Below are 230,686 nucleotides of genomic sequence, written 5' to 3'. Positions count from 1 at the left end.
AGGACCAACTGGCTCTGCTCGTCTCCCTCCCTGAGGATGCTCCTGAGCCAGCCCAGATGCGGATTGAAGAAGTAGTCGAAGCGATCAAAGTCATGATCAACAACAACATCCAAATTATGCCTTATATCGGTGTCGGAATGCCGTATCCAGACCTCGCCTCGATCAACCAATCGTTTATCGAAGCGGCCACGGCGATAGATAACCGGATTCTGGGGTCTAACGGGCGGGTGACATACTTCGAGCAATTACAGGATATGATCGCATCAACTTCCTCCGAAGCCTACTGGCTACCGAAGAAGTCAATGCTCAAGCTGGAGCAAAGCTTGAAGCAGGGGAACGAAACGGTAGCCAATCAAGTGATCATGGATCTGATTGCCGAGATCAAGGAAGCCGCCGTCCCTGCTGCATTACTGCGCTGTATCTGTTTCGATCTATTGAACTCTCTGCTGAAAACAGCGCATGAGCTGGGGGTCAGCGAAGTGTTCGCCGGCATTCATAGTTTCTCCGTATTTGATACGCTAGAGGAGCTTGAGGACCGATTAACCTCCCTGGCAGTCAGCATCTGCCAACAGGTCGAACGTAATACGGAAACGGAACAACCTTCTTTAATTGAAGATATCGTCGCCTATGTCGATCAGAAGTTCGCTGACTACACACTCAGTCTCGAGCACGTGGCTTTGAAATATTCCATATCGATCTCCTATCTAAGCCGCAGCTTTAAGGAGAAAATAGGCCATAACTTTACACAATATATTTGGCAACGAAGAATGGAAGAAGTCATTCGACTGTTGGTTAATACAACTGCCCCGCTAAAGGATATTATCGAACAGGTCGGCTATCTGGACGCTCCGAATTTTATCCGCAAATTCAAGAAAGAAACAGGTTATACGCCGGGACAATACCGCAAACTATACGCCTCTTCCAAAAAAGAGCAAGAATAACCTGCTCTCAGCATAAGAAAAAGCTTGAATTCTCATGAAGAGGACTCAAGCTTTTTTGGGTTTTCAATTTATTGAGGCTCGTTAAGAATGTAGTCCACCAACTCATCCAGAGGCACCGTAGCCAAGGCGATAGCCGTATCCGTCACCCCATAGTAAATGTAGAGCAGTCCATCCTTCACAACATTACCTGTAGGAAAAATAACGTTCGGAATTTGGTAGCCGAATTTCTCATAGTACGTTTCCGGCTCCATGATGAAGTTATTCGTACGGGCAATAACCTTCTCCGGGTTCTCCAGATCCAGCAGCAGTGCTCCCATCCGATATACAATCTCGTCATCCACACCGTGGTAGAGTACCAGCCAGCCCTTATCCGTTCTTACCGGCGGTGTGGAGCCTCCGATTTTCCGCGATTCCCAAGCTGAATTCTCGCCTTTGGCTAGCAGCTTCGGCTCTTCCCAGTGAATCAAGTCTTCCGAATACGTAATCCACATGGCAGCCTTTTCTGTGCCGTACTCTTGCCCTACGTATTCCTCAGGACGGCGAAGCATAACGAACTTGCCGTTAATTTTCTCCGGGAACAAAATGTTGTCGCGATCATTGATCTCCAGCGGAGTCGTGTCCGCCACAAACTCCCAGTCGATCAGATTGGTCGACTTGGCGATGGAAGAGCGTGTCCGCCAATGGACTTCCTGCTCACCCCAACCATCCGGATACGTCGGGAATGATCTCTCCGGAACACCACGATTGGTCGGATAGTAGTTCATCGCACACGGACGCAGTGCGTAGTTCATGTAGAACGTACCGTCGATCTTTACAACACGTGGGTCCTGTACGCTTCCGTAAGGGAACCCGAGCTCGTCAGGTGTCAGAACAGGTTCATCCTTCACATGAGTGAAATTCACGCCGTCCTCGCTTTCCAGAAGTCCAAGGAAGTTTTTGCATGGCGTCAGGGAACCAGCCGTCCGCTCAATCATGTAGAACTTGTCGTTGTCAATGATAACAGCCGGATTGAACACCGTCACTTTGCGCCATTCGTAGCCTCCCGGAACGACAATCGGGTTATTCGGATGTCTTGTAATTTTCATACTTATTGCCTCCTAAATGAAATGGATATACGGTAGTTAACTGCAACTAGCCTTTGACGGAACCGATCATGACGCCTTGTACGAAATAGCGCTGCAAGAACGGGTACACCACGACAATTGGCAAGGTGGACACGATGATGACCACATATTTCACAAGTGCGGCAATCTCTGCCTTGTTATTCATAGCAATGGCCATATCGCCGCTGATCGCAGCCCCTGTGGTCTCAGCTGTCATTTCTTGCAGAACGAGAATTTGGCGCAGCACCATTTGCAGCGGATATTTCGTCTCGTCATTCAGGTAAATCAATGCTGGGAAATAGCTGTTCCAATGGCTCACACCATAAAATAAGGCCATTACCGCAATAATTGGCGCTGATAATGGAATAATGATAAGGCCGAACAGTTTAAAGTTCGTACAGCCATCCATATAGGCAGCTTCATGAAGCTCCTTGGGAATGCTGGACTCGAAAAACGTGCGGGCGACGATGATATTCCACACCGAGGCCGCTACCGGCAAAATGAGTGCTCCGATGGAGTTCATCAATCCCAGGTTTTTCACCAGCAAATAGGTAGGAATGAGACCGCCATTGAAGAACATTGTGACCAGGAACATACCCATGAAAAACTTGCGGCCAACGAAGTCAGTTCGACTAAGCGCATAGGCCGCCGGCAGCGTAACGACAAGGTTGAGCAAAGTACCGAGAAAGGTGTATAGAAGTGTATTGCCATAGCCATTCCAAATCTTCATATTATCGAATACAAGCCCATAACCTTTGAAATTAAGCCCCTTGGGGAACAGCCACATCTCACCGGTGCTCACATACTTGGGATCGCTCATTGAGGCGCTAATAATATACAATATGGGGTATAACACCACGATCAAAGCCAAACTTAGAAACACGTAGTTCATTATAAGAAAAATCCGGTCACCCTTCGTCTCCTTCACTGCAGTGGCAGCAGCCATAGATTACTCCTCCCTTCTTCTTGTCTACCACAAGCTCGTTTGACTTGTGCGCTTGGCAATTTTGTTGACGCTAATCAGCAAGATGGCGTTGACCAGCGAGTTGAACAGGCCTACGGCTGTCGAGAAGCTGTACTGCGCGCTGACAAGCCCCGTGCGATAGACAAATGTAGAAATCACGTCGGACGAATTGATGTTCAGCGGGTTTTGCAGCAGTAAGACTTTCTCATAACCCACGCCCAGAATATTGCCCACATTCAGAATCAATAAAATGGTAATCGTCGGTATAATTGTCGGAAGATTAATATGGATAACTCGTTTGAAACGGCTCGCTCCATCCACGATGGCTGCCTCATGCAGCTGAGGGTCTACGCCGGACAGCGCCGCCAGATAGATGATAGTCCCCCAACCTGTGTTCTGCCAAACACCCGAAAAGACGTATACGGTCTTGAACCAGCTCGGGTCCGTCAAGAAAGCCGGTGCATGGATACCGAACAACTCCATCAACTTCACGATAATTCCGCTTGATGGAGACAAGAAGGTAATGACCATTCCCGCCATGACGACCACAGAAATAAAATGCGGTGCATAGGTAATCGTTTGCACGCTTTTCTTGAAAAAACCATTCCGCACTTCATTAAAAGCTAGCGCCAATATAATGGGAAGCGGAAAACCGATTGCAAGCTCATAAAGACTAAGGCTAAATGTATTCCACAATAAATCCCAGAAGTAGTAGGAATGAAAAAATCGCTCAAAGTGCGCGAATCCTACCCAGTCACTCCCAAAGATCCCCTTGGATGGCGTGAAATTTTTAAAGGCAATCTGAATCCCGTACATCGGTCCGTATTGGAAGATCAGGAAATACAAAAAGGCTGGGGCGATAAATAAGTACAGTTCCCAGTTTTTCTTCATTCTCGAACGTAGTGAACTGCTGCTTGACACCTTCGTGTTTCTTGCTGTTTGATGACTCATTGTACTCATTTGCTTCATCCTCTCCTTTCTCTGCATGTTGGTTGCTGCTAACGCTTTCATTCGTCTTCTAAAGTGTAGAAAAAAACGAGGGCTTTCGTAAATATGTGAAATCTGCATTGTCATTCTTTAGCGCTTCAACGCCTTGATAATCAAGGAATTATCAAGTGCAAATCATACATATTGTCAATTACAACGATCTGTGTGAATCTGTCTAACGAAGTTAATTAGGAATAGTTGATCTTAGGTCATCATTTCTACTTCATAAAAGGAGGTTTTTATTCTATGACTAGAAAAGCAGCTCATCTGATCTCACACAGTCACTGGGATCGAGAGTGGTATATGCCGTATGAGCGTCATCACTATCTACTGACCGAACTGATGAACGATCTACTAGACACGCTGGAGCACGACCCTGAGTACCTTTATTTCCATTTGGACGGACAAACCATTATTATCGAGGACTATCTACAGGTTCATCCTGAAAAAAGAGAGCAGTTGGAAGCCTACATCCAGGCTGGGCGCATCATCATAGGTCCTTGGTATGTCCTGCAGGATGAATTCCTGACCAGCTCGGAAGCGAACGTTCGTAATCTGCTGATCGGACATCAGGATGCGGCCAAGTACGGCGTCATTTCCAAGTTAGGGTACTTTCCTGATTCTTTTGGCAACATGGGTCAAGCGCCACAATTGTTAAAGCAAGCTGACATTGATACGGCCTTGTTCGGACGCGGTGTGAAACCAACCGGTTTCGACAATGTCGTCATCGATATGGATAGCTCCGGCTATGAATCGCCGTATTCGGAGATGTATTGGTCGGCCCCGGACGGCTCCAAGGTCATCGGAATCCTGTTCGCCAACTGGTACAGCAACGGGAACGAGGTTCCGGTCGATCCCGAAGCTGCCAAGGCATTCTGGGACAAGCGTCTTGGCGATGCACAGAAGTATGCGTCTACGTCGGAGCTGCTGTTCATGAACGGCTGTGACCATCAGCCGATCCAGCAAGATCTGAGCCAAGCTCTCGAAACTGCCAAAGCGCTCTATCCTGATGTGGATTTCATCCACTCCAGCTTCGAGCAGTACATCGATGCGCTGAGAAAGCAGCTGCCTGATGATCTGGTGACCATCCAGGGCGAGCTGCGCAGCCAGCATACAGATGGCTGGGGTACGTTGGTTAATACGGCGTCCGCCCGTGTCTATCTCAAACAGCTGAACCAGCTCGGGCAGACACTGTTAGAGAAGGGCGCTGAGCCTCTAGCAACGCTAGTCCATCTGGCGGGCGGCAAAGCCTACCCGCATCAGCTGCTCACCCATGCGTGGAAGACACTGATGCAGAACCACCCGCATGACAGTATTTGTGGATGCAGTGTGGACGAGGTTCATCGTGAGATGGTCACGCGCTTCGACAAGAGCCGGCACTTGACTGAGACGATTATCGACGAAAGCTTGCAGGCTCTAGCTGGACGAATCGACACAGCAAGCGTTGCTTCCTGGACGAATGACAGCCTGCCGGTCACGGTCTACAACATGACCGGCTGGGAGCGTACAGGTACTGTCCGCATCGAGCTCATCGTCGCCAAATCCCACTTCAAGGAAGGCCCGAATCCGCCCGCGATTGCGGAGAGGCTGTCCCAGATGCCACTCCATTTGGATAATGGCGTGCTGCTAGACGACCTAGGCAGGGCCATCTCAGCTAAGGCGGAGGATCTGGGTGTACACTTCGGCTACGAATTGCCGAAGGACAAATTCCGGCAGCCTTATATGGCGCGCAGAATCGCACTAACCTTCGAAGCGCAGCAGGTTCCGGCGCTGGGCTACAAGACGTGGGCCTGGGTTAGCGAGCCTTCAGTACCAGTCGAAGCGCCACACAGTCCGTTAATCGTGATGGATTCCGGCATGGCTAATGCGCATATAGCCGTCAGCATTCACTCAGATGGTTCTTACGATATTACCGACAAGGATACAGGCCACACCTATCGAGGAATGGGTGTGTATGAAAACTGCGGCGATCTAGGCAACGAGTACGTCTTCCGTCAGCCTGATGGAGACGTTGCCTTGACGACCAAAGGACTACCGGCGCAAGTGAAGTTGGTAGAAGCGGAGCCTTACCGAGTTACCTATGAAATCAAGCATACTTGGTTCATTCCGGCTTCCGCATCGGAACTCTTCGAAGAAGAGAAGCGGAAAATGGTTCCTTTCCGCAAGCGAACGGCTTCGCGCTCAAACGAGTTGGTACCGTTCGAGTTGACCACCCGTATCAGCCTTGAACAGTCCAGCAAAGGCGTGATGGTATCGGCGTCCTACAATAACCAAGCCAAAGACCACCGCCTGCGGGCCCTGTTCCCTACTGGGCTGACAGCAGCGACGCATCTGGCTGATTCGATTTTTGAAGCTGCCGAGCGCGATACAAGGCCAGCCAAAGAGTGGATTAATCCGAGCAACGCACAGCACCAGCAAGCTTTCGTCAGCGTATCGGATGGCACACAAGGCTTGATGATCGCGAATAAAGGCCTGAACGAATATGAGGTCTTGCGAGATGGCAAGAACACAATCGCAGTTACGTTGCTCCGCAGCGTGTCCGAGTTGGGAGATTGGGGCGTATTCCCGACACCAGAGGCACAATGTCTTGGGAATCATACGGTCGAGTTCGCGATTTATCCGCATGCTGGCACAGCGATCCAATCCGGCGCATTCGCCTCGGCGTATCAATTCCAATCACCGTGGTTCCATACGACTACGATTGGGCCGCAGACGGGTTCGCTACCGACAACCTATCAAGCGCTGGAATGGCGTGGTCCATCCCTCGCTCTATCGGCATTCAAGATGTCCTTCGATCATGACGATGTCATCGTGCGACTGTACAATCTTGCTCACGAGGCTGATCAAGTGACACTCAAGCCTTCATTCCCGGTCGCTAGGGCCTACCAGAGCGATATTCTGGAACGCCGACACGATGAGGCTCAGCTCGTAGACGGGCTAATCCAGTCCACGGTGGGCAAGTGTGAGATTATCACTTACGCATTTCAGCACAAGCAGCCCTAAATACTCTTAAACCCTAAACCTTATACCACAGGAGGAATACATCCATCATGAATTTACCTGCTTCCATTACCGAATTTCTGAACGAAGCCGAGCAAAAGCTGGCACACAACCCAAAGCTGCAAAAGCTCTTCAGAAACTGCTTCCCGAACACGTTGGAAACAACGACAAAGCTGCTTAACGACGGCACCACCTTCGTATTTACCGGAGATATTCCAGCCATGTGGCTGCGCGATTCCACAGAGCAGGTTCGTCATTACATTCCTTTCGCCAAGCAAGATAAGGACTTGCAGCGCATCATCAGCGGTCTCATCGCGCGTCAGATGTTCTACATCAACATTGATCCTTACACCAATGCTTTCAATGAAACGGCAAGCGATAAGCACTACCGTGATACCGATGATTGCGACCTGAATCCGTGGATGTGGGAGCGGAAGTATGAAATCGACTCGCTCTGCTTCCCTGTACAGCTTCTTTACGCTTATTGGAAGGAAACCGGGATTACCGACATCTTCACCCATTCGGTTTATCAGGCGCTGACTTCCATTGTGAACGTCCTGATTACCGAGCAGCATCATGACCAAAAGTCACTGTACCATTTTACGCGCCAAACAAAGCAGCATACGGAAACGCTCCAAAATAACGGGCGCGGTCTTCTGTCCAACTACACCGGTATGACCTGGTCAGGCTTCCGTCCGAGCGACGATGCCAACTTGTACGGCTACAACATCCCGGGCAACATGTTTGCCGTCGTGATCCTTGGCCATATCATCGAAATGGCTGCGGATATTTACAACGATACGCGCCTAGCTGCTCGCGCAGAGAAGCTGCGCAAGGAGATCGACTTCGGCATCCAAACCTTCGGCATCGTGGACCATCCGAAATACGGCAAAATTTATGCCTACGAAACGGATGGTTACGGCAACTACTGCCTGATGGACGATGCAGGCACACCGGGCCTGATCACGATCCCTTACATCGGCTACACCGGCATCGATGATCCAATCTACCAGAATACACGTAAGTTTGCGCTTAGCTTCGATAATCCGTATTATTTCGAAGGCAAATACGCCAAAGGCATCGGCAGTCCGCATACGCCGGGCGGCTACGTCTGGCATATGGCCTTGTCTGTGCAAGCGTTGACTTCTAACAATGCAGACGAAATTAAAGAGCTAATCCAGACGCTGATCGATACAGATGCGGATACCGGCTACATGCACGAAGGCTTTCATCCAGATGATCCTTCCAACTTCTCGAGACCCTGGTTCGCCTGGTCCAACAGTCTGTTTGCTTCATTGATTTGCAAGGCTATGGACAAAGGACTCGTCTAAGCACAGTCTTATCAATGACAAACTCCCCGTTAGCCTTTACCGGCATCGGGGAGTTTTTCTTTTGCGCTTGATAGGTCTGCAAGCATCCCGCAGGAGCTACCGAATGATCTAATGATTCATTGTACCCTAGAGCATGTATCAGCCTTCTCCGGGCATCCTACCGCCTCCTATGCTCATTCACGTGTTCAGACGGAAAGTTTGCCTTTTCAGAGAAATAACGGACTATAGGTCCACTAAAGCCATGAACATAAAAAAGGCGTAAAGGTCAAATTCACCTCTACGCCCGCTTCTATACCGTTTAATGTCTAGCTAGTTTCGTCATACTTAGCTGTTTTTCCAACGATCGTAAGCTTTTTGATAAATTTCTTGGAAACGGTCCGAACCCATTTTCTTCAGGGTTTGAACATATTTATCCCAACCGTCCAGCGATTCTTGTCCAGTGGTGAACTTCGCTTCCATCTGCGCAACATACGTAGTAAGGTCGGAACGCAATGCCGCCACTTCGCCGGATTCCGCTTCCGTCAAGTACAAGGCTGGGAAAGGTACGCGTGCGCCACGATCCAACAGCTTCGTTTTGGACTCATTTTCCACCCATTTGGAGAACTCGTCCTTCACAGGCTCATCCGGTACAACCATCGGTGAAGCGATACCGAAGTTAGGTGTAATCTTGGAGCGATACGTTTCTCTATCTTCTCCATTTGGTACAGGCAAATACTCAATTTTCGTTTTGGCGCTATCCGAGTATTTCCACAGAACACCCTCTGGCCCTTTGTTAAACAGCATTTGGCCTTCTGGCGAGTACATATAATCTACCCAGCGAATCGATGCTTCCGGAGAACGATTCGATTTGGAGATCGCAAATGTGCCTGTAGAGAAGCCTTTATTACTAGCAATAGCCGGAGCGCTCACCTTGTCACTACGAACTGGGCTGAACATGACGTCCTCTGTGTTAGGCTTCCCGCCATGGGACATGTAGGCATGCCAGTCGGAGAACAGAAGCACCTGATCGTTTTTAATCTTAGCCTTTTTCTGGTCATCCGTCTGTGAGAAGGATTCGTGATCCAGAAGGTTGTCGGCCCAGAGCTTGTTGAGGTACGTTACGTAGCCTTTATATGCGTCTTCAGCAGGTGTATAGTGAACTTTTCCTTTATCATCTACATACAATTCTTCCTCGTATGCTCCAAATGCGCCAAGAATCCACGTACGGATATCTCTCAGCTTGATGCCTGAAGATGAGGACAACGGAATCTCATCCTTCTTGCCGTTCTTGTTCGGATCTTCATCTCTGACACGTTTGAGCAAATCGTACAGTTCATCCGTCGTCTCCGGCAGCTTAGTCACATTAAGTTCCTTCAGCATTTTGCCATTGTACCACATCGGATTACGGTACCACGGCTGAAACGGCTCGATGCGTGGAAGCGAATAAATATGGCCATCTGGTGCTGTGATCGACTTGCGAATTTCCGGTTTATCAGCCAGCACTTTCTTAATGTTCGGAGCGTATTCATCGATCAGCTTCTCCAAAGGAATCAAAATGCCTTGGCTTCCGTAGTTCAGCTCTTCAGCCTGCGTTAGTTTCGAAGCAAAGAAAATGTCCGGATAATCACCGCTTGCGAAAACAAGGTTTTTCTTCGTATCGAAGCTGTCTCGAGGCGCATTGCGGTAATCGATCTTGATGCCCGTAAGCTTCTCCATCTCTTGCATAACCGGCATGTCCTTCCAGTTCTGAATCCCCATATCCGGTGCCATGATCGATAAGGTCAGCGGGCTCTTCACGATCGGGAACCCTTCTTTGTTCAATGAGCTTGCCTTCGAACTTCCACTTCCGCTTGCAGCGCTTTCGTTCTCTTTTTTAGTTGCGCAGCCGCTCAATACGGACAGTGATACTGCTAACACGAGTGCGGACGCCACGATTTGCTTCTTTCTCTTCAACATTGCATGTCCTCCCTTATGGTCATCTTTGAATCCGTCATAATTAACGATGGCCCTAACGATCCAGGCTCTTTTCATTCATTATGATCACGCTTGCAACATATCCTTGCGAGACATCACTGTCTTGACGAGAATCAAGCTGCTAGCGCTTACAAATTGAAGATTAAACTTTGCAGCAGTTTTAGTAAATATGTCGATTTTGTGCTGTCAAAGATCATATGTCTGCATGAACCCAAGGCATGATGGTTTTGATAGATCTGGCTACGCTATTAGGCTGGCCACCGAATATGTGATTTTTGTAAAGGTTTTAGCTAGAGCAAAACATACACATTGTAACTTTTTAACTACAATTAATAAAGAACAATCTCAGTCTACACAAGGAATTTCGTCCACAAAGTATTGTCATAAGTGCATGGATGCTCAACATAAATAATAATAGATCAGAGAGAATTGACTGTTTGAAATAGGAGGTACAATGATGAAAGAAAATAACGAATTTCCCCGAAGACCTTCCGTCCAGCCATCGCAGCCTCTGATAAATGATCAGCGGCCTAACGGTCATTCCCCTACACAATGGTCATCTGTTAAACCGGACGCTTCTCATTCGCAGACTGTCGGTGAGCGAGGTCCTGTACTGGAACAAGACAGCATTCTGCATGAAACTCTGGAAACTTTTATCCATGAAAAGATGCTTGAAAGGCCTGTGCATGTCAAAGGGTATGGCGCTTTCGGGTACTTTCAGACCGTTCATTCCATGACGGCATACACACAGCTTTGCTTTCTTCAAAGTCCTGGTCAGCAGGTCCCTGTCACCGTGAGGTTTTCCTTTGCTATAAGCAACAAAGGCACTCCGGACACATCCCGCAATGTGCGTGGATTCTCCACCAAGTTTTATACGGAAAAAGGTGTTTTTGATCTCCTGTGCAATCACATCCCCGTTTTTGCGGTACGTGACGCCATACGCTTTCCGGAGTTTATTAAAGCCTCCCTGCCATCGCCAGTAAATAACCTCACAGATCCTGAACGATTGTGGAGTTTCGTAGCTAGAGCACCCGAATCCATTCATTTTCTTGTCCGGCTTTACTCCGACGCAGGGACGTTAAAGAGCTTCCGCCACACACCTGGCCACAGTGTTAACACCTATGTTTGGAAGAATGCAGCAGGCGTCCGCACTTATATTAAATATCATTGGGTTCCTTTCGCTGGCGTACAGTACATAGACAGTCACGAAGCGGCTCAATTGGCATCTGAGAACCCGGATTTCTCAGGCAAGGACTTGAATGATCATTTAGCAGCGGGAAAAACCGTAGAATACGGGCTTTATGTTCAGCTAATGAATCCCTCAGATGAAGCCACTCTTCCATTTGATCCATTGGATGATACCAAAGTTTGGGATGAACGGCAATATCCGCTGCTGCCGGTTGGTCGACTTGTGCTGAACCGCAATCCTGATAACTATAAGGAGCAAGTAGAAAAAATAGCCTTCTCACCAGCCAATTTATTGGAAGGTGCCGAATTATCGGACGACAAGATGCTGCAGGGGCGTACCAATATTTACTGGGATTCTCAGCGCCGCCGAATGGGTCCGGATTTCCGTAAGGTTCCTATCAACCATCAGGCTAATTGGTCCCCTGATTCTCTTGTAACTAGCGGCAATGGGAGATACGTGGACGGTCATCTTATGCGATCGGACATCCCGAAGCAGGATGATTTTACACAAGCGGGCCAGTATTACTACTCACTCTCTCCTGTGCAGCAAGATCACTTGATTGCTAATCTCTCTGGCGACCTGTCCGGTATATCCCAAGAAACACAAAACATTGTTCTGAGCTATCTATACAATGCCTCAGCTGAACTAGGTGAACGGGTTGCTCGAGCCGTTCAAAAGCATGAACAAGGATAATTTATAACCAAGATGATTCCTATATGCTATAGGGGTCATCTTTTTTATTTACAAACCTCACTTCTGTCCTTCTGCTGAGCAGCTCGACTATCCCTCTTGCGATTATCTGAACGCCTCTCTCAATCAAATCCTCATCCACTTGAGAGATACTGAGACGGATCACGTTGTCTTTGGTGAAATCAGGAAGATACATGCGCTCTGCATGATCCACCAACACATGTTGATGCTTAAGGTGTTCCTGCAGCTGCTTCGCCTTAATCGGTATAGGCAATCTGATCGTGGAATAGAATCCGGATAAAGACCCCGAGTAGGTGGCGACAGCAGTCAGCCACTTCTGGAAAGCTTGCTGGAGGAGCGTTGCCTTCCTGCTGTATAACTTCCTCATGCGCTCGATATGCGCGTTGAACATTCCGCTCTGAAGGTAGATCTCAAGCGCGCCTTGCGTTAGCATCGGCGTATGTACGTCTGCTGCAAACTTGGCTCGCAAGAAATCTTCCCGCAATGCGTCAGGGAGTACGGCTAAACCGAGTCGGAGACCAGGCAGCATAATTTTCGAGAAGCTTTTGACATAAATAACTCTGCCAGAAGGATCGTAGGCAAACATCGGGTCTGCCTTCAGATTCGAGTCTAAGTCCCCCATATAGTCATCTTCAATGATATACACATCATATTGCTGCGCTAATTCGACGATCTTTCGCTTCGTTTCATTCGTATGGCTGTAGCCAGTCGGATTGTGAAATCTAGAGACCATGTAGAACAACTTAATATCGTTATGCTTAAAAAGCTCTTCCAACTGCGTAAGATCAATGCCCTCGTTCCCTACTTCTATCCCATAAGCCTCGCTGCCATGCTGACGAATAGATTCAATAAACCCAGCATGCGTGGGCTGCTCTAGACATATATTACGCTTGCCGCTTGGAAAAGGCAGGGATACCAGCAAATGCAGAGCTTGCTGCGAACCGGATACGACATAAACTCTCTCGGGTATCGTGAACACCTGAAGGTCTTGCAGATGCCGAGCCAGTTGTACGCGAAGCGACCCAAGCCCTTGAATGTCCGAGTACGTGAACATCTCTTCTTTATATCGTTCAATGGCCTGATTCATACAGTGTTGGAAATCCCGATAGGGCATGGCCTGTCGATCAGGTCCAGCTGAGAGGAAGTTAATTGTGTCATGCCCTCCCTCAATCTTTTCCCGTCTACGGTAGCCCTCCACGACATAGAAACCGCTCTGGGGCACAGAATAGATGATATGCCTTTTCTCTAATTCACCATAAGCTTTCATCACCGTATTCTTACTGCAAGCAAACTCCTGGGTTAAAACACGAATAGACGGCAGCTTGTTCCCCGGCTTCAATGATCCCTCCTCGATGCGCTTCATGATCTGATCCACAATCTCTTCATACAGCATGTTGTTTATCCCCTCTCCTTCAAACTGTAAGGGTACAATTCAAGAATAATCCCATATAAAATTCCTGTCATTACTCGTATACTCAACGTGAAGAAAGTAAATAGTTGCCATTTTAAATCAAAGAGGAGTGATGCAAGATGAAAAAAATGAAGATTATCGTTCTACTGCTCGTTGCTATGCTGATTACAAGTACAGGCTCCTTTGCCAGTATTGCGAGCTCAGCTAGCGCTAAGCCTGGTATCAAAGAACTCCATGTGGAAGAATTATTCCATGGGATTTCAGGTACAATCGTTATCAAGAATCTGAAGACGGATAAAATGTACACGTATAACCTCCAGCGGAGCAATCAGCGTTTCACGCCGGAATCCTCATTCAAAGTTCCTAACGCACTAATCGGCTTGGAAGAACACGCCGTGGAGGATGAGTACGAAGTCAAACGTTGGGACGGGATCATTCGGGAATTTGACGTCTGGAATCGGGATCATACGTTAGCTTCCGCCATGAGGAATTCCGCTATCTGGTATTACCAAGCGATGGCTCGGGACATTGGCGCTGAACGGATGCAGAACAATCTCAATCGAATTGCGTATGGCAATCAAGACATTAGCGGTGGAATCGATAAGTTCTGGTTGAACAGCAGCCTAACCATTTCGGCACAAGAGCAAGCTCAATTCATGGAGAATCTCGTAGAAGAAACGCTGCCTTTCCATGAGCAAACGATGAAAACGGTCAAACGTATCATGATCGATAACGAACAGGACGCATACACCGTTCATGGCAAAACAGGGACAAGACTATCTGATCTAGGTCTCGGATGGTATATCGGCTATGTAGAGACGGGTAAAACTTCATGGGTATTCGCCACCAACGTGGATAGCAGTGGTACGACCGCTAAGACAATTACGCTCGAATGTCTCAAGCAATTACACATTTTATGAGACTCTTTCTATTATAATCATGCCATCAATTGACTTCTACGCTCGCTAGTTGGGGAACGAAACGATAGCCTTTCGAAATTGTCGCTGTCGTTTCGTTTCAACATTCTCCATTCTGCTGCGATTTTAGTCCAATTGTTCGATTAATTGGGCTATTTCTTTATCATAACCTTCTGCCCCTGGAGGGAACCATCGTATTGCGCATTGCGCTAACCAAGATATTTTCAAAATGTACAGCAAATTCATAACCCCCGAAGCAACATAATGCTTCGCGTCTATGCCTAGTGATTCAAGCAGGTTAGCCCTATTAAGCACTAAAGGTGCATAAATGGGTCGCTGCCAATCAATTACCTTCAATCTTCCGTTCGGATGCACAAAAATGTTTCCACAGTTCAAATCCCCGTGTACTAAGCCGCTCCTTGATTGAATCACAGCTTTAACCGAGGCGTCTATGCAAAGAGTTGCTATTCTATTGATTCCTTCTCGATCTGTCTGTTGGAATGTTCCACGCTGAACTAATAGTTCAAGGTCACTTAAAAGCGAGGCGCTAAAAATTTCCCAATCTACTAGGTTACCAATCTTATATAAAAATGGGAGATTTCCTCCAATTTGAGAGAGTTGATGCGTAGTGTTATCAATGAATCTCAATGCTTCATCAACATCCATAATCATTTCGGACACACAAGGAGCATCGATCATTTCTAAAAGCAAGGCATCTGGAACATCCTTTTGTTTAATAGCTCTAGTTCTTACTAAAAGTGGAGAACTTGCTTCGCGATAAAATTTATCTTCAATAGAAGGTTCTGCCTGTACTTTATAAATGATAGTCGATGTATCGCTCATGCGAATGCGTTGAACACAAGAGAGAGGCCATTCGTGAAGTGTTGCTCGTTCTGCTACGGAAGATCCCAATATGGATGCAAGTTCTTCGTCATCATGTAATAATAATTGGAAGTAAGGATGTTTGTACACGAGAAACACCTCTCAGTTAAGTTAGGATTACATACGCTGTTCTTCTGAATAATTTCACCCCACTGGGGAAACGACCATACAATATCGGAGTATCCAAATTCTGAGGAGTGAACGTAATGTACAGACTAACGTTAGAAACCGCAAAATATTTAATTGAAGTCGCCGAGCAGAAAGCAAGACAAATGGGACTGAACAGCAATATCGCAATTGTTGATGAAGGTACGAACCTGATCGCTTTCCATCGAATGGACGGCGCACGAATTGCTGGTATCGAAATCTCTCAAAGCAAGGCTTGGACTAGCGCAGCCATGCAAATACCGACAGCCAACCTTGCGCAATCGGCACTTCCAGGCTCTCCTTCATTCGGTATCAATACGACTAACCACGGTAAACTTACTATCCTAGGCGGAGGCATACCACTCATCAGCAACGACAGAGTCATCGGTGCCATCGGTGTAAGTGGGGGCACCAGCGCTCAAGATATCGAAGTGGCCAACGCCGCAGTTTATGCATTTACCAGCATGCATAGTGCTAGAGACCCTTGGACGGCTAGTGCCCGTATTGGTTCTAACCAAACGATCAGGTAACCGCCTCTTCTGAGGTTTCATGCCGAATTACTTCGTCGCTAACGGACACTGCCGTGTTTATTTGAAGAAAACGAAGCCTATCTGAATTCTAACGGACTCCAATGCAGTTATTCATGCGAAACTCGTCTAATTAGGTTGTCTATGGATCAATTAGCGACTCTGGAGTCCGTTATACATAAAATAGGGGGCAATTATCGAAAATAACGACAATGATGTCCGTTATACATAAAGGTACAATGTTGACCCGTTGCTTTGTTTATCGGAGACAAGTATCCACACACCATTTTCTGTTTAAACATCTAATATTAAGAAATCATGACACAACCCTCACCGCATAGACAAACAGCGGCAGACTAAGACTTGAAATAAAGCCTTAGAATGCCGCCCCTATTTCATTTGGCATCGAGAACAAGCTGATCTCATCCTTTTCCAACCGACTCACCCTGAATCAGACTCACATAAACGCGCTCATGCTCCACTTTTTCTCCCCCAATCAGCTTAATAAGCTGCTCAGAAGCCAAAGCACCCCACTTGCGTTTGGAGTAATCAATCGTTGCGAGTCGCGGCTGGGTATATTGCGTCAGCTCGATGTTATCGAAACCGATGATGTGAATGTGTTCACCAATCCGGAAATCCGTTTTCAACAGTGTATTGTACAGGCCAATGGCCATTTCATCGTTCAGGCAAAAAACGGCAACCGGTTCATTATATTCCCGCATAATTTGCTCGGCGGCTCGTTCACCGGAATCCTTATTGAAATTACCCTCAATCTCGACATAAATCAAATCGGAATGCCGCTCAATGGTTTGTTTGGTTGCCTGTAACCGCTGTTTGGAGTCGTAGGAATCTTTTGGCCCTGTTACAACATACAGCTTCCGATGGCCTCTTTCGATCAAATATTCGACGGCCAAAGTGGCACCTGCTTTGTTATCCAGAAGAACATGGTTCACGTTCGGATGGTTCAATTCCCTGTCCAGCACAACCAATTTATGTCCACGGTCTGCCAATTGCAGCAGTTCTTCGCTAGCGAACGAGTGGTCCAAGACAACAGCCCCGTCAATCATCCGCTGTGGCAGCAAACGGTGAGAGTAGGAGCCGCTGCAGACGATCAGATCATAACCTCTTTTGTTCAGTACTTCTTTCATCCCCTGCAGAATTTCCCCGTAAAACGCCCCGCTGAAATCAGTCAAATAAACACCGATGATTTTGGAGACCCGCTTTTTTAACGTTCTTGCCGCGGCATTCGGAACATAGTTCAGCTCGCTGGCTATCTTCAAAATCCTTGCACTCGTTTCCTCCGTTACCTTGGGGTTTCCGTTGAGCGCATAGGATACGGTCGAGATTGAAACGCCCGCTTTTTTGGCAACATCTTTAATGCTGATCACAAAAACCGCTCCTAACATCTACACTTTCGTTTTCTTCTTACTATATCATAAAGAACTTTTTAAAAGGAAAAAGGCGATCCTTAAGATCGCCGATTTTTCTTACAGATACACCTCAATGACATTTATTTCTTCACTAGTAAGCGTGTTAAGATCCAGCGCGCTGATGCGGAGGCCACCCTGGCGATAACGGTTGGCGGTTGCTTCGGCAGTCACTTCTTTCTTATTTACCGTCACATAACTAACGGAACGCTCTTCTAAATGATAGATGAATGTCATATGGCGTCCCAGCACTTGGAAGTCGAACTGCAGACCATCTAGTTCTTGCGGAAGCACGGGATCGATAACCAGATCGCCGCCCTCCAAGCGAATACCCAGGACATTCGAGATCAGCTGGTTCATATAAATTCCCGGACCGCTGGAGTAAATTCTCCATCCGCCTTTGACAGGCACGGCGCCTTCTTTCAGCTCCGCAAAACGTTCCTGTGCTTCGTAACGCGTGCCAAACTTCCCATCCGAGCTGCTGAAGTAGCTGTTGCTCTGACGCAGTTCCGCGTTCGGAACAACACTTTGGATGCCGACTGGATTAATCATCTCGAGTCCCTTCCAGGCTTCATCGGCTTTGCCCAATTTGGCCATGGCCTCGACGAAACGGATGTGAGCGTGGACGTATTGCAGCCCGATCTCTCTGCCGAAGTTAGCCGCTTGCTCAGCCCGCTTGAAGTTCGTGCTGATACCGCCGACATAATTAGCTGGGCGATTCATTAAGCGGACGCCGTCTGGATAATACAGTTCTTTTTTAATGAGATTATAATGGGAATTGGCCTGTTCTTCTGTTAAAAGCTCGCCGATCATACTGCGCGTCATCGGAAGCAGACGGTATTGAATCCCTGTCTTGTTATCCGTAGGATGCAGCATCAGTTCCGCTTTGCCTGGCTCCTCCATGTATACGAAGCCCGGGATGACGTCCGTTCCCAGCATGTAGCTATTGAAATCAGCCTTAATTCCTGCGGCCAAATCCCTTAGCTCCGCTGCCATCTGTTCATCGGCTTCACCAAGCGCCGCGGACAATTGGTTGAACACCTGATAAGTTAAAGCAACAGTCCAACTACTAACCATATATTTCTTTAGCTGCGCATTAGCCGGCTGAAGCGTATCATCCCAATCACCATCGCCATAGGAGGAAAGATGAGTGCCATGAAGAAAATGATGTTTGATGTAATCAATTTCTTTTTTGGCGTGATCAAATAACGTCGCTGGCTCTTCCGTAAATTCGAACACATGTCGCTTCGTATACGGAACTTTCTCCTGAAGAATACCAAAGTCTCGGGTAGCAGCCAAATAATCGCTTAATACTTTCAGCGGCCACACGATGATATCGCCATGGCTTTCTTCCTGTTGAATCGCCGCATAGCGGTCAAACATAAACCATTGAGGCCAGTTGCCGTCATCTTCGTACTGATGCGAATAGACGGTTTTGAGAATGTCGCGCACTTCACCGTATTTTTGCGTCGCAAGGAAGTATTCAGCCGGGCCTTGGCACACATCGCGTGTTCCCCAGGCGGCGCCCCCATACTGCTCCAATCCGTGAGGGACGGAGTAGTGGACTAGCATATTGTGTGTATACCACCAGGCAAGCGTATTGACTTTCTCCAAGCTGTCAGCTGCACCACCGTTCTGTGACAGATGGAACCCGTTCATCACACTGGCAAGAAAGTCCCGGTAACGCGCGATCTCAGCCGTGGTGTCTACATCTGTGAAAGGCAGATCTTCATCCCGCAAGAGACCCTGAATGGTCAAGCTCCATTCGCTGCTCGTGCCAAGCTCCATGACAACTGTGGAAGCGGCAAGGGGTTGGATGTTTTGCGCTAGCAAAGTTTCATTGCCAACTCTCATATCCGCGCCTGCAACGCGCACTCGGTAGCACAACTGCGGCCAAACCTTCGCGCTGTCGGACTCAGGAGACGCATAGAAGGACAATGTTTGTCCTTCCTGCTTACAGCTGAATGAAGATTCGTATTCATTGTTGTTCATCGTGACCTGATTCGTTACGAGGAAACGATAAGCCTTGCCGCTTTGGGAACGAACTTGCAAATGGATTTCCGGTGTATCTACGGTAGTCAGGTTCGTGATAACAAGGGTATCGTCCACCATTTTGTAATACCAGCGCGCATAGTTGAAACCAAGTTCAAACATCGACGGCATGGTGAGCAGACGGTATTCGCCTTGAACCTCCACGTAAATGCGCTGCCCAGATGTTTTCATCACATTTAGAGCATTCCGCGCATTCGTCAACATTTTGTTGAACGACGTGTTTCCGACAACCACCTGTGAATTGAAGATACCGTACATATAGGAAGTCGTCGTCATGACATCTTCCTTCAGGCGAGCATTATCGCCAGACATGAGGATATGACCATGCGGGCGCTCTACGAGAAGCTCTTTTTCCTTCAGAATAACGTGTTCATGGGTATCCGTGAAAAAGGATAGCAGTCTTTCACCGTCAAACTCTTCTTGACGTCTGTTCGGGAAATAATGAGCAATCTCATCTTGCGTCATTGACATGGTGCTCAGTGGCTCACCGAGATGACCGAAAAAAGTCACCTGATCGAGCTGCTGGTTGAATTCATGGTTTTGAGCACTAGCTTCTTCCCATGCGCGTAAGATTTCAGTCTTGTCTACCAGGCCCTTAATGGTCTCAGGGTGATCCGGCTTGAACAAGCCGTAGAAAACAAAACGTGCCGTACCCTTCACCTTCACACGTTCGGATTGCAGCGCCGTGAATGCGAATTCGTACTGGTACACCTCGTTCGCAAGCGTGTTTTGAGTCAACGCTTCAGGTACGTTTGTTTCCTTGTACGATAAACCGTAGAACTGGAAACCATCCGTCGAATATCCTACTAATTTGGTTAAACCACCTTGCTGCAAGTAGGGAAATGCCCCTTGTTGCGGCATGTTTTGACGAGAGCAGACAGCAAATCCGTTTACGCCGTTTTCAAAGGCCGCGTGGTCGATGTACTGTGATAAATAAGCTTCGTTACTGCGGACAGCACCTTTATCAGCGAGTCCGACATCCTGACCGTACATGACGTCAACTTCCGCGTCTTCCCCCTTCACCTGGACTTCCCAGAACCACATGTCCTGCGGTGTCAGATGAAAAGTTAATTCGTATTGGAGTCCTTCAGCCAAACCTTGCCAAGATACTTTGGATTCCGAGTACTGCACTTTGCTTACTGAGCGCGCGCCCATCAGCGGTACAATTTTGATTCCATTAGAAGAGTGTACACGCAAATAAAGGTTATTTAGTGATCCATCAACGGGATTAGCAACCCATTGGTTAATCATTATGTTCTTATACATTATTTCGCGAATATCCCCGCTGCTAAGGAAGGAAAATTGCAAATTTCCCGACTTCAGTTGAAAATCCGCCTGTTCGGCAGCTGCCATGTTGTTCACTCGCTTTCCTCATGCTTACTTTTTACTTAATCAATTTAAATGAAAGTGCCTGCAAAACATCCCTGCTATTAGGGCCAACGAAAACAGCAAACTCCCCTGCATCGCTTGTCAAGGACAAGTCGGAATGATGGTAACGAAGCTGCTCCTCCGTCAATAAGAAAGTGACTTCCTGAACCTCACCCGGTTGAAGCTTGATTTTGCGGAAACCTTTCAACTCTTTTAACGGACGAACTACTTCGCCAGCCACATCACGCACATACAGCTGAACAACTTCTTCTCCAGCGACTTTACCCGTGTTTTGAACGGTCACCGTCACCTTAAGCGTTTGATCGAAAGCCATCACATCTGATGAAATCGAAGCGTCGCTGTAAGCGAACGTCGTATAACTCAAGCCGTAACCAAAAGGATAAAGCGGTGCGTTTGGAATGTCTAAGTACTGAGAAACATAACGCACCTGAGCATCAGGAGCTCCCTGTGGGCGTCCTGTATTGAAGTTATTGTAATAGACGGGAACTTGTCCAACGGCAAATGGGAACGACATGGTCAATCTTCCCGATGGATTGCTATCCCCGTACAGAAGGTCCGCGACCGCGGCACCGCCTTCGGTTCCCGGGTACCATGCTTCCAGCACAGCATCCGCTGCATCGTACACGCCGTGAAGATCTAGCGGGCGGCCATTGAATAGTACCGCTACCATTGGCTTGCCGAGGCTTTTCAGCTTAGCAGTCAGCTGGAGCTGAGCATCGGGCAGGCGAATATTAGCTCGACTGCCTGCTTCTCCGCTCATATCCGAGTGCTCGCCGAGGGCTAGCACGATGACATCAGCTTCGCGCGCCGCGCTTAATGCTTCCTCAAGCTGCTTTTCGGTCATGCTCTCAATATCACTGCCTTGAGCCGTAACGATGTGGGACGTTTTTGCTTTCAAGCCATCATACAGTTGCACGGCATCATCTTTTGAACCCAACCACGACCATGGACCAAGGATATCTCCATTTTGAGCAAACGGGCCGATTAACGCTATGTTTTGTTCCTTCTTAAGCGGGAGCACGGATTCGTTTTTCAAGAGGACGCAGGACTTCACAGCCAAATCACGCGCGGCTTGACGATGTTCTGCACTCATGACAATCTCACGTTCGCGGTTGACATCTGCACCACGATACGGATTATCGAACAATCCCAGCTTCTGTTTCAGCTCTAGAATTCGAAGAACAGCTTCGTCGATCAAAACTTCATCTACGTCCCCGCGTTCCACAAGCTGCTTCAAATGATTCTCGTAACAGGTGGTCATCATTTCAATATCGACACCCGCGAGCAGACTTTTGCAGGCTGCTTCAGCTTCGTCGGCAGCCACGCCATGCGGGATCATTTCCTTCACGGCGCCCCAATCAGAGATAACAACACCGTCAAAACCCCATTCTTTGCGGAGCAAATCGCGCATTAACCGCTTGTTGCCTGCTGCTGGAATACCATCTACCGTGTTGAACGCTGTCATCACTAGCTCAGCACCCTCATCCAGCGCTGCTTTATAAGCTGGCAGGTAATATTCCCGCAGTTGACGCTCCGACATGTCGACTGTATTGTAGTCGCGGCCGCCTTCGCCCGCCCCATAGGCTGCGAAATGCTTCACGCAAGCAGCAAGACGCGTAAGATCGTTCTTCAAATCTTTCCCCTGATACCCGCGGACAAAAGCCCTAGCAAACTCTCCGTTCAGGTAAGGATCTTCTCCTGTCGTTTCCATAACGCGTCCCCAGCGAGGATCACGAACCAAATCAACCATTGGTGAGAAAGTAACATGTACGCCGGCAGCAGATGCTTCCGCCGCAGCGATTTCCGCGCTTCGTTCGGCCGCTTCCAAATCCCAGGAGCAGCTGATTGCCAGCGGCACAGGGAATATCGTTTTATAGCCGTGGATAATATCCGCCATGACGAGCAGCGGAATTCCCAGACGGTTCTTTTTCATATGAGCTTCTTGGACGCCAATCGTTTCTATTGCACCCGACAACCCCAGCACGGAGCCCGTATTTTTTACAATGTCATCGTTGATACCCATGGACGCCATTGGGCCAGTAATCTGCCCCTCGGTCCCCGATCCATCGAAGAAAGGAGCGGCCAACTGCAATAGTTGGGATATTTTTTCTTCCAAAGTGAGCTCCTTAAGCAGAGCATTCAATTGTTGATCCGTCATCACGATGCCTCCTTTGGCCTCATTCATTTGATTTCAATCTGGATAAAGGATAGATCGAAACGTTTCGATTCATATTATAAACACTATGAAAAATGACGTCAACCTGTTGAAATAAGCTAATTTCAGTATTATAAACGTTTTTATTGTTTAAAAATAACTAGTTGAAAACGATATCAAGTTGTTTTATAATGACATCGAAACGTTTCTATTGACCAATAGAGAGAATTTATATTATTTTTTATAGTAAATCGAAACGTTTCACAGATTAATAGTATAGCGTATCGTATTTCTATTATTTAGTAGGGATTCCGATTTTATTCCTGAAAATATGCGGTTAAAAAATGTATGTATAGAACTAATATTTTCTTGAATAACCGTGCACCCTATTAAACAAATGAACAACAACTGGGAGGAAAAGGAAATGCGCAAACAAATCACAACAGTATTGGCCGGCACCTTGTTGGTAGCGGGAGTTCTTACAGGATGTGGTTCTAAGAGCAACACACCGCAAAGCTCTGGAAGTCCAGCAACAGGCGGTTCGCAAGTAACACTAAATGTATGGGGAATGGGCGAAGAGGCGAAATCGCTCCCGAAAATCGCAGAAAAATTCATGCAAGACAATCCAAATATCAAAATCAATGTACAAGCCCTGCCTTGGGATACGGCACATGACAAGCTGCTCACTGCTGTTGCATCCAAGAAAGGACCGGATGTTCTTCAAATGGGTACGACCTGGATTCCGGAATTCGCATCTGCCAAAGCCTTGATGGATTTGAAACCGGAACTGAGCAAATATCCTGAATTCGCAGAAGCCAACTTCTATCCAGGAGCGGTCAACACAACCAAACAAGGTGAAACCGTCGTTGGTGTTCCTTGGTATATCGATACTCGTGTTCTTTACTATCGTACTGATCTATTAAAATCCGTAGGCTTTAACGAAGCTCCGAAAACTTGGGACGAGCTGTCCGACGCTGCTAAGAAATTAGCTGCACGCGGTAACGGCAACTACGGAATTAGCATTGATGCAAAAGAGCAATCCCTAGCATTCATGTTCGCACGTCAAAATGGTTCCAAGCTGCTTGACGGTAACAAACCGCTTTTCAACCAACCTGAATTCGTAGGCGCGGTTGATTACTTGAACAGCTTCTTCACAAATGGCTCTGCGCCGAAAGACCTTGGCATGGACATCGTACCAGCCTTCCAAAAAGGGATTGCGCCAATGTTCATCAGCGGACCTTGGATGATCAAGCTGATTAACGACCAAGCTCCTGATATCAAAGACAAATGGGCTACTGCCGTTCTGCCTAAGAAACTAAACAACACCTCTTCCTTAGGGGGCTCGGATCTATCCGTCTTCCAATACACAGAGCATAAAGACGAAGCACTCAAGTTCTTGGCTTATATGAGCAAACCAGAAACACAGCTCGAGTGGCTGAAGCTGACTAATACATTGCCTGCAACGAAGAAAGCTTGGGAAGATCCTGCTCTAACGAACGATGCGAATTACAAAGTAATCGGGGAACAAATGAACGCTTCCGAGCCGATGCCACTGATCAAATCATGGGAAGAAATCGCTCAAAACGTGCTGAAAACTTTTGAAAATATTTATCGTGGTGGTGCCAACGTTCAAACTGAATTGGATGCTTTCAACAAAAAATCCGAATCCATCCTTTCCAAATAATAACCATATGTCTACTAAACAGCTAGCCGGCTTATGCTGGTTAGCTGTTCAATGCTACAAGCACTTCATCCCTCGGAAAGGAGAGGATTTGTCATGAAGGGATCTGCCGCCAAAAGAGCGCCCTATTTCTTTATTGCTCCAACATTGATTTTATTAACCCTGTTCTCTGTGATACCGATCCTGATCGCCTTGGTGATTAGCTTCACGAACATGGACTTAGCCGGGTTAGCCGATTATTCAAATATCAAATTCATTGGCCTGCAAAACTACAAGGACGTACTTTCCGACTCGATTTTTATCAAAGCGATCTTCAATACGTTGTTTTACGTTGTGATCGGGGTTCCACTGGTTATCCTCTGTTCACTTGGCGTCGCAGTACTTATCAATTTCGGAACATCCCGTATTTTCAAAGCGTTCCGAGTCGTCTATTACCTTCCTTCCGTGACCAACGTTGTTGCCGTCGCTGTCGTATGGTTCTACTTATACAATCCGGCATTCGGATTATTAAATTATTTACTCAAATTGGTTCACCTTGGACCTGTTCCTTGGTTGACACACCCTATCGTTGCGAAAATATCGCTGATATTACTAGCGTTGTGGAGAGCCATTGGCCTCAATATGATTATTTTCATTGCCGGTCTGCAAGGGATTCCGAAATCCAATTATGAAGCAGCGGAGCTAGACGGGGCGACCCGTTTGCAGCAAATGTGGTACATTACGATCCCGATGCTGCGTTTCGCCATCTTTTTCGTCTCGATCACAACGATGATTGGTTGGCTGCAGTTTTTCGAGGAGCCTTTCATTATGACCCAAGGCGGTCCCTTGGACAGCACGACATCCGTTGCCCTGTTCATATATCGCAATGGTTTCCAGCTAAGTCACTTCGGTTATGCAGCAGCTGGATCGTTCATTCTGTTCTTCTCCATCATCATCGTGACATTGATACAATTCCGCTTCCAGAACAAGGATACGGATCTTTAATGAGAAAGGGGGCATAATCATGTCTGCAAAATCTGCTTCAAACCAAACCGTAGGCTCGGGATCAAACGATCGGCTGCTACAGTGGTTGGCCGGTATTGTCCTGACTCTGTTCGGACTCATGATGCTGTTGCCATTTATTTGGATGGTTTTGTCTACCTTCAAATCGGAGAGCGAAGTGCTGAGCATCCCGCCAACACTGTGGCCGAACGCTTTTACACTTGCTAATGTGAAAAAGCTGTTCATTAGCATGAACTTCGGTGTTTATCTGGGGAATACACTCAGTATCGTCGTTTTCTCCTTTGTCGGTATGTTTCTAAACGCAATGGCGGGCTTTGGATTTGCCAAATATAATTTCAAAGGGAGCAAAGCGCTATTCTACATCGTGCTTGCGACCATGATGATCCCTGGACAGGTAACCATGATTCCGGTTTATCTCATCCTTAACGCCATGCATCTGACTAACACCATGATCGGCATTGTCTTGCCAGGTCTTGTTGGTGCATTCGGTATCTTCTTGTTCCGACAGTTCATGGTCACCATACCGGACGAATTGCTTGAAGCCGGCCGCATGGAAGGTGCAGGTGAATTCCGTACCTTCCTGCAAATTGTGCTGCCGATCTCGAAGCCGATTCTGTCCGTTCAGGGTATCCTGACATTCATCGCAGGCTGGAACAGCTTCCTCTGGCCCCTGATTATCGCTAACGATGAGAAGCTATACACCTTATCCGTTGGCCTCTCCCTGCTTAAGAGCCAGTCCAACCAAAACTTTGCTTTGCAGATGGCCGGTGCTACCCTGATGGTCGCTCCGATCATTATTATCTTCATCATTTTCCAAAGACACATTATTGAGAATTACACGACTTCAGGCATGAAGTAAGATTTATTTTCAATAAAAAAACTGGAGAGCCTCGTCTGCGGCTTTCCAGTTTTTTTATATCCAAGTAGCTAATCTCGCTTAGCCTGACTCCTCCTCACAACTCCCTATTTCCCTCTCAGCTCTCACCCACCTCTCCCCTATCCCCCACCTCTCCTCCCCCCTCACCCCTCTCGCCGAATTTTAAGTGACTATTTTTCTGCTTATCTGTTCATTTCAGATGACTTTAAAATTAACGCCGATTACTCCAGCTATTTCTCTCAATAAATCCACTTTTGCCCAAAGGCGGCTCAATGGATCGTTCCTTCCCAATAAAAAAAGGAACCGCCGAGCAATTCTCGGCAGTTCCTTTGTAGTTACGCGGACGGGACGGGTAAAATTACATCCGCCCGGACGCTTGAAGCAGAATTTGAAGCACTTTAGCCGCAGCTTCACGCGTCGTGGCATCGGATGGCCCGAAATAGAGCTTGCCTTCTGACTCGAAGCCCTCCATCAATCCGAGATCCGTCACCATTTGGATGCTCTCATTCGCATAGCTGCTAAACTGCGAAGCATCGACATAGGCATGATTGCCGGATTGTTTAGGACCCTGCAAGCCGATGAGCTTAATCGCTCTCGCGAGCATCACCGTCAAATCTTGGCGGGTAATGGTCTCATTCGGCTTGAACTGACTCTCATCAACGCCTGTGACAAGTCCTGCCTTGTACGCTGTCGTCACGTCGTTAGTGAACCAGTCACTGCTTGTCACATCGCTGAAGGGACTAGCTTCCGTTTGCCCTTGCAAACCGAGCGCCCTGACGAGCATCGATGCGAACTGCGCACGCGTCACGTTGACCTTTGGTGAATAAGTATGATCGGACGTGCCGTTCAACAGGAACTTGTCCGCAAGCGATTGAATTTTGTCGCGCGCCCAGGATGTATCGATATCGGTGAACGTCACCTTCCTTACTGCTGCTGCATACGTCGAGAAGCCCGGACGACGTATCGTTACAATGGATGCTCCGTCGCTTGCAGACGAGATTTTGGCAGGAACAGGATAAACATTGCCGTTCTCGAGGTATAACGCACCCGCCGTGCTTGCATCCATACCTTTCTCAATCAGAAAAGATCTTGTGACAACTTGATCGGCCTTCAACTTAAGAGGTTCGGCAACGCCGAGCTTCAAGCTGCTCGCCTCGAAGACATAAGGAGTTCCAAGAATAGAAGCATCTTTCGCTTGCTTCGTGAATTCGGATTTGCTGCCTTCGTCCTTCTTAATTGTGATCACGATGTCCGCGCCCTCAGGCAATTGTTCTAAAGCAGAGAGCGGTAAAGCAATAGAAGCCTCGTTCCAGTTGAAGACAATCGTCCCCTTGAGCCCAGCTTCCTTCAACATCTTCACTTGCATAGCTGTTAATTTCAACTGAGCGGCATTGGCATTATCGGATGCTGCTCCAATAGTTAATGCAATTGAGGTTTGGTTTGCTTGATCCAGTGCTTTTTGCAATTCCGCATCTGCAACAGATACAGACAATTGCGTGCCTACCAAACTCGTGAGCGACGCGATTGAAACACTGGTTTGCCCGTTTGATAGCACCGATGCAGCTACTTCCTTATTGTACGCCGCTCCGCTTGGCTTTACAGGACCTGGACCGGAAATCGGCGGATTATACGGGTCATTCGGTTCATTTGGCGTCGGCGGGTTAGGTACATTTACTTCGGAATCACTGTTCATGTTGAATGTTTTGAATGTTGCTGTTTGGTCTACAAGCTCATAGTTCTCGTTATAGACGGATCCGATGAGAACCATTTTGTAACGACCCTCCGGCAGATACGCAGTCACCTTGTTGCTGGTAAACTCATCAATACCAATGGCATAGGAACCGTCGAATTCCGGAATAATGATATGGGTCGGAAGCGGCTTCAAGACGTCCTTCTCTTTGTCTTGATCAAAAACCTCGGCGACTGTGCCTACCATTTCATTATTCATATCGTAAAGCGCGGCATATAGATGATTGACTTCTTTCGTTGGAAGCATTGCCGTAATGTCGATAGGTGCGCCTTTGGACACCGTTGCGCTGCTAAGCTTCATGTTCTGAATCATGAATTCGTTGCCATCAGACTGGTCGCCTACATGAATGACGAACGGCAGATGAAGGGAAGGTATTCCCTCACTCTCCAGCAGGACCTCACCCTCGTACACGCCTACAGGCGCATTCGGAATCGCCTTCCCGGTGAGCTTGAAATCCAATTGACCGCCCGCAGCCACTGTGATTTTGTTAGCTACGAGTCCTTCGAGCCCCATCATAATTGCGCTGGAGTCCGGCGTAGGAATCGGATGATTCGGTTCAGATGTGACCGACGGATGCATCACAACTTGCGCTTTATACGTAACTGGAGCATCCGACATGTTTTTCACACGAAGCGGCTTCTTCACCTCTTCGGCCCCAGGAAGCAACTTACCAAAGCTCACGCTGCTCGCTTCACTCGGTATAACCGTCGGATTCATCTCATTATCATAAATCGTAATCTCATCCATAGATTCGATGATGGCTGGTGTATCGATCGCGCTCATGACGTCAACACGTCCTGCGCCTTGCGAATATACATCATACAGCGTTCCGTCTTCATTGCTGATTTCGTCCGCCGTATTAGCCAGCGCTGCACGGATGTCGAACGGTGTCCACTCCGGATGCGCTTGCTTGAGCAGAAGGGCAAGTCCCGCCACATGAGGCGCCGCCATGCTCGTGCCGCTCAGTCTCGCATAGGCTCTGTCATAGTTGGCGTCAGGATTCACTTTGCCGTAAGCAGGCACCGACGAGAAGATTTGAACCCCGGGGGCGCTTAAATCCGGCTTAATGCCATAATTACCATCGGAATTAGGTCCTCTGGAGCTGAAATCCGCCATGCGGTCTCCAGCAACGAAGTAAGTATCAAAGTCGTTCTTTATCGTGAATTTCAATATTTGATCCGGATGGGCCATCAGCTCACGAGCTATTGCACGTCCCATCTTACCCGGCATATCGAATGTCGGAACAAAGTCATAGCCGTCGCCGAGGAAACCAACAGGTCCGACCGGGCCATCGCGAGAAGGTATTACCTCGGACAAGTCCGGCTCATAACCTGCCATTGTCTCCTTGCTGTTGCCATTGAAAATGACTGCAGCCTTCGCACCATGCTTGGCCGCTAGCTTCACTTTCTCGTCGAAAGTGAGAAGCCCACGGGAGATGAAGACGATTTTATCAGCCAAGAAGTCAGGGCTAAGGTCATCATAATTGGAATCTGCCCCAAGACCGACATACACGCCTTGAATCGGACCAGCTCCGAACATCTCATTGAACTTTTCTTGACCTGTTGTCCAGCTCATCAAGCTCATATTAGCATCATAGCCAGGTGATGTGGGGTCGCCATAGACAGCCGAGCTAACTGCGCTATAGACAGATCCCGTTACACGACTGCCGTCGCTGGTCGCTGCACCCACGGAGATCGCCAATTGAGAAGATGCCGGTGATCCCATGGAATAATAGTAATGGGCTCCAGTACCGGCATTGCCGTTGGCCACAACAGCCACGACACCTGCCAAGACGGCATTATTCACCGCGATTGCATCTGGCGAGTCTGGGTCCTTTTCCAAATCGCTCCCCAGGGAAAGGTTGATGACATCCATCTTGTCCTCGACAGCATGCTCGATTCCGTCAATGACTTGAGCGGAGGTACCGCCTTCAGGCCCGAGCACTTTGTAGGCATACAACTTTGCCTTGTAGGCTACACCCTTCTGCACACGATCCGATGTTGGATTTGAAGCCCTACCGACGATGGTTCCGGAGACATGCGTACCGTGGTGAGAACCCTCATAGTCATTTACCGGCAAATCCTCGTACGGATCGTCATCTAAATTGATGGCATCATACCCGCCTTCTTCATAAGCACTAGCGAGATCAGGATGCAAGTAATCTACACCGGTATCAATGACACCAACTTTCAGGCCTTCGCCTGTTAACCCGCGTTCCCATGCCTTCAGGACACCGATTTGTTCGAGCGGAACCGTATCGAAATTAGGTGTTCCATCCGCAGCTAAGTAGCTGTCGTGCTCTTCAATCGGATAATACATCACGTTTTTATGAATGGACTTCACGCCAGGAAGCTTGGCCAGCTGCGGGATCTGGTCCGCGCGAATAGTGATCTCCATCCCATTCAGGACGGTGTTGAACCGGCGGTCAATCGTGAATGTAATGCTGCTCCTCTGCGCGCTGCTTACGAACGCATCTTGCTCGGATTGCACAGTAATCTCGCTTGCTTGTGCGGCCAATGTCTTGTAGCCAAGCTTGGCAGCATACTGCCCGACGGCTGACGGCTGGCCACTCAGTTGGACGATAACTTTGATCTCTTCCGTGGAAGTCGTATTAATGTCTTCGGCAACATGTGCCTGTTCCGGAGCCCTATTTACTCCAACGTCTGACCCAGCTTCCTTCAACAGACGGGTGATTGATTGCAAACCTTCCTTGGTTATGAAGGTCGTCTTGTCTCGCGGAGCGGCATGTGCGGTAGGCAAGCTCGTCGTGACGAGACTCCCAGCCAGCACCGAGATCATCGCGAGCGACAGCGATTTATTGAGTAGTGATCGTTTCACGTTCAGGTACCCCATTTCGGATCAGATTATAAGCTTCCTCGCAGGCTAGCGTAAGTTCAGGACATCCAAACCGTCGATCGTAACAATGCTATTGCTCGACTTGGCATTGGCTTCTCCTGCATGCACGATCTTGATTTTGTGCACACTATTTGATAACTCGCCTGACATAAAAACAGGCACCCGATAACGTAAACTCTCGCTGTACAAATCAATTGGGACCGGCGTCACCGATGCACCGTCGATATAAATAGTTACTTTTCCGCGGTTGTTGCCTGTCGTGGACCACAGTGTGACCTTTGTGCCCGTGAACGTGAATTCGGCAGAGCTGTCTGGCGTCGTCGTGTAAGTCTGCACACCGTCAGGATAATTAGCACCGTACCGGCTCGCCCAAGGTCCTACGTAATTGGCCGCTGCATGAGTCGGTGAGATTAACCCTGATAAAATGAAGGTATCCACGTTACTACTCTTCTTTTGCTCTCCGCCTCCTGAGGATCGAATGAGAACATCGTGATGCCCATTAGGCAGTACAGTTTTATACAGCGACTGCTTCGACTGAGGCGTCTTGCTGTACAAATCGGTATAACCTACAATGATTCCGTCAATCCAAACTTCTCCAATACCTTGCATGTCGTTCTTCGTGCCGATCCATTCAAACATGTTGCCTCTAAAACCGAATTGGACATAACCGTCCCCCGTAAGCTGCTGAATAGTTCCTTTGGAGTAGGATGGGCTCGTAAGCGATGTCCAGTTTCCGTCGTAACTAAGCGAAGGGTCTTCGTCTTCGATCGATCCTGACGCATTACTGTTCTGCACGTTCAAGGTATAATTACCTGCACCTGCTACCGCGTAGACATTGATGTAATAGGTGCCTGCCGTAGTGGCTCGGTACGTTATGGATTCGGCAGACTTGCCTGCGGTTTCGGAAAATGCGACCGCGCCTTCCTTGCTTTGTACTGTTTTAGCAGAAGAATCGTATAAAATGAGATCGAAATCTGTTTCCGCTGCGCCAGTAAGAGAGAATGTTGCTTCTTCTCCGGCATTCAGCTCAACCGAATAAACATGATTCGGATCGTTCACCTGATCGAGCCTGCCGTTAACAGATGAATCTAGCAACGACATACCAGGGATGTCCTTATTCCATAGTGCGCGATAAGCGCTTATTAGTTTACCGCTCACCGTATTCCCTTTTAGATCACTGAGCGTTTTGCCGCTGTTCACGACGCGCTGCTTGATATCTAATGCACCCATAGCTGGGTTCTGACTTTGTACGAGCGCAGCTACACCAGCGGTATAGGCAGCGGCGTACAGCGTTCCTTGAGAGTAGGAGTAATTACCGTTGCTGTTCTTCAGATTGACTTTGGTCATCTCGGGTTTATTGCTGATGACAGTGTCGTAAAACAGCGAGAAATCCATTAATCGATAAGTTTGATTGTCATAAATGGTGTCAGGAACTCCCCAACCTTTGAATATGTACCCGCCTTCCTTGACGAGCTTAATTCCTAGGACGTCAAGTACGAACTTAGAATTTAGACTTTGGTCAATTAAATCTTGGCCTGTTAGCATCAAATGACCGCCATCTGTGAGATAACGAGTCAAGTTGGCTTGATCGACATCCGTTAACAGCTTACTGTCGTTCACAGCCATAGCCGTGCCCGAGAACCAAACGACGACATTGTACGTCTTCAGCTGCTCAATTGGCGGGCCATCAAAGGTCTCATCCGCTGTTTCAAAAGTTTCGTAAGTATAACCGGCCGTCTCAAGCAGCCCTTTATATACGGCAAAAGGATCACTTTCGTACATGGGACCCATTTCTCCACCGCTACGGCGGCTGTCGTTCACGAGTAGGATCTTCGGTTCGACTCCGGCAACCGGCTTGAGATAGTCCATGGCGCGATTAAACATATCTTGTCGCTGACCCGCAGTTTCCGGTGTATCGATCGGAATTTCTTCAAATCCGATGCCGTTGTAATACGCTTTATAGACGCCGTTATCGATCTGAGCTGCATAACCGGCATTCACGTCAGGCGACGTCGAAATAATGAGTTCGGATGGTGCAGCCACATCGACGGAGGCTTGTCCACGCGCAGCGCCCAGAGACAGATTCCCGAGAACATTAACGCCTGTGACCGACAGCATGTTTGAACTTGGGTATGCAGCTGGGTATACAGGTCTAACATCTGCATTCAAAACATCTCCTGCGGTTTCACCAGCCGGAGCCACAAATAACATGCCAGATGCGTTAATAGCGTCTTCAATTATCTTGCTTCTGTAGGTATACACGATCCCGAGTGTGGCTATCTTGGCGCCGTTCGCTTCGGCATAGTGGATGCCATTCACAACATCTGTGAAGTATCCGCCTCCTTCGGAAGCTACCTTGATCGGCATGACTTTAACATTAGGCGCAACGCCAGCAATGCCTTCGTCATTGTTCATTTTGGCTGCAATTTGACCGGCAACCGTCGTGCCATATACATCGTTGAGTCCGTCGATCGTATCGAACAAGGTGTTGTCACCGTGCGCGAAATCCCACCCGTTCACATCATCGACAAGTCCATTGCCATCATCGTCGATGTCGTTATCCGGGATTTCCTTCTCGTTCGTCCAAATTTGGCCGACCAAGTCGGGGACGTCCGTTTTCACTCCCGTGCCGATAACTGCGACGGTCACGTCTTTACTGCCCTTGGTTATCTGCCAGGCTTCCGGCAGATCCATGTCTATATCAGGCGTGCCCCCAGGCACCACACCACCATTCAGTTCTTGACCGGTGTTGTGCAGAGCCCACTGCTCATGAAAAAGCGGGTCATTCGGCAATGGTGGCGAATCGTCACCCGTGTCCGCAGCCGAAGCTGCAGCGCTGCTCGTCTGCTGGGCCGGACGGAACGTTTGTGGATTCAATGCGGTGGAAACCTTGTAGTCGGGTTCCGCATAGAGCACGTTCGGGTCCTTGAGAAGTTCTTGAATAACGCCAGGAACATCGACTCCAGCCGCAAGCTTCAGCAGTTTCGTATTGGGAACCGTTAGCGGGCTGGTGCCTATTACTTGATTGGACAGTGTTTCTGCAAACGCAGAAGCCGGTTCCGATCGGTACTTGACGATGACGCGATCGGCGGCATACTCCTGCTTGTCAGCTAGTGAGCTTGCGAATGCGGGCTGTAGGGCGGAAGCCTGCAGCGAGGTATTCATGTGCGAATCAACGGAAATCGTTGGGTCAAGGGGTACTTGTCCTTCCGTCCATTGACTTTTTCTAATCGGATCGTTTTGCTGGGGTTGCATGGCTAAAGATGGCGTCACAACTCCAAATAGCAGCATCGATGAAAGAAGAGCGGAAGCCATGTTCTTACTTTTCCTGGTCAAGTCTTGTCACTTCCTTCACGTATTTAGTTAAATGCCAAAATGAAAGCGCTTTAAAAATAATACCGATCTACTAGTAAGTAAGTAGCACATCCTTAATTTCACACTTCTCTCACGCAGCCTAAAAGAAACGATCTAGATATTTTACCTGATACGCCCCCTTTCTTCCTGTGTTCTTCCACCATACCTACGGTCATATGATCGGCCTTTGAGCCTTGTCTACACGCCATGGACGGTTGGATGAGCGAACTGGAAAATATGTTATTAAACCTAACACATCTCTTCCAAATTCTGAGATTATTATATAGTTGCTCAAACTGAAGAGTCAATAGGTTTAATTCCTTATAATTTTTCGAGCTTTTGTGCAAAAATACCAACGCAACATGGCCATGATTCTATAAAATAAGAATTATCTAAATAATTTTAAAAAGGATGCAACCTTTTCTTTCAGTCATCCGTTTATGATCTTGTAAGAGAAACAAACAAACTATATGAGGTGAACCTTATGAAAAAAGTACTCAAAATGATAACTCTATCAGCAGCAACTGCTGTATTTTCTTTAACTCTTGTAGGACAAAGCTTCGCAGCTGCGTCAAGCTTTACGGATTTGGATAAAGTGGCAGCAAAGGACAAAATTATTGCCCTGCAACAAAGTGGCATTGTATCTGGAATCACGACGGAGTTGTTTGCTCCTCAAGCAGCAATGTCAGAAGCGCAAGGCGTTCAACTGCTCGTAAATGCATTCAAGCTCAATTTAGATTTGGTGAAATTCGTGAAAGAGCCAAAAGCAACTGATTATTTTGTAAAAGCAAATAATGATTCTTGGTATGCCAATGCGCTTATCACTGCTGCCGTCAACAATGTTGAGCTTCCAAAAGATTTAGATCCGAATGCAACTTTGACTCGCGAACAGTTCACGCATCAGCTTATTCGCGCTATTGAAACATTTGGCAAGCTGCCTCTGATTAATCCAGTTGTTGTTGATATTAGCGACAACGACCAAATTAATGTTGAATATTCAGGCTCAATCCAACGTGCAATTAACTACGGCGTGATCAAACTAGGTGCAGATGGCAAATTGAATCCAAAAGCTGAAATCACTCGTGCTGATGCTGCAGAAGAAATTTTCAACGCCATTGAATACTTAAAAGCTCACCAAGCACCATCGGCTCCGACTGAAGTCCTTACTGCAACAGACAGTGTGAAACTGATCACTGAGACTCTTGGGCTCGTTGATACAGACATTAAAATCAAAATTGACCCGAACGCCAAAGTGACGCGTGAGTCATTCACAAATCTGCTCGTTCAAACGCTTCAAACAAGCGGTAAACTGCCTATGATTAAAGTAGTTCCTGTGGATATTAAAGATAATGACCAGATCGACATCTTAAATACAGGTGCTATTCAAACAGCGATTGCCATTGGTGCCGTTCAATTAAATGCAGATGGTAAGTTCGATCCGAAAGCTGAGATTACGCGCGCTGATGCAACTCAAATCGCAAATAACGTTGTTGATTATTTGAAATCTCACCAAGTACATTCAGATCCAGGTGCATCCATTTCGGCAACGGAAGGCGCAAAACTGATTACTGAAACCCTTGGACTCGTTGGCGCAGACATTAACATCAAGATTGACCCGAACGCCAAAGTGACGCGTGAATCTTTCACGAATCTGCTCGTTCAGACGCTTCAAACAAGCGGTAAACTGCCTATGATTAAAGTAGTTCCTGTGGATATTAAAGACAATGACCAGATCGATATTTTAAATTCAGGTGCTATTCAAACAGCGATCGCTCTTGATATTGTTGAATTAAATGCAGATGGTACATTCAATCCAAAAGCTGAAATTAGCCGTGTTGATGCAACTCAAATTACCAAAAATGCCGTTGATGCTGTCAATAAATTGACGACTAATAAATAAGATATATGCCCCAATGAAGAGAGAGGACGAGTTTATCGCCTCTCTTTTCTTGCAATAAAAAAAAGCAATCAAAGTGGACAGGCATCCCTTTGATTGCTTTGCTTATTTAGCCATATTATTAACAGAATCCTTTTCGTCAAAAACAGAAATATGGTCTACTTTTCCGGTTGATTTGGGAATAATAAATTTAAGCTGAAAAATGTCTGAGGCTTTATAAATATAGATCGTGTCATCACCATTCATCTTCGTATCTGTCGGTTTCCCTAACGCCTGCTCAATCTGGCTCAAAGTTATTGTCTTGAGTTTCGGATCGCTGGACCGAATATCGAAGATTTGGCTTCCCTTATTATAACCAAAATCGGCATTTTTCTTCGCATACGTGGCGTAAATACCACTGCCTGCCGCTTCTTTTTTATCTGCTTTCCCCCACGATTTCTCAACATCATCGATGAGGCTTGTTTTTGCAGCAAACGTTATTCCATTGATCTTACCTGACTTTGCTAGTTCAAGCATATCTTTAATTTGCTTGGATGCCGTGTTTGAGTTTGCAGCAGATGGTGATGGTTTTACATTTTCAACAGGATTAGCAGTTGGCTCGGGCGTTGAAGAAACAGGACTTTCTGGAGTAGGTGTAGCTGAAACTAACGGGCTTGATGTGGCGCTAGAGCTAGTTGACGGAGTTGCTGTGTTTGTGGCGGGCTTTTCTGTCGATGAACATGCCGTAAACATAAGCATTCCCACAAGGATCATCGGATAAACTTTTACTTTGTTATAGTAGTTATTCATGGTGTTTTCTCCTTTAATTTTAAGTACTTACCTATATTAAACGAATTTAACAATATCTAAACGATAAGAGGATAGGAAATGTTGCACAGCTAAAAACTAGCCATAATCTTGCGAGTAAACGATAGGCAAGTCATAATGCCGCTATATACTTACCTACTAAAAAGTAGACAAAAGAAGTAAAAACCCCTTTCGCTCTTATATTAACCGATTTATTTGATAAATGACCTGAGGGAGTATATCTTTCCCCAGCACACGCTTGTACTGCAAAGCTCCTTTTAAACAGGAAAGAATAGCAAATGCTAAAGATTCAGCTTGATCTTCCTCATATTCTCCTTTAAGGATTTCAATCAAAACAGATAGTTCTAACTGGCTTATTTCTTGAACTTTTTGTCGAACTACTTCCGGCAGAGATTCGTAATCTGTTTGCAGGGAAGATATCGGACAGATGCCGTTACCACCCTGTTCAACTCGTGTAGTAATGAATTTCATGATTTTCTCTTTCACTGAGATGGGAGCGCTATCAAGGGAAACGAATACATTTTGCAAATTTAGCTGAATCCGATCTGCAACGGCAATCGCTAAATCTTCCTTTTTTTCAAAGTGATAATGAATACTTGCCTTGGTTATTCCCAGTTGTTTAGAGATATCATCATAACTGATCGCAACGAACCCTTTTTCTCTAATCAAATCCAGAGTCAGGTTAACAATTTGTGTTTTTCGATTTTCCATATTCGTATTTTATCTCACTTATATGAGAAGTTCAAGAACGTTGTATGATGAAACTAAGCGGAAAGTTCGGCTTTTCGTCGAAGTTGTCCGTCGACAAAGCACATCCCGGTCAGCGCTCAGGGATATGCTCCGTCTCAGATTCCCTCAATAATTTACGCTTCAAAGTAATACTTTTTCTTCGCAAACCGACCGATCATATTCACTAATCCGTACAAAACAATGGATAGAACCGCTAACATCGCTATGCTCACCATGACCATGTTCATTTGGAAAACTTGACCACCGTAAATAATTAAATAGCCGAGTCCCGCTTTGGAGGACAGGAATTCTCCCATAATGACGCCGACTAGCGTCAAACCGACATTAACTTTTAACGTTGCAATCAAGTTAGGAATGCTTGCCGGCAGCAGCACCATCCGCAGCATCTGCGCCTTGGACGCACCGAAGGACTCCATTAATTTAAGCTTCGTTTTGCTAATTTCCTTAAACCCACTCTCAACCATAATAATGGTAACGATGACCGATATCGCCATTGCCATCCCGTAAATAGAATACTTATCTCCAAGCCAGATATAGAAAATAGGTCCAAGCGCAACCTTTGGCAATGCGTTCAATACGACGACGTACGGCTCCAATACTTTGGAAGCAAAGGTCGACCACCAAAACATGACGGCTACAACGGTACCAAACAGCATGGACACGACAATCCCGATGAAAGTTTCAATTGCCGTAGTCCATGTATGCTTGAACAGATCACCATGAAAGGCAAGCTCTTGAAATGATCGGACGATTTGCGATGGCTTACTGGTTAGCATGGCGTCTACCCACTTCATATTAGCGGCAAGTTCCCATAGCCCGAGGAACAGGATGAGTACAAGCAGTTGGGATATGCGAACCGCCCACAATCTACGCTTTTGAACCCGAAGATAATTGGCATATTGAACAGACGTTGCCTTCTCCGCAATCTCCGGAACCAAGGCCATCGATTGTTCCTTTCTCGCCTCCGAGCCGATACTTGGCTCACTAACCGGCAGTGACGACATGTCCTTCCAACTCCCTCCAAATTTGATTAAAGTACTCATTGTAACCGGTCGCTTCTCGTTTGTTCCATGGAGATAGCTGCTCTCCTTTACCAAGTTCAATGTTGTAAATCGTAGAGATCGTACTTGGCCGCTTAGACATGACCATTACCCGGTCTCCCATACTGATGGCTTCGGATATATCGTGCGTAACAAGCACAGCCGTCTTTCCTTGATCCTTAATAATCTTGAAAATTTCATCGGCAAGCGTGATTCGCGTTTGGTAATCGAGTGCGGAAAACGGTTCGTCCAGCAGCAGAATATCCGGTTCAGTCACAAGGGTGCGAATTAAAGCGACCCTTTGGCGCATCCCACCTGAAAGCTGTGCCGGGCTATGATTAGCAAAACCTCCTAACCCGTAGCGGTCCAGAAGCTCCATGGCTTTACGCTTAGCCTTCTGTAAATCCATCTTGCGCACTTCAGCACCTACCAGCAAATTGCTCAAAATATCGCGCCACTCAAACAAATGGTCATGCTGCAGCATGTATCCTACTTTGGGAGAGGTGCCGATCACTTCCTGCCCGTCAATTAATACCTTGCCTCTTGTTGGTCTATACATGCCCGAAATCAGGGAGAGCACCGTGCTCTTGCCGCAACCGCTTGGGCCAACAATACTAATAAACTCACCCGCCCCAATAGACATATTGATTTTGCGTATCGCTTCAGTCTCTTGCTTCATAGTAAAATAGCTTAAGCAAACATCCTTCAATTCAATTTGTGTCATACGTTTATTCCGCCTTCCCGTTTTTTTTCACAAAGCTCATATCCACAACAGCATTGATGTCAGATACTTTCTGTTCCGGTTTCAGAACACCGTTATTGATCAGCACCGTTTGCAGCGCGTCAAATTGCTGAGCATTTAATTCCGGAACTGCCGGCCAAGTGTCCTGTTTTATGTAACGATCAACAGATTGAATAAGGATATCTTTAGGTGTCCCTTCAAAAAAAGGCATTAATGCGTTAGCGAGATCATCTGGAGAGGCTGATTGCATCCATGCTCTTCCTTTGGTCACGGCATTGACGAATTTCTGAATAATGGCAGGATTTTTCTTTATGTAATCGGATGTTGCTACATAAGAGGTTTCCGGGAAGACGCCAAAATCATTTCCAACAGAAGCAACGTAGTGAGCTTTGCCTTCCTTCACCAAACTGGATGCAATCGGCTCGAAGACTTGAATGAAGTCTCCTTTGCCGCTTGTGAAAGCTCCGGCCATTGCCGTCGACGCAATATTCGTAACAACATCCGTCTGAGCAACCTTTTCCTGCACCAGCTTCGTGTTCAGCACCATTTGCGGCGCACTGCCAGGTCTCCACCCAATGATCGACTTACCTCCCAAATCGCTCCATTTGAAATTATCAACCTTATTGCGCGAAAGTAAAAAAGAGCCGTCTTTCATCGTGAGCTGGTGAAATATTTTGAGTGTTTTGTCGCCTTTTTGATTGTAAATATAGATAGCTGTCTCCGGCCCGACAAGCGAAATATCCGCTACGCCAGCGATCAATGCCGCCGCTCCTTTGTCGGAGCCTTGGGCAGTGTTCATATCCACGTTCAGCCCTTCCTCTTTAAAGAAACCTTTTTCCATAGCAATGTAATGCGGCGCATAAAAAACAGAACGGATAACCTCAGAGAATTTGACGGTTTGCAGGGCTTCATCCTTCTTCTTGTCCGCAGCAGAGGCAGGAACTGCCTTCGAAGATGTCGTCGAACCACACCCCGTGGCAAGCGTTAGCAGCATAGCGGCAAGCAGCATACTGGCGGTTTTCTTCATTTTCAGCATGATCGATCATCCTTTCAAAATGTTTATAGTAATTGAACAGCTTTGGGCTGTTTTATCACCAAATGTGTCTCGGCCATTTCTTTGCCATAGTCAACCATCACCTTGTGTCCTACATCCTTAAGCGGAACAGCGGTTATACGTTCCCTAAGCAAAAACACCTCGACATCGGGAAGCAGCATTTCAATGGCATACGCGAGCGGAAGCCCATTCTCCATGAGTTCAACGGAATGCGGATTACCAACGATAAAGTTAAGTCCACGCCTTTGGGCTAGATCAACAAATTCATGATCCTCTCTCACCCGGCTGATACTCGCAATAATCGTGTCGGTCTCAGGATACATTTGCAATGCCGTTTCCAGGTTGCTCATGGAAAATCCGGTATGCGGGAAGAAGTGCAGGACATGCTCCACAGGGCTGTTCACCGTACCACTGAGCAGCCGTGCCGGATTAGCAAGCGTCGCTTCTTGCAAGGTGTGTTCTCCTCGAATCGCCCGTTCTGCCTCAAGAATATCATCATCAATCTCTCTACCCATCAAACTATGAATTCGCTCTAAGATATCACCTGCCGTCTTAATCCCTTCCAAGGCTATTCCCTTATGTAAAATGTTGCCCGGCACGCCGCCAAAGGCAATGTCCGTTTTCAATTTCCGGTGACCATGCAATAACGTCATCCCGGGATGAAGCCCGTGGAACGCTTCGTGCATTTCGATCAGCGCCAGATTATATAAAGGCAAGTAATCCGAGAAAGGCACTCCCCCTGAACTGGCGGCGTCTGCTACGGGATGATGCACAACAATGAGGTCAAGCTTCATAGCTGAGGCCAGCTCGATCACCGATTCGGTCAGAGTCATGCCCACACCGATTTTATTGACTGATTTCTTTTTATCGCCAAAAATCAGACCAGGAATTTCTATAACACTTTTGCCCGGAATATTCGAGGTTTTCATAACCACATACGGGTTCGTTCCCGAAGTAATCTCATTCCAATCCATGACCATCCTTCCTCTAGAAATGTTGTTTAGTGCCTCAAGTACTTGTCCTACATCCGTTTGCTTTTGGATTTGCTTCATTTGTGCCCTTCCTTTCTCCTGCTGTTTTGGCTAACCTGGCAAATAACAAATAACCGCTACTTATGAGCATACGGAATCAAAGAATCCGATAGTGTCATTAGTAGCGGTCGTAAAGCTCTCCTATTGGAGTTCCTTAGCACCTGCATGAAAAATAGGTTTATGAAGATTCGCACTATGGAATCTGATCTCTTGTTCACACAAGGATTCGACCCTTAATGCCTTCCTCTTGTAAAACGCTTACACAGTCATAATATCATATATTTGCTAAAAATACTGCGGTAATTGCATATTGTATACTAAAATTTTTTTTAAAATCTCTTATGTCAGTTAATATAACAACAAATGAGAATGGTGTCAATAAAAATCTGAAAAACCTAATCCAGACCAACCTATCACGTCACATTATATAACACATCTATTCTAAAGGCTCTTTGAACAAAATAACGGTACCGGATAATTCCGTCTCTGGGTCGTAATCCTTCAATACCAGCTTGACCTCCAGACCGAGCTTACTCTCAATCTGCTGTTTGAGCATGCGCTTGTTGGCCTCCATAAGCAGAATGTCTACGCTAGCGGTTAAACTCCGATTCGATCCGTCAAGTATTTTCAAAGCCGGTATACGCTTGTGCGTGGCAAAAATAAACACTTTATCTCCGGAAATTTCAATCTTCTGCGATTTGATGCCAGTTCCGAATATTTCTTGATTGATCGAATTATAAATCTTAATGAATTCCTGTTTTAATTCACCGGGCGAGTATGAATGCTTCATCCGACCGCTCCCTACCATTTTTTTCTCCCATTATATCATAAGGAACTATGAATGGAGGATGCTTTACCTTCCAAACACTCTATTCAGCCCGCAGGTTCGCTTTATTTATTAAAACCCTTGTGAGCCTCGTATTTCTTCCTTTAGAGTCAATATAAGCAATTATTTGCCCACATTTTGCAAAGAAAACGGTTTCATCATGCCCCAAGATAAAGAGAAGATTCATAACGAGCAGCATCGAAGGAGCTCTTTTACCAATGACCAATCCTAAAAAACTCGGACTCTTTGCCATTACGTGGCCTTTATTTATTGAATCATCACTACAAGTGTTTATGCGAACCTCAGATACGTTCATTGTGAGTCATGTGTCGGATCAAGCCGTCGCAGCGGTAGGGGTCAGCAATCAGCTCATTATTTTTCTATTCTTGCTGCTGCAAGTAATCTCAACGGGATCGGCCATCGTCATTTCTCAATATTTGGGCGCGAATAAAAGCGGAGATGTCAAGAAGTTCGCCGCTGGAGCAATTGCGCTTAATTGCCTATTCGGCTTCGTGATAAGCCTGTGCATCATTTGCTTCAGCAAACAGCTGCTTCAGCCTTTCGGCTTGGAACCAGGAACACTGGAGCAGGCTCGCATATACCTATCCATCGTGGGCGGCGCCTTATTTATTCAGGCCGTCAATCTAACTATTGCAGCCATAACGCAGGTGCATGGTTATACAAGATATACAATGACAGTCAGCTTGGGCATTAATCTCGTAAATTTGACGGGCAGTATTTTATGTATCTTCGGTCCCTTCGGCTTTCCAAAGCTTGGCGTTCCGGGCGTCGCCATCTCGGCCATCTTCAGCCAATTCATCGGACTGATTGTGTATAGCATCATTTTAAAGAAAATCATTCGTTTAAACTTATCCTTCACTGACTTTTACAAAGCAAGATTCGTAGATCTGAAAAAAATATTAACAATCGGTGTTCCGACTGCTGGGAGTCAGCTCGTATATTCGATTAGTCAACTGATGACGACATATTTCATCACTCAACTGGGCGCTGAGATGCTTTCCACTAGGATTTACACCCAAAATATCATGACGTTCATTATTGTACTGGCCGTTTCCTTGGGACGGGGAACCCAGATCATCATTGGTCGACTGGTAGGCGCCGGTGAAAAGGAGGAGGCTTACAAGCAGTTGTTTCGCAGTTTGCTACTCAGCTTATTGCTTTCACTTGCCGCGGTCACATTAACCGTTTTGTTCAGAAAACAGTTGATCGGTATGTTTACGGATAACGTCGAAATCATCACATTGGGGGCATTTCTGCTGACATTTGGCTTCCTTCTAGAACCCATACGCTGCTTGAACATTGTCATAGGAGAAGCCCTTAGGGCTGCAGGTGATGCACGTTTTATTCTCCTAATTGGCGTGTGTGTCATTATGGGACTGTGCGTCCCGTTAACGTATTGGGTAGGGATTCATCTAGGGTACGGGTTGGTAGGTATGTGGGGCGTGTTCATCATGGACGAAGGACTCAGAGGGCTTCTATTATTATTCCGCTGGAGAAGTAGGGCATGGGAGAAAAAAGTGCTGGTGACCAGGGAAGAAGCGGGCTAGTTTGAACAAATTTGAACAAACGGCCCTTATAAATCTTGTGATAGTCGTATCATATCTATAACTTGTATACCATTTTCAAATATTTCTTCCTCATAATGTCTAATAAAAAAGTCTCTGTCTATCCCGGTTATTCGAAATCCGCATTTCTGATAAAGGGCAAGCTGCCCAACGCCGGAATTTCCAGTACCAACTTCAATGGTTCTAAATCCGAGTTCCTTGGAAATTTGTATGGCATGCTTCACTAGCTGTTTGCCGAACCCTTTGCCTTGATGTCTTTCATCCACTGCTACATTAACTAATTCAACTGTTTCTGGTCTTGTTGGCAGTAAAACATAGACACCTGCTATTTGATCATTCAGTGAGCCGATAAAGCATTGTCCTCTTTGAAGATAGTCTTCAACGAGCTTCTGTGAGGGGTCTGCTAATAATAGCAGATCGAATGGTGGTTGTTCATTGGTGTTTAATTTTCTTATTTGCATGTTTATTGCTCCTCGGGTATATAGTCTCAAAGCCATAAGAACGGCTTTGGAGAACTACTCGTATGTTGCGTATACTCAGCTCGCTCCAATTCTTCCGCAATGATGCGGATGCCCTCTTCAATATCCTGCTCATCAGTGCGTATGATGCTAAGTCGCAGCAAGTTCATTTTAGGAAAAGAAGAAAGGAACTGCTGATCAGTTCGCATCACATCAATTCCCCGCATCTCCAACTGCTTAACCATTTCCTCTGTATGAGTGCCCGGAAGGCGCAATGCTGTGAAGAGCCCCCCGCTAGATTCTATAGAATATAAGGTCTCTGGTGGCAGTAATCGCTTTGAAATTTCCCTTAATTTTTTTATACGATGATTGTACAATGATTTCATTTGCTTTGCATGATGAGCATACATCCCGGACTTCATATAAATCTCCAGCACACCTTGAGAAAGAACAGAGGTGCTCAGATCCGCCGTATGTTTATGTAATTGCATTAAAGGAAGTAACGAATTCGGTATTGCTGCCGCAGCAATCCTTAAACCCGGCAGCATCACTTTGGAAAAGCTTCGAAGATAAATGACATGACTGGCGCCATTATAAGCGCGAATAGGATCTGCTTTAGAGTTTGTTTCCAGATCAGCTAGATAGTCATCCTCAACGATGTAAACGTCGTAGGTCTTGGCCAGCTCCGCTAGTCTCATCTTGTCTTCTGTTGCGTAAGAAGTGCCTAACGGATTATGAAATCGCGGAATGGTATAAAAAAACTTAATCATATTACTTTGAAAATGGCGCTCCAACGTTGCCCAGTCCATCCCGTTAGGCGTTCTTTCGATGCCGATCACCGTTTGTTTTTGTGCTTCTAAGGCAGTCAGCATTCCCCAGTAAGTTGGTTGCTCAACCAGAATATTCGTTTTTCCGTTTGGAAAAGGCATTCCGGATAGAAGATGAAGAGCTTGCTGAGCGCCTGAAAATACAAAGATCTGCTGTTCGGAAGTAAATACTTGTTGCTGATGAAACAACTTCACAATCTCTTGACGAAGGGAGAGTAAGCCCTGTGGATCGGGATATGTGAAAATGGAAGCTTCAAACAGATCCATTGCTTTATTGATGCATTGACGAAAATCATTTTGTGGTATTGATGTTGGATCTGGGGCAGCTGAAGCAAAATCGATTCGTTTTATTTTTATCAAAGGAAGCAGCTCTTCTTGGGCAACAACAAAATAACCACTCTTCGGACGTGAATAGATTAGATTTTTATTTTCTAGCTCCTGATATACACTAATAATTGTGTTAAGGCTGCAATCAAATTTCTCGCTCTGTTTTCGGATGGATGGCAATCTTTGACCGGATTTAATGAGACCACCCATTATGTCTGAGCGGATACTCTGGATGATGGATTCCTTTTTACTGAACATACCTGTGCCTCCAATCAGAAAACTGTACCCATACAAAACAATATAAACTCCGTGTACACGATTTATTGTACCTATTATAATACGAATCACCATACAAAGATGTATTTGAGGTGATTATATGAACAAAACAACAAATGGCTGGTTTAACGGGTTCTTAGGCGTGCTTATCTTTAGTGGATCTCTGCCAGCAACACGTTTGGCTGTCATGGATTTCCATCCTTTGTTTCTCACCGTTTGCCGTGCCGCTATCGCTGGCGTGCTGGCAGGTGTGTTACTCCTCATTTTCAGGCAACAACGGCCTATCAAAAGCGACATCGTTCCTCTATTGTTAGTAGCACTCTGTGTGGTAGTTGGGTTCCCCCTGCTCACGGCTCTAGCGCTTCAATATGTCACTTCCTCGCATGCGATCATCTACATTGGACTTCTGCCACTTTCGACAGCAATCTTCGGTGTACTGCGAGGTGGTGAACATCCGCGACCAGCTTTTTGGATACTATCAGCTATTGGCAGTTCTCTTGTTGCAGGATTCGCTTTAACCAATGGAGCTGCATCTTCGCCTGTAGGTGATGGGCTCATGCTGGCATCTATTATCGCTTGCGGTTACGGTTATGCGGAAGGGGCTCGGCTCTCACGGAGATTAGGGGGCTGGCAGGTGATCTCTTGGGCGCTCCTTATGTCGCTTCCCGTTATGTTACTGCTTTCGTTTTATTTCATGCCGGTTTCTTGGTCTAGCATCCGTGTTTCGGCACTTTTGAGTCTAGCTTACGTCTCATTGTTTAGCATGCTCATTGGTTTCGTGTTTTGGTATCGTGGCCTTGCTCAAGGGGGAATAGCAGCTGTTGGACAGTTGCAACTCCTCCAGCCTTTCTTTGGCCTGCTACTTTCCGCTCTTTTATTGCACGAATCAATTGGCTGGCCTATTTTTATTGTAAATATGGGTGTCGTATTGTGCGTGGCATTCGCACGACGATTTGCGTCGAAGTAGAATGTAATGATTTCAATTCTATTTGTATGACTTCAAAACACTAGCGGAGAGAAGGGCTGCCACACGGCCCCTTCTCTTATTTTAATTCCTTTTTTATAAATCACTCCATATGCAGGATCATCGACCTTGAATGATGCTCCTGCGACCTATCAGGTATTAATCGTGATGATTCACGAAAATTTGTTATTGATCCAAATTGGCTTGTTAAATGACATCATTTAAACAAACAAAGTGCGGCAAGTTATCTGCCGCACTTTGTTTAATTTCCCTGTTCAATCTAACCTTTATTCGCATGTGCATGTTTTTTACTCGTTGGAGCAAACCAACCGAAAAGAGCTATCGCAATCAAGACACCATAGAAAATAAGGGTCCAAATTGTGCCATGTGGGAAATCATGATCGATCACGCCAATATCTTCATGGGCCAGAGTAATGATAGCAAGCTTTACACCGACCCATGCCACAATCGCATAAGCTGTGGTCTCGAGTGCTGGTCGCTCAGCAAGCAGCTTCACAAACCACGTAGCCGCGAACTTAATCAGGATGAGCCCTGCGATTCCGCCAAGCAGAACAACAAGGAATTTCCCTCCATCCATTCCACCGAATTCACCAAGCGATGAATCTGGGAGTCCGAGTGCAAGTGCTACTGCGGCCAGAATGGAATCAATCGCAAAAGCGAGATCTGCAACAGCAATTTTCCCGACGGTTGGCCAAAATCTTTTTCCTGCGGCATCCTTCTTGATATCCTCACGATTGTTCTTACTTTCTTTGAAGAAACGTGCTTTGATAATGTGCTTCAACCCAAGATATAGCAGGTAAGCAGCTCCGATCGCCTGTATCTGCCAGACATTCGCAATAAATGATATCGCAAACAGCGCAGCGAAGCGGAAAACAAACGCCATAATGATCCCATAGTTGATCGCTTTATTCTTCTCGTCCTCCGGTAAATGCTTCGCAATTACAGCAAGAACAAGGGCATTATCAGCTGAAAGCAGACCTTCCAATCCGATAAGTATAAGTAGTGCCCAAGCATACTCTAGCCAAAGTGAATCCAACAGTCTTGCTCCTCCCTAAGTCAAAATGATCATCAATTTGCTGCTATAAAACAGTCTCAAAATTGAAATTAAGTTAAACCCTCCTGTTTCTGTTATTTGTATTCCCTAATAATGACGCTAACTTACCTGAATAGCATGGAATTGTAGTTTTCTTTTCATGAATTAGTCCATGATACACTATCCTGACCAGCTCATCAGGGCGTGTTCAGTATATCCAACTACTCCCGTTGCCATAATGCGAAAAATACCACTTCTAGGGCAGATATTTAAATGTATATATAGAAGTTTTCTTGCGATTGAAAAAAACAGCCGCTGAGAGTTATATAACCCACTCTTGTCACGACTGCCTTCACTATGTTTATTATGGACCTACACCTATTGGAAACTCATACGTTTCTAAAAACCTCTCCAATAAAGCCCTTGTTTTAATAATGGGTAGAAGCGGTGTAAAATAAAAATTTCCATTTGCAGGCACCTTCATAATCTCCCACTGGGTTGGTCCTACCGATCAAATTCCTTCAGCAGCCTTCTCCCTTGTCTTTCATTGAACTACTCATTGAATTCATGTTCACGATACAAATTTATTAAATCCTTCAATGCAGCCGCAGCCGCCCCTCTAGGACTGGATGAACCTCCAATCGTGCAAACTGCCCCCATTGTATCCGTATAGAAAACAATACCTTTATTGGTGCCGTCAACAGCTGACAACATATGCCCGGGACTGATTTCAGTAGGAGCGATGTTGATGTGAACTTTCCCATCTTCTTTATATGCTTTGGCAAGGAGCTTGAATTTCGTCCCCCTCCGTTTAGACTCAGCCATTTGCTCTTTGGTGATACCGTCAATTCCTTGTATCGACAGATCCTGCAGTGAATAACGAGTACCCAGTAAGTCATTAGACAACAAGAGAATTTTACAAGCACTATCTATCCCTTTTACATCCAAATCCGGATTGGTTTCTGCTATCCCTTTCTGCTGAGCAGTCCGTAATGCCTCTTCAAAAGAAAGATCTTCTTCCTGCATGCAGGTTAAAATATAATTTGTCGTACCGTTAAGAATCCCTTCTATACGAACAATTTCACTGCCTGCTAAACTGATTTCACCAATATCCTTCGTTGGTAATGCTGCTGCCGTTGCTGCACTATATTTTATTCTTACTTTGTTGGCTTTTGCCGCCTCGAAAACCGTATCATAACGTGCCACAAGCGCACCTTTGGATATGGCTACAACGTCCATCCGATTACTGAATGCTGTTATCATGTTGGAAAAGCCTGGCTCGCCACTTTCTACATCCGTAGGGGTAGCCTCTACCAATACATCCGCGTTTACATAACTGTTTGTAAGAGGCAAGCGAAAATCATGAGCATAATCAGATAACGATTTGGATCCCAGCTCGGATTCAGACAACATATGGATGTTCAACCCTTCCTCCGAACTAATAAAACCATCTCGTCCTCCTACCGCTACCAGCCGTAATTCAAGATTATAGTTTTGTTTAATCATTTCTGATTTCTCTCTTAAAAGACGAATAAATTCTCTGCCTACGGAACCAAAACCAGTTAGCACAACATTTTTCTTGAGCATATATAATCCCCCCGTTCATATGAACAACATTGATAACATTCAACTCAAACTTCAGCATTTGTTATTAAACAATATACGTTTAACTGCCTATAACTTCAATGAAAAATAGGGAGCAACTGCCGCAGCAATTTACTCCCTCATTATTTAACTAAAGTTAGTTGAATAGTACACGCTTTCGGGCTAACTCAAGCATATTGTTCCTCAATCGTCTACTTTAGGTTGATTTTTTTAATTTTCTCCATCTCAATCTTTGGTTCACGTTGAATAGTTAACAAGCCATTCACCTCTTGCTGTACGTCAGTCAACTGTGTGTAGCAGAAGCCGCTAACGTACTCCAAGTTTTTGATTGCTTGGGTAATACTTTCATAACGCGTTAAAAACTCTTCTTCATTCTTCACTTGGTTGCCGTAACCCCAACCTTCCTCGCTCTTGAACGCGATACCGCCGTACTCACTGATAATTACCGGCTGGCCCTTATAGCTGTATCCATTAGCGAAAGGATAACGGTGTTTGTCATGAGGTACTTCATTACTAAGCAGCACTTCCTTATCCTTGTACCGCGCTTCGAGTACTGACCCTAGCTCCTCGTAGTCATGCAGCGTTATGATATCCGAAACTGTGTGCTCCCAACCGTCATTTACAACAACAGGCCGCATTTGATCATACGACTTGGTCAAATGATAGATCGATTCGGTGAACTGCTGCTGCTTCCGGTCCGTAGAGATGCTCGAAATACCCCAAGATTCATTGAACGGCACCCATGTGACAATGCTCGGATGGTTATAATGCTGGCGAACAACTTCGATCCATTCCTTCGTGAACCGATGTACGGCATCATCTCCGAACTCATACGTAGATGCGAATTCCGACCATACCAAAAGTCCTTTGCGATCCGCCCAGTACAAGAATCTTGGATCCTCCAGCTTCTGGTGCTTCCGAACCCCGTTAAATCCGAGAGCTAATGTTTTCTCTATATCTTCAATAAGAGCTTCCTCGGATGGCGGCGTCAGATGGGTATCTTCCCAATATCCTTGATCGAGAAGCAGACGTTGATAAAACGGATACTTATTGAGGAGAATCCGATTGCCTTTAATCTCAATGCTTCGCATGCCGAAATAGCTGTAGACAGTGTCGACTGGCTCGCCATCTTTCTTCAGAATAACTTCCACATCGTACAAATTCGGATGATCGGGATGCCAAGCGTAAACCTTCCATTCGCCAACATCGTTCATAACGCTTAAATCCACTTTCACAAACTTCCTGTCCACATTCGATTCCGTTGAGCGAATCAACTTGCCGTCATATCGGACAATTGTCAGCAGCGACAATCCTTCGAAAGATCGAACGGTGCTTCCCATCTCGTATTCGAATGAAACGGACGCTTCCTTAAACTTCGGCGTAATCTTCAAATGGCTTACATGGCAAGCATCGACGTATTCCATCCAAACGGACTGCCAGATGCCTGTAGTTTGTACATACCAGCAGCCATAGTTCTTGTCAACCCAGCGCTGCTTGCCTCGTGGTTGCATCGTACTGTTGCCATCCTCAACCCGGACGGTAATACGATTATCACCGCCTGGCACAACAGCATCCGTAATATCAAACGAGAATGCGGAATATCCGCCCTCGTGCGAACCTATATAAACGCCATTCACCCAGAGCTTAGCCAAATAGTCGACAGCTTGAAAATGAAGCATGATGCGCCTTTCATTTATATCTGCTGGTATAGGCACGATGCGTTCGTACCAAACGCATGGATGGAAGTTCTCTTCACCGATGCCGCTAGCTTTAGTCTCGTAAGTAAATGGAACTTGAATCGTCTGATTAGCGTCGAGCTTGCTATACCAACTGTCCCGCTCTCCTTGAAACGAATCATCAAAGCGGAAACTCCACTCCCCATTCAACAATTGCCACTCGTCGCGTACCAATTGTGGTCGCGGATAATTTTTAACGTACTTATGTGTGCTGGTCATATTCTGCAAATCCTCCTTATAATTAACTAAAATATTAACTAAATAATCTAATATAATGTATTATGGTTCATATTATGATAAATCGCAGGGATTATGTCAATATAAAGTTTATTAGTTAACTAATAAGTTACTTATTCAGGACAAAAACAGCTGATCTTCCAAAGAAGAACAGCTGTTTTTGCATGTACCTATGTCATTCGTAAACCACTCCCAGTTACTTGAATAGACCCATTAAATCAATGACTGATCATTTTATTTTTGATAATACATTTTCCCAGTCAGTCTGATCTGAAACAAACGAGAGTATTTTTTCATAGGACTTTACTTCCTCAAGAAATTCCTCATGGCTTTTAAGTAGCTGATTCCTATCAATGAATACATTTTCTATTGGAGACTCAAGTATTCTTTTCACTTGTGAATCCATAGCAACAGCAAATTTTTCCAGAGATTGTTGAAGCTCATTTATGAATTTTTCAAATTGAACTATGTATTCCCCCTTGGTTATTTCCCATTTGTATCTTTATATTCTGCTGTCCATCTTATATAAATTTGATCATTGTTCCTGTAGAAATGGACCCTTGGAGAACCTATTAAGTAACCAAAATCCAGTTTTCTATCATCAATCCATTGTCTAGCCGGTAAGTAAATGTCGTCGTAGTCATCTTCATTCTCGCTCCATTCATGTTCTAACCACTTCAATAATGAATCAAGGTATGATTCAAAATCTGAAAATGTTCGAATTTTATCAAAAATCATATCAGGGATTGGTACTAAAACAGTCCTTTCCCCCAAGGAGCTATCTCAGCTGGATATTTAAGCACAAATTTAAACATAATGATATCTCCTAGCAAGGATATTGTTCATGTCGTGAATCCCAAAGGTATGAAAAAAGAGTTGCTTTCTATTGCAACCCAATCCTTATTTAATTGCTTTATTGTCATCATCTGCTCAATATTCAAAACTCTGATCGCTAAACTTAGCGTATTTACTTCCTGCACTTATTTTTCTTCCGGCATTAAATAGAGAGTGCCATCTTCTTGATAATAATCCAGACCCGAAGTATAAGTTTTTTAACTGTCTCTGAATCTTTAGCTTCGCCTAGATGTATTCCCAAAAATTCTATCTTACTATCTATATCAACTTCAAATCTTTTAGAATACTTGTTAGAATTTTTTGCTTTCCAATTAACATACAAGTCTGTTTCTTTTAGATAAAAACTTATTTGATTTTCATCTAGAAATTGATGTTCAAAACTTAAACTTTCCCCTGGAAACAGGTTATCATTACTTAAACTAGAGCCCTTTTCAATGTTTATTTCATTGTTTGTTATTTCCTCAATACAATTTATTCCCCATTCAAATCTTTCGAGATATATCTTAGGCGATGTATCCCTCACGATTCATAACTCCAGATAACGTCGCGTCTAGAACTTCAATTGTTTTTGAATTTATTAAGTACATTCTATTTCTCCGTTCATTTGGTTTCATAATCTATTCGTCTATTATTATTTATTTTTAAACCTAACCACATTAAAAGGGACGGTAATATGGAAAATGGTAAATAAAAAACACTCATTCCTTTATATTGTAGTGTGCTTGGTATTATAACATACAAGAAATCACCAACTATAGTCATGCATGGTATTACACTAGCTAAATAGATATCTATAATCATCCATAAATCATCACCATTGTTGTTGTATCTTTGAAAAGCATAAATAGTAATAACAGCAAAAATAGCAATAAGTGAAATAGGCATGATAGACGCTATCTCTTTTTTCCAATTACTTAGCATAACCAAGTACATTCTTCCATAAAGATAGTAAATCAAAATATTAATTAATCCCAGTTCAATTGGCAATTTAAAGGAAGTTACTAGAAAAAAATTTATCAACAATAGCTCATTCATCCCCAATTACTATAGTAGTTACCATAAAGCAAAAAACATCCTAAAGGCTAATGCTTATAATTGTAAATTATAGCATAACAACCAAGTTATCCTTCTCTATTAATTGAATAAACAAAAGGGAGGATTAAGACATCCGCAAGAGATACGCTTAACATGCAAACAGACCGCAAAGCATTCGCGGCCTAATTTACATGTATGTTAATTAAAATGGATCATAAATGTCTTGATCTCATAAGGCTTCATCTGAACGCTTATTCGAACGTCATACTGCTGCTCGCCTTCAGGTCGTTCGAGCAGATCACATTCCTGCCAGGACGCGATTCCAGCGTCACTCGTAATTTCCACTTGTCCGCTTATACCTGCGAACTCGTGTACGCGTACAATGACCGCGTCTTGTTCCTCGGCATGTTTAACCGCATCCATCATGACATGATCGCAGGATAGCTGGAACAAGCTGAATGATGCTTTCTCAGGCGTTCCAGACGCATACGTTAACGGATTATTAAGCGACCATGCGGATTGCATCGTTTTTCCGTCATACCAATCGCCAGCATGCGGAAACAGCGAATACGTGAAGTGATGTTCACCAATATCAGCCGTAGGGTCAGGAACCTTCGCTGACTTGATCAGCGTAAGTCTCATGACATTATCTTTGATGTCATAGCCGTATTTGCAATCATTCAAGAGGCTGACGCCATAACCCCGTTCGGACAAATCGGCCCATTGATGACCAACTGTCTCAAACCGTGCGTAATCCCAACTTGTATTCCAGTGCGTAGGTCGCTTTACATTGCCAAATTGAATATCGTACGTGGCTTCCGTCGCCCGGATTCGCACAGGAAATGCTACTTTCAGCAGTTTACGCTGCTCATTCCAATTGACATGCGTCTTGAAATCTATTCTGCGGCTATGTGCGTACAGCACCATATCTTGTACAACGGTTGAATCCATGTATGACCATTCGAAACGGACAATGGCAGCCAAAGCTCCAGTATCCGTCACTTCCATCCGAGTCACACAGGTCACTTCCTGTTTTTTCTCCGTATAAAAAATGTCAATATCCCACGCCTCATGCCGGCCTTTCGGCTTGTCTTCAAACACCTCAAATCGGTTGCCTCGCTGACCCTCAGCCATGATTTCCCGCTTCTGGGTGCGATCATAGAGTCGTTCAATCTGACCATTCGCATTCCATTCGATTTCGTAAAAAGGAGTGATTAATCCCTGATGCGACTTTTTGAACGGATTGTCCTTATTATTTGGCATAACCGTATCTGCCAGGTCCGATTGACGAATCACCGCGTAGCCCATCGATGGGACATTCTCCATCTTAACCCACTGCTTCCCATCCACCTGCTGCGCCTCAAGCGGACGATTATGAGCATCCAACCAGCTTTCCGCCGCTTCTCCTAGTGGCAAGCATACGATATCCGTTCGCTCCCATGGCGAGCTGTTGAACACCACCATTTCACGCCCCTGCTTATCACCTGTTAGATAGGAAACGGACTGATTCCATACCTTCTCTCTAATGGCACGCGCTTCGCTGTATTCAACCCTGCTGTCCTCGTAGACCTCACGAATCGACGAACCTGGGATAATGTCATGGAATTGGTTTCTCAAAATAATTTTCCAGCCTTCATACAGAAGGTCCGAGCTTTCGCTATTGGTTGGGTCCGCGTTGGCATTCAATAGACTGCTCATAACTTGCATCCATTCCGTTTCTCTATACAAGAGCTCCAGCTTACGATTCATAAGTTTGTTATAAGCTTGACTTGTGTAGGTGCCACGATGTAACTCCAGATACAACTCACCGTCCCAAGTGTGCACGTAGGAATTTGAATTCGAAACCTGTTGCTGCAGCTCGTTAAAATAGGTATCGGCGCGTCCCGTTTTCACCGCTGGAATCCCAGGTATTTGATCTAACCTGCGCCTCATCTCCAGCATTTCGCGATTTACGCCTCCACCGCCATCGCCGTACCCATAGGCCAGCAGTAAAGACGAATTGAGCGACTTATCACGGTAGGCGTCCCAAATCCCTTGGACCGAGGATGGCGTGACTTTCCCGTTGTACGTATAGTAGAATGCACCTTCACTCGAACCAGAATCCGGCGTTGTAATGAAATGAGTCAGTACTTCTGTGCCATCAATCCCCCTCCACATAAAAGTGTCATGAGGCATCCGGTTGTATTGATTCCAACTGATTTTCGTCGTCATGAAAGTTTCAATGCCGGACTTCCGAAGAATCTGCGGGAGCGCCCAGCTGTATCCAAACACGTCAGGCAACCACAAGTACTTGCACTCAACACCAAATTCCTCACGGAAGAATCGGGTTCCATACAAAAGCTGCCGCACAAGCGATTCCCCAGAAGCTAAATTGCAGTCAGCCTCCAGCCACATCGCACCGCCTGCTTCCCAGCGTCCTTCCTGTACACGTTCCTTGATGCGCTCATATATTTCCGGATAATCCGACTTGATGTATTCATACAGCTGTGGCTGAGTTTGTAAAAAAATGTATTCCGGGTACTGTTCCATTAAACGCAGCACCGTTGAAAAAGATCTCGCGGCTTTTTCCCGTGTGTGTTTCAGCCGCCAAAGCCAAGCGACATCGATATGCGTGTGCCCGATGCATTGAACCACAACCGAGTGCAGCTTGGGCAAAGATGACAACGCATTTTGAAGCTGTTCTTGAGCGCTAGCCACTGTGTTGTAAAAAGCTTCGCTGCCGGGCCTTGACCAATCGAGTAACAAAAAAGCTTGATCCAGCATAGACAGCAGCTGGTGCCGTTCCGGACGATTTTCGTCCAGTATGCGAACCGTTTCCAGCAAAGCTTTGGCTGTGTAGTACAGATCGTCGCATGCTTCATCCAGCCAGCACAGAGCTGCTATTTCCAGCCGGCTCTCCATTTCAAGGTGGCTTTGATAGCCGCCTAGTCCAGACCACAAGCGGAAGCGAAGCTGTATCGTGGAACCTATCATTTCCTCAGAGATGAATACTTCCTCATGATTCGAATCCACTCCCTGATACGGCTCCCCGTTCAGAAAAAGCAGCGATTCAAAACCACTGTTCGTCCCGCCTCCAGTCTGGCCTAAGTTAAATCGGCCGATGACCTTCTTGCCTTTCCACTCGGCAGGGATTAACGCATCCGCTGCTAACCAGTAGTAGACATCGCGGCCTTTCCAACGATCTCCGATATGAATGTTACTCCACTCGCCGTCTTCCGTCGGATAGGCTCCAATCGCGCCTTCGGCGTCGAGTTTTATCCGAAAAGTATCTATACCCCTCGCATCACGGTAGCGGAAAGCCTCCAGTTCATTGATTCGCGCATGCAATTTCTCAACTGTCCAAAACATTGACATACTCCCTTCAAACCTGTGATATTGTCACCGTTTTATATAAGTCTATATCCCTGAGGGATGGATATGTCTATTTTAACGCTTTTTAAGACTATTGGGTGATAGGAAATCTCATGATTCGTAGGGGGTAAAATCATTTTTTAAAAGAAAAACCTCTAATTGTAAGAACTACATAGAAACTAGCGGGGATCTGGCTAGGATTTTTCCTCAGGGAACTGGAGTCCTCTATTTCGAGGAAAATGAGTAATTTTCTTTCTAAGCGGAACTACAGGGCCTTATTTGGCCTCCAAGCTGCGCTTTTTAGCAGAAATCAGCAAAATAGCAGACCACAGTTCCCTTTACCCTGAAAATTGTTCCATTTCAGGAGAATAGCGGAATGTAGTTCCCCCTAAAAGCAAAACAAACCGGCACCCCATCGGAATACCGGTCCTTTTCCCTCATTGTCCAACATTAGTTTTCCAATTCTCCCATTATGTTGCAACCTCATGCTGCATACCTTCACTAGTTTCCAAAAAGTCTGACCGCTCCACTTGATACAAATCATAGAGCTCTTGCGCACGATTGATAGATTCGTAGATTTGTGGGATTAGATCATTTGCTAACTTGGCATACGGCAGTTTTTCAACTGCTTTCTTTGATCGTATATTTTGTTTCCGGATTTTTAAAAATACTGTTTCAATATGATGCTCAAGGAAGAGTTCAGTAAAAAAGGATTTCTTCGCTCGTTGATTATAGCCTTTTCCAAAATAAGGAGCTCCAATCCATGTCGCCAAGAAGCCTGCTTTATTCACAATGTCATATAGATCAATGGTGCCAATGGGATGTCCTATTTCGTTAAGAATCGTTCTAGAAATACATGTCTGCTGCTCTTCTTCAACAATTAGCTGTTTAGTGATGAATAAATACTCTTCATACGATTGACATTTATAACGAACATAAGGAAAAACCTCTGGATCATTTATTAAGTTATAAAGAGAATGGCATTCTTGCAAATTACGTTTTTTTATCATTATGTTTCTACCACCCTAGTCCCTATATTCAAACAATTTAAGTATATAAAAGGAGTTCGGGAATTATATAAATTCTGCATTTACTTTATGTAAATTTGTATAGCCCTTATATTTAAATGGATTGTTTTACCATTAACTGCAACGCCCACAAAGTACGCTTTTCCACCCCATATCCATTCCCTTTTGGTTCTACTTAGAGTTGACTGCTGCTTTTATTTTCCCACACTTGTTTCATACGCTGCGGCTGGTTGCTGGCTCATATTTCATTATGTCCTGTGTATTAATTCACTTACTACTTCACTTCTACTCTTACACTTACCTATCTCTACTTCTCTTACTACTTTACTTTTTATTTCTCTTCCACAATATCCTGCTCTTATATGTCTCCACTCACCCTACCTTTTCTGAGTACTTAAACACGCTAGAAGCTAGGTACTTCCAGCTCTCATTGGACGAATTCCAATGAGAACGCTGTGATGACGTGTTTATTCTTCTTTTCGTTGGATGAAATCCAACAAGGGCAGCTAAAATGGCGCTGAAACCCCACAAAATTCATCTCTGCGTTGGATTTTGTCCAATGAGAATGACATTTAAGCGTCAAAAATCACATGGTCGTTGGAATTCATCCAATGCGCTTGACTCTCCAACCCTGATATTTTATAAATTCTATAATGCCAAAAAAAAGACAAGAGCATGTGCCTCTTGTCTTTTTTTTCGTCCATTACAACTGCTGCAGCAAGTTATAAACGACTTGCGCACTTTCAGCGCGATTCATCGCAGCTTGCGGTTCAAAACTTTCATTCGTAAGGCCTTGGATGAGGCCTAGCGCGTAAGCAGCTCGCACTGCCTGCCTCCTGCGCCCAAGCAGGCTCATTCGCCATGTTGGTGAACGCCGACTTCCCAACAGTCACAGCATCGCCAGTAACGGCGCCTGCTGCAATTCGTTGCGCCCTTACGATCATAGCCGGCCATCTCTTGGCGAGTGAGTACCAATCCTGCGCCCTCACATCTACAAAAGCATTAGCAGCTTCATCCTTAAACCCGAACAGACGAACGATCAACGCCGCGAATTCAGCACGAGTGACGTTCCTCGTCGGTGCAAAATCACGCTCGTTTACACCTTCTGTTTACACTAATCGAAAAAAGCCATATGGTCGCAACCTGTCAAGTCACACACCGCATGGCTTCCCGTTATCCAATTCTTTCAATTTCTACAGTTGCAGCCCAAAAACAACATAGCGTATTATTAAGCATAGAATTCTCCAATCTGTACAAAAGGCGGTGCATCAATTGAAAAAGTATGTCATCGGCGGTATCGCCGGATTTCTCTTGGCTACAACACTATCTGCGCATGCAGAAGAAATCACTAGTTTAATAGGAAAAACGATTCAGGGGTCCTTCCCCTTCCAGATTGAAGGCAAAACACTGGCAACTCCGGCTATCGTTGTGGACGGGACTTCTTATTTGCCGGTACGGGCTCTTGGCGAAGCAACCGGATACGATGTTTCTTTCGATGCTGACCTCGGCATTTCGCTAAAGAAAAAAGAGGTGCAGCCCTCCCTTCCATCTCCAACGCCATCTCCGACACCTTCCCCATCCGCAACACCTGAGCCACAAGCTTCCGGCGACCCTAGCAGCGGATACCAGGCCATTAAAACGGTTGTTCTCAGCTTAGATGACGAGAAGGCCCAAAAAAGCACAGGAGAATTTGGCCTCATTCAAGTGGATGGCGCGCGTTATGTCTCCCTTTCGACCTTAAGCAGCTTCTATACGATCAGCTGGGGAGATCCCATGCTGCAGCTGAGTTATAATGGCCAGCTTGTCGGTTCATTTGCTACCAATAGCCAATATTCCAAAGGAACTGGATCTTTTACCTATGATGGCACAGTCTACATTAATATTGCTTTGTTGAAGCTGAAAGGCACAGTCAACGCAGATACGCTTATCTTGACGGACGATATCTAATTGTCGGTAAAAAAGATGCACGAAAAAAGCCGGAGATGGCCTCCGGCTTTTTTCCTGCATTATTGGGTTATTTGGAATGATTTGATCGTATCCGCAATTTGTTTTTGCAAGAAATCCGTTTGAATTGCCTTCGGATAATTGGTCATGAACAGATAATGACTGCCGCTCTTTTGAAAGAGGCACATTGTCATTACAATGTCCTTATACTCCCATTCAAGCCAGATAGCTTGAACGCCAGCAACGCTTTCCGTTCGGTTGACTGTCTCTTTGAGATCTGTAGCACCGTACTGGGAACGAAGTTTTTCTTTAATCTGATTGACAACCTCTTGGGTAGTTAAGCTAGAAAGCTCCGTATCATTGGCGAGAAAAAGAAAATCCCCCATCCCGAACGCATATTCCAGCGTGCCGTTTTTGCTCTGGGATGCATTAAGCTTCCAGTAATCAGGAATTGAAATTGTGTAGTTATAATTCTTATTTTTCACTACACTCGTTTTCGAACGATCCAAGTTTTCCGAGCTGTCTTTAATCGTCCCGATCGAACTGGAAGGTTTGCCGATCTTAACTGATTGCAACGTGGTTTGAATGAAGCTATCAGAAAGATCATCCTTATTGCTAAAATCAATCACCATATAATATTTATAATTTCCTTTGATGAGATACACATTCTCGGTTGAATCCCAAATGCGGGAGTCAAATGTATTCGACGTTCGCGACACAAGCGCCTGATTCCCGTCAACCACGAGACTTCGTATAGCTTCCGTTTTCCTATACGCTGGAGCGTAAAGCTGCGTGTAATTGTCAGCCGTACGGTCAGACCACTTTTGCAGGGTATCGCTTTCCGACTTCGAAGTCACTTTATACCCGATACTTCTTTTTTTCTTCGGATCCGTGAACACAATCATTTCGCTGTTGCTTCCGGTTTTCGACCACTCGGCTGGAATCTTAATGGAAATTCCATACGTTTCATCCGTATACAAGCGCAATCCATCTTTCACTGACGAAAGGTCTTTCAAGGTTTTGACACTTGTATCAAATGATAATTGGAAGCTGTTTAATAAATCCTGATAAGCATTATGTTTCGTTATGACTTTATCATTTTCTTCCTTTTCAATCGTGAAAATAAGGATATACACTTTGTCGCCGTTTTGATAGGCGCGATATTCATAGAGTTCTTCATCATCCTTGGATTTAATGAGCGCATATGGACGTGTACCGCTTGAAACATATTTCTTCTCTAAAATCGGTTCATCATCCGTTTGGTCCACTAGCAAATCCAGCAGAGCATCCTCCGACATATTCTCAGTCATATCGGACTTTACCGATACATTAAAGCGGTACTCTCCATTTGCATCCTGGAATGAAACGTAATCCTCCTTAAAGCTCTGATAACTCTTCACCAGACCCGTCGGATATTTCATCGACCAGCCATAATAGCTGTTGCCGATATGCGTCTTTCCTAGATCTGAATCAATACCTTCCGCATCCGTGCCTGCAGCACGCGTGCTGGAAATAGCAATCGTTGATGTCGCTTCATCAAACTTTACGCTGGCTCCGAACTTCTCCGAAATGAATCGAAGCGGTACCATGGTCGTTCCATTTTTCAACTCAGGCGCAACTTCAATCTGTTCTTCTTTCCCGTTGACTGTTGCTGTCGTGCTGCCGATTTGTAAGGAAATAGATGTGCCATTATAGGTGAGTCCTACTGTTTGCGTTTCAGAAGCCCAGCTTAAGGCTGCGCCGAAGGCCGAAGTAATCACTCGCAAAGGTACAAGCGTCACGCCATTGTTCGCATAAGGGGTTTCAACAGAAGTGGTTTGATCGTTAATGGTAATATGATCTTCTCCAAGCTTCAATTGAATATGTACCGATTGGTCTTTCGTTTCGGTATCAGCAGCAAAAGCGCTGAGCGGTTGAATCATAATTAATATAAATGCTAGTAAAATCAGGTAAGTAGAGCGTAATTTAGTCATTGTTCACCTTCCGAGTTTATTGGGTTTGGGTAGCATCCAGCAATGTAATTTCTTTTTGGATAATGTCTCCGTTCGATTGCAGAGTCAAAGTAACCTTGTCTCCGGGTAAGTATTGCTTCAAAAGCTCATTCAAATCAACCAGTGTTTTCACATTGGAATTATTCACTGAGTACAGAACATCGCCTTCTTTAATCCCGGCATCAGCAGCGGACGTATGCGGGTCTACACGCGAAACCTTAAGCGGCTCGTCCGTAGGAAGCCCGACAACAGCTGCCCAGCTCTCTTCTACCTCCAGGCCAAGCGCAGGACGTTTGACTTTCCCGTACTTTAAAAACTGATCCAATATGTATTCTACCGTATCTGAAGGAATTGCGAATCCAAGTCCATCGATACCCGCCGCAGATAACTTCAATGAATTAATACCAATTACCTCGCCTTGCAGATTAACCAATGCTCCGCCGCTATTGCCTGGATTGATAGCTGCATCCGTTTGGAGTAATCGATACGTAGAATGCAAGGAACGGTTAGTACCGCTAATCACTCCATAGGTAACTGTGTTGCGAAGAGCAAATGAAATTGGCGTACCAATTGCAACGACAAGTTCACCGACCTCAACATTGCTGCTCTTAGCAAAAGTGGCTGCCGGTAAATTTTTTGCGTCAATCTGAACGACCGCCAAATCGCTCTCTTCATCCAAATGAGTCGTTTTCCCCGCATATTGCTTCCCGTCTGAGGTCACAACAATAATCTGCTTCATATCTTCGACTACATGCGCATTGGTAACAATGAGCCCATCGGATTGAACGATAATTCCGGTGCCATGAGCTAAGTTAAAACGGTTGTCCGACGAAGCTTGACTCCCGCTCATCGGCTTGCCAATAATCCCGACTATGGATGGAGAAACCTTTTTTACTACCTCCGTTACACGAGAGCCTGACGCATAGGTAAAGTCGTTCGCTTCAGCCCGGTAATCCCCGCTGCCTCCTAATGTTTTGACAACGTCGGAAGCCTTCACATAGACCTCACCATCCAGCTCCTTCGTTTGCCAATGCGAGACACTGGCTGTCTCCCCGCCATTCGTGGCCCCGGCTGCGAATACTTGCCCGTTCCCTCCACAAAATGAGAGTGCTAGTAAAGTAAATATTACATAGCGAATCTGTTGTTTCAAATAAATCTCTCCCTAACTAGTTTATGGAAACTATCCCCCTTCCTATTATACATAAATATGGAAAGGAGGATAGATGGAAAATCTAACCATGGGCCAATATGACAATGTGAAAAAGGTACAGTTAGATCACCCGAGCAATATTCACTCGTTGTGTTCCAACTGTACCCTTTCAAAATAGCTTTCCTACATGGCTAAGATCACTTGCCTTGTTGAATGTTTCCGATGCGTTCAACAACCACTACCGCTTGCGCTCGTGTCGTTGCTTCATTCGGCTCCAGCCTACCGTCGCTTAAACCTTGTATAATTCCCTTGCTAACTGCTTCGCTCATCACAAAGCTCGGATCAATGACAGTATTTGCTTTTTGCAAATCCGGGCTTACCGCACGAAGGGCAACTGTGGCAATCTCCTGACGTGTAATAGGAAGATCCCAGCCTTGTTGCAAATCCTCACTTTGCAGAATGCCCGCCTTTTGCACAGCATCGATATAAGGTTGATACCAGACTCCACTGGCGTTTTCCGAAGCGATAGGCAGATGCATCGCCGTAACGGCAAGCTTCAGAAATTCTCCTCTTGTAATGACGCGATCAGGAAGAAAGCTGCCGTCGCTGTAGCCATTCACAATTCCCTTTTCCGCTGCTTGAAGAATATTTTCCTTCGCCCAGTGGCCTTCCAAATCGTTGAAAGAAGCGCTTAGTCCAATAACAACAGCTGGCAGATTACGATTGGCTAAGGAATTGCTTCCTAATTGGCCCGTGTAGTTGCCGCCCCATGTCCAGATGGTGCCATCTGCTGCTTTCACTACGCTATGAGTCCCGCCTGCGGATGCGTCATCTGCCTTGGCAATCCCCTTAAGTTGTACCGGTTTATTCTGATTGGCCTTGGTACCATCGCCTATTTGTCCAAAAAGGTTTTGGCCCCAAGCCCAGACACTTCCGTCATTTGCAATCGCTAGGCTATGATAAGAGCCTGCATGTATGGATTTCATGGAAGGCAATGCCGTCACTTGGACTGGCTTCGATTGATTCATGGTTGTTCCGTTGCCTAACTGTCCGAAGGCGTTGTAGCCCCATGCCCATACGGTGCCATCATCCTTTAGAGCAAGAGCAAAGTTTTTACCGGCTGTAATCGCGATAACACCAGCTAGATCATAAATTTGTACAGGTTGCTGCTTACTGGCAAGCGTCCCATCTCCTAGTTGTCCACTCGTATTATCTCCCCAAGCCCATATTTTCCCCGTATTTTCTAGGGCTAAGTTAAAATTGGCTCCTGAAGCGATCGCTACGATATTCGATAGCTGGATAATTTGGTTTGACGCTGCAGTCGTGTCATGACCTAATTGCCCATACGTATTGTCTCCAAAACTCCAAACAGATCCATTATTAAGCAGCGCCAGTGTATGATTGCTTCCTGCTGTTGCAGATACAACACCGTTCAATGCCTTCACTTGTACAGGTGTTGTGCTTGGTGTCGTGGTTCCATCGCCTAATTGACCAAAGAAGTTCTGTCCCCATGTCCAGAGGGTTTCATCCTTCTTAACGACAACCATGTGAGTATCGCCGCCTTCAATGGCAGCAATCCCGTCTAGATTTAAGGCTTTCGGAGATAAGACAGAGGTATGTGTACCATCTCCCAATTGACCGAACGTATTACTTCCCCAACCGTACAGCTCATTATTTTTGATAATAAAGGTATCACTTTCGCTCGCAGTAAGCGGCTGATCTTTGGGATCTTTAATCAAAACCGTTCCTTCGCCGGGCTTAAGCACCGGAGGATTCAGCCATTCGCTCACCTTTGTTTGAACCGGAGCAGCTTGATTGTTCAGCGTCTTGTCGCCGAGTTGGCTGTAACTGTTGTTCCCCCACGCCCAAAGCTTCCCCTCTTTATCGATAGCAAAAGTGAAATTGGAACCTACCCCTAATCCAGCTATCTCGGGCAGATCGTTAACATGGTCGGGAAATGTCTGACTCCATGTTTTTCCATCAAATCCGGTTCCTACGCCTAATTGACCTGAGGTATTGTTTCCCCATGTATAGACGCTTCCATCATCTTTTAAAGCAACAGCATGCGAACTTCCAGCCGTTATTTGAGTCACATGATCTAGCCCCGTAACAAGAACGGGAAACTTATGTTGATCCTGCGTATTAGTTGTAATGGCGTTATACATCGTGTTTGGATCTGAATCGATCAGTCCCCAAGTTAACACGGTACCGTCATCCTTAAGAGCTAATGAGAAGTCGAATCCCGCAGCGATCTGGGTAATATGCCAGTTAGCGTTTGTAGCCATAATTGGCGTGCTCAATCGGTTCTGATCATAGCCATAGCCAAGTTCGCCAAAGAAATTATCGCCCCAAGCCCATACAACGCCATCTTGATCAATCGCCAAGGTATGGTACGCACCGCTTGCTATCGCTTTAACCGATACGATGTTGCCTATGACTTGAACGGGTTTGTTCTGGGTATTATTCGTACCGTCTCCGAGTTGACCGTACGTATTGTCTCCCCAGCTCCATGCTGTTCCATCATCTTTGATCGCAACAGAGTGGAAATTACCTGCGGAAATTGCAGTCACATGGGTGAGATCTGCTACCTGAACAGGTGTTGAGCGATCTATCGTTGATCCGTCGCCTAACTGGCCAAATGTGTTCTCTCCCCATGACCACACGGTACCATCGGATTTAAGTGCTAAGGAGTGAGACGAACCAACTGCAATTGCCGTAATGCCGGACAATCCGCTGATTGGTGCTGCCTGATTGCGATTGCTCAGACCTCCCCCAAGTTTACCGCGAAGATTATTTCCCCATGTCCAAACGGTACCATCTTTCTTCAAAACAACCGTAAAACCTTTCCCGCCTCGAATTTGCTGGATCGAAGCAGGGTTCATATCTGAAGTGACGGTAGTAGCGCTGTTCGTTTCCCCAAAAACTTTCCCGGGAAATACCGAGAAAGCTGTAAAGGAACTAAAAAGCAGAAAACCTAGCAGCCAGAAAGTAACGTTACGTTTCACTGTTTTCATGTTCCTTCTCCTTAAAGCTTTCCATAAGGAAGCTATCTTCGTAAACCCCTATAACTAAGCTGTAGTCCCTTGCTCTTGGGCAATTGCTGGTTTGCGTTTAAATCTTTTCGTGATGCCATCTTTCCAACTATCCAGCAATGTATAAACAACAGGAATCAATACTAGAGTGACTAATGTGGATAAGGTCAAACCAAATGCTACAACGGTTGCCATGGATGCCTGCGTCTCCGCTCCTTCGCCAAACCCGATAACAAGCGGTACCATCGCAAGGACCGTAGTCGCTGTAGTCATCAAGATTGGCCGCAAGCGCACTTTGCCCGCTTCAATCAGAGCATCGAATAACGGCATACCTTTGGCTCGCAATTGATTCGTATAATCGATTAAAACAATGGCATTATTAACGACAATTCCCACGAGCATAATCATTCCAATGATCGAATTCATATTAATCGTTCGATGTGTGACCAAAAGCCCCAGTATGGCGCCAATGAAAGTTGGCGGTAGGGAGAACATGATGATAAATGGGCCATATAACGATTCAAATTGACTTGCCATAACCATGTACACCAAGGCAACGGACAGAATAAGCACTAAGTACAGGCTTTTAAAAGAGTCATTCTGACTAGCCTGCTGGCCGCCCATCGTTACTTGATAACCATCTGGTGGTTGAATGGCATCAATTTTCTGTTTGACTTCGGCCGATACCTCACCAACGGAAGCTCCAAATATGGAAGCTTGCACTGTCGCTACACGGTTCTGATCTTGTCTGCGAATTTGCGCAGGACCTGTACCCGGTTCAACCTTCGCAATGAGACTAACAGGGACAATCGCACCACTTGCCGTATTAATCGTCACATTGTTGAAATTCTCCAGCTTGTTCGTAAAATCATTCGGATACTTCACGAGAACAGAAATCTGTGAACTTGCTGTTTTAAACTGTGTAGCCACACTTCCCTGATAAGCTGTACGCAAAGCAGTCATCACATCTCGCAACGAAACACCGTAGTGAGCTGCTGCATCACGATCGATCGTTAAGTTGAACTGCGGAATCGAACGATCTAACGTATTTTGCACATTTCGTGTGCCTTCTACAGAAGTGATTTCCTGTGCGACGAGATCGCCCAGCTTCTGTAAGACGGCTAAATCCGGTCCGGATAAATTAACTTGAATGTCACCGCCACCAAAGTTACCGCCAAGGCCTGGCAGACGTACACCCGCTGGAACACTTACACCAATTTGTGCTCCCGCAAAGCCTGTTGTGAGCGCCCGGATTTGTTCGGCAACTTGATCGGTACTTTTCGTTCTTTCGGCGAGCGGTTTTAATCTAATTTGAATGCTGCCCGTATTCGTTGCCGCTGACTGAAAGGCACCGCCACCGGCCGATCCGACTGAAGTAAAGACGGTGTCGATTTCCGGCACATCTTTCAATCTCGTCTCCAGCGTAGTAGCCACTTGATTCGTCACGGCGAAATCTGTCCCTTGCGGCAGATTAATATTTAAATTGACTTGCCCTTGATCTGTTTTGGGTGTTAATTCACTGCCTACAAAACGAACCGAGTACACGCTGGCAGCGAATAACAGAACGGTAACCGCGATAATGACCCAACGATGCAGCATAGACCACCGGAGCAGCTTGCCGTACACATGAGTGATAGACTCCATACCTCTACCGAACCAAACGAAAGGATTAAAGCTTCTACCGGTTGGCAGCTCTTCATCGACCTTGCGACGCAAAATTTTCGCTGCCAGCATAGGCACCAAAGTAACAGCTGCAAACCATGCGGCTATATGAGAGAAACAAACAACTAGTGCCATCGGCCAGAAAAATTGTTTGACTAAGCCGCTAATGAAAGCCGTCGGCGCAAAAACCGCAATTTGTGCCAACGCCGAGGCCATAACCGCTGTACCTACCTCGGCAGTTCCCACTTTTGCGGCTTCTTCAGGAGACAAGCCTTCGTGTCGTTTACGGAAAATACTTTCCAAGACAACGACCGCGAAGTCTACGAGTGAACCGAGACCAAGTGCCAACCCACCGAGCGTGATGGTATTAATCGTTTGATGACCGAAATACATCATACTGAATGTGCTTATGATAGAAATCGGAATAACGACGCCGATAATTAGGGTCGCCCTTACACTTCGCAAGAAGAACAACAGGATGATGACCGAGAACACGCCTCCGAGCAAAGTATGCTCAACAACGGTACGTAAGGAATCGCGAATAAACTTGGCAGAATCATTCAGTACCGCGATATGCATACCTTCTGGAAGCTTGGACTGAATGTCTTGAAGCGACTTCTGAATGTTGCTAGACACGGAGACCGTGTTGCCGTCTGATTGCTTCAGGACAGAGAGAGAAACACTGACTTCTCCGTCTTTACGCGCTTCTAGCGTAACATCTTGATAAGTGTCTATAATTTTGCCGAGTTCGCTTAAAGCGATCGTTTGTCCACGCCCCAGCTGTACTTGTACTTTGCCGATATCAGCTGTCGACTTAAATTCTCCGTCAATATGTAAGGGCACCAGTTGACTGCCTTTATTGACAAGTCCAGCGTCCGTGGAAGAATTATCATTACCAAGTGCTGAAACCAAGGTACTGAATGAGATATTGTATTGCTGCAAGCGACTTGGTTCTACGAGAATTTGTATTTGTCTTACACGTCCGCCAGTGACGCCAACCGAGGCAACGCCATCGGAACGCTGAACATCAGGACTCACAATATTGTCAGCGATGTCGCGCAGTGTGACCAGGTCTGTTTTACCATACAGGGCTAGAGTCATGATCGGTGTACTGTTCGGATCAACACGAGAAACGACTGGGGCATCCGCATCCGCTGGAAGCTGCCTTCGGACACGATCTAATTTGTCCCTCATGGTTAATGTTGCCTGATCAATATTCGTTCCATAATTAAATTGTAGTGTAACGTTACTTGAACCCGTACGTGAGTTAGAAGATATACTCGTTACCCCTGTGACGGTAGCCATCGCATTCTCAATCGGCTTCGTAATTTGTTGTTCAATCTGTCCTGGTGATGCACCGCTCCAAGAGACCGATACGGTCGCTGACGGAATTTCCAGGTTCGGGTAAAGATCCACTGGCAGTAGTGGAATCGCAATCGAGCCCACGATCACGAGCGAAATCATGATCATTAAGATGGTGACAGGACGATGAACGGAGAAATTAGCTAATTTCACTGTCCAGCCCCCGCTTTCGGAGTTGCTGTTTCAGCGCCATTGCCGCTTGGCTTAGCTCCTGAAGGATCAGCTCCCTTGCCTGGGGTGCCTTGTCCGTTCTGTCCTTGGCCGCCGCTTCTGCTTTGACCTTGACCAGCTTGACCTCCACCTTGACCGCCGCCTTGACCACCTTGCCCGCCTTGACCGCCATTTCTATTCTGGCCTTGGCCTTGACCGGCTTGCCCCTGGCCTTTGCCTGCTCCATTTTCTTGTCCTGGTTGATTAATCTGTACCGGAACGTTATCCGAAAGCAGCTCTTGCCCTTTAACGACAAGCTCGTCTCCAACCTTCAGACCGCTAATAATTTCAAAGGATGAACTCGTCATCACACCTACTTTGACAAGTACCTTCGACGCTTTCCCCTCTTTAACTATGTATACCGCATTACCGCTTGGTTGACTGAGCACGGCGTCTGCAGGTACAACAATGGATTGTTTACCTTCACTTTTGAGTGAGGATTCGGCAAACATGCCAGGTAGTACTTCATGATTATCATCATTAATTTTAATGTCGACCAGAAAAGATTTGGAAGTAGGGTCCATGGTTGGATGAACGGTATACACCGTTCCATCAAACGATTTATTTAGTGTAGGGATTTTAACCGACATGGGGGAACCGTTTTTGATCTTACCAATGGATGCTTCAGATACGTTGACTGTTGCCAATATTGGATCTACCGTAGAGATAGACATAACGGCAGCTTGGCCCGCATTCTGTCCGACTGGTACCAGAATTGCGCTTACGATCCCTGCAACAGGGCTCGTCAACACACCATCTTGAAGCTGTTCGCTTAAGATGCTCAATCTCGTTTCAGCTTGCTGAAGCTGAGCAGCACTTACTTGCAAGGAATCGGTAGATTGCGCTGCTTTCAGCGTTTGCTTAGATTGCTCGAGGGCAGCTTCCGCACTGTTTTTGGAAATATCCTGTGAGGATTGTGTTTGTGCTAGCTGTGTACGACTGAGATCAAGCTGAGCCGAAGCGGTCGCTTGCGTATTAGCAAGTGTTAATAATGCTGAATTCAAAGACTCCTGTGCAACTTGCACAGCTTGGGAGCTTTGTGCAGTCAACAACGCATTCTGCAAGTTCGTCAACGATTGCTGCGCTGACTGCGTGTCTTTATATTGAGCTTGCTGCGCTTGCTGTAGCGCCAGCTGAGTCGTTTGCAGCTTGGCGAAAGCACTGTCAATGTCTTTGCCGGATTGAAGAGCTGTATTGTAGGAAGCAACAGCTTGTTGCACGCTAAGCTGAGAGGAATCTATATTGTTATTTTGTGTTGTTAACAAGCTGTCTAACTGTGAATTCAAGTTCGTCTGCGCAACCGTTACTGCGGTAGCAGCATCAGCTTGTGCTTTACTGAAGCCTACCTGTGCAGAAGAGACTCCTTGTTTAGCTGTTTCAATAGAGTTTTGTTGTGTCGTAATTGCATTATTTAATTGGGTTTGCGCTAAAGCTACGGCATTCTTCTGATCATTAATTGTTTTCTCATATGCAGCTTGCTGAACAGCTAGCGTTTTCTGCGCTAAAGCTAAACTATTCGCTTGATCATTCACTACCTTGTTGTACTGTACTTGACTTAACGCATAATCGCTTTTGGTCTGCTCGACAGATTGCTGGAGCGCGGTTGTATCAATGTGCGCTAAAGCCTGTCCTACTTGCACCTTATCCCCGATATTAACATCAAGGGAAGTTATGCGGCCATTCACTTTAGAAGAAAGATTCGTAGTGAAAGCCGGCGTGATCGAGCCCGTAAATACTTGCCCGCCACCGATGTCCGACAATTTAACAACTTGTGTTTCTACTGTCATCTGACGTGTTCCCGTTCGTCCGTTTGCCCCTGGTTTAGCGGTGCTTGCTGGTGTGCTGCAACCCGCTATGGTGACGGTTATCGCGGTAACGACTGCGATGATTGTGGTACTCTTGAGTGAACTGTACTTCCTCATGGGATGGAAACCTCCGTCTGATTCATTTCATTTGGGCAAATGCTCCCTCTCACCATATTTGACATTCATGATAGAAGTGTGATTAAAGTGTGAAGAATATGTAAAAACAAGGAAGAACACGCGATTTCCGTAGGAGAATAGGCCTGAAAAAGCTAAAAAACCACCCTTATCGGGTGGTTTTTCCAATAAAATTCGATCAAATTCGACATTTTTTTCAATATTCTTCCTCACACTTCACGTCATACCGTTAGCCTTTTACCGCTCCATCTGTAATTCCTTGGATAATCCAACGTTGAAATACAGCAAATATGACGACAATCGGAATCGACGACAAGATCAATGAAGCCAGAATTAACGACCATTCTCGGCTATACTTGCCGAAGAACATATTAATTGTCAAAACTAACGTATATTGGCGGAAATCGGTAAGCATCAGTACGGGCAGTAGGAAATCGTTCCATAGCCACAACAGATTCAAAATACCAATTGTAAATGTAATCGGAAGCAGCAGCGGTAAAATGATCATGAAAAAGGTTTTAATTTCGCTGCATCCATCCATTTTCGCGGATTCATCTAACTCCCGTGGAATGCCCTTCACGAAACCGTGGTACAGAAACACGGCCATACTTACACCCAAGCCGGCACACACAATGCCTAGACCGAATGGGGAGCCTTGGAGCCCAAGCGATTTGGCCATCTTGGTTAAAGTAACCATAATCGTCTGAAAAGGGATCAGCATGGATGATACGAACAGCATGAAAATCACATTGCTCAGTTTCCCAGGCGTTCGGGAGAGCTTGTATCCTGCTAGAGAGCTGCATAACACGATGACGACAATACCTGTTACGGTTACAACAATTGTATTCCAACCGCTCTTGAGCATGTTCGCCTTGCTAAAAGCTTGCACATAGTTTTCAATGTGAAACTTCACTGGGAGGCCTAGAACGGAGCTGTACATCTCTCCCTGTGTTTTGAAAGAATTCAGTATGGCCATATAAATCGGAAAAAGGAAGAAAATCGCTAAGATGCTTAGTGCCAATAGAGACAGCCCTGAATACTGCCGCTTGTTCATGCCTCTACCTCCCGCTTCTTCATGACGGTCACTTGAATAAGCGTAATGACAAGTATGATCAGGAAGAGAATAATCGCTTTCGCGCTGGCATAACCATATCTGAAATTGCGCTGATAAGCCTCCTCCAGAATATTCATAGAGATAACTTGCGTAGCCCGAGCAGGACCTCCGCCTGTTAAAGCATAGATAAGGTCGTACACTTTAAACGAGTTGTTCAAGGTTAAAAAGATGCAGATCGTGAGCGCATGCGCAATCAATGGCAAAGTAATGTAACGCAGCATATGATAAGGCTTGGCGCCATCAATAATAGCCGCTTCTTTAAGATGCATGGGAATGCCTTGAATGGCAGACATATAAATAATCATTAAAGTTCCTATACCGCCCCAAACGGAAACGAGCATGATGGTGTAGAACGAAATGTTAGGGTCACCTAGCCAGGAAATATCGAGAAATTTCAAAACGGCATACTTGGACAATGCTGGCATGACCTTTGTAAATACGAACACCCACATGAAAGTACTTATGATAATACTTAGCATGCTAGGCATGAAGAAGATGGTTCGAAGCCACCCTTTTCCTTTGCTTTGCGATTCAATCATTAGGGCAAGCAGCAATGCGATGGCGTTCTGAAAAACGACAGCAAATAAGACATATTTGGCCGTGAATAGAATCGACGATCGAAAGTTCGCATCATCGCGAATGGCTTCAATGAAATTCTCTAGCCCAACGAAACTATAATGTTTATTCAAGCCATCCCAGTTCGTAAAGCTGTAGTACGAGCCCTGGAGCATCGGAATAACAAGAAATGTCACATACATGATAAAAGCGGGCAGCACGAACAAGATCAATGATGTATGGTCTTTGACAAGGCGTTTCAGCACGTGGGCTCACTCCTTAGGAAAATCTCGTGCTCTGCCTTCATCCTTCAAAGATCAGGGCAGAGCACAATATGTCTTCCGAACTTTATTTTTTGTTTGCTATCGCGTTTGCATCTTTCCAGGTTTTATCCAGATCCTTAATAACATCATCTGCAGACATTTTCTTGTTAAAATAGGCTTGAAGCGCTTTGCCTGATTCATCCTTCACGGCAGCTGGAATCTGCGGATCTTTATAGGCTTGCCCTTTGTTTACAAATACGGAAGCGTCCTCCACCCAAGGATAAGGCTTAAACGTGTGGTTTTTGGACACTGGATTGAATTTCAATCCTTGATACAGATCGTTTGACGCTTGATCATCTAGAATGAAATTGAGCAGATCTGCCGAAACTTCCTTATTCTTGCCTTGGGAAGCCAGAGCTAAGGAAGTTGACACGGAGACGTTGATTTGAGTAGCCGTAGGATCATCGTTGATAGGAAGTGGAGCAACCCCAAACTCGAACTTATCATTAGCTTTCAATATGCTGTCCGCATCCCATGGTCCTTGTACCCACATGGCCGCTTTGCCGGCAGCAAAATCAGCAGCTCCATCATCGTTGCCTACTTCGAATACACGGTCGGTTCCATTGCTGTTAACAAGATCAATAATCCCGAACATCTCTTTCACTTCTGCAAAACTTCCTTGATTTTTATTCATTTTATCAATAAAATCCTTATGGGTTGAGTTGCCCAATCCACCGATTGTTAGAGGCAAGAACAGCTGAGGAATCCAGCTTTCTTTGTAGCTGAGCATAAACGGCTTAATTTTATTGTCATTTAACTTTTGAACGACGGCCTTCATTTCCGTTAGCGTGGACGGTGGTTTAATACCTAGATCTTTGAAGATTTTTTTGTTGTAGAGGTACCCCCATGCCAAGCTTTCCATAGGAACTGCTACTACTTTATTGTCGATAGTTACGAGTGACTTGATGCCATCAATAAGCTTAGGGGAAAGCGGTTGTTTCGTTAAATCCTCCAAATAACCAGCTTTGTAGTAATCAGGAATGTCGTTCACTGCATGCAGACTGAATATATCCGGTACATCGCCAGTTGCTAGGCGAGTTTTCAAAATTTGTGTTGAATTATCGGAACCTGGATACTCGGTGTTGATCGTAACCTCGATATTTTTCTCTTTCTTTTCTTTCTTAGCGAATTCGGCGAAGTACTTCTCGAATTGATCACGAAAACGGTCCAAGCCACCAAGAAACACCTTCAATTCTACTTTTTTAGGCGCACCCTCACTTTTAGAATTGCTGCTTTCCCCAGCGCTTGGTGTTCCTTGACCGGACGAACAAGCCACGGTGGAACCAAGCATCGCTATTGCTACTATCATTACAAATGCTTTTTTCATTTTGTCGCCTCCCCTTGTTATGGTAACGCTTACGAACCCTAGTATACTGAAGAAAGCGCCACCATTCATTGGACAGAAAAAGCGTCTCTGACTGGACAATATTGATATCATTGAACTGGCTTAAGCTCATTAAGCATCCTGTCTAATCTGAGATGGCGTCATTCCTGTCATTTTTTTGAATATGCGGTGAAAATAAGTCAGATCTGAATAGCCGACTGCTTCTGCGGCGCTTTTGATGGATACGGAAGAGTCCTGAAGAAGCAGAAGCGCTTTCTCCATCCTTTTCGCAATCAAATAATCCATGACAGTAACACCGATTTCTTGTTTGAAAGTACGGGATAGATGCTCTTTGCTGACAAAAAATTTACTGGCAATAGTTCCAAGACTCACTTGCTCTGCGTACGAAAGATCGAGATACATCCGAATCTCGTCGATATTAATGCGGTTCTTGTTTTTCCTTTGATGAATTAATGCTTCCAAGATCCCGACATATGTGATAGTCAAAACTTCCGTCCACTCGGACACCGGCGTATCATCCGTAACAAAAAAATGATTGGCGCTAGCTTGAGCTTCCAATGTTAATTCGCTTCCTGAAATAGCACATTGCTCCTCCAAAAGCAGCATGAATTGCTTGTATAGCGAATTATTCAGACCAGGCTGCAAGCCTTTTTGCTCGCTCAACGTTTGCTCCAACTGTTTGAAGCTTTTCTTAACGGCCTCCGTGTTCATCTCTTGAAAATGTCTGGTGACAGTGTGCTTTAGCTCCGTGATGATCTTTAATAACTGCTTATCCAGCGGTTTAGCCGCATGAATACCCCGTGTTACGCCCAGTTCTCGCACCGCTTTCTCCAAAGCTCTATTCAGCTCTTCCGGATTGATCGGCTTGATTAAATATTCATCCACTTTGGAGAGAATCGCCTGTTTCATATAGGTAAAATCATCAAATCCACTAATGACAATTTTGCGGATAAACGGATAGTCCTCACTTATTTTTTGCAGAAGCTGAGCTCCGTCCATGCCCCTCATTTTCATATCTGTAATGACAATTTCCGGATGTATCTGCGCTATGATAGATAGGCCACTAAGCCCATCCTCTGCTTCCTCAACCTGAGAGATGCCTAGTCGCTCCCAATCTGCCAAATGCCTTATGCTGTTGCGGACCCAGAACTCATCATCAATAATGACAGCTTTCATTGTAGAGGCTCCTCTCCTTTAATTAGTGTTGGGATAACGACTTTGACCGTCGTCCCGATACCTTTTGAGCTTGTAACAAACATACCGTATTCCTGACCAAAAATAAGCTTAATCCGTGAATTCACATTGTTCATGCCCATGCTTTCCCCAATCACCTGATCCTCCCCTGGTCGGCTTAATTGTCGCCTAATTTCCTCCAAACGCACCTCATCCATGCCTAGCCCGTTATCTTCAATACTAATCTCAATTTCATCCATCATTTTCTCCACCCTGATCGTTATCATCCACTGCCCCATCTGGCCTTCCAAACCATGGACGAAACAATTCTCTACAATAGGCTGGAGTATGAATTTGGGAAGCTCGTAAATTCCGCAGTCTTCTTCGATGTCAATTTGAATATGAATCGTGTCCTGAAAGCGCAGTTTTTGAATATGCAAATAGTTAGTAACATGTTCGATTTCATCGGCCACAGTAACGAGATCTGATTTCATTTTGATCGTGTAACGAAATAGTTCACTAAGCGCTCTGACATACTCATAAATTTCTGGTGCGTTTCGTGAGAGAGCAACCCCGCCAATGGATTGCAGTGCATTATATAGAAAATGCGGATTAATCTGCGCCTGCATCGCTTTCAGCTGCGCAGTCCTCTTCTCGATTTTACTTTTATACTCAATTTGAACCAGCTCTTTAATTTTTTGCAGCATAGAATTGAACCGTCTCTCTAGCGTACCAATCTCATCGCTTCGTACCTTGTCGACACCCACATTGAAATTTAGATGCTCCACGGCCTTCATCGACCTCGTCAGTCGAATAATCGGTTTCGTCGTGAAATACGCAATTAGAACGGAAAGAATAATAGCGAGAAGAACAGAGACCATAGCTGTATAAAAGCTAAAGCTTAGCGTCGTGGAAGCGCCTTCATTCACGTAGCTAATGGGAATAAATTTCACGATCCATAGATTGGCCGATACGACTGGCTGGTAAAATAGAATACCTTGCTTGGATTCGATATAGCCAGGCTCCATAGGACTGTGTATCGCCGTTTCCAGCATCTCCTGGTCCATCATCGTTTGTACGGGGTAAGGATTGTACATGATGTTTCCTTGCGCATCCAAAACAAGCACTTGGCTATTCGGCTCCGAATGGATCATGTTGATGACGTTATCCATCATATTCCATCTCGCTTCAATAAACACGCCACCGAGAATCTCATGATCTTCAAAGCGATTCATGCTGCGCACCAATTTAAAATTATTGTGTGTGGATTTTACAATTTTATTGACAGTCTGATGGTTATTTGCAGATTCTCCCTCTTCCCCGAAGAGATCAATCCTTTGATCTGTTGATCGAACGGCATCCTTATCGACGATATACATACGCTGCTTGGCATTCAGATACAGAGAAATCGAGGCAATATTCGTATTGTTCGCAACATACAGGGATCTGAGCTTCTCATCCATATACAGTTTTCCTGTATCCAGAACGTTACCAGTGCTCACAGCTTCGCCATTGGAATTCGGAAATAAGTTGTTATCCATAAGAAGGGAATACGCTACCGAATGCAACTGGCTAAATTTTTCATCGAAATATTTGGCCGCCCAGTCCATTCTCGACTCGTTAGAACGTATGATTTCCAGACTTAATGATTGCTTCGTGGTCTTTGCGGCAAAGATAGTCACTAAAGTTAACGGCAGAACAGCGATTATTACCATCAGAATCATAAGCTTGTATCTCATACTCATTTGAACAGGAAACTGAAAGCGCCGAGTCATATTCCTAATTTCCACCTTATTTATTCCTCCTGTTTGGTTATTGCATCGCAAGTAAAATTCATGCTAATGTGAGAGTGGAAACTCAACTACGCGATCACGATAAGGTATAATCTAAATGAATGAACTTTTCATGGACTTCTTAACGATTTTGCTCCCCACTTTTTTCTTTTTCTACATGGCAGTAACCTTAATTCATCGAAATATGAAGAGCATGTTGAACCGAATTGCGGCTCTCCTCATGCTTGCTTTTCAGTTTTATTTTCTAGGAGAATATATTAAAACATCTTTACTGCCGCAATATCAGATGCAGATTGTTCTCTATGGAAATAGTCCGATGCTCCTGCTTGTTATATGCTGCTTGGTCCATCTCAGTATACTCATCGGAAGCCCTGCGACTTCGTCTTTCAAGCGATTCTTGCCTTTCATTTACGCAGCACCTTATGTCCTATGGCTTGTATTTTTAATTACCAAAGATCATCGGGAATTATTTAATGCGGCTGTGACGGATGGACGAAGTCCTCTTGATCCACTATTTCTACTAGTAACGGTTCTCTTTGTAGCAGGATATATCCTGCTTTCGGTGATCATCCTCGCTGTTTCTTGGTATCGTGTGAAGGTAGTAAAGCATCGACAGGTTTTGCGTTCACTGCTTCTCAGCTTATTTTTGCTATTTGCCTGGTTTGTGTTTGTTACATCTATCTTACAATCGAAAGTAGTAACATCACGGAATGCCATGATCCTATTTTTTATCGGCTATTTGCTATGGGCTATTGCCCTCCGTCATTTGGTTGGTAAATATGATATTATGCCGGATTACCGCAAGCTCTTTCATATTCTTTTCAAATCTGCACCAACCGCCATTCTGCTTCTGGACCAAAAGGGAGACATTAAAGAAATGAATCCAAGGGCCAAACAATGGTTTGAAGGGATCCCTGTTCATCATATTATGAGCTATTTCCAGTTTGAAGATAACTTGCCCGTAGTGGATATGATGGCCCTGGTTCAACAAGAAAATGATGCCCAGTGGGAGGCTCAACTGCATAATCCGAATAAAGGCGATTTGGATCTGGTTATGGGCCTTGAATTGATCGAAGAAACCGACGAGAAGCTATTTGTGATGCATCTAACTGATGTTACTTCTCTCAAGGTTGCGGAACGTAAATTATTGAAATCAGAACAAAGTTACAAGTATTTAGCACACCATGATTCACTTACAGATCTATATAATCGCGCTGCCCTCCACGAGCTGTTGCAAGAAAAGATAACACGTCGCGAAAGTTTTGCTCTTATATTAATCGACCTGGATAATTTCAAACCGATTAACGATAGATTTGGGCATTACGTTGGTGATCTTTATCTGAAGCATATTGCACATATGTTGGACAATGGCTCCCAACCTGATGATTTGATAGGACGGATTGGGGGAGACGAATTCGTCTGGATCATCTCCTCTATGGATGAAAATAGCGAGTTGGACCGTGTAGTCGATACGCGGTTGTCACTCTTACTGAAGACCCCTTTTATGTATAAAGGGATTGAAATTCCGATTTCATTTAGTGCCGGAGTCAGCCAATACCCTAGAGATGCGACGGACATCGCCTCACTACTGAAAACCGCGGATGAAGCTATGTATACCATGAAACGGGCAAGGAAAAATGGGGTTTCCACCTAAGCTATTAGACGGGCTCGGGAAAATAAATAGCGGCAGCCTTGGACTGAACATATAGTCCTTGGCTGCCGCTATTTAATTCGTTGTGTACTCTGATGTCTTCGTCACCTTTACGTTCAACAATCTGGTTTTGGTAAACATCCCCGCACTTTCTAAAGTCCGTTTGGATGCTTCATTGTAATACCAGCATCCGCAGATTGGTGTTAAATCGTGGTCGTAACACCACGCTTTCAATTTCAAAATAATGCTTCGCCCAATGCCTTGTTTTCTATAGGATTCATTGGTAAACATGCCTATACTCGCCATTCCCGCGAGCATACGGCTTTTTCCAAGAACACCGATGCCAAGCAAGTCTGCCCCTCGATAATAAGTGAATAATTCTCCGTTCTCAATCCTTCTTGTATAGTGGTCGAGAAAATCACCGCAAATCTGCTGGATTTGTAGAAGGTCATCCAGAGTAGCAAGGGCAAAAATACCACCCTCCATTTCGTTATCCACGGCTATAGTCATCCGAGTATCTTGAAAAAAATAGGCCTGTTTCGTGATGGTAAAGTCTTTATCTAAGGCCAGACTTACGAATTGTTCATCACAGGTTGGAACGAATAGGGACGTTATTGCATGCTTTGCAATCATTTGATCCAAAAGCTCTTGGCCATACTTCTGATAAAATGGTCGAATGAAAAACTGAGTAAGCAGCTGATTGTTGTGAATGGCCGAATAGCCGACTTCTTCTGACTCATCTAGGAACAAATAAAAAGTAGAGCTGAGAATATGCTCCTCCAAAAAATCATCAAAGGGGGAAGATAGAGTACGAACATACTCTTGCATGAGATGCTGTATTTCATACATGCCGCATTCCTTAATCAACAACCTGACCACACCTCTCACGATGATAATGAGCTCATCTCCACCATACCGTGAAGTTGATCTCGAGATCAATGGATAGTATAGCTATAGTTAAATTGGATCTGCTCCACCTAGTTCTTTAAGGCCATTATTCTTTTCTACCGATAAATGCAAACGACAAGACACTACCACCAAACAAAATAACAGTTGTAACGATAAGCGATAGATGCATACCGTCAATAAACGAAGCTCTGCTACTCAGAATCGAGCCGAGAATGGCAACTCCTAACGTTGAGCCAAGCTGGCGGCTAGAGTTAAGCGCACCTGAGACGGCACCAGTCTGTTCTTTGGGAACGGAAGAGATGACAGCTGCCATCAACGAGGGAATCGTAAAGGACACTCCGAAACCAAACAACATCAAGCCAAGCATCGTAATCACATAGCTGGTGTTCACTTCCGTCCACACTTGCAGCAGTGTACCTACTGCACCGAGGCTAAAGCCGAAAGTCATTGGTATCCGCGATCCAATTCGGCCAACAATGCGACCCGTCAGAATGGGGTTAAAGGCCAGCGGAATCATCATTGGAAGAAGCAAGAGTCCAGTCATGTGGGCCGAGAGCCCGCGCACTTGTTGAAAAAACAAAGGCAGTACAAATAGAATGCCCGACAGGCCAATGTTGATCGCCATCCCCGTAAGCATGCCGGCCGATATCGTCTTATTTTTAAATAGCTGCAAGGGAAGTAATGGCAGCTTGCCTTTCGCTTCAAAAATCAAAAATAACATAGCGCCCAACAGAGCTAGGCCAAATACCGTGAAAATAAACGGAGAATGCCACCCATATGTGTCTCCCTCCATCAGTCCGAACGACAATGCAGCTATGGCGACTATGGCCGTAATTTGTCCTCCTAGGTCATAGCTTTCCTGCAATTTATGCTCCGTTTCCCTGACGAACAGAATCGTCAAGATTAAGCTAATGACTGCAAGCGGCACGTTGAGCAGGAAAATACTTCGCCAACCGAACGAGTCCACCAATAGTCCGCCCACAACTGGTCCTGCCGCCATCGCTGCCCCGGTAACCGCTGCCCAAATGCCAAGCGCCTTGGCACGTTCAGCCGGCTCAGGGTAGGCATGGACCAACAGGGTGAGCGAGGCTGGCATCAATGCTGCTCCTCCTACGCCGAGTATTGCGCGTAAGCCGATAAGCATTCCAAGCGATGAAACAACTACGCATATGGCCGATGTTGCAAGAAATAAGACTAACCCTCCCATATAGACACGTTTGGCACCTATTTTATCTGCAAAAGACCCCATAGATAGCAGCAAACCTGCAAACACGATTGTGTATGCGTTGACCACCCATTGAAGCCCGGATATTCCCCCTCCTAACTCGGCACGTATCGCAGGCAGCGCGACACTTACCACCGTCATGTCCAGTAGTACCATAAAGTATCCGAGCGAAAGTCCAAGAAGCAGCAGCGCTTTGGCTAGCTTGCCTGATCTGTTTGACTGTATTTGCATTGTTTGTTCCAAAGTAAATCCCCTTCCATTGCGATATGAAATTAATCTCAATAGAAAGTGTATAATGGATTATATAATAGAATAAGATGATGGTTTATCCTAGGAGTAAAGCTCCTACGATAGAAGTCAGATTAGAGGAGTAGAACAGATATATGCAGCAATCAAACAATACGCGCCTTGATGAGCTGGCACAGTTTCTAAAGTCTCGACGTTCACGTATTTCACCCGAGCAAGTTGGTCTGCCTAATGGAGGCCGTAGACGCACACCGGGGCTTAGACGGGGGGAAGTAGCTCAACTCTCAGGCGTAAGCGTGGATTGGTACACATGGCTGGAACAAGCACGAAATATCCAAGTATCTGCTCAGGTGTTAGACAATATTGCTCGAGCTCTCCAGCTTGATGCGAATGAGCGTAAGCATTTATTTATGCTTGCCCTCCAGCAGCTGCCTGCCGATCTGGCACCAATCGAAAATACCATTAGTCTGACACTTCAGAATTTCCTTGATTCACAAGGGGCCAGTCCGGCCTATGTGACCGATCAGCGCCTAAATATTATTGCCTGGAACAGGGCTGCAAGTTTGATTTATGGGGATTATGGTGCAATGTCGATGCGCGAGCGCAATTCGGTTTGGCGAACATTCACTTCGCCATACGTGCGTGAATTGCTTCAAGAAAACTGGGAAACGCATGCCCGGCACCGTTTAGCTCAGTTTCGCGCCAATTACGGCAAATTCGCGGGTGATCCTTGGTGGATGGAACTCATTGGGGATTTGAATCAGATCAGCGCAGAATTCAGGGCATGGTGGCCACAGCACGATGTACTGAATGGACCCGAAGGAAAGAAAATGAATCATCATCCGATAGTCGGATTACTTATCTTTGATCAAATTTCTTTCCATGTCTCTGAATCTCCCCACCTTACAATCACGATCAACTTACCAACAAACGATAGTGATACGATCCCCAAAATTAGCAAGCTTCTATCGGAATAATTCCTATTTATTGTTTTGAATCAACATTCATAGGAATGAGAACGCTGAATGTAGTGCCTATCCCCTGTTTGCTCTGAACGCGAATCGTTCCACCCAAAGCTTCAATAATTCGGTAACTAACCATAAGTCCGAGCCCTGTGCCTTTCGACTTCGTCGAATAAAATGGATCCCCTAATCGCAAAAGCTGCTCTTCGTTCATCCCGATCCCTGTATCCATAATCTCAATAACAGCGTGGTTATTTTGGGCAAAGGCACGGATGGTTATTTTCCCGTTTTTCTCTATCGCTTCAGCCGCATTTTTAATTAAATTGATCATGACCTGGGTTAACTTTTTCGACTCTGCATACACATATAATTCCTCCAACTGGCTGTCCACAATATGCCCTTTTGACGTAACATAAGGTTCGGTAATGCTTATTACGTTACTCAAATGGGCCTTAACATCAATTTTTTCTACCCTTTCAGCCTGTGGCTTGGCGTACATGAGGTATTCGGAAATAATACCTTCCGCCCGATCGATCTCTTCTAATGCCAGAATAGAATACCTAAGATCCGTTTCATTCTGTGAACGGGCCTTTAATAATTGAAGGAAACCTTTGGACACGGTGATTGGGTTGCGAATTTCATGTGCGATGGTTGCTGCAAGCTCACCTAAGACGCTAAGTTTTTCGGACCGGTATATTTCATCCCGCATCTGTATGTTGTCTCGCATCGTTTCAATGAAAAAGAAAGTGATCCACGAACAAATCGTAAGAGTGACGCAGTAATAAGTAAAGAAAACCTCATGGTGAACCGTATCATTATGCAATTGAATGGAGCTCCATACAGATACAATCAATGCTGACAATAAGGAAAAAAATACACCCATAACAATATTTTGTTTTCCAGTTATTTTTTTGCGAAGTCTCAGAAATACAATGACAATAATGAATACAGGAATATAAGATAAGGCGGTTACTATAAACCCGCTCCCTCCGAGATAGAACCGATAACCAAGCAAAACAATGCCCACGAGCACCCCTGATCGATAACCCCCGTAAATAAGCGCTACTAGAAAAGGAATTATCCTTAGATCATAAATATATCCCGGGAAAACCGTAAAAGGAAAAGACATGCAACAAACCACCGATACACTGGAAAACACACCGATAATTAATTTAAAATGTTTGTTCTTATATAAGCCAAAAGCAAAGTATGAAAGGGCACCTACCAAAATGAATAGAAAGTTTAACAGTATGTAATCTAGCATAAGGCGCCTCCCATACAAATTTATTTCATCTTGATTATGCATGAAAAAAGCCGCTTAGCAAATAGCCATGTGACATATTTCGAAAAGGACCGCTAATGGGCCTAGCCTAGCGGATTGTACAGTGCTGAAACATACTTATTTTGGGAATTACTAGAAAAAAATATTAGATTTCGCAACTTCCATCTATTTCCAACGTCTAAAATTATGGATAAAAATGGATGACAAATAAGAATTGCCCAATTAAAGGAGAGATGAAGACGTTGAAGTTTACTTATTGGTCAAAACGAATAACCCAAGGTGCTGCATTGTTATCTGTACTATCGCTTTCCAGTGTTGCTCCACTAACAGCGATAGCGGCAGATTCATCGGTAAAGGATCAGCCCAGGATCGTTCAATTGAAAGACCCCAGTTATTCATTAGCTATTGATGATCAAGGGAATGCTTGGTGTCTGGCTCTTCATGCCATTTCCGTAAAGGATGGTTTTTTTCCTAATCCAATGGTTAAAGCAACAAGTATTACAGATGTTAAAAGTAGTACTTCGAGATTTGTCTTAAAAAATGATGGTACCGTATGGGCAGTCGAACGAATATCAGAAAATGAGCAACCTGATTACAAGGAGCATATATCGGCAACTTTGGGAGAGCGAATCCCTCGCTTAGAAAATATCGTAGAAATTGATACGGTCGGTACTATAGTTTTAGCTCTCGATAAATATGGGAAGTTGTGGATCATTGAAACTGTAAAATATGATGATAGTCTTCCATTGAAAGCAGAGCCTGTTCTTGTAGAAGGTTTGGATCATATTAAAGATATATTAGTTTCTACTGACTACAATGAGATAACATTTCTAAAAGAGGATGGAACGGTTTGGAACATTGATGATTATAGCCCATGGGGTTCGAGCAGGCCCTTATTTGACACGATCCGCTTTACTAAACCAGTGCAACTCGAAAATCTAAAAGACATCGTTCAACTAAAAAACAACCATTATGCCATTAAGAAAGATGGAACAGTGTGGAATTGGGGACGGACAACCGAGTTCTCCAAAAGCAACCCCGATCCAGCTCTGACTCCTGCAGCACCTTATCAAATTGAAGAACTTTCGGATGTCGTGGACGTTTCCAGCACCTTTGATCATGTATTTTTTGTGAAGAAAGACGGAACGGTTTGGGGCAAGGGCTATTTTGTAGAGAAATGGGAAGCACTTGGAGCGGAGCCTCAGAAAGTCTGGAAGGATTTATTTAAATTAGAGGGTATTGAAGATGCTGCTTCAGTCAATATCAACAATTACTATTTGTCAACGGAGTCCATTATCAAAAAAGATGGAACCGTTTGGATGTGGGGACTTGATCACTTCAGCAAATTAATCGATAAACCGCAGCAAGTAGAATTTAGAAATTAATTAGAAAAGAGACCAATTTGTAAGCCCATCAAGGGCCATCAAATTGGTCTTTTTTATTCCAAATGTAAGACACTTATACAGAGGTATCAATCAGCCTGGCTTGCCTTCAAAGCCTCTTTCTCCGCACGACGAGCAAACCACGTAGCCAATAGAGAACCAGAAATGTTATGCCATACACTAAAGATGGCGCTAGGAACGGCTGCGATCGGGCTGAAATGAGCCGAGGCTAATGCCGCTCCGAGACCCGAGTTCTGCATCCCTGTTTCAAACAAAATGGCTTTACGTTTGCTGGTATTCATCCGGAACAGCTTGGCAAACAAGTACCCGAGCAAATAACCGAGGCCGTTGTGTAATATGACGACTGCAAAAATAAGCAAGCCGCTTTCGATAATTTTCGCTTTACTGCCGCCAACCACAATAGCCACAATGATGACAATCGCTAATGTGGACACGAGCGGAAGTGCCTGTACACTCGCTTCAGCTTGCTTTTTAAACAGACTTTTTACGATAACACCTAGAATAATAGGCAAAATGACAACCGTCAGAATATCCTTAATGAGCGCTCCGCCATCAATCGGCATCCAGCGTCCCGCGAGCAGACTGATCAAGGCTGGTGTGGCAAGTGGCGCAATAAGTGTGGAAACGGAAGCAATGGATACACCCAGCGCAACGTCGCCTTTTGCAAGCAGTGCCATCACATTGGAGGACGTGCCGCTAGGGCAGCAGCCGACGAGAATGACGCCAACCGCTATTTCTGGCGGTAATTTCAACACAATAGCCAGCACATAGGCGAGCAGCGGCATAATAATATAATGACCGACAACGCCGATCAACACTTCTAGTGGACGACGAAAAACTTCGCGGAAGTCAGCAGAGGACAGCGTAAGCCCCATCCCAAACATGACAATGCCAAGAAAAATAGAAATGTAGCCCTTTAGCGGTGTAAATACTTCAGGCCAAAAAAATCCCAGACAAGCAAATACAATAACCCATAGTGAAAATGTTCCTCCTACAAACTTGCTTACTTTTGCAACTGTACGCATTCAACCTAACCTCACTTATGATGTAATGTAATAAGATAGAATTAGCCCATTGTACGTGAAAATCACTTGAAAATCCACCCTTTTAATAGTAATTATTAAATAAAAGCGACAGTCTTGGGGAAAAATCAAGCCCCAGACTGCCGCTTTTTTACACGCTCAGTGCAATAAGAAAGTATACTTTACGCTTAAATTTTGCTAACAACTTCCTTATTTTGAAGCAGAGCAACCAGGTAAGCCAAGGTCAATCCTTGACCCCATCCTTGTACTCTTTTCTTGGAAATCACCTTGTAATCATCTACGGAATACATCACAGCCGTACCTGCCGATACATTCCGTACTGAACCGTCTTCATCAATATTTGCCAAGATGCCCTCATAAGCTTTGGCCATATAATTTTGATGCAGCGGGTGCGCATAAGTTACCAGTGCGGCGGCAATCCCAGCGGAGGCTGATGTTTCCTCGTAGGAGGTCTCATCATTCAATACTGTGCGCCACAGCCCATTCTCTGATTGCAGCCTGACCAGTGCGCTTAATTGATCGCCAAGAGCTCCTCCGATTTGCATCCACATGGGCATAAAAGGATTCAGCATTTTATAGGATTGTGCCATCGTATAAGCAGCCCATGCATTGGCTCTGCCCCAGTAAATGCCGGACAAATGATCTTTCCTGACATTATCCCACGCGTGATAGAATAAATTCGTCTTCGTGTCCTGCAGGTATTCTTCATGCCAGTAAAATTGATTGAGCGCATCCTCAATGTATGCCTTATTATCTAGTTTAAATCCAAGCCGCAGCAGGAAATACGCCGCCATAAATAACGTATCCGCCCATGCTTGTTCTGGAAAATCATTCTTAGAAGATACCGTATGCTGGAAAACACCTTCCCCGAATCGGATGGCATCCTTTCGCAAGTATTCGGCTTTCAACAACGCCAGGTCGAGGTACTTGGAATCATCCGTGGCTTCATACAAGGTCAGCATGGTATGACCCATGGCACAAGCGTTAACCATCATCGGCGGCAACCCAAGCTCCAGATACTCGTCCACCCATTTAACCAGAAAATCGATGTACTCCTGATTACCGGTCACTTCCCAGGCCTTGCAAATCCCATAATAGGCGACTCCACAAGACCAGTTCCATGTGAAATCCATATTCATCGTTCTGCGGACTACCCGGTCTATGAGTTCTTTTACTTCATTTTCGTTGCATTCAAATTTCCGCATAGAATCGCTACCTCCGTCTATTTTGCCTGATGAAATTATAGCTTCAACGCACATATACCTATAAAAATAACATAATATTCGAAGGCATTCTCCGCATTTTTAACTAAAAAATGTGCAAATCTCGCATATCTTGCGATTTGATGAAACCGTTTAACTAGTCAGCTGCTGAGATTCCCGATACTGACCCGGCGACAGGCCAACACATTTTTTGAAAATACGACTGAAAGATATCGAATTGGTATACCCCGCTCTGACAGAGATGTCCTGCACCGTCTCCATGGTTTCCGTTAGCAGTTTCTTCGCGAATGCCATCCGCAGCGAAATTAGAAAATCACTGAAATTCTCACCGAGTTCTTCCTTAAACAGTTGGCTCAAATACTTCGAATTGACTTGAAAGCAATCACTCAAGAGGGTCAAGGAAAGATTCGGGTCCGTGAAGTTCTCCGCCACATAGCTGCGAATTTCTTTCATCAAGGCATGATGTCTCCGGTTTTGTGAAAACTCCAGCAATTGCTCAAGCATTTTCTCTAACGCCACACGGTAGCGCGTCTCAATCTGCTCCAGCGTCTCGGAATGTTCCAAACCCTGAATCAACTCAGTCTTCAGGCTCGTCTTCCAGTACATGTCAATTTCTGGCTGCGTGCCTTCCAATTCGCGCTCCATTTGAAAAATAAAATATTGCAGGAGCCGCTCAATATCTCCTCTTTGCAGCTGTTGAACGCGCATTTCGTGAAATAGCTTCCTGAAAGCAACGGACCACCCATGATCCGCCAAACGAACTTGCCGCACGATGGATTGGATAAGCTGAAGATAAGTAAACCATTCATCGGATATTTTTTCGTTACCTTCCACGGTATCGATGATTTGATTGATCCCCAACGTAACTTTCCGGTTAACGGCTTGCCCGGCTTCTTGATAGGAACGGCGAATCAAAGCTACGTCCTCGGCAACGGTGCCAACACCAAACGTAACGGTAAAATCCAAATGTGCCTCTATCCACGAACGAATTTGTTCCGTCAATTTCAACAAATGGTGCTCAAGATCCTGATCCTCGTGTGAAATATGGAGAAGCACCAGTCTGTTTTTGGATACCCATTCCATGATGACCTGCTGCTGATTTTGTTCGGAGAACTCTACCGCTACACTGCTGATAACAAATTTGAAAAGCGACTGATCCTTCTGGTTATATTTCATGCAAAACTGTACATAATGATCGATTTCGAGCAGCGCCACGATAAAGCGGGTGTCATTCTTAATCCCAAAATGCTCGCTTTCCAGCTTCCAGACTTCCTGATCTTCTGCGTATTCGCCATTCAGTAGATTCTGTAAAAATTGCTGCCTGCGGATCGCCAGATGCTCGACTTGCCGCTCCTGAAAGGCCATATTGTTCGTAATGAGCCGCTCAATCGCTTGATCAATGAAAGCAAACTCGTTGGTGTCATTCTTCAAGTCATTTGATATAACCGAATTTGAGAAACGATCGATTCTATGCAATATCGCCTCAATCGGCCGGTAACTCCTTCGTGTAACATAAAACGTGGAGCCTATCGCCAAGGCAATGGCACCCAGTACGGCGACAATCCAAACCAAGTTACCATGAAGCAAAATACTATAAAGCTGACTTCCTTTAATTCCCGTTTGATAGGTCCAGCCGGTATAATCGGACGTTACTGCCGCTTGAACACCTTTATCCTTGGAGTCGAAGAGAACGTTCGGGAAAAAAGGCTGATGCCCCGCATCGTAAATTTGTGCATTCGTCACCGTGCGATCAATCATCCCATCGGTAAATTTAGAAATGGCGTCCAGATTAACGTTAATAATCATGTAGCCGAGGCTGCCTGTATCCAGCGGAACTTTTCTTCCCAGCGTAATAACTTTGAGATTCGTCCTATTGCTCCCGTCTTTGACACGAGGCGATGACCAATTAACAGGGTAGGGTTGTTTTAACAATTCACTAATAAAATCACGATCCGGAAAATCATCCATAGGCCTTATCGTACTCTGATCGAGAACCTGCTTATCCTTCGCTCTGTAAAAGTAAATAGAATCGATAAAATTATGCTGAACCATCATTTCACTCAAAATGTTGGATGCTGCATAGCTTAGCAAACGGTCAGATGGCGTATCCAGAAAAGCCTGCAGCTCCGCATTCGTCTGAATCACTTTTCGGGCATCGGCATCAATCGTTTTTAATGAATTATCGATCATGTTGCTGATGTATTCCGTTGTTACTTTGTTGGCTTGAATCGCATTACGGACATTGAGTTCATTAATAATCGTAACGAAAATAGAAATGAGAATCGAGATCGTAAGAAACAATATCGGAAGATACGAAAACATCATGCGTTTGATATACGTGTTATTTTTCATCTTAACTCACCCTATATGCCAGCTTTTACTACTAACACTATACAAGCCAGCCTAATTTGCTGCAATAAACCGATTTCCGTCGCCTAAACTTATTTCAGAAATGCTGATCTACATGACAAATCCAAGCAAAAAACAACTGGCCCCCCATTCGCACAAGGGAGCCAGCTGAATCCTCTTACTTTTTCTTCATTTCTTTATAAGCCGCTCGTTTTTCATCAATCACGGCTTGGCCGCCTATTTTCAAATATTCTGCGGTAATGGCATCGAATGTTTTGCTGAACTCTTCCGGCTTTGCCAAGACGCTTTTGACGACGGCTTCCTGGGCTTTGTCACCAAGCGTTTTGCTATTTTTGATCTCAGCCTCAATCGGACGATCGAATCGCGGATTGGTATAACCGTCATTCAAAGCGTTCTGAATCGTCTGCTTAGCCAACTCTTTATAATTCGGGAATTGAATAGCGGCTGCTTCAATATTTTTATCAGGAGATCCGAAATCTTTCCCGTTGCTAATCATCGCGACATCCGTATTGTTATAGAATGTTTTCTTCGCTTCATCCGTTGTGATCGTTTTTGGGAATCCATTTTCAAGCGTATAATGCTGGACTTCAATACCATTTTGTAGTGTGAACAACACATCAGGCTTAGACATCCAGTCCAAATACTTAATGGCTTCCGCCGCATGTTTACTCGACTTCGGAACCATCAGGTAGGCACCAATCGGGTCGTATATTGCTTTCGGATGTTTGCCCTCCTCATTGGTGAACGGATCCATGGCCACAAACTCTGCGCTTGGCACATTCTTTTTGAGCGAATCGAGGACATTGCCGGTCCCCATTAAATTCGGGTGGGCAGCCAGTGCAGTGAAAGCGCCGACTAGACCGTTCGACACATCCTTCTCGAAATTTTTGCCGTCTTTATCAAGCGCGAAGTCCGGATTAATGAGGCCCTCTTGGTTCAACTTATTCAAGAACTGAACGCCTTCTTTATAGCCCGGTTTCAGCAGCTCAGGCGTTGCGTAGAAATCTTCTTCCGAAATTTTCTTGACGAATGAACTGATCAGAAGCCCCGGTGTACTAATATTCGTACCGTTCATCGCGCTGAAATCGAAAGGAATCACTTTGCCGCCAGTCTGTCCTGGATCTTTCTCTTTAAACGCTTTCATTGTGTTGTAGAATTCATCCGTGGTCTTCGGAATTGGCATGCCCAGCTTATCCAACCAATCCTTGCGAATATAGGAAGTATGCGCATATTGCAAGGGTCTTTTTGCAGGAATTGTATACTGCTTGCCGCTAAAAATGCCATAATTCAATACTTCCTGACCAAGGAATTTCTTCAGGTTTGGACCATTATCCTCCAGCAGTTTGCCGAGATCCGTCAAACCGCCGTTTTTGACATAATTGTTAATCGTATTCGTATCATACGTAAACACAATATCCGGAGCATCGCCGGATGCCATAAGGACGTTGAGTTTATCTACCTCTTGATTACGCGGAACTGGAATGAACTGCATTTTGATATTGTTCGGATCACCGAAATTTTTCTGAATCCATTGTGTCCAGAAGTTGTTATCGACTGACCCTGCTCCTGCAGGTGCATTTCCCCGATCGAACATTTCGACTTTCAGCGTAACCGTCTCTTTGCTTGCTCCGTTTGTTGCAGCAGCTCCAGAAGGGCTTGATGAAGCTTCATTAGAGGCGCTCGAGCAAGCGGACAGCATTCCCGTCAAAACCAGTAGAGCGGTTGAAGCCCCAAACCATTTGCGTTGCTTTGTTTTCATAGTAGTTACCCCTTTCAAAATTATCATTCGTATATGTTAACCTCTCGACTTGTCAGAGGCAGTAACCAATCTCCAGGTCCAGCATTTAAGAAGGTCAGATTAGCCCTTCACTGCCCCTATCATAATTCCGGAGACGAAATATCGCTGCAGCCACGGATATACGATCAAGATCGGCGTAGTAGCGAACATGATGCTCGCGGCCTTGATACTTTCTGGAACAGACTCGATTTGGGAGGCGCCTTCTTGCGCTGTCAAATCCGTAACCATGCTGTTCATAACGACTTGATACAGCTTAAGCTGTATGGGATACATATCCGCATGAGTGATATAGAAGAGCGCGTCCATAAAGCCATTCCACCGAGATACTGCATAAAATAAACTAAGTGTCGCTAGCGCCGGAAGTGAAAGCGGCAGCACAATCCGAATGAGAGTACCTATGTGCGAACTTCCATCCAAGTAGGCTGATTCTTCCAAGCTAACAGGTACCGATGAGAAGAACGAACGTAAAATGATTAAATTAAATGCCGAGATCATACCTGGTACGATCAGCGATGCAAGATTATCCAGCAGCCCGAGCTGCTTCACCAGCAAATATTCGGGAATTAATCCACCGCTGAAGAACATCGTAAAGACGATTAGCAGCATAAACACTTTTCTGCCCTTCAAACGGTCCTTGGTTAGCGGATATGCCGCACAAATGCTCATCACCATACTCACGACCGTATAGGTAACCGTCAACACGATGGTTAATCCCATCGACTTCAGCATTCTGGTATCCGTGAATACAATCTCATAAGCGTGAAAATCCAGCTCCCTTGGGAAAATGGTAACGAGATCGGACAAGATGGCATGCTTGGAGCTTAACGAGATCGAGATGATGTGAAGGAACGGCAGCAGACAGATGAGGAGCGCCACCCCGATAATCAACATAATCATAGCGTCTATAAGCCGGAACTTCTTCGTTTTCCGCAATACGGCGTTGTTCATATTGTTCCCTCCTACCATAATCCTTGCTCTCCGAATCGTTTGGCGATCGTATTCGCCAAGACCACGAAGATCAATCCTACCAACGCTTGGAACAAGCCCATGGCGGTTGCCAGCGAGAACTGCGCTGATTGCAGACCTGCCTTGTACACAAAGGTAGAGATGACTTCCGCATAATCCATGACGAGCGGATTGCTCATGACGAAAGGACGCTCGAAGCCGATGGTCATGATATGACCAAGCTGCATAATCAACATGACCACGATGGTCGACCGAATACCTGGCAGCGTAATGTGCCAAACTTTCTTCCATCTTCCTGCACCGTCCACCTCGGAAGCTTCGTAAAGCTCCTTATTAATACCGGTTAACGCCGCCAAGTAAATAATGGTTCCCCAGCCGGCACTCTGCCAAATCCCTGTTCCCAAATATACGAGAAGCCAATGATTTTTCTCCGTTAAGAATGGGACTGCCGGCAAACCGAGATGTTCAATCAGATTGTTAACGAGACCGCCCTTTGTAGCAAACATTTGGTACACGAGTCCGCCAATGATAATCCATGAAATAAAGTGAGGCAGGTATAGAATCGTCTGCGCTACTTTTTTAAACCACATCGTTCGTAGCTCATTGAGCAAAAGCGCCATAATGATAGGGGCAGGAAACGAAAAGAATAAATCCAGGAAGTTCAGCAGAAGCGTGTTTCTGACAACCTGATAGAACTGGCTCATAGCAAATAACTCGCGGAAATTATCGAACCCGATCCATCGGCTGCCTGTAACTCCTTGAAAAATGCTGTAATCCTGGAACGCAATCGCCGCCCCATACATCGGAACATACTTAAATATAAGGAAATAAGCAATTGGTAAAACAAGTAAAGCATATAGTTGATAATCCTTCAAAAATCCCGCTACCCGTCGACGCCTCACGGCTGCCTGGATGGATGGCGACTTCGTTTGTGTAACACTTCGGTCCATGTGCATCCCTGCTTTCTCTTTGTCTTGCTGAAGCAGCTTTCTCTGCTGCCTCTCCCTGACCGTACTGGTCCAGGCGGCTAACAACACTATACTCAGAGCGCAGCAAACAACACAACAAACTAAATTCCGTACACAAACCTATTTCCGCAACCCTTGATACATCAGGCTTTTGCGCCACAATAAAGAGAGACTCTCCCCTAAGTAAGTTTGATTCTTCGCTTGATTTACAGACAGCAAAAACAAAAAAATGGCGATGTTAAGCGGGCTCATCCCTGCATCGCCATTCCTGCTTTTTTGATCGTTAGCTGCCTTCTTGAGCAAATTATAGGTGTGGAAGCCACCAGGCCTCAATGCCCACTTTTGACAGGCTTGGAAGCAGATAATGCCGGGATCCTTGGTTATTTTTCATTTGCCCAAACACACTCTCCGGTTCAATCATTCTTCACGGCTTCACTTCGATAGTGTCTCTATCAAAACATTAGTTTACTCTCTGCCGCACACGTCCATGTGACTTCGGCATCGTTATACTACCAACCACCTTCACTATCTTCCATTTATTGAATTTTGTACAAGTGTTTATTGAATGTAGAAAGAAACCTTTCCTTTTGGGTGGTTCTCCAATTTACAAAGGGAAGGTTTCTTTTTGTTTTACAAATTAAAGAAGGGGGCGTCCTAAGTCTTATGACATTTGGGTTAGCCCCATGAGTGCCAAGCTGCGTACGGCTTGTAACGATGTTTTTCATCGTTACCGCACCACCCGCGGGCTACTCGCATTCCGCAACGTTGTTTTTCATCGTTGCAGATACGCTCCCCTTGCGCACCTGCGCTGCGTACGGCTTGTAACGATGTTTTTCATCGTTACCGTACCACTCACGGGCTACTCTCATTCTGCAACGTTGTTTCTCATCGTTGCAGATAAAATATGGCGAGAAGTTTGTATCCTCACAGGGCCGATTAATCCCGAGGGCAGCGATAGACCATCATAGCGATTGGCTAAACTGTTTGTCACTTCTACCCTCAGGACATTCATCCCCGCTTTCAAATCCTGCTCGATTGGAAAGGAATATGGCTTCCACATCCGGACGCCGGCCTTTTGGCCATTCACCCAGACTTGAACGAATTCATGCGCCTCCCCAAGATCAAGAGTTACCGTTTGAGGTCTACCAGGATCTGTAAACTCAATATTCTTCTCATACGCAATGGTGCCTGAGAAGTGCTGCATCCCTTCCCATTCTGTCCATGAGTGAAGCGAAGTGAGCTCACCTTCGAATGGCTCTCCTTGCACTTGCCACCCATCCGAAAGGTCAAACACTTCCGTTAACTGCTGCCTGGCAGGCACGGGTTGAACGTGCTCCTGATGCGGATCGATTGCGATGATCAGACATTCCCTGCGTTCTATCGTAAAGCCAATACTCCGATGGCCACCTGCAATCTGCTCTGTGTGAACTACATCCGTGGCTCCTGACCAAGGCTGCCATAATTCTGCTCGCCCGGACAGCTCTGTCACAAGCTTCCCTTGATAGGAGTCTTCCCCTTCATTGACGATGACATAAAAGATAATGCCTTCTTTCGCAACTTGACTGACACGAATGGATGCGCAAGGTGGCTGAATCAGGGCTTCTCGGAGTAACGTCAACCTCAAAGCCTCCAACAACTCTCCATCCTCTTTTACGCGGACCTGCCCGAAATCAATGGTCTCACGGTTTTCCCCAAGCATTTCAATCACGACGCCACCTTGCTGGATGAACGATGCAAGGATCGTTCGACTCTCCTCTTTCACCCTATCTCCATCTTCTATCAGCAGTGCTTTGTATTGTTGGTTCACGATACGGATGATACCAGCCTCAATTTGACAGGAGCTGCCCAGAAGCTCTTCCTCCAAGTAATTGAACTCAATTTGGTACTCATACAGCGGCTTAACGATTCGCCAAGGCAAGAAGTCGGGCTGAGCCAGCACAGCCACCTCAGCTAGATTGACGCTGTCGGTCATCAGCCAGCTCATCCTTTTGATATAACGTGCAAAACGGCTGTATTCCGACCAATAAATATTATTCGGACCTACATCCGGAGGTCGTTCATCACGTCTCGTATCTCGGATGGAATAATAGAACGCATGAGGTGATATCAGATTGACACCTCGTACGAACAACCAATCTAAATACCACTTCATATTATCCGCACTTAGCGCCCAGCCGCTTTCTTTGCCGCAGACACCAAAACATTCGTTCAGATTTCTTCTTCTATCACGGTGTCGTGCAGCATCAGATGAGCATTTGCCCATCGTGCTGTGTGCGCCCGTAAGAGACTTCCCGTCTTCCGGGGCAATATAGCGCCACACAACGTCTTGCCCCGGAATGTGGAAATGGGCAAGAAGTCCGATGTCGTCGCTGGCTGCCGGATGACCCGTCAATCCAATGCCGTGATCTTCGCACCAATCGGCGAGCTGCTTATAATACGTGCGCGCCAAACGATTTCGCACCGTTGTCTCATAGGCGCTGCGGATGGCTCTCGTCTTCTCACCGGCCTCAAACCAAAGTGCAGGTAGATCGAGCTCGGAGTTACCGCTAAGGAACTCCGCCATAAATCCTCGCGTCCAAGGCTTCAATCCTTTCGTATGACCCCGACCTAGCAGATCAGGTTCATCGGTGAAAAACGCGAAGATTGTTGAACCAAAGTAAGAGCTAAGCCACTTATAGTAATTCTCATGTGTAATCGAAATAAAGGCTTGAACCGCATCGGGATTAAGCAAGTCGGCGGCCAAAGGAGCATCCGGTTCCCCATCGTCCTGACCAAAATGTACACCTCGAATTTTCCCCTTGGAATTGGTTTCAATAAATAGGAGCACAGACCAATCCCCGTCATCCGGCGGCATAAACTGGATAGATGCTTGACTGCTGTTAAGATGAACTGCACTTCCAGGCACAATCGCATGATCGGACAGCTTACGAACCGCTTGAACCGCGATAATCTCTTCACCCGCCGAGCAAACAAGCGGAATATGTAGGCCACTCCTCCCGCATGAATGCTCTTCCATCCTCAAACCTCTGCTTGCAAACTCGGGATTCTGTTGTACGACCAAACCGCATGCGGAACCGGACGGATACATCCCTTCATCGTACAAAATAACGGACATCTCCAGCTTGGCTGCCTCTACGACTGCGACCTCGACCAGCTCCATAAATGCATCTGATAAATAAGGCGTCTGATGCGATAATCCCATACGAGGATGAATCACAAAGCCATTGACTTCTTTTGCGTGAAAATCGTGAATTTGTCTACTAATTTCTGCTTTGGACAGCTCATCGTTCCAAAACCAGAACGGAATGGGACTAAATTCCGCTTGTGGTTCTGCAAACTGTTGGTTCAAAGTTTCTAGCATGTTCTCACCTCTTTAGCTATATTCCTTCAGAACTATACGCGGAGCGCTCTAACAATACAATAAACTAAATTCAGGACATAAACTGATTTCCGATGCTTTAGTCCCTCAGACTTATTTTTCGATAAAGATCCATGAATTCCTTTCATTTACAAAATCAATCAAAAGACTCATGAGGAATATATACATTTCCTTTACAATCATATATATATTTTTACATATATGTATGAGCTCTATAGGAGTTTATATAAAAACAATTCGCTCTGATTTGCCTGCTAGTCGTTCTTGCAACCATTGGCTCGTTGTTTCAGGCTGGAAAAGCGTCAGCGCACGGTTATGTGGACGGTCCTGCAAGCCGCTCTGCACTTTGCAAATCAGGTGCCAACACAAATTGCGGTGCCATCGTTTATGAACCTCAAAGCTTGGAAGCTCCCAAAGGAGCAACAGCAGCTGCAACGAGCGTATCCTTGTCTTGGGGCGCTTCCACAGATAACGTTGGCGTAACTGGGTGCAAAGTCTATAATGGTTCCACCCTTGTCGCCAATGTTACTGGAACCAGTTATACCGTAACTGGTCTTACAGCAAGCACCGCTTATACCTTCACGGTTAAAGCCATTGATGCAGCCGGCAACGGACTCTACGCCGCCAACCGCACCGACTGGTCTCCATATCATGGGATCACCCACAGCATCCAGCATGATGTTGATGTGGACAGCTTCTACCGATAATGTTGGCGTAACAGGTTACAAAATCTATAACGGTTCCACGCTTATTACAACAACATCGGGCACTGCTGATTCTTATACCGTAACTGGGCTTGCAGCGAACAAAACGTATAACTTTACAGTTTACGCAATCGACGCTTCGGGCAATCAATCGCTTAGCAGCACGGTCAGCGGTACAACAGCTGCTGCCGAGGCTCCAGCGATTGCCGCTTGGGCAACAAATACCTCTTATACTAGAGGCACTCTTGTTACCTACAATGGCCATACGTATAAATGCTTGCAATCCCACAAGTCTATCTATACCTGGACACCAACAGTCACTCCAGCTCTATGGGAGTTGCAAAAATAAACGTTAACGAAGAAGACTACCGATAGTGATGAATCGGTAGCCTTCTTTTTTTGCCTTTATTCCACTTTGTGATCTCCTAGTATCTATGCTAAAATCGTGATAGCGCTTACTTTCGTGTAACCCTGCATCCAAATAATCAGAAATGTTGGAGGAACAAATGTGGAAGAAAACGCAAAAAATGAGCACGTTAATTACCATCATCCCTTACTGCGCTACAAAATATGGGACATTACTTTAGAGCCACTTCCTTCGCTCCCTTGGAACCCGTGGCACTATCATAAAGAAATAGAGATCATTTTGTTATTTGAAGGTTCTATGCAAGTTGAAACGGTAGACACGATTTATCATTTACAAGATCAAGACTTGTTAATAATCGGATCATCCCGGTTACACCGTACCCGAAGACAGAAGTTAGTCAAACAAATTGTCTTGCAGTTGGACATGACGGCACAATTAGATCCGTATACCAAGGACTTCTCCCCAATTTTGTTAGAATTATCGGAACCACTAGATCGCATCAACGAGGTATTGGCTAACAATCCATCTGTTAAGGAAACCATGTTTCATTTGTTAGTCCAAGTTTACCAAGAAGCAAGCCATATGGAGCCCGGTTACGAGCTGGCGATAAGCGGTGCCTTCAAACAACTGCTCTCCCTGCTCATACGTCATGCTCCCTCCACGCCTCCGATTTCACCTGCGGATTGGCAGCGTCTCAAACCCGTATTGGATTATATTGAATTACATTATCGTAATCCGATTCGGATTCAGGATATCCTTCATCTCGTACATTTGGAATATCACTATTTTATTAAATACTTTCAGCAGTGTATTGGCATGTCCTTTGTTGATTATCTTCATTTAAGACGAATTAAAACAGCTGAGCATCTACTGCTTACCGAAACGCTTAATATTGCCGATGTTGGCGTGCAATCCGGTTTCCCGAACGTCAATATGTTCATTCGTATTTTTAAGCGCTATAACGCGTATACGCCTTCTGAATTCCGCAAAAGGCGCATACAAAAACCAGCATCGTTCGTTTAAGGCACGCTACTCATTTACCTGCAAATTCGCATGTTTCTGAATGAGTTCGTTTGTTGCCCTACGGGCGATACGGGTTGCAATAAGCCCATCCAAGCCAGTCGGCATGTCTCCCTTTTGCCCGGTTTCAAGTGATAAGGCAAAAGCCTCGTACATGCCCTTGAAATTCTTTTCTGAGGCAAAAGGAAACCGAGTTGTGCCGGTTGAATTCCGCATCTCAAATAATTGCGCTTCACGATCATAACGGATGACTCCGTCAGTCCCGATCAGTTCATAAATAAAGTGGGAGACTGGTTCTTTAGCCGTAAAACAGTAGGAATAGCTGATTTCTAACATCGTATGTACGTTATTGGCATGCTTCATATGCAGGTACATATGATCTGGAGCTTCATAATTGTCTACCCAAGCTCCTTCCGCATGCTGAAGTTGTACATCTGAATTCAACCACCATCTGGCCAGGTCAATTTGATGCACACCACAATCAACCATAGGTCCGCCTTCGATCATTCGGTTGGCGCGTCTTAGGTTTAGTTGTTGAATGGTCTGATCCTGTTCGACATATTTACCATGATTATTCCAGATGTAACTTAACCTCAGGGATCGCACCTCACCGATCGTCTTATTTTCAACGATGGTTTTAATCTTTTGAGCAACGGGGCTGAATCGGTAATCAAATGCTGTAAACAACATTAATCCCGCTTCTTCCATCATGGTAATCATTTCTGCAGCTTCTTTGTCATCCATAGCCAATGGTTTCTCGCACAAAACATGCTTACCATAACGTGCAGCATCGCGTACATTTTGATAATGAGAAGGCGCTGGAGATGTAATGACTACCGCATCAATTCCGGATTGGAAAAACAGCTCAACATCACTAAACACTTGAACATTATGTTTCTTCTGCAGCTCCTCTTTTCGAGAAACCACTGGTTCATAAATAGCAACTAATTCGAAGGTAGACGAATTAATTATTGCGGGAATATGCCCGTAATTTGCAACAACTCCGCAGCCCATCAAGCCCAATTTAAACATACTCTTTCCTCCTGTAGATCCTGCCAACCTAATTTTTGTTCTTCCTATTCTTTAACCGAACCCATTAATACCCCTTTAACAAAATATTTTTGCAAGAATGGATACACCATCAAAATGGGAAGTGTGGCGACCACAATAGCAGCATATTTCAATGTTTCGGGAAACGCCGTTTTGTTGGCGTCATCAACGACTTGTCCGTATCCTGTAGAATCACCAATGATGACAAGCTGCCTTAGAACGACCTGCAGCGTCCAATAACGCGAATTATTCATATACATGATTGCAGCGAAAAACTGATTCCAATTCCCAACGGCATAAAATAACGTAAAGGACGCAAGTGCAGGCAAGGACAAGGGTAATGCGATTCGCATGAAAATGCCAAAGTTGCTGCAACCATCAATCCTTGCCGAATCTTCGAGCGCTTGCGGGATACTCGCGAAAAAATTTTTCAAAACAATCAGGTTAAAAGCAGAGATAGCCCCCGGTAACATTAGAGCCCAAAGGCTATTGATCATCCCCAACTGCTTAACAACTAGATAAGTTGGGATAAGCCCACCGCTAAACATCATCGAAAACACGATTAACATCAAAATAGCCCTACGCGCGCGAAACCGTTTCTTCGACAAGGAGTAGCCTAATGTTGAGGTAAACAACATATTTATTGCGGTCCCTACCACAGTTATAAATATTGTAAATAGCAGCGCTCTGACAAATGATGGGGTAGTAAGAATCATCTGGTATGACGTAAGAGTAAACTTCTCAGGCCATAAAATAATGCTTTCCGTAAGCACCTGCTTGATTGGTGATAGTGATGCGACAATGACATAATAGAAGGGAATAAAGGTTATTACCGCTACTAAGAACAATGATAGATAGTTTGCACTATCAAAAATCCGACTGCCTACCCCTCTATTTCGAATCATGCTGTCATCCTCCTTATCATTCCCAGCTCAATATATGCCATCTTCGCCAGCCTTTTTAACCAACCAATTCGCAACAGCAACAACAATGAGACTGATGATTGACTTAAATAGTCCAACAGCGGTGGAAAAGCTCAATTGCCCCTCAACCAATCCCTTTTGATAAACAAATGTTTCGAAAACATCTCCTACATTTCGCACCAAACTGTTTAACATGAGGAAAATTTGCTCAAACCCGACATCCATGATATGTCCTAGGCGTAAGAGAAACAAAATGATAATCGTGCTGCGAATCGTTGGCAGCGTAATGTGCCATAACTGTTTCCAGCGGTTCGCTCCGTCCATGACGGCAGCTTCATACAATTGTGGATCGACACCTGCAAGTGCAGCTAAATAGATGATGGTCCCCCAACCGGCTTCTTTCCAAACATCTTGAATAACAATCAGCGTTCTAAAAGCTGCCGGTTCAGACAAGAAATTAATCGTTTTTCCACCCATTGCCTCAATGATATGATTAACGACTCCCCCGCCTGATAACAAAACAAACGTAATAGATGCAATGACAACCCAGGAAATAAAATGCGGTAGATAAATGATCGTCTGTATCAACTTTTTGAAGAACGTTTTGCTTATTTCATGCAGCATTAGAGCAAAAATAATGGGAACTGGGAAGAAAAAGATCAGCTGATAAAAGCTAATTAACAACGTGTTCCTCATTAAGTTCCAAAAATGATCATAAGCAAAAAGTTCCTGGAAATGCTTAAACCCAACCCACTCGCTTTTCCAAAACCCCAAAAAAGGACTGAAATCCTGAAAGGAAATTAGAATTCCCCACATTGGCAAGTATTTAAATAAAAGAAAGTAGACGATCCCAGGAAGGGCAAGCAAATAAAGATCCCAATCCTGAAATAAAGAGACAAATCTTCGTTTCGTTGCTTTCTTCGTTATCGGCCCTGTTAAGCTGGATTGCCCTGAAAATTGGTTCATACATGTCAACTCCCAATGATACTACTTACTACCCTGAGATTTATAAAACTCGTTGGTCTCCTTCGTGATTTGGTCGCCTCCACCAGACTTCCACTTCGTGACAAACTCATCAAAAGCATTTGCTGGCAGCTGCCCCGTAATAATTCTTGTAAAGTAGTCATATCTAAGCTTGTTGTTGATTTCTTCGTTCTTCTGTATTTGAGTTGGTGAGATGTACGATGGAATAAGGAGGGGAATTCCCTTGTCCTTAACCTTATCGAGTGCATCACGCTGCACTTTTTGGACCTCGAGTGGTGCTCCAGTATCCGTATAGCTATACACGTCATATGGTGAAACCATGATCAATTCCTTAAGGTCATCCTTAATATACTTCTCGTTCGTAGTAAATGTACCGTCTGCATTCTTGGTGTTATGGATACCATCTATGCCGTATTTATTGAAATGATAACCTTCCTCACTTGCTTCCCAGTTCATAATCTCTAGTATTTTATCTACCTTCTCGGGTTTGGCAGTCGCCGGTATCACCCATCCAGCAGCGTTGCCGCTACCAGCAAAGTATCCACTACTTCCAGCTGGTCCTACAGGAGGATCGATATAGATAAGCTCCGCCTTTGGATCCACTTTTTTCAGTGCAGCAATATCCTGAGCGTAGTCAACGATATAGCTTTCTAGGAGAATTCCCGCTTTCCCGCTTTGAATTTCTTTTCTAGTGTTTCCTTGTTGAACCGGGAAGTCTTTACTTAGGGCTCCTTGCGCGTATAAATCCCGTAAAAATTGAAGTGACTGATTCATGCCTGGCGTAATAAATGAATTTGTGAGTGTTCCGTCTGTTTGTTTCAACCATCCGTTTCCTGTTCCAAACGCGGCATACAATGGATTCAAATTCGATAGTTTGGGATCTGTAGCAATCCCATACGTATCTGCATTGCCATCGCCGTCAGGATCATTTTTGGTGAACGCGACGGCAACTTTAGCAAAGTCATCTGTCGTTTTGGGAATAGGTAAATTAAGTTTATCCAGCCAATCCTTCCGAATAAGGACGCCTGTGCGCACGATCGGCCTCACCCTCGGTATCATATAGAAATGTCCATCTACTTTCACATTGTCCCAAACCATTTGGGGGTATTTTTTCAAATTAGGAGCTTTATCAATATACTTATCTAATTGCATGAAGGCCCCTTGCTTCAAATACCCACTTAAAGCCGCATCGGGGAATGCGTTCCAGACCATCACATCAGGAATACTGCCGGAGGCAACGATCGTGTTTTGCTTAGTGGTGTAATCATTGATAGGCGTGTCCATAATCGTCAGCTTAACGTTAAACTTTTTCTCCAAAAATTTGATAGCCTCATTATCGTCATGAGTAATTTGAATATTAGCCGATGTGTAAAACATTACGCTTAAATCCATTGGCGCAGCAGCTTTTGAATCACTGGATGAGGAATTTGCAGTTGGAGCGGAAGAACAACCAATTAATGAGACAGTTAGAACTGCTGTTGCTGCAAGAGTGTTTACCTTACGCAATCTGTTTTTGACCACATTGTTAGCCCCCTAAATGTATCATCTTTTCAAAAGATAACGCTTACATTACCATCGAACCATCGCTCCTACAAAACCAATTGTACGTTAAAGTCCTTATAGATTCTAGGAACAGAACTGGTGTAAAATCACACAAAACTGTCATTTCACTTGTGATCCGAAGTCATTTACAGGGTTAACATAGCACAATAAGTCCTTTCACAGAAAGAAAAAAGAACTTGCGTGAGGTCAGCTCTTTCAGTGCGTAGTGATACTTTTCACTTGAAGACTTTTCATTTTCTGCTTTCTTTCAGGATGGAGGCTATCACCATACAAAATAATACGACAATTATGATAAGTACCACGCCACCCAAGAGAACGAGGCCAATTTTTACAAGAAATATTTCGATTACAACATCAACCATTTTCCCACTACCTTTTTGAAAATAAATCTATCATTTATTGGTTGTTTTTGTGAGTACTAATTTTTTATAGTACTGGAGGGTTGAAGAACAGCCAAAACAGACGAAATAGCGGCCCCTAGTTCCCCTCCGCACCTAAAAGGGCGCATTTCGATGAAATAGCGCCCTGTAGTTCCCAATAACCCTGCTCAATCGCAGGGTTAACAAGTCCACCAACACAAAGAAGCTACCGATTGATCCGGTAGCTTCTTTGCGCAAAATCAAATCTTGCCGTAATCCCGGCAGCAGGATCTTAACTGCCCCTCATCCAGCACAAGTCCGAAGCCCGGCGAAAAGCCACGCATATTGACCTGGCTGTCAGCCGTCCTCGATGTAACCTGAGATATGACACTGGATGCGAACGCATCAGACTCGCCCGGTTTCTCCAGCGCCTCAACCCAATCGGCCGATAAACCGATTGCGAGCTGTTGCCAAACCGTACAAGCCGGGCCGACCAAACTGTCGTCACCAATCATTAGCCTGGCGCCGAAACTTTGAATCTTACGCGCCAGCTCTACAGCATGAATAAGAGAGCCCGCACAGCCTGGGTGAATGTTATAGATGCCGCCCATGCCCGCCCTTACCGTACGCACAGCCTCAATCGCCGGGCGCAGAGGCGCGTCTGGCAGCAGCTGCAGCGCACCAGCCTGATGCTGCAGCTCGATCCACTGCGGCACTGTCAAACTAGCCGGATCTTCGCAAGCATTGAGGCCAGCCTCCTGCAGGATGCGCAGAGCAGCTGCGATATCGTCAAGGTTATCTTCACTCTTCTTCGACCGATAACCGTCATTCACATCACCGACGATGAACGTCTCCGGCCCCATGACATCGCGGGCTGCTTCGACGATCTTTTTATCCAGAACAATGTCCCCGAACAGCTTGATCTTGAGGTGGGTGCGGTAACCTTGATCCCATGATTCCTGCGCCCGCTCTCTCACCTTCTCAGGGTCGTTTTCCAGAATACAGAATAGCCCCGGAACGGGCTCCTTGCCATCCAACCCCAACAGTTCAAGAGCTGACTGACCAAGCAGTTGACCCGCAAGGTCCAGCAGCGCTGTCTCCACCATCTCAGCACGCTTGGAGCCCAGCTCAGCAAGCCTGCTTATCACCGTGCGAACCGCTTTCCCGACTGGCATCCCGATTAGATCTTGCAGCGGGGTAAGCCATTCCTTCAAGTCTAGCTCCTCGCGGTTGACAGCCATTATATTTTCTCCCCAGCCGCACCGATCCCCATCTCCCGCTGAAATCCGGATAAATCCGTGGATCCGATTCGTCCACGTCCCATGGCTGAATGTCCGCCCAACATTTACGTCATACCGGTAAAGCTCAATCGAGCGGATCGGCTCCGTTACCTGATCCAGACGTTGCATAATCCTATCCATTTCTACTCCCATCTTCCCTTAAGGGCTACAGTTTGTTGTGTTCGCGGAAATCTTTGGGCGTCATGCCCTCCATTTTTTTGAAAATCCGATTGAAATACGTCGGCTGATAGCCAACTTGTACGGCGATCTCCTGCATTTTCAGCTCAGAGCCTATAAGCAGTTCTTTGGCCCGGTCCAGCCTTGTCTTGGTCAAGTAGTCGACGAAATAGATGCCCGTTACTTGCAAGAAAAGCTTACTCAGACCCGACGAAGAGATGCCGAGGCGGTCAGCGCACAAGTCCAGCGAGATGTCCGTTTGATATTCCAAACGAATCATACCGACGGTCCGCTCAACCAATTCGCGAGCTCTGTCGTTCTGATGATGCATAAGCTCCGCCATTAAGGGTTCCACGATCCGAGCGGAGTACCAAGCCTGCATCTCGTCGCTGTCCTTAAGCGCCAGCAGCTCTGCATAGAGCTGGCCCCAATCGAACAGGGAACCGGCCCGCATGACGTCCGATTGCATCAAAGCTGCTTGCACCGCTCCCAGAAGCTTGAGGCTGCCCTGCTGCAGAAGTAGTTCTCGTTTCGCATGCGCCTTCAGCTCCTGGAAGAACAAGCCCAACAACCGGTGGCTCTCTTCACCCAGGCTGCTAACCATCGAATGGACCAGATCTTGCTCCAACGTGAAAGGATATCTTGAATCTGCATGCTCGCTCATCGGTTCGTTCAAATCGATAATCTGGTTTGGCACATCCAGCTTTCTGTACCGCAGCGCTTGCTGTACCTCTTCCCAAGCGATCGGAATGCGGCTGATGGCGGATACCGTCTGACCTAGGCCAATTACGGTATCCATTTTCAAAATACGATGCAAGCTTTGACCAATCTCCGAAGCCATCCGCTTCAGCCGCTCGGCAACCTCGGCAGGAGATACCTCTTGGGGAAACATCATGAACAAACCGACAGATAAGTCATGCAAGTTCATGACGGATACATTGTCGTTGCCTGTCAGTTCCTCAATCATATTCACCGCTGCGAATGTCACCAGTGGCTGTTCATCCTCGCGGAAGGACCCCTGCAGCCGGTGGAAACCCAACAGTTGCACAACCATAACGACGAATTGCTGTCCTTCCGGTTCCCAACCGTACTGCTCCATGCGCTGCGTGATCTCCTGATCCTGTAACAGCTGCAGATGGCCTTGCACCAATTGCAGCAAGAACCCCGTCCGCAGCGAGGAATGTTGTCCCTCGAGTCGTGACTGCAGCAAATGACTTTCTCTGCTCAAATTCCGCCACTGTTCCTCAATGTACTGGATCTCGTCCTTGGGAACGAGCAGCGGCTCCGGACCGGCTGGGGAGATCAACGTACGCAAAAGCCGATGAATCGGCTGAACCAGCCGTACGGACGCATACCACGAGCTAAGTAGAACAACCAATAAACTAATCAGCCCCACCGCCATAATGAGCCGGGAAACGAGCACAATCGGTTTCAGAAATTCGGACATTGGCACTGCCGAAACGAGCTCCCAACCGGTGATCGGTATAGCCGCCGTCGATACCACATACAGCTCGTTACCCCAACTCCACCGGAAAGATGAGGATTTCTCCTGCTTCCCGCTTATCTCCTGAACGAGTGCCTCGTTCATCTCTTTAACAGCAGGCGAGAACAACTCGCGTGACAGCAGCGTTCCTTCCCTGTTGAGGATGAAAGCCGTGCCGCCAAGACCTGGATCGAAGCCCGCTAAATTTAGAAGCTGCTTCTCGTTAATTCGGGCCATGATCACACCGAAAGGTTCGCCGATAACCGGCAGCTTGTGAATGACGAACAGCCCATCGAGCGCAGGCGCCTGAAGCATGCGCCAGAACAGCCGCTCTTTGACAGCGAGCAATTCGTGATATGGCTTAGCCCCTTCATCTTCCAATTTGTGGATACCTTGACTGTCCGAGATAATACGAGGCGGACTCTCCAGGTACACAAAGGTCTGATCAATTAGCGCACTGCTGTTATTCAAGACAGTCAGAGATTCAAAAAAATCCTTGCTAAACGCATAATTATCTTTAAAATCAATGCCTCTGAGCTTGTCACTCATCGGATTGAGCGTCCACTGGTTCATACCAACTTGCAGATGCCCCAGCGCATCGCTGACTTGCTTAACCGTGTAGTCAAGCTGCAGTTTATGCGTCCGTTCGACCTCACGCTCTATATAGCTGACACCGATATAATAACTGCTAACTGCAATGAGGAGGGTTGGAATGGTTGTAACAATCAGAATGAGCAGCAAGCTCCGCCGGAATGCGTGTCCTCGATATGATAGCAATCCTTTCCCTATCCGCTTCTTCATGCCCATCCATCCCATCTTCTTCTATGCTCGTACAGGAAGCGCACTCCTGAGCAAATGCCCCATGAGCCGCTTCCTGCTGATTTTATCTGGTTATTTAAAATGTTATTTGCCCGCTGTTCGCTTCTGATACGAATCGTTGACTTCCTTGATAATAGCTTGGAAGTTCTGATCCTTGGACAGATTCTGCACGAAATCATCCCACGCACTGATTGGTTCCTTGCCCATGATGACTTTAACCCGCAGATCATCGACTTTCTTATCAATCTCCGCGCCGAATTTGCTCGCCGTCTCCGAGAATAAACCGTTGCCAATATCACCAACCAAATACGGTTCCCTTGCATCGACAATCTTCTTGTTACGCTCGAAAACATCGGCAGGCATCCCCGTACGATAAGCCCAGAGGTACTTCTCGTCGCGACTGAAGATTTTACCAAGCGCACTCTGGGAGACAATATCCTTCTTCGCCTGTTCCGTGGCCAACTTGATGCCGTCCTTCTCGGTATAGTGAACATCCTTGAAGCCGTACCAAGCCAGATCCGTACCTTCCTGCGACGAACCATAATCCATCAATTGCAGAATAGTCTTCAACTTCTCCTCGGATACCTTCTTCGGAATCAGGAAGATCCCATTGAAGCCACGCCATTGATACGCCATCTTCTTGCCTTCGGGACTAACCAAATATGTCATTGGCAGTAAGTCCGCTGTCGGATTCGTTTTCCGCAGCTCCTCTGTCGGACGCCAGGAGGCCTCAACCGTATCGACCCACATGCCGGCTTTGTTAGACTTAGCCATATCCTCGAACTGACTCAGTTTGAGCACCGCAAAGTCCTCGGGAATGACCTTTTCGTCGTACAGTTTCTTTTCATACAGAATGGCATCACGCGTCTGCGGCTCCAGATAAATATGCGCCAGCTTGCCATCCTTCAGCTTCCACTTGCCCTGCGTTGAGTTGAAAAGCGGCTCGAAGAGGAAGGACCCTTGGTTGCCGGCCAGTCCAAACGTGTCCTGCTTGCCATTGCCGTCGGGATCTTTATACGTAAATGCCTTCATCGTTTCGAATAACTCATCCATCGTCTCCGGCATTTTCATACCGAGCTTATCGAGCCAGTCTTTGCGAATATTGATAAAAGACCACCCGCCCATTGGGCGAACCGCAGGAATACCATAATTTTTGCCATCCTGCATTTTGGAGTTTTCCCATACCGCGGACGGGTAGGCAGCCAGATTCGGATACGCCTTCATCAGCTCTGGTGTAAGCTCCCAGAACGCGCCTTCCTTAGCCATCTGCATCACGAGTGGGTCAAATGGATCCAGAACGAACATCAAGTCCGGGATATCACCGGAAGCCAGCGTCACTTTCGTTTTTTCCGCATAGTTATTGGACGAAACCCACTGAATATTTAACTTTGTATTCGTGCGCTTGCCGATTTCCTGAACGATCACATTGTCGGCGCCCGGCGGTTCCGGTGTACTGAAGTTCGTCATGATGGAGATCTCGGTCGTTTTCTGGGACGTTTTTCCAACATCACCACCGCAGCCCGTTAACGCTATAGCCGCCGCCGTCAAAATCGTTGCACTTTTTACTATACCATGTTTACGTAGTATCAAATGTATAACCCCCTGATCAATATTCGGATGCTTGCCTCATTACCCTTTGATCGAACCGACCATGACACCCTTGGCGAAATGCTTCTGCAGAAACGGATAAACAAGTAAGATCGGGACCGTCGCAATGACGACAGCGGCCATCTTCAGAGTCTCCGGAGGAATGGACTGCTCCGCCATAAGCTCTTGTGCAGCGCCCCCTCCTGCCGACGTAGAAGAATCGATCAACATGTTCTGCAATAATACTTGCAGCGGCCATTTCGACGAATCGGTGATATATAACACAGCTGAGAAAAATGTATTCCAGTAGCTGACCGCATAGAAAAGGCCAAAGGCCGCCAGCGATGGTAGAGATAATGGTAAAATAATTCGGAACCAGATGCCAATATCATTGCAGCCATCCATCTGGGCTGCCTCCTCTAGGCTATCCGGAATGCTATCGAAGAAGCCCTTCATCAGTATGACATACCAGCCACTGGTTAACACGGGGATGATCAATGCCCAGACGCTGTTAATGAGATGCAAATCACGTACGAGCAAATAAGGTGGAATCATCCCCGGGTTGAAAAGCGTCGTCAATAGCATCAACAATAAAATCGCTCGACGCGCCGGCATTCTTCTTCGCGAAAGTGCATAAGAAAGCGCCGCCGTGATGACCAGGCTGCAGAACGTGCCGACAATCGCCAAAAACCCGCTGATCATTGAGGCGTTCAGGAAAGATTTTGTCGACAGCAAATATTTGTAGGAAGCCAGAGACCACGTCGAGGGAAACAGCCTGAGCCCTCCCTTCAAGTATTCCGATGGGTCCATGAACGAAACGACGACGACATAATAAAGCGGAAACAACGTCACTAGCCCGATAAGGGAGAGCAACACATAGTTAACAATCGGAAAGAGGTCCTTCGTGCTCTTTCTCATCCTTCATCCTCCTTCCTTAATACACGCCTTCTTCACCAAACCGTTTGGCGAGCTTGTTGGCGATGACAACCAGCACCAGCCCTACTACAGACTTGAAAAGCCCGACAGCCGTACTGAAGCTGAACTGTCCCTGTTGAATTCCGAGCCGATACACATACGTATCGAAGACCTCGCCTACATTCGAAACCGCCCCATTCCCCATAAGGAACACTTGTTCAAAACCAACATCCATAATATTTCCAATTCGTAAAATGAGTAAGATGAGAATCACACTACGGATTCCAGGAAGCGTGATGTGCCAAATCTGCCGCAAACGCTTAGCTCCGTCCATCTTGGCTGCTTCGTACAACTGCGTATCTAGACCAGCAATAGCTGCCAGGAAGATGATCGTGCCCCAGCCCGCTTCTTTCCAGATCGATTGCACAGTAAGTAAGATCCAGAACAATTTCGGATTTGTTAAAAAATCAATTTTGGCAAACCCGAAATACACTAGCAGGTTGTTGATGGATCCATCGGTGCGCGTCAACATCAGAATCGTGATCCCCACAATAATGACCCAGGACAAGAAGTGTGGCAAATAAACGATAGATTGCAGCAACTTCTTGAAGGGCTTGCTCATGACCTCATTCAGCAGCAATGCGATAATGATCGGCAACGGGAAGTAGAAGACCAAATTCATTAGATTGATCGCCATTGTGTTGCGGAATAACATCATAAAATCAGGGTTGGAAAAAAAACGGATAAAGTGCTCCAGCCCCACCCAATCACTTCCAAGCACACCTCTATAAGGTGAATAATTCTGAAAAGCAATAATGATGCCCCACATCGGTACATACTTGAACAAGATCATGAACAGAATGCCCGGCAACGCCAGCATATACAGAAATTTATCGCGCTTCATAATAGCCCAGATCCTAGATCGCTGCTTGGTTGTAGGAGACCCAAGTTCGGATGGTACGTGCCTACTGAGTTCACTGTTCATTCTTTTATTGTACACCTCCTCTCGCTTCTCTTGGTGTTCGGTTTGATACTCACAGCCTACGAGAATAGCGTTCTTGCCGCAATTGGACTTTTTTTCTCATGGAAATTCCGCGTCATTACTGGCTTTTCCCTCGAAATAAAAAAAGAACAAGTCGCTTATCTGTCAAGATAGCGCTTGTTCTTCTTTGCCATTTACTATGGTTTAAACACCATTAGCAGTATCACAATGAATGCAGCAAGATTCGCGACCACTTCGAACCAAGCTGATCGTCTTCGACTCTGTCGGTACTCTTCGGGCAGATCATCACCCTTCGTCTGCTGCAGCACAGTAAGCTGCTGCTTAATGCCCGCTGGTATTAGTCCAGCAAAGATGACCAGAATAACGAGGAAGATGACAATCGAGAGCACATACCACAGTTCTTTGAACAACGAGGTTTCTAGGCAGCCAAGGGCAAGACCTGTAAGAAGCAGCACTGTGCCACCGAGCTTCGGCAGGATCGCCGTCTTCTCCAACAGTGCGAGCGCGAACTTGGCTTGACCTGTTGTCCTGGCACTGCTCATAATCAAGGGATAGCAGATGACTGCAGCCATAGCCGTCACGGCGGCAATGATATGGATAAACACTAGGTAAATATACATGTATGGCCTCCTTACTTTAGATTTGACCTTCTTCTGGAAACAACATCAACAGCGTAACAACACCCACTAACCAGAACGATACTGACTTAAATCCCCAATAAGATTTGCTCATTTGTTTGACTCCTTTTTCCAGTTAATTTAATTGACTTTATTGTACATCGGTACTATTATTCTGTTAAGAACGCACTTTAAAGTACGCCACATACTTAAAAGTAAGGGTGTGATTTAACAATGATTCATCAGCGCGAGTGTCCCATCGAGACTGTCATTCATGTTTTAGGTGGAAAATGGAAACCGACGATTTTATGGCATTTGGTAGAATCAACCAGGCGGTATAACGATCTGGAAAAGCTGATACCTGATGTCTCCCAGAAAATGCTCACGCAACATCTTCGAGACTTGGAACAAGAAGGCGTTGTTCTAAGAACGGTATACCCTACTGTCCCCCCAAAAGTAGAATACTCACTCAGTGAATATGGCAGAACATTGGTCCCTGTAGCAGAAGTGATGTGTGCTTGGGGAGAACAACATAATCAACGCAAACAAAAAGAACCAGCCTCTTAAAGCTGGTTCTTTTTGTTTGCACTTAAATCATCTTCTTGAACCCATTCCCACATAGCCGCAAAAATAGGCTGCAGTTTCCACCCGCGTTCCGTTAACTCATATTCTACGTGCAGGGGAACACCGGGGTATAGTGTACGAGTAATAATCCCCTTTTCCTCTAGCACCCTCAGTCGATCTGTTAATGTTTTCGGGCTAATCGGGTGCAGCCTGCGCCGCAACTCTCCGAATCGCTTAGTGCCAACGAACAACTCCAACAAAAGTGGGAGAGTCCATTTACCATCCAAAATTTCGAGCAAAGGATCAATGGCTTCGATACAAGAACGATCCAACATGGACGTTTCCTCCATAGTTCATTTTATGAAACTATTGCACTTTATTGTAACTACTTTTCAAATGTACCACAGTACTGTACGCTAATGAAAGAGTAGGAATACAACATGCTACCTCATATCGATATCAACCCCTGCGTGGTGCGCGCAACCAGGGAGATTAAGCAATATGATCAGGGTTTTAAACCATTCTAACAATCAGAATATTCACATAAATTTCCCACTACTACTTAAACTTTCCCTGAACAAAGGCTGATTGGAGGCACATATGCAAAGACCATTTGATGTAGATAGAGCGGAATATCCATTCAAGGACAACTGGATGCCTTATCGCGATGGCATGATTCATTACGTTGACGAAGGGCAAGGTCCCGTCATTCTTCTCCTGCACGGAAACCCTACCTGGTCGTATCTTTACCGAAATGTCATCAAGGATTTGAGCAGCGAATGCCGGTTGATTGCACTCGATTATCCAGGACTTGGCATGTCACGGGCTCCTTCCGACTACGGCTATACACCTCAGGAGCATTCGGAAGCAGTCACCGAATTCATCCGGCGCTTAGAACTCAAAGACTTCGTACTAGTCGTCCAGGATTGGGGAGGTCCAATCGGGCTCAACTACGCTGTAGAACATCATGAGAACTTGCGCGGAATTGTCGTTATGAATACCTGGGCATGGCCAGCCACGCTCCCTGCGATGAAACTGTTCTCGTTTGCCATGGGCGGTTGGCCTATGGGATATTGGCTGCAGACCAGACAAAACTTTTTCGCTAGAAAAATTGTCCCGCATGGGATCTATCAGACCGAGAAAATCACGGATAGCTTGAGAAAAGCCTACACCGATCCATTTCCAACTCCAAAATCGCGGAAACCGACATGGGTATTCCCGAGGCAGATTCGTAAGGCACGTCCATGGCTTGAGAAGATTGAGGCGAAACTACCGACTCTATCTAACTTACCAGCTCAAATTCTGTGGGGAATGAAGGATAGCGCTGGCTTTCCTCCCGAAGAGATGGCGAAATGGCAAAGTTATTTGAAATTGAATGAAACCGAGTCGTTAGTCGATGCCTCCCACTATGTGCAGGAAGATCGGCCAGACCGGGTGACCGCATCCATCCGCAGAGTCCTTGAACGGACCGCGAAACAACCAAAGGAGGCATTAGGATGAAAACCATTTTATGGGCAACTTTAACAGGCAATGGTAATTACGCACAATCGAGTCCGAATCATCCCCCAAAAAAGGAAGCGCTCGGCGATTTTGCGGCACAAGCTCAGGCAGCAGGTAATTTCATTGTCGGAAGACGTACATTTGAGGGGATGCAGGCAAGCGGCAACGGCGGTACTTTTGCCGGCATGGATATCGTCGTTGTATCAGGGAGCGTTAAAGAAATCCCCGGTGTAACGGTTGTTGGCTCGCCGAACGAAGCTCTAAGCTACCTGCGGGATAAAGGTTATCAAACTGCCCTCGTCTCGGGAGGTGCGGATCTCCATAATGCTTTTCTGGGTCAAGGGCTTGTTGATGAGCTCATCTTCAATGTCGCACCGGTACTTGAAGGTAAAGGGCTCAATCTGCTGATAAATACGGAAGAATATCAATACAAGGAAGTTGAATTATTGAATTTCAAATCGCTTGGGAGCGGCGTTGTTCAACTGCACTATGCGCTTACTCAACAACGATCCGATCGCCCTTGCTTATCGGTTGAGAAATGACTATAAATTCAAAATGATGAAATAGCCTTGGTCCAGTTGAATACCGAACCAAGGCCACCATACGGGTTTGTTTATAACCCTATTTATCGCTAAACAGCGCAAGGTAAGCGCCATATCCTCTTTTTTCAAGATCCGCCTTCGGAATGAATTCCATAGCTGCAGAGTTCATACAGAATCGCATCCCCGTTGGTTGCGGGCCGTCTTTGAACACGTCGCCAAGGAAGGAGTCCGCATTGCGGCTTCTGACTTCCATCCCAAACAGCAGTCCTTTACGTTTAAGCACAACGTTGTTATCATCCAGCGGCTTTGTAAAACTAGGCCAGCCTGTACCCGCGTCGTATTTGTCCTGCGAACTAAACAACGGCTCGCCCGAGACGATATCTACGTAAATGCCCTCAGCTTCGTTATTCCAATATGCATTAGCAAACGGCCTCTCGTCCTCGCCATGCTGGGTCACGTTATACTGGAGTTTTGTCAGCGAATTCAACTTTTCTTCTTTATTAAAATCTTTATTCATTTGCAATCACGCCCCCAAGTTTTATTCAAAATAAAAACCGCGGCCCGAGTTGAACTCGCTCATTCTGTACTTTGTGGCTGAGCGGGTTTTCTCATAAAAATTCTGATGTTCATCCTCGGCTTTGTAAAACGTTGTTGCAGCAGCAATTCTCGTTACAATTGGTTTATCGAACCGTTTGGACTCGTGCAATTGATTGCGGGATGCTTCAGCCAGTTCTTTTTGTTCGTTATTCCTATAGAAGATGGCAGATTGATGTTCATTGCCGCGATCCTCATAATGACCGCCAGTGTCTGTAGGATCAATGTTGCTCCAGAAAATTTGGAGCAGCTCCTCATACGTAATCTCATTCGGATTAAAGTGAACCTCAACCGATTCGAGATGATCCGTAGTTTTAGAAACAACTTTCAGGTAGGTCGGATTTGTATCGCGCCCGCCCGTATAGCCGGTGTATACATTCGAAACACCTTCAAGCTGCTGGAAAGTCTCTTCCATGTGCCAAAAGCAGCCGCCAGCAAAGATGGCCGTATCGGAAGGTATAGCTTGAGGCTCGATCACTTTCGTTTCCAGTGATTTCATTATGCCGTACACGATGCCTTGGTGATAGAACATATGCATCGATGTCAAATAAATGAGCTCGCCGATCGTTTGAGCATGCAGGGAGTTCTCTTTCACAGGCTCGTCCAGTCTATCTTTCAATGTCTCGTGAATATAAGTGCGGAGTTCTTTCAGCTTGGAGATCATAAGATCCCACTCGGGTGGTTCTTCTTTCCAATCAGCAGGTTTCGAACCGTAAGCGAAAAAGCTTTTATAGCTTTCTGGAAGAATACTAGGTTGCTCCGCAAGGCTGAGCACATCGAACTCAGTGATCACGAGCACATGCCCCAGGTGCCAATGAATATTGTTTTTAAATCCTTCTGGAATGACTCTGCGTTTTTCCGGTGGACATTGCTTGCATACACGAATCAACTGATTAATGTGTTTGTCAAATATGCGGAATATGAATTCAGCTCTCATAGTATGATGCCTCCCGTATATTTATTCCCGATCTTCTCGACCCGAGCGGAACTCGCTTATCTTATATAGGAATGGGTTTTTTAGAAAATAATCTTGATGTTCAACTTCAGCTATATAAAACGTTGCAGCAGCTGAAATTTTAGTTACAATCGGATTCACGAACTTGTTTGATGCTACTAATGAATCTCTAGATGCTTCTGCCAACTCTTTCTGTTCTGTATTCATAAAAAATACGGCTGATTGGTACTGACTGCCGCGATCACCGAATTGACCGTCTGCATCCGTAGGGTCAACGTTTTGCCAAAAAATTTGAAGGAGGTTATCATACGTAATCTGATTCGGGTTATAACGAATCTCTACCGATTCGAGATGTCCTGTAGTTCCAGACCCAACTTCTTCATAGGTAGGATTCACTTTATCTCCTCCTGTATACCCACTTTCGACACTCAAGACACCACTTAGTTTTTCGAAAGCCTCTTCCATATGCCAGAAACAACCGCCAGCAAACATAGCGATTTCAAATCCAGTGCTCACATGATCACTATCTGTCCTGAGTAGCTCGTGAGCATTCGCTATTTCTTTTTTGTGAAACGACAAGTAAACCAAATAAACAAGTAAGACTAACAACAGAATAGTTAGTACATATAACACTCTTTTTTTTATCTCAATTTCCCCTTCCCCCTTTCAATATGTAACTATCTATATAAAATTTGTAGGTTACAAATATAACATGAAACAGCACGCGTTGCAAGTAACTATCTAGTAATTATTTTGAGTGTTACACGGAAGAACCGAGCAAGTGGGGAGAGTCACTATACAGAAATAAAAATGCAGCCCCATAGGGACCGCATTTCATTAACTTAGCGACTTGCATGCAGCATTTTACCTACAGTAGTCAGGCACTTGACTTTGGTATCCTTTTCCCACAATCAAAGAACTCGCGGCAGACCACCAAATGATCAGTCAAGCTAAGAGAATCATTATTGTTACAAATCTCATCTAGTTTTTTGACCATGGCAATTACCTCATCAAATAGGATGGCACGACCTACATAAGTAATCGAAAATTCCATCAAAAAATAACCGCCGCTCGTTTCATTTATCCTATTCAAGGTCAAGGTTGCATCAGGTGTTGAATCGTCTTCAGCTTCATACGAATATATATGGATTTTCCATGTATTGGAGCAATCAGAACAATAGCAATCATCATGCTTGTACTTGTCAAGTTCGAACCAGCCCTTTTTCATCAATTCTCTTCCTTTCTCATAAGCTCAACTCATTCTGGGATTCTACAAGATCAATGAATTTCTAGCTCTCTATGTCCGAAAAATTATAACAAAAATAGGACGTCAGCAAACCTGTGAAAAGTCATGACTCCATAATAAAATAGGCCAAACATTTGCTCATAAAGCATGATAAACTTCATGCTACCATGCCAAAAGTCATGCCTATTATTTATACAAGATGACGTACCGCAAATAGAGCTGCTTGTGTCCTGTCGCGCAGCGCCAACTTCGCTATTAAATTGGAAACGTGATTTTTCACAGTACCCTCTGTTACATACAGCAAGCCCGCAATTTCTTTATTGTTAAGTCCCCGCCCCAATAATGCGAGTACATCTTTCTCTCGTTCAGTCAATAGTCTCAGCTCATCAGGCTCTGTTTGACTTAATGGGTGTGTCTGACCCGGGTTCCTATCCGACACTTTTTTTAATTCTTTCAGCAGCATCGCCGTAATATCGTATTGAAGTACCGTTCCACCATTGTATACCGACTGAATGGCACAGATGATCGCCTCTGATGGCATATCCTTCAATAAATATCCATGAACACCTTTCTCCAATACTTTCATAATGAGTTCCGCGTCATCGAAAGTGGTCAGAATCAATATCTTCGTCTCGGGAAAGTGCTTGAGGATCAATTCTGTTCCTTCCACGCCATCCATTCCAGGCATTTGAATATCCATCAACACGACGTCCGGTTGCCATTCGATTACTTTGGCATAGGCATCTCTCCCGTCCTCGGCGGTTCCCACCACTTCCATACCCGGCTCCAAACCAATGATGGTTGCAAGACCCTCTCTCATCAACCGCTGATCGTCGACAACCAGAACTTTCAATTTTGTTCCTCCATTTCCGTTTGCGAATAGGGAAACATAACTTCAACAGTAAAACCTGTCTTCTGATCCATCCTAAAATGTACTTCTCCTTTCCACTCCTTCGCCCTTTCTTGCAAACTCTTCAAACCAAACCCCAGCTTTAGTCTGGCAGGTCGCTCTCCATCATTACGTATGCTTAGTGAAAATCCGTCTTCTGCAAAAGCCAACAAAATGACAACATGGGCCGCATGTCCATGTTTTTGAGCATTGGTAAGGGACTCTTGGACAATTCGATAAGCTGTTAATTGAAGACCTCCCGGAAGGGCAACGGGTGTACCTTCGACTTCAAGAACCGTATGAACTTGGGCAAATTTCGTGAATTCTTCTGCTAAACTGGCAAGATTGTCATTTAAAGCCGTAGATGTGATAGCCTCGTCTCGAACAGCTCTTACGGCCATACGCACCTCTTGCAAGGCAGATCTAATTAAATCCTCACACTCCAAGTAGGTGTGCTCACTACGTAAAGCATCCAGCTTACTTAATTTGCGAGCCGCTTGCATCTGAACCATCAATGCCGTCAGCTTATGACAAACCGTATCATGAATATCTCTTGAAATTCGTATTCGTTCCCTCGCGGCCGCCAACTCCTCGGCCTGAAGTAAATACTCTTGCAACCGCTCATGAGATTTCATCAGTTGGGCATACAGTTGCATGGTCTCCCTACTTGCCTTTTGATGAAAATGAATCAAAAAGCTCACTATGCATGCGAACACAATGAACGAAGAGGAAATAAAATAGCTTGTTTTATCCAGCCGATGATACAAATACCAATCAATGCTGCACATTGTAATTAAATAGATCACTAATAAAGATACACCCGTAATAATGAGTGCACGCGTATTTTTTACAAACATGAAAATAGCTAAAGCCGTAATGCCATTAAATAGATGATTGGGGATTTTTCCGTCGATATAGATATATCCGTAAGAAGCTGATAACAAGAAATCGATGATTAGGAGGTATAATAGCCAATGCTTTTTCATGCTGGAGTAAAATAGATTAACGAAAAGAAAGACCATCAAGGATATCACAACAAAACTTAATCTCCAAAAGATCGCAATCGAATTTTCAAAATAGAACATCCCGATCAGGACGAAATCATAAATGAGCTTCAGCCCAAAAAGCCATCTCAACGAAACAGGATTTCTCCATACGATATCCATTACTTTCGGCATCCTCTATAACTCCCTCATCACACGACTCCATGTTGGTTATGACTAATTTGGAGTAATCTCCCCTATCTACCATAGTCTTAACCAGATCATGATGTCCTATTTATGAAGGGATAAAATAAAATGACGCGCATTATTTTCTGAAACACCAAAGAGACCCACAGCAATAGGCTGCGAGTCATAGTTTGTGTAGGATATATGTTAATTTGATTATTGTATTTCTCTATGCTGTTTATTGCCGTTATTCCACCATGCATCACTAAATCCCCGTGTGTAGGCTATATAGAACATAGCCTCCATTTCCGGTGTAATGCCTGGGTATTTTTGAATTAATTGAGTCAAACGTGTTTCCATTAGCTCTATTTCTGCTGGTAACATTCCCCTTCACCTTAGCGAAGCGACTTGAATGCCGTGCGAAGTTCTGAAGTCACGAACTCTGGCTGCTCCCAAGCTGCGAAATGTCCGCCTTTAGGAAGTTTGTTGTAGTGGATAAGATTTGGGTAAGCTTTCTCTGCCCAACTCTTCGGTGCTTCATAAAGCTCATCTGGATAGACACTTACAGCAACAGGAAGTTTTACGCCTTTGACTCCGAAGAAGGAAATGCCGGCTTTACCATTCTCCCAGTAGATACGAGACGCGGAAACACCAGAATTCGTAAACCAGAACAGCGAGATGTTGTCGAGAACGTCGTCGCGCGTCAAACCTTCTTGGACTCCTGCAAATGATCTCGAGATCAAGGCAAGGCTCTTCCAGTCGTGGTCAAGCATAAAGGCTGCCAAACCGATAGGCGAATCTACCAGTCCAGTTAACGTCTGAGGACGAGTTCCCATCATAGCCGCATAAGCGAATTTATTCTCGCCAACTTGCGCGCATGCCTTCTTCTCTTCGTCTGAGAGACCGGACGGCAGCGGGTTGCCAGACCAGATCGCCGCGTCAACGTCAGGTGGAATTACGCCAGCCATGTTGGTGTGCAGGCCGATCAACCCTTTAGGTTCCTGAACGCCCATAAAGTCAACGACAATCGCACCCCAGTCGCCGCCATGCGCCACATACTTCGTATATCCAAGGCGCGTCATAAGCTCTCCATAAGCACTTGCGATACGTTTAGGATCCCAGCCAGTTGTGGTCGGCTTGCCTGAGAATCCGTAACCAGGCATCGATGGAATGACAACATGGAAAGCATCCGCTGCACTTCCACCAAATGCTGTAGGATTGGTCAATGGTTCAATAAGCTTCATCTGCTCAAAAATCGAACCCGGCCAGCCGTGCGCAATGAGGATCGGCATCGCGTTCTCATGCTTCGAACGAACATGAATGAAATGAATGTCCAGACCGTCTAGCTCGGTAATGAAATGCGGATAAGCGTTAATTCTCGACTCGATTTTGCGCCAGTCATAGTCGTTCGCCCAGTAACGAGCAAGTTCCTGAATCGTCTCCAGTTGCACGCCTTGTTCTTGGTTCAAGACCGTTTCCTTCTCAGGCCATCTAGTTGTGTTAATACGTCTACGCAGCTCGGTAATTTCTTCTTCAGGGATGCTTACATGAAATGGACGAATAGCGTTCTTGTCGATACTTGTTTGTGTCATTTTTAAATCTCCTTTGATTCGTATTGTATTTTTGGAACTTATTATAGAAAAGGACGCAAGCTTTCCACTCGGATCAAACGACCCCTCCGTAATTGTAACCATCTAATATTTATTTATTGGTTACGGGTTGTAATATAACACGAACTCATAAACAACGCAAGTAACTTTCTAAAATTATTTTAATGGTTACAATAATGATTGAACTTCGTATTACTTGGTTTTCACATAATTCAGCAGCAGAATGAACATAACTATTCTCATATGCACATGACAACGGAAGCCACTTCTCATCATGACACTAGCTTAGGAGTGATTTGGGTGTTACAATAAAGACATTCCACATGAAAACAAGGGAGTTGCGGCGCGATGTTATGGGATGATTTTATGAAAAGCGACTATCATGACTGGAGAGGCAGTGGTCATTCGGAAGACCGACTAAACAAGCCTGGATGGTTGGAACAATGGCTGACTATCCACAACCTTCCCTATCCTGGCACTCCATCTGCGAAAGAATTAGATGATCTGAGATGGTTGAGAGGACACATGCTTCGTATTGTCCAAAAGCTGACGGTGCATGAGTCAGCGGACCCTGCTGATCTCGAGGGACTGAATCGGGCACTGTCGGGTGGACCGATGTTTCTGCGTATTGCGGAATCGGATGCGGATTTCCGCCTGGAATCCATTCCTTTACGAGCAGGCTGGTCCCGTATAGGAGCAGAGGTAGCTGCTTCGTTCGGTCGCATACTTACGGAATGCGAACCCTCCCGCTTACGTATTTGCGAAAATCCAGATTGCCTGGCAGTCTATTATGACGAAACCCGAAACCGTTCCAAACGCTTCTGCGACGATAAAGCTTGTGGTAATCTAATGAAAGTCCGGCGGTTCCGCGCACGTCAAAAAGCCGCCAAACCCGGTGTAACCGCTTCTGAAACCTGATATCCGCCATAACAAAAAGCCACTCTTAAGGAACTCTTAAGGAGTGGCTTTTGTCACATATTTGAATGATAGACCTTGTTATTAGAACTTATGAGCTAACTCACGAGCTTGTTGAATAGCTTTCTCTTTAATCGCTGGTGCTTGATCGGGTTTTGCAGCGACACCTTCAATAAAGATGCCTTCAAATGATGGAACAGCAAAAAATTCCATAATCTTTTTCAAGTGACGATGACCGATTTCATAATCTGCAAACGGCCCACTTTCGGCATAATAGTTGCCACTTGCTTGAATATGCACAGCCTTTTTATCTCCAAGTAACCCAATAGGACCTTCGCTCGTGTATTTAAAAGTTTTTCCAGCAACACATATCGAATCAATGTATGCTTTCATAACCGGTGGGAACGAGAAATTCCACATTGGATTAACAAACACATATTTATCAGCATCAACAAATTGATCCACCAATTCGCCCATACGATTTAATTTCTCTTTTTCTTCTTTGTTCAACTGGTTAAAATCAGTGCCAGAACTTAATTTTCCCCATCCGTTACAAACATCCGTATCAATTTGGGGGATATTCATTTGGAACAGATCAAGATGCAGGACTTCATCGTTGGGATTAGCTTCTCTATACGCTTCTATAAATTCATTTCCGACAGATAAACTATAAGAGTTCTGGTGATCAGGGTGCGCTGTAATATATAATACTTTTGCCATTTTATTAAATCTCCTTTTGTTGTTTCATTTTTTTAACACTAATAAGACAATTAACAGATACAATGTGTGACATCAATCACTTGACCATAACCGGGAACCGATGGTCCGGGTGGGCCGCGTATAACGCCAAAAAGCGTAAAGGACTGGAACGTCCCTTACGCTTTTTCCATTTTGGATGCTAAGACGGCTTTCGACGGGCAACATGGAGAACGGCCCCCCAGTGGCGGCGGACCGACTTTTCTGGACGCCTTTGAAGGCGAACTCGGATTTCATTAAAAAGCTTGTCGCGCTTCCATTCCTCCATAAGTATGTGCCCAGAGAAAGTTTCCAGCAGATGAATGTACTCCTCAACAGGATAGATACGCTCCCAGTCGAAGTGTCGAACGTGAACCACCTCGAACAGTCCACTTGTCTCAATTTCGTCTCTTTGATCCTCCAGTTCCCCCGGCCGCGGCCAATCGTTATCACCCACCGACTTCCCGTCACCGATCTCATAGTAAACGGCTTGAATATCTCGAAAGAACGGATCCTCATCTTCTGGAAAAACGTGATCTGCGTTCCAAAATACCAAGTGTCCACCAGGACGTAGGACTTGCCATGCTTTGGTATATCGAACTGCGGGATCGACCCATTTCCATGCGGTTGCAGCAAATACCACATCAAACTTTGGCTCCGCTTCGGGTTGCCAGTCTTCGAAACTTCCTGTGAGGATGTTAACGTCTGTTCCAGCAAGGTTTTGCCGGGCTACTGCTGCGAGCTCAGCGCCAAGTTCTATGCATGTTATTCTAAATCCCCGCTTGGCTAGCGGGATCGTAGCCTTTCCTGTCGCACACCCCACTTCCAACAAACGATCATCTGGATGCAAATTTGTCGCACGAATGAAATCATCGAATAATTCCTCTGGGTACTCTGGGCGCGCCTGCTGATAAAGGCTCGCGGCTTGTTCAAATGACTTGCGTAATCTTTTATAGTCATTCTGCAAGTCGATTAATCCCTCCTAATGGCGAAATCGATGACCGACACATGTTTATCTCTGGCATTTTGTCCTGAGCTTACCTACTTTTTTTGCGTCTAAGTAATTTAATAGCAATATCAATGACAATACCGATCAAAAGGAATGAAAAAAAATGCACCAGATAGGCACGATAATAATTTGCACTCTCATAAAACAACCAGTGCTGAAATGGCTCCTTATAAACCATGTTATTCAATACTGGATTTAATCCAATGAGAAGTATGTTTTTATCATCATTTCCCCAGTAATGGTTTAAGCATATGAGAATGCTGAGAATTGAGAGCCAGATTGTAAATTTCCTCCATAGAAACATGATCTCACCTCTGCTATTTTGATCGATTATACGGAATTTCAGTGATAATCCTATTGTTCTTGTCAAACGCTGTCAATCTTAATTCATTCATTTCAACTAATCCGTAAAATACCCTCTTCCAGTTCGTTTGAATTATAGTTCCATCTATCACATGATTGTATTTATCTATCATTTCTATCTTGCTAATATCGGGATCATCTATATAACCGTAAATTAAGTATCTTCTAACATTATCTTTAAAGTTGATTCCTGTTGTATCTACTAAAAATTTATTTCCATCATACAGGGAATTACTACTGCTAAGACTCCAACCTTTACGATCATTGCCATCAAAAACAGCCACACCAATACCAACATTTCCATTATCAAAAGGAGCTTTGTATAGAATGAAGGGCCTTTCCAGAACAGAGCCTTGATATACGATTTCTCGGCCCTTTTTATGATTTTTATAGAAGGCTTCTTCTACTGTCTTACTTTTACATCCTGAAATACTTAAGCAAATTATAATAAGGATTAGAATGGAGCTGAATATTTTCAATTTCCCCTCCGTTTGAACTGGTTACGCTACTGCAAAGCTTTTCGGACAAGTTCCTTAATCGGTGTCTGGAACCCAATCAACCTTTGTAAATCATCGGTCGTTCGCTCCATTTTTCCTTCTGAAATTGTATGATAAACCGAATTCACTTTCCTATTATTGGTATTTGTGATAATTGTACCATTCATTATATAGGTTTTAAGCGACGAGTTGATAAAAAACTCTGTATAACCTCCGTTACGCAAAAAGGTGTGCGGAATCCGGGTCGTGTGAATCGCATTCTCGGTGGTCAGATGAACACGAGCATATGGATTATCCTCAGCAAAAGCGAAGCTTGTATAGACGATATGTTGCATATTTTGATCGTGGGCTGCTTTTACGACATTGGCATGTTGAACGACGCGCAGTGTATCATCCGTCTCTGAACTTGAGATGAACAGCAACTTTGTTCCAAATCTAAAAGCCCCTTGTAGAGATTCTGGGATATTATAATCTGCCTGACGAATTTCGATGCCAAGAGCGGCGAGAGCAGCGGCTTTTTCGAGGTTACGAGCAACCGCGATAATTTGATCTGCTGTTACTTTTTTAAGCAAATGTTGTATAACGAGATTTCCTAACTGACCTGTCGCTCCTGTAACAATAATCTTCATCAACCGATCTTCCTCTCTTATTTGTTCATTGTAAGCTCTACTTTTAAAATAAACTTTTGCTTTATTGGACCACAAGTGAGTTAATCCCTATAATTAAATTTTACTCCCGATATTTCATCTTCACTTTCTTAAGTGAGCAGTTTCTGCGCATGAACGCAATAAAAAAAGGGAGACGCCGCGTCTCCCTTTACATCCTATTATTCAGAACCTTTAAACCACTGGGAACCAACCAGGAACGCTTATAAGCATATTCCACAAAGGATCCGGAAGCACCAATTCTTCTTGAGCCGTTCTTGGCAGGGTCGTTCTGATCTCGTTTTCTTGATCATTTAACAATTTTTCAACCCATTTTGGTTCCATAATGATAGCATGCGCTAAAGCAATTAAAGGTACACCAGTGTCTAGCGCTTGCTTGACATCTTCCGGTAAGGATAATCCTCCAACCCCTATTACAGGTATACGATGGCCTACCCTCTCTTGAATGAGTAGAACGCGTGATTTCATGTCCGTCTCATCTCGTATCGATCCATCCCAAAAACCTCTTACAGAGACATGAATGTAGTCGAGCTGCTGTTCCGCCAAAACATCAACCAATTGAAGTGTGTCTTCCATGGATATGCCTGGCGTTTCCTTCTCTTCAGGCGATAATCTGTATCCGATAATGAAGGGCGCCTTCGCATGCTTAGCAACTGACTGTTTCACGCTTTCGATTACGGCAAGAGGAAATGCCATTCTTTTCTCAATTGTCCCTCCCCACCGATCGGATCTGCGATTAGAGTGAGGGGAGAAGAATTGTTGAATCAAATACGTGTTAGCTCCCTGAATCTCGATACCGTCAAAACCTGCTTCAATCGCTCTGCGAGTTGCTTCACCAAAGGCTAGAATCTTATTATGGATTTCTTCCGCCGTCATTTCTCTTGGAACAACCGAACCCGGACGTTCCGACGCTATGCTACTGGCACTGACAGGCTGTTTGCCATCTATTAACTCAGGCGAAGACATTCTCCCCGCATCGTAAATTTGTAAAATCGCTTTTGCTCCCTGATCTTGAATCGTACGCGATAGCCTTTTCAATCCAGGAATTAATGAGTCGTCATCCGCACCAATTTCGTTACTAAAAGCTATCCCCTCCGGCGAAACATGGCTACTCGCGGTAATAACAGCACCGACACCGCCTGATCGCTCTCTATAATAAGCTAGTTCTTCCTCCGAAACGCTTCCGTCCTGAAGAGAAGAAGAATTTGTCATCGGCGCCATGAATACTCGATTCTTAAGCTGTATGCCCGAAGGGAGAGTGAAGGATTCAATTATGGCTTTATAGTTAGGATTCATATCGTATTATCTCCTTGTAGTTAAATGAGTTCTAATCGGCCTAGATTCTGCTTTCAAGTGACCTTATTCCACATTTCAAGTTTAAATCTTGCAAACACCGTCCGCCCCGCAAACACCGCTCTCGGAATCGCCGATCATTTGTAAAGGATGTTCTTCTCTCCATACTTGCTCAAGCAAGTCTAAAAACTCGTTGCTAGATCTTACCCCTGATACGGCGTACTTGTCATTAAAGATATAGAACGGCGTACCAGTAACCCCAAGCTTGGACCCATATTGTCGTTCTTTTTTTACTGTATCTTTGTATTTATCACTTGATAGCATATCAAGCACATCTGTTGCATGAAGGCCGCTTTCGTCGGCCAGCTTAGCCAGCGTTTCGTGATCGCCGATATCCAATGACTCGGTAAGATAAGCTTTATAAACCCGTGCCAGCCACTCTCCTGCTTTGCCTTGTTCTTGGGCGTAAACAGCCACGCGAAGTGCGTCAGACGTATTGGCTGGAATTAATGTGTCGAGATTATAATCGAGGCCGATCTCTTTCGCCATCTTGATCACCGATTTGTTTCCTTCCTTTACGTAGTCGATGGACATTCCACCACCATGAATTTCTGCCGTCCAGGCATAATAATCTTTGCCGGTATTACTAGGAGCATTAGGGAATAACTGAAATGGCCTATACACGATTTCTACTTGATCTTTATGCTCGAATTGTTCGAGTGCTGTTTCCAAATTTGTTTTTCCGATATAGCAGAGCGGACACATGACATCTGACCAGACTTCTATTTTCATGACTCTCGCCTCTTCCTCTGATTTGTCATAGATAGTCAACAACAGTTGATTAATTGACATCTATTGATTATCATTATAAAGCGTCCCGGCTAGATCTCAATCGCTAATAAATTCGATTTTGTTAACTAATCAACACATCATTCAGGTCTGTTTATTATCATTGTAAAAAAAGGACGGTGTCCGCACACGATGGCTAAAGTAGATAGAAGAATATTGAAAACTAGGGAAGCGATCAGTAATGCCCTAATTGCGTTAATGTCCGAGAAAAGTTTTGAAAACATTACGATCAACGACATCTCGGAAAAAGCCAATCTGAACCGCGGGACTCTTTATCTCCACTATACGGACAAATACGATTTGCTCGATAAATGTATAAAAGATCATTTGAGTAACATGTTAAATTATTGCACGATATCAAAAGCCGGCGAAGCTAGATTGGATGTTATTCATTCTCCGCTTCCCTTGTTTCAATATTTGGAGGAGCACTTTTCTTTTTACTCTTCCATGCTAACGAATAAAGGGATAACTTGTTTTCAGGAACAGCTGATTTTCATGGTCAAAAACGGCATTAACGAGCGATTGAAAGCCGGAGAAATCAAGCAAGGGGAGAACAATGAGGTTGCCGTTCAATATATGGCATCTGCTTTTGTCGGAGTTGTTGAATGGTGGATAAAAAATAACATGCCTCTTCCTCCGGAAATGATGGCACAACAATTGTGGGGAATCTTTGAACGAAATTATTCCCTCGTCAGTGCACTTCCAGATTCGAATGGCAGCTGATGCTGCCGCGGGGAATCTAGGTTTAAATAAAACAAAAAAATCCCCGATTGACGGGGATCTAAGGCCTATGGATCGAGTCTTTTAGGAATGAGATCATTTTCCTGTCGGTTTGTGCTAGTTCACAGCCTGCATCAATGCCCGAATCAGGTTGCGTAGCGATGACACGGTATTCATGTCCACCACACTCCCATCAGGACCGAGCTTCTTAGGGGCAATCGGAACGACGAGTGTTGCTTCACCCGGTATCACTGCGCTCATCATTTTGAGTGTCAGTATTAACGATGCTAGTGCTGTTTTCCCACCATCCTCATGAGGGGATGCACTGATAACTGCTGTTGGCTTATTCATGAACTCGGCAGAAGAGACGATCCAGTCGAGCGCGTTCTTGAGTGAGCCTGGCACTCCGCGCGCATATTCCGGCGTGCAGAGGATGATCGCATCGGCTGACCGCAGCTTCTCCCTCCATTCGTATACCGCTTCATCCACTTCCCTATCGTCACTGTCTAAGTCTGGATTGAAATGCGGTAAACTCGCCATCCCATCGTACAATCGAAACTCCACACCTGTGGGCATGATCCCTGCAAGGAATGCAAGCAGCCTTGAATTAGTTGATTCCTTGCGAAGACTTCCTGATATACCTAGCACTACCAGACTTCGTTGCTCCATTCGCTCACCGTCTTTTCCAATTCATACTACAAGTATAGACGGTAACGCTAATGTCATAGTCAATAAATGCTTTGGCAAGTCCGGCTATCTTATGCCAGCCTCCGCCAATTTCTCGTCCAGCCTCGCCTTCTGGCGCAAATGGTGCCTGCTGTGCATACCAACCATCTCAAACCACTCACGCGCGTTGAGACAACCAAACCAGCCATGGCGCACCTTGTAAGCCGGATTCGCCTCATCTACGCAACCCGCCAGATTGGCCAACTTCACTAGCACCTGCTCCAGGCCAGCTATGATTTCATCTTTGCTCTCGGGGTTTCTTGTCTCATTAGGCAATTGCTCAAGTTTCACACGAATATTGGGCCACTCTTTTTCGGCAAGCGCCTTAGTTCCATCTTCCGTCTTGCCTTCAGGCATTTCCTCCGTTGCCATGGTGCATGTTTCAATATGCCCGATATACTCTTTCGCCACTTCGATTACGTGGATATACATTTGCCCGACTGACCATATATTTTCTTGGTATTTAGACCGCAGTTGCTCTATTGAATATCCGTCCAAACTCCGCATGTATTGCTCGATAACAGTCGAAGAATCATTCAACACCCAGATCCTCTCCCTCTAATCCCTAATTCATTACAGTACTTGCGCAAACTCCCACAAATGCCCGTCCGGATCGGCAAAACAAGCCGTCCGCCGCCCCCAGGAGCGCGTTATAGGTCCATTCAAGAACTTAACGCCCCGCAATTTTAGCTCATCGGCTATCAGGTCAACATCTGGCACTTGGATCGTGAATTGAACCCGCGCACCATCTCCACGGCGACCAACCTGCGCCGGCTCAATCAATTCACGGGCATTCGATTGATGTAGCAAATTGATGCATGTATTGCCATAATCGAAAACCGCGCAGTTATCATCTTCATATAGGATCGCAAGTTTGAACGTCTCCTGGTAGAATATCTTCGAGCGATGCAAATCTTCCACAAACAAAGTGATTTCGGTAATTTTGTTCGCCAAATCCGTTGTCTCCATCCGCGTTCGACCTCATTTGCATTTATTTACAATCCTATTTGGATCATACGAATTGCTTGTTCCATTGTCAATGCTATTACGGAGGCTGATCTCTCCGAAAAAACAAATAAAGCCTACATAAAATATGTAGACTATATTATGAATTTAGGACTCATCTACGGCGAAGAATCACACGCATGAATCTCCCATGGTTGCATATCGATCAATCGTCTGCAGCAAAGCTTCTTTACTTTGTTGCCCAATTAATGTTTCCACTTGATAACCATCTTTAAAAAGCATCAAAGTTGGCACGCTCGATACACCGTACTCCGTCGCAAGCTCTTTTTCCTGATCGATATCAACATTAGCAACGGTAGCTTGGTGTCTGACTTCCTGAGCTAGCTTCTCTGTAATGAGGAGTTGTTCTTGAGATGGCCCGACCCCAGACTTATGAAAGTTAACGAGCGTGATCCCATGATTGATCTGCCCCTTGAAAGTTTCTTTTACTAATGAAATGCCACCCACCTTGTGACCTCCTCATGTTCGATGCATTTAAGATTCTCTCTTGCATCGCCTTTTATTACTCATCCTGAAAAAAAGTGGTCGAAATACCGCAATAATACCTTATAAAACGTAATAGTGCCATACATGACCAATCTGCTTTTTACCAACTTTATTGTGCATTTCCAGATAATCCAGACAACCGATAATCTCCGACATCACGAAAGGAAATTCGCTTACGTACAAATCTTTATATAAAGCAACGCCAAGCTCGCTAGGCATCGAGATTCCGCTAGCGATCAACTGCCAAATCCTGTTCACCCTTCGATAAATCTGCTGTAATCTCTTCGAAATAAGCTCCTTATACGGATAAATTGGTTCACCATGCCCGGCAAATGCCGTTACCATGTCAAGTTGCAGGCACTTCTGGAGCGAAGCCACATGTTGGATGAAAGACGGCAATCGCCGTCCCGTCTGATCAGGTTCAATGAATGCGCTGCTGGAGATATGACCGATTATCAGGTCTCCAACAAAAAGCCATTTCCGTTGCAGAACACCAAGTGCAATGTGATCAGGAGAATGTCCCAAAGTTTCTATGACTTGCATACCCGCGACGACATCTCCATCATTTAACGGCACAATATCTCCGACAACTCTATGCTCATTCGTGGATACAGCTTCTTTTAATTTCTTCACGTGCTGTAAACCTAAGTCGCCACAACCCATGGATTGATAGAATTCTCGAAAAAAGCGGATCCTTAACTTCAAATAATCACTGTTTCTCTTAAGCCTGTGGAGCGATTCATAATGAGCGTAGATTGGAATATCATGATTGAAAGTTATTCGATTGATAATACCGATATGATCTTGATGACTATGTGTGACGATAATCCGATCTAAATCTTGAATGGCAAATCTGTTTACGGCCATCGTTGACACAAATGCCCTCCAGCATTCTTCTGTGTTGACCCCTGCATCAATCAAAGTGAGCGAACCTGCTTCCTGTAATAAATAAAAGTTAAAGGTGCGCAAACTGCGTGGAGTCGGAACCACAATCGGATACACAGAACACCCTGCTTCCGTTATTATCAAAGCTAATTCAATCTCCTTCTAGCACGTTCAGGCTTGTTTATTTTTTCTTTATGAATGGATATCCACTCCATATTAACCTCATACGAGATATTCAAGCAATAGCGCAAGACTGCTGTGACATGTTCCTTCCAATTTTGAAGAGATTCGATCGTGCACCCTCGCTGCAAGGACAGCTTAATGAATATTTTATTTCTATCTACTTGAACGGAATGAATCTGCAGCCTTGAATCTGCCGAGTACGAGACGATATCCCGTATACATTGCGGATAAATGGTTATTTTATCTCTCGAGAACGCAGGCTTCACTAGAATAACTTCTTCTCTTTGCTTGCCAAAATGAATGATTTGCTTACTGAACCAACCGATATACGTTTTCTCGACTTCATCAGGAACAATTGGAATCACATGATAGCCGATACGTCGGCGTTCTCCGGCGAACTTGAGCTCTTCCTCCGTTTGGAAGGACTCAATAGACAACCATACAATGGCATTCGGCAAATCCAGACGCTGCACAATCTTCTCCACCATTTTCTTGGAAGTACCAATCACCAATATCTTCTTGATCCCGGACCTCATAATATAGTTATGTACTTGCAAGCGGTGGGCGTCTGTGAAAAAAATCGCTGTTTTCGTAGCCGCATACGCGGTGCTTTCGCTTTTTGCGGATTTCCCTGCTACACGTTGTTTGTCCATGATTAGAATGCCGTCATCTACCACAGCATCAATCTGATAGAGAGCAATAATCTCGCTGGATTTATAGCTCTTTCCAGTTCCACTTTTGCCATACAACCCGTATACTTCCATATCTACGGTACCGGCGCATCATTCGGTGGATTCACATCGTATTCTTCCAAAAACTTGATATCAAAGTTCCCGCCAACAAACACCGGATGCTGCAGAAGACTCTGATGAAATGGAATCGTCGTGCGTACGCCTTCAATAAAAAATTCACCAAGCGCGCGTTGCATCCTTGCGATCGCGTCATTCCGGTTTTTGCCCCACACAATCAATTTCGCAATCATGGAATCATAGTGCGGAGGAATGGTGTAATCAACATACACAGCGCTGTCGACACGAACACCAAAGCCACCAGGCGGCAAATAAAACTGAATTCTACCCGGTGATGGCATGAAAGTCCGTGCTGGGTCTTCTGCATTAATCCTGCACTCGATAGCGCAGCCTCGAATCTCGACATCTTCCTGGCGAAATGAGAGCCGATTTCCTTCCGCTACACGAATCATTTCTTGCACGATATCGACACCGGTAACCATTTCGGTCACGGGATGCTCCACTTGAATCCTCGTATTCATCTCCATGAAATAAAAGCTGCCGTCCTCACTAAGCAGAAATTCCAATGTCCCTGCGCCTACATAGTCGACCGATTTGGAAGCACGTACCGCCGCCTCGCCCATCTGTCTCCGCATTTCCGAAGTCAATGTTGGGCACGGGGATTCTTCTATAAGCTTCTGCCGTCTGCGCTGAATGGAGCAATCTCTTTCACCCAAATGCACCACGTTGCCGTGATGGTCTGCAATAATTTGAATCTCTACATGTTTCATGCCGGTCAAAAATTTCTCCAGATACACACCCGCATTGCCGAAAGCCATCTGAGCTTCCTGCTTGGCAGCCGTTACCTGGCGGATCAGTTCCTCTTCGTCGTGGACGACACGAATCCCCTTACCTCCACCACCTGCGGTCGCTTTAATAATGACGGGATAGCCGATGTCCCGTGCGATCCGGATCGCTTCATCCGTGGAATCAACGATGCCGTCCGACCCCGGTATAATAGGGACTTGCGCCTCTTTCATCGTCTGCTTGGCTGAAGACTTATCCCCCATCCTGGCAATGGCAGATGCGGAAGGTCCAATAAACTTGATATTGACGCTCGAACACAACTCAGCGAAATCAGCGTTCTCCGCCAGGAAGCCATAACCTGGATGGATAGCGTCTGCTCCTGTTAACATCGCCACACTGATCAAGTTGTCGAAGCGAAGATAGCTGTCCTTCGAAGCGAACGGACCGATACAATAGGCTTCATCAGCCAATTGTACATACAGCGCGTCGCGATCCGCCTCTGAATAGACAGCCACCGTTTGAATACCGAGCTCTTTGCAAGCTCGGATAATCCGTACGGCGATTTCCCCGCGATTGGCGATAACTACCTTTCGGAACTGCCCAACATCGTTCATAGCGGCTTCACCAGAAACATCGGCTGCCCATATTCCACAAGTTGACCGTTCTCCACCAGAATCTGCACAATTTCTCCTGCACATTCCGCTTCGATTTCATTCATCAGCTTCATGGCTTCTAAGATGCAAACGACCGTCCTCTCTTTCACCTGATCGCCTATTTTCACGAATGCGGGTTTGTCAGGAGAAGGAGCGTGATAGAAGGTTCCAACCATGGGTGATACAATCGGTTTGAGTTCCGCTTTCGCTTCTGGAAGGGGGTGTGCAGGACTAACCGTTTCAACGGAAATGCCCGTTTGTATAGCAGAAGGTATCTGCTTCTGCGAAGACGGCTGAGTCGGTTGATCGATCAGAATAGTTGGAGAAACGGGACGGTAATCCGTTTGTGCCGTAGCACCGGATCTTGTCTTATTTTGTTTGATCATTAATCGCAAGCCTTCATTTTCCAGCTCCAGTTCCTCGATGGAACTAGCATCGACTGTCTTAATCAATTCGCTAATTTCTTTAAAACTCAGCATGCTGCATTCTCCTTCATCGGGCGTATCCTTATGTCATTCACAGGGATTACACGTTGATTAAAATCTCGGTATGCGTTATTTTGCTGCTCTTCTTTTGAATTTTGGGTTCACTGGCATCGAAAGTGAATGTTCCCATTTTACGGAACTTCTTATAGCGGTCTTCACGCAATTGTTTTTTGTCCATTAATTGCAGTACGCGCAGATGTCGAAGGACGGCATTTTTCATTAGAGCCGCCTGTACTTCTATACTCGTAGGAGACGGTTCGGGGATAATGTCATCTATGATTCCAAGCTCCTGTAAATCTTGAGCTGTAATTTTCATTGCTCCTGCAGCTTGTTCCGCTTTGGACGCATCTTTCCACAAAATGGCCGCTGCCGCATTCGGCGAAGCAACAGAATAAATCGCATGCTCCAGCATCATGACCCTGTTCCCTACACCTAGAGCCAACGCCCCGCCGCTGCCTCCCTCTCCAATGACAATACAGATCACGGGGATGTCAAGCTTAGACATCTCGTATAGATTACGGGCAATCGCTTCGGATTGCCCCCTTTCCTCGGCTGCTTCACCTGGGAAAGCACCGGGCGTATCGATAAAAGTAATAAGGGGCCGATTAAACCGGTTCGCTTGATGCATAAGACGTAGTGCCTTACGGAAGCCTTCCGGATGAGGCATTCCGAAGTTTCGAATTAGATTCTCTTTCGTGTTTCTTCCCTTTTGATGACCAATAACGGTCACAGGAACACCGTTTAATTTGGCAATACCGCCCACAATAGCCTGATCATCTCCAAACAATCGGTCCCCTTGCATTTCGAAAAAATCTGTAAACATGTGCCGTATATAATCAAGAGTGGTGGGACGCCCCGGATGACGGGCGATCTGCATCTTCTGAGCCGCTGTCAAATTATTGTAGATTTCATCTTTCAACGTGTCGAAACGCTCTTCAAGGATCGAGATTTCATGTTGAAAATCCATTTTCTTATCCGTGGAAAACAATCGTAAATCCTCGATTTTACCGCGAAGCTCCGTAAGCGTTTGTTCAAAAGGCAGATCATTGCGCATACTATACAACCTCCTTATGGGATGGATGAAGCTCCAGTAGTTGAGCAAGCGATGCTCTCAATTCTTTCCGGTGAACAACCCGATCCAGTTGTCCATGATCTAAATGAAATTCCGACTTTTGGAAGTTATCCGGCAGCTTTTGTTTAATCGTCTGTTCGATAACGATCCTTCCGGCGAATCCGAATGCAGCGCCAGGCTCAGCCAAGATAATATCGCCTAGCATGGCAAAACTTGCGGATACGCCACCGTAAGTCGGATTGGTTATAACGGATATGTACAATCCACCCTGCTCCTGAAACTTAGCGATCGCTCCACTGGTTTTGGCCATCTGCATCAGACAAAGGATACTTTCCTGCATGCGAGCTCCGCCAGAGGTGGAGAAAATAAGCAGCGGTAACTTCTGAACCATCGCTGACTCGATCGCCCTCGTCACCTTTTCGCCTACAACCGAGCCCATCGTACCTGCGAAGAAGTCAAAGCTCATAATCACGCCGATAAGAGGGATCCCGTTAATCTTGCCTTCTCCCGTAACAACGGCTTCTTTAAGACCCGACTTTTCCTTCTGTAGCGCTAATTTGTCCGGATACCCGGGAAATTCGAGTGGATCCATAGATATCATGTCCGTTTCAAATTCCTTAAAGCTGTCCTTATCGAATGTTTCTTTAATACGCTCTTGCACACTCAGTTTGAAGTGGTGATCGCATTTCGAGCACACTTTAGCGTTTTTGTCTAATTCCTTAAAGTATTGAATGGCTGTGCATTGCGGGCATTTGCTTAATAATCCGTCGGGGATTTCTGGCGGAGTTCTGTCTGATGCCGAGGTAATAGTGGCATACGATTTTTTCCTTTGAAATAACATGGTTACACCTCGCATTGCAGTAACGCATCCGGGTGATTAATGGAACGCACTGTTACCGAACGGTTCATTTTTTTGATAAGACCAGCCAAAACTGTGCCCGGACCAATTTCATAGAACGTATCTACCCCACGCGCAAGAAGCCACTTGATGCTATCTTCCCAAAGAACTGGAGCAGATACTTGCTTGATGAGGGATAGGCGAATCGCCTCAGGATCAGTTAAGGGCTCAGCCGAAACGTTGGCAATAACCGGAATTTGTGCAACATTGAAAGATACATTTGCTAGCTGCTCAGCAAGCTTATCTCCTGCCGGCTTCATCAAAGAAGAATGAAACGGTCCGCTGACTTCAAGCGCAAGTACCCGTTTTGCACCACGCGCTTCTGCTCGTGCTGATGCCTCGCGCACACCCTCAATGCTCCCTGAAATGACGATTTGGCTTCCTGCATTTATATTAGCCAATTCCACCAATCCCGCTTCGCGAGTTACCTCCTCACAAAGAAGCGCTAAACTTTCTCCGTCGAACCCGATCACAGCAGCCATACCGCCTTCACCGGAAGGGACCGTCTCATCCATAATCCTCCCGCGAGCGTGAACGATTCTTACCGCATCTGCAAAACTTAATACGCCGGAAGCCACTAGTGCGCTATATTCACCAAGGCTGTGACCTAATACATAGTGAGGCGTTATACCTACTTCCCGGAATGCTTCCAGGTAAGCAACACTAGTTGTAAGCAATGCAGGCTGTGTATGATAAGTCTTCTTCAATTCTTCGGCAGGACCATGAAAAATCAGATCACTTAGCGGGTAGCCGAGTACCCGATCCGCTTCCTCAAAGATGGCACGTGACACAGAGAAGCGATCTACGAATTCCTTGCCCATCCCTACAATTTGCGCTCCTTGTCCCGGAAATACAAATGCGATATTCGGATTCACAGTATCCGCTCCTTTCAATGGTTGATAACAGCCTCTATCTTTTCAATCATGACAACCGCTGCCGCGGTATGTTTGGTATGCGTAATTGTTACATGAGAGCGAATTGGCTCCTTATACTGATTCACCCATGCATCTGGAATCATCAATTCCGGTTTGCCCAGGCTGCTCGGCAGGATCTCAAGGCTTCTGGTTGTTATAACACTCGAAAGCCCTGTCCCCAAAGCTTTAGAGGCGGCCTCCTTAGCGGCAAAACGTCCAGAGAGCCATTCTGTTCTTCGCCTTGGAGCCCGCAATTGTTCGTACAATTGGAGCTCCCGTTCTGAGAGCAACAGCCTGATGAAGGAGGTTTCTTCTCTGGCTACGATTCTCTGAATCCGTTCAATATCAACCAAATCAAGCCCAATTCCTATTAACATGGCGGTTATCCTTCTGGGAGAAAAAAGATCAGTTCGCCTTTGGCAACTTTAGCTTGCGTATTGCCATTCATGATCCGCACCTTAGTTGTATGATAATTGCCGAGTTTCTCCTTCATTTCCACGATAATGTGCAAAGTGTCGCCCGGACGACTTGGATTAATAAACCGGAAATCTTGCGTACGTACCAAATATCCGATACGCGATTCCGTAGAATCCGTATCTTCCAAAGCAATTGACAACAGCATGCTCGCCTGTGCTGCCATCTCGATCATTAGAACGCCTGGAACGATCGGTTCTCCCGGGAAATGACCAGCGAAGTACGGTTCATTATAAGCAACATTCTTCACGCATTCGATTGTATTGCCTTCCAAACGGATCACTCGATCGATAAATAGGAACGGAGGTGCCTGCTTCAATATTTGATGCGGTAGTCTGTTCAGCACGTCCATTCGTTTTTTTTCCAATACGCTCATTCCTTATTGACCCCCTGTCAATTTACAAGTGATATCCCTGCAACATTTTTCAACCGACCTGTAAGCTCAGGATATTTCAAGCAGTCTGCCAGATATCGTTTCTCCTTATCCAAATGCTCTTCCAAAGTGGAATAAAAAGACGTGCGGAGCAGCTCTTTCATCCGTTGCAGATTCCTAGCCTCACCTTGCACAAACTGACGGCATAAATTGTCAATGCGCTCTAGCATAACAGCTCTTTTCTCTACCACATCATGAAAGAGACCCCAATCAGCCACTTCCTTCGCAGTAAACATGCGTCCGGTCAGCAACAATTCCATCGTATGCGAAAGCCCAATATAGCGAGGAAGGAAATAACTCGCGCTTAAATCCGGAGTAAAGCCCATATAATGGAAATTTTCAATGAACTTCGCTTTCTCTTCAGCGATCCGGTAATCGCACGCAAGCATAAGGTTAAGACCGCCACCATAGGCATATCCGTGAACCCCTGCAATGGTCAGCTTAGGCGAATAATAAATTTCCAAGATGACTTGATTCAGTTTCTCCACCACTTCGCACAACAAAGCTTCCCCATTCTGATGAGTGGATAGTTCAATAAGTTCATCAAGGGCAGGACCGGAGGAAAAGAACGCTCGCGCCTTAGAAAGGAACACTATCGCGTTGCAGCTCGGGTTCTCATTCGCTTCCCGCACGGCCTCATATAGTTCAGTCGCCATTGCCAGATCCAAGCTATTTTTCGTTTCAGGACTGTTCATTAAAATGTAAATAATCCCATCTTTTTTGTCGACTTGTATTGAGCTCATAGACCTTCACCTGCCTGAACCAACAACTTCAAAGCACTTGCCGAGGACGATGTTTCATTGATGATTTTATGATACAGCTTATAACCTGAAAGCAATGCGGATACAACACCTCCGCCTGGATCGGTCCAGTGGCCTGATAAATAAAGTCCAGAAATCGGAGTACCGTGCTGTGGACGCGAAGTCATCTGCTTCATGTTCTGCTCCCAGCCGTATGTAGCACCTTGGCTGTTGTTCGTATAACGCTCCATCGTAAGTGGCGAACCGGATTCAACAAAATCGAGATGACTGCCTAAGTTCGGTATTGCCTTTTCTGCCATGCGTATCAAGGCTTCTTGATACTTAGGCTTCTCCGTTTTCCAATCCGCACCAACATCATAAGGAACAAGCGTGGTTAGAATTGCCGTATGCTTTCCTTGTGGGGCTAGACTCGCATCAGCCAGCGTTGGGCACGAAATCGCCAGACCGCACAAACCATCAACACCTGATTGCTTCAAATTCAAATGTTGATCATAGGTTTTGGAGTAATCATAGTGGTTATAAATGAACGTTTCATGAGCCAAACCGTACGATTCCAAAGGTAAATCTGTTCCAATAAAAACTTCGAACGCCGACATGGAAACGGTCATTTCAGCCAGGCGTTTCACATATCGGGCAGGGAAATATTCTTCGCCGACGAGTCCATGCACCATTTTTTTCAGATCCCCGTTACAGATAACAATCGGTGCTTCCACATACTCTCCGGTTTGCAAAACGATCCCCTTCGCTTGTTTATCTTCAACAACAATCCGTTTCACTTCATTGCGCAGGCATACTTCGCCACCGCATTCCTCAATACGCTCCACGAAAGCATTCGCCAGTTCTTGAAAGCTTCCTTTTAAATAATAAATATCTTCATTAAAATAACTCATGATGGCATATGCGAAATAGAGTGCACTTCCTCGGGTAGGTGGTGCACCGTAATAACTCCATAATGCGGCAAATGTATATGCAGCTTTTTCATCCGTCAAATGCTTGAACAGCAATTCATGGAACGTCATATAGCGATATTTCATGATGACTTGATTGGACATGACATGGAACGGATCACGAGCATGAAGCAGTTCAATCGTTGCGTTATAAATTTGCTGCATGTCATGAACGAGATTGACAATACCGTTTCTCTGACTCGGGAAAAGGCGGGAGTATGTTTCGATTAATCCCTCAACTTGTCTTGGCACCGTAAAGCGGTGTTCAGGATAAATGGCCGTAAAGATTTCAGGCAGCTGAATAAAAGGCAGTTTATCAGCAAGTCCCGCTTTGCTAAGCAGGTCATGAAGCAATCCATGATTCTCCGCACCCGCTACAATACGAACAGCCGCATCAAATGTATATTTGTGCCTTCCAAACGAATGCGCATACCCACCTGCAAAATAATGCCGTTCAGCCACAAGCACCGAATAACCTTGCTGAGCTAAATAAGCAGCGGCACCTAAGCCGCCCATACCTGCACCGATAACAATGACATCATACTTGTCCTTTTTAGGTTTACGAGCCAATGAAACTCACCTCTTTTTCCTCATTGTTATTTTGAATAGATGAAGAATTTAACTCCAGGAATTCCTTTACTTCAGCGAGGATGTCGGCGGCGAGGGCTCCATCAATAGCCCGATGGTCGAAAGCAAGGCTAAGTTTCATCATCGGGCGGATCACAATTTGACCTGCTATCGCTACAGGCTTGTCTTCAATGGTTCCTACCCCAAAACAAAGTGTATTCGAAATAATAGGGTAAAACGCTTGAATCGGTCGATGTCCAAGAGACGTGATGGTGAATGTCCCTTGCAATTTATCACGACTTTCCAAATTTCCCATGGCTAAGCGGTAGGCGATTTTGCCAAGCCACATCGGCAGAGACTGAAGTTTACGCACGCCTTTGAACTCAGCAATATCGTCGACTTCCCTGTCACGGTAATATGCGATCACCTTCTGCATCTCTTTCACTGATTTTTGATCCGAATCTGCGATAAGTCCTGATAATACAACCCGTCTCCCTTCAATCGACTTATCCATAGTAAACTTGGCAGAAACGCTCGAATACACAGCCACTTTCGGAATCAGTCCATGTTTGACAGAAGTGTTAGCCTCAGGATAGCTCTGGAGGATACGGGATATAGCTTCGATTAAATAAACAAGATAACTAATCCGTTCTCCGTCTGCTGCACTATCAGCTCTGCGCTGCTTAATGACTGTCATATCAATCTCTGTATCTAAATAAACCGCTTTGAACTCCTTTGCATAATCCAAAAAGTGATAGGTATGTCTTCTTGCCTGCGGCATAGGAAAAATGCTCGTCTTGCCCCTGGCACGATACATTAAACAACCTCCTCGGTTGCAGCATGAAGCAAATCCTTCAGACTTTGTGCTTTCATTACTTGTTCCACCGGGAGACGTATACCTAAGGCCGACTCCAAATGCACCATTAAACGCACAGCATTTACAGAATCCCAATCCGGCAGTTCTTCCATTCTGATTTCGTCGTGCAGGTCATGCTCATCCATGTCCAGTACATCTGCAACAACTTCCATGAGTTCTTTCATCTCGATCATTGAGCAGCAATCTCCTCTCCGGTTAACAGGCTTATCCATGCTACTTCATCAGGTATATTCTGCAATCGCTGGACAAATTGCTGTTTCGCCCCATCCACTGGGTCATCTTGATTCGGTTCTACGCGTTCAAACCCGTGCAGCACGTAGAAATCCTTCACAATCACATTCTTCACCGTAGGTATGTACTCCCCATAAACCTCTTGAATGCCTTCCTCTTTCGCCTTCCATAACACATGACGCATAATTGCGGTCTCAATTCTTCTCGAAAATACACGACAGCTCATCATAAAATTATCAATCCGCCACGCCGTCTCAGACTTCTCTACAAGCACACACCCAATTAACCCGTAATCACCAAAGCGATCTTTGGTCTGAAATCCGAACACCCAATAATCGCCACTGTTTTCGAGCTGTTCGATCTCTGATTCCTGATAGCGTCTAGATGTCATGTTAAACTGATTCGTTCTCACCGTTAGTTGGGCGAGTCGGGGAAGGTTAAAGGCATTTGCGGATAAAAGATTTACTTTAATGTCCAATGATTGCAAGTAGTCTTCTACAGAACCACTAGATTGTTTTAACTGCTCTCTTTCTACTTCCAGCTTATATTGATTCGTGCGGTCCAAATCCGTGGAAGTCAGCTTGTTCAAATTGAACCAACCGGCAGATAATAGAGACTGGGCATAATAGGAAGGGTCCTGGGGCAGTTCGGGAACAGTGACATCCGTTAATGAATCACGCACTAGATTCCGCTCGAATGGATTGTCATCAATAAATACCAGGCTATCTAGTCCGATATTCAGTGCGCTGGCAATCATTTGGATATTCTCGTGCTTAGGATCCCAATTTGAGCGTATGATCACGATATCTTCCAATCCAAGCTGCATATGCGGATGCTCTTCGAACATCTCTCGCACGACGGATTCTTCGTTCTTGCTGCTCACCGCCAACAGTACACCTTGATTCTTCAGCTGCCGGATAGCCTTTTGAAATTCCACAAAGATTTTGCCAGGTGCAGAATCGCCCAAATGCACACCGTTGATTCCGTCATCGCCGACGATCCCGCCCCATAAGGTATTGTCCAGATCAAGAACTAGGCACTTCTTTGTCAAGCCCAAGATACTTCTTGCTACTTTTACGCTTTCTGAAACATACGCAAACAGTACATCCTGACTTAAATGAAAACTTCCGTACTGCGCCAATCGCGGATCGGAGATTGTAGCTACCTGATGCTCTTGCAGCAGAATTTCCGTATCCATGATAATGACCTGACTCCAGGCATTAGCTAAATCCAAAAGCCCGATGTTGAAGGAACGCCATATACGGCTGATTTTAGCCTTCGTCTTATAATCAATTTTGGCATTATACGTTACGGTTGTCAGTGGAACCGTATTTAGTACGAGCAAGCCTTTGCAATGCTCATGATAAATACCTATAAGCTGCTTGAGCTGTTCCAACTTTCTTTCGCAGGCTAGCTCTAGATCAGCGATTTCCCAATCACGAGGCAGCTCTTCCGTTACGGCATGTTCATCCAGCAGGCAAACCGTCAATTGCGGAGACATTTCGTATAAGCCGCTGCCCGTATTCATAAGTTCATACACATATTGATTAAATCCTGCTGCGTATACTTCGGGCCACATGCCTTCGCTCAACAACAAAGGCCTGAGCATAAGAGGAAAAGAATCACTTGTAAAACTGCTGAGTACTGCAACCTTCAACGTTTTCAAAGGCTGTACATCAGCTGCCTGCCAAGCTTCATGAGCAACACTTTTAAGCATATAGCCGATCTTTTCACAAAACATGGCATCGCGGTTCGCTTGAATCGCACTGACGATCTTTTGCCGATTCAGACCTAGTGAGCCATCGTTCTTCATTTGACGAATACTTGCAATTAGTTCTTTATTAGTCATCATTTGGCTTCCTCTTTCACTAAAGCCATACCTGTCTTAATCCATTTGGAGGATTCAATGGCCATACATACCGCCTTTTCTCCGGGCTTCATTCTGTCAATCAACTGCTCTAATTGCAGATACGGGAGCGCATTCCCGTTATTACCTGTCTCGGCAACGCAATTGATTGTTTTGGTTGCGTCGAGTTCGAGGGATTGCACGATGCGATCCGTCATATGTCCGCCTAATTGCGGAGGCAAGTAGTGTTCAACAGACTCGGCAGGACACTGCAGTTTCGCCAAGAGTTCCTCCAGCATTTCTTTGGCCATCACAGGAACATCCCGTTCAATCGCTTTGTAGTCCTCCTTTGCAGACTGAACTTTCTTGCCCTCTTCCGGGCTTTCTTGCAGACCGAACCAATTCATCATTTGACCGGGCTCCCGATTCAAACCTTCAAAGCGGTTGACGATATGCTCAATTGTGATCCCTTCGTGATCCGAACCCGTAGATAACACGGCCGCTCCCGCTCCGTCACCGAACAAAGCCAGATTGATCAGTTCCGAGGAGCGCAGCTTTTTAAAATCACGGCGGAAACTCATGTATTTGTTACAAACGTCTCCTCCGATAACAAGTGCATTCGTGAAGGCTCCCGTAAGCAAGAAGCGGTACGCGACCTCCAAGCCTTGAATGGCCCCAGAGCAACCAGCCTGAATTTCATAGGTAGGTATCCGATTCATCCCGAGCCGATCGGCCACCAGATTGACAGTTGCGGGCATCAAATGATCGGGTGTTGCCGTCGACATCACTATCAAATCAATCTCGTCGTTGTTGAAACCTGCTCTTGTTATTGCCTTCTGTGCCGCTTCATAGGCGAGATCTGTCAATTGGAATTTGATGGTCTTCTCGTCCAGATCGACTGCAAAATGCCGTGTTTTTGTACCGATCATGAGGTCAATCCAATCCTCGCGCAATCCAAATACTTCTTCCATCTTGGAATTAGGAACCGGATTCCCTGGAAGCGCGGTGGCAACTCCAATGAGCTTCACGGATTTCAAATGATTTTCCTCCTCAGATTTAAATGGTCCAATTTTCACCTTACAGATTTGTTTCCACCCCGATGCCAATTTCGAAATTTTGGCCTCCTATCAAACTACCCGGTGCATCGATGATGAAATCCAGCATCGCCAGCATTTCACTCATCGGCTTCATCACCGGCTTCAACCCGTATATCTCCAGTTTCCGCTGTCTTTCTTTTTTCTCACTCTTCTCAAAATCGGCATCATGGTAGCCGAATGTCATGACATTGACGTCAATGCGGAATGCACTACATTCCCGAGACAAACATTTCATCATTGAAATTTTACCGTGGTTAATGATCGGAGAACTGGGGTATTGGTCATAGTAGAGCGTGTCATATATGATCGGGAACACAATTTTCCCTGATTTACGCTTGATCATATGACTAACAGCCGACTTGTTCCACAGAAAAATCCGCTCAAATATAGCAGGGATTCGTTCTCCCAGCTCATCAGGCATGCCATCGAACAGCTTCTCTTCATCCAGCATTTCATTGCCGTGAATCATGACATCAAGCCCACCCATGACAGAGATAGCCTCTTCCATCATGGCTGCGTACTTCGATTCTTCAGAAGGCATACCATTCACTATATGCAGTCTTGAAGCAGCCTCACTCTCCAATGAGTGAGAGTATGACATCCCTTCCTCCGAATCTTCTACGTGCAGCACAACCCGATGCCCGATTGACAGCATACGAGTCGCGATCAATTGATTGAACGCTTGCTGCCCATTAGTTATAAAGATCGACTTGCTCATCCTGTCTCCTCCTATCTGATAAAGCCGCCGTCCACTTTCAACACGCTACCTGCGATATAATCCGACATAGGACTGGCTAGGAAGAGGACCGAATCCGCAATTTCCCGTGGCTCCCCTAATCTTTTCATATCCGTATGCAAAAGAAAATTATCCAGCTTGTCCGGGGGAACGTGACCAATCATTTCGGTATTGATCATTCCAGGAGCTATCGCGTTGACATAAATCCCTTTGGATGCATAACGACGGGCCAGCATGCGAGTCAAGCCGATGATCGAACCTTTGGATGCTCCATAATTCGTCTGTGCCTCACGGCCTAGAACCCCAGTAACAGAAATCACGTTTATGATTTTCCCGCTGCCCTTGCGTTCCATATAAGGGATAACTTCTTTCGAACAACAATAGGTGCCTTCGAAGTTCGTACGGAATACCCGATTCCATTCATCCAGCAACATCTGTGAGGAGAAATTATCAGCTACAATGCCAGCATTATTGATCAAAATATCAATGCTGCCGTACTCCGTCATGATTTGCTCCATCATTTGACGAATGAATCCCTCGTCTGTTATCGAGCCTTTAAAGAATGTGACCTTCACTCCCTTCGAACGAAGATCCTCTTGGATCGTTTGTGCCATTTGGTCACTGCTTGCATAAACGCCTACAACCGTTGCACCTTCCTCTGCAAATCTGTACAAAATCGCTTTCCCAATTCCACGAGTAGCACCTGTTATGATAGCAACTCGATTCTTCATCATCATTTCAGTACCACCTCTTTGTTTTGAAGCATTAGTTGTTTGGCTAGATTATATCCACTCCAAATAACTCCACTGTAGCCTCCCCCTGGCTGTGTCCATGCACCTGCTAGATACAAGCCTTGAATAGGGGTCGTTTGGGGCAACCTGCGATGCAAGCACTGATCGACCGATTGCTGTGCCCCATAAATAGCGCCATGCCTGTTACTGGTATAGGCATGATTCGTTCGTGGGGTTGAGAGTTCCGCATAAGCGATATGCTCATTCACTTTCGGGTACAGTCGCTCCAGCCTATTGATCAGGATGCGGGTAACTGCCTCTTTTTTCTGCCGATAAGCCTCTTCATCGATTTCATTCCAGCAGTCATACTCGCTTAATACAAACAAAGACATTGTCGTTTTACCGCTTGCTTGGTAAGAGGGATTGAGATTTTCGTAAATCGTAATGCTGAAAGGCATTGTCTCATAGTTTTCATTCCGCATTTCCTCGTAGGCTTGCTCAAGATCGTAGTACTCGTTAACGAATATTTCATGATCATTCTCTCCGTAAACACTAGGGAAATCAATGTCCAGCAGCAAATAAGCCTGAACACACGCGAGGCTCGGCTTGAGCGATTCAATCCTTTTGACATAACGACGGGGCAATTGATCGTAACCGATCATCTTGCCAAACGTCTGAATGGGGTCAATGTTCGAGATAACAATCTCTGACGCAAATTCACCTTTCAGCGTTTTAACGCCTTTCACGGCTCCGTTCTCGACCAGAATTTGCGTGACGTGCTGCCGTGTAAGCACTTCTCCACCGTGACTCTTGATCATTTGGACAAGGGCGTTGGAAATTTGTTGGGAACGTCCTTTGGGATAATAACCGCCATTCAACATATATTCCGTCCATGCGTATGCATAATAAACAGCGGATATCTGGGAAGGGGGAAGTCCATAATACTGCCACTGCTGAGCAATAATGGATTTGAGTTCTGCGCTGGTTAGGAACTGATCTAGCACCTGCTGCAGAGATAAATTGTTGTAGGTTAAAACTGTAGGCCCATCTTGGAATAAATCGTTTGCTTCCCCTTGATTTGTCTTCTTCATCATAAAGAGGATTTCTTGGCGAAGCTGGCAAAATTGTTCAAATAATAGCTTGATTCCGTTCCGTTCATCAGGGTACTTGGTTCCCAGGTCATGCAAATATGTTTCATAGTTCTCAACCCGGACATCGTCCCCAGGGAATACAGCTCGATAAAGAGTTTTGGCACGAAGGAATTGCACGTGATCCAGTAGACCTATTTCGCTTAATACTTCTCGAAGAGCCCCATTCTCGCCAAGGTCTCCCATCAGATGCAGCGATACTTCGAATTCTACTGGACGAACTATGCCCCGAACCTTTCGGGTAAAAGAAGTTGCATAACCGCCTGGGATAAAATGACGCTCTAGAACCCGAACTTTCATTCCCGCCTTAGCAAGCATTGCTCCGCTTACCAAACCGCCTAGACCTGCACCGATTATCGTAACTTCCTTCATTTCCGATATACCTCCAAAGTTCTGGCAGCCGGCGACTAGACTGTTGCTTTAGTATCGTCGGCTGCACAGCAGGGTGGGTGCTGATTATTAATTCGCCACAGCGGACAATTGCTCGGAAACAAACTGGGATAATGTCTCTACCGAATAGAAATGCGTTCTGATTGCCTCTTGATCCATACCGTGTAATTTGACGCCAAACTCAGCTTCTAGCCCAGCAACGACATCAAGCGCCTCAACAGAATCCAGTCCAAGTCCTTCGCCGAACAGTGGGGCATTATCCTCAATTTCCTCTGCCGTAATGTCCTCCAGCTCAAGTCGGTCAATCAAAATATTTTGTTTAATAGCGATCTTGATTTCTTCTAAATTTTTCATCATTTTTCGCTCCCATCAGATCTTTTTTTATATGTTCATGAATCGATTCCAATTAGGAATCGTCCCTTGAAACCGCTCCTCATAATTCTTATCGCTCTACAGGGGCAACAACAGCGGCTGTATAATTACCGTTGATGGAAGAACTCACCACAAGCCCATAGCTTCCTTTAGTCCCTTTGCTTACCAAAGCTGCAGCTGCAGCAACATCCAGACCGCTGTCAGAAATCTGCTTGTTGGCGTGTAACATATCAACGGCAGCACTCAAGTGGAATAAAGAACCTGTTGACTCACAATAGCCAAAGCGATCATTCAGACATACCACAAGCAGCTCATCATCAGAAAATAATTCATGAAGCGCTTCTCGTTCAGCTGAAGGCTCGTCCATGCCAAGGAAACTATTACATAGTACAAAACCTATGGAAGAAACTTCAACACCAGACCGTGCTAAAGCCATCTCTATAACCCGCTTCACTACGCTGCGGTCAGAACCGCCTTTCGTACCGCTAAAAGCAGTTCCAAAGCCCATGAGTTCTGCGTATACTTCTTTTCCGTCCAACTTCGCCTGCTCCAAATCCATTAGAACGAGGAACGCACTGCCTTCGCCCATCTCATAGGGTATTTTGTCCAGTCCTAATGCTGTATCTACTTGCGCCGAGAAGGAGGAACGCTCATCTCCTGCGCCAATTAGACTATATTTCTGAATCCCTGCGCGAATCGTCTCATAGCCGTATAATGCGCTGTTTAATCCATCGTTGCCGCCCGTACTCATTGAAGTACCATAACCCCTAAGACCTAACTTCTTAGCAATTTTCCCGGCAGTCGAGTTGAGCACCATATCTGGAAAATAGACACCACTTGCATGATCAGGCCCTTTTTCGAAAATAGCTGATAAATATTTATGCGCACTTTCCAGGCTTCCCCGAGACGTTCCATAGAATAAGCCGATTTCACAGCTATTCTCGCTAGTCGAAAGATCTGCATCCTGAAGGGCCAGATGTGCGGCTCCGATGCTGTATTGCGAAAGTGGATTCATTCTCCGTTCATACAACTCTTTGTTATATTCTTTCAGTGAGAACGAGGATTCCGCTGCCATCTCATCTTCAGCTAGCCAAGGCAGGATACTTCCTGAGCGGTATCCGAATCGGGAAACCGTTCCAAGTCCAACTACGGCTACTCGTTTTGGTTCCTGTGTATTTGACTCTTCTGCGATTTCCCCCCTATCAGTCCAGTTATAAGAAACGATGGAACAGTTATGACCTCCGAAAGCGGAGTTGTTGCATAAGAAGTATTTCACATCACTTTCTCTCATCTCATTCACGACAATATTTGCCCAATTTACACCATCGCGTGGTGTTTCAAAATGTAGGGTAGCCGGCAGCAATCCTTCCTGCAGTGCGAGAAGCGTCGTTACGTATTCGATCGAGGCAGCTGCACCCAAGTTATGACCGAAATACGCCTTGCTTGAACTGATCAGAATTTGATTGAACTGCTCTTCACCAAACAGCTTGCGCAAGCCATATAGCTCTGCAGAATCGTTGGCCTTCGTCCCTGTACCATGCGTATTAATATAGTCGATCTGATCCTTGGATATGCCGGCGTTGCTTAGTGCAAACTCAACTGCCAACTGGATACCTTTTCCTTCAGGCTCAGGTGCTGTCTCATGATAAGCGTCACTACTTAATCCGTATCCGCAAATTTCGGAATAAATCTTGGCATTCCGTGCCAACGCGCTTTCCAAGGACTCCAAGACTACAAAAGCAGCACCTTCCCCTAAACTTAAACCGAACTTGTTATTGTAAGGAGAACAAGGTACTGTGTTCAGTGCCTGCAGGACGTTGAATCCAGCGTAGACAGAGGATGACATAGAATCCGAACCACCCGCCAGCATCTTATCGGCATAGCCGGCAGTAATCATATCGTAGGCATAGCCAATTGCATTACCGCTTGCGGCGCATGCCGTATTCAATGTATTGACAGGACCCTGCATACCGAAATGCATGGCGATATTGTCTCCTTGCTGAAAGAACGGGTAACGGGAAGTCCGCTCCACATCGAGCTCTGTAACCGTTGCTTGCTCCTCCAAGGAATTAATCCCCCCGTTGCAGGTGCCGAACGCTACACCGAATCGGGCCGCATTCTCATCGGTAATGGCAATACCACTCTCTGCCATCGCTTCCTTAGCAGCAATAATTCCGAATTGACTGCAGTAGTCGTAACGTTCTTGTTCCTCCGCTGAGAAATAGTTCTCTGGGCGATAATCCTTCACTTCAGCGCCGATTCGGCTAATAAATTTATCTGTATTGAATCGGGTAATTGATCCAATACCTGTTTCATTTCTTTTCATTTTGGCAAGAACTTGAGACTTGTCTGCTCCGAGCGAACATATGATACCTATTCCTGTAACAACTACACGGTTTTTTGGTTTCAGTTTCATAAAGTCCTCCACCCCAATTTAAAATTTACATTAATTCAATGATTTCTTACTTTTTGCACTCTCCACTCAAATATTTCCATTGATTCTCAAGATAACAAGATAAAATATATTAGGCAAGTTAAAAAATGATTAAGATATTCTCTTATTCAAGTTACAGTTAATACTAATCGATATTATAATTTATTAATATTGTTATTTAAATAACTAATGCAATTATTGTAAATATCAATAAATAAATTCCCTAAATTTGTATTTTTTTTCAATACTCGAATGTCGCTACCCCATCCTATGCGTATTATTTCAAAAGCCTTTCCCCCAACACATAAACCAAGACATGATGTACGATCGAAATCAAGCCGAGAGCTAAGCCGAAGTTTCGCTGCCCTGCTGAGTACCAGGCTACGGCTGCTAAACCGGATAAGACTAACTCTTGAACAAGACGATAAGGTTCAGGCGTTGCAACCACTTTGCGAAAATCGAATAGGCTCCAAAACCCAAAGATCAATAGTGGCGCACCGACACTTAGCAGAATACTCTGCATCGTGTTTTTACCGCTATGATACCCCCAGTAAGCCAAAGCAATCACTATGCCTAGCTCCATGAGACCTCTCAACGCTAAGTTAACCCAGCTTAAGATCAACACGAATGCCACACCACCATTCCTCAGATCAAGAGTTTCTGTATGAATTGTACTAATTAAATTAGTTAAAATAAAAATAAAATTATTTATAGGTATCAATAAAATAAAAAATAGCTGCAGGGACACCCTAACAGCCAGTAATTAAGCATGGAAATTAATGGCTTACATCACGCTTCCAATAGCGGTTGAGGTGTATTGCCCATCCATTTTCTCTTTCTCTGAGACCAATGAAGTACCGGTTTTTCAACAAAATAAAAGGATAGCGTTGCGAATAGGAATGAGACAACTAGAACGACACCGGATACACTGAACCAAGTGCTTAGACTTTTCGTTCCCATGTACTGGAAGTCTTTGGCCCAAGTGACCGAGGAAACACCAATAATCACAAAGTGCCACAGATACAGTCCAAATGACACTTTGGAAGTAAACTTAAACAAGCGATTATCTAGTAGGTTTGCAGCCCATCTCGATTGTGAAGCAGCGCACAAACTGATCGCTATAAGCAAGGAATAAAACGGGAAGAAGAAGGGCTGGTTTTGTAAACTCAGACTGAATTCAGGCATATGGCGTACGTACCACAGAAGTGCAAATGAGCAAAACAAGCCTCCTAAGCTTACAAAATCGAATATACCGATGTATTTGATCCTACCCAATCCTTGAGAGTTTTGGCGCAGTCCTGCTGAAACACCTGCAGCGAGTATCCCAATGGTGAATTGTCCAAAGAAACCGATAGGATTGTAGTTCGGCATCCAATACTTTGCACCTCCAATCCAGCCATAATCCCAGCCTTTACCTGCATTGCTCGTAGGAAAAAATAAATGGACAAGTTGATTTAGTCCTAAGATAAGGATAAATACCCCCACCCAATATAACAGCCCATTCCGAATAGACCGTCTTATGAATGTCCAGCGATATAGACCTAGCATAAACAGAGGCATCAATACATAACAGAATACTTCAAAGCTAATTGACCATAGAGGTCCGTTCACTTCATTAGGGAACAATGTGATGTAATGAAATCCCGCAGTAAACGTTAGCCCTGCCATTAAGCGTGCCCAGAAGTGCTCTGTTGGTACATGAAATAGAACCGTAATCAGCGTTGCAACTATGACAGCAACGTAATAACCCGGCATAATTCTAGCAGCGCGCCGAACCACATACTGCTTAATATCTGGATATGCGCTGCCGTCAAGGTACTTTTGCCAATACGGTGAAGCTAATAAATACCCGCTTAATACAAAGAACACACTTACGCCAGCATTGCCCATTAGCAAAAAGGATTGCAGTTCCTGCATCCAAGGTGACTGTGACTGCATAGCTAGAAATTGTGACAGGTGGTGAAAGATGACGGCAAGACAGGCTATTGCCCGAAACCCATCAGCTCCACTTAAACGATTATCCATTAGGTTTGACTTGTTCACAGGACTTAAGCTCCTATTTATCGCTTTAGTGGACATGTAAGAGATTCTCTCTAATAATTCCGTAGGCCATTTTCGTTGCAAGTTCTACTTTCATAGGAGACTGATTAAGCATCTGCATCTTCATACGTCTCTTCATCATGTCTTCGTCGCTTTCAGCCATTAGATCCTTTTCTTGATCTGCCTGAAACGCTTGAATAAAGCCCACATGTTCCTTGCGTCTTAACTGGAATGACTGGAAGGCTTCTTGCGGAATGATTGAATTTGGATGTATGGCAAGATAGTCTAAGATCACAGGCGCCAATTCATAAGCATCTTGAATAGCCAAGTTGACCCCTTGTCCCAATATTGGGGAAACCGTGTGAGCTGAGTCTCCTATCAAAATAAGTCCATCACGGGACCACTGGGACACCTCTGCTGTGAAAATATCTAGGAGAACCGTATCCTTCCAGCTTTGAATATGTTCCTGCACGATACCATCCAATTGTGGCTCCAGTCTGCAGACTGTGTCATAGAAAACACTAATATCTTGTTTTCTAAATTCCTGATAGGCACCTTTTGCAATGTTAATACCAACACGCAGTTGATCTGGATAAGTAGGCAAAATAATCAAGTGTTGATGCCCATCGACTTTAATACGGGTTGCACTTTCCCAGCCTTCAGGGCGCGGTACACGGAACCAAACGGCATCCCGCTTAAAATGTTCAATCTGGGCATGAATACCAGCCATTTCACGAATTCGTGTGTACCGTCCGCTCGCATCGACGACGACCGAACTATTTACCGTCACAAACTCCCCGGACTTTTCACGATATACAACACCCCTGATTTCTCCATCCTGTTCAATGAGTTCAACACCCGTTGCTCCCATTTTCAAATGAAAATTAGGATACTCGCCGGCTTTGTCCAATATTGCGCCAATCAAAACGGGTTGCGGCAAATCGATAATAAACTTCTGTTCATAGGGAAACTCATGGAAATTGACTGCAAATATTTTTTCTCCCTGGTCGTACATCTCAAGCCCTTCTACCTGCAAAAAACCGTGCTTTTTGAGATCTTCAAGAATGTCCAATTCATTCAGAATAACTACCGACCCTTGAGAGATAGACTCCCCACGAAACTCCCTTGAAAATGCTTGATGTTGTTCGAGTACCGCCACTTCAAGATCACTTTGCTTTGCAAGTAATAATCCTAACATAGCACCTGCGGGACCAGCTCCAACAATACACACATCAGCCTGAATGACTTGATTCATAACAAATCCTCCTTTAGTTTGGGTACATAAGTTCCATACGCCAATCCACTTTCCATAACAATAAAAGGAAATTAGATTAGTCCCCGGCAGGGTACCGAAGCATTCCATCGTCTGTTGACTGATACTGGCCTTTATGATAAGCTAATACACATAAAAATTAAACTAATTACTTTAGTTTGTCAACAACATTGTGAAGTAAATTAATTATTAAGATTAGCACAATCGCATCACTTACAACCTATTTTTCATTCCAAATCAAAAGTTATTAGGAGGAGTAAATTTGGCACGCTTTCTAATCGCAGTATGGCCTTCTGATGGACACGTAAATCCGACAATTCCCTTAGCCAGAAAGCTTGTTGAACGGGGTCATGAGGTTGTCTGGTACTGTAGTTCGCTTTTTAAAGAGAAAATTCAGTCTACCGGCGTCACTTTTATTCCTTTTACCCACCTCAAAAATTTTAGTGGTTCCACACTGAATGAGCATTTCCCTAAGTATATGGAATTAAAGGGGCTCAAGCAGTTCAAATGGGGAGTCCGCAACATCATTGGTGGTACAATGGAAGGGTTTGATAAGGATGTAAAAGCTATTCGTGAAACATTCAAACCAGACGTGCTTGTTATCTGCCCGACGTACACTGGTATTATTCCGATTCGCAGACGCGGGGATCAAATAAAGACAGTTTGTCTCGGTATGCTGCCATTATCAGTCACCAGCAAGGATATAGCGCCCTTCGGACTCGGCATCAAGCCTGTCGATTCCTCTTTCGGTCGCCTCCGGAACAGCATGTTGAATTTCCTAGTTCAGAAAATTGTGTTTCGCAAAGAGCAACAGCATTTTAATACTATTTTAAAGAAAATGAGCCTTCCTAACTTGGATCGCTGGGTATTTGACGCAGCAGTCTTTTATTCGGATGTGTACCTTCAAGGGACATGCCCGTCTTTTGAATACCCCAACCGTGATCTTCCTTCCCATGTACAATTTGTCGGACCCTTCAATTTAACCACTCCTGCACACGATTTCCCGCTGCCATCCTGGTGGGGGGAATTGCAAACAGCCAAACGCGTTGTTCTTGTCACGCAAGGAACGCTGGCGAATGAAGATTTTAACCAATTGATGATTCCTGCGATTAAAGCGCTGGCTAACAAAGACGTTCTGGTTATAGCTACAACCGGAAACAAACCGCTAACTAATCTTCCGTTTCAATTGCCTAACAATGTAAAGGTAGAAAAATTTATTCCCTACTCTCTTCTAATGCCTCATTTAGATGCAATGGTGACCAATGCTGGATATGGCGGAGTTCATTATGCGATTCAGCACGGCGTTCCGCTTATCGTTTGGGGGAAATCGGAAGATAAAAGTGAAGTTAGCGCCCGTGTCGATTGGTCTGGGATCGGCATCAGCCTGAAATCGAAATCGGTAACACATGAGGAAGTAGGGCAAGCGATTGACCAATTATTCGCCAATCCTAGCTTTAAACAAAGGGTGACCAAGTTGCAAAAAGAGATTGAAGCTCTAGACGCCTATTCGCTCTCCCTTCAATGTCTCGAAAACATGGCATTAGAAGTTTCTGGTAAAGCCGCTGAACAAAGTCCCGAGAAAACTTTAAGTTTCGCTTGATAAACGAGAAGAAACAAATCCCGCATTCTCCGTCAAAGAGAATGCGGGATTTGTTGTTTGGAGTTATTGAGCTGTATGAGATAAGCGGACATGTAGCCCAGCCAAGAATGTATCGATAATTGTTTGCAGGCTTATGTCCAAATCGAATGGAAGACCAAAGCCACCTTTTTGTTCAAGCGAAGCAAAGCCGTGCAAAATGCTCCTCAAAGCGCGGGCCATATGAATGGCGTCCATTTCCTCAAGCTGATACACTTTCAGAACTTGGGTGACGAGATCTACAATTTCTTGCCCAACCTCCTGTGAGTCTGAGTCTGTAGGTCCTGTAGCTAGGAGTGTTACCTCATAGAGCCCGGGATGTGACCTTGCGAAAGCAACATAAGCTTTGGCCATTTCACGAATCGCTTCATCACCGGAGCGGCCGATTGCCGCACGTATAAGCACGTTAAGAAGTTGCTCCAAACCGTAGATGGAGAGCAGTTTGCGAATTGCTTGAAGACCTTTGAAGTGATTGTAAAGGGAAGGGGAACGAATATCGAGCTTCTGAGCAAGCGAAGTGATCGATAATTCTTCAACCCCTCCGGTATCAACAATTTCTGTAGCCGCTTGCAAAATCACGTTCAAGTTAATACTATTTCTTGGTGCCATAGTTGTTACTCCTTTGTTCTTTGGGCTTGATCAAGAGATGCGAATTCATACACCTACTGTCTGTTTCGGCTGATATAGCTCCCGATACCATTCAATGGTTTGACGAAGCCCCAACTCAAACGGAATATTCGCTTTCCAGCCCAGTTCCTTATACATTTTGCTGCAATCGATCGCATAACGCCAATCATGACCTGGCCGATCATGAACGAACTGAATCAGTTCGCTGTAACTGGACAAACCGGATTCCCTCAGTTTATCAGCTACCAACTCATCTAGTATCGCGCAGATTTCCAGCGCTAAGCTCAGGTTATTACGTTCGTTATCCGAACCTACATTATAAGTCTCGCCATTTGTACCACTGTGATAGACAAGATCAATCGCCTCAACATGATCTTGCACATGTAGCCAATCTCGTACATTGTGCCCGTTGCCATAGATCGGAATTGGCTTCAAATGAAGGGCAGAACGAATAACCGTCGGAATGAGCTTTTCGTCATGCTGACGTGGACCATAATTATTAGAGCAATTGGTGATTACGGCGTTAAGACCATAGGTGCGGTTAAAGCTTCTCACGAGCAGATCTGAACTCGCTTTGCTCGCGCTGTAGGGGCTATTCGGGGCATACTTGCTTTCTTCCGAGAACTTTCCTGTTTCCCCTAGAGCTCCATATACCTCATCGGTTGAGATGTGGTGGAAACGGCATTCTTCATAACCTGGCTTTACTTCACCAGGACCTTTCATCCAATGCTGCATCGCTGCATGCAGCAATGTGAACGTGCCCACGATATTTGTTTGAACAAACACTCCCGGGTTCGAAATCGAGTTGTCTACATGAGATTCAGCCGCAAAATGAATGACACCACGAATGTTATAGGTTGAAAAAATATAATGAACCATCTCTTGATTTTCGATCGATCCATGTAAGAACGTATAGTTAGGGAACTTTCTCACTTGCTCATTGAAGTCTTCCGAGGCGGCGTAGGTCAGCTTATCCAGATTGACAATCTCATAATCAGGATGCTTGGACAGCATATGAACTATGAAGTTGGAGCCAATGAATCCAGAGCCCCCTGTGACAAGAATGGCATTCTGATTCATCGTATGTGCGAGCGTCATGCCAAATGCACCTCCATTCTGCTGGAAGTAGACGTATGATTACTGTGACTTCTTTCAACAATGTCCAGCAAATACTGACCGTATTCGTTCTTCAATCGTTTGGCAATGTGAATGAGCTGATCTTGATCAATATAGTTTAAATGAAACGCAATTTCCTCGAGACAAGCTATCTTGAATCCTTGGCGTTTCTCTAATGTCTCGATGAACTGTGAAGCTTGCATTAATGAATCATGCGTACCTGCATCGAGCCACGCTAGACCGCGACCGAGCACCGTTACACGCAGCTTGTTCTGCACCAAATAAACCGCGTTCAAATCTGTTATCTCTAGTTCTCCTCGCGCAGACGGTTTGAGCGATTTGGCAATTCGAACGACGTCATTATCGTAGAAATATAGCCCTGTTACAGCATAGTCTGACTTCGGATGTATCGGTTTCTCTTCAATTGATAACACGCGATTACGCTCATCAAATTCGACAACGCCGAATCGTGACGGATCTTTGACCCGGTAACCGAATACGGTAGCTCCATTCCTATGTTTAACCGTTTCCTGCAGCATTGACGTAAAACCTTGACCAAAGAAAATGTTGTCCCCCAGAATGAGCGCAACATCATCGTTACCAATGAACGATTCTCCGATCAGAAAAGCTTCTGCCAGACCCCCTGGATGCTCTTGCACCGCATAAGAAATTGTAAGGCCGAGGGTACTCCCATCCCCGAACAAACCTTGGTAACGCGGGGTATCTTGCTGCGTACCGATAATCAGAATATCGCGAATGCCGGCAAGCATCAGGACGGAAAGCGGGTAATAAATCATGGGTTTATCGTAAATAGGCAGCAAATGTTTCGTCACTGAAATCGTGAGCGGATATAGCCGTGTCCCCTGTCCGCCAGCTAGAATAATTCCTTTCATTGTCATCTTCCCCCTATCGAATCGTAGTAACTTCCCCTTGTACAGTCCACCATTCCTCATTGCTTTGATACCACGAAGCTGTCTCTCGGATTCCATCCTCTAGAAGATAAGTCGGTTTCCATCCGGTATCCGTAGTAAGTTTGTCACAGCTAAGCGGGTATCTGTCAAAGTTACCTGGTCGATCAGCGACAGACTGCACGAGTGACCATGGGCGGTCTAGACATTGAAGCACAGTTTGAACAATTTCCTTCGTAGTCGCCGTTTGATTGCCCGAAATATTGTAAACCGAACCAGGTACTCCGTTATGGATAATCGCGTCAAGAGCAGAACAATGGTCATCAATATGCAGCCAATCCCGCATTTGTTCCCCATCGCCGTATAGCGGAATCGGTCTGTTTAGAAGCGCGTTCGTAATCACAAGGGGCATCAATTTCTCCTGTGTCTGATACTGACCATAATTGTTTGAGCACCTGGTAATGATCGTATCCATACCAAACGTCTGGTGATAAGACTGAGTAATCAATTCGGTTGCGACTTTGCTTGCTCCATAAGGGTTCACTGGTGCGAGGCGATACGTTTCCGAAACATCGCTCCCCTTATTTATCGGACCGTACACTTCGGCGGAAGAAATCTGAATCACTCGCTTAACGCTAAACTTCCGTGCCATATCAAGTACCATTTGCGACCCTAAGACATTGGCGCTAATCAGTGAACCTGGCGTCTGCAAACTTCGGTCAATGTGCGTTTGTCCCGCCAAATTAACCACAACATCCACACCTAAACCAAAAGCACGCACTAAAGCCAGCTCATTCTCGATAACTCCGTCGACATAAATGTAATTTGGATTCGTTTGGAATCGCGCGACATTCATAGCCCGGCTTCCCGTTCTGTAAGGAGAAAAATTAATGATTGTGTAATCTGGATGTTTTTGAAACAAATAGTTGGTCAAGTTTGTCCCTATAAACCCTGAACCGCCAGTTAACAGAATGCGCATTAGTTTTCCCTCCATCTTCTCACGTTACAGTTACTTACTCTTTATGATGAAACTACTTTGAATTTAGACTAATATAATTAGTCTGTCAATTAATTTAAGTAATTTAATAATAAAATAATAAGTTGACTAACTAAGTTAATTAGTTTTATGATTATAAGAAATGTAATCCATAAGGGTTGAAACTATCATTAAATTACTGGAGGTCTGTCGGCATGAAATCAGGCGTGACTGCGGGGAACGTGGGTATCACTCACCAAAATAAGCTCTATTCCAACTTTTCTAAATCTGCGAACATTTACCGGATTCGACTTGCAACCATCGCACTAGGCATCTCTGGCATCCTGTTTGTCCTCTATCCAGCGATTCGCCCCTTCTCTGATGAAGTATCCTTGTCAGGTGCTGCGGCATTCGCATCCCCGGAATGGATTATTGCGCACGTTATGGCAATGCTCGGATTCATTCTTATGACGTTTGGATTATTAGGCCTTTACTTGTATCTCCAAGAAACAACCTCGGATCGCCTTGGGTTCCAAGGATTTGTTTGGAGTTTGCTGGGAACAGGTTTGACATTGCCCTTTTATGGCGCTGAGGTATTTGGTCTGCACGCGATCGGTTTGGAAGCAATTAAGCAGCAGAACTCAGACTTAATCAGTATGGCTAATGTCGTCCGCTTCGGACCCGGGTTCATTATGATCCTAATCGGGCTCGTATGTCTTGCAATTGGATGTATCCTATCTGCCATTGGAATTTGGAGATCTCGTACCTTGCCTAAATGGAGCGGTATTCCCCTTGCCTTGGGATTTCTGCTTTACATTCCACAATTTGTGGGAACACAGCCGATCAGAGTAGCTCACGGCTTGCTCGTGGCGATTGGATGCCTTTGGATGGCAGTGAGTTTATTTAGAAAAAGTCGCTTCTTGCAAAAGTAATGGCTGAAAACTAATGTTTAAAGCGAGGTAACTGTTATGCTACAACAAAAAAATAATAAGTTGGGTATTGTGATTGCCGGCCTTTTATTAGGCATTCTGATGGCATCGATGGATAATACTATCGTTACCACGGCTATGGGAACCATTGTCGGGGATCTTGGGGGTTTAGACAAATTCGTTTGGGTGTCATCTGCGTATATGATAGCCGAAATGGCTGGCATGCCAATCTTCGGCAAGCTTTCCGATATGTACGGACGCAAGAAGTTTTTTGTATTCGGCATCTTTGTCTTTATGCTCGGTTCTATTCTCTGTGGAACTGCGGAATCCATGATTCAGCTAAGCATTTATCGCGCTATTCAGGGAATTAGCGGAGGAGCTATCATTCCCATTGCTTTTACGATCATGTATGATGTCGTACCTGCGGAAAATCGCGGCAAGCTTGGCGGCTTATTTGGGGCTGTATTCGGGATTGCCAGCATCTTTGGCCCTTTGCTTGGTGCCTTCATTACGGATCATATTAACTGGCATTGGGTATTTTACATTAATCTCCCGATCGGACTCCTTGCACTTATTTTTGTTGCTTTTTTCTATAAAGAATCCCATGAACATTCTAAACAAAAAATCGACTACTGGGGAGCATTGACCTTAGTCGGAGCGATCATTTGCCTGATGTTCGGCTTAGAACTTAGCGGCAGACCGCTTACTGCAAATTCCGGTTTGATTATTAGCTTGTTTGGAGGCTTCGGCGTCATGACGGTCTTGTTCCTTATTGCCGAGGCACGTGCCGCAGAGCCCATTATTCCCTTCGCCATGTTTAGAAAGAGATTGTACGCCATGAGCAATGCAACCGCGATTTTCGGAGGAGCGGCCTTTGTCATCACATCGGTATATACACCAATCTTCATTCAGGGTGTGCTGGGGGGTTCTGCTACAAATTCAGGTCTGGTTCTCCTTCCCATGATGCTAGGTACCGTTGTTACAGCAACCATCGGCGGATTTCTGATGAATAAATTTAGTTACCGAGCCATCATGATACCCGCTTCGATGCTGTTTGCGGCTGGCATCTATTTATTAACTACTTTATCTTCAGGTTCCTCCCAACTTATCGTTACGATGTACATGATCATTGTTGGCTTAGGTATCGGATTTTCGTTCTCAGTCTTAGGAAATGCTTCGATTCATTCCATTGATGCCAATCAACGCGGTGCAGCCAGTTCAACATTAACGTTCCTCCGTTCACTAGGAATGACGGTAGGCATTACTATTTTCGGCATCATTCAAAGTCATGCTTTCATGAACAAGCTGGCATCCGATGCAACTGTTAAAGAGCAACTCCCGCAAGGGATGGCGCTCAACGATCCGCACGCACTGCTTGATCCAGCGATACGAATGAACATTCCCGCGTCGGTACTGGATGTTATCACCCAAGCACTGTCTTCTTCCATTGTGCTTACATTTGGTTGGGCTTTAGTTCCTGCACTGCTTACTGTTTTGTCAGCCGTAGCGATGAGTAAAGAAAAGCTGGAAGCCGATCCTGAAGTAAATACCAAGGCATCTGCGGTTGTTCATTAAACTCAGCATGTCGTGACTCGAAACCAAACAACCCCCGCACCACTCCGAGAGGGTGGATGCGGGGGTTGTCGTTTACATTACTTGGTTTTCAGAGCAGCGCTTGGATAGCGCGCATGCAAACCGGCCAAGAACGTATCAATTATCATTTGTAAGCTATCGTCAAGATCATATGGAAGACCGAAGCCGCCCTTCTGCTCTAGCGAAGCAAAACCGTGCAATATGCTCCGAAACGCTCGTGCCATATGGATCGCGTCCAACTCCTCAAGATGATACGCTTTCAATACTTGTGTCACCAGATCGACAATCTCTTGGCCGACATTGACAGCCTCTGAGTCTTGCGGACCCGGAGCGTGTAGAGTCACTTCGTATAGACCAGGATGCGACCTTGCGAATTTAACATATGCTTTTGCCATTTCATGAATCGCTTCGTCACCGGAGCGACCTATCGCAGCACGTATCAGAACGTTGAGAAGTTGCTCCAATCCATACACAGAAAGCAGTTTTCGAATGCCTACGAGACCGTTGAAATGGTTGTAAAGGGATGGTGACCGAATATCTAGTTTCTGAGCGAGCGCCGTTAATGTCAATTCATCGACACCACTCGTATCGACAATTTCCGTTGCCGCTTTCAAAATGTTATTCAAGTTAATACTGTTTCTTGGTGCCATGATTGTTACTCCTTTGTTGAACGAGGTTGACCAAAATAGGGATCAGCTTCTGCGCATCCTACGCGCCTGCATGATCCCCATGACCATGGGTTAGTAAATGAGAAACGGGTAGTCTGATTGGAACTCTCCAATCCTTATTATAGCATTATAACTAATGAAAATAGTTATATCAAGTTACATATCGCACTTAGACTATAAATCATATTCTAAAATTTCCAGGTAATTACTTTTAGATAATGTAGTTAACTTATAACTTTCACAAGTAAAGGAAAACAAAATAAACGACCGGCTCCATTGAAGGGGCCGGTCGTTCTAATCATCACAACTTCAGATTTACTTCGACTCTCTCAGCATGTTGTCCGCAGACTTGCTGAGCTGGCTGAAAATAAACTTCGGCGCAATCCGATTCATGAGCTTCAAAGCGTTGCTTTGTCCGGGCCGGATTTCGAAGTTATCCCGCTCCATCTCCCGAATGGCAAACCCAACCATGGTGGACACGTTCATCGCTTTCGAGCCCGCTAGATCTGTCGGGTCGAACGAGTCCACAAGCGGAGTATCTGTCAAAGGAGGCGCTAATTCATACACTTTTACTTTTGTGTTTTTGAGCTGTACCCTTAGCGACTGTGTAAATGAATGAATTCCTGCTTTTGCTGCGCAATACACCGGTGAGATCGGCAGCGGGACGAAAGCTAGCCCCGATGAGACGTTCATGATCGCAGCCGACTCTTGCCTTTTCAGATGCGAGAGGAATTGTTTCACCATCCGAATCGGGCCGCTCAAATTCGTTTCGATCTCGCGGTTTAGATCCTCCAGATCGACATCCTGATCATGTAGATTTAACCTGCGCATGAACCCGGCATTATTGATCAGGACATTAAGCTTAGGAAATTGCTTCACTACATTTTCAAATAAAGCCGCAATTGCCTGAGGATCCCCCGCATCGCTTTGGAACGTATGTAACGTTGGCAGCTTTTTCTTGGCTGCATCCAACCTTGCTTGATCCCTCCCCGTAATAATGACGGTATTCCCCAGCTTAAGCAGCTGAACTGCAAATTCAAAGCCAATGCCGGATGTTCCTCCAGTAATAAGTACCGTATTGCCGCTCATCTTCATATGAGTTCTGCCGTCCTTCCATTTTTTCACCATAGCACTCTCAAACAACCTTGATTAAAAAAGCAATAAACAACGAAGCACTTTGGGCTTCGTTGTTATCTTATTCCGAAGAAAATTTAAATAGATGCTCATTTTAAAAAATTAAAAATCTCATCAACAGCTTGCTGATACCCACCAGCTTGTCGAAAGGACTCCCTCATATTTGCAACAACATTCCTGTAGGATGATGAGCCTAAGACATGATCTACGGACTCCCTTAATTGGTTTGCCGTCAAGCCTTGCATTTGCAATTGAATGCCTGCTCCGATATTCGCGACTTGCGCGGCAATCATCGGCTGATCCGCGTTTTGTGGGATCACAATTAGCGGAACGCCATAATAGAGACCTTCCTGGGTACTATTCATTCCACCATGTGTGATGAATAATTTCGTGTAAGGCAGTAACTCCGTTTGTGGAACATAGTTTCTCACGATGAAGTTTGGAGGAATTTCCTCTAAATCAGCCATTTGAGCTCTGTTTCCAATAGACATGACAATCGTGTGCTCCGTGTTCCCTAATGCCTCCAAACAAAGCTTATAGAAATCTATTGCTTGGTTAAACACTGTACCCAGTGAAATGTAAATCGGTTCTTTCCCTTTGATTGCACCGAGGTCGAAGTTTTCTTGAGGCAACCGCGAAGAGATCGATGGACCTACAAATTTAAAAGTGTGGTCAAATGCTGCGCCATAAGGCTGAAATTCCCTTGTTGTATAAACAATCGTAAGTGGTGCAGGATTACAAAACACTTCGTAGCGTGAAGGGATCTCAACATCATATTGTTCCTTCATTTTTGCCGTTAAGCTTTGAAATTCATCGTCAATAGATTTAATTGTTTCTACAGGGATTTTCGCAGCCATTTGTTCCAATATTTTATCGAATGATACTTTAGTCTGAGCAAAAGAAGTACTAGAGTTGATTGCAGGAAGCTTAAGAATTTGAGCAAGCATATGACCGCAACCAAACATGGAATCATGGATGATGTAATCAAAATGCTCATCTTTGATTTGTTCAAGCACACTGGGAATCACTATATCTGCCGTATGTAAAAGGCCATTGATTCTTTCGTGTAAATAATCTCGTCCACCAGAGAGGAAGGCTTTGATAAACTTATGATCGTCAAATGTTCGTACGGATGCTCCCGTCTTCTCCATGCGCTCTCGAAAAGCCTCGGTGCAAAAGTAAACGACCTCTTCTCCACGCGAAATAAGTTCTTCCACCACTCCAATAGTTGGGTTAATATGTCCCTCTGAGCCACCATTAATAAATAAAACACGCGTCATTTCAATCACTCCTTAGCCTATATTTTACCACAAAAAAAAGGAACTATGAGAGGATCATAGTTCCTTGCAGTGATTATAGCTATCTATTCCAGCTTCATGTAATAAAGATTTGTAACGTCATCCTTAGTAACGGTATGTGCGCCAGGCGCAAGCGATACACTGACAAGGCCATTTGCTATGGCATAGCTGGTTCCATCAATCTTGATTTTCGTTCCATCTGCTGTATTTAACACTAAGGTTAGTGTTGCAGCTGTTGTTGAGGTAAACCCAATGCTGGTTCCAGACTCGATTTTCAAACATTGCGTTAGTGTTAAACCATTATAACTCACTGTTCCCTTAGCTGTTGAGAGGTTCCCTTGAATATTGAAGAAGCTGCTTGTTTTTCCATCTGTCGTGAAATTATGTGCAATTGTCGATGTAGGCGGTGGTGTTTGTACCGGCGGTGTCGGTGTTGGTGCAGGCGTTGATGTCGGTGGCGTTGGTGTTGGCGTCGGTGGTGCCGGTGTCGGCGTTGGCGTTGGAGTCGGCGTTGAGCCTGTTGAGTTACCACCTACAGATACAAGCTGTGTTGTGTAACTTTGTATTTTAGACATCAGGGCTGAATTAAGGATCGACGACGTGTCATCAACTGCATCATTAAATTCCCATGTAAAGTCTCCACTGTTTAGACGGCCAGCTTCAGTCGTAACTACTTGTTCAACTGTGCTTACAGCATCAATATTAGATGCATTTACACCCGTATCGATCGTAGTGTCAAAGTTATTATAAGCTGTTCCACCTGATAAAGTTTTGTATGTGTTTGGAACGGTTTGACTTCTTGTTGAAGCTAAGTAGGCATCAAATTGTGTTGCACTAGCTGGGGCTGTTCCAGCATCGGAGTTTGCATAAATAATACTTCCAGGGTCAACGATTATATTGTTGTAGGCTTTAATCATACCTCCAGGTTCCCCTGAGAATGTACCTTCCCCATCATGCATATCCGTACCTTGCAAGGAAATTAGCATTGGATTTTTGGCATGCCTATAGTAATTTGATTCTACAAATGCAGAACTTCCTGTTGTAGCACCAACTCCATATTTGGAGACGCCGTCAAAGAAGTTATTATAGATATGAATGGTTCCCGTTCGTATCCGTGGATGACGAGAGTCTGAATGATCAAACCAGTTATGGTGGAAGGTTACAAAGAATTCGGACGACTCACTCAAACCGACTAGCGCAGCTTTGCCAGAATCCCAGTAATGATTATAAGCGATTGTAATATAAGTGGATGCTTTTTTAAGGTCAGTAGATCCATCTCCTTTTGCTTGGTCAGCATCTCCTCCTGCAGTTCCATAGAAAATATCATTATTATGCAGCCATACATTCGCATTGCCTGTATCAAGTGAAAGACCATCGTCAGGGAATAACATGATGCCTAAGTTTCTAACTTCTACATTAGCTACGTACCTAAGCAGCATTCCCCATCCATACGCATAGGCATCTTGGCCGATCCCTTCTAATGTGATATTCATTTCTGAATAATTTGCTTTCCCTTTTACTTCAAGAAATCCACTGCTGTTTAGTTGTCCACTCAAGTCAGCGGCTGTAACTTTCCCAATAAATCGGATAGCCAGTGGTGTCTTATCATAGCCTTTTTGTCTAAGTGCCAGAATTGGACCTAGCCCAACACCTGTTTGTACATCACCAGCGCTATTAATTTTCACACCAAGAGTGAGTGTTTTGGCAGTCGCAGATGTGACATATAGAACTTGAGCACCATTCTTAAGTGTACCATCCTCATTATAAGCACCTGAACCCGTACCAAATGGTGAGTTATCTGCAAAAGCAAATCCAGATCTGTCGTGCGGCGCAACGGAAATGGCATTTGAAACCATACTTTCTTTTGAACCATCGGGTAGTACGACTTCAACTTTCATCAAATAACTTCCAGCTGCAAGCCCTACAGCATCAGCTCGCCAATAGGCAGCGTACTTACGGATTAATTGAGTATCAATTTGTTTATACTGCGAATCTGCTGCAGCTGCAGGCTTAACATATACATTATAACCTTGGGCATTACTTACAGGTGACCATTCAACAAAGGCCGTCTCATTCCATCCTCCACTGCCCGTGATCGAAATACTGGAAGCCTGCACCACCTTAGTGGCTAGTCCGCTTGCGATTAGAGAGATTACAAGAGCAAACAATAAAACGTAATTCATTACCTTTGCAGCACTTTTTCTCAAATTAATTCCTCCCGCGTTTAATTGTCATCAACAACTGAAATCGCTTACAAGTTGTTTTATCCCCCCTCGCATCCACCAAATTGTTCGGAACATGTTGAACATCCACAGCTTATCAGTTTTGAAAGCGGTTCCGAAATAATCATTTGATCATATCGCCCGATTATCTGAGCTAATGATTATTGATTGTGATAATGATACTTCCTAACTAATCGAGCAATCGGCTTTAGCTAACAAGTAATCAGACCATTCACAATTTGCCCAGTGTCTCAGGGACGAAGCTTCTTCTCGAATAGATGGAAATACTACCGCTAATTGAAGCTAATCCGGTCTTGGGTTCCCCGAAAAAGACCCACAGCAGGCTGTGGGCCACAATCATTTATAATTCAACATAATCCCGAAGCATGGAATGATGCTCAATGAGGTCCTCATAATGTGTAAGTTTAAAATTCATGACAGACAGAGCTTCTTGCATGTCATTTATTTGCGACTCAATTTGGCGTTTATGTTCATTCAGTATGCGGTAGCAGCTCTCATAATCATGAGCGGAAGCCAGGGTCATATACTTTACAATTTCCTTCAGTGGCATGTTGGTTCTTTTAAGCTTCGTTACGAAAATAATACGACTCAAATCTTCCTTATCATATTCACGCTGCCCATTTTTACTGCGCCTTATTGTAGGCATTAATCCAATTTTCTCATAATAACGTATCGTGTCATAACTGAGCCCAGTCTTATCGGAAATCTCAGCAATTGAATAAGTTGGCTCCATTCTTTTCCTTCTTTCTAACTAGTTTGATTCCCCCTGAGCTCAGTCGCTGAACTTTATATGGGCCATATCCTCACTAACCTGCCAAAGTCGCTCTGCAAAATCTGGATCAATCGCCCAGGGAAATACACCTTCGATGACTTGGCTCAGCCCTTGCGGAGCATTAGCCGGAACAACTTCCGCAATATCGACATCCAGGCAGTAGACGCCGCCTTTCCCATTCAATTGTGTACTAGTAGCACACCATACGCTCGTAGCGGCCCCCTGCTCAGCCGTTTTGAATACACCATTTGCGGCACCCTTTTCCTCATCTGACATAAAACGAACCAAATCGGTCATAATTCTGCCAGGATGAACTGAGAAGGCGCGAACTCCGTGCGCTTGCCCCCGTTTGTCCAGTGCCACAGCAAAAAGCGCATTAGCCGACTTGGACTGGCCATATGCCTTCCATTTATCGTATTCCTGCTGTTCAAAATTAATATCCTCGAAATTAACGCCCCCGAAGCGGACGCCAGTTGAAGAAACCGAGACAACCCGGGCGCTTCCGGCTTGTTTCAAAGCCGGCCAAAGCCGCAAAGTCAGCTGAAAGTGACCCAAATGATTGGTTGCAAATTGGGATTCGTAGCCGCGTTTGTCACGTACCAGCGGAGGAGCCATGATGCCCGCGTTATTGATCAGGATATCGAGCGGTCGCCCCGAGTCCAGAAACTGCTGGGCAAATGCGTCTACAGAATCAGGATCAATCAAATCCAGCTCCGCCAGCTCAACTCGAGGAATACCTGCAACCGATGCGCGAGCTTTCTCTGGTGTACGCGCGGGTACAATGACTGTCGCACCAGCTTCAGCTAGAGTACGGGTTGTTTCAAGTCCGACGCCTGAGTACCCGCCAGTCACGATAGCGATCTTTCCGCTCAAATCATATCCTTCAAGTACTTCTCGGGCTGTTGATTGTGCACCAAACCCAGAACGGATCGGTTGTTGAGGTGTAACTTGGTAATTATTCTCTGTATGCATCTTCATATTCCTCCAAATCTAGAGCTACTTCTTCTCGTAACCCGCAATGTCTTCATTGTGGTAACATCAGCATCTTAACGCATGGAGTGAACTCCAGCGCAAGTAGCCTTCTATTCGGCTGCCGAGGTATGTTATTGGAATTTCGCTGCATTAGTCTATGCGTTTAGGATTCACAATCTTACCTCCTAGTAAACAAACAACAAACCGGAACCCCTTAAGGAGTCCCGGTCTTTTTAAAAATGTACAACTGTCTGATCTTGCTTCGTATAGCGGTTTTCTGGTATCGGCAGCCCAAGATTTCCCCTTAGCGTATCCGCTTCATACTCTTCGCGGAACAGTCCGCGTTGCTGCAGAATCGGCACAACAAGTTCAACGAAGTCCTCAAGACCTTGTGGCGTTGCGCTGCCAACAATGAAACCATCTGCTCCGCCTTCTTCCAACCATGCTTGCAGGTTATCAGCTATAACTTCCGGCGTTCCCAGGAATGTCGGCTTAGGTGTGGCCACTTGGAGAGCTACCTGGCGAAGCGTTAGTCCATCTGCTTTTGCCCATGCTTTCATTTTGTCTGTTGCGCTCTGGAAGCTATTGCGGCCAAGATCACCCAGCTCAGGGAATGGCTCATCCAGTGGATATTGCGAGAAATCGTGATGCTCATAGAAGCGACCGAGGAAATCTAGCGCTTTGTCGATCGATGTGAGACTGGCGATTTCCTCATATTTACGCTCCGCTTCTTCCTGAGTCCGACCAACGATCGGCCCTATGCCCGGGAGGATGACGATGTCATCGGGATTGCGCCCCAACGCTTTGGCACGTCCTTTTACGTCCGCATAATAGCGCTTGGCATCCTCTAACGTCTCTTGACCGGTGAAAATGGCGTTCGCCACTTTAGCGGCAAAATTCTTGCCGTCCTCCGATGCACCTGCCTGGAAGATAACAGGCTGCCCTTGCTTAGAACGCGCCACGTTAAGTGGCCCTTTGACGGAAAAAAACTCACCTTTATGATGTAAGGTGTGCAGCTTCGATGGATCGAAAAATACACCTTTTTCTTTGTCACGCACAAAAGCATCATCTTCCCAGGAATCCCATAGTCCTGTTGTGACTTCCAAGTATTCATTCGCTATCCGATATCGCTCCGCATGAGCTGGATGCTGGTCTTCCCTCTTGCCGTAATTGAGCGCTGAGCCTTCTAAGGGAGATGTCACAACATTCCACCCCGCTCTGCCTCCGCTAATGATATCCAGGGAGCCGAATTGCCGGGCAACTGTAAAAGGTTCACTATAGGATGTTGACAATGTCCCTACGAGACCGATTTTGGAGCTAATTCCAGCCAAAGCACTCAGAATGGTGATAGGTTCAAACCGATTAAGAAAATGAGGGATGGATTTCTCCGTAATGTACAGACCATCCGCAATGAAAACGAAGTCAAACTTGCCTTCTTCGGCTTTCAGCGTCCATTTCTTATACAGCTCAAAGTTCACACTAGCATCTGTAATAGCATCAGGATGTCTCCATCCAGAAATATTTCCTCCTACTCCGTGTAGGATTGCACCTAACTTCATTTTTTTCTTGCTCATGTCTCTTTCCTCCTAGGACTTTATATGATTAAAACGCGACAGTGAAAAAGTGTTCAGTTCTGCAGTGGATGACACTTGTTGGATAAGATCGGCGAGCAGCGAGCCAACAGCACTGGCAAATTTGAATCCATGCCCTGAGAACCCGCCAGCTAGAAAAACATTCGCATAATGCGGATGCCGGTCGATGATGAAATCCTCATCAGGAGTTAACTCATATTTGCAAACCGCTCCTTGTAACAGCTCCCCTGTTGATTGAGGTAAGTACGCAGATAACGTGCGGCGCAGGTCACCTTCATCCTCTTCCAGATGACCGAAGGGGGCTGCCTGCTCTCCTGGAGCCCAAGGCAATCCTCCGTCGTGGCGGCCGATTTTGATGCCAGCGCCGCTAACGTTCGGAAAGCCGTAATACACTCCCTCTTTCGTTTCGAGAGTAAATCCCGGAAAAATGCCCGCATCGTATAAATTGACTCCAGTCCCAAACCAACCCACGGTTTTGCGAACCGCGCGAATCGGCAGCGTAACGAAAGGCTCTAAACTCTTGAACCAGGCCCCGGCGGTTATAATCAATTGATCCGCAGAGAATTCCCCTGCGCGTGTACGAACACGGACGCCTGCTCCGTCAGCTTGAATATGCTGAACCGGATTATAAGGCAGCAGCATGGCACCTTCGGCCAAAGCAAGCTTGCGGTAAGCAGCGATACATTGCTCGCTGTATAGATAGCCGGCATTCGGCTCATACATGGCTTCATAAGACTCGGGCAATGTGATTCCTGCCCAGCGCCGGTGAACCTCTGATGCATCGAGCATTTCCACTTGAACGCCTGCTTCGCTGCAATCAGGCAACCTCGTTATGAATTTACCCACAGAACGATCGGCCATGTTGAGTACGCCGGAGCGAACGAGCAGCTTATGCCCGCTGGCCGCTTCAAGTTCCCTCCATAAACGGTCTGCCTCAAGCGCCAATTTGATATAGGGCTTCCCACCGCTGTAGGCATGGCGGATTAACCGCGGCTCTCCATGATGACTCCCGTTCTCGTGCGGGGGATCATACGAATCGATCATCAAGGTGCGAATTCCCCGCTTAGCCAGGTAATAACCTGCGCTCATGCCCATGGATCCAGCCCCGATAACGATCACTTCAAACGAATTTCTCATGCTGACCTCCTCCAAAGCCTACCGCTCCGCAGCGAACCGTTTCAGCTCATCGACCGCCAATTCAGCCAAAAATAGGGCAGAGACGGATAATGCTCGTTCATCAATATCAAAAGCAGGATGATGCCATTCATGAGGTCCTGAAGTTCCTATAAAGGCAAAAAATCCTGGTATTTGCTGCTGGTAGAAAGCAAAATCTTCACCCGCCGGGGAAGGCTTCGGCGTCATGACCTCAAGACCAATCCGCTCAGCCACCTTAGCCGCCGCTTCAGCAAGTGCCGCATCGTTGTGCACGGGCGGTGGTCCCTGAAGCCAGCGGAAGGAAGCTTGAGCCTCGAAGGCAGCAGCGACGCCGGTTACAATGTCACCGAAGCGCTGCTTGACTCGGGTACGCACTTCATCGTCGAATGTCCGCACCGTGCCGTCCAAAATAGCCTTCTCCGGTATGATGTTCCAGGCGGTCCCTGTATGCAGTCGCGTTACGCTGACAACCGCGCTCTCAAGCGGACTTACACTACGGCTGACAATCGACTGGAGAGCCGTAACCAGATAAGCGGCAGCTACAACTGGATCTACACTCGCTTCTGGTACGGCAGCATGTGAGCCAATGCCTTCCATCTCTACGAGAAAGCCGTCAGCAGCTGCCATTAGTGCCCCTGAACGAATGCCAATCGTACCTACCGGAAGATCTGGTTTGTTGTGCATGCCGTAGATCGCCCTAACCCCTTCAAGTGCGCCGGTTCTAATCACTTTATTAGCCCCCGCTGCCTTCTCTTCCGCCGGTTGAAATACCAAACGAACGCGGCCAGCTAGCTCGTGCTCCCTCTCTTTTAAAAGTAAAGCTGCACCTATTAATGCCGCAGTGTGAAAATCATGACCGCATGCATGCATTTTGCCACCATGCTTGGAAGCGAAACTCAAGCCAGTCTCTTCTTGAATCGGCAGTGCATCGATATCAGCCCGCAACGCGAGGACTGGCCCCCCGTGCAGCCCACCAACTTCAGCAACTAAGCCTGTTTCCAGTTTGAATTCCGATGCCATACGGATATCCGCTGCCTTGAGTGTACTTCGGATAAACGCCGTAGTCTCAAATTCCTCATGTGACAATTCCGGATACTGATGAAGGTGACGCCTGATATCAACTAGTTTTTGTTGAAATCTACTTTCCTTGCTGGTGTCAACTGCTGTCATTATGCCTCCTACTGTTTGTTTGACCTTTGTTACCCGCTTCGATTCGCAAGAAAAAACTGTAGAATCTCCGATTTCTCGCCATTCAAACTGATCAAATTCGTCTGCAGAGCGACGCTCGCTACCCCAGCTAAATCTACAGGGTGTAAAAGCTGATCACGCACTTCCTTATGGACACATAGTCCAGGGAGGAAACATAATCCCGCCTTGTTCAGAACCAGCTTCTTGGCAGTCTCTGCGTTATCGGTTTGAATTTCGATAGCCGGTGGTTTATCCAAACTTTGAAATAGCCTGTGAATTCTCAGCCAATCCAGCGAGCCGCATTCGAAAAAAACGAAGGGATGATCGACGATCAAGTCAAGAGACACCTCTTTTTGACCTACAAGAGGATGATCCGCATAAGCATATAACCGAATAGGATCTTCGTAATATTTGACCGAATGTAGATTAGGATGGCTAATGTTCCGGACGAAACCGATATCGAGCTCTTTATTCAGAACTTTAGACATAATTTCGTCGGTCGTCGCTGTTGTTAATTTGATCTGAAGTCCCGGAAACTGACTTTTCAACTTAGGAAGCAATTCCGGCAGCATGTAATTGGAGGCAGACACTGTGCAGCCCAGTCGAAGCTCTTGCGGATCCGTCCGCTGACGCTGTATGTGCTGCTTGCCTTTCTGATACACTTGCAGCAACTGCTGCGCATAAGGTAGAAACTGCCTCCCCTTCTCTGTCAGCTGCACTTGTTTACCCAATCGGTCGAACAGTCGAATGTCCAGCTCGCGTTCGAGCGATTGAATCCGCGCTGTGACCGATGGTTGTGACAGGAACAAAACTTCCGCCACTTTATTAAAACTGCCATAGTGATACACATAAACAAACGCCTCGATATTTTCAATATTCATACGCGGTACCCCAGATCCAAATAGAATAAGATGCGTCAGAAATCAAGCACAAAAAGACCTCCGAGCCCTTCATCTGACTTACATGCAGATACAAGGCTTCACAGGTCTCCGGCTGCCCGGTTGACAGCTATTGAATTATTCTATACTTTACCGATAAATACCAAGTATGTCAATCGGAATTCACAAGTTTAAAGATAAGGATCATGGCAAGCCACGAAATGTTCTTGGCCTACTTCGCGGAATTGCGGATCTTCCGCCGCACATCTTGCGGTCGCAGCAGGGCACCTTGTGCGAAATCTGCAGCCTGATGGGGGATTAGCCGGTGACGGAATCTCCCCCTCAATCGCTTGGAACGAGCGCTGCCGAAGCGGATCGGGAACCGGGATGGAAGCCACCAGCGCCCTTGTGTATGGATGCGCCGGATGGCGGAATAGCTGCTCGCTGGGCGCAATTTCAATCAGCTTGCCTAAATACATGACGCCGATACGATCAGATACATAACGGACAACATGCAAACCATGACCGATAAACAGCATCGTAAGGTCAAGCTGCTTACGCAGTTCTTGCAGCAGATTAATGATCTGCGCTTGAACGGAAACATCAAGGGCCGAAACCGCTTCGTCAGCCAATAGGAATTTGGGTCCCAGAGCAATCGCTCTCGCGATGCCGATACGCTGCCGTTGTCCACCAGAAAACTCGTGCGGATAACGATCATAGGCATTCGGATCAAGTCCTACAAGGCGCAGCAAAGTCTCTACGGATTCTTTCCTTTTCTTGCCCTTCCTTCCCCCATGCACCGCAAACGGTTCGCCGATAATATCTCCTACCTTCCAGCGGGGGTCGACGGAACCGTGAGGGTCTTGGAAGATCATCTGCATATCCTTCCGTTGCTGACGTAACATGGAGCCTGACAATGCACCGAGATCTTGATTTTCGAATAAAACAGTACCGGAAGTCGGCTTCTCCAAATGAAGAAGCATCCGCCCGAGCGTCGACTTGCCGCTGCCTGATTCACCGACCAGACCGAATGTTTCGCCTTTTCGAATTGTGAAGGATACATCATCGACAGCTTGAATCCATTTCCGGTCTCTTGAAAGAAAAGAACTCTTCAGCGGATAATGCTTCGTAACATGACGGAGCTCAATTAACGGTACCGCCTCCTGCTTCGAGTTCATTTCATCAAGAGCAGGATGCTCCCGAACTTCCACGCCAGGAACCAGCTCCGATACCCCGGCATCTCGCGGTTCCGGTAGTTGATCAGCATACCAGCAAGCCGATTGATGGCCGCCTCTATCTTCCAGCGTCGGCGCCTCACGGGTGCACAACTCTGTTGCATAGGCACAGCGAGGATGGAAACGGCATCCCGACGGAAGATTGTTCATACCGGGTATCGAACCGGGAATTGCATAGAGGGGCTGAGTGCGATCACTGTCTAATGTCGTAATAGAGCGTAGCAGCCCCAATGTATACGGATGCCTTGGCTGAGTGAATATATCCACAGCTGCCGATTGTTCGACGATTTGCCCAGCATACATCACAATGATTCGGTCTGCCATCTCTGCGGCAACCCCAAGATCGTGTGTGATCAGCAGGAGGGACATGTTAAACTCACTTCTCAGCTCTTGCAGGAGCTGCAGAATTTGCGCTTGAATCGTCACGTCCAGAGCGGTTGTCGGCTCATCTGCGATCAGCAACTCTGGTTTGCCGCTTAGAGCCATCGCGATCATAGCACGCTGCAGCATCCCTCCAGAGAGTTCGCCTGGATACTGCTTAAGCCGAAGCTTCGGCTCTGGGATGCCAACTCGCTGAAGCAGTCGGGCCGCCTCCTCCTCTGCCTCTCGGGCAGTGATATGGCGATCATGGCGCCTAATTGTTTCTGTGATTTGGCTGCCAATTGTAAATACAGGATCAAAAGCAGCCATTGGCTCCTGAAAAACCATGGCCATTCTTTTCCCACGCAAGGAACGCAGCTCTTGCAGTGGAAGCGCCGTGACATCGACATCACCGAGCTTGATAGTACCAGAGGTAATCGCCCCGTTCTCATGTTCAATTAAGCGCATGATGGCTTTGGAGGTAACCGACTTTCCGCTTCCTGACTCGCCGACTAGACACACGATTTCACCGGCCTGAATGGAGAAACTTATATCGCTGACAGCCTGCATCACATTCCGATTTACAGCAAATTCTACGTCAAGTTGATCTACAGATAACAATGCACTCATCCCTGCTCCCTCCTATGATTGTCGTTTCTTGGGATCAAGTGCATCGCGCAGTTCATCGCCGAGGACATTGATAGACAATACGAACAAAGTAATGGCCAAACCCGGGAACGTACATATCCACCAAGCTACGGTTAAATAACCCCTACCTTGGGAAAGCAAGGCGCCCCAATCAGGTATTTCTTTTAGCACGCCAAGCCCCAGGAAACTGAGACCGGACCCAGTCAATATTGATGTTCCCACGCCTATAGCCGCCATAACCAGCAGCGGTGATAAGGAATTAGGCAGAACATGCTTAATGAATAAAGAAAGCTGTGTCGCCCCGATGGATCGGGAAGCGGTAATGAACGGGCGATTTTTGACGCTAAGTATCTGCCCGCGCATGACACGCGCATAGTTAGGAACTGCGGCTAATGCAACAGCGAATACGATATTCCAAAGCCCAGGCCCAAGCGCCGCAGCAATCGCGAGTGCCAACAATACGCTGGGAACTGTCATCACGATATCGTTAAATCGCATCAGCACACGGTCTGTCCATCCCCCGAAATATCCCGCGTATGCGCCAATCAACCCTCCCAGAAGTCCTCCGACAATAACAGAAGCAAAACCGATGAATAGAGACTCCCGGGCACCATACACAATAAGACTGAAGACATCGCGGCCAAAATAATCCGTCCCTAATACGTGAGGGCCACCGGGAGGAAGCAAGATTTGATCCGCTAGCATGTCGGTCGGCATGTAAGGTGCAATCCACTCAGGCACCATAGCGCAAATTATGAGAAATACAACGACAACCGTTGATGCATATAAAATGAAACGTGAAGGGCTCAGATTCAGATTCTTACGTTGAATGTTCAGCCCGGCTCGTTTGACACGCCACAAGGGTTTCGCATTGACAGCTTCTCTCATCCTCATCATCCTCCTTAAAGTTTTCGTTAGAAAACTGACTTCGTAAGCATAAACTTAACTTTGAAATCGCCTGACCCGGGGATCTATATAGGCATAGGAGATATCGACGAGTAAATTCACCAGGATATAGATCATGGCGGAGAATAAAATAACCCCTTGCACGACCGGCAGGTCCTTCGCCATGATCGCATCCGCAATAATTCTGCCGATGCCTTGACGCGAGAATACCGTCTCGATGACAACCGTGCCCGCGAGCATCTCGCCAAGCAAAATCCCAAGCATCGTAACCGCAGGAATGAGTGCATTGCGCAGCGCATGGCGGTACATCACCGAGCGCTCGAGCAAACCCTTGGCGCGAAGCGTTGTAATGAAGGCTTCTCCGAGTACTTCCAGCATGGCATTTCTAACCATACGAACAATGAAACCCGCCCCTAGCATGCCGAGTGTAACCGCAGGCAGAACCAGCGTTTGCCAGCCGTTAGAGCCGATCGCAGGCAGCCAACCGAGAAACACAGAAAATAAGAGAATAAGCAAAATCCCTGACCAGAAAGTTGGCATAGAAATACCGAACAATCCAACCATTCTAGCGATGATATCAATCGGTTTATTGCGATGAATCGCCGACAACACCCCCAGCACAAGGCCAACGATAACGGAGATCAGCGAAGCTGCAGCTGTAAGGGCCAGTGTTGCTGGGAAGTGTGTCATAATTTTGGGCAGAACAGGCTCTGAGTTCACTAGTGATTTACCGAAATCACCGACCATCACATGACTGAAATAGGTCGTAAACTGCTCCAAAAACGGCCGGTCAACACCAAGCTGATGTCGTAAATTCGCAATCGCTTCAGGACTCATCGTGCTCGGATCGATCATATTCATCACAACATCTCCAGGCAGCACATAAAGAACACAGAACACCAAAACTGAGGAACCCAAAATAACGCCTAAAGAGCTGATGAATCGGACTACGATTGCATTTACCATCCGAACGGCCTCCTTACTTTTTGAGGATAGACGCGTCATTGAACAGTGGATAACCTAGGGAATCAAATTTGATGCCACTTACATTTTTTGAGGCAGCGACAGTGTACGGGAAAATGTAAACTGGAATGATAACCGCATTGTCGATGATATAGCGCTGCACATTCTTATAAATATCCTTACGCTTCGCTTCATCCGCTTCCACAACTCCTTGCTCAAGCAGCTTATCAAGAGCTGGATCCGATAAATGAGAAAGCGAAGGACGGGCATTCGGTGCTGTTGTGTGGTAGAACGAATTCAAGGCAACTGGATCGGAATTCACTTGGCTATTGCCATAGAGGTCGTAGGCTTGAGCTGTATAAATGACACTTTGAACATCCTTCGTAATTTCGACTTCGACGGCAATTCCGACTTTCTTAAGCTGCTGCTGGACGATGGCGGCAATATCATTGCGCTTCTCCCGATTCGGCGAACCATCTACATAATGCAGCGTTAGCTTTTTGCCGTCTTTCTCGCGTATGCCATCTGCTCCTTTCACCCAGCCCAATTCATCGAACAGACGGTTTGCTTTATCAAGATCCGGCTTTATCTTATTTTCAAGCGAAGCATCGTAACCGAAAATCGCAGGTGTCAAAGGCGACCAAGCACGTTGATAGGTGCCCAAGTATAACGTCTTAACAATGGCGTCAACATCAATCGCGGATTGCACAGCCTGACGTGCTTTCACATCATTCCAAGGTGCTCTGCTTTGGTTAAAAAAGAGCGTATACGGCAAGCCGCTTGTGTTCACTTGCAGAAGTTGAAGCTTGGCATCGTTTTTCAGTGCCACGATATTTTGCGGTGGAACCGTTTCTGCCGCCGTTACCTGCCCGCTCTGCACACTGCCAAGCCGTGTCGCCTCTTCAGGAATAATTTTGAACGTAATAGCGTCCAGATAGGCTTTGCCCTTATTATCAACCAGCGCAGGAGCCCAGTTGTAATCCGGATTGCGCTCGACTTTAATTTCGGAATTATCATCCCATTTGACGAATTTAAAAGGCCCAGTGCCCACTGGGTTTTTACCGAATTGATCACCATATTTCTTAGCAGCAGTTGGAGATACGATGCCAAGCATCGCCTGGCTTAAGTTACCGAGAAACGCAACAGATGGCGACTCAAGATTGAGCTTAATGGTGTACTCATCAATTACTTCCGATGATTTGTAAGGCTTAAGCAGAGCAGAAGCATTAGCTGCTTTCGTGGTTGGATCAAGAATACGATCATAGCTATACTTCACGGCTTCTGCATTAAAAGGTGTACCGTCCTGAAATTTCACATCTTTGCGCAGCTTGAAGGTGTAGCTTTTACCATCCGGCGAAATCGACCATTCCGTTGCCAGCCATGGTTTAATTGTGTTGTCCGGCAGCTGCACGACCAGATTGTCATAGATCGTCCGGAATACCCTGACCGCAACAGCTAAACCACTGCGGTGCGGATCAAGTGAATCCGGCGAGGTTGCCAGAGCAAATGATAGTTCCCCTCCGCTTGCCGCCTGTCCGTTCCCTGCAGCATTAACCGAAGTTGCAGGTGATGCCGATTGGCTTCCTGAGCCTCCGGCTCCTGCGCATGCCGTTATGACTGTAATGGCAGCTGCCAGCAGCAGTGTGATCGGTATATAACGTAATTTCCTCATTGTGCGCACACTCCTATGTCAAATAAATAGATTAAGCTGACCAAACGCTGCTTGCAATCTCCCGGCGAAGCACTGGCGCAACCTCAGACGCAAACCATGCCATCTGCTCATACTGCTCAGCTTCCATCAGCCCGTCTACACTTATCGACATGACCTGATGGCCGTAAGCGGCCTGATACGTCAATATTTTCTCAATAACACGCTCAGGACTGCCCACTAGCAGCGGCCCGTTGGCTAAGTTATCCTCCAAACTAGCAAAAGGTGACTGGTTATGTTTAGCTGAATCCGTGGAATGAAAAGCCTCATAATACGGACGAAAGCGCCGAATAGCTTCTTCTGTTGTTTTAGCCAAATATAAAGTGCCTGCCCCCGCACCAACAGTTGCATGCTTAGGATCATGCCCGTAATAAGCCCATCTTTCCCGGTAGTGATCGATCAAAGCTTTGTACTTAGGTAAGGGATGAAACGTATTGGATGAGAAAAGCGGTTCGCCATATTTGGCAGCTAGCTCCGTTGAAAGCGGTGATGAGGCGCTGCCGTGCCAGATTGGAATTGAAGGTTGAAACGGTCTAGGCAAAATGGTAACCTCCCGCAATGGGGGACGATATTTACCTTCCCAGCTGACATTTTCTTCGCTCCATAATCGTTTGAGCAGGGCATATCTTTCGGCGAGTGAATCCCACTGCTCTTCTTCTTTGATGCCAAATAACGGATAATGCCGTGGGTCATTGCCTTTCCCGATAATGAGCTCCAAGCGGCCTCCCGATAGGTGATCCAACGTTGCATAATCTTCGGCAACGCGAACGGGATCAAGGACACTGAGCACCGCGACCGTCGTCAGCAGTCGAATACGCGAAGTATGCGCAGCAATCGCTGTCAGAAGCACGGCTGGTGAGGAAGAAAGAAACGGAGGTCCGTGTCTTTCCCCGATACCGTAGGCGTCAAAACCAAGCTTCTCAGCATAAATCGCCTGCTGGATAATATTCTGGAACTTCTCTTGCGTTGTCAGCGTTTCACCGGTTACCGCATTGCGTATATTCATTACTAAGCTGAATAAGGCGAATTTCATAACCTGCCTCCTTGGCGGTGCTGGCGAATTCTCTGAGCATGCAAGTGAGGGTTCACAATTTTACGCAGCAAATACATCGTACCGTCGCCATTACCCCGGTCAATCGCATCGATGCGCTCATAGCCTTTTCGCTCGTACATATCCAGCAGCCATGGATGCTTCTCTGCCGTTGCAAGTGTGACAGCCGATGCTCCGAGCTCATCTCGAATGATCTCTTCCTCCACCCAAGTCAGCAGTTTAGTGCCGAGTCCGCCGCCTTGCGCATCCGGATGGACTGCGAACCATTTGAGAAATGGATACTCCCAGTGCCACTTGTTGATAGCATCCTTGGATAAGGTTAACGTAGCGGCAATTTGTCCGTCCTTTTCCAGGACGTAACAGGCGTTCTTCGCGATATTCTCCTCGATTAGTGCCAAATCAGCATGTGCTGCTGGCCATTGCAGCTTCAATTCGCGTATTGTGATATACGCATCGTAGATGATTTCCAATAGCCTCTCGGCATCTCTGGGCTCAGCAAGGCGATAAACTTCGCTCATGATGAGCTCACTTCTGGCTGGTTTACGCCAGCCAATGAGCGTTTAATGCGATCAATTTGGGACAGATGGTTATTCACATGCTTCGTAAAACCCTGAATAATGTTCGTTATACTTACGGGCTCGCCTTTAGCATTAATGCCGGTCTTTTGCCAATCTTCGTCGTTTAAACGGTGAAATAAAATGCTGTTATAGCGGAGCAATTGATTAAATATCGTCAAATTATCGGCAGCATCACCGTCATTAGCTTTTTGTCCGCTAACCCAAGCATCCTGGTTAAAAGCAGGCAGCCTAACTTTCGTCCCCGCTAAAATGTCACGAATTCGAAAGGAAATAACAAGACTATGATCGGCTAGGTGGGTCAAAACTTCCGTTACACTCCACGAAGCAGGGGCTTCTTTCCAACTTAATTGTTCCTGGCTTAATCCTTCTACAGCCTTAAGTAATTGGTTATACGTATCCAAATAGGGTTGAATGTCAGGATGACTCATCGCTTATCCTCCTAATAATGTCGTTTCTACATCGCTCAATGCTTCTGCCAGCCTTTCATAAGAGCGGACTCTCTCTGCGAAATCCTCGATTCTAGCTGTAACGATGAATTCATCTACGCCTGTGAGCCGCTGTAAATCTACCAACTGTTCACGTACTGTTTCTTTGGAGCCTCGAGTAACTTCCGTTGTCTTCTCCTCAATTGTGTATGGTTCATTCGCCTGCCTGCCGAATTCCTCGGCTTGCTCCAAGGTACCTACAGTCGCTTTTTTGCCGCTGGCCAGATACACTTTGTAGTGCTTCTGTTCGAAAGCAAGGGCGTGCGCAGCCTGATCTGTGTCTGCCACTATGACGGACAAAGCCAGTATAGCCTGCGGTGATCGGTTAGATTTTCGCTGAAAGTTGGATTTATACACCTGTATAGCTTCAATTGCTGCTGATCGGTCCCCATTAATAGATAAAGAAAAAACATAAGGAAGGCCTAACGATGCAGCAAGCTGTGCACTATCGAGACTTGCTCCAAGCAAGTAAATATCAGCTGGATTGCTGGCTATAGGTGATACTTTAATACCGTGCAGCGGATGAATCTCCGGAATTTGGTTATTCACGTAGGCCTCAAGCTCTATGAGCTTTTCCGTAAGAGTCTGGGGCTCCATGACACCACGCTGCAGCGCCTGTGTGCTGCGAGGTAAACCGCCCGGCGCTCTCCCAACTCCCAAGTCGACTCTTCCCGGTGCAAGGGAAGCTAGCACATTGAAATTTTCAGCAACTTTATAGGGGCTGTAGTGCTGCAGCATGATGCCGCCTGATCCGATGCGGATTCGCTCTGTTTTGGCTAGCAAATGCGAGATCAGTACTTCCGGTGATGATCCGGCGAGAACTTCGGAGTCATGATGCTCCGACACCCAGAATCGTTGATAACCGAGTTCTTCCGCTTTTTGAGCTAATCGAATGGTTTGGGCAAGCGCCTCAGACGCTGAGCTTCCGGGATAGATCGGACTTTGATCCAAAATGCCAATTGAAATCGTCATAAGGTTGCCTCCTAGATGGAATATGAAAGTTCTGGACGAATGCGGCTCAGGAACTGCTTGGTCCGCTCTTCTTTGGGACGGTTAAACAGCTCATTCGGCTTCCCTTCCTCGACGATGACGCCTTCGTCCATAAATACCACGTGACTGGCGACATCCTGCGCGAAGGTCATTTCATGTGTGACAATAATCATCGTGATGCCCTCTTTGGCAATCTTTCGGATGACAGCGAGCACTTCGCCGACAAGTTCAGGATCTAGTGCCGACGTGGGCTCATCGAATAAAATCACCGCAGGGTTTAGCGCCAGTGCCCTGGCAATGCCAACTCGCTGCTGCTGCCCGCCGGACAAGTGAGAAGGATAAGCATCAAGCTTCTCCCCAAGACCGACCTTCTGCAGGAGCTCAACGCTAATGCTTCGAGCCTCATCTTTGGGAACCTTTTTGACAATCAGCAGTCCTTCCATCACGTTCTCAAGCGCTGTCTTGTGGCGGAACAAATTGTATTGTTGAAACACCATCGCCGTCTTTTGACGCAGCAGATGAATCTCCTTTTTGCTTGCTTTCTTGCAATCCACACTAAAGTTATCAATCATGATCGCGCCGTCATTCGGCTTTTCCAAATAATTCAGGCATCGAAGCAGTGTCGTTTTCCCTGAACCGCTCGGCCCCAAGATGGCAACGACTTCCCCTTTGTTAACAGTGAGATTGATGCCTTTGAGCACCTGGTTACGACCGAATGATTTGGTAATATTGGATAAATGAATCATGAGGTGCCACCTTTCCATGCGCGATCAAACTTAAACTTATAATTCCGATGAAAATACTAAGAATTTAATCTGATCTAACCTTATCATCCTCATTAAGCTCTCGTCTAATAGAGTTCTTCTATACATCGATTCAACAATTCAATACACCACCCGTGAATTTCCGGGATTTTGCTTAAGCGACACCGCTGCGATTGTATATATTCAAACGTTTTTCCAACAAAGCGGAGATGTTTTCGGCGATAATGGTCAAAATCCAGTAAATCACAGCCGCCGCTATGTAGGCCTCGAGATATTTCCAATTCCTCATCGCAACGATGTGCGCAGTGCCATTCAACTCCTGCAGCGATATCATAAAAGCAAGCGAAGAACCATGCAGCAAGCCGATAAATTTACTCAGTAAATTCGGCAGGCTTACGTGCAGCGCTTGCGGAAGGACGATCCGCCTCATTCCCTGCCAAGTCGTCATGCCAACCGAATAGCCGGCTTCGAGTTGTCCCTTGGAGACGGACAAAATGCCCGAGCGGATTGTTTCCGACATGTACGCGCCAATATTCAGCGTGAACGCCACGAAGATGAACAGCATGAGCGGGATCACGCTGGAGCGCACACTCCAGCCGTATCGCACTGCAAGGTAATCAAAGATCATGGGAATGGCAAAATAAACAAGCATAATATGCAGCAGAAGCGGCGTGCCTCTAAAGAAGGAAACATAAAACTGCGCGACACGGTGAATATATTTGATTCTGTACATGCGAATAAAAGCGATAAGCACACCAACAATGAAACCCGAGAATAAAGGGACGATTGAGAGAATGAGCGTGAGCGGCAGTGCCTTCAGCATGGCTCTGAAGGCTTCGAGCATAAACTGGAAATCGATGTGAATGACTGCTCCCTCCTTTCCTTTTAGTCGAAGGCCGTGACTGCTTGTTCAAAGCGTTGAACCCTGCGTTCGAAACGATGGTACACATATTCCAATAAAAGGACCACGACATAATAAATCATGGACAATGCTATCCAGATTTCAAGGAAATGATAGGTCGTGCCGAGCATCTCTGCTCGCCCCACTAGATCCATTACTCCCAGCGTATAAGCAAGGGAGGTATCCTTTAGTGTGCCAATCGTTAGATTAGCCACATTTGGCAACGCTACTCTCCACGCCTGAGGTAGAACGATTCGCGTCAGCACGGCATACCCGCTCATGCCGATTGAATAGCCTGCCTCCGCTTGTCCTCGATCTATGGCGTTTACCGAAGCGCGGACAATTTCAGAGAAATAGGCCGCAAAATGGAGCGCATAAGTTAGAATGACAAAAACTAACGGCTGGACATCGCTTACGTCGATACCGACTGCTTTAAGCAGTTCCGGCACGCCGTAATAGACGAGAAATAGCTGGATCAGTATGGGTGTGCCTCTTGTGTAAGAAATATAAATAATAACAAGTCGATTAAGCAGAGGGATCTTGTACAGCCTTGGCAGTGCAAGGATGAGACCAAGCAGTACGCCGCATACAACGGAAGCCAGCACAATGAACAACGTGACATGCAGGTAAGACAGCAGCTTAGGCAAGTACACCCAAATTAGTGAGAAATCAAATGATTTTCCCATTATTGTGTCACTGTAAAATCTTCTCCTAACCATTTTTTACTGAGGCTTCCCAATGTTCCGTCTTTTTTGATTTCTTTTATCGCTTCATCAATCTTGCTTTTTAGTTCCGTTTCATCCTTACGCAGCACATAATAAATTTTGGATGTGTAAAGCACAGGACCAACGACTTTTTGCTGCGCATCTGCGTCCTTATTGCGTCCTGTTACTTGGAACGGTGTGGATATTGTTGCGTCTACACGGCCTGTTTTAATCTGATTAATCACATCATTCGTTCCGCCGCTGCCAGAGAAGACAAGTTCAAAGGGGTTCCCTTTGCTTTTATTGTAATCCTGCAGCCAGACCGCGCCATTGCTTCCTGGAGAAGTGATGACCTTCTTGCCTTTCAGATCTTCAATCGAGTTTACGGTGTTGTTGTCTTTGTTCACAACGACTTTGCTCGGCCATATGTTGTAGGCTTCATCGTTGAACAGAAACTTGGCTTGTCTCTCGCTGTTCACTTCGTATTGATTAACCGCTAGATCAACTTTGCCGGCTTCCAGACTCAGGAGGATATTGGCGAATTCCATGGTTTTAAATTCAAACTCATAGTCAGGCAGACGCTTATCAATTTCCTTCGTCAATTCGATATCATAACCGGTTAAGGTTCCCTTATCATCAAGGAATGTGACGTCTTTAAATGTGCCGCTAGTACCCACCACGATTTTTTTCACCTTCTGTGGCGCTGCAGCAACGGGTGCCGCTGCCGGTGAAGCCCCACCTGATGCTGGTGAGATTGGCTTCTCTTCTTTAACTCCACAACCTGCGAACAGCAATGCGGAAGTCAGGATAAAGGTGGTCGATTTCAACAATTTCATAGATACATCCTCCTATTTATTCCTCATGTTTGGACTGTAGCGTCAAGCGGTAGGCTTCAACCACCGTCGTTTGGTCAGCTGCGAAGAAATCGTAGCGGGGCTCGCGTTCGAATCCCAGCCTGAGATAAAGCCGCACAGCGTCAGGCATTCGGCTCGACGTGTGCAAGCCAAGATAGGCAAATCCGTCTCGTTTGGCACGCCGGGCACATTCTGCAATCAGCGAGGTAGCGATGCCTTTGCTTCTTGCAGAAGGATCTACGCCGAGGAGGCGGATTTCCGGATATGGAATAGTCTCGCTCAGCTTCTCATACAAACCCTTTTGAGGCGGGTATAGAAGCGCCACCCCTACGAGCTTTTCTTCCTGCTCAGCGACAAGACGCCAGGTATCCTCCGTGCGCTTCCACTGAGCCTTGATATTGCTTATGTATTGTTGCCAGAACGCAGGACCAAAGCCCGGCTCATACTGACGGTACGCCTCGATAGTTAAAGCGACGGCCTTTTCCCATTCATCTGGTCTAGCATCTCTTACGCTTACTTCGATCGCGGTTGACATGCTAGCTCCCCCTCACCGCTTCAGAATGCCGAATGTAACGGTTCACGGGTACCTGTAACCCCAGATTGCCTCGCAGCGTGTCACTTTCATACTCCTTGCGGAATATCCCGCGTTCCTGCAGCACGGGAACAACCAAATCAACAAAATCGGCGAGTCCGTTCGGCACGACAGTTCGTATGTTGAAGCCATCCGCAGCGCCTCCCTCGAACCATTGCTGGATGAGATCAGCCACCTTCTCCGGCGTACCGATGAAGTTGCTTCTTGGCGTGGATGCCCGGAGTGCAACCTGCCGAAGTGTGAGTCCCTGCTCCTTGGCTTCCTGCTTAATGCGGTCTGTCGTACTGCGGAAGCTGTTGCTGCCGAAGTCGCCGAGTTCCGGAAATGGCTCATCCAAAGCATGCTGCGAGAAGTCATAATGCTCAAAATAACGTCCCAAATAATTCAGTGCCTGTTCAATGGTGACAAGCTCGGCAATTTCCTGATATTTGCGCTCTGCTTCTGCTTCGGTCCTGCCAACAATCGGGCCGATGCCCGGGAAAATCAGAATCTCATCCGGATGACGACCGTATGCAGCAGCTCTGCTTTTGACATCTTGGTAAAAAGCACGTGCTTGCTCGAACGTCTCATGCCCCGTATACACCGCATCGGCCGATCTGGCAGCAAGCTCTTTGCCGGAATCCGAGGAGCCCGCTTGGAATACGACGGGGTATCCTTGCTTCGAACGCGCAACATTCAGCGGTCCTTGAACGGCAAAGTGTTTACCCTTGTGGTGCAGCGTGTGAAGTTTGGTGGAATCGAAGAATACACCGCTAGCCTTGTCTCGGACAAATGCATCGTCTTCCCACGAATCCCATAACCCTTTTACAACCTCAAGATGTTCCTCAGCAATCTCGTAACGCAGCGAATGGTGCGGGTGGTCGCCCTTCCCGAAGTTAAGCGCCGAACCCTCGAGGGGAGATGTGACGACATTCCAGCCCGCTCTTCCCCCGCTAAGATGATCGATAGAAGCAAACTGTCTAGCCACTGTGAATGGCTCGCTATAGGAAGTAGATAAGGTTGCAACCAGACCGATATGCGTTGTTGCTTCGCTTAAGGCTGACAACAGTGTCAGCGGCTCAAACCGATTGAGAAAATGAGGATTCGACTTTTCATTAATAAACAAGCCATCTGCGATAAACAAAAGATCGAATTTTCCTTGCTCAGCTTTACGAGCCTGATCTTTGTAAAATGCTAAATTGACGCTCGCATTGGTTGGCACTTCGGGGTGGCGCCAGAAGGATATACTATTTCCTACTCCATTCAGATTAGCTCCTAGCTTCAACTGTCTCTTGGACATGGTAGTCACTCCTTATTAACCGTTAATACCAATAGGTATAATCGGATTTAATTTCATAGGATTACTATATCTCAACAGTTGGTCACAGTGTATATCGCATTCTTCTATTCATCTATTTAAAAGTTCTATCGGAGTACAATTGCCGAAAATAAAAAAAGCACGTCTCCTCCTCCATGAAGGGACGCGCTTTCTCAAATTAAAAGTAGAATTCGGCTGCAGACAGCCAATGTCAGGCTGCGGGTTCAAGCGCTGTACTCCTTCGTTTCCTCCGTCGAATGTGGAGCTTCGGCAAACTGGCTGCCCGGGTATGGAAGCTCGTAGTGATCGCGAAGGGTCGTACCCGTATACTCCTTTCGGAACAATCCTCTCCGCTGCAACTCTGGAACAATCAGATCAAGGAAGTCCTCTAGTCCCCCGGCCATCAACTGCGGCATAATATTGAAGCCGTCGGCAGCTCCGTTCTGGAACCAATGCTCCATCACATCGGCAATCTGCTGGGGTGTGCCTGTTATCGTCCGATGACCGCGTCCTCCGGCCAGACGCTCCAGGAGCTGACGCAGCGTCAGATTCTCTCGATGAGCCATCTCGACGATCAAGTGCGTGCGACTCTGATGACCTCTCACTTCTTGAACGGGCAGCTGCGGCATGGGGCCGTCCAGCGGATAACTTGTCAGATCAAAGCCGATTCGATTGGACAGCATCAACAAGCTGTGGGCCGGGTTGGAGAGCTCGACGAGCTTGGCTTCCTTCTCTTTGGCTTCCTCTTCGGTACGCCCGATAATCGGGCAAATTCCCGGCAGGATGACCATGTGCTCCGGTAACCGCTTCAATTGAACCGCCCGCTGCTTCATATCTGTATAGAAGGATTCCGCTTCTTCAAACGTTTGCTGAGCCGTGAAAATCGCTTCCGCATGCTCCGCAGCGAACTGCCTGCCGTTCTGCGATGAACCGGCTTGAACGAGCAGCGGTCGACCTTGTGGTCCACGTGATATGTTAAGCGGTCCCTTCACAGAGAAGTGGTCCCCTTTATGATTAAGCTCGTGAACCTTGGAGCTATCCGCAAAAATGCCGGCTTCCTTGTCCCTGACAAGGGCATCGTCTTCCCAGCTATCCCATAGCTTCGTGGCTACGTCCAAAAACTCCCGCGCTCGCTCATAGCGCGCAGCGTGTTCCGGGATTTGCTCATAATTGAAATTTTGAGCCTCCGCATCCGTCCCAGACGTAATGATATTCCAGCCAGCGCGGCCGCGGCTAAGATGGTCAAGAGAAGCAAACCGCCTGGCTAGATTGAACGGCTCGTTGAAGCTTGTGGACACGGTCGCGATCAGACCTATTCGCTTAGTGACCACGGCAAGTGCCGACAATAGCGTCAACGGTTCGTACCCGCCGGTCGCCCCATACCTGACCGCGTTCGGGCTGGTCGCTACCCGATCCGCAAAGAACAGCGAATCCAGCTTCGCTGCTTCTGCTTTTGCAGCCAAACGCTGGTACAAAGAGAAATCAAGCAGTTGATCGAGATTCGTCTGCGGATGCCGCCATGCTGCCTCATGATGTCCCATCGGGGAAACGAACAAATTCAGATGAAGTTGACGTTGTTTTTTGCTCATAAAATCATACCACCCTTGTTTGTTAAATTAGAATAAGAAAAGGCTCCCGACCAAGGGCAGCCGCACGTGGAACTTGTACGGTGACCTTATGTTAGGGAGCCTTTGGATGACCAATTGGCAGATAACAATTATTCTCATAATTTTACAATAGCTAATCCGATTATACAAGTGGGATAAATATGTTTTGTTTTGGGAATATAAATAGGGGCATATTAGTTTAAGCACGTTTTCAGAGGAACAATCAAATCAGAAGGCTAGGTGTAATGGGTGGAAAGTAAAAAGTGGGACCTTATATCAATAGCCTCGATACCACTTATAATGACACTAGGAAATTCAATGTTAATTCCTGTGCTGCCTGCTATCCGCAGCAAATTAGGAATATCTTCTCTCCAGGTGAGCTTGTTGATAACGATTTATTCGGCTGTAGCCATCCTACTCATCCCTTTGGCCGGTTACTTATCCGATCGCTTTGGTAGAAAACAAATTATTATCCCAAGCCTGATCATCACTGGTATTGGCGGTTTAATTGCTGGGTTAGGTGCTTGGTGGATCGAAAATCCTTACTTGATCATCATGCTAGGCCGATTATTACAAGGCATTGGAGCAGCAGGTGCTTTTCCAATCGTACTGCCTCTTGTCGGCGATATTTTCAAAAAAGAAAGTGATGTAAGCAGCAGTCTAGGAATCGTGGAGACCGCCAATACCTTTGGCAAAGTTCTTAGTCCCATAGTTGGAGCGGCTTTTGCCTTAATCATCTGGTTTGCTCCCTTTCTTGCCATTCCTGTTCTTTGTCTCATATCGGCTGTATTGGTCGCATTTCTAGTTAAATCGCCGCATAAAAAGAAAGACGTAAAGGTTACTTTCGCTCAATTTCGAACAAATATAAAACAAATTTTCATCAATAACGGTAAATGGTTATATGCCACTTTTGCAATTGGTTGTATATGCATGCTTGCTATCTTCGGAACTTTGTTCTATTTGTCTGACACCCTTGAGGATGAATACCATGTTAAAGGGATAATCAAAGGCTGCATATTGGCAATCCCCTCGGCTACTTTGTGCATAGCTTCGTTTATTACGGGTAGACGGATTGGTAAAAATAAAGTTCTAATGAAATGGCTCACATTTGGAGGAATTGCGTTAGCTGCCGCTAGCTTCATAATAAGCGGTATGTTGCATGATATCGCTTGGCTGATCGCTTTAATTAGTGTAGGAGGAATCGGAATTGGTGTAACGTTGCCATGTATGGATGCCATGATTACGGAAGGGATTAATAAGAGTGAGCGCGGAACCATCACTTCCATTTATAGTTCAATGAGATTCATAGGCGTGGCCATCGGTCCACCACTTGCTGCTATCCTTGTGAGAGTCTCGCCTCACTTAATGTTCTATACGATTACAGGTGTCTGTGTACTTGCAGCGATTCTAGCCCTATTCACGATAAAACCCGACCAAGAGGAGACAGCGGCTTAATAACAAACAGATCTCCAAAGTCTCACTTTGAGATCTGTTTTTCGCTTTCTTTTAGTCAAATTCAAACTAAGACGATGCTATCCGTGAATACACCATATTCGTTAGCTTCTCTGTGTTGTAACTCACGTACTGGTTGGCTAAATTTCTCATTGGATCACCAGCATAATAACGCTCATAAAGCTCATGCCTAGATCCAAGAGGGCTCCCTATTAAATCCCATGCTAGTTTAAATAAGCGGACTTTATCTTCCGCGCTTGAAAGCGTGGCCCCTTGCAGATATTTTTGTATGAATGGAGATAACGGTCCTTCCATTTCTGAGCAAGTTGAAGGAACTTGGAAGAACCCTCCCGCTCCTATGGTTTGAATGATTTCCAACACACGAGGATAATAGCGACTACCTAGATTTCTTGCTGTTTCGATATATTCAAATGATGGCAGCACATTGCCGAATTCATCAGCTTTCGCCGATGCTTCAGATGCGACAATGAGCCCTTTAATCGTTTGAATTTGATTAATCAGTTCACCTAATTTCTCTTGAATATTGATATAGGAATGAACCCCGATGGCTTGTGCAATCGCGCAAGCTACACCAGTTGCGAATTCAAGTTTGACTTGCAGACGAATGATGCTTTGATGATAGGCAAGACTGTTAGAGGCTTCATTGGTTCGAATACGCCACAACGCCTCGGGTTGATCGTGCAGAAGGACGCGTTCCCATGGAACTAACACATCGTCAAAGAACAGCACAGCATCCATTTCATCGAATCGTGCGCTAATCGGGTGATCTTCCTTATGGGTCAACTCAGCGTATGATTCCCTACACATCATGTGCAGGCCTGGCAAATTGGCAGGTACAATCATCATATGTGCATACTCAGGCCGATCATCCGGTATTCTTGCTACAGGGTAAACAATTAAATCGTTCGCATATGGAGCGGCGGTTGCGATCATTTTCGCTCCTCTTATGATAACTCCCTCATCATTTCTACCTATTACACGCAAGATAGCATCCGGATTCTCTCCGATTGTTTGAGAACGATTGATTTGAGGATCCCGCTGAACAGCCGTAAGAAATAAGTCCTTGGCTTTTGCCTCTTCGTAATAACTTGCTAACTTTCCAGCAAAATGGCTATCATATTTCCGATATCTCTCTCTTGTCGCATACCAGCCTGTCAGACGAGAACGCGCATAATCTGAAAGACGACTCATAACCCCTGATGTGCTTTCCGCCCAAATTTGAAATGCTTTCGCTCGCTTTGTTAGATCTGTGTTGCTGCGTGGGACCAAAAACGCATGATGAACAAATTTCCCGTGAGCCGTATCGTGGAAACCAATTTGACTACAGAGGTCAGGATCGTCCAGCATGGAAAATAGTCCTGAGATCGTATTTAAAGTTCCTGCAAAAGCTGGGTGTGAGGAGACTTCGACGTCCTTCCCTTCCAACCATACCTTCCGCCCGTCATTGAGGCTTTGAATAAATTGTTCCCCTCGGGTAAACATCAGTGGTTTACACATCCTTTATTTGCAGATTAAATTGACCATCTAGTAAGTTTTGAAGCGTAGTCTGTTCCAAAACTTGAGCAATAACCTCTCTTATTAATATCCATAACGGTTTCAATAGACACCCTGCTTCCAATTCACAAGGCTCGTATTTCGTTAAGCTTGCGCAGCCCATTGGGGCTAACGGTCCTTCCAGTTGACGAATGAGTTCGCCTAAGTTCACTTGTTCAGGTGTATGCAAAAGCCTAAAACCACCTTGCTGTCCTCTTCTGCTTTCGACATAGTTCATTTTCTTAAGTTGCAGCATGATTTTTTCCAGATACATCTCAGTCACCAGAGTTTTCTGGGACAATTCACTAATGGCAAACCATTCGTTTAAATTTTGTCCGAGTACGATGAGGGCTCGTAGTGCATATTCGCCTTTCGATGATATTTTCATCTTATCTCTCCTCATATATGACTGAAATCATCCTATTTCAAATTGATTATAGTTTTGATTTCTCATCCATACAATCGCCATATGACCACTATAAGATTAGCCTAATCAAAGAAAGGCAGCCGATTCTCATCATCGGCTGCCTTCCTGTTTTAATTAAATTGCCAGCAGCTTAAGCTCAAGTTGCCGTATTGATAGCTGCGGTGAAGCAGCTTCGCCTGACGTTTGGAGTCACCTGTTCCCATCGCGAGAAGCAGTGGAATAAAGTGTTCATTCGTTGGCACGGCTTCCTGGGCGAAAGGAGCCAGCTCGCGATATTGAAACAACGCTTCCGTATCCCATGACTCGAGCTTGCTTTGGAGCCAGCTATCGAACTGCTCTGCCCACTCGTCAATCCCCCCGAAACGCCAATTTAAGCTCCTTAAATTGTGAACGGTGCCGCCGCTGCCAATAATTAGAACATCCTGCTCCCTGAGCTCTGCCAACGCTTTGCCGATTTGATACTGTTGTTCATTTGGCAAATTCCGGTTCACGGATAGAGCGACAACCGGGATATCTGCATCAGGATACAGCAGTTTCAGAACAGCCCAAGCCCCGTGATCGAGTCCTCGTTTCTCATTTTGAACACTCTGAATGCCTTGCTGCTCAAACAGCTTTTGAATTTGCTGAGCGAGGGAGCGGTCGCTTTGGGCCGGATAGGTCATTTGGTAAAGCTCATCCTGAAACCCGCCAAAGTCATAGATAGTTTCATACGTTTCAGCAGCACTTACGGTCTGCACCGATTCCTCCCAATGAGCGGAAAAGAGTACAATTGCTTTTGGTTTCGTTGTATGATCCTTAAAGTTCTTTAACAGGTGTGTATATGCGTTATCCTCAAGTACAATCGACGGCGCGCCATGCGCGAAAAAATAGGAAGGCATCATACCTCTTCACTCTCCTTAGTTATTATCAGATCAAGATCCTGTCTAAGCCAATGTAGAAAATCGAGCTGGTTTTCCTCCGATACCCCATGATCCGTAGGATATAAATGAAATGTTAGGAGCGGCGTCTGCTCCTTGAAATACGCAGCCGTCTCATGTCCAATCCGAACTGGAAAGACGGAGTCGTACTCGCCATGTGAAACAAATACCGATACTTCCTTCACGCTTCGCAGGGAATACTCTGTCTTCACAAAGTCAGGAATATACCCGTTCAGCGCAACGATTCCCTTCAACTGATTCCCCATCGTAAGCGCAAGCGACATAGATAAAATTGCGCCTTGGCTAAAGCCTAGCAAATAACGCTTGCTCTGATCGATCGGATACTTCTCTGTGGCATATTGAATGAATGCTTCAAGGTTCCTCACCGCTTCGTCAAACATCTCCCGAATGGGATTGCCTAAGCTTTTCAAACTATAATACTGATAACCTGAGGTATGAGGCTGATTGCCTCGAATGCCAATAATAATGAAGTCGTCAGCTAACGGAGCTACCAAGCCAAACATATTTTCTTCGTTAGAGCCCTTGCCATGCAAAGTAAAGATGACCGGATATTTCTTGTCTGGGTCTAGATTCGCTGGTAGATGAACATCATATGGATAAGCTAGGATCATCATAATCCTCCTTTGTTTTCTTATGAGATGTTATGCGTTTATTTATAATATAAGCAATATGTAATTAATATTTATATAAGTAATTTAATACGAGACATTCTAGCATGTCAACTGAAATTTTGCTAATATGTAATTAAGTTTTGTATGACTAATATTTTATGCGAGGTGCAGTCGGGATGGATATCGGCTCAACGATACGGGCAATTCGAAAGCGAAAGAATATCACGATTGCCCAAATTTGTGAAGAAACTGGTTTGTCTCAAGGCTTCATGAGTCAGCTTGAAACGAATAAAACTTCCCCCTCCATTTCTACGCTTGAACATATCGCTCAGGTTTTAAAGGTACCTTTGGCTTATTTGCTCTTGAAAAAAGAGGAACGCATGCAGGTTGTCCGCAAGGACGAACGAAGAATTACGACAAGTGGTTCTGACCATTTAAAGGTGGAGCATCTGAGCTCTACAAAGAATGTCAGAATGATGTTGGTAGAATTTCCTGTAGGTGCCTCAACAGGTGACTTGCCTCATGCTCACGAAGGCGAAGAGGTCCATGTCGTAATTAAAGGCAGAGTGCACGCGGAGCAGGGAGAAGATGTGGCTGAATTCGGGGAGGGCGATTCGTTCAGTTGGAACGCATGCACGCCACATGTTGTGAGAAATATAGGCGATGACACGGCGATCGTGCTTATCTCCATCTATACAGAGACTGACGGCGGACGAGAGTTTATCTAAAAAGCCCTCAAACCTAGCTTTGCGACTAGGTTTGAGGGCTTTTTTTATTACAGCAGTTGAACTAACATTCATTAAAAACCATCGAGTGAAAAAGCTAGGACTAGTGCCAACACGATAGATAACAGTATCGCAATCGTACTAATTGTAATTGCAATCATACTTTTCTTTTTCTCAGTCTTCATGCGAGTCAGGCTTAGAACAATACTAATAATTCCACAGATAATACCAAACAGCGAAGAGATGAAAATAACGCCAATTACTGCAACGACACTAAGAATAAGCGCTGCATTGATATATCGTCTCAAAACGATAAAACCGATTTCGGCAGCTTGCAGACTACGCTGTAAGCGGGATTGAACATATTAGCAATTTCATATTCAACGGCTTGCCCCATTAACAAGCTGGCTTCCGACGAGGTCAAGCCGCAATCTTCCTGCAGCAGCCGAAACATCTCGGTTGTTGCATGTTGAAGCGCCTGATCAAGCGGCCGAGCATTGCCAATACAAAACCAATGCGTGTCGGTTTCACCCCGCGGCCAGCTTATCGTTTTACCTTTTTGAACGCTAACTGTGAACTGAACATCCATTGATATTTCGAGACCTGTACCCATGATTTCTCCATCGCCTTGCAATGCATGCCCATCACCCAAATAAAATAATGCCCCCTCGGCCGACACTGGAAAATAAACGGTAGTGCCTGCGACCAGGCCTTTATAGTCCATGTTGCCACCGTATTCGCCGCTTGTGGCCGTTGAGATGAACTGCCCTTTGGAAGGCGCTACTCCAAAACACCCTAGAAAAGGCCGCAAAGGCAACTTCAATTTCGCCAGCCCGGGCGTCGGCTCCTTCAGATAAGCAACTCCCTGTGCTACGTCCACTGCCCAGTGCACGATTTCAGATGCCGGCAATGTAGCAGCAACAGATGGATCAATAACGGCTGGGGCGAGCATATTGGTTGTCCACGCCCAATCGCGGTTCGGAGTTATGGACTCGAATCGAACGGCTAGCGTATCGCCAGGCATCGCCCCTTCGACATAGAAAGGTCCTGTCATTGGATTCCCGCGAGCAGCTGCGCTTTCACCTTTTTGGTCCCAGCCTCTTGCATCGACTGTCGTTGTAATGACTGTATCCCCATCTTGAATCATCAAAACAGCTGGATGCTGGCCCATTGTATGATAATAAACTTGCGGGTTGAACGAATGAATCATGGCTACTCCTCCATCTCGGTTGGATTGTCTATTCATTCGACAACTGTTATAAATTTCCTACTCACTTGTACGATTCTTAACAAACTCTCAAAAACCTAGCGGGAGTCCAGCTAAGCTAAGGATTTATTCATGGAACTGGAATAGCGGACTACAATTCCGTGAAAACCACAAAGTCACATACCCGGCAACGATTGAGCTTCAAATAAATGCCATAATAAGCCCTTTTGAACATGCATTCTATTCTCAGCCTGCTGATAAATAATAGATTGCTCCGATTCAATCAAATCCTCTTCGATTTCATATCCAGGATGAATGGGCATATCGTGCATGATATAAGGAGAAGATCCATCTAGATTTTTCTTATTAATTTGAAATGGCATCATGGTTTGAATCCTTCTATTTTTCTCCTCCTGATACCGGGTATCTTGAAAATGTTCCATATCCACCCAAGTGTCTGTATAAATGAAATCTGTTCTATGAACAGCATCAGACAAACGACGCAAGATTTCAATATGTCCACTTTCATAAGCAGTGTGCATTAGTTCTTCATCCCATGAAGCTTCATTAATTATTGGAGTTACTAACAAAAGTTTAATGCCCAATGTCACACAACCTGCTATCAAGGAATTTGCAACATTATTATGAATCCCTACATAGGTTAAAGTCACATCTGCGAAGCTGCCCTTTACTTCGTATATCGTCATCAAATCAGCTAACGCTTGGCACGGATGGTATTTATCACAGCATCCATTAATGACAGGGACATTCGAGTATTTTGCTAGCTCAAGCAAATCAGAATGCTTCTTTAACCTAGCCATGATAACATCACAGTTTCTAGAGGCATAACGAACTTCATACTTAATTGGTGATAGGCTAAAATTACTCGAATCCCAATCCATGGTCACAGCGTAACCGCCCATTTGGTTAATGCCAGACTGAAATGATAAATTCGTTCGGGTCGAAGTTTTCTGAAAAAGCATGAAAAGCCCTTTTCCTTCGCAAGATTGATAAAACTCTTTTGGATTCCGTTTGATCTCAATCCCTTTTTGAATAATGGCTAACAAAGTATGCTTATCAAGTTCTTTTAAAGACAATAAATGATGATTCATGGCTTCACCTCATTGTATATTAATACACATTTATGAATATAAATTCATTTTATTGTAGTAGTAGACCAGTGTCAACGGTTCCCGTATTCTACACGTGGGAGCGCCTCTTTAGATTAACGGTAAAAACTACTACCGCTATTTATTGGAGTAACACAGTTACATTCCATCCAACGTCGATTCCGCCACTGTAACGTTGTTTTTCATCGCTAACGCATGCTGAACTCGCCAACTGCACGCTGTAACGATGTAAAACATCGTTAACTGTTGTGGAAACCACCAGCCAACGTCGATTCCGCCGCTGTAACGATGTTTTTCATCGCTAACGCATGCTGAACTCGCCAACTGCACGCTGTAACGATGTAAAACATCGTTAACTGTCGTGGAAACCACCAGCCAACGTCGATTCCGCCGCTGTAACGTTGTTTTTCATCGCTAACGCATGCTGAACGCGACAACTGCCCACTGTAACGATGTAAAACATCGTTAACTGTCGTGGAAACCACCCGCTAAGGTCGTTCGGCTCCATAAAAAAGAGGCCGTCCCAAGTCATCCATGACCGTGGGAGAGCCTCTTTTTTCGAATCATTTGGGACAGCTGAATGGAATCAACACCCCTCAGCCTCAAAAATCACTGGCTGATCTCCTCGCTTCATCTGAATCAAGTAGCACTGCTCCCCCAGCAGGGACCTCTGAATATGCTCACCAGTAACGGTACAGGTACGCACCCAAGCGGGCAGCTTGACGACGGTATTCGTATCCCACTCGGCTGTTATCTCCGCTCGAAGCCTCCCTGATCCGGTGTCCCACTCCATCGAGATTTTGCCCGTATGAAATCTCCAGTGAGACAGCTTCCCCCGCTTCAACCGTTCGGGCAGTGCGGGCAGCAGCTTGACGATCCCTGGCGAGACCTGTAGCAGCATCTCTTGGATAGCGTTCACCCAGCCCAGATTGGCATCGAGCTGGACTGGCGCCGTCGCCATGTTCATCGACAGCCCCATCCCGCGCCAATCATTATGCAGGGTGAACAAATTCGGCAGCAAGCTCGCTCTCGATAAAATATCCAAGCATGCCAACGAACCGTCACCATCCCCTAGTCGAGCATAGATCGCTGCCATGTGCGCGAGCGACCAACCGGTCTGCGCGCCAATCTCCCGTTTTCTTACTGCCGTCTCAAAAGCTTGAAATAGGACAGGATCCGCTTCCCTGGTCACTTCGTGTCCTGGAAATACAGGATACAGATGAGACAAATGCCTGTGAGCGTACCGGTCTTCGAAATCTGTATGAATCCATTCGCTTACTGCTCCCTCGTCGTTCACCCGGTAAGCAGGTAGACGATCCAACATTTCCTGCCATTCCTCTACTTCCTTTTCGGTATCCCCAAGCCCTTGAACCGCTTCAATCAGATGCCGCAGCAATTCCTTCAAAATGGCGATGTCCATCGTCGCATTTATCGCTGTCGGCATCGGATGCGCCAGAGGCTTGCCGTCCGTCGGCATGTAGTTGAGCGGTGTATTTTCCGGTGATACAGAAGGATATATGTTGTACTGGCCACTTCCGTCGATCACAAGGAAATCCTTATAGAATTGAAGTACCTCTCTCATGAACGGCAGCGCTCGCTCTTCCAGGAAGCCTGCTTCTTCTGTAAACTTAGCGTACTCATAATAGTGTTGTGCCAACCAGCCAGCCGCTCCCGTCCAATTTAAAATAACCGGAACAATCTGGCTGGGTACGCCAACACCCGCTGTCGTGCCAGCTGGCATATATATTCCCCGGCAGCCGTACAGCTTACGAGCATTATCGCGAAAATCATCCATCAGCGACTCATAATACCGGAATAGTGATGGAACAAGCTCGCTTAATCCACCGACATGAGCATGCCAGTACATCATCTGGATGTTTTCATTAGCCATGTTGTGACTCCAGACTAACCGGTAGTCCCCTCCCCACAATCCATACAAGCCGAAGGGCTCAGCCTCTTCCGCAGTGGACGTGCCGCTAAGGAATAAATACCTGCCGTAAGCCCACATTTTCCGGATAAGTGTCTCGGAAGCTTCTCCCTCATAGGCATCCAGCAGTAGTCGCTCGTTAGAGCGAGGATCCGAATCCTCCTCACCCAGAACAAGCAACGCCGAGCGATAAAGCGGTCGATGCAACGCAACATGCCGTTCCAGCAAGTGTTCGTAAACAGCGCGAGCACTCGCACTGGCCTCCCATTCTTGAAGCAGGTCGGCAAGCTCCAGCTTTAACCGAGGCCAGTCTTCCGCTCGCTGACCACGTGTAAATACTTTAACCAGCACGAGCACTCGACTTGCTCCCATGAAACGGATGACGCCATCTGCTCCAGTGGTTTGTCCACCTTCCTGTACAATCCGCAGCACAGCTCCAAAATCGGTTCCGTCATCGTTCGTTGCCGAGTACCACGTATGAGCTTCATCTGCTCCTGTTTCCACAGAGCTCTCCAGCTCCTTGTACTCCGGCGTATCCGCCCACCGGTCACTGGGATGAAGCTGCAGACCGATTTCACCGGTTATGCCGCTCCCCCCTTCTCCTTCGATCGCATAAACAAGGCAATCATCGGCACGGGATACGAACAGCGTCCGCTTATACCGGCAATCCCCGTCATTCCAAGCCACTGTAATTTCGCCGCTATCCATATCTAGCTCTCGGCAGTACCCGCGAAAAGCATGCTTGCTGGGCATCGTCAGATGGATGGCTGCCAGCGGAAACCTGGAGGCCAGCTTCGTCCCATACCCCCGCTCCTTCAGCGCATCCGCCAGCTGCCAACTCGCTTCCTGATAGCGCCTCTCATCCATCAGCTTCCGCGTCTGCGCAAGCGTGAAGCTGACATCGGGAAGCTCATCTCGCTGTCCCCAGTGCCACAACTTCGCATGGTTCAGCAGCACCGTTTCCTCCTGAACACCACCGAATACGGACGCACCAAGCACGCCATTGCCAGCAGGCAGCCCCTCGCGCCACATATTTCGCCACCAGGAGGCCGGGTAGCTCATCGTCAGCTTATCTTCATCTCGGTTTTCTTTTTGCCCCAGCATCTCATTCCTCACACTGCTCGCGCAACTGCTCCATCTCAAGTGTAGCAAGCAGCAGCGGAGCAACACCCATTAAGACATCGCTTACAATCGCCTCGCTTAAATAATACGCATAGGAGCCATCTCGGTATTTACGGCCGCCAAGTCCCGCACCGTGACAGATATGATGAAGGTGCACGCCCTGCTCGTCTTCCGTCACGAAACGTTTCATGATACCTTCATAGGCTCTTTCTACGACGCTCCGGTCGATTTCCGCCAAATATTGCAGCCTAATTCCTTTTGCAATCGCATAAGTGAGCATGCAGGAACCCGACGACTCCAGATAGTTGCCTTGCTGGCCATTGCAATCCATAACCTGGTACCAGACACCGCTTTCTTGATCCTGTGCCCGTACGACGCTATTAACCATCCTTTCAAAAATGCCCATGAGCTGTCCACGCTTCGGATGCCCGATTGGAAAATGCTCAAGCGCATCCACCAACGCCATGGCATACCAGCCCATTGCCCGACCCCATACATGTCTCGATCGGCCCATCCCGCTATCGCACCATCGCTGCTCCTGGGTTTCATCCCAGGCGTGATGCAGCAAACCCGTCTGCGGATTACGCGTATGACGCTCGACCAGCAGCAACTGATGCGCTGCCTCGTCAAACCAGCTATTGTCATTGAATGTACGAGCATATTCAGCCATATAGGGGGAAGACATATACAAGCCGTCCAACCACATTTGATACGGATATATTTTTTTATGCCAAAATCCGCCCTCATTCGTACGCGGTTGACCGACAAGCTGAGTGATCAGTAGTCGCGCTGCTGCCTCGTATTTCGCTTCGCCTGTTTCCCTCCATAAACGAAGAAGGTTCTTTCCTTTATTGATATGATCAAGGTTGTAATCGTTAAGTTTGTAACCGCGTATAGAACCATCCTCTTGCACAAAAACGTCCATATGCCGCTTGACGAAATCATGATATTTCGCCTCGCCTGCCCAATCACCTAACTTATCGACGGCTGCTAGCGCCATTCCTGCGACATACCCCCATTGATTGGCAATTTTTGGATGGTACCCGTCTTTGCTATGCGATAGAATCGTTTCCCCGACCCTGACGGACATTCGTTCGATTTTCGTATCCAGCATGGAAGCCTTCATGGCTTATGCCCCCTCACGTTTCATTTTTTATGGAGTGAACAGTGGCAATACAGTAAAGTCCTCTGGGACGTTAACTAAGTACAAATTTCCATATCCGTTCTTATCGCTTGTAAATAGCACACGCTTGCCTTTTGCATCAAAACGCGGATGTGCATGCACTTTCTGAGAATGAAAGCTGCAGCGCAACTCACACAGCATGCGAGGTCCATCGTACACTCCATCCTGCTTTCGCCAAATGCTTAGTGTCTTCACTGCGCTTTTGCCGTCAACGATCGCTTGACCCAAACCATCTGAATAACCATGCCAAGTATCAAAATTAAATTCCGTTTCTTCAAGCTCTGTATTGTCATAGCGGATGCTGCCGAAGAAATTCGTCCCGTTCGTACGGAACCCATGGTAGCCAATCGTTACGCCGTCAGGATAAAAAAATTCGTGGCCGACCTTCTCCTCAGGCTCGAGACGTTCACGGATTTTCCACGCATGGCCTGTGCGCAAATCAAGTCCCCAGATGCGGTGATCGACCAAATGCCAAGGTCCCTCATGACAAAATGTCATCAGCCAAGGCTCCTTGGGAGACGCATTGATATGCGTAATAAAGCGGTTTGCTTCATAGATCGTTTCCGCACCGCCGTTCACTGCGTCGATGCGCACGATCATGCTATGGGGAGCTGCTTCCATGAGTTCTCGATGCCCCACATAACCGTTGCCGAGATCGAGTCGAATCCGGTGCGATAAATCTTCTTGGACACAAGTACAGACATGTTGCCCGTCGGCGCTGGCGCTTACATTGCCGAGATGATATCCCGCAGGCGCTTCATATACCACTTTTTCATCAAAATCTCCTAGTAGATCTAGACGTATGATCCGTGTTCCGAGCTTTATATATACAGCGCTCCCATCCGGCAGCAAGCACGCATCAAGATGATCATTTCCCGGGTAATTGGTCAGCTGCGTAATCACACCAGACTCAACGTGCAGGCTATACAAATTAGTACTATTACCACGATCCGAGACGAAGATAAGACGCTGATCCTGATCATACCAACCGCTTTCCGTAAAATATAAATGATGGCTATGCGACTTATAATCCGTCAGTTGTATCACTTCAAGGCCAGTGAATCGGTCCGTTGCCGATTTTCGCTCCGAGGGCCATATTGTTCCTTTTGTCATACGATCGCCTCCTTATTATCCATTCATTAGACCTAGTTGACCTACAACCAAGGTTTCAATCCTTCCCAGTTCACGTTCCAACTGCCATCCTGCGGAAACCCCGGGTTATGGGAATTCGAACTGCCTTCCCAGCCAGCAGCCATCATCGCAACAGCCGTCAATAAACCTCCGTTACCTGGCAAATAAGCGGACAAACCAACTCGCTGATAGTTGTGACCATTGGTTAAATACGTATTTTTCGCTGCATCCATAAGCAGGAAGTCCACTGCCAGGTCCGGTTCACCTAGTCTTGCCGCCGTCATGGCACACATCGGGAAGTCCCAGCCCCAAGCGGAGCCCCATTTCCATACCTCTTTCACCTTCAGCAGCGTGTTCAACATCACCTGACGGTCAATCCTTGTTCCAGGTAAAATGCCAAGCGCACCGAGCATCGATGGATGGTCGTGATTTTTGGCTGTAAAGGTATCCGGGCACTGCTCATGGGCCAGATAAACACCTTCAGCCTGCGGCGGATCGGCCATCATCCCGGCAACCTGTGACCACTTCGGATTCGGTGTTTCCTGCAGAAGCTCCGCCCAACGGACCGCGATCTCCAAACCATATTTCCAGTACTCCAGCTCGTACGGAGGATTTTTACTTCCCGCAAGCGAGTGGCACTCCTGCGCTGGAATTAGCGGTGGGCCTAGATCGTAAACTTGCTTCGCTTCATCCAAATAGGCAAAAGAGACCATGAAATCCGCTGATTCATAGACAATATCACGGAATCGTTCCAGCAGCTCCCTCGTCGGCTGAGCTTTATAACATAGCTCCGCTAGTGTCATCGGGTGCGGCTGCTGCCAGATCAACCCTGGCGCAACGGGCGAGGGGCAAGGTTTTCCTTCGAAGTCGACCATTTTGGGCCAGCGGGCACCTTCATATCCTTGTGACTGCGCGAGTTCGCGGGCAACCGGCAAGATCCGGCTGTACCAATCCATACTTTTCAGCAGGATGCTCTCTCTTCCCCAAAGCGGGAAATGCGCGCCATGCCACCAATGCATCTCCAAGTGCGACTTGCCAAACCAGCTGTTGTACATCAGTCCCGTCTCTTGCGGTGGCAGGGAGCCACCACTGTGCATAGCACACAGGAACTGCGAAAGAACAACGCGTCTCTCCAGCTCGTAAGCTCGTGGATCCGAGCTGCCAGAGAAATCGATTGCCGCTCCGCTGAGCCAAAATTTCTCCCAGTGAAGCTTGCTCGCTGCCATCGTCTCTTCAAATGACGGGGCTATTTGCGCTGATTCCGGGGCAAAGGTCACAGAAAATTCAATCAATTCAACTTGCTCAGATGGAGGGAACAGCGTAAATTCATGCGCTCCTGTCCGTGTAAGAGTGCCAGCACTCCAAGCCCAGCGCAGCTCATATTTATCTTCATCCATCATACGTTCTAGCAATGCTTCATTGCTGCCGCCTTCGCGAAGTTCCGTCCTGTGCCTATTGTCGTTGTCCCAGTCAGGAAACACAGCCTTCGCCCAACTTGTATGCGTCATATCCGGCGCAGGGAAACGGACGAACACCTGCAGCCGGCCTTGCGCGATTAGTCCTGATTGCACACGCACACCAATCGCATCAATGGAAGGATGACAAGCGGTGGTAACATGAACCAGTACGCCTTGAATGGTATAAGCGCTAGTCAGCACGCCCGACCATAGATCGAGCTGCTGGCTGATCAGCGCCACATCGGTTGCTTCAGCCACTTCACCCGATTCCAGCAGGAAGCGAAAAGAAACTCGGCCTAGTTGCAGGCGATGCGGATTCATCCTCAGCCAGTGATAGGCCTCCGCAGTACTCCCAGGTTTCATCGGGTAACCGACCAGTCTGCCATGCGTATCGAACATTTGGTGTTCGACATCTTGATCCGTAAATCGATTCCGTCCACCCGTATAGTGCCAACCCCAGTTGGACTGCGTACCTAGCGGTACCTCATATTGATCTGGGAATGTCTGTAATCCCGTGATGTCTGCGCTGAAGGCGAATTCACCATTCCCCACAGAAAATGGGGACAAAGGGTCCCATTTATGCAACTCAGGATTGTGCCGCTGTATGATTTGTCGTCTGTCCATAGTTCCTCCTATGTTCATTTATCCGATCCGACCAACACCGCTTGTCTATTCCAGCATAGTGTCCGTACGGGTTCTCATCATATCCCGGTATTTGCCCGGGGTGATATTCTTGAATTTGCGGAAGCTTCGAATGAAGCTGTTCTCGTGCTGATAGCCGACCATAACCGCGATATCCGAAATCTTGTATTCGGTCTTCAGCAGCAGATCCGCCGCACGTTCCAAACGCAGACGCGTCAAATAGTTATAGATGGTTTCTCCCGTTTCTTGCTTGAAAATCTGACTGGCCAGACTGCTGCTAATTCCGACATCGTCAGCAATCTCTGGAATACCGATTGTCTCACTCAAATGCTGCTTCATATACTCAATCATGCGGTGGCATGTGATAAAATCCTTGCTTTGAATTAGTTTATGGAAGCGCTGAACCAGCGGCTGGACACGCTTGCTGAGTTCCTCTTGTATGTCTCCTAAATGAAGCGTGTTGAATCTCTCGAACGCGCTGCCCTCGGCAGATTCGTCGTCAGCCTGCCATAACTGCTCAATACGCTCCAGCACTGCCCGTAGAAAAGTTAAAGCGGCAGAAGGATACCCATAATTGCTTCGCACATCGGAGATCAGACGTTCAACCGCTTCCAGCGATCCTGTCTCGTCCCCCGACTCAATCAACCGCGATAGCTCATCTAGCTTACCTGCGTCCACAACCGTCTCCATCACTTCATGCCCCGATACCTCATGAAACGGAATGATCTGCCCATAGCCTTGATAAAGCCGATAATTCAGGGCATTCTCAGCTTCCAGCATCGCCTGACGCAGGCGAGCAACTTCTGTTTGAGGCGTACTTACACCTGCCGAAATGCTAAACTTGAGCAGACTGGAGACGACCTCAACTGCTTCCTCCAACTTCCGCTCAAGCACGATCCCCGCTTCAAGCGGCTGCAGCAAGATGGCCATCTTGTCTTTGCCAAAGTCGGCACAAACGACCCTCCACCTTTGTTCGAACAGCTCAGCAACGATGTTAGCCATAGCGAACTTCAATAATGACTGATCGTCGCCCGTGTACTTGCGCGACCATTCCTCATATTGGTCGATCGATATAACGGCTACCGTAAAGGGCTCTGACGACCATTCACCAAAGTAGCGATGCCACTTTTCCTCTACATCCCGCTTGCCCGTTAAGTTCCCCGTATACATATCATAAAGCAGCTTAGATGAAGCCTCCGACATCGTCTCTCTTACGAGCTGAGACAGATGGGCATGGTTAGTAAGCAGTTCACCAGCCAGCTTCTCGAGATCTATGCCTTCGGAATTCATGGACTTGCGGTCGTAGCTGCTAAACAACTGCATCAGCCTGCGAACAGGGCGGAAAGCAGCGGCATTGATGTAGAAAATCGTCGCGCATCCGAGCGCCAGTGCTGCCACGGAGACGGTCAAGACGACATTGCGAACCTTCTTGGACTTGGCCAGCAGACTGTCCTGCACGACAATGGATACGTATTTCCAGCCCGTTACATCTGAAACAAGCTGATTGACCAGCAATTTGCGATTCTGATGGGTAATGTCACTGCTGCCGTCTTCCCTGAGCTGGGCTAACGCCTGCCGAATCGACTCCTGGTCGAAATCATAGTTGGAGACCGCGTACAGGATCTCATCATGCTCGTCGATGATGTAACGCATCCGATTTAGATTGTTTAATACAGGAGGATTCAGCTTGGCGAACAGCTCCTCATCCTTGAGATTGACAGTGACAATTCCCTTGAACTGTCCTTGAATCATGATTTTGCGAAATAGTGTAACTTCGGAGCCTTTTCTACCGGCGCCTTCCGGCACCTGACGCTTCTTGATCACCGTCATGCCATCACCGAACTCATCGACGACATTAATCCAATCTGAATCGTCAAAGTTCAGTTTGCTCGAGCTGTAGCCCTGCGGAATGGCGATGAAGCTCCCTTTGGTCATGTCATACACATAGATGCTCTTAATATACTTAGAATTGCCTATCAGGGTAGACAGCAATTGATAGAGCTCTGATATGTTGGCGTACGAATTCTGTACCTCACTGGTCAGAAACGTATAAATATTTGCGTTCAAAGCAACTTGAATAGCGGCCTTATCACTCTCTTTGATAGCGTCATCAATAACGTTCATATTCAATTGAAGCATTTGGCGCTGCGGCTCGCTGAGCTCTTCCTGCAGGACAGACTTTGACGTATAGTAGGATGTCAGGCTGACGGCTAGAATGATTAGAAACACCGATACGGTTAAAATGAGTACGAGCCGGGTTTGCGTATGGGCTAAATTGTATTTCAGCCATTTTTTGAAGGATTGCATCACGTTGGGGTTCCCACCTTATTAGGAGATCTTACTATTATAGCGCGATCCGTTCCCTCGCGACACGTTCCTTCCCGGTTGCCCATTCTCACTTTCACTCTGTACAACCTCAGCTTTTGATTCCTAAGCTGTTCATCATGGCATTCGCTTCAATCCCGGCCAAGAGCACGATGCCAATCCCGTGTGTGTCATTCAGGTTCCAGCCAAGTTCATGCTTATAATACGCGTTCGAGTAGGACCAGCTGGAGCCTTTGCATACGCCGTACAAGTTCCCGTGCTTATCAATGACGCGAGCGCATAAGCCATTCCAGCCGGACATCACCGCCGTTGTGAACGCTTGAGGCTCTTGCAGCCAGCCGTGACGTACACCAAGTGCGAAACCATAGATGAACATCGATGTACACGAAGCCTCTTCATACGACTCAGGATCCGTCAATACCTGATGCCACAAGCCGCTTTTGCCCTGCAGCCGGAGATAACCTGCCGCCAACTCCCGGTAAAAGAGAAGTATATCTTTGTAGTTGGAATGCCCTTTCGGCAGTGCTTGCAGCAGTACAGAGAGCGAGAAAAATACCCAGCCATTCCCCCGCCCCCATGTCGTAAGTGACGGCTTTCCACTGCTTACGTCATAGACATGAGACATGATTTGCTGATCAGGCATATATAAATACTTTTTATATAACAGCAGTTGGCGGGAAGCTTCCTCTACATATCGTAAATCCCCGGATAACTCGCTATACCGGCATAGGAACGGCACACTCATATACATGTCATCGCACCACATTGTATTATGCATGCTTGGCGATACGCCGACACGACGGTAAAGCGTCCCATCCTCCAAACGGTCTTGCACATTCATAATGTAGTGGGCGATGTCATCCGAAACCGCACGCGCTCCCTTCAACTGCCGCAACCGGTTCGCTAGAATCGCGAGCGCTCCGAAGGATCCGCAGTCATCGAGACTGTCGATATGCGATAACTGATTATTCAAGCCAGCTGCTCCAAAATGCTTCCGATCCCAGAGGGAATAAGCAAAGGTTGACGTCGCAAATTCCACGTGACGGGTTACGTAATCCGTCATATCGCTGCGCGCTAGCAAACGGCTTGTCTCAAGCAGCCCGAATAAGGTTACGCCGAGCGGATAGTTCCAGCGGCCGAAGAGTTCGTTCTCGAGAAAAGGTCTAACGTAAGTCCCAGGCTCATTCGTCGTCCAGAACACCTCACCTGTAGAACCGACTGCAACCGTATCCATCTTCATATAGTCATCCGCGCGCAGCTCGGTGTCGGCAGCGAATGGCCCCAGATGCAGCCATTTGCCAGCGTAGCCATGAACTTTGATTGGCGTGTTAAGCACTGCACTCTTCAAATCCCCAAGCAGTTGAAACCCCCAACCCTCGCTACTACACGTGCTGTATGCCACGAGGCTTCCGCTTCGCCGACACGATTCTAAATTGAAACTGAACGAGCCTGCCCCAGCAGCTTCATAGACCTTATACCCATTCCAAAAGAAGGTTACCGGGCCATAAGTAACCCCAGCAACGGTCACGGGACCGGTCATTGCCGGGTCGACTCGCACGGATGTCCAAGAGATGGCCTTCAATCCAGGATGCAGACCATAAAGTTGTTCCAAACGGCCTTGCCAATTATCGCTGTCTCTGCTGTCTGCGCACTGCGGCAGCCAAGAAGCCGCACCTACTACCTCTTCCCTCATCGTCGCAGCTGGAATTTGTGTAAGCGGGCTTTCCTGCGGAGTCGTATAGATCCAGCCTTCTTCTCCCTCACGCTCTAGCGAAGGTGCAAGAAAAGTGTAGGGCTTATTCTTGCGATTGCCAGAGCCAAATTCCGCTCCGCAGCAACCATCTGCGCGTTTGCCAAGCGCCAAAACAAAATGGTTCCAGCCCCGGACCAGCCCAATCTTCAGCTTCAGCGGCGATGCCCCTTCCGCTTCCTCCTCGGGAGAGGAGCGGAAACGCTGCTCCCCATTGTGATACAGTCCGACAGGACCGAGACATCGAAGAAGAAATACAAACTCTTGCGGCTCCTCGATCCACAGCTTCGCCCAAGCGTATACCTGCTGACCCGTGCGCATCTCAGGAAATATACGTTCAATTGGAAACGAATACGTATGGTTTTCAAGCTTACGGATTTCACTCGAACGTGTCACCCTGTACACCGGACCATGCGGCGGATGCTCGCCGATGTAACGCTGAGCCATCACGGTCAGCACATGGGGAATGTTGGTACCGTCCGCTTGAGCGGCCATACTCTCCTCTGGATCTATATAGCGGGTTAATGATGTCGTCACTCTCCTGCCACTCCTTTTCCGCTCAGACTGAGTGCCTTCTTCGAGAATCCCCCGTTAAGTACTTCCTCGATGGTAACGGGGCGGTGCTCCTTCACAGAGCGCCATACGGCTTCCCCGGTCGCCACCGAATACGCGCCATCCACGGCTCCGGATAAAATCCGGTAAGGCCGCCGGCGATCCTCGCCCATAAATAAATCCTCAAGCAATAGCGGGTCTCCGCCTCCATGCCCACCTTCTCGGTGCACCACATGGATCGTTTCCTTAGAGCCAAACAGCGGGTAATAATCGATGGTCTGCACGGGTGTCGGAAAAGGGGTACGACTCGGCATATGATACTCCACCGACTCTAGTCTCCCCTTTGTGCCGTTAATGGCTAATCGATACCCCTCGTATGGCAGGGAGAAGTTAACCGAATAACTAAGGAGTGCGCCGCCATTATATTTAACCGTTGCTGCATAGGTATCCTCAATATCTATTTGAGAATCGAAGATACATTGATCAGGCCGATAATCCGAGTAAGGAAACTTACTTTTCACCGCTCCCAGCGAACCGAGATGATCGTCCTGCACTTGAATATTTTTGCTTCGTGTGTTCCAACGTGAATAATAGTCGCAATCCTCTGTTTGCTCACACGTCGTGCAGTAACGGCCGTCCACTTTACTGGGGTTCGCTTCCCCTTCAACTCCGTAATAGTTCAAGGCACCATAGGCGAATACCTCGACAGGTTGCTGCCCGATCCACCAATTCACCAGATCGAAATGATGCGTGCATTTATGAATGGATAACCCTCCGGACAGCTCCCTAACCCGATTCCAACGTTTAAAATAACTTGAACCATGATAGGTATCGAGATACCAATTCAAGTCAATCGAGGTAATCCTGCCAAGCTTGCCTTCCAGAAGCATTTCCTTAATCTTCGTATGAATCGGTGCATAGCGGTAATTGAAAGTAACCGTGACCGTCCCTTTACTAGCTGATTCAGCCTCCATCACACGTTTTGCGTCTTCTCCCGTTGTCACCATCGGCTTCTCCGTGATCACGTCCAAATCATGCTCAAGAGCCGCTATGATATATTTCGCATGGGTATCGTCACGCCCAGCCACAATGATGACGTCAGGACGCGTCTCTTCAACCATCCGGTCAAATTCAAGCTCCCCGTAGGTGCCGATCTCCTGCTGCTCCGGAAATCTCGTCCGAAATAGCTCGAAGCGAGCTTGGTCGCGATCCAACAGGCCGACGATCTCGTTTCGAGCGGAGAACGTCGACAATATAGGCTTGGCGAACATTCCAAGCGCCCGACCGCTTACCCCGCAGATGGCATATCGCTTTTTCATGAGCTACATTCCCTTCCCTGCCTGCTGTAATTTATCTTCTCAGCGCATCAGGGCCCGCAGGAAGCTATGTAGGCTCTGCGGGCGGACCTTTACGCCGGTCATCACGTTGTTACTTTTTCACCTTCGCATACCATTCTTGGGCGCGCTCTGTTACCTTATCGCCTCCCGATTTTTTCCAACGGTCAACAAATTCATCGAATTTCTCCATTGGCCATTCACCGATCACGATTTTGGTCAAGTATTCCTGGAACAGCTTATGCGATTGAATATCTGGAAATCCTTCGTATACCGTGTTCGGCAGTCCGTCTCCTGCAATGCGTCGGGCATCCGCCGTGTTGACGATGAACATATCTTGCACCATCTTCTGCATGTTCTCCGGAATGGTTTCTTTAATCCGAATATCCATATCTTCTTTGGTTGTCAGATTACGCATGCCCAGAGCAAGCGGACGGCTATCCTCTGGCGGCAGCAGTACCTTTTTGCCATTCACGACCTGATGTTGAAGCCCTTCAATTCCAAAACGAATGAACTCATCGTTGCTTGTATCATAGAAAAAGTCGAGCAGCTTCAGGGACGCTTCTGCTTTATTCTTGGCTCCTGCTGGAATGATCCATTCCGGCTCACCCATCGTTTTCATCGTAACGAAACCTTGGAAACCATCTACTTTAGGCACCGGCATGCCAACGATATAAGCATCTGGCGCCCCCTTCAGCATCGCGGTATACCGATCGCGTACACCAGCCGGGAGATGGTACCAGCTGCCAACCAGATTATTGTTGATTTTGGCCTGCCAAACGTCGCCTTTGTTAAGGAAGGTCTCGTTATCGAGCAGCTTGTCTGCATACAGCTCGCGGATATATCCGATAGCTGCCTTCATGTTAGGGGTAACGCCTGCATACTGAATCTTGCCGTCATACAGGTCCCACTCCGGACTCCCTTCCCACATGGCGACACCGTACATGCCGAATAAGTGATCAATCCACTTGCCGAATTCTCGGCCCGAGGTCGGCAGCTCGTCTTTTAATCCGTTGCCATTCGGATCCTTATCACGGAATGCCTTCAGCACTTCCTTATATTCAGATGCAGTCTTCGGCATAGGCAATCCGACCTTATCCAGCCAATCCTTACGAATCATCGGTGCGCGCTCAGGAACGAGAAACACCTTGGGCACATAGTAAATATGGCCATCCGACGAGGCTGAACGAACGACATCCCACGCCTCCTTGGGAATGTTTTTCCACACATTAGGTGCGTACTTCGGAAGAAGATCTTCGAGCGGCAATGCTCCACCCTGTTTAATCAATGTCTGCTCGATGCCGCCAATCGGACGTAGAATGTCCGGCAAATCGTTCGAAGCAATCATCAGATTGAGGAACTCAGTCGGCTCTGAGCCCGGAGGGGTGGTCGTCAGCTGATATTCAACGCCTGTTTTCTCTGCTACATATTTGACATGCGCGTTGTTAGCATCTGGAATGGTGCCTACGCCCATGTGACTTTTGAACACCTTCACCTGTACAAGCTTGCCGTTCTGGGCGCCGCCTTCTGCGACAGGCGTGTTGTCTTCCGTTTGCGCACAACCCGCAAGAACTGTAACGGCAAGCAGCGAAGCCACTGCTGTAATCGCTACCTTTTTCCCGACTAAAAGTTTCCTCATGCATATATCCTCCCTTTTATGGCACGTCAACGATTCTTGCAAATTTGCTATATGAAGCCAGAATACCAGCTCTATATCTGTTGCTATTTACTCCTTCAACGAACCTAGCATCGAACCCTTTACAAAATACTTCTGCAGGTACGGGTATACTAAAATAATGGGCACGGTCGCGAACAGAATTGTAGCCGCTTTCAACGTTGTCGTATTAAAATCATAATCGCCAAGGAACAGGTTCACAGCAGCAAGTTCCTCCGGTGACTGCAAGTAAGCGCGAAGCTTCATTTGCAGCGGCCATTTGTTGGGATCACGGATGAACAGAACTGCCCTCTGAAAAGTGTTCCAATAGCCTACGGCATAAAACAAGCTGACAGTCGCGAGCACTGGCTTGGATAAGGGCAGATAGATCCGGAACAAAATGCCTGCATCGGTGCAGCCGTCCATACGCGCTGAATCATCGAGCTCCGCAGGGATACCCATAAAAAATGTCCGAATAATAATCATGTTAAATGTTCCAATCAACCCTGGCAAAATCAGCGACCACAAAGAGTTCATCATGCCTAGTTCCCGAACTGTCAGAAAAAATGGGATCATCGGTGCATTGAAAATCATCGTAATGATAACAGCCAGCATAAACGGCTTGCGGATCAGAAATTCCTTGCGGGAAAGCGGGAACGCTGTCAATACAGAAAACAGCATGCTTAGCATCGTTCCAACAACCGTAATGTACACCGTTACTCCGAATGCGCTCCACAATCCTTTATTTTGCAGAATATGCCCCCACGATGCCAAGGTAAATTCTACCGGTAGTAAGAACACCGTCTTCGAATCAGCCGCAATGGGTGAACTGAGCGATACCGCCAACAGGTGGACGAGCGGCATCAACATCGTGCATGCAGCTCCGGCCAGGAACAAATAATTGAACACTTGGAAAAACTTTTCTCCATATGTCTGTTTCATCACCACAACCCCTGTTCTGTCTTTCTCGCCATCCGGTTAAAGATCCACAGCAGCGCGAAGCCAATAACTGACTGGAATAGTCCAATAGCTGTCGTAACGCTGTACTGGCCCTGCAAAACCCCGGCCCGGTACACATACGTCTCAATAATATCCCCCACAGAATACGTCATAGGCGTCAGCAGGTTATAAATCTGGTCAAAACCGAGCTCCAGAAAATTGCCGATGTTCAGTAGGAATAGTACTAGAATCGTAGGAAACAGGATCGGAAGCGTAATATGAAGGGTTTGCTTCCAACGGTTCGCCCCGTCCATCACAGCTGCTTCATATAAATTCGGATTGATACCGGTAATTGCGGCAAGGTAAATAATCGTGCCCCAGCCGACTTCCTTCCAAATGCCCGACAAGACAACAATCGTTCGAAAATAACTCTGCTGCTGCATAAACAAGATCGGCTCGAGACCGAACCATCCACGAACCATGTTGGCTACGCCTTGCGTGGACAGCAGTTCAAAAACGATGCCCCCGACAACGACCCACGATAAAAAGTGCGGGAGATAGAACATGCTCTGCACCACTCGTTTTACCAGCATCAGCCTCACCTCATTAAATAGAAGCGCTAGAATAATAGGCGCAGGAAATCCGAACACGAGGTGATACGTGGCGATTGTCGCCGTGTTTCTTAATACATGGTAGAAATCTTGATACGTGAAGATGAACTTGAAATTGTCCAACCCCACCCACGAGCTTCCCAACATGCCTTTGAATATCTGATAGTTCTGAAAGGCAATGACACTCCCCATGAGCGGCACGTATTTAAAAATAAGGTAATAAACGAGCCCGGGGATGATCATTAGATAAAGCATCCAATGCTTTCGCAAATTCAGGAGATACCGGTTTTGCGCAAACTTCACATGCTTCATGTCTCTGTCTGTGATTCCGGGCTTAGTTTCCGTATACAACTTTGCCACTGTCGCAAGCCTCCTTCACGTCTAGTACCGTCATCTTACTTGCTAGGGAGATGCCATGACAATCGTTCAATCCTCTAGGATATGAACCGATCCGCGATTTGCACATTTCCCCAGGATTTGAGAGCTGATACAAGAAAGTGTTCATGCACGAATACCTCTTTTAGAGCATATAAGTTAGTTCTGCATGATGCCACTCCCCTATAAATCTAGCTAGTGTGGAGGAATTGTGCATGCGTTGGAGCATCGGTTCATTCTGAATTTATCCTGCTGAAACCCAAGATGGCCGCCGAATGATTCGGCAGCCTTTTGTTTATTGCGTATACGTTAACTCTATCTTGTTAATAGTTTGTCCAATCAAAATAAAACGGACCTATGTCAATTGTCTTATTTAGCACTTTTCCAGATACTTCAAATAAAACTTAATTCCTGCTCTATCTACACTAGAAAATTGATGGGGATCATCATTCATTAGTTGCCTTAAGTCATCTACGGCAATCCATCTTGGGTTCTTAGTATCATCACCTGATTTTAATAACTCCCCTTGCACTTTACAACGGAAGTACACACCAACCGAATCAAAAGGGCCGTTTATTCATACCAATTTCTAGATTCCCCCAATAATCCCTTCAAATCACAAAGTTCCAGCATCTCTCGCTGTATAAAATGAGGGGTAAATCGGACGAAAATTCAACTCATCCCTAATGCGAGTTGTATCCACGATCATGTCCCACGGATTGAAGGGCTGCTGTTCAGCATCTACCTCTAACCGATCAAACTGATGATGAAGTTGAAACAGCTCAACTTTTGTAATCGGGGCATCATCGGCGACGTTATAGATGCGGCCATCTATACCAGGAGTGGAAGCGGCAAGCAGCAGTGCCTGGCTTACATCCGCATGATGGATCATATGAAGACGTTTAGCGGGTTGCCATTTACTCATCATCGGCATGTATTCCGTAATATGAGGATCATTTGCTCCATAGACAAAAGCAAGCCGTACGATACGAAGCCCAAGTCCCTTCTCGCGATGGAGCTGAATTAAAGCTTCTTCTGCTATTTTTTTGGTCTGAGGATAAAGGAACGCTGGTTGCAAAGGGTCATTCTCGCGGCTCGGTCCGCTTATATTCCCGCTGCCATACACGAGGTTCGTGCTGGCAAATACAAACCTTGGCACATCTGCCTTCAAAGCAGCCTCTGCTAAAAGGGTACTCGCATCGATGTTTGACCTTCGCGCAGTTTCTTCATCTACGCCGCGAAATTGTGCTGCTAGATGTACGACAACATCTTTACCTCTCAGTGCAAATGCAAAGCTTTCCGGTTGCAAAAGATCCCCTTCAATAATGGTTACACCTTGCTGATCCAGCATACCCGCCTTCTCCCTGTTTCGTAACAAAACGCTAACGTTATGACCCCGCTGAAGTAAGCGTGGTACGAAGCGGCTTCCTACTTTTCCTGTTGCTCCAGTAACAAATATATTCATGTTCAAGTACCTCCTAAGTTTTGTTGGTGCTATACTTACAGTATTATGGATACAAACTACTTGCCTTCCTGCGTTTATCGTAGGTTTGGCAGTGTCAGGATAAGGAGAATTGCATATGGGAGAGATTTCTTCTAGTTTGTCGCTGGGCGAATTTCTGCGTGCACGCCGAGAACGTCTTACTCCGGAAGAATTGGGGTTACCGTCATATGGGCGGCGCCGAACGCCTGGACTGCGGCGAGAAGAAGTGGCACAGCTTGCTCATATAGGTACTTCGTGGTATACCTCCTTAGAGCAGGGCAGAGAGGTGAACCCATCGGCCCAGGTGCTAGATAGCATCGCCGAAGTTCTGCAATTATCAGTCGATGAGCAGCATCATCTTCATAGGCTGGCAAATACTGCTAAAGTCAGGGAAGCGGAACCTGCTCAAGAAGTGAGCTTAGGCTTGGAACGAATGTTAAAGGCTCTTGAACCGAATCCTGCTTTCATTTTGGGACGAAGCTGGGATATGCTGATGTGGAATCAGGCCGCGGAAATTGTGTTTCACCTGCCAGCGTTTGCTATGGAATCAGGTCAGAGACCAAATTGGCTGCGGAGATTTTTGACAGATTCATCTCTTCGGACTAATAATCCGGACTGGGAAGCCAAAGTGCAGGTCATGGTTGCACGCTTTCGTGCAGATTACGCACACTTTCCGCAGGACGAGAGATTTCGTGAACTGACAGAGGAGTTTATGCAAACTAGCGAGTTGTTCCGTTCTTACTGGCCACTTCACGACGTTCAAATAGCAGCTGACTGTCACAAACGATGGATGGATCCTTCCATTGGCGAGATGGAGTTAGAGCATGTAACCTTAGAGACCCCTCATAACCCTTATATGAAAATAATGATTTATACGGCTTCGCCCGCTACCTCCGAGCGGTTAACGTATTTACTGCAAATTCAACAACACTTACATTGAGCGTGAACAGCTTACTTATATTGTGCTCCAAGGTTAATAGAAGGATGCTGGAACGCATGCATCTTGGGCTAGAGCGAATGAACTCGCGAGGAGCTGTCCCTAAAGTTCAAAAAAGAGGCTCTCCCTCGGTCATTGATGACTTGGGGCAGCCTCTTTTTTTATGGAGCCACATCGATTAGCGGGAAAAAGTCCCGTTATTTCAAGCAGTTCACAGCTCGAAATTCCAAATAACTGGAAAAAACACCGTTAATTCACTCCAATACCCCATCTTCCTAGCTCAATCGTCTCCATTAACAGGAGAAATTCCATTTATTCATGCTGTAGCTTTGTTTCTCCAATAAATTGCGATAGTATTTCCCGTTAATCTATATTTTTATACAAGCTCTAAATGCCAATCTGCATGCGCTTCAGCTCACGCATTACGTTCCCTACGCTACCAGAAGCTAATCCGAACGCTTCATGCATGACTCGGTACTGAGCGTACAACCTGTCGTATGCCGCCTTGAGCTCACTATTCGGACGAATGGACTGCTCCTTCGTTTGCCCCATCGCTCGAATACCATCGCTCAGGCTGTCATAGCCGCCTGCTTGGCTTCCCGCTGCGGCCGCCCCGCAGATGGCTGCCCCAAGCGCAACAGGCTGGGAAGACTTCGCCACCTTGATGTCCTTACCCAGAACATCGGCAAATATTTGCATCAGCAGCTTATTTTTTTGAGGCAATCCGCCGCACGCATAGAGAGACTCAATATGCACACCATTCTCTTCAAAAGTTTCGATGATCCGTCTTGTACCGAAAGCCGCCGACTCCAGCAAAGCCCGATAGATTTCTGCCTGCGTTGTACCCAACGTCAGCCCAACAATTAGTCCTGATAACGCTTCGTCCAAGATTGGCGAACGGCCACCGTTCCACCAATCAAGCGCGAGCAGACCGGACTGACCAGGACTTAGCTTGCTGGCTTCACGCTCCAACCAGCTATGAACGCCGATTCCCTCGGCGGCAGCCAAACGCGTTATCTCTTCGGATACCGATGTGTTAACGAACCAAGCAAACATGTCACCGACTGCCGGCTGCCCCGCTTCATAACCGAACATTCCTGGCACAATGCCGTCTTCCACTACCCCGTTAACACCTTGAATATGATGTTCCTCATCACTAAGAACCATGTGGCACAGCGAAGTTCCCATAGCCAGAACCATACTACCTGGCTCCGTTACACCGCAGCCAAGTACAGCGGCATGTGCATCAATGATGGCAGTAGAAACTGCAGTGCCTGGCAGCAAACCAAGATCTTGGGCCATCTGTGGTGCCAATCCGCCCGCACGAGTTCCGACGGGTAATACAGCTCCAGTCAGCTTGGTTTGGTACAAATTTTCGAATCGCGGATCCACTTGCTTCAGAAATTCCGAAGATGGATAACCTTCCAATTTGTTCCATATTCCCTTATAACCTGCACAGCAGCTGCTCCTAATTAATTCGCCGCAGAGCTGCCATACGACCCAGTCAGCCGCCTCCACAAAACGATCGGCTGCCTCGAATACAGCCGGTGACTGTTCAGCAGTCTCCAGCAGCTTTGGCAGAAGCCACTCCGAAGAAATACTGCCTCCGTAGCGGGGAAGGAAATCTTCTCCCCTCGCTTTGGCCAGATGATTAATTCGTTCCGCTTGCGGGGCTGCCGCATGATGCTTCCAGAGCTTGGTCCAGCAATGCGGATCGTTCCTGTACGCCTCGAAGAAGCATAACGGAACGCCCTCCGCATTCACAGGCAGCACCGTACAAGCGGTGAAATCAATGCCGATGCCGATCACAGACTCCGGCGGTATTCCTGCTTGCTGAAGCACTGCGGGTACCGATTGACGAAGCACGTCAAGATAATCACCCGGATGTTGCAGTGCCCATTCCTTTGCGAGCATCGCCCCCGAACCCGGCAACTGGCGATCTATTACACCATGTGCATAAGCCGTTACATGTGCCGCTATTTCCTCGCCTGTTTGCACATCCACCAGCACAGCCCGCCCGCTTTCCGTACCATAATCAACGCCAATGGCGTATTTTTTGATCCCTCTATCCATCCCTCTATCCATCCTTCTATCCATCCTTCTATCCATCCTTCTATCCATCCCTCTCACCCTCTCTCTCCATCCCTATCTCCATCCCTATCTCCATGACTATTTCCCTCACGCTTACACGTTATTTAAAATTTCCATTGCAACAGAAACACCTGCATAATCACCAACACGCTCACCCAACCCAGCGGGCACGATATCACAAACATCTAGCGAGAAAGTTAGAGCTTCCTGCCGTAAAGTTGTCATGACTATGGGCTCCAGCAGCTTGTGCTGTCGTCCATATATACTGCCGATTACGATTTTCTCCGGATTAAGTACATCAATTAACATCGCAATCCCTTGTCCCAAACGGCGTCCTACCAAATTGAAAACTTGAATCGCCATCGGATCCCCTGCTTCCGCAGCGATTCCTACTGTTTCCGCAGTCAAACTACTCAGTTCGTTCATTGTTTTGCAATAAGAAGGTGGTTTACCTTCCTGTATGGCTTGAAGCGACATCGTTCGAGCGAGCTTCGCGATACCGCCGCCACTGCAGAAGCCCTCAAATGAACCTGCCTTTCCATAACCCCAGGGTCCATCGGCTTCCAAACGAACATGCCCTACTTCACCCGCCATATCATTCGTCCCTATATAAAGCTGTCCGTTTAGGATAAGTCCCGCTCCCATGCCTGTACCAAAAGTAAGAAAGACCATGTTGCGACAGCCTTTTCCCGCTCCAAAACGCCATTCAGCTAAGGCACAAGCATTCGCATCATTCTGTAATCCAACTGGAACGCCGTACCGTTCACGAAAAGGAGATAGGATATCAATTTGATCCCAACCTGGAAGATTGGGAGGGGAGAGAATAACTCCCGCTTGGCTGTTAAGTGGTCCTCCGCAACTGATGCCTATGGCTTCAGGTGTCCGATCCGGATGACGAATGAGTAGAGAATCGAGCGCTGCACGGATTTCACCGATGGCCATTTCCGGCCCTGATGGGGTCAGAAAACTCGTTTTATCTACAAACGCCACGCAATCCTTTTCTACAACTGCCAAACTCACTGCGCACTTGGTTCCACCAATATCGATGGCTGCTACTAGGGTCATTGGGGAAAAAACGCCTCCTCTAACATCATGCATAGTGCATGATAGATAGGTAGATGCCTCTCTTGGATGTCGAGTGTTTTCTCCCAAGGCACACATATCGTCACATCACATAAAGACTTTAATTTACCTCCACTATCCCCCGTGAAACCAATGGTTTTGAGCCCTTGCACCTTGGCAACCTGCAAAGCTCGAAGGATATTTGTAGAGTTGCCTGATGTACTGAAAGCAATTAATACGTCCCCGGAACGACCATAGCCATACACTTGCTGAGCAAAAACCATTTCTGGATCAACATCATTGGCATAAGCACTTATCAAAGCTGAGTGACTAACGAGTGAAATCGCTGGCAGCGCCCCTTGGAGCTTATCAGCAAGATGAATACCTTCTCCTGGAAATTCACGTTCAAAACGATCGCTTATAGATGTGGACAACGGCCGATTGGATACAAATCCCTTCATTAATTCGCCAACAACATGCTCACAATCTGCCGCACTCCCACCATTACCGCACAATAACAACTTGTTTCCTTGGCTAAACGAATGGTTTAATAGCTCAAATCCCAATTCGATATCTGATAAACAGTTTATTAATTCAGGATAACGTGTTGTCATTGAACACAAAATAGCGTTCATTCCGTAGTACCCCCTTGATTAAGTTACTTCATCACTCTTGCAAGTGCCATATTGTAAATCGTTTCAATTTCAGTTGCCCCTTTGTCTTTACACTGCTTAATGAAATAATCCCACTCGTTCAATGCCCCCTCACTTACAATGAACTTATCCATATTTTGAGTTAAATAGGCGTCTAATTGTGTGCGAAGCTGCTTAAGCCTTTCTCTTTCTTGTTTATTAAATGGAGGATCGTTGACCTCTCGGTAATTAATCCCGTCAACCAGGTCTTTGTTTGCCCTTTCAGACCACTTCATTAACTCTGGTGCTGAGGATAGAAGGATCGGATGGTCGTCAGATTGAAAGGCTAAGCCAAGATAACCGGTACCAAGTGCAGATTGCATCGCGCGGAAAGGATCTTGTTTATCCTTGAACTTCGATTTCGTTGCATCGGATATCTGATATTCGCCCCCAACAAGCCTGTAATCCACATTCTCTACCCCAAAGCTTGTTAGATTCGTTCCCTCTTCTCCATACATCCAGTCTATGAGTTTAATCACCTCTTCAGGCCTCTTAACCTTAGCGCTTATCGCGTACATTTCACCAAGGTGATCAAGTTGATAAATGGTATTGCGTTTAACCCCCTTATCACTCGCTAGAACTGGTAACAATTCGAACCTTGCTTCTGGCTCCTTAACCTGAAGTGCTTTATTAAAATTAGCTCCGAAACCGTTATTATCTTGAAAAAAGAACGATTTTCCTGAGCTTAATTTTTCTTGCCATATTTGTGAGGTGGCTACGGAATAATCAGGATCAAGCAGTTTTTCCTTGTAAAGTTTATGAAGATAGGCAATAGCCTCTTTGAATTCTGGCGCAAAAGGACCAAATTTATATTGCTGCGTAATTGGCTCATAATAAATCTTAGTACCCGTAATATTCGTATAACCACTCCCAAAACCAAAAGCAACAGGGTTGATCAAATTTTCCGTTCCCGTTTTGCCATTCGCCGCACGACTAGTGAAAGGATAAGAGGCTGGATAAGCTTCTTTGAACTTTTTGAGTACCTGATAGAGCTCTTCGTACGTTGTAGGCGCTTTTAAATTAAGCTTCACTAGCAGGTCTGTACGCATCATCGGAAGCAGACCAGATTGAACACTCCATTTGGTTACTAAAGGAAAGCCATACAGCTTGCCATCCACTTTTGTCTTATTCATTTCTGGCTTCTGCCCAATTAGCTTGTGGAAATTCGGCATTTTATCCAAATACGGTGTGAGGTCTAGAAAAATTCGGGTATCAGCAAAATCAGAAAGATCATTCTGATTAACCATAATGACATCGGGGATAGAATTTGTAGCAATTAAAGTTTTCTTTTTATCTTCATAATTACTTTGTGGAACACTTTGTAATTCAAGCTTCACATTTTTTCTCTTTTGAATTTCTTGAACAACGACCGAATTTGCATCTAACGCTTGGGAAGGATGCTCATATCTCATCCATGAAAGCGTCATCTGATTGTCAGACGGTGAAGAACTTACCCTAACGGATGGCTTGCTTGGACCATTAGGCGAGCTATCACACCCTGCCACTAAACTTCCTACGACAACCAGCGAACAGCAGGCAGTTAACAATCTCCTGTTTCTAAAATCCATGTTGTTCCCCCTCAATAACCTGGATTTGTTCTGGCCATTTTTATTGTATAAGCTACCTGCCTCGCTTTAAAAGAACCAAATAAGCACGAGATGATCCATTATTCCACTTGCATCTCCATGATTCATTCTTCCACCTTGCAGTAATCGTCCACTTTCATCCTATTTCTGCTTCATGGCATGTACATGTCGATATTCATTCGGTGAAATGCCCTCATGTTTTTTGAATAAACGCAAAAAGGTTGTGCGGCTGAAAATGCCGATCTGATCTGCAATATCACTAATCTTCATATCCGTATGGGCCAACAATTCTTTCGCTTTTGCAATCCGAATTAAGCTGATATAGTCCGAAATATTAGTCCCTGTCGTCTCTTTGAACATCCTAGACACATACTTGGCGGACAGCCCGATCTCGTTTGCAATAACCTCCAGATATAAATCCTTTTCATAATGCTTCTCAATATAAGCGGTAATAAGTGAAACGACAGTTCCTGATTTACTTTCAGGTTTATACAACGTTTCTGTGATCATTTTGTCGTAAAACTCAAAGATCATTTTCAGTCTTGCATCAAACTCAGTCGGCAAAAGCTCCTTTTGACTCAAAAAATCATGCTCATTATCCGCAAGAAAGTCATTCATCCGAAGTCCTTTTTCTGTCAAATAGCGATTACCTGTATGGAAGAACTCCACAAGTAAAGCCCCTAGAAAGTGATAAGAAACCCCTCTTGCTTTATTCAAACCAATAATCCCTTCCAGTTCTACCCTTAAGCCTTCCCTATCACCTGACTTCAGCTTATTTACGATTTTGGTCTCATCAAGAAAGGAATAATAGTAATTCTGATCGATATCCAAATGTGCGGCATCGACGATTACCGTCTTGGATGAGTCTGTTCGCTTATCTATAGCGGTAATGGCATCACTATAAGATTTGGAATAGTCTTCAATCTTGTCATATTTCTTTCCTAAACCAATAATTAATTCGCAATACATGGTGTCGTAGGCAAAAGTCATTTTAATCATTTCTAAAGCTTGTTCTAGTTGTCCACGGTCTGCCTCACTTTTCAAATTAACCATGCAAACATATAAGTAGGGCTCATATTCCACCAAATAACAATTCACATATTTTTTCATAGTTCCCCAAAGCACATTCTTCATCTTTTCAAAAATTAATAAGCGATCGGCTTCCAGAATGTCATGATAAAATTTATCCCTGAACATAAACACAAAACAGCAGCATAAATAGTTACCTGTATGAAAATCAATTTCTTTTAGTATCTGGTTAACAGCGTAAGGCTGCCCCCCTCGAACCCCTTTAATTAAATTCGTGAAAAACTGCTCGAGAATTTCCTCTGAAAAGGTATGAATTTTAATGTTCGCATCCTTATGCTGCTGGATCAATTGACTGACGCTATTGCCAATCCTTTGAAGTTCGCCGCTGCGTGGAGTTTCTTGGTTTCCTTCCTCTATTCGTTCTGTTTTTTGTAAAATATCTCTAATATTTTTGATTGGGTTGTAGAGTCGAACACTAAATATGGAAGAAAAAGCGATGCCAATGATGATTAAACTGATGCAGATCCAAATGATCAAACTAAAAATGCTTGAAGACTCCTGGTTAAAAGAGCTTACCGGCGTAATCGAATAATACTTCCACCCATATTCGGAGGTTGTTTGAACAATCCAGTTCTGCTCTTGACCGATGTTAAGCGCTCCGTTACTTGATTTTTCCTTAGAAAAACGAGCAACAATCTGCTCCTTTTCACTATCATCTAAACCGCTGCTTCGCAATATGATCTGATTATCTTTATCCATGACGATATATTTGGTGGTCGAGTAAATGGAGTTATTTTGCAGCGTAGTAACGATCGTAGGGATAGATATGGTTGTCACCATCGTTGCCAAATGTCCATTTAAATATTGGGTTGTCACACTGGGAATGACATCACGGTTCGTATTCATATTTGGGTTAGCCACTCGCGTTGGTGTCAGTAATTCGAACAAGCTGCTTTCGTGTAATTGTTGTCGCCAGAAATCTTTATTGTAACCATCAAATTTATAAAATGTGTCAAAGAACACGTCAAAGTCAACCATGCCATCACTAAAATAAACACGCTGATCATCCACAAATAGAAAGATATTGTCGACAAAGTGACTTATCGTATTCCGATTGCCCGCAATTGATCTCACAATGGACGGCAACTTAATTTTCTCTTCATCCGTTAGTAAGGAATACGGTCGCAAATATTGTTGAATCGTATCACTAAGCAGTAAGCTGTTGTTGGTTGACTGTGCCATACCTAAATAGATATCAATGGTCTTAGAGGATGCAGCCAAATTATCCGTAAGTTTCCCAGAGACATCCTTCTTAATTAATTGATTCGCATTGAAATAGGCTATGACTCCAAGGATGACAATTGGAATCAGTAAAGAAAGGAAATAAAGAAGAATCTTAAAGAATAGTCTATTTTTATTCAACGTTTGCTTCAGCTGTCTCCAATTCAAGTTTACTCCCCCATTATGAACGCTCTCCCATTTTAGTAAGCGGTTTCAATTACTAGTATTCTAATTTTTCTACATGAATCCTTCTTCTACAGCCAAAAAATTCCCCGGCTCAGGGACAAATAGGTTTGGAGGAGTGGGTTCTGTGTCTACAGGGAGAGCATTGGACAAAAGAATTAGAGACATCCATTAGGTGAACATAAAAGGATAAGCAGGATGCACGGTATTGTGCTTCCTGCTTATGCGTCAATGATGGCATGAAAATTGCTTAGATAACTCCTTGGAAAGACGATATAACTTATCGACTTCCAGTTTATTCGTAGCCGTAAACTCGTCATGATTTCGCGCACGCGAGTGATAATTTGAACTGATACCCTCCTTCATTTGATAATATTTGGCGTTAATCGGATAGAGTTGCCGCTCAATAAATGAAGCTACACTCAGCAAATCGCTCAAATGCTGCGCTTCTTCAGGCTGCTTCTCCCAATTACTCAGAAGCCAAGCATACAGATCTGGATGAAAGTTGGCCATAACTCCACTGTAACCATTAACACCTAGTTTCAGTGTTTCCAAGAGGGTAGCTGTATTGGCATTAAACAGCTTTAAGGAAGTTCCTTTCGTCACTTCCAACTTTTCTTTGATCATTTCGATATCACACGAGGTATCCTTCAGGAAGAAAAATCTTCCGGTATCCGCGCACCATTTCAATACCGATGGTGTTAACAATCGCTTATAGGGAAATGGGCATTCATAGATGCCAAGCGCAATATGCTCCGGCAGTTGTTCAATAAGCTTCTGAGCGTTATCCTTCCACACCTCATCTGACTCATCCTCGTCGGCCAATCGGTTCGAAATCAGGATAACTGCCTCAACTCCAGTTTCTGATATTGCAGTCAATTCTCGAACTTGGTCTTCAATCGAGTGAGAGATGTGTCCCGACGCAATGACGGGAACCCTTCCCGCTGCCTTCTCCACGACAAAAGAGGCAAGATCCACACGCTCTTCCAAGCTCAAGAAAAACATCTCACTTGACTGACAGACAGCAAATAAGCCGTCCACTTTGTTTTGAATAAACCACTCAACCATACGTCCCATCGCATCAAAATCTATTTCTCCAGACTCCTTGTATAAGGTAATCATTGTCGGCCATACGCCGTTAGGGTTGTTAATCTTCATTTAATCTCTCTCTCCTCTATAGGTTTCATTTCTATAAAATTCACTTCCTCAATCGGATCTTGCAGTATGGAAGGTATGAAAAAAGTTTTGATCTCACATCTGCCAAAGGTGCTCCGCCAACTGCGGTTTAAGACCGGCAAGCATAGCTCTGCCTCTACTTCTCTCCCGTAAGTCTCCTGGCAGCGGAGAATCCATCCATTTCCTTCTTCTGCCGGTTTAAAGACCACAGCAATAACATGATCTGACGAGATAGAAATCCCCTCCGAAATTTGAGGCAAATCCCCTTCATGATACGTTTCCCATACATGCAGCAGCGGATTATGTAATTCGTAGGCTTTACGTACAACTCCGCTGTTTTGCCAAGTACCGCTGTGAGGTGAGAGTACATAAGCGAATTCCTGTACACCTTGGTCCATAAATTCCACCTGTTCATCACGTTCGCCAAAATGGTCGGCATAAATCGGACTTCGTACCATTGTCATCCTCAGTTCATTAGCTTGCACATCGTATCCATATTTGGCATCGTTAATCAAAGAAAGACCGAACGTAGCTGGCTCCATGTTATCCGTCGCACCAGCACCTGGCTTGTTGCCTGATACATTCACCCACATTTGTCCAGGCACTTCATTTCCATTAGCAGGACGTTCCAGGTAGCCGTACGGAATTTCAAACACGGCACGTGGCTGCTCCACATTCACGGGGAAGGCAAGCTTCAGCATCTTGTGCTGTTCTCTCCAGTCCAGCTTTACCTTGACATGCACATCCGAGCTGTCATGCACTAAGCTGATATCCTGACGAAGCACAGAAGTTCCATAATAGCTAGTTACCCTTATCGTCGCTCGCAGCGGTCCATTCTCAAGCACTTTCAATTCAGCGTTTCCAAATTGCCCCAGCTCATCACGATAGTGCGTAAGACCGTGCCCCCATGTATCGCTGTGAGTCTCATCCAAGACAATGGGCACCGCACCGTCGCCGGCTAGTACTTCTCTGCCGCCATTCAGCTTGTCAGTCACACGACGGATATACCCCGTAGTCGGATCAAGCTCAATGCCTAACTGACTATTTTCCAGCAAACACCCCTCTGCCCTGACGGCATTAGTTGGCTGTACGATATCGAAAGCTTTGTCACGATATACCCAAAATACGTGGTAACCAAAAGCCGGGATTTTCCCCTTAATGAAGGTGTCCCATTTATCACTTGTATTTGTTCGAGATGCCCTAACGGTTTGAATCGGCAGCGGACTGCCTGCAGCATCTGTCACTCCAGCCAGCTTCTTGTTGATTACAATCGGTGCCTCAACTTCCCACGCTAAGGGGTTAAACACCACAAGAGGTGACCCTAGATCATCTTGCTCCCAGAGCTGCCAGTCCTTCTCTTTGTTTAGTGATTTAATCCCCGGTTTCATCGTATTTATTGACCAGGATATCTTCTGAAGAGCAGCATTAATTGCTTTTGCTCCTATACTAAATGCTTCTCCGTAAAAATCGCGGACATCGTCAAAAGCTTCCTTAATACTGCAGCCGCCCATAATATCATGAAAATGATTAAACATGACGTTCTCCCACGCGCGATTAAGCGCTTCCATTGGATACGGTAACCCTCGCATCAAATTAGCCAAGGAAGACATTTTCTCAGCAGTAAGCATCTGATGCTCTATTTTGCGGTTCGCCGCTTTGGATTCCGAGTGTGTGGAATAACAACCAATCGCATGCATCTGCATTTCATCCTTAATTACGGGAATATCCGGATTCATCTGCTTCATTTCAGAGAAATATCGATTGGGAGAACTAAGCTGGATGCCTTCCATGTCCGGTCGTTCTTGGAGCTTATGGATAAGTTCGAGATTCTGAATAGTCGGTCCCCCGCCATGATTGCCAACACCATAGAATGACATGAACGCATGCCCGCTTGCAACTGCCATAGCTCTGTGACTACTCATCTTATCTTCCATGCCATTGCTCGCCCAATTACCGTAACTGTCAGCTAGCCTGAATGTCATCACGCGGCTGCCATCTTCTGATTCCCACCAGAATAAATCGTGCGGCAGCGTCTTCTCGTGTGCTCCTGGCCGCATAAATACGTAGTAGTCCATCCCGCCTTGTTTCAAGAGCTGAGGCATCATGCCGTGGTGACCGAACGAATCCACGTTGTATCCAACCCGCGCCAGCACTCCGAATTTTCCCATAAAATAGCGTTGCCCATATAAACTGTGACGTGCGAACGATTCGCCAGACGGCAAATTGCAGTCCGGTTGTATCCACCAACCGCCAGTGATGACCCAGCGTCCTTCGGCAACACGCTGCTTAATTTCAGCAAACATCTCAGGAGCATTCTCTTCCACCCATTTGTAGTACGCCGCGCAAGCACAAGTAAATACAAAATCAGGGTACTCATTCAATCGATCCAACGCAGAACGAAAAGTCGCTTTAATCTCCGCATATCCCTCTTGCCAGCGCCAAAGCCAAACCGGATCCAAGTGGGCATTTCCTATTAAATGAAGCTTCGTTTCCACAGCAATTTCATCCCCCTTATGAGAAATCTTTACCCTTTCACAGAACCCAGCATTGCCCCTTGTACAAAGTATTTTTGCACAAACGGATAAATGACAAGCACGGGCAAGATGGCAACGAAAACACAGGCATACTTAATATTTTCCGTCATGACGGCCATCCCTGCTTCCGCCGCCCCAAGCTGTGCGGATTGTGTAGCCATATCTCCCGAAATGACGATATTACGCAAGATGATTTGCATCGGGTACAAATTCTTCTCATTTAAATAAATAAGTGCTGGAAAGAAACTGTTCCAGTGTGCCACTGCGTAAAAAAGAAACATGGTCGCCATTACAGGTAAAGAGAGCGGCAGCACAATTTTGGTGAAAACTCGAAATTCTCCAGCGCCGTCCATAATCGCAGACTCGTGCAGCGCTTCTGGAATATCTTCAAAAAATGTTCTCATAAGAATCATATTGAAAACATTGATCGCAGTCGGAATTAATATAGCCCAGATCGTATTGACCATTCCTAATGCATGAACCACCATATACCGCGGGATAAGACCACCGTCGAAGAACATGGTGAATACAACAAACAAAGCAAGAACAGAACGTCCATACATATGCTTACGGGACAAAGGATATGCGCAAAGAGCCGTCATTACCAAATTAACAAGTACACCACCGACCGTATAGAAGATGGTATTTCCATAGGAGCGCACAATCGCAGGATCATTAAAGATGACATTATAAGCTTTAAAATTAATCTCTATAGGTCGCCAAAATACTTCACCACTGCTAACCGATGATCCAGAGCTAATGGAAATAATACCCATATAATAAAGAGGATACAAAGTAATAAAGATCATAAGCAGCATAAAAATCAGGTTAATCGTATCGAAAAAAGTAAAGTTACGAAGTCGCATCTCAATTCCTCCTGCTAGAACAACCTGGATCCATTCAATTTTTTGGATATTTGATTCGCTGAAATAACAAGCGCAAAGGCCAGTACGGATTGGAAAATACCTACAGCCGCAGCGAAGCTAAAGTCACTGTCAATCAGCCCTCGGCGATAAACAAACGTTTGGATAACGTCTGCCGTTTCAAAAGTGGGACCGCTGTACAGTAATAAAATTTTCTCAAATCCGACCGAGAGCATTTTGCCCAACGTTAAAAGCAGCATAATCGTAACAACGGTTGAAATTCCAGGCAGTGTAATGTGCAATAATTTACGCCATCGATTTGCCCCATCCATCGTTGCAGCCTCATAGAGTTGTGGATCGATCGTAGTCAATGCCGCCAAATAAATAATGGAGTTCCAACCAATGCCTTGCCAGATTTCGGAGCCGACATAAATGGTTCGGAACCACTGAGGCATGGACATGAATGTCTTCGCTTCCCCGCCAAAAAGCTTAACTACTTCATTAATAAGCCCATCGATAGAGAGAAAGTTAACCAGCATACCTACGACTACTACGGTAGACAAAAAATGCGGAATATACGTGATACTTTGAATAAACTTTTTGAAAACTTTTTGCTGCAGCTCATTTAACAACAATGCGAATATGAGTGATGAGGGGAAATAAAAAACGAGAGAATACAAGTTGATTAGTACGGTGTTGCGAACCACTTGCCAAAAATACGGATCCGTCAGAAATTGGCGGAAATACTTCGTCCCTGCCCAAGGGCTATGAAAGAAACCCTTGACGATGGAATAATCTTCAAATGCCATGAGATTCCCAACCATCGGTGCATAATGAAAGATAACAAAATACACAAAAGGTAATAAAAACATGAGATACAAGGGCATGCTCTTGCGAATGTTCTTTTTAATCTCAACAGCTGGTGTCAACGATCTCCACTCCTTCCCGGAAAATAATGGGACAGGCTGCCAGATATGCCTTAGCAACCTGCCCTCCTACGATATGAACGGAACTTTGCGCCTTATTTCACGCGGGCTAAGGCATCATTATAGATTTTGACGATATCATCTGCCCCTTTAGCTTTGAGTTGTTTGACGAAATTATCCCAATCCTTGAGGGCACCGTCTGTCACAATGAATTTATCCATGTTTTGAGCCAGGTAAGCGTCAAGCTGCGTACGGATTTGTTTCAGCTTCTCACGCTCTTCTTTGGTAAATGGCGGGTCATTAACGAATTGAACATTTTCGCCTGCAGCCAAACCTTTGGAAGCTTTCGTGTTCCAATCTACCCATTCCTTCGTATTAAACGGCAATCCAGCATGATCGTCATTATTCAGACCAAATCCCAGGTAGCCTGTGCCATACTCCGATTGCAGCGCATAAAACGCGCTCGGCTGTCTGTCCTTGTACTTGCTCACAACAGCATCTGTTAATTTGTAATCGCCATTTTCACCAGTGAAATCTTCCCCTTTGTTACCGAAGTTTGTAACCTCGATTCCCTCTTGGGAATAGAACCAATCCATGAACTGAACAACCTGTTCAGGATTCTTTACTTTGGCATTAATGACGTACGATTCCGACAAGTGGCCAAGTGCGTAGATAAGGTTGCGCTTAGCGCCGCTTGGTGTTGCCATCGTATCCAACATATCAAACTTCGCGTTCGGATCCTTCTTCTGCAGATTAATGTTAAACGTGCTGGCGAAACCATTATTATCTTGGAAATAGAAGGATTTGCCCGAGTTTAGCTTCTCTTGCCAAATTTGCGATGTAGCCGTAGCATAATCCGGATCAAGCAGCTTTTCTTTGTACAGTTTATTCAACCATGTAATAGCCTCTTTAAACTCTGGCATCGCTGGACCGAATTTGTAAGTCTTATCTTTCGGCTCGTAATAGACCTTCGTACCGTTAAACGTTGTGTATCCGCTTCCAAATGCGAACGATATGGGATTGATTAGATTTTCTGTCCCTGTAAGCCCGTTGGCAGCTCGAGCCGTGAACGGATAGGAGTCCGGATTCGCTTCTTTCATTTTCTTCATCACTTGATATAATTCGTCGTAAGTCGTCGGCTTTTTCAAACCTAGCTTGTCAAGCACATCCAT

General features: G+C 45.9%; 187 protein-coding genes and 4 pseudogenes (2 of these 191 only partly in view). 30 read left to right on the top strand and 161 right to left on the bottom strand.

Annotated features, from left to right (window positions below):
- Positions 1–941, top strand: the end of a protein-coding gene (locus AC58VC_RS19055) for a helix-turn-helix domain-containing protein (RefSeq protein WP_497370404.1). The gene continues 1,384 nt to the left of window position 1, outside the view; the window shows 941 of its 2,325 coding nt (coding positions 1,385–2,325); its start codon lies off the left edge, out of view; the stop codon is at positions 939–941.
- 68 nt (positions 942–1,009) lie between these two features.
- On the opposite strand, the gene AC58VC_RS19050 is transcribed toward AC58VC_RS19055, so the two are convergent.
- From AC58VC_RS19050 to AC58VC_RS19040, 3 genes are read right to left on the bottom strand one after another with little or no spacing between them, the layout of a single operon-like run.
- Entirely contained in the window at positions 1,010–2,026 is a 1,017-nt protein-coding gene (locus tag AC58VC_RS19050) for a glycoside hydrolase family 130 protein (protein WP_497370403.1), read from the bottom strand.
- Positions 2,027–2,072: 46 nt separating this feature from the next.
- Complete coding sequence (locus tag AC58VC_RS19045; RefSeq protein ID WP_497370401.1) at positions 2,073–2,990, bottom strand: carbohydrate ABC transporter permease; 918 nt, start codon at positions 2,988–2,990, stop codon at positions 2,073–2,075.
- 24 nt (positions 2,991–3,014) lie between these two features.
- Complete coding sequence (locus tag AC58VC_RS19040) at positions 3,015–3,959, bottom strand: ABC transporter permease (RefSeq protein WP_497370593.1); 945 nt, start codon at positions 3,957–3,959, stop codon at positions 3,015–3,017.
- A gap of 282 nt (positions 3,960–4,241) precedes the next feature.
- Between AC58VC_RS19040 and AC58VC_RS19035 the strand changes: the two genes are divergently transcribed.
- Both AC58VC_RS19035 and AC58VC_RS19030 read left to right on the top strand, forming a co-directional pair.
- The gene (locus AC58VC_RS19035; RefSeq protein ID WP_497370592.1) at positions 4,242–6,998 is read left to right on the top strand and encodes an alpha-mannosidase; all 2,757 of its coding nucleotides are present in this window, start codon (positions 4,242–4,244) and stop codon (positions 6,996–6,998) included.
- A 47-nt stretch (positions 6,999–7,045) separates the two neighbouring features.
- On the top strand, positions 7,046–8,326 hold the full coding sequence (locus AC58VC_RS19030; RefSeq protein WP_497370399.1) for a glycoside hydrolase family 125 protein: 1,281 nt from the start codon (positions 7,046–7,048) through the stop codon (positions 8,324–8,326).
- A gap of 324 nt (positions 8,327–8,650) precedes the next feature.
- Here AC58VC_RS19030 and AC58VC_RS19025 read toward each other — a convergent pair whose 3' ends face one another.
- Complete coding sequence (locus AC58VC_RS19025; protein WP_497370398.1) at positions 8,651–10,261, bottom strand: extracellular solute-binding protein; 1,611 nt, start codon at positions 10,259–10,261, stop codon at positions 8,651–8,653.
- Between the two features lie 475 nt (positions 10,262–10,736).
- Between AC58VC_RS19025 and AC58VC_RS19020 the strand changes: the two genes are divergently transcribed.
- Positions 10,737–12,161 (top strand): catalase, encoded by a 1,425-nt coding sequence (locus AC58VC_RS19020; protein ID WP_497370397.1) that lies wholly within the window; start codon positions 10,737–10,739, stop codon positions 12,159–12,161.
- 19 nt (positions 12,162–12,180) lie between these two features.
- Here AC58VC_RS19020 and AC58VC_RS19015 read toward each other — a convergent pair whose 3' ends face one another.
- On the bottom strand, positions 12,181–13,572 hold the full coding sequence (locus tag AC58VC_RS19015) for an aminotransferase-like domain-containing protein (protein ID WP_497370396.1): 1,392 nt from the start codon (positions 13,570–13,572) through the stop codon (positions 12,181–12,183).
- A 146-nt stretch (positions 13,573–13,718) separates the two neighbouring features.
- Here AC58VC_RS19015 and blaOXA point away from each other — a divergent pair, with 146 nt between their 5' ends.
- Entirely contained in the window at positions 13,719–14,510 is a 792-nt protein-coding gene (blaOXA, locus tag AC58VC_RS19010) for a class D beta-lactamase (RefSeq protein ID WP_497370591.1), read from the top strand.
- Positions 14,511–14,633: 123 nt separating this feature from the next.
- Here blaOXA and AC58VC_RS19005 read toward each other — a convergent pair whose 3' ends face one another.
- Positions 14,634–15,479, bottom strand: coding sequence for a phosphotransferase (locus tag AC58VC_RS19005; protein ID WP_497370395.1), 846 nt, complete (start codon positions 15,477–15,479; stop codon positions 14,634–14,636).
- Positions 15,480–15,595: 116 nt separating this feature from the next.
- Here AC58VC_RS19005 and AC58VC_RS19000 point away from each other — a divergent pair, with 116 nt between their 5' ends.
- Positions 15,596–16,066, top strand: coding sequence for a GlcG/HbpS family heme-binding protein (locus AC58VC_RS19000; protein WP_497370393.1), 471 nt, complete (start codon positions 15,596–15,598; stop codon positions 16,064–16,066).
- Between the two features lie 419 nt (positions 16,067–16,485).
- On the opposite strand, the gene AC58VC_RS18995 is transcribed toward AC58VC_RS19000, so the two are convergent.
- The 3 genes from AC58VC_RS18995 to bglX all read right to left on the bottom strand — a co-directional run bounded on the left by AC58VC_RS18995 (position 16,486) and on the right by bglX (position 23,089).
- The gene (locus tag AC58VC_RS18995) at positions 16,486–17,451 is read right to left on the bottom strand and encodes a LacI family DNA-binding transcriptional regulator (RefSeq protein WP_497370392.1); all 966 of its coding nucleotides are present in this window, start codon (positions 17,449–17,451) and stop codon (positions 16,486–16,488) included.
- 99 nt (positions 17,452–17,550) lie between these two features.
- A complete protein-coding gene (locus AC58VC_RS18990) occupies positions 17,551–20,895 on the bottom strand; it encodes a GH36-type glycosyl hydrolase domain-containing protein (RefSeq protein WP_497370590.1) in 3,345 nt (1,114 codons plus the stop codon).
- Positions 20,896–20,926: 31 nt separating this feature from the next.
- Positions 20,927–23,089 (bottom strand): beta-glucosidase BglX, encoded by a 2,163-nt coding sequence (gene bglX / locus AC58VC_RS18985; protein ID WP_497370391.1) that lies wholly within the window; start codon positions 23,087–23,089, stop codon positions 20,927–20,929.
- A 421-nt stretch (positions 23,090–23,510) separates the two neighbouring features.
- Between bglX and AC58VC_RS18980 the strand changes: the two genes are divergently transcribed.
- The 3 genes from AC58VC_RS18980 (at position 23,511) to AC58VC_RS18970 (ending at position 26,628) form a co-directional block, all read left to right on the top strand.
- Positions 23,511–24,770 carry a sugar ABC transporter substrate-binding protein gene (locus AC58VC_RS18980; RefSeq protein ID WP_497370390.1) on the top strand — a complete coding sequence of 420 codons (1,260 nt, stop codon included), beginning with the start codon at positions 23,511–23,513 and terminating at the stop codon, positions 24,768–24,770.
- A gap of 93 nt (positions 24,771–24,863) precedes the next feature.
- The gene (locus tag AC58VC_RS18975; protein ID WP_497370389.1) at positions 24,864–25,751 is read left to right on the top strand and encodes a carbohydrate ABC transporter permease; all 888 of its coding nucleotides are present in this window, start codon (positions 24,864–24,866) and stop codon (positions 25,749–25,751) included.
- Between the two features lie 19 nt (positions 25,752–25,770).
- Positions 25,771–26,628, top strand: coding sequence for a carbohydrate ABC transporter permease (locus tag AC58VC_RS18970; protein WP_497370388.1), 858 nt, complete (start codon positions 25,771–25,773; stop codon positions 26,626–26,628).
- 376 nt (positions 26,629–27,004) lie between these two features.
- On the opposite strand, the gene AC58VC_RS18965 is transcribed toward AC58VC_RS18970, so the two are convergent.
- Both AC58VC_RS18965 and AC58VC_RS18960 read right to left on the bottom strand, forming a co-directional pair.
- Positions 27,005–31,234: a S8 family serine peptidase gene (locus tag AC58VC_RS18965; protein WP_497370386.1), complete on the bottom strand. Its 4,230-nt coding sequence runs from the start codon at positions 31,232–31,234 to the stop codon at positions 27,005–27,007.
- Positions 31,235–31,279: 45 nt separating this feature from the next.
- Positions 31,280–34,588 (bottom strand): S8 family serine peptidase, encoded by a 3,309-nt coding sequence (locus AC58VC_RS18960; protein ID WP_497370385.1) that lies wholly within the window; start codon positions 34,586–34,588, stop codon positions 31,280–31,282.
- 502 nt (positions 34,589–35,090) lie between these two features.
- Here AC58VC_RS18960 and AC58VC_RS18955 point away from each other — a divergent pair.
- Complete coding sequence (locus AC58VC_RS18955) at positions 35,091–36,506, top strand: S-layer homology domain-containing protein (protein ID WP_497370384.1); 1,416 nt, start codon at positions 35,091–35,093, stop codon at positions 36,504–36,506.
- Positions 36,507–36,608: 102 nt separating this feature from the next.
- Here the strand turns inward: AC58VC_RS18955 and AC58VC_RS18950 are convergent, their stop codons facing one another.
- From AC58VC_RS18950 to AC58VC_RS18920, 7 genes are all read right to left on the bottom strand, one after another.
- Complete coding sequence (locus tag AC58VC_RS18950; protein WP_497370383.1) at positions 36,609–37,292, bottom strand: YjgB family protein; 684 nt, start codon at positions 37,290–37,292, stop codon at positions 36,609–36,611.
- 195 nt (positions 37,293–37,487) lie between these two features.
- Positions 37,488–38,021, bottom strand: coding sequence for a TetR/AcrR family transcriptional regulator (locus AC58VC_RS18945; RefSeq protein ID WP_497370382.1), 534 nt, complete (start codon positions 38,019–38,021; stop codon positions 37,488–37,490).
- Positions 38,022–38,173: 152 nt separating this feature from the next.
- Positions 38,174–39,064 (bottom strand): ABC transporter permease, encoded by an 891-nt coding sequence (locus AC58VC_RS18940; RefSeq protein ID WP_497370381.1) that lies wholly within the window; start codon positions 39,062–39,064, stop codon positions 38,174–38,176.
- Positions 39,045–39,824: an ABC transporter ATP-binding protein gene (locus AC58VC_RS18935; RefSeq protein ID WP_497370380.1), complete on the bottom strand. Its 780-nt coding sequence runs from the start codon at positions 39,822–39,824 to the stop codon at positions 39,045–39,047. The genes AC58VC_RS18940 and AC58VC_RS18935 overlap by 20 nt, the downstream gene beginning before the upstream one ends.
- Before the next feature lie 4 nt (positions 39,825–39,828).
- Complete coding sequence (locus tag AC58VC_RS18930) at positions 39,829–40,878, bottom strand: ABC transporter substrate-binding protein (protein WP_497370379.1); 1,050 nt, start codon at positions 40,876–40,878, stop codon at positions 39,829–39,831.
- A 23-nt stretch (positions 40,879–40,901) separates the two neighbouring features.
- Positions 40,902–41,948: a Nif3-like dinuclear metal center hexameric protein gene (locus tag AC58VC_RS18925; RefSeq protein WP_497370378.1), complete on the bottom strand. Its 1,047-nt coding sequence runs from the start codon at positions 41,946–41,948 to the stop codon at positions 40,902–40,904.
- 415 nt (positions 41,949–42,363) lie between these two features.
- Positions 42,364–42,717, bottom strand: coding sequence for a Na-translocating system protein MpsC family protein (locus AC58VC_RS18920; RefSeq protein WP_497370377.1), 354 nt, complete (start codon positions 42,715–42,717; stop codon positions 42,364–42,366).
- Positions 42,718–42,971: 254 nt separating this feature from the next.
- Between AC58VC_RS18920 and AC58VC_RS18915 the strand changes: the two genes are divergently transcribed.
- Positions 42,972–44,321 (top strand): MATE family efflux transporter, encoded by a 1,350-nt coding sequence (locus AC58VC_RS18915; RefSeq protein ID WP_497370376.1) that lies wholly within the window; start codon positions 42,972–42,974, stop codon positions 44,319–44,321.
- Between the two features lie 26 nt (positions 44,322–44,347).
- Here the strand turns inward: AC58VC_RS18915 and AC58VC_RS18910 are convergent, their stop codons facing one another.
- A complete protein-coding gene (locus tag AC58VC_RS18910; RefSeq protein ID WP_497370375.1) occupies positions 44,348–44,800 on the bottom strand; it encodes a GNAT family N-acetyltransferase in 453 nt (150 codons plus the stop codon).
- A gap of 26 nt (positions 44,801–44,826) precedes the next feature.
- Positions 44,827–46,209 (bottom strand): aminotransferase-like domain-containing protein, encoded by a 1,383-nt coding sequence (locus tag AC58VC_RS18905; RefSeq protein WP_497370374.1) that lies wholly within the window; start codon positions 46,207–46,209, stop codon positions 44,827–44,829.
- A 118-nt stretch (positions 46,210–46,327) separates the two neighbouring features.
- Between AC58VC_RS18905 and AC58VC_RS18900 the strand changes: the two genes are divergently transcribed.
- Positions 46,328–47,194, top strand: a complete 867-nt coding sequence (locus tag AC58VC_RS18900; RefSeq protein WP_497370373.1) for a DMT family transporter — start codon at positions 46,328–46,330, stop codon at positions 47,192–47,194.
- Between the two features lie 277 nt (positions 47,195–47,471).
- On the opposite strand, the gene AC58VC_RS18895 is transcribed toward AC58VC_RS18900, so the two are convergent.
- The 10 genes and pseudogenes from AC58VC_RS18895 to AC58VC_RS18850 all read right to left on the bottom strand — a co-directional run bounded on the left by AC58VC_RS18895 (position 47,472) and on the right by AC58VC_RS18850 (position 59,135).
- The gene (locus AC58VC_RS18895) at positions 47,472–48,248 is read right to left on the bottom strand and encodes a TerC family protein (RefSeq protein ID WP_497370372.1); all 777 of its coding nucleotides are present in this window, start codon (positions 48,246–48,248) and stop codon (positions 47,472–47,474) included.
- Between the two features lie 549 nt (positions 48,249–48,797).
- Positions 48,798–49,832 carry a homoserine dehydrogenase gene (locus tag AC58VC_RS18890; protein ID WP_497370371.1) on the bottom strand — a complete coding sequence of 345 codons (1,035 nt, stop codon included), beginning with the start codon at positions 49,830–49,832 and terminating at the stop codon, positions 48,798–48,800.
- Between the two features lie 209 nt (positions 49,833–50,041).
- Complete coding sequence (locus AC58VC_RS18885) at positions 50,042–51,805, bottom strand: glycoside hydrolase family 2 protein (protein ID WP_497370370.1); 1,764 nt, start codon at positions 51,803–51,805, stop codon at positions 50,042–50,044.
- A 247-nt stretch (positions 51,806–52,052) separates the two neighbouring features.
- Positions 52,053–52,561 (bottom strand): annotated as a pseudogene (locus AC58VC_RS18880) (DUF5984 family protein).
- 259 nt (positions 52,562–52,820) lie between these two features.
- A complete protein-coding gene (locus tag AC58VC_RS18875) occupies positions 52,821–53,201 on the bottom strand; it encodes a hypothetical protein (RefSeq protein WP_497370369.1) in 381 nt (126 codons plus the stop codon).
- A gap of 77 nt (positions 53,202–53,278) precedes the next feature.
- On the bottom strand, positions 53,279–53,713 hold the full coding sequence (locus AC58VC_RS18870) for a hypothetical protein (protein ID WP_497370367.1): 435 nt from the start codon (positions 53,711–53,713) through the stop codon (positions 53,279–53,281).
- A gap of 198 nt (positions 53,714–53,911) precedes the next feature.
- A complete protein-coding gene (locus AC58VC_RS18865; protein WP_497370366.1) occupies positions 53,912–57,061 on the bottom strand; it encodes an alpha-mannosidase in 3,150 nt (1,049 codons plus the stop codon).
- Positions 57,062–57,534: 473 nt separating this feature from the next.
- Positions 57,535–58,074: a GNAT family N-acetyltransferase gene (locus AC58VC_RS18860; RefSeq protein ID WP_497370365.1), complete on the bottom strand. Its 540-nt coding sequence runs from the start codon at positions 58,072–58,074 to the stop codon at positions 57,535–57,537.
- Between the two features lie 721 nt (positions 58,075–58,795).
- A complete protein-coding gene (locus tag AC58VC_RS18855; RefSeq protein ID WP_497370364.1) occupies positions 58,796–58,918 on the bottom strand; it encodes an S-layer homology domain-containing protein in 123 nt (40 codons plus the stop codon).
- Positions 58,872–59,135, bottom strand: a complete 264-nt coding sequence (locus AC58VC_RS18850) for a hypothetical protein (protein ID WP_497370362.1) — start codon at positions 59,133–59,135, stop codon at positions 58,872–58,874. The genes AC58VC_RS18855 and AC58VC_RS18850 overlap by 47 nt, the downstream gene beginning before the upstream one ends.
- A 229-nt stretch (positions 59,136–59,364) precedes the next feature.
- On the opposite strand from AC58VC_RS18850, the gene AC58VC_RS18845 reads away from it, so the two are divergent.
- Positions 59,365–60,039: a stalk domain-containing protein gene (locus AC58VC_RS18845; RefSeq protein WP_497370361.1), complete on the top strand. Its 675-nt coding sequence runs from the start codon at positions 59,365–59,367 to the stop codon at positions 60,037–60,039.
- Positions 60,040–60,098: 59 nt separating this feature from the next.
- Here AC58VC_RS18845 and AC58VC_RS18840 read toward each other — a convergent pair whose 3' ends face one another.
- The 10 genes from AC58VC_RS18840 to AC58VC_RS18795 all read right to left on the bottom strand — a co-directional run bounded on the left by AC58VC_RS18840 (position 60,099) and on the right by AC58VC_RS18795 (position 77,683).
- Complete coding sequence (locus AC58VC_RS18840) at positions 60,099–62,009, bottom strand: stalk domain-containing protein (protein WP_497370360.1); 1,911 nt, start codon at positions 62,007–62,009, stop codon at positions 60,099–60,101.
- A 16-nt stretch (positions 62,010–62,025) separates the two neighbouring features.
- On the bottom strand, positions 62,026–63,177 hold the full coding sequence (locus AC58VC_RS18835; RefSeq protein WP_497370359.1) for a S1C family serine protease: 1,152 nt from the start codon (positions 63,175–63,177) through the stop codon (positions 62,026–62,028).
- 197 nt (positions 63,178–63,374) lie between these two features.
- Positions 63,375–66,191: an RCC1 domain-containing protein gene (locus AC58VC_RS18830; RefSeq protein ID WP_497370358.1), complete on the bottom strand. Its 2,817-nt coding sequence runs from the start codon at positions 66,189–66,191 to the stop codon at positions 63,375–63,377.
- Between the two features lie 54 nt (positions 66,192–66,245).
- Entirely contained in the window at positions 66,246–69,386 is a 3,141-nt protein-coding gene (locus AC58VC_RS18825) for an efflux RND transporter permease subunit (RefSeq protein WP_497370357.1), read from the bottom strand.
- Positions 69,383–71,365, bottom strand: a complete 1,983-nt coding sequence (locus AC58VC_RS18820) for an efflux RND transporter periplasmic adaptor subunit (protein ID WP_497370356.1) — start codon at positions 71,363–71,365, stop codon at positions 69,383–69,385. Before AC58VC_RS18820 ends, AC58VC_RS18825 begins: the two co-directional genes overlap by 4 nt.
- A gap of 247 nt (positions 71,366–71,612) precedes the next feature.
- Positions 71,613–72,437, bottom strand: a complete 825-nt coding sequence (locus AC58VC_RS18815) for a carbohydrate ABC transporter permease (RefSeq protein WP_497370355.1) — start codon at positions 72,435–72,437, stop codon at positions 71,613–71,615.
- Positions 72,434–73,255, bottom strand: a complete 822-nt coding sequence (locus AC58VC_RS18810) for a carbohydrate ABC transporter permease (RefSeq protein WP_497370589.1) — start codon at positions 73,253–73,255, stop codon at positions 72,434–72,436. Before AC58VC_RS18810 ends, AC58VC_RS18815 begins: the two co-directional genes overlap by 4 nt.
- 145 nt (positions 73,256–73,400) lie before the next feature.
- A complete protein-coding gene (locus AC58VC_RS18805) occupies positions 73,401–74,702 on the bottom strand; it encodes an ABC transporter substrate-binding protein (protein ID WP_497370354.1) in 1,302 nt (433 codons plus the stop codon).
- 129 nt (positions 74,703–74,831) lie between these two features.
- Positions 74,832–75,896: a response regulator transcription factor gene (locus AC58VC_RS18800; RefSeq protein WP_497370352.1), complete on the bottom strand. Its 1,065-nt coding sequence runs from the start codon at positions 75,894–75,896 to the stop codon at positions 74,832–74,834.
- Positions 75,893–77,683: a sensor histidine kinase gene (locus AC58VC_RS18795; RefSeq protein ID WP_497370351.1), complete on the bottom strand. Its 1,791-nt coding sequence runs from the start codon at positions 77,681–77,683 to the stop codon at positions 75,893–75,895. Before AC58VC_RS18795 ends, AC58VC_RS18800 begins: the two co-directional genes overlap by 4 nt.
- A 100-nt stretch (positions 77,684–77,783) precedes the next feature.
- Here AC58VC_RS18795 and AC58VC_RS18790 point away from each other — a divergent pair, with 100 nt between their 5' ends.
- Entirely contained in the window at positions 77,784–79,340 is a 1,557-nt protein-coding gene (locus AC58VC_RS18790; RefSeq protein ID WP_497370350.1) for a GGDEF domain-containing protein, read from the top strand.
- 72 nt (positions 79,341–79,412) lie between these two features.
- On the opposite strand, the gene AC58VC_RS18785 is transcribed toward AC58VC_RS18790, so the two are convergent.
- Together AC58VC_RS18785 and AC58VC_RS18780 are read right to left on the bottom strand one after the other, a co-directional pair.
- Positions 79,413–80,276 (bottom strand): GNAT family N-acetyltransferase, encoded by an 864-nt coding sequence (locus tag AC58VC_RS18785; protein ID WP_497370349.1) that lies wholly within the window; start codon positions 80,274–80,276, stop codon positions 79,413–79,415.
- 55 nt (positions 80,277–80,331) lie between these two features.
- Positions 80,332–81,702: an MFS transporter gene (locus tag AC58VC_RS18780; protein ID WP_497370348.1), complete on the bottom strand. Its 1,371-nt coding sequence runs from the start codon at positions 81,700–81,702 to the stop codon at positions 80,332–80,334.
- Positions 81,703–81,854: 152 nt separating this feature from the next.
- On the opposite strand from AC58VC_RS18780, the gene AC58VC_RS18775 reads away from it, so the two are divergent.
- Complete coding sequence (locus AC58VC_RS18775; protein ID WP_497370346.1) at positions 81,855–82,694, top strand: helix-turn-helix transcriptional regulator; 840 nt, start codon at positions 81,855–81,857, stop codon at positions 82,692–82,694.
- Between the two features lie 7 nt (positions 82,695–82,701).
- Here the strand turns inward: AC58VC_RS18775 and AC58VC_RS18770 are convergent, their stop codons facing one another.
- Entirely contained in the window at positions 82,702–83,943 is a 1,242-nt protein-coding gene (locus tag AC58VC_RS18770) for an ATP-binding protein (RefSeq protein ID WP_497370344.1), read from the bottom strand.
- A gap of 260 nt (positions 83,944–84,203) precedes the next feature.
- On the opposite strand from AC58VC_RS18770, the gene AC58VC_RS18765 reads away from it, so the two are divergent.
- Positions 84,204–85,346, top strand: coding sequence for an RCC1 domain-containing protein (locus AC58VC_RS18765; RefSeq protein ID WP_497370342.1), 1,143 nt, complete (start codon positions 84,204–84,206; stop codon positions 85,344–85,346).
- 86 nt (positions 85,347–85,432) lie between these two features.
- On the opposite strand, the gene AC58VC_RS18760 is transcribed toward AC58VC_RS18765, so the two are convergent.
- The 8 genes from AC58VC_RS18760 to AC58VC_RS18725 form a co-directional block, all read right to left on the bottom strand.
- The gene (locus AC58VC_RS18760) at positions 85,433–86,389 is read right to left on the bottom strand and encodes a bile acid:sodium symporter family protein (RefSeq protein WP_497370341.1); all 957 of its coding nucleotides are present in this window, start codon (positions 86,387–86,389) and stop codon (positions 85,433–85,435) included.
- Between the two features lie 185 nt (positions 86,390–86,574).
- A complete protein-coding gene (locus tag AC58VC_RS18755) occupies positions 86,575–87,612 on the bottom strand; it encodes a glycoside hydrolase family 88/105 protein (RefSeq protein ID WP_497370340.1) in 1,038 nt (345 codons plus the stop codon).
- A 150-nt stretch (positions 87,613–87,762) separates the two neighbouring features.
- A complete protein-coding gene (locus AC58VC_RS18750; RefSeq protein ID WP_497370339.1) occupies positions 87,763–89,982 on the bottom strand; it encodes a helix-turn-helix domain-containing protein in 2,220 nt (739 codons plus the stop codon).
- 175 nt (positions 89,983–90,157) lie between these two features.
- On the bottom strand, positions 90,158–91,759 hold the full coding sequence (locus AC58VC_RS18745; protein ID WP_497370338.1) for an extracellular solute-binding protein: 1,602 nt from the start codon (positions 91,757–91,759) through the stop codon (positions 90,158–90,160).
- 99 nt (positions 91,760–91,858) lie between these two features.
- On the bottom strand, positions 91,859–92,746 hold the full coding sequence (locus AC58VC_RS18740) for a carbohydrate ABC transporter permease (protein ID WP_497370337.1): 888 nt from the start codon (positions 92,744–92,746) through the stop codon (positions 91,859–91,861).
- An 11-nt stretch (positions 92,747–92,757) separates the two neighbouring features.
- Positions 92,758–93,714 carry an ABC transporter permease gene (locus AC58VC_RS18735; protein WP_497370588.1) on the bottom strand — a complete coding sequence of 319 codons (957 nt, stop codon included), beginning with the start codon at positions 93,712–93,714 and terminating at the stop codon, positions 92,758–92,760.
- A gap of 764 nt (positions 93,715–94,478) precedes the next feature.
- Positions 94,479–94,601 carry a hypothetical protein gene (locus AC58VC_RS18730; protein ID WP_497370336.1) on the bottom strand — a complete coding sequence of 41 codons (123 nt, stop codon included), beginning with the start codon at positions 94,599–94,601 and terminating at the stop codon, positions 94,479–94,481.
- On the bottom strand, positions 94,598–97,093 hold the full coding sequence (locus AC58VC_RS18725) for a glycosylhydrolase-like jelly roll fold domain-containing protein (protein ID WP_497370334.1): 2,496 nt from the start codon (positions 97,091–97,093) through the stop codon (positions 94,598–94,600). Before AC58VC_RS18725 ends, AC58VC_RS18730 begins: the two co-directional genes overlap by 4 nt.
- 335 nt (positions 97,094–97,428) lie before the next feature.
- Here AC58VC_RS18725 and AC58VC_RS18720 point away from each other — a divergent pair.
- The 3 genes and pseudogenes from AC58VC_RS18720 to AC58VC_RS18710 form a co-directional block, all read left to right on the top strand.
- A pseudogene (locus tag AC58VC_RS18720) lies at positions 97,429–97,722 on the top strand (fibronectin type III domain-containing protein); the annotation flags it as partial.
- Positions 97,723–97,795: 73 nt separating this feature from the next.
- Positions 97,796–98,164, top strand: coding sequence for a carbohydrate-binding protein (locus AC58VC_RS18715; protein WP_497370333.1), 369 nt, complete (start codon positions 97,796–97,798; stop codon positions 98,162–98,164).
- Between the two features lie 159 nt (positions 98,165–98,323).
- Entirely contained in the window at positions 98,324–99,205 is an 882-nt protein-coding gene (locus tag AC58VC_RS18710; protein WP_497370332.1) for a helix-turn-helix domain-containing protein, read from the top strand.
- Positions 99,206–99,211: 6 nt separating this feature from the next.
- Here AC58VC_RS18710 and AC58VC_RS18705 read toward each other — a convergent pair whose 3' ends face one another.
- The 10 genes from AC58VC_RS18705 to AC58VC_RS18660 form a co-directional block, all read right to left on the bottom strand.
- Complete coding sequence (locus tag AC58VC_RS18705; RefSeq protein WP_497370331.1) at positions 99,212–100,234, bottom strand: Gfo/Idh/MocA family protein; 1,023 nt, start codon at positions 100,232–100,234, stop codon at positions 99,212–99,214.
- A 44-nt stretch (positions 100,235–100,278) separates the two neighbouring features.
- Positions 100,279–101,157 (bottom strand): carbohydrate ABC transporter permease, encoded by an 879-nt coding sequence (locus AC58VC_RS18700; protein ID WP_497370330.1) that lies wholly within the window; start codon positions 101,155–101,157, stop codon positions 100,279–100,281.
- A 27-nt stretch (positions 101,158–101,184) separates the two neighbouring features.
- Positions 101,185–102,141: an ABC transporter permease gene (locus AC58VC_RS18695; RefSeq protein WP_497370329.1), complete on the bottom strand. Its 957-nt coding sequence runs from the start codon at positions 102,139–102,141 to the stop codon at positions 101,185–101,187.
- A gap of 21 nt (positions 102,142–102,162) precedes the next feature.
- On the bottom strand, positions 102,163–103,680 hold the full coding sequence (locus AC58VC_RS18690) for an extracellular solute-binding protein (protein ID WP_497370328.1): 1,518 nt from the start codon (positions 103,678–103,680) through the stop codon (positions 102,163–102,165).
- 661 nt (positions 103,681–104,341) lie between these two features.
- Positions 104,342–105,502: an enolase C-terminal domain-like protein gene (locus AC58VC_RS18685; protein ID WP_497370327.1), complete on the bottom strand. Its 1,161-nt coding sequence runs from the start codon at positions 105,500–105,502 to the stop codon at positions 104,342–104,344.
- A 25-nt stretch (positions 105,503–105,527) separates the two neighbouring features.
- Positions 105,528–107,822 (bottom strand): helix-turn-helix domain-containing protein, encoded by a 2,295-nt coding sequence (locus tag AC58VC_RS18680; RefSeq protein ID WP_497370326.1) that lies wholly within the window; start codon positions 107,820–107,822, stop codon positions 105,528–105,530.
- Positions 107,823–107,924: 102 nt separating this feature from the next.
- Complete coding sequence (locus AC58VC_RS18675) at positions 107,925–109,430, bottom strand: extracellular solute-binding protein (protein WP_497370325.1); 1,506 nt, start codon at positions 109,428–109,430, stop codon at positions 107,925–107,927.
- A 39-nt stretch (positions 109,431–109,469) separates the two neighbouring features.
- On the bottom strand, positions 109,470–110,345 hold the full coding sequence (locus tag AC58VC_RS18670; protein ID WP_497370323.1) for a carbohydrate ABC transporter permease: 876 nt from the start codon (positions 110,343–110,345) through the stop codon (positions 109,470–109,472).
- 16 nt (positions 110,346–110,361) lie between these two features.
- A complete protein-coding gene (locus AC58VC_RS18665) occupies positions 110,362–111,246 on the bottom strand; it encodes an ABC transporter permease (protein WP_497370322.1) in 885 nt (294 codons plus the stop codon).
- A 275-nt stretch (positions 111,247–111,521) separates the two neighbouring features.
- Entirely contained in the window at positions 111,522–111,965 is a 444-nt protein-coding gene (locus AC58VC_RS18660; RefSeq protein ID WP_497370321.1) for a DUF2269 family protein, read from the bottom strand.
- Between the two features lie 231 nt (positions 111,966–112,196).
- Between AC58VC_RS18660 and AC58VC_RS18655 the strand changes: the two genes are divergently transcribed.
- Positions 112,197–112,529, top strand: a complete 333-nt coding sequence (locus AC58VC_RS18655) for a winged helix-turn-helix transcriptional regulator (protein ID WP_497370319.1) — start codon at positions 112,197–112,199, stop codon at positions 112,527–112,529.
- On the opposite strand, the gene AC58VC_RS18650 is transcribed toward AC58VC_RS18655, so the two are convergent.
- Entirely contained in the window at positions 112,526–112,861 is a 336-nt protein-coding gene (locus AC58VC_RS18650; RefSeq protein ID WP_497370318.1) for a winged helix-turn-helix transcriptional regulator, read from the bottom strand. The two genes, AC58VC_RS18655 and AC58VC_RS18650, sit on opposite strands and share 4 nt — an antisense overlap.
- Positions 112,862–113,126: 265 nt before the next feature.
- On the opposite strand from AC58VC_RS18650, the gene AC58VC_RS18645 reads away from it, so the two are divergent.
- Together AC58VC_RS18645 and AC58VC_RS18640 are read left to right on the top strand one after the other, a co-directional pair.
- Positions 113,127–114,026 (top strand): alpha/beta fold hydrolase, encoded by a 900-nt coding sequence (locus tag AC58VC_RS18645; RefSeq protein WP_497370316.1) that lies wholly within the window; start codon positions 113,127–113,129, stop codon positions 114,024–114,026.
- On the top strand, positions 114,023–114,568 hold the full coding sequence (locus tag AC58VC_RS18640) for a dihydrofolate reductase family protein (RefSeq protein ID WP_497370315.1): 546 nt from the start codon (positions 114,023–114,025) through the stop codon (positions 114,566–114,568). Before AC58VC_RS18645 ends, AC58VC_RS18640 begins: the two co-directional genes overlap by 4 nt.
- A gap of 79 nt (positions 114,569–114,647) precedes the next feature.
- Here AC58VC_RS18640 and msrA (AC58VC_RS18635) read toward each other — a convergent pair.
- The 8 genes and pseudogenes from msrA (AC58VC_RS18635) to AC58VC_RS18600 form a co-directional block, all read right to left on the bottom strand.
- A pseudogene (gene msrA, locus AC58VC_RS18635) lies at positions 114,648–115,661 on the bottom strand (peptide-methionine (S)-S-oxide reductase MsrA).
- 24 nt (positions 115,662–115,685) lie between these two features.
- Positions 115,686–116,099, bottom strand: a pseudogene (locus tag AC58VC_RS18630) (DinB family protein); the annotation flags it as partial.
- Positions 116,100–116,120: 21 nt separating this feature from the next.
- The gene (gene msrA / locus AC58VC_RS18625) at positions 116,121–116,750 is read right to left on the bottom strand and encodes a peptide-methionine (S)-S-oxide reductase MsrA (RefSeq protein ID WP_497370314.1); all 630 of its coding nucleotides are present in this window, start codon (positions 116,748–116,750) and stop codon (positions 116,121–116,123) included.
- A gap of 244 nt (positions 116,751–116,994) precedes the next feature.
- Positions 116,995–117,345 carry a hypothetical protein gene (locus tag AC58VC_RS18620; protein WP_497370313.1) on the bottom strand — a complete coding sequence of 117 codons (351 nt, stop codon included), beginning with the start codon at positions 117,343–117,345 and terminating at the stop codon, positions 116,995–116,997.
- Positions 117,346–117,553: 208 nt separating this feature from the next.
- Positions 117,554–118,216 (bottom strand): response regulator transcription factor, encoded by a 663-nt coding sequence (locus tag AC58VC_RS18615; RefSeq protein ID WP_497370312.1) that lies wholly within the window; start codon positions 118,214–118,216, stop codon positions 117,554–117,556.
- Positions 118,213–119,430, bottom strand: a complete 1,218-nt coding sequence (locus AC58VC_RS18610; RefSeq protein WP_497370311.1) for a sensor histidine kinase — start codon at positions 119,428–119,430, stop codon at positions 118,213–118,215. Before AC58VC_RS18610 ends, AC58VC_RS18615 begins: the two co-directional genes overlap by 4 nt.
- A gap of 207 nt (positions 119,431–119,637) precedes the next feature.
- A complete protein-coding gene (locus AC58VC_RS18605; RefSeq protein ID WP_497370310.1) occupies positions 119,638–119,805 on the bottom strand; it encodes a hypothetical protein in 168 nt (55 codons plus the stop codon).
- Positions 119,806–119,816: 11 nt separating this feature from the next.
- Complete coding sequence (locus AC58VC_RS18600; RefSeq protein ID WP_497370309.1) at positions 119,817–121,013, bottom strand: epoxide hydrolase family protein; 1,197 nt, start codon at positions 121,011–121,013, stop codon at positions 119,817–119,819.
- Positions 121,014–121,379: 366 nt separating this feature from the next.
- Here AC58VC_RS18600 and AC58VC_RS18595 point away from each other — a divergent pair, with 366 nt between their 5' ends.
- Positions 121,380–121,949 (top strand): CGNR zinc finger domain-containing protein, encoded by a 570-nt coding sequence (locus AC58VC_RS18595; RefSeq protein WP_497370308.1) that lies wholly within the window; start codon positions 121,380–121,382, stop codon positions 121,947–121,949.
- 81 nt (positions 121,950–122,030) lie between these two features.
- Here AC58VC_RS18595 and AC58VC_RS18590 read toward each other — a convergent pair whose 3' ends face one another.
- The 6 genes from AC58VC_RS18590 to AC58VC_RS18565 form a co-directional block, all read right to left on the bottom strand.
- A complete protein-coding gene (locus AC58VC_RS18590; protein WP_497370307.1) occupies positions 122,031–122,666 on the bottom strand; it encodes an FMN-dependent NADH-azoreductase in 636 nt (211 codons plus the stop codon).
- A gap of 178 nt (positions 122,667–122,844) precedes the next feature.
- Entirely contained in the window at positions 122,845–123,648 is an 804-nt protein-coding gene (locus AC58VC_RS18585) for a class I SAM-dependent methyltransferase (protein WP_497370306.1), read from the bottom strand.
- A 359-nt stretch (positions 123,649–124,007) separates the two neighbouring features.
- The gene (locus AC58VC_RS18580) at positions 124,008–124,532 is read right to left on the bottom strand and encodes a hypothetical protein (RefSeq protein WP_497370305.1); all 525 of its coding nucleotides are present in this window, start codon (positions 124,530–124,532) and stop codon (positions 124,008–124,010) included.
- A 26-nt stretch (positions 124,533–124,558) separates the two neighbouring features.
- Entirely contained in the window at positions 124,559–125,179 is a 621-nt protein-coding gene (locus tag AC58VC_RS18575) for an NAD(P)H-binding protein (RefSeq protein WP_497370304.1), read from the bottom strand.
- Positions 125,180–125,389: 210 nt separating this feature from the next.
- Positions 125,390–126,511 carry an NADH-dependent flavin oxidoreductase gene (locus AC58VC_RS18570; protein ID WP_497370302.1) on the bottom strand — a complete coding sequence of 374 codons (1,122 nt, stop codon included), beginning with the start codon at positions 126,509–126,511 and terminating at the stop codon, positions 125,390–125,392.
- A gap of 81 nt (positions 126,512–126,592) precedes the next feature.
- Positions 126,593–127,360, bottom strand: coding sequence for a DsbA family oxidoreductase (locus AC58VC_RS18565; RefSeq protein WP_497370301.1), 768 nt, complete (start codon positions 127,358–127,360; stop codon positions 126,593–126,595).
- 129 nt (positions 127,361–127,489) lie between these two features.
- On the opposite strand from AC58VC_RS18565, the gene AC58VC_RS18560 reads away from it, so the two are divergent.
- Positions 127,490–128,080 carry a TetR/AcrR family transcriptional regulator gene (locus AC58VC_RS18560; protein WP_497370300.1) on the top strand — a complete coding sequence of 197 codons (591 nt, stop codon included), beginning with the start codon at positions 127,490–127,492 and terminating at the stop codon, positions 128,078–128,080.
- A 114-nt stretch (positions 128,081–128,194) separates the two neighbouring features.
- Here the strand turns inward: AC58VC_RS18560 and AC58VC_RS18555 are convergent, their stop codons facing one another.
- The 27 genes from AC58VC_RS18555 to AC58VC_RS18425 all read right to left on the bottom strand — a co-directional run bounded on the left by AC58VC_RS18555 (position 128,195) and on the right by AC58VC_RS18425 (position 153,279).
- Positions 128,195–128,746, bottom strand: coding sequence for an NADPH-dependent FMN reductase (locus tag AC58VC_RS18555; RefSeq protein WP_497370299.1), 552 nt, complete (start codon positions 128,744–128,746; stop codon positions 128,195–128,197).
- A gap of 84 nt (positions 128,747–128,830) precedes the next feature.
- Positions 128,831–129,346, bottom strand: a complete 516-nt coding sequence (locus AC58VC_RS18550; RefSeq protein WP_497370298.1) for a DinB family protein — start codon at positions 129,344–129,346, stop codon at positions 128,831–128,833.
- Positions 129,347–129,376: 30 nt separating this feature from the next.
- A complete protein-coding gene (locus AC58VC_RS18545) occupies positions 129,377–129,772 on the bottom strand; it encodes a VOC family protein (protein WP_497370297.1) in 396 nt (131 codons plus the stop codon).
- A gap of 168 nt (positions 129,773–129,940) precedes the next feature.
- Positions 129,941–130,276: a thioredoxin family protein gene (locus AC58VC_RS18540; protein ID WP_497370295.1), complete on the bottom strand. Its 336-nt coding sequence runs from the start codon at positions 130,274–130,276 to the stop codon at positions 129,941–129,943.
- A gap of 99 nt (positions 130,277–130,375) precedes the next feature.
- Positions 130,376–131,344, bottom strand: coding sequence for an MBL fold metallo-hydrolase (locus AC58VC_RS18535; protein ID WP_497370294.1), 969 nt, complete (start codon positions 131,342–131,344; stop codon positions 130,376–130,378).
- A 2-nt stretch (positions 131,345–131,346) separates the two neighbouring features.
- A complete protein-coding gene (locus AC58VC_RS18530; RefSeq protein WP_497370292.1) occupies positions 131,347–132,147 on the bottom strand; it encodes a hypothetical protein in 801 nt (266 codons plus the stop codon).
- 2 nt (positions 132,148–132,149) lie between these two features.
- Positions 132,150–133,532 (bottom strand): acetyl-CoA carboxylase biotin carboxylase subunit, encoded by a 1,383-nt coding sequence (gene accC, locus AC58VC_RS18525; protein ID WP_497370290.1) that lies wholly within the window; start codon positions 133,530–133,532, stop codon positions 132,150–132,152.
- Positions 133,529–134,050, bottom strand: a complete 522-nt coding sequence (gene accB / locus AC58VC_RS18520; RefSeq protein WP_497370289.1) for an acetyl-CoA carboxylase biotin carboxyl carrier protein — start codon at positions 134,048–134,050, stop codon at positions 133,529–133,531. The genes accC and accB overlap by 4 nt, the downstream gene beginning before the upstream one ends.
- Positions 134,051–134,096: 46 nt before the next feature.
- Complete coding sequence (accA, locus tag AC58VC_RS18515; protein ID WP_497370288.1) at positions 134,097–135,110, bottom strand: acetyl-CoA carboxylase carboxyl transferase subunit alpha; 1,014 nt, start codon at positions 135,108–135,110, stop codon at positions 134,097–134,099.
- A gap of 1 nt (position 135,111) precedes the next feature.
- Entirely contained in the window at positions 135,112–135,969 is an 858-nt protein-coding gene (accD, locus tag AC58VC_RS18510) for an acetyl-CoA carboxylase, carboxyltransferase subunit beta (protein ID WP_497370287.1), read from the bottom strand.
- Positions 135,970–135,971: 2 nt separating this feature from the next.
- Entirely contained in the window at positions 135,972–136,901 is a 930-nt protein-coding gene (gene fabD / locus AC58VC_RS18505) for an ACP S-malonyltransferase (protein ID WP_497370285.1), read from the bottom strand.
- Positions 136,902–136,915: 14 nt separating this feature from the next.
- The gene (gene acpS, locus AC58VC_RS18500) at positions 136,916–137,317 is read right to left on the bottom strand and encodes a holo-ACP synthase (protein ID WP_497370283.1); all 402 of its coding nucleotides are present in this window, start codon (positions 137,315–137,317) and stop codon (positions 136,916–136,918) included.
- Positions 137,318–137,322: 5 nt separating this feature from the next.
- On the bottom strand, positions 137,323–137,790 hold the full coding sequence (locus AC58VC_RS18495) for a 3-hydroxyacyl-ACP dehydratase FabZ family protein (protein ID WP_497370282.1): 468 nt from the start codon (positions 137,788–137,790) through the stop codon (positions 137,323–137,325).
- Between the two features lie 17 nt (positions 137,791–137,807).
- Complete coding sequence (locus AC58VC_RS18490) at positions 137,808–138,590, bottom strand: enoyl-CoA hydratase/isomerase family protein (protein WP_497370281.1); 783 nt, start codon at positions 138,588–138,590, stop codon at positions 137,808–137,810.
- A complete protein-coding gene (locus tag AC58VC_RS18485) occupies positions 138,587–140,125 on the bottom strand; it encodes a phytoene desaturase family protein (RefSeq protein ID WP_497370280.1) in 1,539 nt (512 codons plus the stop codon). The genes AC58VC_RS18490 and AC58VC_RS18485 overlap by 4 nt, the downstream gene beginning before the upstream one ends.
- Positions 140,115–140,939: a 2-oxo acid dehydrogenase subunit E2 gene (locus tag AC58VC_RS18480; RefSeq protein WP_497370278.1), complete on the bottom strand. Its 825-nt coding sequence runs from the start codon at positions 140,937–140,939 to the stop codon at positions 140,115–140,117. Before AC58VC_RS18480 ends, AC58VC_RS18485 begins: the two co-directional genes overlap by 11 nt.
- Complete coding sequence (locus AC58VC_RS18475) at positions 140,939–141,172, bottom strand: acyl carrier protein (RefSeq protein WP_497370277.1); 234 nt, start codon at positions 141,170–141,172, stop codon at positions 140,939–140,941. Before AC58VC_RS18475 ends, AC58VC_RS18480 begins: the two co-directional genes overlap by 1 nt.
- On the bottom strand, positions 141,169–143,079 hold the full coding sequence (locus AC58VC_RS18470) for an HAD-IIIC family phosphatase (protein WP_497370276.1): 1,911 nt from the start codon (positions 143,077–143,079) through the stop codon (positions 141,169–141,171). The genes AC58VC_RS18475 and AC58VC_RS18470 overlap by 4 nt, the downstream gene beginning before the upstream one ends.
- Complete coding sequence (locus AC58VC_RS18465; protein ID WP_497370587.1) at positions 143,079–144,104, bottom strand: beta-ketoacyl-[acyl-carrier-protein] synthase family protein; 1,026 nt, start codon at positions 144,102–144,104, stop codon at positions 143,079–143,081. The genes AC58VC_RS18470 and AC58VC_RS18465 overlap by 1 nt, the downstream gene beginning before the upstream one ends.
- 49 nt (positions 144,105–144,153) lie before the next feature.
- The gene (locus AC58VC_RS18460; protein WP_497370275.1) at positions 144,154–144,891 is read right to left on the bottom strand and encodes an SDR family NAD(P)-dependent oxidoreductase; all 738 of its coding nucleotides are present in this window, start codon (positions 144,889–144,891) and stop codon (positions 144,154–144,156) included.
- Between the two features lie 11 nt (positions 144,892–144,902).
- Complete coding sequence (locus tag AC58VC_RS18455; RefSeq protein ID WP_497370274.1) at positions 144,903–145,643, bottom strand: 3-oxoacyl-ACP reductase family protein; 741 nt, start codon at positions 145,641–145,643, stop codon at positions 144,903–144,905.
- Positions 145,643–147,160, bottom strand: a complete 1,518-nt coding sequence (locus AC58VC_RS18450) for a phytoene desaturase family protein (protein ID WP_497370273.1) — start codon at positions 147,158–147,160, stop codon at positions 145,643–145,645. Before AC58VC_RS18450 ends, AC58VC_RS18455 begins: the two co-directional genes overlap by 1 nt.
- A gap of 87 nt (positions 147,161–147,247) precedes the next feature.
- On the bottom strand, positions 147,248–147,532 hold the full coding sequence (locus tag AC58VC_RS18445) for a phosphopantetheine-binding protein (protein ID WP_497370272.1): 285 nt from the start codon (positions 147,530–147,532) through the stop codon (positions 147,248–147,250).
- Between the two features lie 88 nt (positions 147,533–147,620).
- Complete coding sequence (locus AC58VC_RS18440; protein WP_497370271.1) at positions 147,621–149,966, bottom strand: beta-ketoacyl synthase N-terminal-like domain-containing protein; 2,346 nt, start codon at positions 149,964–149,966, stop codon at positions 147,621–147,623.
- Between the two features lie 295 nt (positions 149,967–150,261).
- Positions 150,262–150,609, bottom strand: a complete 348-nt coding sequence (locus AC58VC_RS18435; protein WP_497370270.1) for a YrdB family protein — start codon at positions 150,607–150,609, stop codon at positions 150,262–150,264.
- Positions 150,610–150,773: 164 nt separating this feature from the next.
- The gene (locus AC58VC_RS18430) at positions 150,774–152,027 is read right to left on the bottom strand and encodes an acyltransferase family protein (protein ID WP_497370269.1); all 1,254 of its coding nucleotides are present in this window, start codon (positions 152,025–152,027) and stop codon (positions 150,774–150,776) included.
- A gap of 25 nt (positions 152,028–152,052) precedes the next feature.
- Positions 152,053–153,279: an FAD-dependent monooxygenase gene (locus tag AC58VC_RS18425; protein WP_497370268.1), complete on the bottom strand. Its 1,227-nt coding sequence runs from the start codon at positions 153,277–153,279 to the stop codon at positions 152,053–152,055.
- A 280-nt stretch (positions 153,280–153,559) separates the two neighbouring features.
- Between AC58VC_RS18425 and AC58VC_RS18420 the strand changes: the two genes are divergently transcribed.
- Positions 153,560–154,897, top strand: coding sequence for a glycosyltransferase (locus AC58VC_RS18420; RefSeq protein ID WP_497370267.1), 1,338 nt, complete (start codon positions 153,560–153,562; stop codon positions 154,895–154,897).
- 63 nt (positions 154,898–154,960) lie between these two features.
- Here the strand turns inward: AC58VC_RS18420 and AC58VC_RS18415 are convergent, their stop codons facing one another.
- Genes AC58VC_RS18415 through AC58VC_RS18400 form a run of 4 tightly spaced genes read right to left on the bottom strand, consistent with a single transcriptional unit; the run spans position 154,961 to position 158,563 of the window.
- Positions 154,961–155,542, bottom strand: coding sequence for a TetR-like C-terminal domain-containing protein (locus AC58VC_RS18415; protein ID WP_497370265.1), 582 nt, complete (start codon positions 155,540–155,542; stop codon positions 154,961–154,963).
- A 45-nt stretch (positions 155,543–155,587) separates the two neighbouring features.
- Entirely contained in the window at positions 155,588–156,658 is a 1,071-nt protein-coding gene (rfbB, locus tag AC58VC_RS18410; protein WP_497370264.1) for a dTDP-glucose 4,6-dehydratase, read from the bottom strand.
- A complete protein-coding gene (gene rfbA / locus AC58VC_RS18405) occupies positions 156,655–157,569 on the bottom strand; it encodes a glucose-1-phosphate thymidylyltransferase RfbA (RefSeq protein ID WP_497370263.1) in 915 nt (304 codons plus the stop codon). The genes rfbB and rfbA overlap by 4 nt, the downstream gene beginning before the upstream one ends.
- A gap of 13 nt (positions 157,570–157,582) precedes the next feature.
- Complete coding sequence (locus tag AC58VC_RS18400; RefSeq protein WP_497370262.1) at positions 157,583–158,563, bottom strand: dTDP-glucose 4,6-dehydratase; 981 nt, start codon at positions 158,561–158,563, stop codon at positions 157,583–157,585.
- Positions 158,564–158,775: 212 nt separating this feature from the next.
- On the opposite strand from AC58VC_RS18400, the gene AC58VC_RS18395 reads away from it, so the two are divergent.
- Both AC58VC_RS18395 and AC58VC_RS18390 read left to right on the top strand, forming a co-directional pair.
- Positions 158,776–159,492 (top strand): hypothetical protein, encoded by a 717-nt coding sequence (locus tag AC58VC_RS18395; protein WP_497370261.1) that lies wholly within the window; start codon positions 158,776–158,778, stop codon positions 159,490–159,492.
- Positions 159,493–159,528: 36 nt separating this feature from the next.
- Complete coding sequence (locus AC58VC_RS18390) at positions 159,529–161,064, top strand: MDR family MFS transporter (RefSeq protein ID WP_497370260.1); 1,536 nt, start codon at positions 159,529–159,531, stop codon at positions 161,062–161,064.
- A 77-nt stretch (positions 161,065–161,141) separates the two neighbouring features.
- On the opposite strand, the gene AC58VC_RS18385 is transcribed toward AC58VC_RS18390, so the two are convergent.
- The 25 genes from AC58VC_RS18385 to AC58VC_RS18265 all read right to left on the bottom strand — a co-directional run bounded on the left by AC58VC_RS18385 (position 161,142) and on the right by AC58VC_RS18265 (position 188,607).
- Entirely contained in the window at positions 161,142–161,732 is a 591-nt protein-coding gene (locus AC58VC_RS18385; protein WP_497370259.1) for a TetR-like C-terminal domain-containing protein, read from the bottom strand.
- A gap of 333 nt (positions 161,733–162,065) precedes the next feature.
- On the bottom strand, positions 162,066–162,875 hold the full coding sequence (locus tag AC58VC_RS18380) for an SDR family oxidoreductase (protein WP_497370258.1): 810 nt from the start codon (positions 162,873–162,875) through the stop codon (positions 162,066–162,068).
- Positions 162,876–162,973: 98 nt separating this feature from the next.
- The gene (locus AC58VC_RS18375) at positions 162,974–164,164 is read right to left on the bottom strand and encodes a macrolide family glycosyltransferase (RefSeq protein ID WP_497370256.1); all 1,191 of its coding nucleotides are present in this window, start codon (positions 164,162–164,164) and stop codon (positions 162,974–162,976) included.
- 83 nt (positions 164,165–164,247) lie between these two features.
- Positions 164,248–166,389, bottom strand: coding sequence for a pectate lyase family protein (locus AC58VC_RS18370; protein WP_497370255.1), 2,142 nt, complete (start codon positions 166,387–166,389; stop codon positions 164,248–164,250).
- A 376-nt stretch (positions 166,390–166,765) separates the two neighbouring features.
- Positions 166,766–167,158 carry a MerR family transcriptional regulator gene (locus tag AC58VC_RS18365; protein WP_497370253.1) on the bottom strand — a complete coding sequence of 131 codons (393 nt, stop codon included), beginning with the start codon at positions 167,156–167,158 and terminating at the stop codon, positions 166,766–166,768.
- 39 nt (positions 167,159–167,197) lie between these two features.
- Positions 167,198–168,169 (bottom strand): oxidoreductase, encoded by a 972-nt coding sequence (locus AC58VC_RS18360; RefSeq protein ID WP_497370252.1) that lies wholly within the window; start codon positions 168,167–168,169, stop codon positions 167,198–167,200.
- 233 nt (positions 168,170–168,402) lie between these two features.
- On the bottom strand, positions 168,403–169,743 hold the full coding sequence (locus AC58VC_RS18355; RefSeq protein WP_497370251.1) for an LLM class flavin-dependent oxidoreductase: 1,341 nt from the start codon (positions 169,741–169,743) through the stop codon (positions 168,403–168,405).
- Positions 169,744–169,755: 12 nt separating this feature from the next.
- Positions 169,756–170,898, bottom strand: a complete 1,143-nt coding sequence (solA, locus tag AC58VC_RS18350; protein ID WP_497370250.1) for an N-methyl-L-tryptophan oxidase — start codon at positions 170,896–170,898, stop codon at positions 169,756–169,758.
- A gap of 18 nt (positions 170,899–170,916) precedes the next feature.
- The gene (locus AC58VC_RS18345; protein ID WP_497370249.1) at positions 170,917–172,086 is read right to left on the bottom strand and encodes an amidohydrolase; all 1,170 of its coding nucleotides are present in this window, start codon (positions 172,084–172,086) and stop codon (positions 170,917–170,919) included.
- A 29-nt stretch (positions 172,087–172,115) separates the two neighbouring features.
- Complete coding sequence (locus AC58VC_RS18340) at positions 172,116–172,985, bottom strand: LysR family transcriptional regulator (protein WP_497370248.1); 870 nt, start codon at positions 172,983–172,985, stop codon at positions 172,116–172,118.
- 188 nt (positions 172,986–173,173) lie between these two features.
- Positions 173,174–175,207, bottom strand: coding sequence for a dipeptide ABC transporter ATP-binding protein (locus tag AC58VC_RS18335; RefSeq protein ID WP_497370247.1), 2,034 nt, complete (start codon positions 175,205–175,207; stop codon positions 173,174–173,176).
- Positions 175,208–175,219: 12 nt separating this feature from the next.
- Positions 175,220–176,113: an ABC transporter permease gene (locus AC58VC_RS18330; RefSeq protein ID WP_497370246.1), complete on the bottom strand. Its 894-nt coding sequence runs from the start codon at positions 176,111–176,113 to the stop codon at positions 175,220–175,222.
- A gap of 54 nt (positions 176,114–176,167) precedes the next feature.
- Positions 176,168–177,097, bottom strand: a complete 930-nt coding sequence (locus AC58VC_RS18325) for an ABC transporter permease (RefSeq protein WP_497370245.1) — start codon at positions 177,095–177,097, stop codon at positions 176,168–176,170.
- Positions 177,098–177,110: 13 nt separating this feature from the next.
- A complete protein-coding gene (locus AC58VC_RS18320; RefSeq protein ID WP_497370243.1) occupies positions 177,111–178,766 on the bottom strand; it encodes an ABC transporter substrate-binding protein in 1,656 nt (551 codons plus the stop codon).
- A gap of 31 nt (positions 178,767–178,797) precedes the next feature.
- Positions 178,798–179,835 carry an LLM class flavin-dependent oxidoreductase gene (locus tag AC58VC_RS18315; RefSeq protein ID WP_497370242.1) on the bottom strand — a complete coding sequence of 346 codons (1,038 nt, stop codon included), beginning with the start codon at positions 179,833–179,835 and terminating at the stop codon, positions 178,798–178,800.
- Positions 179,832–180,371, bottom strand: a complete 540-nt coding sequence (locus tag AC58VC_RS18310) for a GNAT family N-acetyltransferase (RefSeq protein ID WP_497370241.1) — start codon at positions 180,369–180,371, stop codon at positions 179,832–179,834. The genes AC58VC_RS18315 and AC58VC_RS18310 overlap by 4 nt, the downstream gene beginning before the upstream one ends.
- Positions 180,368–180,859, bottom strand: a complete 492-nt coding sequence (locus AC58VC_RS18305; RefSeq protein WP_497370240.1) for a DinB family protein — start codon at positions 180,857–180,859, stop codon at positions 180,368–180,370. Before AC58VC_RS18305 ends, AC58VC_RS18310 begins: the two co-directional genes overlap by 4 nt.
- Before the next feature lie 3 nt (positions 180,860–180,862).
- The gene (locus tag AC58VC_RS18300; protein ID WP_497370239.1) at positions 180,863–181,888 is read right to left on the bottom strand and encodes an LLM class flavin-dependent oxidoreductase; all 1,026 of its coding nucleotides are present in this window, start codon (positions 181,886–181,888) and stop codon (positions 180,863–180,865) included.
- An 11-nt stretch (positions 181,889–181,899) separates the two neighbouring features.
- Positions 181,900–182,652 (bottom strand): amino acid ABC transporter ATP-binding protein, encoded by a 753-nt coding sequence (locus AC58VC_RS18295; protein ID WP_497370238.1) that lies wholly within the window; start codon positions 182,650–182,652, stop codon positions 181,900–181,902.
- Positions 182,653–182,824: 172 nt separating this feature from the next.
- Positions 182,825–183,514 carry an amino acid ABC transporter permease gene (locus AC58VC_RS18290; protein ID WP_497370237.1) on the bottom strand — a complete coding sequence of 230 codons (690 nt, stop codon included), beginning with the start codon at positions 183,512–183,514 and terminating at the stop codon, positions 182,825–182,827.
- Positions 183,515–183,555: 41 nt separating this feature from the next.
- The gene (locus AC58VC_RS18285) at positions 183,556–184,257 is read right to left on the bottom strand and encodes an amino acid ABC transporter permease (RefSeq protein WP_497370236.1); all 702 of its coding nucleotides are present in this window, start codon (positions 184,255–184,257) and stop codon (positions 183,556–183,558) included.
- Positions 184,257–185,111 (bottom strand): transporter substrate-binding domain-containing protein, encoded by an 855-nt coding sequence (locus AC58VC_RS18280; protein WP_497370235.1) that lies wholly within the window; start codon positions 185,109–185,111, stop codon positions 184,257–184,259. Before AC58VC_RS18280 ends, AC58VC_RS18285 begins: the two co-directional genes overlap by 1 nt.
- 16 nt (positions 185,112–185,127) lie before the next feature.
- A complete protein-coding gene (locus AC58VC_RS18275) occupies positions 185,128–185,664 on the bottom strand; it encodes a GNAT family N-acetyltransferase (protein ID WP_497370234.1) in 537 nt (178 codons plus the stop codon).
- Position 185,665: 1 nt separating this feature from the next.
- Positions 185,666–187,000, bottom strand: a complete 1,335-nt coding sequence (locus AC58VC_RS18270) for an LLM class flavin-dependent oxidoreductase (RefSeq protein WP_497370233.1) — start codon at positions 186,998–187,000, stop codon at positions 185,666–185,668.
- 242 nt (positions 187,001–187,242) lie between these two features.
- Entirely contained in the window at positions 187,243–188,607 is a 1,365-nt protein-coding gene (locus AC58VC_RS18265) for an LLM class flavin-dependent oxidoreductase (RefSeq protein ID WP_497370232.1), read from the bottom strand.
- A gap of 267 nt (positions 188,608–188,874) precedes the next feature.
- Between AC58VC_RS18265 and bcbE the strand changes: the two genes are divergently transcribed.
- Positions 188,875–190,080 (top strand): bacillibactin exporter BcbE, encoded by a 1,206-nt coding sequence (bcbE, locus tag AC58VC_RS18260; RefSeq protein ID WP_497370231.1) that lies wholly within the window; start codon positions 188,875–188,877, stop codon positions 190,078–190,080.
- A gap of 66 nt (positions 190,081–190,146) precedes the next feature.
- Here the strand turns inward: bcbE and AC58VC_RS18255 are convergent, their stop codons facing one another.
- The 4 genes from AC58VC_RS18255 to AC58VC_RS18240 all read right to left on the bottom strand — a co-directional run bounded on the left by AC58VC_RS18255 (position 190,147) and on the right by AC58VC_RS18240 (position 193,607).
- The gene (locus AC58VC_RS18255) at positions 190,147–191,580 is read right to left on the bottom strand and encodes a 4-hydroxyphenylacetate 3-hydroxylase family protein (RefSeq protein WP_497370230.1); all 1,434 of its coding nucleotides are present in this window, start codon (positions 191,578–191,580) and stop codon (positions 190,147–190,149) included.
- A 7-nt stretch (positions 191,581–191,587) separates the two neighbouring features.
- On the bottom strand, positions 191,588–192,019 hold the full coding sequence (locus AC58VC_RS18250) for an RrF2 family transcriptional regulator (RefSeq protein ID WP_497370229.1): 432 nt from the start codon (positions 192,017–192,019) through the stop codon (positions 191,588–191,590).
- Between the two features lie 149 nt (positions 192,020–192,168).
- Positions 192,169–192,939 carry a DODA-type extradiol aromatic ring-opening family dioxygenase gene (locus AC58VC_RS18245; protein WP_497370228.1) on the bottom strand — a complete coding sequence of 257 codons (771 nt, stop codon included), beginning with the start codon at positions 192,937–192,939 and terminating at the stop codon, positions 192,169–192,171.
- Entirely contained in the window at positions 192,936–193,607 is a 672-nt protein-coding gene (locus tag AC58VC_RS18240) for an alpha/beta hydrolase (RefSeq protein WP_497370227.1), read from the bottom strand. The genes AC58VC_RS18245 and AC58VC_RS18240 overlap by 4 nt, the downstream gene beginning before the upstream one ends.
- 176 nt (positions 193,608–193,783) lie before the next feature.
- Here AC58VC_RS18240 and AC58VC_RS18235 point away from each other — a divergent pair, with 176 nt between their 5' ends.
- Positions 193,784–194,335 carry a helix-turn-helix domain-containing protein gene (locus tag AC58VC_RS18235; RefSeq protein WP_497370226.1) on the top strand — a complete coding sequence of 184 codons (552 nt, stop codon included), beginning with the start codon at positions 193,784–193,786 and terminating at the stop codon, positions 194,333–194,335.
- 71 nt (positions 194,336–194,406) lie between these two features.
- On the opposite strand, the gene AC58VC_RS18230 is transcribed toward AC58VC_RS18235, so the two are convergent.
- From AC58VC_RS18230 to AC58VC_RS18160, 15 genes are all read right to left on the bottom strand, one after another.
- Positions 194,407–194,640 (bottom strand): hypothetical protein, encoded by a 234-nt coding sequence (locus AC58VC_RS18230; protein ID WP_497370225.1) that lies wholly within the window; start codon positions 194,638–194,640, stop codon positions 194,407–194,409.
- Complete coding sequence (locus AC58VC_RS18225) at positions 194,637–195,542, bottom strand: acetamidase/formamidase family protein (RefSeq protein WP_497370223.1); 906 nt, start codon at positions 195,540–195,542, stop codon at positions 194,637–194,639. Before AC58VC_RS18225 ends, AC58VC_RS18230 begins: the two co-directional genes overlap by 4 nt.
- Before the next feature lie 173 nt (positions 195,543–195,715).
- Entirely contained in the window at positions 195,716–196,651 is a 936-nt protein-coding gene (locus AC58VC_RS18220; RefSeq protein ID WP_497370222.1) for an ornithine carbamoyltransferase, read from the bottom strand.
- A 257-nt stretch (positions 196,652–196,908) separates the two neighbouring features.
- Positions 196,909–197,154 carry a hypothetical protein gene (locus AC58VC_RS18215; RefSeq protein ID WP_497370221.1) on the bottom strand — a complete coding sequence of 82 codons (246 nt, stop codon included), beginning with the start codon at positions 197,152–197,154 and terminating at the stop codon, positions 196,909–196,911.
- Positions 197,155–197,255: 101 nt separating this feature from the next.
- Positions 197,256–199,700 (bottom strand): glycosyl hydrolase family 95 catalytic domain-containing protein, encoded by a 2,445-nt coding sequence (locus tag AC58VC_RS18210; protein WP_497370219.1) that lies wholly within the window; start codon positions 199,698–199,700, stop codon positions 197,256–197,258.
- Position 199,701: 1 nt separating this feature from the next.
- Entirely contained in the window at positions 199,702–200,844 is a 1,143-nt protein-coding gene (locus AC58VC_RS18205) for a glycoside hydrolase family 88/105 protein (RefSeq protein WP_497370218.1), read from the bottom strand.
- 27 nt (positions 200,845–200,871) lie between these two features.
- A complete protein-coding gene (locus AC58VC_RS18200; protein WP_497370217.1) occupies positions 200,872–202,014 on the bottom strand; it encodes an oligogalacturonate lyase family protein in 1,143 nt (380 codons plus the stop codon).
- 41 nt (positions 202,015–202,055) lie between these two features.
- Positions 202,056–204,113 carry a glycoside hydrolase family 65 gene (locus AC58VC_RS18195; RefSeq protein WP_497370216.1) on the bottom strand — a complete coding sequence of 686 codons (2,058 nt, stop codon included), beginning with the start codon at positions 204,111–204,113 and terminating at the stop codon, positions 202,056–202,058.
- A gap of 45 nt (positions 204,114–204,158) precedes the next feature.
- Positions 204,159–206,438 (bottom strand): helix-turn-helix domain-containing protein, encoded by a 2,280-nt coding sequence (locus tag AC58VC_RS18190; protein WP_497370586.1) that lies wholly within the window; start codon positions 206,436–206,438, stop codon positions 204,159–204,161.
- Positions 206,439–206,547: 109 nt separating this feature from the next.
- Entirely contained in the window at positions 206,548–208,743 is a 2,196-nt protein-coding gene (locus AC58VC_RS18185; RefSeq protein WP_497370215.1) for a glycoside hydrolase family 88/105 protein, read from the bottom strand.
- The gene (locus AC58VC_RS18180; protein WP_497370214.1) at positions 208,740–210,077 is read right to left on the bottom strand and encodes a Gfo/Idh/MocA family protein; all 1,338 of its coding nucleotides are present in this window, start codon (positions 210,075–210,077) and stop codon (positions 208,740–208,742) included. The genes AC58VC_RS18185 and AC58VC_RS18180 overlap by 4 nt, the downstream gene beginning before the upstream one ends.
- Before the next feature lie 109 nt (positions 210,078–210,186).
- Positions 210,187–211,731 (bottom strand): extracellular solute-binding protein, encoded by a 1,545-nt coding sequence (locus AC58VC_RS18175; protein ID WP_497370213.1) that lies wholly within the window; start codon positions 211,729–211,731, stop codon positions 210,187–210,189.
- A gap of 87 nt (positions 211,732–211,818) precedes the next feature.
- A complete protein-coding gene (locus AC58VC_RS18170; protein WP_497370212.1) occupies positions 211,819–212,688 on the bottom strand; it encodes a carbohydrate ABC transporter permease in 870 nt (289 codons plus the stop codon).
- On the bottom strand, positions 212,688–213,608 hold the full coding sequence (locus AC58VC_RS18165; RefSeq protein WP_497370585.1) for an ABC transporter permease: 921 nt from the start codon (positions 213,606–213,608) through the stop codon (positions 212,688–212,690). Before AC58VC_RS18165 ends, AC58VC_RS18170 begins: the two co-directional genes overlap by 1 nt.
- A gap of 679 nt (positions 213,609–214,287) precedes the next feature.
- Positions 214,288–215,136, bottom strand: a complete 849-nt coding sequence (locus AC58VC_RS18160) for an NAD-dependent epimerase/dehydratase family protein (RefSeq protein ID WP_497370210.1) — start codon at positions 215,134–215,136, stop codon at positions 214,288–214,290.
- 115 nt (positions 215,137–215,251) lie between these two features.
- Here AC58VC_RS18160 and AC58VC_RS18155 point away from each other — a divergent pair, with 115 nt between their 5' ends.
- Positions 215,252–216,094 carry a helix-turn-helix transcriptional regulator gene (locus AC58VC_RS18155; RefSeq protein ID WP_497370209.1) on the top strand — a complete coding sequence of 281 codons (843 nt, stop codon included), beginning with the start codon at positions 215,252–215,254 and terminating at the stop codon, positions 216,092–216,094.
- Positions 216,095–216,478: 384 nt separating this feature from the next.
- On the opposite strand, the gene AC58VC_RS18150 is transcribed toward AC58VC_RS18155, so the two are convergent.
- The 10 genes from AC58VC_RS18150 to AC58VC_RS18105 form a co-directional block, all read right to left on the bottom strand.
- The gene (locus tag AC58VC_RS18150) at positions 216,479–218,188 is read right to left on the bottom strand and encodes a ribulokinase (RefSeq protein WP_497370207.1); all 1,710 of its coding nucleotides are present in this window, start codon (positions 218,186–218,188) and stop codon (positions 216,479–216,481) included.
- 87 nt (positions 218,189–218,275) lie between these two features.
- Positions 218,276–219,247: an ROK family protein gene (locus tag AC58VC_RS18145; RefSeq protein ID WP_497370206.1), complete on the bottom strand. Its 972-nt coding sequence runs from the start codon at positions 219,245–219,247 to the stop codon at positions 218,276–218,278.
- Complete coding sequence (locus AC58VC_RS18140) at positions 219,244–219,879, bottom strand: D-sedoheptulose-7-phosphate isomerase (protein ID WP_497370205.1); 636 nt, start codon at positions 219,877–219,879, stop codon at positions 219,244–219,246. The genes AC58VC_RS18145 and AC58VC_RS18140 overlap by 4 nt, the downstream gene beginning before the upstream one ends.
- 23 nt (positions 219,880–219,902) lie before the next feature.
- Complete coding sequence (locus AC58VC_RS18135) at positions 219,903–221,504, bottom strand: extracellular solute-binding protein (RefSeq protein ID WP_497370204.1); 1,602 nt, start codon at positions 221,502–221,504, stop codon at positions 219,903–219,905.
- 159 nt (positions 221,505–221,663) lie between these two features.
- Positions 221,664–224,000, bottom strand: a complete 2,337-nt coding sequence (locus tag AC58VC_RS18130; protein WP_497370202.1) for a helix-turn-helix transcriptional regulator — start codon at positions 223,998–224,000, stop codon at positions 221,664–221,666.
- Between the two features lie 243 nt (positions 224,001–224,243).
- Positions 224,244–225,173 (bottom strand): dihydrodipicolinate synthase family protein, encoded by a 930-nt coding sequence (locus AC58VC_RS18125; RefSeq protein ID WP_497370201.1) that lies wholly within the window; start codon positions 225,171–225,173, stop codon positions 224,244–224,246.
- Positions 225,170–227,686, bottom strand: coding sequence for an alpha-mannosidase (locus AC58VC_RS18120; RefSeq protein ID WP_497370200.1), 2,517 nt, complete (start codon positions 227,684–227,686; stop codon positions 225,170–225,172). Before AC58VC_RS18120 ends, AC58VC_RS18125 begins: the two co-directional genes overlap by 4 nt.
- Before the next feature lie 29 nt (positions 227,687–227,715).
- A complete protein-coding gene (locus tag AC58VC_RS18115) occupies positions 227,716–228,591 on the bottom strand; it encodes a carbohydrate ABC transporter permease (RefSeq protein WP_497370198.1) in 876 nt (291 codons plus the stop codon).
- Between the two features lie 14 nt (positions 228,592–228,605).
- Complete coding sequence (locus AC58VC_RS18110; protein ID WP_497370197.1) at positions 228,606–229,517, bottom strand: ABC transporter permease; 912 nt, start codon at positions 229,515–229,517, stop codon at positions 228,606–228,608.
- 92 nt (positions 229,518–229,609) lie between these two features.
- A protein-coding gene (locus AC58VC_RS18105) for an extracellular solute-binding protein (protein ID WP_497370196.1) crosses the window boundary here: on the bottom strand, positions 229,610–230,686 show its 3' portion. 552 nt of this gene lie beyond the right edge of the window; the window shows 1,077 of its 1,629 coding nt (coding positions 553–1,629); the start codon falls outside the window, past its right edge; the stop codon is at positions 229,610–229,612.

This window comes from Paenibacillus sp. J22R67 (assembly GCF_059692175.1).
The sequence above is the reverse complement of the archived record's forward strand: the minus strand, read 5'-3'. Positions and strand labels throughout refer to the sequence as shown.

Excerpts from the sequence above, each read along its gene's own strand:
- AC58VC_RS19050 (WP_497370403.1), bottom strand. The coding sequence starts at position 2,026 with ATGAAAATTACAAGACATCCGAATAACCCGATTGTCGTTCCGGGAGGC.
- AC58VC_RS19045 (WP_497370401.1), bottom strand. The coding sequence starts at position 2,990 with ATGGCTGCTGCCACTGCAGTGAAGGAGACGAAGGGTGACCGGATTTTT.
- AC58VC_RS19040 (WP_497370593.1), bottom strand. The coding sequence starts at position 3,959 with ATGAGTCATCAAACAGCAAGAAACACGAAGGTGTCAAGCAGCAGTTCA.
- AC58VC_RS19035 (WP_497370592.1), top strand. The coding sequence starts at position 4,242 with ATGACTAGAAAAGCAGCTCATCTGATCTCACACAGTCACTGGGATCGA.
- AC58VC_RS19030 (WP_497370399.1), top strand. The coding sequence starts at position 7,046 with ATGAATTTACCTGCTTCCATTACCGAATTTCTGAACGAAGCCGAGCAA.
- AC58VC_RS19025 (WP_497370398.1), bottom strand. The coding sequence starts at position 10,261 with ATGTTGAAGAGAAAGAAGCAAATCGTGGCGTCCGCACTCGTGTTAGCA.
- AC58VC_RS19020 (WP_497370397.1), top strand. The coding sequence starts at position 10,737 with ATGAAAGAAAATAACGAATTTCCCCGAAGACCTTCCGTCCAGCCATCG.
- AC58VC_RS19015 (WP_497370396.1), bottom strand. The coding sequence starts at position 13,572 with ATGCTGTATGAAGAGATTGTGGATCAGATCATGAAGCGCATCGAGGAG.
- blaOXA (WP_497370591.1), top strand. The coding sequence starts at position 13,719 with ATGAAGATTATCGTTCTACTGCTCGTTGCTATGCTGATTACAAGTACA.
- AC58VC_RS19000 (WP_497370393.1), top strand. The coding sequence starts at position 15,596 with ATGTACAGACTAACGTTAGAAACCGCAAAATATTTAATTGAAGTCGCC.
- AC58VC_RS18990 (WP_497370590.1), bottom strand. The coding sequence starts at position 20,895 with ATGGCAGCTGCCGAACAGGCGGATTTTCAACTGAAGTCGGGAAATTTG.
- bglX (WP_497370391.1), bottom strand. The coding sequence starts at position 23,089 with ATGACGGATCAACAATTGAATGCTCTGCTTAAGGAGCTCACTTTGGAA.
- AC58VC_RS18980 (WP_497370390.1), top strand. The coding sequence starts at position 23,511 with ATGCGCAAACAAATCACAACAGTATTGGCCGGCACCTTGTTGGTAGCG.
- AC58VC_RS18975 (WP_497370389.1), top strand. The coding sequence starts at position 24,864 with ATGAAGGGATCTGCCGCCAAAAGAGCGCCCTATTTCTTTATTGCTCCA.
- AC58VC_RS18970 (WP_497370388.1), top strand. The coding sequence starts at position 25,771 with ATGTCTGCAAAATCTGCTTCAAACCAAACCGTAGGCTCGGGATCAAAC.
- AC58VC_RS18955 (WP_497370384.1), top strand. The coding sequence starts at position 35,091 with ATGAAAAAAGTACTCAAAATGATAACTCTATCAGCAGCAACTGCTGTA.
- AC58VC_RS18950 (WP_497370383.1), bottom strand. The coding sequence starts at position 37,292 with ATGAATAACTACTATAACAAAGTAAAAGTTTATCCGATGATCCTTGTG.
- AC58VC_RS18945 (WP_497370382.1), bottom strand. The coding sequence starts at position 38,021 with ATGGAAAATCGAAAAACACAAATTGTTAACCTGACTCTGGATTTGATT.
- AC58VC_RS18940 (WP_497370381.1), bottom strand. The coding sequence starts at position 39,064 with ATGTCGTCACTGCCGGTTAGTGAGCCAAGTATCGGCTCGGAGGCGAGA.
- AC58VC_RS18935 (WP_497370380.1), bottom strand. The coding sequence starts at position 39,824 with ATGACACAAATTGAATTGAAGGATGTTTGCTTAAGCTATTTTACTATG.
- AC58VC_RS18930 (WP_497370379.1), bottom strand. The coding sequence starts at position 40,878 with ATGCTGAAAATGAAGAAAACCGCCAGTATGCTGCTTGCCGCTATGCTG.
- AC58VC_RS18925 (WP_497370378.1), bottom strand. The coding sequence starts at position 41,948 with ATGAAGCAAATCCAAAAGCAAACGGATGTAGGACAAGTACTTGAGGCA.
- AC58VC_RS18920 (WP_497370377.1), bottom strand. The coding sequence starts at position 42,717 with ATGAAGCATTCATACTCGCCCGGTGAATTAAAACAGGAATTCATTAAG.
- AC58VC_RS18915 (WP_497370376.1), top strand. The coding sequence starts at position 42,972 with ATGACCAATCCTAAAAAACTCGGACTCTTTGCCATTACGTGGCCTTTA.
- AC58VC_RS18910 (WP_497370375.1), bottom strand. The coding sequence starts at position 44,800 with ATGCAAATAAGAAAATTAAACACCAATGAACAACCACCATTCGATCTG.
- AC58VC_RS18905 (WP_497370374.1), bottom strand. The coding sequence starts at position 46,209 with ATGTTCAGTAAAAAGGAATCCATCATCCAGAGTATCCGCTCAGACATA.
- AC58VC_RS18900 (WP_497370373.1), top strand. The coding sequence starts at position 46,328 with ATGAACAAAACAACAAATGGCTGGTTTAACGGGTTCTTAGGCGTGCTT.
- AC58VC_RS18890 (WP_497370371.1), bottom strand. The coding sequence starts at position 49,832 with ATGCTCAAGAAAAATGTTGTGCTAACTGGTTTTGGTTCCGTAGGCAGA.
- AC58VC_RS18885 (WP_497370370.1), bottom strand. The coding sequence starts at position 51,805 with ATGACCAGCACACATAAGTACGTTAAAAATTATCCGCGACCACAATTG.
- AC58VC_RS18870 (WP_497370367.1), bottom strand. The coding sequence starts at position 53,713 with ATGAATGAGCTATTGTTGATAAATTTTTTTCTAGTAACTTCCTTTAAA.
- AC58VC_RS18865 (WP_497370366.1), bottom strand. The coding sequence starts at position 57,061 with ATGTTTTGGACAGTTGAGAAATTGCATGCGCGAATCAATGAACTGGAG.
- AC58VC_RS18860 (WP_497370365.1), bottom strand. The coding sequence starts at position 58,074 with ATGATAAAAAAACGTAATTTGCAAGAATGCCATTCTCTTTATAACTTA.
- AC58VC_RS18840 (WP_497370360.1), bottom strand. The coding sequence starts at position 62,009 with ATGACTAAATTACGCTCTACTTACCTGATTTTACTAGCATTTATATTA.
- AC58VC_RS18830 (WP_497370358.1), bottom strand. The coding sequence starts at position 66,191 with ATGAAAACAGTGAAACGTAACGTTACTTTCTGGCTGCTAGGTTTTCTG.
- AC58VC_RS18820 (WP_497370356.1), bottom strand. The coding sequence starts at position 71,365 with ATGAGGAAGTACAGTTCACTCAAGAGTACCACAATCATCGCAGTCGTT.
- AC58VC_RS18815 (WP_497370355.1), bottom strand. The coding sequence starts at position 72,437 with ATGAACAAGCGGCAGTATTCAGGGCTGTCTCTATTGGCACTAAGCATC.
- AC58VC_RS18810 (WP_497370589.1), bottom strand. The coding sequence starts at position 73,255 with ATGTATGTGACATTTCTTGTTATTCCGATGCTCCAGGGCTCGTACTAC.
- AC58VC_RS18805 (WP_497370354.1), bottom strand. The coding sequence starts at position 74,702 with ATGAAAAAAGCATTTGTAATGATAGTAGCAATAGCGATGCTTGGTTCC.
- AC58VC_RS18800 (WP_497370352.1), bottom strand. The coding sequence starts at position 75,896 with ATGAAAGCTGTCATTATTGATGATGAGTTCTGGGTCCGCAACAGCATA.
- AC58VC_RS18790 (WP_497370350.1), top strand. The coding sequence starts at position 77,784 with ATGAATGAACTTTTCATGGACTTCTTAACGATTTTGCTCCCCACTTTT.
- AC58VC_RS18780 (WP_497370348.1), bottom strand. The coding sequence starts at position 81,702 with ATGCAAATACAGTCAAACAGATCAGGCAAGCTAGCCAAAGCGCTGCTG.
- AC58VC_RS18775 (WP_497370346.1), top strand. The coding sequence starts at position 81,855 with ATGCAGCAATCAAACAATACGCGCCTTGATGAGCTGGCACAGTTTCTA.
- AC58VC_RS18770 (WP_497370344.1), bottom strand. The coding sequence starts at position 83,943 with ATGCTAGATTACATACTGTTAAACTTTCTATTCATTTTGGTAGGTGCC.
- AC58VC_RS18760 (WP_497370341.1), bottom strand. The coding sequence starts at position 86,389 with ATGCGTACAGTTGCAAAAGTAAGCAAGTTTGTAGGAGGAACATTTTCA.
- AC58VC_RS18755 (WP_497370340.1), bottom strand. The coding sequence starts at position 87,612 with ATGCGGAAATTTGAATGCAACGAAAATGAAGTAAAAGAACTCATAGAC.
- AC58VC_RS18750 (WP_497370339.1), bottom strand. The coding sequence starts at position 89,982 with ATGAAAAATAACACGTATATCAAACGCATGATGTTTTCGTATCTTCCG.
- AC58VC_RS18745 (WP_497370338.1), bottom strand. The coding sequence starts at position 91,759 with ATGAAAACAAAGCAACGCAAATGGTTTGGGGCTTCAACCGCTCTACTG.
- AC58VC_RS18740 (WP_497370337.1), bottom strand. The coding sequence starts at position 92,746 with ATGAACAACGCCGTATTGCGGAAAACGAAGAAGTTCCGGCTTATAGAC.
- AC58VC_RS18735 (WP_497370588.1), bottom strand. The coding sequence starts at position 93,714 with ATGGACCGAAGTGTTACACAAACGAAGTCGCCATCCATCCAGGCAGCC.
- AC58VC_RS18730 (WP_497370336.1), bottom strand. The coding sequence starts at position 94,601 with ATGAGAGTAGCCCGTGAGTGGTACGGTAACGATGAAAAACATCGTTAC.
- AC58VC_RS18725 (WP_497370334.1), bottom strand. The coding sequence starts at position 97,093 with ATGCTAGAAACTTTGAACCAACAGTTTGCAGAACCACAAGCGGAATTT.
- AC58VC_RS18715 (WP_497370333.1), top strand. The coding sequence starts at position 97,796 with ATGTGGACAGCTTCTACCGATAATGTTGGCGTAACAGGTTACAAAATC.
- AC58VC_RS18705 (WP_497370331.1), bottom strand. The coding sequence starts at position 100,234 with ATGTTTAAATTGGGCTTGATGGGCTGCGGAGTTGTTGCAAATTACGGG.
- AC58VC_RS18700 (WP_497370330.1), bottom strand. The coding sequence starts at position 101,157 with ATGATTCGAAATAGAGGGGTAGGCAGTCGGATTTTTGATAGTGCAAAC.
- AC58VC_RS18695 (WP_497370329.1), bottom strand. The coding sequence starts at position 102,141 with ATGAACCAATTTTCAGGGCAATCCAGCTTAACAGGGCCGATAACGAAG.
- AC58VC_RS18685 (WP_497370327.1), bottom strand. The coding sequence starts at position 105,502 with ATGGATAGGATTATGCAACGTCTGGATCAGGTAACGGAGCCGATCCGC.
- AC58VC_RS18680 (WP_497370326.1), bottom strand. The coding sequence starts at position 107,822 with ATGAAGAAGCGGATAGGGAAAGGATTGCTATCATATCGAGGACACGCA.
- AC58VC_RS18670 (WP_497370323.1), bottom strand. The coding sequence starts at position 110,345 with ATGAGAAAGAGCACGAAGGACCTCTTTCCGATTGTTAACTATGTGTTG.
- AC58VC_RS18665 (WP_497370322.1), bottom strand. The coding sequence starts at position 111,246 with ATGAAGCGCGATAAATTTCTGTATATGCTGGCGTTGCCGGGCATTCTG.
- AC58VC_RS18660 (WP_497370321.1), bottom strand. The coding sequence starts at position 111,965 with ATGTATATTTACCTAGTGTTTATCCATATCATTGCCGCCGTGACGGCT.
- AC58VC_RS18655 (WP_497370319.1), top strand. The coding sequence starts at position 112,197 with ATGATTCATCAGCGCGAGTGTCCCATCGAGACTGTCATTCATGTTTTA.
- AC58VC_RS18650 (WP_497370318.1), bottom strand. The coding sequence starts at position 112,861 with ATGTTGGATCGTTCTTGTATCGAAGCCATTGATCCTTTGCTCGAAATT.
- AC58VC_RS18645 (WP_497370316.1), top strand. The coding sequence starts at position 113,127 with ATGCAAAGACCATTTGATGTAGATAGAGCGGAATATCCATTCAAGGAC.
- AC58VC_RS18640 (WP_497370315.1), top strand. The coding sequence starts at position 114,023 with ATGAAAACCATTTTATGGGCAACTTTAACAGGCAATGGTAATTACGCA.
- AC58VC_RS18620 (WP_497370313.1), bottom strand. The coding sequence starts at position 117,345 with ATGAAAAAGGGCTGGTTCGAACTTGACAAGTACAAGCATGATGATTGC.
- AC58VC_RS18610 (WP_497370311.1), bottom strand. The coding sequence starts at position 119,430 with ATGCCGAAAGTAATGGATATCGTATGGAGAAATCCTGTTTCGTTGAGA.
- AC58VC_RS18605 (WP_497370310.1), bottom strand. The coding sequence starts at position 119,805 with ATGTTACCAGCAGAAATAGAGCTAATGGAAACACGTTTGACTCAATTA.
- AC58VC_RS18600 (WP_497370309.1), bottom strand. The coding sequence starts at position 121,013 with ATGACACAAACAAGTATCGACAAGAACGCTATTCGTCCATTTCATGTA.
- AC58VC_RS18595 (WP_497370308.1), top strand. The coding sequence starts at position 121,380 with ATGTTATGGGATGATTTTATGAAAAGCGACTATCATGACTGGAGAGGC.
- AC58VC_RS18590 (WP_497370307.1), bottom strand. The coding sequence starts at position 122,666 with ATGGCAAAAGTATTATATATTACAGCGCACCCTGATCACCAGAACTCT.
- AC58VC_RS18575 (WP_497370304.1), bottom strand. The coding sequence starts at position 125,179 with ATGAAGATTATTGTTACAGGAGCGACAGGTCAGTTAGGAAATCTCGTT.
- AC58VC_RS18570 (WP_497370302.1), bottom strand. The coding sequence starts at position 126,511 with ATGAATCCTAACTATAAAGCCATAATTGAATCCTTCACTCTCCCTTCG.
- AC58VC_RS18565 (WP_497370301.1), bottom strand. The coding sequence starts at position 127,360 with ATGTCAATTAATCAACTGTTGTTGACTATCTATGACAAATCAGAGGAA.
- AC58VC_RS18560 (WP_497370300.1), top strand. The coding sequence starts at position 127,490 with ATGGCTAAAGTAGATAGAAGAATATTGAAAACTAGGGAAGCGATCAGT.
- AC58VC_RS18555 (WP_497370299.1), bottom strand. The coding sequence starts at position 128,746 with ATGGAGCAACGAAGTCTGGTAGTGCTAGGTATATCAGGAAGTCTTCGC.
- AC58VC_RS18545 (WP_497370297.1), bottom strand. The coding sequence starts at position 129,772 with ATGGAGACAACGGATTTGGCGAACAAAATTACCGAAATCACTTTGTTT.
- AC58VC_RS18530 (WP_497370292.1), bottom strand. The coding sequence starts at position 132,147 with ATGGAAGTATACGGGTTGTATGGCAAAAGTGGAACTGGAAAGAGCTAT.
- accC (WP_497370290.1), bottom strand. The coding sequence starts at position 133,532 with ATGAACGATGTTGGGCAGTTCCGAAAGGTAGTTATCGCCAATCGCGGG.
- accB (WP_497370289.1), bottom strand. The coding sequence starts at position 134,050 with ATGCTGAGTTTTAAAGAAATTAGCGAATTGATTAAGACAGTCGATGCT.
- accA (WP_497370288.1), bottom strand. The coding sequence starts at position 135,110 with ATGCGCAATGATCTGCCTTTTGAACAAACGCTTACGGAGCTTCGCGGT.
- accD (WP_497370287.1), bottom strand. The coding sequence starts at position 135,969 with ATGTTATTTCAAAGGAAAAAATCGTATGCCACTATTACCTCGGCATCA.
- acpS (WP_497370283.1), bottom strand. The coding sequence starts at position 137,317 with ATGTTAATAGGAATTGGGCTTGATTTGGTTGATATTGAACGGATTCAG.
- AC58VC_RS18495 (WP_497370282.1), bottom strand. The coding sequence starts at position 137,790 with ATGAGCGTATTGGAAAAAAAACGAATGGACGTGCTGAACAGACTACCG.
- AC58VC_RS18490 (WP_497370281.1), bottom strand. The coding sequence starts at position 138,590 with ATGAGCTCAATACAAGTCGACAAAAAAGATGGGATTATTTACATTTTA.
- AC58VC_RS18480 (WP_497370278.1), bottom strand. The coding sequence starts at position 140,939 with ATGTATCGTGCCAGGGGCAAGACGAGCATTTTTCCTATGCCGCAGGCA.
- AC58VC_RS18475 (WP_497370277.1), bottom strand. The coding sequence starts at position 141,172 with ATGATCGAGATGAAAGAACTCATGGAAGTTGTTGCAGATGTACTGGAC.
- AC58VC_RS18470 (WP_497370276.1), bottom strand. The coding sequence starts at position 143,079 with ATGACTAATAAAGAACTAATTGCAAGTATTCGTCAAATGAAGAACGAT.
- AC58VC_RS18460 (WP_497370275.1), bottom strand. The coding sequence starts at position 144,891 with ATGAGCAAGTCGATCTTTATAACTAATGGGCAGCAAGCGTTCAATCAA.
- AC58VC_RS18455 (WP_497370274.1), bottom strand. The coding sequence starts at position 145,643 with ATGATGAAGAATCGAGTTGCTATCATAACAGGTGCTACTCGTGGAATT.
- AC58VC_RS18450 (WP_497370273.1), bottom strand. The coding sequence starts at position 147,160 with ATGAAGGAAGTTACGATAATCGGTGCAGGTCTAGGCGGTTTGGTAAGC.
- AC58VC_RS18445 (WP_497370272.1), bottom strand. The coding sequence starts at position 147,532 with ATGAAAAATTTAGAAGAAATCAAGATCGCTATTAAACAAAATATTTTG.
- AC58VC_RS18440 (WP_497370271.1), bottom strand. The coding sequence starts at position 149,966 with ATGAAACTGAAACCAAAAAACCGTGTAGTTGTTACAGGAATAGGTATC.
- AC58VC_RS18425 (WP_497370268.1), bottom strand. The coding sequence starts at position 153,279 with ATGAATCAAGTCATTCAGGCTGATGTGTGTATTGTTGGAGCTGGTCCC.
- AC58VC_RS18415 (WP_497370265.1), bottom strand. The coding sequence starts at position 155,542 with ATGGCACCAAGAAATAGTATTAACTTGAACGTGATTTTGCAAGCGGCT.
- rfbB (WP_497370264.1), bottom strand. The coding sequence starts at position 156,658 with ATGACGCTCGCACATACGATGAATCAGAATGCCATTCTTGTCACAGGG.
- rfbA (WP_497370263.1), bottom strand. The coding sequence starts at position 157,569 with ATGAAAGGAATTATTCTAGCTGGCGGACAGGGGACACGGCTATATCCG.
- AC58VC_RS18400 (WP_497370262.1), bottom strand. The coding sequence starts at position 158,563 with ATGCGCATTCTGTTAACTGGCGGTTCAGGGTTTATAGGGACAAACTTG.
- AC58VC_RS18395 (WP_497370261.1), top strand. The coding sequence starts at position 158,776 with ATGAAATCAGGCGTGACTGCGGGGAACGTGGGTATCACTCACCAAAAT.
- AC58VC_RS18390 (WP_497370260.1), top strand. The coding sequence starts at position 159,529 with ATGCTACAACAAAAAAATAATAAGTTGGGTATTGTGATTGCCGGCCTT.
- AC58VC_RS18385 (WP_497370259.1), bottom strand. The coding sequence starts at position 161,732 with ATGGCACCAAGAAACAGTATTAACTTGAATAACATTTTGAAAGCGGCA.
- AC58VC_RS18375 (WP_497370256.1), bottom strand. The coding sequence starts at position 164,164 with ATGACGCGTGTTTTATTTATTAATGGTGGCTCAGAGGGACATATTAAC.
- AC58VC_RS18365 (WP_497370253.1), bottom strand. The coding sequence starts at position 167,158 with ATGGAGCCAACTTATTCAATTGCTGAGATTTCCGATAAGACTGGGCTC.
- AC58VC_RS18360 (WP_497370252.1), bottom strand. The coding sequence starts at position 168,169 with ATGCATACAGAGAATAATTACCAAGTTACACCTCAACAACCGATCCGT.
- AC58VC_RS18355 (WP_497370251.1), bottom strand. The coding sequence starts at position 169,743 with ATGAGCAAGAAAAAAATGAAGTTAGGTGCAATCCTACACGGAGTAGGA.
- solA (WP_497370250.1), bottom strand. The coding sequence starts at position 170,898 with ATGAGAAATTCGTTTGAAGTGATCGTTATCGGGGCTGGATCCATGGGC.
- AC58VC_RS18345 (WP_497370249.1), bottom strand. The coding sequence starts at position 172,086 with ATGACAGCAGTTGACACCAGCAAGGAAAGTAGATTTCAACAAAAACTA.
- AC58VC_RS18340 (WP_497370248.1), bottom strand. The coding sequence starts at position 172,985 with ATGAATATTGAAAATATCGAGGCGTTTGTTTATGTGTATCACTATGGC.
- AC58VC_RS18335 (WP_497370247.1), bottom strand. The coding sequence starts at position 175,207 with ATGAGTGCATTGTTATCTGTAGATCAACTTGACGTAGAATTTGCTGTA.
- AC58VC_RS18330 (WP_497370246.1), bottom strand. The coding sequence starts at position 176,113 with ATGAGAGAAGCTGTCAATGCGAAACCCTTGTGGCGTGTCAAACGAGCC.
- AC58VC_RS18325 (WP_497370245.1), bottom strand. The coding sequence starts at position 177,097 with ATGGTAAATGCAATCGTAGTCCGATTCATCAGCTCTTTAGGCGTTATT.
- AC58VC_RS18320 (WP_497370243.1), bottom strand. The coding sequence starts at position 178,766 with ATGAGGAAATTACGTTATATACCGATCACACTGCTGCTGGCAGCTGCC.
- AC58VC_RS18315 (WP_497370242.1), bottom strand. The coding sequence starts at position 179,835 with ATGAAATTCGCCTTATTCAGCTTAGTAATGAATATACGCAATGCGGTA.
- AC58VC_RS18310 (WP_497370241.1), bottom strand. The coding sequence starts at position 180,371 with ATGAGCGAAGTTTATCGCCTTGCTGAGCCCAGAGATGCCGAGAGGCTA.
- AC58VC_RS18305 (WP_497370240.1), bottom strand. The coding sequence starts at position 180,859 with ATGAGTCATCCTGACATTCAACCCTATTTGGATACGTATAACCAATTA.
- AC58VC_RS18300 (WP_497370239.1), bottom strand. The coding sequence starts at position 181,888 with ATGACGATTTCAATTGGCATTTTGGATCAAAGTCCGATCTATCCCGGA.
- AC58VC_RS18295 (WP_497370238.1), bottom strand. The coding sequence starts at position 182,652 with ATGATTCATTTATCCAATATTACCAAATCATTCGGTCGTAACCAGGTG.
- AC58VC_RS18290 (WP_497370237.1), bottom strand. The coding sequence starts at position 183,514 with ATGCTCGAAGCCTTCAGAGCCATGCTGAAGGCACTGCCGCTCACGCTC.
- AC58VC_RS18285 (WP_497370236.1), bottom strand. The coding sequence starts at position 184,257 with ATGGGAAAATCATTTGATTTCTCACTAATTTGGGTGTACTTGCCTAAG.
- AC58VC_RS18280 (WP_497370235.1), bottom strand. The coding sequence starts at position 185,111 with ATGAAATTGTTGAAATCGACCACCTTTATCCTGACTTCCGCATTGCTG.
- AC58VC_RS18275 (WP_497370234.1), bottom strand. The coding sequence starts at position 185,664 with ATGTCAACCGCGATCGAAGTAAGCGTAAGAGATGCTAGACCAGATGAA.
- AC58VC_RS18270 (WP_497370233.1), bottom strand. The coding sequence starts at position 187,000 with ATGTCCAAGAGACAGTTGAAGCTAGGAGCTAATCTGAATGGAGTAGGA.
- AC58VC_RS18265 (WP_497370232.1), bottom strand. The coding sequence starts at position 188,607 with ATGAGCAAAAAACAACGTCAACTTCATCTGAATTTGTTCGTTTCCCCG.
- AC58VC_RS18255 (WP_497370230.1), bottom strand. The coding sequence starts at position 191,580 with ATGTTTACCCGAGGGGAACAATTTATTCAAAGCCTCAATGACGGGCGG.
- AC58VC_RS18250 (WP_497370229.1), bottom strand. The coding sequence starts at position 192,019 with ATGAAAATATCATCGAAAGGCGAATATGCACTACGAGCCCTCATCGTA.
- AC58VC_RS18245 (WP_497370228.1), bottom strand. The coding sequence starts at position 192,939 with ATGATGCCTTCCTATTTTTTCGCGCATGGCGCGCCGTCGATTGTACTT.
- AC58VC_RS18240 (WP_497370227.1), bottom strand. The coding sequence starts at position 193,607 with ATGATCCTAGCTTATCCATATGATGTTCATCTACCAGCGAATCTAGAC.
- AC58VC_RS18235 (WP_497370226.1), top strand. The coding sequence starts at position 193,784 with ATGGATATCGGCTCAACGATACGGGCAATTCGAAAGCGAAAGAATATC.
- AC58VC_RS18225 (WP_497370223.1), bottom strand. The coding sequence starts at position 195,542 with ATGATTCATTCGTTCAACCCGCAAGTTTATTATCATACAATGGGCCAG.
- AC58VC_RS18220 (WP_497370222.1), bottom strand. The coding sequence starts at position 196,651 with ATGAATCATCATTTATTGTCTTTAAAAGAACTTGATAAGCATACTTTG.
- AC58VC_RS18210 (WP_497370219.1), bottom strand. The coding sequence starts at position 199,700 with ATGCTGGGGCAAAAAGAAAACCGAGATGAAGATAAGCTGACGATGAGC.
- AC58VC_RS18205 (WP_497370218.1), bottom strand. The coding sequence starts at position 200,844 with ATGAAGGCTTCCATGCTGGATACGAAAATCGAACGAATGTCCGTCAGG.
- AC58VC_RS18200 (WP_497370217.1), bottom strand. The coding sequence starts at position 202,014 with ATGACAAAAGGAACAATATGGCCCTCGGAGCGAAAATCGGCAACGGAC.
- AC58VC_RS18195 (WP_497370216.1), bottom strand. The coding sequence starts at position 204,113 with ATGGACAGACGACAAATCATACAGCGGCACAATCCTGAGTTGCATAAA.
- AC58VC_RS18190 (WP_497370586.1), bottom strand. The coding sequence starts at position 206,438 with ATGCAATCCTTCAAAAAATGGCTGAAATACAATTTAGCCCATACGCAA.
- AC58VC_RS18180 (WP_497370214.1), bottom strand. The coding sequence starts at position 210,077 with ATGAAAAAGCGATATGCCATCTGCGGGGTAAGCGGTCGGGCGCTTGGA.
- AC58VC_RS18175 (WP_497370213.1), bottom strand. The coding sequence starts at position 211,731 with ATGAGGAAACTTTTAGTCGGGAAAAAGGTAGCGATTACAGCAGTGGCT.
- AC58VC_RS18170 (WP_497370212.1), bottom strand. The coding sequence starts at position 212,688 with ATGAAACAGACATATGGAGAAAAGTTTTTCCAAGTGTTCAATTATTTG.
- AC58VC_RS18165 (WP_497370585.1), bottom strand. The coding sequence starts at position 213,608 with ATGAAGCATGTGAAGTTTGCGCAAAACCGGTATCTCCTGAATTTGCGA.
- AC58VC_RS18160 (WP_497370210.1), bottom strand. The coding sequence starts at position 215,136 with ATGAATATATTTGTTACTGGAGCAACAGGAAAAGTAGGAAGCCGCTTC.
- AC58VC_RS18155 (WP_497370209.1), top strand. The coding sequence starts at position 215,252 with ATGGGAGAGATTTCTTCTAGTTTGTCGCTGGGCGAATTTCTGCGTGCA.
- AC58VC_RS18150 (WP_497370207.1), bottom strand. The coding sequence starts at position 218,188 with ATGGATAGAAGGATGGATAGAGGGATGGATAGAGGGATCAAAAAATAC.
- AC58VC_RS18145 (WP_497370206.1), bottom strand. The coding sequence starts at position 219,247 with ATGACCCTAGTAGCAGCCATCGATATTGGTGGAACCAAGTGCGCAGTG.
- AC58VC_RS18140 (WP_497370205.1), bottom strand. The coding sequence starts at position 219,879 with ATGAACGCTATTTTGTGTTCAATGACAACACGTTATCCTGAATTAATA.
- AC58VC_RS18135 (WP_497370204.1), bottom strand. The coding sequence starts at position 221,504 with ATGGATTTTAGAAACAGGAGATTGTTAACTGCCTGCTGTTCGCTGGTT.
- AC58VC_RS18125 (WP_497370201.1), bottom strand. The coding sequence starts at position 225,173 with ATGAAGATTAACAACCCTAACGGCGTATGGCCGACAATGATTACCTTA.
- AC58VC_RS18115 (WP_497370198.1), bottom strand. The coding sequence starts at position 228,591 with ATGCGACTTCGTAACTTTACTTTTTTCGATACGATTAACCTGATTTTT.